The sequence below is a fragment of the Flavobacterium sp. FlaQc-28 genome (assembly GCF_044007415.1).
Taxonomy (GTDB): Bacteria; Bacteroidota; Bacteroidia; order Flavobacteriales; family Flavobacteriaceae; genus Flavobacterium.
The window spans coordinates 980,417-1,211,102 of record NZ_JBIPCM010000001.1 but is presented as its reverse complement, the minus strand read 5'-3'; the positions used below and the strand labels follow the sequence as shown (position 1 = coordinate 1,211,102).

General features: G+C 32.8%; 216 protein-coding genes and 2 tRNA genes (2 of these 218 cut by a window edge). 110 read left to right on the top strand and 108 right to left on the bottom strand.

What is annotated here, in order from left to right:
• Both ACHRVL_RS05380 and ACHRVL_RS05375 read right to left on the bottom strand, forming a co-directional pair.
• Positions 1-168: the 5' portion of a TonB-dependent receptor domain-containing protein gene (locus ACHRVL_RS05380; protein WP_395410908.1), read on the bottom strand. The gene continues 2,226 nt to the left of window position 1, outside the view; the window shows 168 of its 2,394 coding nt (coding positions 1-168); its start codon is at positions 166-168; its stop codon lies beyond the left edge, outside the window.
• Between the two features lie 114 nt (positions 169-282).
• Positions 283-1,344 (bottom strand): helix-turn-helix domain-containing protein, encoded by a 1,062-nt coding sequence (locus ACHRVL_RS05375; protein WP_395410906.1) that lies wholly within the window; start codon positions 1,342-1,344, stop codon positions 283-285.
• Positions 1,345-1,506: 162 nt separating this feature from the next.
• On the opposite strand from ACHRVL_RS05375, the gene ACHRVL_RS05370 reads away from it, so the two are divergent.
• The 4 genes from ACHRVL_RS05370 to ACHRVL_RS05355 all read left to right on the top strand — a co-directional run bounded on the left by ACHRVL_RS05370 (position 1,507) and on the right by ACHRVL_RS05355 (position 7,202).
• Complete coding sequence (locus tag ACHRVL_RS05370; protein WP_395410904.1) at positions 1,507-1,734, top strand: hypothetical protein; 228 nt, start codon at positions 1,507-1,509, stop codon at positions 1,732-1,734.
• A 79-nt stretch (positions 1,735-1,813) separates the two neighbouring features.
• Positions 1,814-5,242 carry a hypothetical protein gene (locus ACHRVL_RS05365; protein ID WP_395410902.1) on the top strand — a complete coding sequence of 1,143 codons (3,429 nt, stop codon included), beginning with the start codon at positions 1,814-1,816 and terminating at the stop codon, positions 5,240-5,242.
• A gap of 63 nt (positions 5,243-5,305) precedes the next feature.
• Positions 5,306-5,908, top strand: a complete 603-nt coding sequence (locus tag ACHRVL_RS05360; RefSeq protein WP_395410900.1) for a hypothetical protein — start codon at positions 5,306-5,308, stop codon at positions 5,906-5,908.
• A 223-nt stretch (positions 5,909-6,131) separates the two neighbouring features.
• Complete coding sequence (locus tag ACHRVL_RS05355; RefSeq protein ID WP_395410898.1) at positions 6,132-7,202, top strand: glycosyltransferase; 1,071 nt, start codon at positions 6,132-6,134, stop codon at positions 7,200-7,202.
• 3 nt (positions 7,203-7,205) lie between these two features.
• Here the strand turns inward: ACHRVL_RS05355 and ACHRVL_RS05350 are convergent, their stop codons facing one another.
• The 3 genes from ACHRVL_RS05350 to ACHRVL_RS05340 all read right to left on the bottom strand — a co-directional run bounded on the left by ACHRVL_RS05350 (position 7,206) and on the right by ACHRVL_RS05340 (position 10,649).
• On the bottom strand, positions 7,206-8,501 hold the full coding sequence (locus ACHRVL_RS05350) for a porin (RefSeq protein ID WP_395410896.1): 1,296 nt from the start codon (positions 8,499-8,501) through the stop codon (positions 7,206-7,208).
• 162 nt (positions 8,502-8,663) lie between these two features.
• The gene (locus ACHRVL_RS05345) at positions 8,664-9,749 is read right to left on the bottom strand and encodes a cell wall metabolism sensor histidine kinase WalK (RefSeq protein WP_089054297.1); all 1,086 of its coding nucleotides are present in this window, start codon (positions 9,747-9,749) and stop codon (positions 8,664-8,666) included.
• Positions 9,750-9,965: 216 nt separating this feature from the next.
• Positions 9,966-10,649 carry a response regulator transcription factor gene (locus ACHRVL_RS05340; protein ID WP_089054298.1) on the bottom strand — a complete coding sequence of 228 codons (684 nt, stop codon included), beginning with the start codon at positions 10,647-10,649 and terminating at the stop codon, positions 9,966-9,968.
• 233 nt (positions 10,650-10,882) lie between these two features.
• Between ACHRVL_RS05340 and ACHRVL_RS05335 the strand changes: the two genes are divergently transcribed.
• From ACHRVL_RS05335 to ACHRVL_RS05320, 4 genes are all read left to right on the top strand, one after another.
• Positions 10,883-13,681 carry a TonB-dependent receptor domain-containing protein gene (locus ACHRVL_RS05335; protein WP_395410895.1) on the top strand — a complete coding sequence of 933 codons (2,799 nt, stop codon included), beginning with the start codon at positions 10,883-10,885 and terminating at the stop codon, positions 13,679-13,681.
• A gap of 191 nt (positions 13,682-13,872) precedes the next feature.
• Complete coding sequence (locus ACHRVL_RS05330) at positions 13,873-15,285, top strand: hypothetical protein (RefSeq protein ID WP_395410893.1); 1,413 nt, start codon at positions 13,873-13,875, stop codon at positions 15,283-15,285.
• 107 nt (positions 15,286-15,392) lie between these two features.
• Positions 15,393-15,731, top strand: a complete 339-nt coding sequence (locus ACHRVL_RS05325) for a T9SS type A sorting domain-containing protein (RefSeq protein WP_395410891.1) — start codon at positions 15,393-15,395, stop codon at positions 15,729-15,731.
• Positions 15,732-15,893: 162 nt separating this feature from the next.
• Entirely contained in the window at positions 15,894-16,874 is a 981-nt protein-coding gene (locus tag ACHRVL_RS05320; RefSeq protein ID WP_395411084.1) for an acyl transferase, read from the top strand.
• A gap of 79 nt (positions 16,875-16,953) precedes the next feature.
• Here the strand turns inward: ACHRVL_RS05320 and tyrS are convergent, their stop codons facing one another.
• The gene (gene tyrS / locus ACHRVL_RS05315; protein WP_395410889.1) at positions 16,954-18,249 is read right to left on the bottom strand and encodes a tyrosine--tRNA ligase; all 1,296 of its coding nucleotides are present in this window, start codon (positions 18,247-18,249) and stop codon (positions 16,954-16,956) included.
• A gap of 245 nt (positions 18,250-18,494) precedes the next feature.
• Here tyrS and ACHRVL_RS05310 point away from each other — a divergent pair, with 245 nt between their 5' ends.
• Positions 18,495-19,496, top strand: coding sequence for an NAD-dependent epimerase/dehydratase family protein (locus tag ACHRVL_RS05310; RefSeq protein ID WP_395410888.1), 1,002 nt, complete (start codon positions 18,495-18,497; stop codon positions 19,494-19,496).
• A 2-nt stretch (positions 19,497-19,498) separates the two neighbouring features.
• Here the strand turns inward: ACHRVL_RS05310 and ACHRVL_RS05305 are convergent, their stop codons facing one another.
• From ACHRVL_RS05305 to ACHRVL_RS05295, 3 genes are read right to left on the bottom strand one after another with little or no spacing between them, the layout of a single operon-like run.
• On the bottom strand, positions 19,499-19,975 hold the full coding sequence (locus ACHRVL_RS05305; RefSeq protein ID WP_395410886.1) for a DUF4296 domain-containing protein: 477 nt from the start codon (positions 19,973-19,975) through the stop codon (positions 19,499-19,501).
• 9 nt (positions 19,976-19,984) lie between these two features.
• Positions 19,985-21,325 carry a dihydroorotase gene (locus ACHRVL_RS05300; protein ID WP_089054306.1) on the bottom strand — a complete coding sequence of 447 codons (1,341 nt, stop codon included), beginning with the start codon at positions 21,323-21,325 and terminating at the stop codon, positions 19,985-19,987.
• A gap of 9 nt (positions 21,326-21,334) precedes the next feature.
• Positions 21,335-22,060, bottom strand: coding sequence for a polyprenol monophosphomannose synthase (locus ACHRVL_RS05295; protein ID WP_089054307.1), 726 nt, complete (start codon positions 22,058-22,060; stop codon positions 21,335-21,337).
• Positions 22,061-22,164: 104 nt separating this feature from the next.
• Between ACHRVL_RS05295 and ACHRVL_RS05290 the strand changes: the two genes are divergently transcribed.
• The 3 genes from ACHRVL_RS05290 to ACHRVL_RS05280 all read left to right on the top strand — a co-directional run bounded on the left by ACHRVL_RS05290 (position 22,165) and on the right by ACHRVL_RS05280 (position 24,286).
• Positions 22,165-22,833 carry a DUF4271 domain-containing protein gene (locus tag ACHRVL_RS05290; protein ID WP_089054308.1) on the top strand — a complete coding sequence of 223 codons (669 nt, stop codon included), beginning with the start codon at positions 22,165-22,167 and terminating at the stop codon, positions 22,831-22,833.
• 14 nt (positions 22,834-22,847) lie between these two features.
• Positions 22,848-23,597: a uroporphyrinogen-III synthase gene (locus ACHRVL_RS05285; protein WP_089054309.1), complete on the top strand. Its 750-nt coding sequence runs from the start codon at positions 22,848-22,850 to the stop codon at positions 23,595-23,597.
• A gap of 218 nt (positions 23,598-23,815) precedes the next feature.
• The gene (locus ACHRVL_RS05280; protein ID WP_089054372.1) at positions 23,816-24,286 is read left to right on the top strand and encodes an Lrp/AsnC family transcriptional regulator; all 471 of its coding nucleotides are present in this window, start codon (positions 23,816-23,818) and stop codon (positions 24,284-24,286) included.
• Positions 24,287-24,418: 132 nt separating this feature from the next.
• Here the strand turns inward: ACHRVL_RS05280 and ACHRVL_RS05275 are convergent, their stop codons facing one another.
• From ACHRVL_RS05275 to leuS, 5 genes are all read right to left on the bottom strand, one after another.
• Positions 24,419-25,105: a zinc metallopeptidase gene (locus tag ACHRVL_RS05275; RefSeq protein ID WP_395410884.1), complete on the bottom strand. Its 687-nt coding sequence runs from the start codon at positions 25,103-25,105 to the stop codon at positions 24,419-24,421.
• A gap of 180 nt (positions 25,106-25,285) precedes the next feature.
• Positions 25,286-25,879, bottom strand: coding sequence for a hypothetical protein (locus ACHRVL_RS05270; protein ID WP_395410882.1), 594 nt, complete (start codon positions 25,877-25,879; stop codon positions 25,286-25,288).
• Positions 25,866-26,339 carry an RNA polymerase sigma factor gene (locus ACHRVL_RS05265; RefSeq protein ID WP_395410880.1) on the bottom strand — a complete coding sequence of 158 codons (474 nt, stop codon included), beginning with the start codon at positions 26,337-26,339 and terminating at the stop codon, positions 25,866-25,868. Before ACHRVL_RS05265 ends, ACHRVL_RS05270 begins: the two co-directional genes overlap by 14 nt.
• 2 nt (positions 26,340-26,341) lie before the next feature.
• Entirely contained in the window at positions 26,342-27,190 is an 849-nt protein-coding gene (locus tag ACHRVL_RS05260; RefSeq protein ID WP_395410878.1) for an alpha/beta fold hydrolase, read from the bottom strand.
• Between the two features lie 477 nt (positions 27,191-27,667).
• On the bottom strand, positions 27,668-30,532 hold the full coding sequence (leuS, locus tag ACHRVL_RS05255; protein ID WP_395410877.1) for a leucine--tRNA ligase: 2,865 nt from the start codon (positions 30,530-30,532) through the stop codon (positions 27,668-27,670).
• A 274-nt stretch (positions 30,533-30,806) separates the two neighbouring features.
• Here leuS and ACHRVL_RS05250 point away from each other — a divergent pair, with 274 nt between their 5' ends.
• The 8 genes from ACHRVL_RS05250 to ACHRVL_RS05215 all read left to right on the top strand — a co-directional run bounded on the left by ACHRVL_RS05250 (position 30,807) and on the right by ACHRVL_RS05215 (position 38,384).
• Positions 30,807-31,154, top strand: coding sequence for a winged helix-turn-helix domain-containing protein (locus ACHRVL_RS05250; RefSeq protein WP_089054315.1), 348 nt, complete (start codon positions 30,807-30,809; stop codon positions 31,152-31,154).
• A 208-nt stretch (positions 31,155-31,362) separates the two neighbouring features.
• Positions 31,363-33,363, top strand: a complete 2,001-nt coding sequence (locus ACHRVL_RS05245; protein ID WP_395410875.1) for a TonB-dependent receptor plug domain-containing protein — start codon at positions 31,363-31,365, stop codon at positions 33,361-33,363.
• A 17-nt stretch (positions 33,364-33,380) separates the two neighbouring features.
• Positions 33,381-33,977, top strand: a complete 597-nt coding sequence (locus ACHRVL_RS05240; protein WP_395410873.1) for a molybdopterin-dependent oxidoreductase — start codon at positions 33,381-33,383, stop codon at positions 33,975-33,977.
• A gap of 270 nt (positions 33,978-34,247) precedes the next feature.
• Positions 34,248-35,123: a cell division protein FtsX gene (locus ACHRVL_RS05235; protein ID WP_395410872.1), complete on the top strand. Its 876-nt coding sequence runs from the start codon at positions 34,248-34,250 to the stop codon at positions 35,121-35,123.
• Positions 35,124-35,210: 87 nt separating this feature from the next.
• Positions 35,211-35,459 carry a DUF3098 domain-containing protein gene (locus ACHRVL_RS05230; RefSeq protein WP_395410870.1) on the top strand — a complete coding sequence of 83 codons (249 nt, stop codon included), beginning with the start codon at positions 35,211-35,213 and terminating at the stop codon, positions 35,457-35,459.
• A gap of 89 nt (positions 35,460-35,548) precedes the next feature.
• A complete protein-coding gene (locus ACHRVL_RS05225) occupies positions 35,549-36,346 on the top strand; it encodes an undecaprenyl-diphosphate phosphatase (protein ID WP_395410869.1) in 798 nt (265 codons plus the stop codon).
• Entirely contained in the window at positions 36,346-37,032 is a 687-nt protein-coding gene (gene truB, locus ACHRVL_RS05220) for a tRNA pseudouridine(55) synthase TruB (protein WP_395410867.1), read from the top strand. Before ACHRVL_RS05225 ends, truB begins: the two co-directional genes overlap by 1 nt.
• Before the next feature lie 53 nt (positions 37,033-37,085).
• A complete protein-coding gene (locus ACHRVL_RS05215; protein ID WP_395410864.1) occupies positions 37,086-38,384 on the top strand; it encodes a DUF2268 domain-containing putative Zn-dependent protease in 1,299 nt (432 codons plus the stop codon).
• A gap of 369 nt (positions 38,385-38,753) precedes the next feature.
• Here the strand turns inward: ACHRVL_RS05215 and ACHRVL_RS05210 are convergent, their stop codons facing one another.
• Positions 38,754-39,371 carry a thioredoxin family protein gene (locus ACHRVL_RS05210; RefSeq protein ID WP_395410862.1) on the bottom strand — a complete coding sequence of 206 codons (618 nt, stop codon included), beginning with the start codon at positions 39,369-39,371 and terminating at the stop codon, positions 38,754-38,756.
• A gap of 185 nt (positions 39,372-39,556) precedes the next feature.
• Here ACHRVL_RS05210 and pyrH point away from each other — a divergent pair, with 185 nt between their 5' ends.
• The 3 genes from pyrH (at position 39,557) to ACHRVL_RS05195 (ending at position 43,585) form a co-directional block, all read left to right on the top strand.
• Positions 39,557-40,264 carry a UMP kinase gene (gene pyrH / locus ACHRVL_RS05205; protein WP_089054323.1) on the top strand — a complete coding sequence of 236 codons (708 nt, stop codon included), beginning with the start codon at positions 39,557-39,559 and terminating at the stop codon, positions 40,262-40,264.
• Positions 40,265-40,407: 143 nt separating this feature from the next.
• Positions 40,408-40,971: a ribosome recycling factor gene (gene frr, locus ACHRVL_RS05200; protein ID WP_089054324.1), complete on the top strand. Its 564-nt coding sequence runs from the start codon at positions 40,408-40,410 to the stop codon at positions 40,969-40,971.
• 118 nt (positions 40,972-41,089) lie between these two features.
• On the top strand, positions 41,090-43,585 hold the full coding sequence (locus ACHRVL_RS05195) for a DUF5686 family protein (RefSeq protein ID WP_395410860.1): 2,496 nt from the start codon (positions 41,090-41,092) through the stop codon (positions 43,583-43,585).
• A gap of 123 nt (positions 43,586-43,708) precedes the next feature.
• On the opposite strand, the gene ACHRVL_RS05190 is transcribed toward ACHRVL_RS05195, so the two are convergent.
• From ACHRVL_RS05190 to ACHRVL_RS05175, 4 genes are all read right to left on the bottom strand, one after another.
• Positions 43,709-45,979, bottom strand: coding sequence for a cation:proton antiporter (locus ACHRVL_RS05190; protein ID WP_395410858.1), 2,271 nt, complete (start codon positions 45,977-45,979; stop codon positions 43,709-43,711).
• A gap of 214 nt (positions 45,980-46,193) precedes the next feature.
• A complete protein-coding gene (locus tag ACHRVL_RS05185) occupies positions 46,194-46,913 on the bottom strand; it encodes a LytR/AlgR family response regulator transcription factor (RefSeq protein ID WP_395410855.1) in 720 nt (239 codons plus the stop codon).
• Positions 46,876-47,637, bottom strand: a complete 762-nt coding sequence (locus ACHRVL_RS05180) for a sensor histidine kinase (protein ID WP_089054328.1) — start codon at positions 47,635-47,637, stop codon at positions 46,876-46,878. The genes ACHRVL_RS05185 and ACHRVL_RS05180 overlap by 38 nt, the downstream gene beginning before the upstream one ends.
• Before the next feature lie 83 nt (positions 47,638-47,720).
• Positions 47,721-48,050, bottom strand: coding sequence for a DMT family transporter (locus ACHRVL_RS05175; protein ID WP_395410852.1), 330 nt, complete (start codon positions 48,048-48,050; stop codon positions 47,721-47,723).
• Positions 48,051-48,229: 179 nt separating this feature from the next.
• On the opposite strand from ACHRVL_RS05175, the gene ACHRVL_RS05170 reads away from it, so the two are divergent.
• The 3 genes from ACHRVL_RS05170 (at position 48,230) to rpoN (ending at position 53,993) form a co-directional block, all read left to right on the top strand.
• Complete coding sequence (locus ACHRVL_RS05170) at positions 48,230-50,596, top strand: RND family transporter (protein ID WP_395410850.1); 2,367 nt, start codon at positions 48,230-48,232, stop codon at positions 50,594-50,596.
• A 397-nt stretch (positions 50,597-50,993) separates the two neighbouring features.
• Complete coding sequence (gene asnS, locus ACHRVL_RS05165) at positions 50,994-52,439, top strand: asparagine--tRNA ligase (RefSeq protein WP_395410847.1); 1,446 nt, start codon at positions 50,994-50,996, stop codon at positions 52,437-52,439.
• A gap of 93 nt (positions 52,440-52,532) precedes the next feature.
• Positions 52,533-53,993 carry an RNA polymerase factor sigma-54 gene (gene rpoN / locus ACHRVL_RS05160; RefSeq protein ID WP_089054333.1) on the top strand — a complete coding sequence of 487 codons (1,461 nt, stop codon included), beginning with the start codon at positions 52,533-52,535 and terminating at the stop codon, positions 53,991-53,993.
• 303 nt (positions 53,994-54,296) lie between these two features.
• On the opposite strand, the gene ACHRVL_RS05155 is transcribed toward rpoN, so the two are convergent.
• Both ACHRVL_RS05155 and ACHRVL_RS05150 read right to left on the bottom strand, forming a co-directional pair.
• Positions 54,297-54,734, bottom strand: coding sequence for a hypothetical protein (locus tag ACHRVL_RS05155; RefSeq protein ID WP_395410845.1), 438 nt, complete (start codon positions 54,732-54,734; stop codon positions 54,297-54,299).
• 37 nt (positions 54,735-54,771) lie between these two features.
• The gene (locus ACHRVL_RS05150) at positions 54,772-55,353 is read right to left on the bottom strand and encodes a thymidine kinase (protein ID WP_395411082.1); all 582 of its coding nucleotides are present in this window, start codon (positions 55,351-55,353) and stop codon (positions 54,772-54,774) included.
• A gap of 236 nt (positions 55,354-55,589) precedes the next feature.
• On the opposite strand from ACHRVL_RS05150, the gene ACHRVL_RS05145 reads away from it, so the two are divergent.
• From ACHRVL_RS05145 to ACHRVL_RS05115, 7 genes are all read left to right on the top strand, one after another.
• On the top strand, positions 55,590-56,624 hold the full coding sequence (locus ACHRVL_RS05145; RefSeq protein ID WP_395410843.1) for a hypothetical protein: 1,035 nt from the start codon (positions 55,590-55,592) through the stop codon (positions 56,622-56,624).
• 103 nt (positions 56,625-56,727) lie between these two features.
• Complete coding sequence (gene rsmI / locus ACHRVL_RS05140) at positions 56,728-57,447, top strand: 16S rRNA (cytidine(1402)-2'-O)-methyltransferase (RefSeq protein WP_395410841.1); 720 nt, start codon at positions 56,728-56,730, stop codon at positions 57,445-57,447.
• A 167-nt stretch (positions 57,448-57,614) separates the two neighbouring features.
• A complete protein-coding gene (locus ACHRVL_RS05135; protein ID WP_395410838.1) occupies positions 57,615-57,959 on the top strand; it encodes a HopJ type III effector protein in 345 nt (114 codons plus the stop codon).
• Positions 57,960-58,140: 181 nt separating this feature from the next.
• A complete protein-coding gene (recJ, locus tag ACHRVL_RS05130) occupies positions 58,141-59,841 on the top strand; it encodes a single-stranded-DNA-specific exonuclease RecJ (protein ID WP_395410836.1) in 1,701 nt (566 codons plus the stop codon).
• Positions 59,831-61,111, top strand: a complete 1,281-nt coding sequence (locus ACHRVL_RS05125; protein WP_089054339.1) for an MFS transporter — start codon at positions 59,831-59,833, stop codon at positions 61,109-61,111. The genes recJ and ACHRVL_RS05125 overlap by 11 nt, the downstream gene beginning before the upstream one ends.
• Before the next feature lie 231 nt (positions 61,112-61,342).
• Positions 61,343-61,699 (top strand): hypothetical protein, encoded by a 357-nt coding sequence (locus tag ACHRVL_RS05120; RefSeq protein WP_089054340.1) that lies wholly within the window; start codon positions 61,343-61,345, stop codon positions 61,697-61,699.
• An 82-nt stretch (positions 61,700-61,781) separates the two neighbouring features.
• Positions 61,782-62,987, top strand: coding sequence for a cytochrome c3 family protein (locus ACHRVL_RS05115; protein WP_395410833.1), 1,206 nt, complete (start codon positions 61,782-61,784; stop codon positions 62,985-62,987).
• 7 nt (positions 62,988-62,994) lie between these two features.
• Here ACHRVL_RS05115 and ACHRVL_RS05110 read toward each other — a convergent pair whose 3' ends face one another.
• The 4 genes from ACHRVL_RS05110 to ACHRVL_RS05095 form a co-directional block, all read right to left on the bottom strand.
• Positions 62,995-63,738, bottom strand: a complete 744-nt coding sequence (locus ACHRVL_RS05110; protein WP_395410831.1) for a UDP-2,3-diacylglucosamine diphosphatase — start codon at positions 63,736-63,738, stop codon at positions 62,995-62,997.
• Between the two features lie 96 nt (positions 63,739-63,834).
• The gene (locus ACHRVL_RS05105; RefSeq protein ID WP_089054343.1) at positions 63,835-64,287 is read right to left on the bottom strand and encodes a 6-carboxytetrahydropterin synthase; all 453 of its coding nucleotides are present in this window, start codon (positions 64,285-64,287) and stop codon (positions 63,835-63,837) included.
• 32 nt (positions 64,288-64,319) lie between these two features.
• Entirely contained in the window at positions 64,320-64,496 is a 177-nt protein-coding gene (locus ACHRVL_RS05100; protein ID WP_395410829.1) for a hypothetical protein, read from the bottom strand.
• Between the two features lie 90 nt (positions 64,497-64,586).
• Entirely contained in the window at positions 64,587-65,351 is a 765-nt protein-coding gene (locus ACHRVL_RS05095; RefSeq protein ID WP_395410827.1) for an enoyl-CoA hydratase/isomerase family protein, read from the bottom strand.
• Positions 65,352-65,457: 106 nt separating this feature from the next.
• On the opposite strand from ACHRVL_RS05095, the gene ACHRVL_RS05090 reads away from it, so the two are divergent.
• From ACHRVL_RS05090 to ACHRVL_RS05080, 3 genes are all read left to right on the top strand, one after another.
• Positions 65,458-65,531, top strand: a tRNA-Ala gene (locus tag ACHRVL_RS05090).
• Between the two features lie 871 nt (positions 65,532-66,402).
• Positions 66,403-66,756, top strand: a complete 354-nt coding sequence (locus ACHRVL_RS05085) for a hypothetical protein (protein ID WP_395410826.1) — start codon at positions 66,403-66,405, stop codon at positions 66,754-66,756.
• Between the two features lie 35 nt (positions 66,757-66,791).
• Entirely contained in the window at positions 66,792-66,980 is a 189-nt protein-coding gene (locus ACHRVL_RS05080; protein WP_395410824.1) for a hypothetical protein, read from the top strand.
• A gap of 295 nt (positions 66,981-67,275) precedes the next feature.
• Here the strand turns inward: ACHRVL_RS05080 and ACHRVL_RS05075 are convergent, their stop codons facing one another.
• The 4 genes from ACHRVL_RS05075 to ACHRVL_RS05060 all read right to left on the bottom strand — a co-directional run bounded on the left by ACHRVL_RS05075 (position 67,276) and on the right by ACHRVL_RS05060 (position 71,541).
• Positions 67,276-67,869, bottom strand: a complete 594-nt coding sequence (locus ACHRVL_RS05075; protein WP_395410822.1) for a hypothetical protein — start codon at positions 67,867-67,869, stop codon at positions 67,276-67,278.
• Between the two features lie 10 nt (positions 67,870-67,879).
• Complete coding sequence (locus tag ACHRVL_RS05070) at positions 67,880-69,025, bottom strand: hypothetical protein (protein WP_395410821.1); 1,146 nt, start codon at positions 69,023-69,025, stop codon at positions 67,880-67,882.
• Positions 69,026-69,963: 938 nt separating this feature from the next.
• The gene (locus ACHRVL_RS05065; RefSeq protein WP_395410819.1) at positions 69,964-70,743 is read right to left on the bottom strand and encodes a hypothetical protein; all 780 of its coding nucleotides are present in this window, start codon (positions 70,741-70,743) and stop codon (positions 69,964-69,966) included.
• Between the two features lie 570 nt (positions 70,744-71,313).
• Positions 71,314-71,541 (bottom strand): helix-turn-helix domain-containing protein, encoded by a 228-nt coding sequence (locus tag ACHRVL_RS05060; RefSeq protein ID WP_395410817.1) that lies wholly within the window; start codon positions 71,539-71,541, stop codon positions 71,314-71,316.
• 165 nt (positions 71,542-71,706) lie between these two features.
• Here ACHRVL_RS05060 and ACHRVL_RS05055 point away from each other — a divergent pair, with 165 nt between their 5' ends.
• Together ACHRVL_RS05055 and ACHRVL_RS05050 are read left to right on the top strand one after the other, a co-directional pair.
• The gene (locus tag ACHRVL_RS05055) at positions 71,707-72,183 is read left to right on the top strand and encodes a hypothetical protein (RefSeq protein ID WP_395410815.1); all 477 of its coding nucleotides are present in this window, start codon (positions 71,707-71,709) and stop codon (positions 72,181-72,183) included.
• A 12-nt stretch (positions 72,184-72,195) separates the two neighbouring features.
• Positions 72,196-72,936: an SH3 domain-containing protein gene (locus ACHRVL_RS05050; protein WP_395410812.1), complete on the top strand. Its 741-nt coding sequence runs from the start codon at positions 72,196-72,198 to the stop codon at positions 72,934-72,936.
• 2 nt (positions 72,937-72,938) lie between these two features.
• On the opposite strand, the gene ACHRVL_RS05045 is transcribed toward ACHRVL_RS05050, so the two are convergent.
• Both ACHRVL_RS05045 and ACHRVL_RS05040 read right to left on the bottom strand, forming a co-directional pair.
• Positions 72,939-73,787, bottom strand: a complete 849-nt coding sequence (locus ACHRVL_RS05045; RefSeq protein WP_395410810.1) for a hypothetical protein — start codon at positions 73,785-73,787, stop codon at positions 72,939-72,941.
• Between the two features lie 3 nt (positions 73,788-73,790).
• Entirely contained in the window at positions 73,791-75,734 is a 1,944-nt protein-coding gene (locus tag ACHRVL_RS05040) for an AAA family ATPase (protein WP_395410808.1), read from the bottom strand.
• Positions 75,735-75,891: 157 nt separating this feature from the next.
• On the opposite strand from ACHRVL_RS05040, the gene ACHRVL_RS05035 reads away from it, so the two are divergent.
• The 3 genes from ACHRVL_RS05035 (at position 75,892) to ACHRVL_RS05025 (ending at position 77,215) form a co-directional block, all read left to right on the top strand.
• The gene (locus ACHRVL_RS05035; protein ID WP_395410806.1) at positions 75,892-76,029 is read left to right on the top strand and encodes a hypothetical protein; all 138 of its coding nucleotides are present in this window, start codon (positions 75,892-75,894) and stop codon (positions 76,027-76,029) included.
• 63 nt (positions 76,030-76,092) lie between these two features.
• Positions 76,093-76,533: a hypothetical protein gene (locus tag ACHRVL_RS05030; RefSeq protein ID WP_395410805.1), complete on the top strand. Its 441-nt coding sequence runs from the start codon at positions 76,093-76,095 to the stop codon at positions 76,531-76,533.
• 154 nt (positions 76,534-76,687) lie between these two features.
• Complete coding sequence (locus ACHRVL_RS05025) at positions 76,688-77,215, top strand: hypothetical protein (RefSeq protein ID WP_395410803.1); 528 nt, start codon at positions 76,688-76,690, stop codon at positions 77,213-77,215.
• A gap of 450 nt (positions 77,216-77,665) precedes the next feature.
• Here ACHRVL_RS05025 and ACHRVL_RS05020 read toward each other — a convergent pair whose 3' ends face one another.
• The 4 genes from ACHRVL_RS05020 to ACHRVL_RS05005 all read right to left on the bottom strand — a co-directional run bounded on the left by ACHRVL_RS05020 (position 77,666) and on the right by ACHRVL_RS05005 (position 81,385).
• Positions 77,666-78,583: a hypothetical protein gene (locus ACHRVL_RS05020; protein ID WP_395410802.1), complete on the bottom strand. Its 918-nt coding sequence runs from the start codon at positions 78,581-78,583 to the stop codon at positions 77,666-77,668.
• Entirely contained in the window at positions 78,583-78,903 is a 321-nt protein-coding gene (locus tag ACHRVL_RS05015; protein WP_395410800.1) for a helix-turn-helix domain-containing protein, read from the bottom strand. The genes ACHRVL_RS05020 and ACHRVL_RS05015 overlap by 1 nt, the downstream gene beginning before the upstream one ends.
• 178 nt (positions 78,904-79,081) lie before the next feature.
• Positions 79,082-80,125 (bottom strand): hypothetical protein, encoded by a 1,044-nt coding sequence (locus tag ACHRVL_RS05010; protein WP_395326338.1) that lies wholly within the window; start codon positions 80,123-80,125, stop codon positions 79,082-79,084.
• Positions 80,126-80,128: 3 nt separating this feature from the next.
• The gene (locus ACHRVL_RS05005) at positions 80,129-81,385 is read right to left on the bottom strand and encodes a tyrosine-type recombinase/integrase (RefSeq protein ID WP_395410798.1); all 1,257 of its coding nucleotides are present in this window, start codon (positions 81,383-81,385) and stop codon (positions 80,129-80,131) included.
• A gap of 298 nt (positions 81,386-81,683) precedes the next feature.
• Here ACHRVL_RS05005 and ACHRVL_RS05000 point away from each other — a divergent pair, with 298 nt between their 5' ends.
• The gene (locus ACHRVL_RS05000; RefSeq protein WP_395410796.1) at positions 81,684-82,478 is read left to right on the top strand and encodes a hypothetical protein; all 795 of its coding nucleotides are present in this window, start codon (positions 81,684-81,686) and stop codon (positions 82,476-82,478) included.
• Between the two features lie 73 nt (positions 82,479-82,551).
• On the opposite strand, the gene ACHRVL_RS04995 is transcribed toward ACHRVL_RS05000, so the two are convergent.
• Positions 82,552-82,728, bottom strand: coding sequence for a hypothetical protein (locus ACHRVL_RS04995; RefSeq protein ID WP_395410795.1), 177 nt, complete (start codon positions 82,726-82,728; stop codon positions 82,552-82,554).
• Between the two features lie 203 nt (positions 82,729-82,931).
• Here ACHRVL_RS04995 and ACHRVL_RS04990 point away from each other — a divergent pair, with 203 nt between their 5' ends.
• Together ACHRVL_RS04990 and ACHRVL_RS04985 are read left to right on the top strand one after the other, a co-directional pair.
• Complete coding sequence (locus ACHRVL_RS04990) at positions 82,932-83,411, top strand: hypothetical protein (RefSeq protein WP_395410794.1); 480 nt, start codon at positions 82,932-82,934, stop codon at positions 83,409-83,411.
• 59 nt (positions 83,412-83,470) lie between these two features.
• The gene (locus ACHRVL_RS04985; RefSeq protein ID WP_395410792.1) at positions 83,471-83,902 is read left to right on the top strand and encodes a YybH family protein; all 432 of its coding nucleotides are present in this window, start codon (positions 83,471-83,473) and stop codon (positions 83,900-83,902) included.
• Between the two features lie 42 nt (positions 83,903-83,944).
• Here the strand turns inward: ACHRVL_RS04985 and ACHRVL_RS04980 are convergent, their stop codons facing one another.
• A complete protein-coding gene (locus ACHRVL_RS04980) occupies positions 83,945-84,220 on the bottom strand; it encodes a SymE family type I addiction module toxin (protein WP_395410791.1) in 276 nt (91 codons plus the stop codon).
• A 334-nt stretch (positions 84,221-84,554) separates the two neighbouring features.
• Between ACHRVL_RS04980 and ACHRVL_RS04975 the strand changes: the two genes are divergently transcribed.
• From ACHRVL_RS04975 to ACHRVL_RS04950, 6 genes are all read left to right on the top strand, one after another.
• Positions 84,555-85,586 carry an oxidoreductase gene (locus ACHRVL_RS04975; RefSeq protein ID WP_395410790.1) on the top strand — a complete coding sequence of 344 codons (1,032 nt, stop codon included), beginning with the start codon at positions 84,555-84,557 and terminating at the stop codon, positions 85,584-85,586.
• A 298-nt stretch (positions 85,587-85,884) separates the two neighbouring features.
• Positions 85,885-86,607, top strand: a complete 723-nt coding sequence (locus ACHRVL_RS04970) for a hypothetical protein (protein ID WP_395410787.1) — start codon at positions 85,885-85,887, stop codon at positions 86,605-86,607.
• A 1,064-nt stretch (positions 86,608-87,671) separates the two neighbouring features.
• On the top strand, positions 87,672-88,952 hold the full coding sequence (locus ACHRVL_RS04965) for a PQQ-binding-like beta-propeller repeat protein (RefSeq protein ID WP_395410786.1): 1,281 nt from the start codon (positions 87,672-87,674) through the stop codon (positions 88,950-88,952).
• A gap of 14 nt (positions 88,953-88,966) precedes the next feature.
• The gene (locus ACHRVL_RS04960; RefSeq protein WP_395410784.1) at positions 88,967-89,272 is read left to right on the top strand and encodes a hypothetical protein; all 306 of its coding nucleotides are present in this window, start codon (positions 88,967-88,969) and stop codon (positions 89,270-89,272) included.
• Positions 89,273-89,456: 184 nt separating this feature from the next.
• Complete coding sequence (locus tag ACHRVL_RS04955; protein ID WP_395410782.1) at positions 89,457-90,458, top strand: hypothetical protein; 1,002 nt, start codon at positions 89,457-89,459, stop codon at positions 90,456-90,458.
• Positions 90,459-90,535: 77 nt separating this feature from the next.
• Positions 90,536-91,147 carry a hypothetical protein gene (locus ACHRVL_RS04950; protein ID WP_395410781.1) on the top strand — a complete coding sequence of 204 codons (612 nt, stop codon included), beginning with the start codon at positions 90,536-90,538 and terminating at the stop codon, positions 91,145-91,147.
• Positions 91,148-91,336: 189 nt separating this feature from the next.
• Here the strand turns inward: ACHRVL_RS04950 and ACHRVL_RS04945 are convergent, their stop codons facing one another.
• The 5 genes from ACHRVL_RS04945 to ACHRVL_RS04925 form a co-directional block, all read right to left on the bottom strand.
• A complete protein-coding gene (locus ACHRVL_RS04945) occupies positions 91,337-91,828 on the bottom strand; it encodes a YybH family protein (RefSeq protein ID WP_395410779.1) in 492 nt (163 codons plus the stop codon).
• Positions 91,829-91,926: 98 nt separating this feature from the next.
• A complete protein-coding gene (locus ACHRVL_RS04940) occupies positions 91,927-92,508 on the bottom strand; it encodes a Crp/Fnr family transcriptional regulator (RefSeq protein ID WP_395410778.1) in 582 nt (193 codons plus the stop codon).
• A gap of 225 nt (positions 92,509-92,733) precedes the next feature.
• A complete protein-coding gene (locus ACHRVL_RS04935; protein WP_395410775.1) occupies positions 92,734-93,690 on the bottom strand; it encodes a lipid A deacylase LpxR family protein in 957 nt (318 codons plus the stop codon).
• Positions 93,680-94,453: a monofunctional biosynthetic peptidoglycan transglycosylase gene (gene mtgA / locus ACHRVL_RS04930; protein WP_395410773.1), complete on the bottom strand. Its 774-nt coding sequence runs from the start codon at positions 94,451-94,453 to the stop codon at positions 93,680-93,682. The genes ACHRVL_RS04935 and mtgA overlap by 11 nt, the downstream gene beginning before the upstream one ends.
• Positions 94,453-95,565, bottom strand: coding sequence for an NAD(P)/FAD-dependent oxidoreductase (locus ACHRVL_RS04925; protein WP_395410770.1), 1,113 nt, complete (start codon positions 95,563-95,565; stop codon positions 94,453-94,455). Before ACHRVL_RS04925 ends, mtgA begins: the two co-directional genes overlap by 1 nt.
• 326 nt (positions 95,566-95,891) lie before the next feature.
• On the opposite strand from ACHRVL_RS04925, the gene ACHRVL_RS04920 reads away from it, so the two are divergent.
• The gene (locus ACHRVL_RS04920; protein ID WP_395410768.1) at positions 95,892-97,793 is read left to right on the top strand and encodes an alpha/beta fold hydrolase; all 1,902 of its coding nucleotides are present in this window, start codon (positions 95,892-95,894) and stop codon (positions 97,791-97,793) included.
• A 182-nt stretch (positions 97,794-97,975) separates the two neighbouring features.
• Entirely contained in the window at positions 97,976-100,420 is a 2,445-nt protein-coding gene (locus ACHRVL_RS04915; RefSeq protein ID WP_395410767.1) for an ATP-binding protein, read from the top strand.
• Here ACHRVL_RS04915 and ACHRVL_RS04910 read toward each other — a convergent pair.
• The 13 genes from ACHRVL_RS04910 to pdxA form a co-directional block, all read right to left on the bottom strand.
• Positions 100,417-101,769, bottom strand: a complete 1,353-nt coding sequence (locus tag ACHRVL_RS04910; RefSeq protein ID WP_395410765.1) for a sigma-54-dependent transcriptional regulator — start codon at positions 101,767-101,769, stop codon at positions 100,417-100,419. The genes ACHRVL_RS04915 and ACHRVL_RS04910 overlap by 4 nt on opposite strands.
• Positions 101,770-101,896: 127 nt before the next feature.
• Positions 101,897-102,193 carry a hypothetical protein gene (locus ACHRVL_RS04905; RefSeq protein ID WP_395410763.1) on the bottom strand — a complete coding sequence of 99 codons (297 nt, stop codon included), beginning with the start codon at positions 102,191-102,193 and terminating at the stop codon, positions 101,897-101,899.
• Between the two features lie 12 nt (positions 102,194-102,205).
• Positions 102,206-102,511, bottom strand: coding sequence for a hypothetical protein (locus ACHRVL_RS04900; RefSeq protein ID WP_395410761.1), 306 nt, complete (start codon positions 102,509-102,511; stop codon positions 102,206-102,208).
• Positions 102,512-102,554: 43 nt separating this feature from the next.
• On the bottom strand, positions 102,555-102,851 hold the full coding sequence (locus tag ACHRVL_RS04895; protein ID WP_089054357.1) for a PepSY-like domain-containing protein: 297 nt from the start codon (positions 102,849-102,851) through the stop codon (positions 102,555-102,557).
• Between the two features lie 18 nt (positions 102,852-102,869).
• Positions 102,870-103,160 carry a hypothetical protein gene (locus ACHRVL_RS04890; RefSeq protein ID WP_129025062.1) on the bottom strand — a complete coding sequence of 97 codons (291 nt, stop codon included), beginning with the start codon at positions 103,158-103,160 and terminating at the stop codon, positions 102,870-102,872.
• 28 nt (positions 103,161-103,188) lie between these two features.
• A complete protein-coding gene (locus ACHRVL_RS04885; protein ID WP_370433177.1) occupies positions 103,189-103,485 on the bottom strand; it encodes a hypothetical protein in 297 nt (98 codons plus the stop codon).
• 76 nt (positions 103,486-103,561) lie between these two features.
• On the bottom strand, positions 103,562-103,858 hold the full coding sequence (locus tag ACHRVL_RS04880) for a hypothetical protein (protein ID WP_089054360.1): 297 nt from the start codon (positions 103,856-103,858) through the stop codon (positions 103,562-103,564).
• Between the two features lie 298 nt (positions 103,859-104,156).
• The gene (gene accC, locus ACHRVL_RS04875) at positions 104,157-105,506 is read right to left on the bottom strand and encodes an acetyl-CoA carboxylase biotin carboxylase subunit (RefSeq protein ID WP_089054361.1); all 1,350 of its coding nucleotides are present in this window, start codon (positions 105,504-105,506) and stop codon (positions 104,157-104,159) included.
• 107 nt (positions 105,507-105,613) lie between these two features.
• Entirely contained in the window at positions 105,614-106,102 is a 489-nt protein-coding gene (accB, locus tag ACHRVL_RS04870) for an acetyl-CoA carboxylase biotin carboxyl carrier protein (protein WP_089054362.1), read from the bottom strand.
• 23 nt (positions 106,103-106,125) lie between these two features.
• Positions 106,126-107,124 (bottom strand): beta-ketoacyl-ACP synthase III, encoded by a 999-nt coding sequence (locus tag ACHRVL_RS04865; protein WP_089054363.1) that lies wholly within the window; start codon positions 107,122-107,124, stop codon positions 106,126-106,128.
• A 172-nt stretch (positions 107,125-107,296) separates the two neighbouring features.
• A complete protein-coding gene (rpmF, locus tag ACHRVL_RS04860) occupies positions 107,297-107,491 on the bottom strand; it encodes a 50S ribosomal protein L32 (protein ID WP_008465217.1) in 195 nt (64 codons plus the stop codon).
• 9 nt (positions 107,492-107,500) lie between these two features.
• Complete coding sequence (locus ACHRVL_RS04855) at positions 107,501-108,043, bottom strand: DUF177 domain-containing protein (RefSeq protein WP_089054364.1); 543 nt, start codon at positions 108,041-108,043, stop codon at positions 107,501-107,503.
• Between the two features lie 105 nt (positions 108,044-108,148).
• Positions 108,149-109,198 (bottom strand): 4-hydroxythreonine-4-phosphate dehydrogenase PdxA, encoded by a 1,050-nt coding sequence (gene pdxA, locus ACHRVL_RS04850; protein WP_395410758.1) that lies wholly within the window; start codon positions 109,196-109,198, stop codon positions 108,149-108,151.
• 57 nt (positions 109,199-109,255) lie between these two features.
• Between pdxA and ACHRVL_RS04845 the strand changes: the two genes are divergently transcribed.
• A complete protein-coding gene (locus ACHRVL_RS04845) occupies positions 109,256-109,846 on the top strand; it encodes a riboflavin synthase (protein ID WP_089054366.1) in 591 nt (196 codons plus the stop codon).
• A 34-nt stretch (positions 109,847-109,880) separates the two neighbouring features.
• On the opposite strand, the gene ACHRVL_RS04840 is transcribed toward ACHRVL_RS04845, so the two are convergent.
• The gene (locus ACHRVL_RS04840) at positions 109,881-110,120 is read right to left on the bottom strand and encodes a hypothetical protein (RefSeq protein ID WP_395410757.1); all 240 of its coding nucleotides are present in this window, start codon (positions 110,118-110,120) and stop codon (positions 109,881-109,883) included.
• Positions 110,121-110,504: 384 nt separating this feature from the next.
• On the opposite strand from ACHRVL_RS04840, the gene dcm reads away from it, so the two are divergent.
• The gene (dcm, locus tag ACHRVL_RS04835) at positions 110,505-111,482 is read left to right on the top strand and encodes a DNA (cytosine-5-)-methyltransferase (protein WP_395410756.1); all 978 of its coding nucleotides are present in this window, start codon (positions 110,505-110,507) and stop codon (positions 111,480-111,482) included.
• A 3-nt stretch (positions 111,483-111,485) separates the two neighbouring features.
• Here dcm and ACHRVL_RS04830 read toward each other — a convergent pair whose 3' ends face one another.
• The 5 genes from ACHRVL_RS04830 to ACHRVL_RS04810 form a co-directional block, all read right to left on the bottom strand.
• A complete protein-coding gene (locus ACHRVL_RS04830; protein WP_395410754.1) occupies positions 111,486-111,974 on the bottom strand; it encodes a very short patch repair endonuclease in 489 nt (162 codons plus the stop codon).
• A gap of 88 nt (positions 111,975-112,062) precedes the next feature.
• Positions 112,063-112,136 (bottom strand) — tRNA-Ile (locus ACHRVL_RS04825).
• Positions 112,137-112,283: 147 nt separating this feature from the next.
• Positions 112,284-112,688 carry a methylmalonyl-CoA epimerase gene (gene mce, locus ACHRVL_RS04820; protein WP_395410752.1) on the bottom strand — a complete coding sequence of 135 codons (405 nt, stop codon included), beginning with the start codon at positions 112,686-112,688 and terminating at the stop codon, positions 112,284-112,286.
• 1 nt (position 112,689) lies between these two features.
• The gene (locus tag ACHRVL_RS04815) at positions 112,690-115,053 is read right to left on the bottom strand and encodes a hypothetical protein (RefSeq protein ID WP_395410751.1); all 2,364 of its coding nucleotides are present in this window, start codon (positions 115,051-115,053) and stop codon (positions 112,690-112,692) included.
• A complete protein-coding gene (locus tag ACHRVL_RS04810) occupies positions 115,013-115,993 on the bottom strand; it encodes a hypothetical protein (RefSeq protein WP_395410748.1) in 981 nt (326 codons plus the stop codon). The genes ACHRVL_RS04815 and ACHRVL_RS04810 overlap by 41 nt, the downstream gene beginning before the upstream one ends.
• Before the next feature lie 196 nt (positions 115,994-116,189).
• Between ACHRVL_RS04810 and ACHRVL_RS04805 the strand changes: the two genes are divergently transcribed.
• Together ACHRVL_RS04805 and ACHRVL_RS04800 are read left to right on the top strand one after the other, a co-directional pair.
• Complete coding sequence (locus tag ACHRVL_RS04805; protein WP_395410747.1) at positions 116,190-117,878, top strand: Ig-like domain-containing protein; 1,689 nt, start codon at positions 116,190-116,192, stop codon at positions 117,876-117,878.
• A gap of 21 nt (positions 117,879-117,899) precedes the next feature.
• Positions 117,900-118,334 (top strand): cytochrome c oxidase assembly factor Coa1 family protein, encoded by a 435-nt coding sequence (locus ACHRVL_RS04800; RefSeq protein ID WP_395410745.1) that lies wholly within the window; start codon positions 117,900-117,902, stop codon positions 118,332-118,334.
• Positions 118,335-118,349: 15 nt separating this feature from the next.
• Here ACHRVL_RS04800 and ACHRVL_RS04795 read toward each other — a convergent pair whose 3' ends face one another.
• Entirely contained in the window at positions 118,350-119,120 is a 771-nt protein-coding gene (locus ACHRVL_RS04795; RefSeq protein WP_395410743.1) for a nitrilase family protein, read from the bottom strand.
• Positions 119,121-119,355: 235 nt separating this feature from the next.
• On the opposite strand from ACHRVL_RS04795, the gene ACHRVL_RS04790 reads away from it, so the two are divergent.
• The 8 genes from ACHRVL_RS04790 to ACHRVL_RS04755 all read left to right on the top strand — a co-directional run bounded on the left by ACHRVL_RS04790 (position 119,356) and on the right by ACHRVL_RS04755 (position 130,105).
• A complete protein-coding gene (locus tag ACHRVL_RS04790; RefSeq protein WP_395410742.1) occupies positions 119,356-122,511 on the top strand; it encodes a SusC/RagA family TonB-linked outer membrane protein in 3,156 nt (1,051 codons plus the stop codon).
• Positions 122,512-122,545: 34 nt separating this feature from the next.
• Positions 122,546-124,075 (top strand): SusD/RagB family nutrient-binding outer membrane lipoprotein, encoded by a 1,530-nt coding sequence (locus ACHRVL_RS04785; protein ID WP_395410740.1) that lies wholly within the window; start codon positions 122,546-122,548, stop codon positions 124,073-124,075.
• Between the two features lie 15 nt (positions 124,076-124,090).
• The gene (locus ACHRVL_RS04780; protein WP_395410738.1) at positions 124,091-125,410 is read left to right on the top strand and encodes a GntP family permease; all 1,320 of its coding nucleotides are present in this window, start codon (positions 124,091-124,093) and stop codon (positions 125,408-125,410) included.
• Between the two features lie 4 nt (positions 125,411-125,414).
• Positions 125,415-125,882: a RidA family protein gene (locus ACHRVL_RS04775; protein ID WP_089054685.1), complete on the top strand. Its 468-nt coding sequence runs from the start codon at positions 125,415-125,417 to the stop codon at positions 125,880-125,882.
• Between the two features lie 329 nt (positions 125,883-126,211).
• Positions 126,212-127,240, top strand: coding sequence for a PfkB family carbohydrate kinase (locus tag ACHRVL_RS04770; RefSeq protein WP_395410737.1), 1,029 nt, complete (start codon positions 126,212-126,214; stop codon positions 127,238-127,240).
• Positions 127,241-127,249: 9 nt separating this feature from the next.
• Complete coding sequence (locus ACHRVL_RS04765) at positions 127,250-127,897, top strand: bifunctional 4-hydroxy-2-oxoglutarate aldolase/2-dehydro-3-deoxy-phosphogluconate aldolase (protein ID WP_089057067.1); 648 nt, start codon at positions 127,250-127,252, stop codon at positions 127,895-127,897.
• A gap of 3 nt (positions 127,898-127,900) precedes the next feature.
• Positions 127,901-129,016: a D-TA family PLP-dependent enzyme gene (locus ACHRVL_RS04760; protein ID WP_395410735.1), complete on the top strand. Its 1,116-nt coding sequence runs from the start codon at positions 127,901-127,903 to the stop codon at positions 129,014-129,016.
• Between the two features lie 18 nt (positions 129,017-129,034).
• Positions 129,035-130,105 (top strand): dipeptidase, encoded by a 1,071-nt coding sequence (locus tag ACHRVL_RS04755; protein ID WP_395410733.1) that lies wholly within the window; start codon positions 129,035-129,037, stop codon positions 130,103-130,105.
• Here the strand turns inward: ACHRVL_RS04755 and ACHRVL_RS04750 are convergent.
• Entirely contained in the window at positions 130,102-130,878 is a 777-nt protein-coding gene (locus tag ACHRVL_RS04750; protein ID WP_395410732.1) for a DeoR/GlpR family DNA-binding transcription regulator, read from the bottom strand. The two genes, ACHRVL_RS04755 and ACHRVL_RS04750, sit on opposite strands and share 4 nt — an antisense overlap.
• Positions 130,879-131,069: 191 nt before the next feature.
• On the opposite strand from ACHRVL_RS04750, the gene ACHRVL_RS04745 reads away from it, so the two are divergent.
• Positions 131,070-133,373 carry a family 20 glycosylhydrolase gene (locus tag ACHRVL_RS04745; RefSeq protein ID WP_395410731.1) on the top strand — a complete coding sequence of 768 codons (2,304 nt, stop codon included), beginning with the start codon at positions 131,070-131,072 and terminating at the stop codon, positions 133,371-133,373.
• A gap of 65 nt (positions 133,374-133,438) precedes the next feature.
• Here ACHRVL_RS04745 and ACHRVL_RS04740 read toward each other — a convergent pair whose 3' ends face one another.
• The 3 genes from ACHRVL_RS04740 to ACHRVL_RS04730 are packed head-to-tail and all read right to left on the bottom strand — an operon-like array spanning position 133,439 to position 136,914.
• A complete protein-coding gene (locus ACHRVL_RS04740; RefSeq protein WP_089054678.1) occupies positions 133,439-134,185 on the bottom strand; it encodes a succinate dehydrogenase/fumarate reductase iron-sulfur subunit in 747 nt (248 codons plus the stop codon).
• Between the two features lie 51 nt (positions 134,186-134,236).
• Positions 134,237-136,237: a fumarate reductase/succinate dehydrogenase flavoprotein subunit gene (locus tag ACHRVL_RS04735; RefSeq protein WP_395410730.1), complete on the bottom strand. Its 2,001-nt coding sequence runs from the start codon at positions 136,235-136,237 to the stop codon at positions 134,237-134,239.
• A gap of 11 nt (positions 136,238-136,248) precedes the next feature.
• A complete protein-coding gene (locus tag ACHRVL_RS04730; RefSeq protein WP_089054676.1) occupies positions 136,249-136,914 on the bottom strand; it encodes a succinate dehydrogenase cytochrome b subunit in 666 nt (221 codons plus the stop codon).
• A 359-nt stretch (positions 136,915-137,273) separates the two neighbouring features.
• Here ACHRVL_RS04730 and ACHRVL_RS04725 point away from each other — a divergent pair, with 359 nt between their 5' ends.
• Positions 137,274-138,635 (top strand): hydroxymethylglutaryl-CoA synthase family protein, encoded by a 1,362-nt coding sequence (locus ACHRVL_RS04725; protein ID WP_395410727.1) that lies wholly within the window; start codon positions 137,274-137,276, stop codon positions 138,633-138,635.
• A gap of 285 nt (positions 138,636-138,920) precedes the next feature.
• Here the strand turns inward: ACHRVL_RS04725 and ACHRVL_RS04720 are convergent, their stop codons facing one another.
• The 9 genes from ACHRVL_RS04720 to ACHRVL_RS04680 form a co-directional block, all read right to left on the bottom strand.
• On the bottom strand, positions 138,921-139,106 hold the full coding sequence (locus tag ACHRVL_RS04720) for a hypothetical protein (protein WP_395410725.1): 186 nt from the start codon (positions 139,104-139,106) through the stop codon (positions 138,921-138,923).
• 79 nt (positions 139,107-139,185) lie between these two features.
• Positions 139,186-139,557 carry a hypothetical protein gene (locus tag ACHRVL_RS04715; protein WP_395410723.1) on the bottom strand — a complete coding sequence of 124 codons (372 nt, stop codon included), beginning with the start codon at positions 139,555-139,557 and terminating at the stop codon, positions 139,186-139,188.
• Positions 139,558-139,572: 15 nt separating this feature from the next.
• Entirely contained in the window at positions 139,573-140,418 is an 846-nt protein-coding gene (locus tag ACHRVL_RS04710) for a tetratricopeptide repeat protein (protein ID WP_395410721.1), read from the bottom strand.
• 36 nt (positions 140,419-140,454) lie between these two features.
• Positions 140,455-141,024 carry a hypothetical protein gene (locus ACHRVL_RS04705; protein WP_395410719.1) on the bottom strand — a complete coding sequence of 190 codons (570 nt, stop codon included), beginning with the start codon at positions 141,022-141,024 and terminating at the stop codon, positions 140,455-140,457.
• A 102-nt stretch (positions 141,025-141,126) separates the two neighbouring features.
• Positions 141,127-141,867: a LytTR family transcriptional regulator DNA-binding domain-containing protein gene (locus tag ACHRVL_RS04700; protein WP_395410717.1), complete on the bottom strand. Its 741-nt coding sequence runs from the start codon at positions 141,865-141,867 to the stop codon at positions 141,127-141,129.
• 20 nt (positions 141,868-141,887) lie between these two features.
• The gene (locus ACHRVL_RS04695) at positions 141,888-142,337 is read right to left on the bottom strand and encodes a GNAT family N-acetyltransferase (RefSeq protein ID WP_395410715.1); all 450 of its coding nucleotides are present in this window, start codon (positions 142,335-142,337) and stop codon (positions 141,888-141,890) included.
• A 156-nt stretch (positions 142,338-142,493) separates the two neighbouring features.
• Entirely contained in the window at positions 142,494-142,928 is a 435-nt protein-coding gene (locus ACHRVL_RS04690) for a GNAT family N-acetyltransferase (RefSeq protein ID WP_395410713.1), read from the bottom strand.
• A 21-nt stretch (positions 142,929-142,949) separates the two neighbouring features.
• Positions 142,950-144,296: a polymer-forming cytoskeletal protein gene (locus ACHRVL_RS04685; RefSeq protein WP_395410712.1), complete on the bottom strand. Its 1,347-nt coding sequence runs from the start codon at positions 144,294-144,296 to the stop codon at positions 142,950-142,952.
• A 36-nt stretch (positions 144,297-144,332) separates the two neighbouring features.
• Complete coding sequence (locus ACHRVL_RS04680; protein WP_395410709.1) at positions 144,333-144,971, bottom strand: DUF2306 domain-containing protein; 639 nt, start codon at positions 144,969-144,971, stop codon at positions 144,333-144,335.
• 548 nt (positions 144,972-145,519) lie between these two features.
• Between ACHRVL_RS04680 and ACHRVL_RS04675 the strand changes: the two genes are divergently transcribed.
• Positions 145,520-145,924: a helix-turn-helix domain-containing protein gene (locus ACHRVL_RS04675; protein ID WP_395410707.1), complete on the top strand. Its 405-nt coding sequence runs from the start codon at positions 145,520-145,522 to the stop codon at positions 145,922-145,924.
• Between the two features lie 103 nt (positions 145,925-146,027).
• Here the strand turns inward: ACHRVL_RS04675 and ACHRVL_RS04670 are convergent, their stop codons facing one another.
• Entirely contained in the window at positions 146,028-146,870 is an 843-nt protein-coding gene (locus tag ACHRVL_RS04670; RefSeq protein ID WP_395410706.1) for a hypothetical protein, read from the bottom strand.
• Positions 146,871-147,340: 470 nt separating this feature from the next.
• On the opposite strand from ACHRVL_RS04670, the gene ACHRVL_RS04665 reads away from it, so the two are divergent.
• Positions 147,341-148,633, top strand: coding sequence for an aminopeptidase P family protein (locus tag ACHRVL_RS04665; RefSeq protein ID WP_395410704.1), 1,293 nt, complete (start codon positions 147,341-147,343; stop codon positions 148,631-148,633).
• Between the two features lie 65 nt (positions 148,634-148,698).
• On the opposite strand, the gene ACHRVL_RS04660 is transcribed toward ACHRVL_RS04665, so the two are convergent.
• Together ACHRVL_RS04660 and ACHRVL_RS04655 are read right to left on the bottom strand one after the other, a co-directional pair.
• Complete coding sequence (locus ACHRVL_RS04660; protein WP_089054664.1) at positions 148,699-149,217, bottom strand: ferritin; 519 nt, start codon at positions 149,215-149,217, stop codon at positions 148,699-148,701.
• Positions 149,218-149,306: 89 nt separating this feature from the next.
• Positions 149,307-149,663 carry a hypothetical protein gene (locus tag ACHRVL_RS04655; RefSeq protein ID WP_115887521.1) on the bottom strand — a complete coding sequence of 119 codons (357 nt, stop codon included), beginning with the start codon at positions 149,661-149,663 and terminating at the stop codon, positions 149,307-149,309.
• 180 nt (positions 149,664-149,843) lie between these two features.
• Between ACHRVL_RS04655 and ACHRVL_RS04650 the strand changes: the two genes are divergently transcribed.
• Positions 149,844-150,647: a TIGR00266 family protein gene (locus ACHRVL_RS04650; RefSeq protein ID WP_370433223.1), complete on the top strand. Its 804-nt coding sequence runs from the start codon at positions 149,844-149,846 to the stop codon at positions 150,645-150,647.
• A gap of 96 nt (positions 150,648-150,743) precedes the next feature.
• Here ACHRVL_RS04650 and ACHRVL_RS04645 read toward each other — a convergent pair whose 3' ends face one another.
• The 3 genes from ACHRVL_RS04645 to ACHRVL_RS04635 all read right to left on the bottom strand — a co-directional run bounded on the left by ACHRVL_RS04645 (position 150,744) and on the right by ACHRVL_RS04635 (position 157,289).
• Complete coding sequence (locus ACHRVL_RS04645; protein WP_395410701.1) at positions 150,744-152,603, bottom strand: RagB/SusD family nutrient uptake outer membrane protein; 1,860 nt, start codon at positions 152,601-152,603, stop codon at positions 150,744-150,746.
• Between the two features lie 4 nt (positions 152,604-152,607).
• The gene (locus ACHRVL_RS04640; RefSeq protein WP_395410700.1) at positions 152,608-155,934 is read right to left on the bottom strand and encodes a TonB-dependent receptor; all 3,327 of its coding nucleotides are present in this window, start codon (positions 155,932-155,934) and stop codon (positions 152,608-152,610) included.
• A gap of 215 nt (positions 155,935-156,149) precedes the next feature.
• The gene (locus ACHRVL_RS04635; protein WP_395410699.1) at positions 156,150-157,289 is read right to left on the bottom strand and encodes a FecR family protein; all 1,140 of its coding nucleotides are present in this window, start codon (positions 157,287-157,289) and stop codon (positions 156,150-156,152) included.
• Between the two features lie 166 nt (positions 157,290-157,455).
• On the opposite strand from ACHRVL_RS04635, the gene ACHRVL_RS04630 reads away from it, so the two are divergent.
• Both ACHRVL_RS04630 and ACHRVL_RS04625 read left to right on the top strand, forming a co-directional pair.
• The gene (locus tag ACHRVL_RS04630; protein ID WP_395410697.1) at positions 157,456-157,998 is read left to right on the top strand and encodes a sigma-70 family RNA polymerase sigma factor; all 543 of its coding nucleotides are present in this window, start codon (positions 157,456-157,458) and stop codon (positions 157,996-157,998) included.
• Positions 157,999-158,026: 28 nt separating this feature from the next.
• Positions 158,027-158,803 (top strand): alpha/beta fold hydrolase, encoded by a 777-nt coding sequence (locus tag ACHRVL_RS04625; RefSeq protein ID WP_395410695.1) that lies wholly within the window; start codon positions 158,027-158,029, stop codon positions 158,801-158,803.
• 57 nt (positions 158,804-158,860) lie between these two features.
• Here the strand turns inward: ACHRVL_RS04625 and ACHRVL_RS04620 are convergent, their stop codons facing one another.
• The 6 genes from ACHRVL_RS04620 to ACHRVL_RS04595 form a co-directional block, all read right to left on the bottom strand.
• Positions 158,861-161,626 carry a PD-(D/E)XK nuclease family protein gene (locus ACHRVL_RS04620; RefSeq protein ID WP_395410693.1) on the bottom strand — a complete coding sequence of 922 codons (2,766 nt, stop codon included), beginning with the start codon at positions 161,624-161,626 and terminating at the stop codon, positions 158,861-158,863.
• Positions 161,627-161,689: 63 nt separating this feature from the next.
• Complete coding sequence (locus ACHRVL_RS04615; RefSeq protein WP_395410691.1) at positions 161,690-163,141, bottom strand: OmpA family protein; 1,452 nt, start codon at positions 163,139-163,141, stop codon at positions 161,690-161,692.
• 113 nt (positions 163,142-163,254) lie between these two features.
• Positions 163,255-164,448 (bottom strand): glycine C-acetyltransferase, encoded by a 1,194-nt coding sequence (gene kbl / locus ACHRVL_RS04610; RefSeq protein WP_395410689.1) that lies wholly within the window; start codon positions 164,446-164,448, stop codon positions 163,255-163,257.
• 80 nt (positions 164,449-164,528) lie between these two features.
• A complete protein-coding gene (locus tag ACHRVL_RS04605) occupies positions 164,529-167,684 on the bottom strand; it encodes a UvrD-helicase domain-containing protein (protein ID WP_395410688.1) in 3,156 nt (1,051 codons plus the stop codon).
• Between the two features lie 133 nt (positions 167,685-167,817).
• Positions 167,818-168,417, bottom strand: coding sequence for a lipoprotein signal peptidase (locus ACHRVL_RS04600; RefSeq protein WP_089057099.1), 600 nt, complete (start codon positions 168,415-168,417; stop codon positions 167,818-167,820).
• 120 nt (positions 168,418-168,537) lie between these two features.
• Positions 168,538-168,738, bottom strand: a complete 201-nt coding sequence (locus ACHRVL_RS04595; protein ID WP_395410687.1) for a hypothetical protein — start codon at positions 168,736-168,738, stop codon at positions 168,538-168,540.
• Between the two features lie 178 nt (positions 168,739-168,916).
• On the opposite strand from ACHRVL_RS04595, the gene ACHRVL_RS04590 reads away from it, so the two are divergent.
• Positions 168,917-169,273, top strand: a complete 357-nt coding sequence (locus tag ACHRVL_RS04590; RefSeq protein WP_089053285.1) for a roadblock/LC7 domain-containing protein — start codon at positions 168,917-168,919, stop codon at positions 169,271-169,273.
• 31 nt (positions 169,274-169,304) lie between these two features.
• A complete protein-coding gene (locus tag ACHRVL_RS04585) occupies positions 169,305-169,685 on the top strand; it encodes a hypothetical protein (RefSeq protein ID WP_395410685.1) in 381 nt (126 codons plus the stop codon).
• A 240-nt stretch (positions 169,686-169,925) separates the two neighbouring features.
• On the opposite strand, the gene ACHRVL_RS04580 is transcribed toward ACHRVL_RS04585, so the two are convergent.
• The 5 genes from ACHRVL_RS04580 to gdhA form a co-directional block, all read right to left on the bottom strand.
• Positions 169,926-170,306, bottom strand: coding sequence for a TraR/DksA C4-type zinc finger protein (locus tag ACHRVL_RS04580; protein WP_089053287.1), 381 nt, complete (start codon positions 170,304-170,306; stop codon positions 169,926-169,928).
• Between the two features lie 10 nt (positions 170,307-170,316).
• The gene (ileS, locus tag ACHRVL_RS04575; protein WP_395410683.1) at positions 170,317-173,718 is read right to left on the bottom strand and encodes an isoleucine--tRNA ligase; all 3,402 of its coding nucleotides are present in this window, start codon (positions 173,716-173,718) and stop codon (positions 170,317-170,319) included.
• 130 nt (positions 173,719-173,848) lie between these two features.
• Entirely contained in the window at positions 173,849-174,562 is a 714-nt protein-coding gene (gene recO / locus ACHRVL_RS04570) for a DNA repair protein RecO (RefSeq protein ID WP_370433233.1), read from the bottom strand.
• A gap of 70 nt (positions 174,563-174,632) precedes the next feature.
• Positions 174,633-176,915, bottom strand: coding sequence for a T9SS type A sorting domain-containing protein (locus ACHRVL_RS04565; protein ID WP_395410680.1), 2,283 nt, complete (start codon positions 176,913-176,915; stop codon positions 174,633-174,635).
• A 126-nt stretch (positions 176,916-177,041) separates the two neighbouring features.
• Positions 177,042-178,385: an NADP-specific glutamate dehydrogenase gene (gene gdhA / locus ACHRVL_RS04560; protein ID WP_129023375.1), complete on the bottom strand. Its 1,344-nt coding sequence runs from the start codon at positions 178,383-178,385 to the stop codon at positions 177,042-177,044.
• Positions 178,386-178,710: 325 nt separating this feature from the next.
• On the opposite strand from gdhA, the gene ACHRVL_RS04555 reads away from it, so the two are divergent.
• Positions 178,711-179,502, top strand: coding sequence for a THC0290_0291 family protein (locus ACHRVL_RS04555; protein WP_395410679.1), 792 nt, complete (start codon positions 178,711-178,713; stop codon positions 179,500-179,502).
• Positions 179,503-179,581: 79 nt separating this feature from the next.
• Here the strand turns inward: ACHRVL_RS04555 and ACHRVL_RS04550 are convergent, their stop codons facing one another.
• Entirely contained in the window at positions 179,582-180,724 is a 1,143-nt protein-coding gene (locus tag ACHRVL_RS04550) for a cystathionine gamma-synthase (RefSeq protein WP_089053293.1), read from the bottom strand.
• 104 nt (positions 180,725-180,828) lie between these two features.
• On the opposite strand from ACHRVL_RS04550, the gene ACHRVL_RS04545 reads away from it, so the two are divergent.
• A complete protein-coding gene (locus ACHRVL_RS04545) occupies positions 180,829-181,572 on the top strand; it encodes a DUF3298 domain-containing protein (RefSeq protein ID WP_395410677.1) in 744 nt (247 codons plus the stop codon).
• A 92-nt stretch (positions 181,573-181,664) separates the two neighbouring features.
• On the opposite strand, the gene ACHRVL_RS04540 is transcribed toward ACHRVL_RS04545, so the two are convergent.
• From ACHRVL_RS04540 to ACHRVL_RS04525, 4 genes are all read right to left on the bottom strand, one after another.
• On the bottom strand, positions 181,665-182,810 hold the full coding sequence (locus ACHRVL_RS04540) for an ATP-binding protein (protein WP_089053295.1): 1,146 nt from the start codon (positions 182,808-182,810) through the stop codon (positions 181,665-181,667).
• A gap of 137 nt (positions 182,811-182,947) precedes the next feature.
• The gene (locus ACHRVL_RS04535; RefSeq protein WP_395410676.1) at positions 182,948-183,703 is read right to left on the bottom strand and encodes an SDR family NAD(P)-dependent oxidoreductase; all 756 of its coding nucleotides are present in this window, start codon (positions 183,701-183,703) and stop codon (positions 182,948-182,950) included.
• Between the two features lie 87 nt (positions 183,704-183,790).
• A complete protein-coding gene (locus ACHRVL_RS04530; RefSeq protein ID WP_395410674.1) occupies positions 183,791-184,297 on the bottom strand; it encodes a GNAT family N-acetyltransferase in 507 nt (168 codons plus the stop codon).
• Between the two features lie 15 nt (positions 184,298-184,312).
• A complete protein-coding gene (locus ACHRVL_RS04525; protein WP_089053297.1) occupies positions 184,313-185,185 on the bottom strand; it encodes an aldo/keto reductase family oxidoreductase in 873 nt (290 codons plus the stop codon).
• A 212-nt stretch (positions 185,186-185,397) separates the two neighbouring features.
• Here ACHRVL_RS04525 and ACHRVL_RS04520 point away from each other — a divergent pair, with 212 nt between their 5' ends.
• The 9 genes from ACHRVL_RS04520 to ACHRVL_RS04480 all read left to right on the top strand — a co-directional run bounded on the left by ACHRVL_RS04520 (position 185,398) and on the right by ACHRVL_RS04480 (position 195,096).
• A complete protein-coding gene (locus ACHRVL_RS04520; protein ID WP_017497457.1) occupies positions 185,398-186,402 on the top strand; it encodes a MoxR family ATPase in 1,005 nt (334 codons plus the stop codon).
• Between the two features lie 80 nt (positions 186,403-186,482).
• A complete protein-coding gene (locus tag ACHRVL_RS04515) occupies positions 186,483-187,346 on the top strand; it encodes a DUF58 domain-containing protein (RefSeq protein WP_089053298.1) in 864 nt (287 codons plus the stop codon).
• 171 nt (positions 187,347-187,517) lie between these two features.
• Positions 187,518-187,775 (top strand): four helix bundle protein, encoded by a 258-nt coding sequence (locus ACHRVL_RS04510; protein WP_395410672.1) that lies wholly within the window; start codon positions 187,518-187,520, stop codon positions 187,773-187,775.
• Positions 187,776-187,869: 94 nt separating this feature from the next.
• Entirely contained in the window at positions 187,870-189,504 is a 1,635-nt protein-coding gene (locus ACHRVL_RS04505) for a hypothetical protein (protein ID WP_395410670.1), read from the top strand.
• Positions 189,504-190,508, top strand: coding sequence for a VWA domain-containing protein (locus ACHRVL_RS04500; RefSeq protein ID WP_395410669.1), 1,005 nt, complete (start codon positions 189,504-189,506; stop codon positions 190,506-190,508). Before ACHRVL_RS04505 ends, ACHRVL_RS04500 begins: the two co-directional genes overlap by 1 nt.
• Before the next feature lie 88 nt (positions 190,509-190,596).
• Positions 190,597-191,631, top strand: a complete 1,035-nt coding sequence (locus tag ACHRVL_RS04495) for a VWA domain-containing protein (protein ID WP_089057117.1) — start codon at positions 190,597-190,599, stop codon at positions 191,629-191,631.
• 42 nt (positions 191,632-191,673) lie between these two features.
• Positions 191,674-192,447 carry a tetratricopeptide repeat protein gene (locus tag ACHRVL_RS04490; protein WP_089053303.1) on the top strand — a complete coding sequence of 258 codons (774 nt, stop codon included), beginning with the start codon at positions 191,674-191,676 and terminating at the stop codon, positions 192,445-192,447.
• Between the two features lie 100 nt (positions 192,448-192,547).
• Positions 192,548-194,293 carry a BatD family protein gene (locus ACHRVL_RS04485; RefSeq protein WP_395410666.1) on the top strand — a complete coding sequence of 582 codons (1,746 nt, stop codon included), beginning with the start codon at positions 192,548-192,550 and terminating at the stop codon, positions 194,291-194,293.
• A 56-nt stretch (positions 194,294-194,349) separates the two neighbouring features.
• Positions 194,350-195,096: a tetratricopeptide repeat protein gene (locus ACHRVL_RS04480; protein ID WP_395410665.1), complete on the top strand. Its 747-nt coding sequence runs from the start codon at positions 194,350-194,352 to the stop codon at positions 195,094-195,096.
• A 152-nt stretch (positions 195,097-195,248) separates the two neighbouring features.
• Here ACHRVL_RS04480 and ACHRVL_RS04475 read toward each other — a convergent pair whose 3' ends face one another.
• Entirely contained in the window at positions 195,249-195,821 is a 573-nt protein-coding gene (locus ACHRVL_RS04475) for a 5-formyltetrahydrofolate cyclo-ligase (protein WP_395410663.1), read from the bottom strand.
• Positions 195,808-196,788: a succinylglutamate desuccinylase/aspartoacylase family protein gene (locus tag ACHRVL_RS04470; RefSeq protein ID WP_395410660.1), complete on the bottom strand. Its 981-nt coding sequence runs from the start codon at positions 196,786-196,788 to the stop codon at positions 195,808-195,810. Before ACHRVL_RS04470 ends, ACHRVL_RS04475 begins: the two co-directional genes overlap by 14 nt.
• A 307-nt stretch (positions 196,789-197,095) precedes the next feature.
• Between ACHRVL_RS04470 and ACHRVL_RS04465 the strand changes: the two genes are divergently transcribed.
• From ACHRVL_RS04465 to ACHRVL_RS04390, 16 genes are all read left to right on the top strand, one after another.
• Positions 197,096-197,623, top strand: a complete 528-nt coding sequence (locus ACHRVL_RS04465) for a hypothetical protein (protein ID WP_395410659.1) — start codon at positions 197,096-197,098, stop codon at positions 197,621-197,623.
• 108 nt (positions 197,624-197,731) lie between these two features.
• Positions 197,732-199,522 (top strand): excinuclease ABC subunit UvrC, encoded by a 1,791-nt coding sequence (gene uvrC, locus ACHRVL_RS04460; RefSeq protein ID WP_395410657.1) that lies wholly within the window; start codon positions 197,732-197,734, stop codon positions 199,520-199,522.
• A gap of 177 nt (positions 199,523-199,699) precedes the next feature.
• Complete coding sequence (locus tag ACHRVL_RS04455) at positions 199,700-201,889, top strand: patatin-like phospholipase family protein (protein ID WP_395410655.1); 2,190 nt, start codon at positions 199,700-199,702, stop codon at positions 201,887-201,889.
• A gap of 260 nt (positions 201,890-202,149) precedes the next feature.
• Positions 202,150-203,307, top strand: a complete 1,158-nt coding sequence (locus tag ACHRVL_RS04450) for a homogentisate 1,2-dioxygenase (protein WP_395410653.1) — start codon at positions 202,150-202,152, stop codon at positions 203,305-203,307.
• A gap of 154 nt (positions 203,308-203,461) precedes the next feature.
• The gene (locus tag ACHRVL_RS04445; RefSeq protein WP_395410651.1) at positions 203,462-203,707 is read left to right on the top strand and encodes a four helix bundle protein; all 246 of its coding nucleotides are present in this window, start codon (positions 203,462-203,464) and stop codon (positions 203,705-203,707) included.
• 193 nt (positions 203,708-203,900) lie between these two features.
• Complete coding sequence (gene hppD / locus ACHRVL_RS04440; RefSeq protein WP_395410649.1) at positions 203,901-205,061, top strand: 4-hydroxyphenylpyruvate dioxygenase; 1,161 nt, start codon at positions 203,901-203,903, stop codon at positions 205,059-205,061.
• 299 nt (positions 205,062-205,360) lie between these two features.
• A complete protein-coding gene (locus tag ACHRVL_RS04435) occupies positions 205,361-206,134 on the top strand; it encodes a DUF3108 domain-containing protein (RefSeq protein WP_395410647.1) in 774 nt (257 codons plus the stop codon).
• A complete protein-coding gene (locus ACHRVL_RS04430) occupies positions 206,131-207,063 on the top strand; it encodes a tryptophan 2,3-dioxygenase family protein (protein ID WP_395410645.1) in 933 nt (310 codons plus the stop codon). Before ACHRVL_RS04435 ends, ACHRVL_RS04430 begins: the two co-directional genes overlap by 4 nt.
• A 31-nt stretch (positions 207,064-207,094) precedes the next feature.
• Positions 207,095-208,315 carry a peptidoglycan DD-metalloendopeptidase family protein gene (locus tag ACHRVL_RS04425; protein ID WP_395410644.1) on the top strand — a complete coding sequence of 407 codons (1,221 nt, stop codon included), beginning with the start codon at positions 207,095-207,097 and terminating at the stop codon, positions 208,313-208,315.
• Positions 208,316-208,333: 18 nt separating this feature from the next.
• Positions 208,334-208,636 (top strand): hypothetical protein, encoded by a 303-nt coding sequence (locus ACHRVL_RS04420; RefSeq protein WP_395410642.1) that lies wholly within the window; start codon positions 208,334-208,336, stop codon positions 208,634-208,636.
• A 190-nt stretch (positions 208,637-208,826) separates the two neighbouring features.
• A complete protein-coding gene (locus ACHRVL_RS04415) occupies positions 208,827-208,955 on the top strand; it encodes a hypothetical protein (RefSeq protein WP_395410641.1) in 129 nt (42 codons plus the stop codon).
• 44 nt (positions 208,956-208,999) lie between these two features.
• A complete protein-coding gene (locus ACHRVL_RS04410) occupies positions 209,000-209,332 on the top strand; it encodes a hypothetical protein (RefSeq protein WP_395410639.1) in 333 nt (110 codons plus the stop codon).
• A 124-nt stretch (positions 209,333-209,456) separates the two neighbouring features.
• On the top strand, positions 209,457-211,100 hold the full coding sequence (pgi, locus tag ACHRVL_RS04405; RefSeq protein ID WP_395410636.1) for a glucose-6-phosphate isomerase: 1,644 nt from the start codon (positions 209,457-209,459) through the stop codon (positions 211,098-211,100).
• Positions 211,101-211,432: 332 nt separating this feature from the next.
• Positions 211,433-214,087 carry a TonB-dependent receptor gene (locus ACHRVL_RS04400; RefSeq protein ID WP_395410635.1) on the top strand — a complete coding sequence of 885 codons (2,655 nt, stop codon included), beginning with the start codon at positions 211,433-211,435 and terminating at the stop codon, positions 214,085-214,087.
• Positions 214,088-214,190: 103 nt separating this feature from the next.
• Complete coding sequence (locus tag ACHRVL_RS04395; RefSeq protein WP_089057133.1) at positions 214,191-214,613, top strand: hypothetical protein; 423 nt, start codon at positions 214,191-214,193, stop codon at positions 214,611-214,613.
• A gap of 91 nt (positions 214,614-214,704) precedes the next feature.
• A complete protein-coding gene (locus ACHRVL_RS04390; RefSeq protein ID WP_395410633.1) occupies positions 214,705-215,193 on the top strand; it encodes a septal ring lytic transglycosylase RlpA family protein in 489 nt (162 codons plus the stop codon).
• Positions 215,194-215,220: 27 nt separating this feature from the next.
• Here ACHRVL_RS04390 and ACHRVL_RS04385 read toward each other — a convergent pair whose 3' ends face one another.
• The gene (locus ACHRVL_RS04385; RefSeq protein WP_395410631.1) at positions 215,221-215,676 is read right to left on the bottom strand and encodes a DinB family protein; all 456 of its coding nucleotides are present in this window, start codon (positions 215,674-215,676) and stop codon (positions 215,221-215,223) included.
• Between the two features lie 79 nt (positions 215,677-215,755).
• Here ACHRVL_RS04385 and ACHRVL_RS04380 point away from each other — a divergent pair, with 79 nt between their 5' ends.
• The 4 genes from ACHRVL_RS04380 (at position 215,756) to nadD (ending at position 218,419) form a co-directional block, all read left to right on the top strand.
• A complete protein-coding gene (locus tag ACHRVL_RS04380; RefSeq protein ID WP_395410630.1) occupies positions 215,756-216,106 on the top strand; it encodes an arsenate reductase family protein in 351 nt (116 codons plus the stop codon).
• 94 nt (positions 216,107-216,200) lie between these two features.
• Positions 216,201-217,061: a YicC/YloC family endoribonuclease gene (locus ACHRVL_RS04375; protein WP_395410629.1), complete on the top strand. Its 861-nt coding sequence runs from the start codon at positions 216,201-216,203 to the stop codon at positions 217,059-217,061.
• A gap of 94 nt (positions 217,062-217,155) precedes the next feature.
• Positions 217,156-217,728, top strand: coding sequence for a guanylate kinase (gene gmk, locus ACHRVL_RS04370; RefSeq protein WP_395410627.1), 573 nt, complete (start codon positions 217,156-217,158; stop codon positions 217,726-217,728).
• Positions 217,729-217,837: 109 nt separating this feature from the next.
• A complete protein-coding gene (nadD, locus tag ACHRVL_RS04365; protein WP_089053327.1) occupies positions 217,838-218,419 on the top strand; it encodes a nicotinate (nicotinamide) nucleotide adenylyltransferase in 582 nt (193 codons plus the stop codon).
• Between the two features lie 177 nt (positions 218,420-218,596).
• Here nadD and ACHRVL_RS04360 read toward each other — a convergent pair whose 3' ends face one another.
• The 5 genes from ACHRVL_RS04360 to ACHRVL_RS04340 all read right to left on the bottom strand — a co-directional run bounded on the left by ACHRVL_RS04360 (position 218,597) and on the right by ACHRVL_RS04340 (position 223,127).
• Positions 218,597-220,066, bottom strand: coding sequence for a nicotinate phosphoribosyltransferase (locus ACHRVL_RS04360; protein ID WP_395410624.1), 1,470 nt, complete (start codon positions 220,064-220,066; stop codon positions 218,597-218,599).
• Between the two features lie 26 nt (positions 220,067-220,092).
• A complete protein-coding gene (gene prs / locus ACHRVL_RS04355) occupies positions 220,093-220,926 on the bottom strand; it encodes a ribose-phosphate diphosphokinase (protein ID WP_395410622.1) in 834 nt (277 codons plus the stop codon).
• Positions 220,927-221,000: 74 nt separating this feature from the next.
• The gene (locus tag ACHRVL_RS04350; RefSeq protein ID WP_395410620.1) at positions 221,001-221,693 is read right to left on the bottom strand and encodes an NUDIX hydrolase; all 693 of its coding nucleotides are present in this window, start codon (positions 221,691-221,693) and stop codon (positions 221,001-221,003) included.
• A 107-nt stretch (positions 221,694-221,800) separates the two neighbouring features.
• Positions 221,801-222,154, bottom strand: coding sequence for a PKD domain-containing protein (locus tag ACHRVL_RS04345; RefSeq protein WP_395410619.1), 354 nt, complete (start codon positions 222,152-222,154; stop codon positions 221,801-221,803).
• A gap of 67 nt (positions 222,155-222,221) precedes the next feature.
• Positions 222,222-223,127: a LysR family transcriptional regulator gene (locus tag ACHRVL_RS04340; protein WP_395410618.1), complete on the bottom strand. Its 906-nt coding sequence runs from the start codon at positions 223,125-223,127 to the stop codon at positions 222,222-222,224.
• Between the two features lie 85 nt (positions 223,128-223,212).
• Here ACHRVL_RS04340 and ACHRVL_RS04335 point away from each other — a divergent pair, with 85 nt between their 5' ends.
• From ACHRVL_RS04335 to ACHRVL_RS04325, 3 genes are all read left to right on the top strand, one after another.
• Complete coding sequence (locus tag ACHRVL_RS04335) at positions 223,213-223,977, top strand: type 1 glutamine amidotransferase domain-containing protein (protein ID WP_395410616.1); 765 nt, start codon at positions 223,213-223,215, stop codon at positions 223,975-223,977.
• Positions 223,978-224,155: 178 nt separating this feature from the next.
• A complete protein-coding gene (locus ACHRVL_RS04330) occupies positions 224,156-225,313 on the top strand; it encodes an iron-containing alcohol dehydrogenase (protein ID WP_395410613.1) in 1,158 nt (385 codons plus the stop codon).
• Between the two features lie 324 nt (positions 225,314-225,637).
• A complete protein-coding gene (locus ACHRVL_RS04325) occupies positions 225,638-226,633 on the top strand; it encodes an NAD(P)H-dependent glycerol-3-phosphate dehydrogenase (protein WP_089053330.1) in 996 nt (331 codons plus the stop codon).
• A gap of 114 nt (positions 226,634-226,747) precedes the next feature.
• Here the strand turns inward: ACHRVL_RS04325 and ACHRVL_RS04320 are convergent, their stop codons facing one another.
• From ACHRVL_RS04320 to ACHRVL_RS04310, 3 genes are all read right to left on the bottom strand, one after another.
• Positions 226,748-227,155 carry a hypothetical protein gene (locus ACHRVL_RS04320; protein WP_395410610.1) on the bottom strand — a complete coding sequence of 136 codons (408 nt, stop codon included), beginning with the start codon at positions 227,153-227,155 and terminating at the stop codon, positions 226,748-226,750.
• Between the two features lie 92 nt (positions 227,156-227,247).
• Positions 227,248-228,267 (bottom strand): phenylalanine--tRNA ligase subunit alpha, encoded by a 1,020-nt coding sequence (locus ACHRVL_RS04315; protein ID WP_089053332.1) that lies wholly within the window; start codon positions 228,265-228,267, stop codon positions 227,248-227,250.
• 134 nt (positions 228,268-228,401) lie between these two features.
• Positions 228,402-228,758, bottom strand: coding sequence for a hypothetical protein (locus ACHRVL_RS04310; protein WP_089057145.1), 357 nt, complete (start codon positions 228,756-228,758; stop codon positions 228,402-228,404).
• Between the two features lie 264 nt (positions 228,759-229,022).
• On the opposite strand from ACHRVL_RS04310, the gene ACHRVL_RS04305 reads away from it, so the two are divergent.
• The 3 genes from ACHRVL_RS04305 to lepA all read left to right on the top strand — a co-directional run.
• Complete coding sequence (locus tag ACHRVL_RS04305) at positions 229,023-229,568, top strand: CvpA family protein (RefSeq protein WP_395410608.1); 546 nt, start codon at positions 229,023-229,025, stop codon at positions 229,566-229,568.
• Positions 229,569-229,708: 140 nt separating this feature from the next.
• A complete protein-coding gene (locus ACHRVL_RS04300; protein WP_395410605.1) occupies positions 229,709-230,425 on the top strand; it encodes an NUDIX hydrolase in 717 nt (238 codons plus the stop codon).
• Between the two features lie 163 nt (positions 230,426-230,588).
• Positions 230,589-230,686: the beginning of a translation elongation factor 4 gene (lepA, locus tag ACHRVL_RS04295; protein ID WP_099717971.1), read on the top strand. 1,699 nt of this gene lie beyond the right edge of the window; only the first 98 of its 1,797 coding nucleotides appear in the window; it begins with the start codon at positions 230,589-230,591; the stop codon falls past the right edge of the window.

Sequence of the window (230,686 nt, the reverse complement as noted above, 5' to 3'; positions counted from 1 at the left end):
TAGAATCAAGGAATCACGAACAGATAAAACAACAGCTGTTCCCATCATTAATTCGTTATTACGACTTACTACTTTTCCAGAAATTTTCTGAATAGATTGTGCCTTTAAAAATGCACTATTAAAAAGAAAACAATATAGGTAAACGAGAACCAGAATTAAAAACCTCATAAAATTTAATGATTAAGATTTGACTTTTTGCAGAAACAAAAGTCAGCTCTAAACCACAAAACGAGGTAAGCGAAAGCGAAATCAGGAGTACGAATTTATAAATTAATACTTCTGTTAAGCCTGTAAAGCCTGAATTTGATAATTTAATGGTGTTGTTCCAGTATGTTTTTTAAAGACGGCGAAGAACGTTGATTTCGAATTAAAACCCACATCATAACCAACAGATTCTAAAGTCAATTTATCATTTGACCTTATTATTATACAAGCTTCATTTATTCTCAATTCATTCACATAACTTGTAAAATTCTTTCCTAGATTATTATTCAAAAACTGAGACAATTGATGCGGCGTCACATTTAATTCTTTTGATAAATCCTGTAAACTCAAATTTGCATTTTTATACAAACTTTTCTCAATCATTTTGTTCTGGAGTTTTTCAAGTAAAAGGGCGGCTTCTGATTCTTCCATTTTCTTTCCCGAAGCTTTTTGTCCGTACAATAAGAACAAATCATCTGTTCTTTTTCGATACAGAAGAATCGAAATTATCAAATACAAAATAAAAGAAAACACAACTGCTCCGCCAATATAAACTGCCGCTCTGGCTCCCATAATTGCTAAAAAATAAAACAGAAACAGCAAAAAATTAGCCAGAAAAAGCATTCCAAACCACATTTCCGCCGGAGTTGTTTTTTCTTTTATACTGATGATTTTTTTTAAAATATTTCTAATTGTAAAAGCAGAAAAAAGGATATAAACAAACCATTGAAAATAAATAGTTCTGATAAAATAAGTACCCCAAAATTCTGGATACGTTTTATATGGATATACTATTCCAACGGCTGCAATTAAAATTCCCCAAAATAAAAGTGTCAATTTCCAAGATTTGGGTAAAATCGTAACTTCATCAACTGCAGATTTTAGAAAATAATACAAACACGGTCCAATAAAAAAACAAGCCGTAAGTCCTAACTGCAAATACAATTTTGGCAGTTCTGGATCAAAATAAACAAATACCGACTTTGCTATTCTTACGCTTAATGCAAACAAAAGCATCCCTAAGAAGTAATTTGTTAAGTATTTTTTCTTCGTGAAAAAGAAAAAATAAATGCTCAAAATAATTCCGTTGAAAGCACCTAATGCACTAAAAAAAAATAAAAGTTCTTTACCAGTATCCATTATTCAAATTTGTTTATCCTGACAAAGCTAAAAAAAAATGATTTCGATTGCCTTCTTTTTTAATTTTAATAGAAAATGCGATTATTCTTATAGCTGAAAATATTTAACTAATTTTATAACTCTAACAGAAAAATATCAAATAAGATCAAATATTCCTAAATTATGGAGAACAACAATGAGCCTTCTGAAGAAACCAAAGAAAGATGGATCAAAGATCCTAATAATTGGATTTGGGGAATGTTTTATTACAATCCCGAAGATAAAAGAATCTTCCCTCCAAAGAAAATTAAAGAGTTTGGCTGGACTACCAATTTTGCAAATCCAAATTCTGTTTTTGTATTATTAGCGATAATGGCTGTTCTTATTACCTTAGGGCGGTACCTTAATTGATTCCCTTCAAACTGTAATATTCAACGTAATAATTCCCGATTATAAATACTACTTTTGATTTTTGAGAGTTAAAGTGTTTATGTTGAAAAAACTACTGTTTTTTATGATACTGTTTTGGTATTCTGGGCTTAAGGCTCAGGAAACTGAATCGCTGTACAAAACAAAAAAAGTCGTTGTTGCAAAAGATACTATTCATCTCGAACCTTTCAGCATAAACTCCAGTTTTTTTGAACTTTTAAATACCAAAAATCAACCTATTGATTCTTCTTTTTATAAAATAGATTTTCAAAAAGGAACACTGCTTTTAAATGAAAAATTCACTTCTGTTTCAGATACTTTAATTGTCAATTATCTCAATTATCCTGATTTCCTCACAAAAGAATATGGCTTCTACAAAGACAGTCAAGTAGTGAGCAACGACATTGATACTGAAAAATTATACAAAATTGACAATTCCAATATTAAAAAAACCACTCCGTTTGACGGTCTAAATACTTCTGGAAGTATTACTCGAGGAGTAACAATTGGGAATAATCAAAATACAGTTTTAAATTCTAATTTAGATTTACAGATTACCGGAAAAATATCTGATAAAGTTAGTTTACGCGCTTCGCTTCAAGACAATAATATTCCGCTTCAAGATGGCAGTTATTCTCAAAAACTAGATCAGTTTGACAATATTTTCATGGAACTTTTTACGGATGACTGGAACATTCGGGCGGGTGATGTTTTTCTAGAAAATCGGAAAACACAATTCTTGAGTTTCAACAAAAAAGTTCAAGGACTTTCTGCCAGTTTTGATTTTGATACTGAAAAAAGCAAAACTAATGTTTTTGCTTCGGTTTCGTTTGTAAAAGGCCAGTATGCAAAAAGTACTTTTACGGGTCAAGAAGGAAATCAAGGACCGTATAAACTTAAGGGTCAGAATGGCGAATTGTATGTTTTGGTAATTTCAGGTTCAGAGCGCGTTTATGTAAATGGTGTTTTGCTCAAAAGAGGTGAAAACAACGATTATGTAATTGACTATAATGCGGGTGAAATTGTTTTTACTTCTCTTTTTACGATAACTTCAGAAATGCGTATCAATGTTGAATATCAATATTCTGAACGCAATTATAATCGATTAGTAACGTATGCCGGTGCAACGCACGAAAACAAAAGCTGGAGTTTTGGCGGTTATTTATACTCCGAAAATGACATGAAAAACCAGCCATTACAGCAAAATCTTTCAACAGAACAAGTACAGGTTTTAGCGCAGGCAGGTGACAATCAAAATTTAATGAAAGCCCCATCAGCATATGAAGATGCTTATGCTGAAAATAAAATACTGTACAAAAAAAACAGCCTCAATGCTGTAGAATATTATGAATATTCAAACAATCCTGCTGATGTTTTATACAATGTAAAATTTAGTCTTGTGGGTAATAATCTCGGAAATTATATCATTCAAAATAATACTTCTGTCGAACGAATTTATGAATATGTTTCGCCCATAAATGGTACTCCGCAAGGAAACTACGAACCAATTGTACAACTGGTCGCTCCGATAAAAATTCAAGTGGCGACTTTTTTAGGAAAATACAATCCTGACGAAAAAACATTGGTTGATTTTGAAATTGCAATGAGTAATAACGACAAAAATTTATTTTCTCCAATTGATGATTCTGACAACGAAGGCATTGCTTTTAAAACGAATATTAAAAAACGTCTTTTTACAAGAAATTGGGCTTTAGATGGTTTTGCAAATTATCAATTTGTTCAAAAAGATTTTAGATCTGTAGAACGCTTGTACAATATCGAATTTAATAGGGATTGGAACTTAAACACAGCTCTCTTAGGGAATCAAAGTTTACTGGTTACGGGCTTAAACTTTGATTTGTTTGCCAAAAAAGAAACTTCTAATATTGGATTATTTACTTATCAATTTGAAAAATTGGATTTTACCGAAAGTTATTCGGGAGCTCGTCATACCACAACTGCTTTATTCAAATTTAAAAATTGGACAATTGAGAATCAGGGCAGTTTTTTAAATAGTGATGCAACGACATCGACTTCAAAGTTTATTAGAAATCAAACCAGAACTAAATATCATTTTGGCAAAAACTGGATTGGAGCGAGCATGCAGCTTGAAGACAATCAGGAAAAAGATAAAGTTACCAATCAGTTTTCGGCGATAAGCCAGCGATTTTCTGAATATGGCACTTTTATTGGACGCGGCGACAGTACAAAGGTTTTTGTTGAACTAGGATATTTACAGCGAAGAAATGATAGTTTGCAAAATGGGCTTTTACAGCATGTAAATAACTCACAGACTTATTATTTAAAATCGAAACTAATTCAAAATAAAACAACTGATTTAGCGGTTTACGCAAGTTATAGAAATCTTGATTTTACAGATTCTAACCGAAAAAACGAACCTTCTTTAAACTCTAGAATTCTTTATAACGATCGATTCTTTAACCAATTTATGCAAATAAGCAGTGCTTATGAAACCAGTTCTGGAACCATCGCTCAACAAGAATTTACTTATATTGAAGTTCCTGCGGGGCAAGGTGTTTATACTTGGAATGATTATAATGGTAATGGGATTCAGGAATTAGAAGAATTTGAAATTGCAGCTTTTCCAGATCAGGCAAAGTTTATTCGAATCTTTTTACCAAATCGAGTTTACATCAAAACCAATCAGAATAAATTTTCGCAATCTGTTGTACTGAATCCGCTGCAATGGCAAAATGAAAAAGGGTTTAAGAAAATCATATCCTATTTCTACAATCAAACTTCTTTTATCATGGATCGAAAAGTAAAAAGTGAAGGTGAGCTGGAGTTGAATCCTTTTTATTCTTCAGATGAAAATATTCTGGGTTTGAATTCGAGTTTTAGAAACAGTTTATTCTACAATCGAGGCAAACAAAAACATTCTGTTACGTATTCGTATCTTATCAATAACGGAAAAAGTTTACTTTCAATTGGCTCGCAGAATGTCAAAAACAATTCGCATCAATTGCAATACACGCATTTATATCAAAAAAGCTGGCTGCTTAATTTCTTTACAAAAACAATAAGCACCAACTTGATTTCTAAAGATTTTGCGGAGAAAAATTACGATTTAAAAGGGTATCAGCTTGCACCAAAAATCAGTTATTTATTTTCCAGAAATACTAGTTTAGATTTTTTCTATGAATTTCAAAACAAGGAAAATCAGATTGGCAATTTTGAAACATTAATGCAAAACCGTCTTGGGACTTCGTTTTCTTTTGCTGGAGAGAAAAAAATAACTTTAAATGGTGAGTTTTCTTTTTATGAAAATAAGTTTACTGGCAATGAATTTTCATCGGTAGGATTTCAAATGCTTGAAGGTTTGCAGGCGGGACAAAATTTAGTTTGGAAACTGCTTCTGCAAAAGAATATTACACAGTTTTTAGATGTAAATTTAAACTATCAAGGACGTAAAAGTGAAGCTGGATCTACTGTGCATACAGGTAATGTACAGCTAAGAGCATATTTTTAGCGGTGAACAAAAAACATAAGAATTAATTGCTTAATTTTATAATACTATTTAAACTAAAATCTTATGAAAAAATTATTATTGCTCTGTTTCATAGTAGTTTTATCTACTAATTTTTACGCTCAGGAAACAGTAACTAAAGCGGCTAAAAGTAAAACCGAAACGGCGGCTAAAAAGACTAAAGCGAAAGCTGATAAAACTACTGCTGATGCTAAGAAAACAGCTGATAAGGCTGCGAAAACTAAAACCACTGCAGAAAAAGAAACCGCTAAAGCTAAAAAAGAAACAACAAGCGCTGCTAAGAAAACTGCAGACAAAGAAACTGCAAAAGCAAAAAAAGACGCAACAAGCGCTGCTAAAAAAACAGCAGACAAAGAAACTGCAAAAGCAAAAAGTGAGGCTAAAAAAACAACAGCAAAAGCTGAAAGCACAAAAGCTGACGTAAAGAAAACAACTGCAAAAGCTGATGCCACAGCTAAAACTGCAGCTAAAGATGCTACTGCAGCTAAAAAGACTGCGACAAAAACGTTAAAAGAAACAAATGAAAAAGCACCAAAAGTAGCTGATAAGGTTACTGGTGAATACAATGGTAAAAAAGTATATACAGGCCCAAGAGGCGGTAAATACTATATCAACAAAAATGGTAATAAAACCTATATTCAGGATTAAGAAAAAGGGACTAAGGTTCTGAGAGACTAAGGTTCTGAGATACGAGACTTTGAAGCCGAACTTATGTTCGGCTTTTTTATTTTCAAAACACAAAAATCTTAGAACCTTAGTATCTCAGCCTCTTAGAACCTTAAATAAAATATTGCGTTAATAATTTAGTAATACGTGCGAAATAACATAAAAAACATATTTCTTTATCTTCGTTTGCAAAAAGCGTTAAACTATGAGCATTGACTATTCTGCTAACAAAACAATTTTAGTTGCTCCATTAAACTGGGGACTTGGCCACGCCACAAGATGCATCCCAATTATTAAGGCGCTTCAGGAAAACAATTTTATTCCTATTATTGCTTCTGATGGTGTTGCGCTGGCTTTGCTGCGAAAAGAATTTCCCTATATACAAACGCTGGAACTGCCTTCTTACCACATTGAATATGCTAAAAATGGTAAAAATTTTAAATGGAAGTTGATTAAAAACCTTCCGAAGATGATTGCTGCTATTTTAGATGAGAAAAAAATGGTGAACGGCTGGATTAAAAAACATGGTATTGACGGAATAATTTCTGATAATAGATTGGGGGTTTTTAGTAAAAAAGTGCCTTCTGTTTTTATGACGCATCAGTTGAATGTGATGACAGGAAACACTACCTGGTTTACGAGTAAATGCCATCAGTATTTTATAAAAAAATACACGCAGTGCTGGGTGCCGGATTCAAATGAAAAAACAAATCTTACCGGCGATTTAGGTCATCTTAAAAGCAATGATTTAAATCTTAAATACATTGGCCCTTTGAGCAGAATGCGTAAAAAGGAAACGCCTAAAATATACGATTTGATGATTATTTTATCAGGACCGGAACCACAGCGTACTTTTCTGGATGAAAAACTGCAAAAAGAAATAGCGGGTTACAAAGGAAAAGTAGTTTTTGTTCAGGGAATTGTAGAAAAAACGCAAACCAAATGGCAGGCTGGAAATGTTACTTATTACAACTTTATGAATTCTAAACAATTAGAACAGACTTTTAATGAAAGTGATTTTGTTTTATGTCGTTCTGGTTATACAACTGTTATGGATTTGGCTAAACTAGGCAAAAAAGCTTTTTTTATTCCAACTCCGGGACAATATGAACAGGAATATCTGGCGGTAAAACTTCAAGAAGAAAATCTTGTACCTTATGCAATGCAAGACGACTTTACGATTGATGATTTATCAAAGGTAAAGTCGTTTAAAGGTTTGTCTCAATTTAATGATGAAATAGACTGGGATACGCTATTTACTGTTTTTGAGGACTAATTTTTAGAAATTAAACTGTGCTTGCAGGCGCAGTAAATTTCCTTGTTGTCTGTTTATTGGAAGAGCACTGTCCTCAAAAGTTCTGTCGGCAATTACATACTCGGCAGTTAATTCTAATGCTTTGATTGGCTGCCATTCGATACCTATTTCGTAATCTCTTACGACATAACTTCTGGCGTCTTTTTCATATTTTTTACCTCCGTCATAATATTGAAATTTTGCAAAAGGATAAAGATGCTGTTTTTTAAAATCGAGTTTATAACTTAATAAAACATAACCTCCATTTAAGTCAGTTTCATCAACAGTATTGGTTAACGTATTGTAACGAGGTCCTGTTCCCACATTGTATTCTGCCTGAATCCCGAAAGGTCTTGGATACAAAACAAAAGTTGCTCCTACTCTTTGGTCTTTTACATATTGCGGATCATTTACTTTTACTCCCTGTGAAATTTCACCTGTAAAAGCCCATTTACCAGTATAAGCCTGAATTCCTGGTTCGATAATCTGGCTTCCAATCACAAAAGGATACGTTACTCTGGCTACTACATTTAAATCTCTGTTGCCGTCTAGTTTGTTTGCAATTTGACCATTGTAAACTCCAAAAGCAAAAACTCCATAGTCGCCTGATCCTTTAAATCCATCTTTTACAAGCATTTCGAAACGTTGTCTAATTTCGGCAGGTGCCCAATAAAAAAACAACCCTAAATCACGCTCGTTCAAAATGGCACTATTCATCGCATCATTACGATCTAAGGCTAAACGCTGCGAACTTGACTGCATATTTTCGAAACCGTATGGAATTTTACTCTGTCCAACACGTACACGATATTCTTTTTTCTTATCAAAAGAAAGATCAAAATACAAATCACGAATTTGCACAAAATTCTGAATTCCAGTACTTGGAGAACTCGCAAAATCGGGTTGAAAATAAAAGAATACGTTAGGATGAACCTGTCCTGAAAACACTAAACGCGCACGACGAATAAAAAGTCCGTTGTTTGCTTTTGCATCTGGAGCTGTAGAAGTTGTTCCCCATGATTTATCACATTGTTCGCAGGAAACTTTGTCGTTTGTCGAGAACAAACCATTGTATCTAATTTGTGCATAACCTCTTAAAGAGATTCTGTCGTACCAATGTTCCTCACCGCTGACACCTGACTTAGTGTCAGGCAGTTTTGCTTTATTTATAGAATCTAAAATACGAATTACTTCGTTTTTTACTTCTTGCTTGTTCAAATCTTGTGCATTAGATGCCCAAGTCAACAGTAATAAAACTGCAATTATTTTTCTTTTTATCATTCTTTCTTAAATCCCTTAATTTCAGAATGCAAAGATGTATCACCTATGTTAAGAAATCATTAACCAGATGTTACTATAATAAAAATTTATTGTTATGGACTAAATCTGTATGTTGATTTATTGTTAAACACCTTTGTTTTAGGGCATTTGACAAAAACTCAATTACAATTTTTTAACGTCAGCTTTTTGATTTTTAAGCGCTTTTTCGAGTGTAAAAGAGAATTCTGAACCAATTCCGAACTCACTTTCTACATAAACTTTCTCTTTATGTGCCTCAATAATATGCTTTACGATCGCCAAACCTAAACCAGAACCTCCTTCAGATCGAGTACCGCTTTTATCAACTCTATAGAAACGTTCAAAAAGTCGTGGAATATTTTGTTTCTCAACTCCTTCTCCGTTATCACTTATACGTATTAAAACCTTTCTCTTGGTTAAATTAACAACACCAACTTCGGTTAAACCTCCTTCTTTTCCGTATTTGATCGAGTTTACAATTAGATTTTCTAAAACTTGTTGAATCCTGTCTTTATCACCTCGAATAATAACAGATTGTACATTTTTACTTTCAAAAGCCAGTTTAATTTTCTTTTTGTCAGCTTTCATTTCTAACAAATCAAACACATTATGAATAAGCTCTACAATATCAAAATCTGTAATCATCAAATTTAAATCACCAGATTCTAATTTGGTAATCATATCTAAATCTTCAACAATGTAAATCAGGCGTTCAACCCCTTTTTCGGCACGTTTTAAATATTTTTTTCGGATATTTTTATCATCCATTGCCCCATCAAGCAAAGTCGAAACGTAACCTTGAACGGTAAATAATGGTGTTTTTAATTCGTGCGAAACATTTCCTAGAAACTCTCTGCGGTATTGCTCACGAATTTCGAGCATTTCGATTTCCAGTTTTTTATCTGTTGCAAACTTTTTTACTTCTCGTGAAAGCGTTTCCATATCAGTTGTTATTGGCTGATTGATAAGTGTTGTTGATTCTAACAGCGAAACCTCATCGTATATTTTTTTTACTCTTCTATATATAAAACGTTCTACACGATATTGCAAAACCAGAAATGAGAAGATGTAAATTGAGATTAAAAAAATTATGCCAAATGCAATTTGGTGTTTCAATTGACCTTTATAAAATAAAGACATCAAAATGAGTACAAATCCTGTTGCAAATAGACTTATATATAATGCCGATTTTACAGCAAACTTGTATGTTTTTTTAAAATTAATTTTCATTGAAAATATTAAACCATTAACAGATTATTTTTTTCACCATGTAAGGATATAAGTTTATTTAAAAGTAAAACTTAATGGTGTGCATTTACATAAGAACCTAAAAAAGCAAATCTTTGTCAAAGTTCTGAACTTTGACAAAGATAATTATTGTGAATGTAGGTAAACCACAAATTAAATGAACTTATTCACTTACAGGGTTTCCTTAATATTGAATCCTTAAACTTCAAATTTGTAGCCTACTCCTTTTATAGTTTTAAAAAGGTCTTCACCTATTTTTTCGCGTAGTTTTCTAATATGAACATCAATTGTTCTTCCTCCTACTACCACTTCGTTCCCCCAGACTTTATCAAGAATTTCATCTCTTTTAAAAACTTTTCCTGGTTTTGAAGCTAATAAATAAAACAATTCGAATTCTTTTCTTGGAAGCGCAATTTCTACATTGCCTTTAATAATTTTATACTCTTCGCGGTTAATCTCGATTCCTCCAACATTTATAGTATCACTAACTACTTCTTGTTCTTTTAACCTTCTTAACAGAGCCTTTACTTTTGAGACCAATAATTTTGGTTTTATTGGCTTAGTAATATAATCATCAGCACCAGCATCAAAACCAGCTACTTGCGAATAGTCTTCACTTCTTGCAGTAAGAAATGTTATGATAACATTATTTAATTCAGGGATTTTTCTGATGTGCTCACAAGCTTCCATTCCATCCATTTCAGCCATCATCACGTCCATAATAATTAATTCCGGCAATTCTTTCTGAGCTTTTGCTATAGCATCTTTTCCGTTAGAAGCTGTAACAATTTGATAGCCTTCTTGAGCAAGGTTATAGCCAACGATTTCTAAGATATCTGGTTCGTCGTCAACTAATAAAATCTTGGTTTGTGTTTTTTTCATAAATAGCAAAAATTGAGATTTTTACATCAAATTCTCTTTAATATATATCCGATGTTTTTTATTTCACAGGGTAAATATAGTAATAAATGAATCGTTAAAAATTGCTGTTAACGGTAATTTAATCTGGTAACAATTTGATAATCTTTAGCACACAAAAACATAACAAGTTCGTAACATCGACTTCACAGCTCAGTTATTTCTTTGCACAAAAATAAATCAAACACAACACTGAAATGAAATTCAATTTAAAATTTCTATTTATTGCATTATTTATCTGTACGATTTCGATCGCACAAAACAAAGGTACGATTTCTGGCGTTTTAACCGACAAAGAAATGAACAACGAAGCCTTACCTTTTGCAAATGTTTTAATTAAAGGTACAAACATTAGCGTAAATACTGACGTTGACGGAAAATATTCGTTAAGCGTAAATCCAGGAAATTATATCGTTATTTATAGTTTTTTAGGATATGAATCTAAAGAAGCTCCAGTTGTAGTAAAAGCAAACGAAACTGTAGTTGTAAATCAAGTACTTTCTTCTGGAAGTTTTACTCTTAAAGATGTAGTGGTAAAATCTACTGGAAACAGAGAAAAAGAAACGGCTTTATTGCTAGACCAAAAAAATGCTGTCGTAATTAAACAAAGTATTGGCGCACAGGAAATGTCTAGAAAAGGTGTAAGCGATGTAGAAGAAGGTTTAACTAAAATTACCGGAATTACTAAAGTTGGATCTAGAGGTCTATTTGTTCGCGGACTTGAAGACAGATACAACAACTTATTAATTAATGATCTTGCTGCACCAACAAACAACCCATTTTTGAAAATTATTCCGCTAGATTTATTCTCTACGGATATCGTTGGTGTTATTGAAGTTTACAAAACATTCAGCCCAAACATTTATGGTGATTTTGCAGGTGGAACATTTAATATCCAAACTTCTAAAAACACAAAAAGTATCACGAAAATTAATATTGGAACAAGCTATCTTGTAAACAGTAATTTAAAAAGATTTTCTATTTCTAAAGATGCTGATTCTGCAGAAGGATTCTTCGGAATGACTGGAGACAATAGAAAACTGCCTTCTTTATTAGGAGATACTCCATCTGGTCATGTTTTTACTCCTCAAGAATCTTTAAACTCTTTCCAAAGCGGCTTTGACGTTTCGACTATAAGAACTCCACTAAATACAAGTATTGGATTTTTGCATGCTGAAAAATTTGATTTAGAAAAAGACAGAAGCCTTTCTTACATCATCTCTGTAAATGCAGAAAACAGCTACGCAATTCAAGAAGGAGTTGACAGAACTTTTGCTTACCAAAGTACTGGTATCAGCTATAAAACTGATTTCATCACTACAGACAATCACTACAGAACTTCTTTGACAGGTTTATTAGGTTTAAACTATAATACAAACAGATTTAAACTTGCTTACAACAGCCTTTTTATCAGAACAACAGATAACTTAATCAAAGATCAATTTGGTGTTGCTAATGCTGAAACTGGAACTGGAACAAACAAAACTCTTATTCGTACTAACCAATTAGATCAATCAGATTATTGGAACAATCAATTATTAGGAGAATATGCAATTACAGAAGATAAAAGCCAAACTGTAAAAGCAGGTGCCTCTTATGCGCTAACAAAATACAATCAGCCTGACAGAAAAGCTTTTTCTGGTATTAAAACGGATAACGACGGAATCATTGCTTCGATTGCAGGAAACAACTTTATCAAACAATATTTAGAAATTACCGGAAACTCTTATTTCTCTGGTTTAGCTGAATATAACTTGAAATTTGGAGCGGATAAAGGTCACAAATTAACTGTTGGTTATAACGGAAACTTGTCAGACATGGAGTCTTCATATCGTTTTATTTCTCCAACACCTGGTCCAAACATCGATGCTCCGCTTAACAGTATCGACGATCAATTGAATGGATACATTGCTGGAGGCGCTTTCAATTTTAGAGAAAGTTCTAACTCTACTTATAAAGCTATTTTAAAAGAAGGCGCTAATGCTGGATATGCGAACTTGCTTTACAAATTCAATGACAAATTTGAACTTAATGGTGGTGTACGATTTGAAAGCACAAATAGAGAAACTAAATACAGAACTCAAGGTTCTTTTGATGAGCCATATGTAACTTTAAACTACGACAAAACTTATTTCTTGCCTTCGTTGAACGCTAAATACAGCGTTACCGAAAAAGCAAATGTTCGTTTAGCAGGTGGTATCACTTACACTAAGCCAGTAATAATGGAGGCTTACCCAATCGAGTACATCAATGCCGATGGAACTTCAATGAAAGGAAATCCATATTTAGTGAACAGTGACAATTACAATGTTGATTTAAAATATGAGTTTTTCCCAACAGCAAAAGAAATGTTCGCAGTAGGACTTTTTGGTAAACAAATGAAAAATCCTATCGAAAGAACTTTGACTGCAAATGCTGCTGGTTCTACGATCATCACTTATCTAAATTCTGACAATGCAGTTATATACGGCGCAGAAATTGAGTTTATCTATGATTTAGAAAGATTAACTAATACGTTCAAAAATTTCTCTTTAGGTTTTAATACTTCTTTAATGAGTACTAAAGCAGAAGTAAAACCTTTTATCATAAATCCTGACGGAAGTGTAACTCAGACAATCGAAACTCATACATCAAGAGACTTACAAGGAGCTTCAAAATGGTTGATCAATTCAGATTTGAAATATCAATTTGACGTAAACAAAAACTGGAGCAATACACTTTCATTAGTTTACTCAGTATTCGGAAAAAGAATTTATGCAGTAGGAACAAATGGTCTAGATCATATTTATGAACTTCCTGTATCACAATTGGATTTTGTATGGAGCAGTAAACTCTCTAAACATTTTGATTTAAAATTCACTGCAGACAACTTACTTGATCCTGCAAGAAAATTCGAAATTGGAGATAACAGTGTAACACCAGTTGTTGGAGATCCATTAACAAGAAGCTACAAAAAAAGCAGAGGTTTTTCATTAAGCCTAGGATATACGTTTTAATCCTCTTTAAAACAAAAACTACAAAGCCCTATTTCGATAGGGCTTTTTTTATGAACATAATGTAAATCTCTTAACATTATCTTGACATTTAGGAGCTTTTATAATAACGGTATTGTAATAATCAGCTAACATGTATAAAAGATTCCCGTCCTACTTTTGTCTGCAAAGAAATCAACTATTAAACAACAATTATGAAAACTAAATTTTTCGCTTTAGCCCTTTCAATTGGCTTATTATTTTCATCTTGCAGCAATGACAACGATCCAGCTCCATTTACTATCGCTCCTTTAACAGGAACCGAGAGTATTGTTGTAGGTGGAACTACAACTTTCAGCAGTACAACTACAGGCGGTACTTATTCTAGTGCTACGCCAGCTGTTGCAACTGTTGTACCCGCTACTGGAGTTATTACAGGGGTTTCTGTAGGTACTTCTGTTATTACTTATACACTACAATCTGTTTCAGTAACGAAAACAGTAACTGTAACAGCTGTTCCTGTTGCAACTGGAGAAATTACTGGACCAATTACAGCTGATAAAACTTATCCATTAGGAAACTATACTATGAAAGGTATGGTAAAAGTAAATGCTGGAGTAACATTAACATTTGATGCTGGTTCAACAATTACAGTTGATAAAACTACTGGAGACAACGCTTTAGTTGTATTAAACGGTGGAAAACTAGTTATCAATGGTACTGCTGACAAACCAGTTGTATTTACTGAAAAATCTAAAGTTGCAGGTTCTTGGGGAGGTATCATCATGTATGGTGACGCTCCAATCAATGCAATCAACGGTGTAAAAACTTCTACTTCTGAAGATGGAAATGCTTTATCTTACGGAGGAACAAATGCTGCTCACAATGGTGGTTCATTGAAATATGTAAGAGTTGAATATGCTGGTTCTAAATTAGCTGACGGAACAAAAGAATTAAACGGATTCTCTTTCTACTCTGTAGGATCAGGAACAACTTTAGATCACTTAGTATCTTACAAAGGTGCTGATGACGGATTCGAATTTTACGGAGGAACTGCAAGTTTAACAAATGCAATTTCTTATGACAATACTGATGACTCTTTTGACTGGCAAGATGGATGGCAAGGTCAAGCCAATTCAAACTGGTACGCTCATCAAAATGCAAAAGGAAACTTTGGAATTGAAATTGAATCTTCTAAAAACAATAACGCTTACTTCCCTAAAGTTACAAATATTACTTTAAGAAGAATTGCTGGTACAACTCCAGAAACTGTTGGAGATGTTCAAGTAGATGCATTCCAATTCAAAAATGAAGGAAATGGTGATTTCAGTAACGTTATCATAGATGGTTACGGTGATTACACAGAAGGTGGTAAATTATACACTGGAGCAGCTGTTAAAATTCAAGATGCCTCTACAAATACAAACCAAGTAAACGGTGGTAAAATTAAAATCACTAAAGTTAAAATTACAAATACTTCTAAAGATATCTTAGGTGTAGTTGTAGCTCCATGGGACGGTGTAGTTGCATTCCCAGCAGGAAACTTCGTAATCGATGCAACAGCAACTGGAGCATCTATCACAGGTGGTGCTTGGGCAACAGTTAACGGTGTTGACTTGACTAAATAATAGTTAGAAAAAAAATAATGTTAAAAACATCCTAATAATTTAGGATGTTTTTTTTTGGCTTAGTTTTTATAATTTTTTTTGTATATTTACTCATCCAAATAAATGCGATGGCAAAAAACTACTTTTATATTATTTTTTTATTGGCTTTTTTCTTTACTGTAAGTGCTTCAGCACAAGACAGTAAGCAATTACCAAAAACTCAAGAGTCCGTAGGAATTGAGGGTCTCAGCTTGTACCCTAACCCAGTGGTCAATGGAAAAGTATATATTACCTCAAAAAATGATTTAGAAAAAGAAATCATCATTTTTGACATCTTAGGAAAAAGAGTATTACAAGCGCATCTAAGCTCAAAAGAACTAAACGTTGCAGATCTAGTTCCCGGCGTTTACATTATAAAAATAAGCGAGCAAAATGCTACGGCAACCCGAAAGCTCATTATTCGATAAAACACAAAAAAAGCTCCTGATGGAGCTTTTTTAAGTTTACACCATTCAGCTTTTAGTATTCAGTACTGCACTAAGTTTCTAAACTTTTACACAAACCGAGCACTGAAAACTAAAAAGGGAACACTGAACGCTAAAAAATAAATATCTTTGCACAAAAAAGTTTTGATTACAGCCAGCGATATATTTACGATTTCCAGCCATAAACAATTTGAAAAAACAGCACTAAAAGTGTTTCGCTTTCAATATGAGAACAATCTAGTATATCGTGATTTTTGCGATTTCCTTAAAACAGATGTACAGCAGGTAAAAACATTGGCACAAATTCCATTTTTACCTATTCAGTTTTTTAAAAGCCATGACGTAGTATCAAACACCAATCCTGCCGAAGTCACTTTTACCAGCAGCGGCACGACCGGAATGATTACCAGCAGGCATTTGGTAACCGATGTTTCTCTTTATGAAGAAAGTTACCGAAAAGGATTTTCTCAATTCTACGGCAATATCGAAGATTATGTTGTTTTAGCCCTTTTACCATCCTATTTAGAACGTGAGGGATCTTCGCTTATTTACATGGTCGAAGACTTAATAAAACTATCTAATCAGCCTGAAAGCGGGTTTTATTTACACAATCACGACGACTTAATTAAAAAGCTGACTGAACTTGACGAATCAGGTCAAAACGTGATTCTAATTGGTGTTACTTATGCTTTGCTAGATTTAATCGAAAAACACCAATTCAACCTTCAAAACACCATTATTATGGAAACTGGAGGCATGAAAGGAAAACGCAAAGAAATGATTCGCGAAGAACTGCACGAACAACTTTGCAAAGGATTTGGCGTAAATGCGATTCATTCAGAATACGGAATGACAGAACTTTTAGCACAAGCTTATTCTTTAGGCAAAGGCGTATTCGAATGTCCTTCTTGGATGCATATTTTAGTTCGCGATCCAGAAGATGCTTTGACTTATATAAAAGATGGAAAAACCGGAGGAATCAACGTTATTGATTTGGCCAATATAAATTCCTGTTCTTTTATTGCCACGCAGGATTTAGGCAAAAAAAATCCCAACAACTCTTTCGAGGTATTGGGACGTTTTGATAATTCTGATATTCGTGGCTGTAACTTAATGGTGCTTTAATGTTTAATCGTTGATTTGTTAAATCGTTTAATCGGCATAAACTCGATTCAACAATTAACCAATTAAACAGTTAAACCATTTAGACCACTCTAATCACAAAATAGTTTTTCTTTCCACTTTGCAATAACACAAATTGATTGTTAATCAAATCATTTGCTGTTAATACAAAATCTTCTTTTATTTTTTCTCTGTTTACAGAAATTGAGTTCGCAGTCAATGCACGTCTAGCTTCTCCGTTTGATTTAAAGAAACCTGTTTTCTCATTTAAAACTGTTACAATATCTAATCCGTTTTCTAAATCAGTCTTTGCAATTTCAGCTTGCGGCACTCCGTCAAAAACTTCTAAGAAAGTCACTTCGTCTAATTTTTTCAAATCATCAGCAGTAGAATTTCCAAACAAAATATTCGAAGCCTGAATCGCTTTTTCTAATTCTTCTTTGCTATGAACAAAAATCGTGATTTCTTCAGCCAATTTCTTTTGCAAAATTCTTAAATGCGGTGCCGTTTGATGCTCAGCAATTAAAGCCTCAATAGTTTCTTTGTCTAAGAATGTAAAGATTTTAATGTATTTTTCTGCATCAACATCTGTTGAATTTACCCAAAATTGGTAAAACTTGTAAACAGAAGTTTTATCAGCATCCAGCCAAACATTTCCGCCTTCAGATTTTCCAAATTTAGATCCGTCTGCTTTTGTAATCAAAGGCGTTGTCAAAGCAAAAGCCTTTGCTCCTTCTCCACCCATTCTACGCACTAATTCTGTACCAGTAGTAATATTCCCCCATTGGTCAGAACCCCCCATTTGTAAAATACAATTGTTGTTTTTGTACAAATGATAAAAGTCGTACCCTTGAATTAATTGATATGTAAATTCAGTAAAAGACATTCCTTCACCTTCTCCGCTAAATCTCTTTTTAACAGAATCCTTCGCCATCATATAATTTACTGTGATACGTTTTCCAACTTCACGAGCAAAATCAATAAACGAGAATTCTTTCATCCAGTCATAGTTATTTACCATGATTGGAGCATTTGCTTCTTTTGAATTAAAGTCTAGGAAACGAGACAGAACACTTTTAATTCCGGCAACGTTTTTAGCCAAAGCTTCTTCGTTCAACAAATTTCTTTCGTCAGATTTCCCAGAAGGATCACCAATCATTCCAGTCGCGCCGCCCACAAGAGCGATTGGCTGATGACCAAAATTCTTTAAATGAACCAATAAAATAATCTGAACCATACTGCCTATATGCAGCGAATCTGCTGTTGGATCAAAACCAATATATGCCGAAGTTACCTCTTTTAGCAATTGTTCTTCCGTTCCTGGCATGCTATCATGGTACAAACCGCGCCACTTTAATTCTTCGACTAGATTCTTCATTTTTAAAATATTTTGCGCAAATATAATCAATGGTAATGGCAATGGCAAAAACTTATGCCACTAAGGCACTAAGGCACAAATATTATTTTAAAAAAATCAAAACTTTGCGCCTTAGCGCCTTAGTGGCAAAAACCAAAAACCTTTGAACCTTTGTTCCCCTACAACTTTGAACCTTTGCAAAAAACCTTCGCAACTTTGTCTCTCTCCAGCTTTGCACCTTTCCAACAAAAACTTATATTTACAAAATGGTATTAGTAACTGGCGGAACAGGTTTAGTAGGCTCACATTTATTGCTTCATTTAATCGAAAATGGAGAAAACGTTCGGGCAATTTACAGAACCAAAAACAACATTCAAAAAGCAAAATCGGTTTTTGAACTTTATAAGAAAGAAGCTTTATTTGAAAAAATAGAATGGCTTGAAGCCGATATTTTGGACGTTCCTTCTTTAGAAACTGCCTTTATTAATGTTGATTACGTTTACCACTGTGCCGCTCTAATTTCATTCGACCCAAAAGAGGAAGAAGCACTTCGAAAAATAAACATCGAAGGAACTGCTAATATGGTTAATTTTTCGATTGCATTAGGTGTAAAGAAATTTTGCTTTGTAAGCTCTATTGCCGCACTTGGCGATTTGGCACCGCACGAAACTTACATTACTGAAGAAACGGACTGGAATCCTGAAAAACCACACAGTGATTATGCTATTTCTAAATACGGCTCTGAAATGGAAGTATGGCGCGCTCATCAAGAAGGTTTAGATATTATAATTGTAAATCCCGGCGTAATTTTAGGCCCAATTCCGAAAACAAAAAACAAACAGCAGGGAAGCGCTGAATTGTACTTAAAAGTTGCCAACGGTCTTTCGTTTTACACTCTTGGAAGTACTGGTTTTATTACCGTTGATGATGTTGTGAAAATTTCTCGTCAATTAATGCATAGTGAAATTAAAAATGAGCGTTTTACTTTAATTGCCGACAATATTATTTTTAAAGATATTCTTGATACAATTGCCGAGGTTTTGAAAGTAAAAAAACCAAGCACTCATGCCAAACCTTTATTTATGAATTTCCTATGGATTGCTGACGCCATATTTTCAACTTTGTTTTTCCAGAAAAGACGCCTTACAAAAGCAACTGCAAAAGCTTCTTATTCTAAAAATCTGTATTCAAATGAAAAAATAAAAACCGCTCTAGGAACGGTTTTTACAGATGTACATCAATATGTAAAGGATATTTCTAAACTTTAAAATTATTTTTTAGGCTGCGGCTTCATTTGTCGTCTTATAGAATCAAGATTTATTTGACTCTTTGTCTTTTTGATAGAATCTTTCGGTTTTTCTTTATCCTTAAGATTCACCGCTTTCATCGCTTTTTTCTCTTCAATTTTAACGATCGAATCTGTGTCTCTTTGATTTTTTGCCAATCGTTTTCCAACCTCATCAAACATCTCTTTGTAGTTCTCATAATCTGCAGCATAATACATATTATTTTGAGCAAATTGAAGACTGTCTACTTTGTATTTTTTTAAAATAAACTTCGTTGGATTTGTTTCTGTAGAATCTAACGAAATTGGATTTTGGTATTTCATTGCTTCCAGAAGAGACAAATCATACATAATATCAATCATTTTATCTTTCTCTATAAGTTTTTCAGGCTGTTTTACAACCTCTCTTTTACAACTTACAGAAAGAAATACAACTAATACTATTACAAAACAATTTTTCATTTCGCTTTTTTATCTATCAAACAATAAACGTTTTCCAGCACGGATATCTTTTACTTTAAAGTTATTGTAAACCATTTCACCGTTTACAAAAGTGTGCGTAATTCTCGATTTAAAAGCTGTGCCTTCAAACGGAGACCAACCGCATTTGTATAAAATATTATCTTGATTTACGCTCCAAGGCAAACTCGGATTTACAATTACCAAGTCAGCATAATAACCTTCTTTGATAAAACCTCTTTTTTCTATTTTAAAGATTTTAGCCGGATTATGACACATTTTCTCTACAATTTTCTCTACACTTATTTTTCCTTGATGATGCGCTTCGAACATTGCAACAACGGCATGCTGTACAAGCGGACCTCCTGAAGGTGCTTTTAAGTAAGATTGTAATTTTTCTTCTTTTGTATGCGGCGCATGATCTGTTGCAATAACATCAATTCTACCGTCATTCAAAGCTTCCCAAAGTGCTTTTCTATCACTCTCTGTTTTTACAGCAGGATTCCATTTAATGAAATTTCCTTTTGTTTTATAATCTTCATCAGTAAACCAAAGATGGTGCACACAAACCTCAGCGGTGATCTTTTTGTCTTCTAATGGAATTTTGTTTGTAAACAATTCCATTTCTTTAGCAGTCGATAAGTGAAAAATATGCAAACGCGCACCTGTTCTTTTTGCCAAAGCCACCGCTTTTGAAGACGAAATATAACAAGCCTCAGCACTTCTAATTAAATTATGCGCTGTTACCGGAACATCTTCACCGTATTTTTCTTTGAACTCTGCTAAATTATTTTGAATAGTAGTCTCATCTTCGCAATGTACAGCGATTAACATTGGTGTGCTTGAGAAAATTTTTTCTAAAGTTTCTTCTTTGTCAACCAGCATATTTCCTGTTGATGAACCTAGAAATATCTTAATTCCAGCAACATTTTTAGGATTCGTTTTTAAAACCTCCTCTAAGTTATCGTTAGTAGCTCCCATCATAAACGAATAGTTCGCAAATGATTTTTGGGCAGCGATTTGATATTTATCTTCTAATATTTCTTGTGTAACAGCATTTGGAACCGTATTTGGCTGTTCGATAAAAGAAGTAATTCCTCCCGCAACCGCAGCTCTTGATTCTGATTCAATATCACCTTTATGCGTTAAACCTGGTTCTCTAAAATGAACTTGATCATCAATTGCGCCCGGTATTAAATAACTTCCTTCGGCATCTACAACAATACAATCAGATGATTTTAAACTGATACTATCAGCGACTTCAACAATCAAGTCGTTTTCTATAAAAACATCTCCATCAAAAATAGACCCTTCGTTTACAATTTTTGCATTTTTAATTAAAATCCTATTCATGTTCTATCTTTATAATGTATTGACTAATTTTTTTAATCTTAACGAAATCACTCCAAGAATTGCTTCTTTGATAATGGCGTTGCTCATTTTCGAAACTCCTTTTGTTCTATCGGTAAAAATAATTGGAACTTCTTTAATTTCAAACTGAGCACAATAAGTTCTGTACTTCATTTCGATTTGAAACGCATATCCCACAAACTTTATTTTGTTAAGATTGATTTTCTCTAAAACTTCTCTTTTATAACAAACGAAACCTGCAGTTGCATCGTGAATTTTCATTCCAGTAATAAACTTCACGTATACCGAAGCGAAGTACGACATCAAAACACGGCTTAACGGCCAGTTTACCACATTTACCCCTTTTACATAACGGGAACCAATAGCCAAATCAGCTCCTCCAAAATGACAAGCATCATATAATTTCTCTAAATCATTTGGGTTATGCGAAAAGTCAGCATCCATTTCAAAAATAAAATCATACTTACGTTCCAAAGCCCATTTGAAACCATGAACATAAGCCGTTCCTAAACCCGCTTTTTTAGCTCTTTTTTCAAGAAACAATCTTCCTGAAAACTCTTCTTGCAAGGCAATCACTTTATCGGCAGTATGATCAGGAGAATTATCATCGATTATTAAAAGATGAAAAGGTTTATGCTGCGAAAGTACCGCTCTCACAATACTTTCAATATTTTCAATTTCGTTATAAGTTGGAATTATGACAATACTATCACTCATTTTTCTTGGTAATTTCACCGCAAAAGTAAACTTTTTATAGCATTTGGTTCATAATAAATACATAATAAAAGTATTGACACAAAAAATTACTAATTTTGTGCGCTATGATTGAACAACTTCATCCTCGAATTATTGAAAACAAAGATTGGGCAACTGTTTTATTCATCCTGACCTTTGCGATTGTTGCTATAACAAAATCAGCATATGAAACTCGGTTTTCTGAGTTCAGCAGACTTATTTTCTCAGATAAATATGCTAAAATTTATCGCGACAATAATCATATAAACAGCAGCTTTACTGTTGGTTTGTTTTTTGTACAAATTATTTCATTTGCTTTTTTTATTCAGCTTACGATGAGCATTTATGGAACGGCGTCAAAAACAGATTATTTATTGTTTATTCGAATTGCAACTTTTCTTCTTTATTTTATTCTTGCAAAATATTTGATCGAAAAAATTGTAGCTGCTTCATTCAATATTGATGATTTTATGGAACTTTTTAACTTACAAAAAGTAACCTACAGGACTTACATTGGCGTTTTGATCCTTCCTATCAATGCAATTTTGTTCTATTACAACAATATTCCAATAATTGTTCCGTTTGCGATCATAGGTATTTCGCTGTGTATCAGCTTATACTCATATTTTATTTCAATTAAAACGTATCAAAACGTAATTATCGACAAGTTGTTTTATTTTATTTTATATCTTTGCGCTCTTGAAATAGCCCCTTATTATTTTCTCTATTATTGGATGACAAAAGGGAGTGCTTAGTAAATGTTTATAATATGAAAGTGAAAACAATTTTGGTGTCACAGCCTGAACCTAAAGTGGAGAATTCTCCTTACTTTGAGCTCCAACAAAAACACAAAATAAAAATTGATTTCAGACCATTTATTCATGTGGAAGGGGTTAGTGCAAAAGAGATTCGATTACAAAAAATCGACCTTAATCACTACACTGCTATCATTTTAACAAGTCGAAATGCTGTAGATCATTTTTTTAGAGTGGCTGATGAAATGCGCTACAAAGTTCCTGAAGGATTGAAATATTTTTGTCAATCTGAAGCAGTTGCATTTTATCTGCAAAAGTATGTAGTGTACAGAAAACGTAAAATTTACGTTGGTGCTAAAGATTTTGCTGATTTATCGCCTCTAATTAAAAAATACAAAGACGAGAAGTTCTTACTTCCAGCATCTGACCAATTAAATGCAGACGCTCCAATAACATTAAATAGTCTAAAAGTAGATTGGGCACAAGCCGTTTTTTACAGAACTGTAATGAGCGACTTATCTGATCTTGCTGATGTTTATTATGATGTTTTAGCATTTTTCAGCCCAACAGGAATTAAATCATTGTTTAAAAACTTCCCAGACTTTAAACAAAACAATACCAGAATAGCTGTATTTGGAAGCACAACTCAAAAAGAAGCTTTAGATCACGGTTTAAGAATCGACATTCTTGCTCCAACACCTGAAACGCCTTCTATGACAATGGCTCTTGAAAAATACATCGCCGAAGCAAACAAAGGAAAATAAAACCTTAAGAATATAAAATATTTAAAATCCAAATTCCAACTTAATCACTTGGGATTTGGATTTTTTTTTACACCCTTTCGTTTCCCGTGATTGAAACTACGGGCTGTATTTTTGGAATTTGGGATTTAAAAAATTGGAATTTTATTTTCCCCTCCTTTTAACTATATTTGATTTCTATTCTAAACCAAATTAAAAGAATTAGTTTCAAATTACAAGTTATGAAAATCAACTCCTTATTAATTGAAATTGACGGTATCGACAAAGAAATTCTTCGATACTTAATGGATGATGCCCGAAAACCCATTCTGCAAATCGCTAATAAAATAGGCATCTCTGGAGCTGCAATTCATCAGCGCTTAAAAAAACTGGAACAATCCGGCGTAATTTCAGGATCTAAGTTTACTGTTAACCCAAAAGTTTTAGGCTACAACACTATGGCATTTGTTGGTGTTTATCTTGACAAAGCGTCTAGAAACTCCGAAGCCGTAAAAGACCTTAGAAAAATTCCAGAAGTACTGGAATGTCATTATACCACAGGAAACTGGTCCGTACTAATTAAAATTATCTGTAGAGACAACGAACACCTAATGCAGCTTTTAAATACCAAAATTCAAGCAATTGAAGGTGTTTCGAGAACTGAAACCTTTATTTCGTTAGATCAGCAGATAGACAGGCAGATTCAATTGTAAATGTGTCAATAAGAAAATTTGATAATTAGATAATTTTCTAAATGTGATAAAATAAAAAAAACGGACAGATTTTAAAAATCTGTCCGTTTTTACTATAAATTATCTAATTGACTAATTATCTCAATTATCAAATTAGTTTCTTCTACTTCCTGAATAAATCGAGATATAGTACAACAGCGTTGCAATTGAACCTATAGCCGCTACAACATAAGTTCTTGCCGCCCATTTTAAGGCATCTTTCGCACCTGCCTGTTCTTGCTGAGTCAGCATATGTTTATTTTCTAACCAAGCCAAGGCTCTATTACTTGCATCATATTCTACCGGCAGCGTAATAATTGTAAACAATGTAGTTGCAGCAAAAATAACAATCCCAATTAGCAGTAATTGAGGAAAAGTTCTAATCATTAAGATTCCCGCAAGCAAAATCCACTGTACATAATTTGAAGCAACGCTTACAATAGGCACTAATTTAGAACGCATTGTTAACCATTCATAACCAATAGCATGCTGAACCGCATGTCCGCACTCGTGTGCCGCAACAGCAGCCGCAGCCGCATTACGATGATTGTAAACTGCTTCACTTAAATTAACTGTTTTATCTGCAGGATTATAATGATCTGTTAGTTGACCTGGAGTCGAAATAACACGAACATCTGTAATACCATTATCAGCAAGCATTTTTTCAGCGATTTCAGCACCGCTCATTCCGTTTCGTAGTTGCAGTTTAGAATATAATTCGAATTTACTTTTTAGTTTTGAACTTACCAGCCAGCTAAACAACATTATAGCTCCGGCAATAATTAAATATCCACTTCCCATATTTTTATCTTTTTTTGATTGATTTCTAAAGTTACAAAACAAATCACAATTTCTGAACCAAACTCAAAAAATGACATTTTGACATTTAAAACAGTAATTACGACAGTAGAAATCTTAAAAATTTAACAAAAAAAAAGACGCACTGCGATGCGTCTGTATAATACGATCAAAAAAGAGTATTTATAACAACTGATTATTCATCTCTTCAAATTTCTCAATCAAAGCATTTACTTTTGATTGTTGTTTTTTAATTTGTTTTGGGCGGATATAAAACCAATTAAACGCCATCCAAAGCAATGTTATTCCATAACACAAACTCGCACCCAAAGCACTCATTCGGCTCGCATACTCATACATATACAAACAAATTCCGGTTGTAAGCAGCAGAAAGTACAAACTCATCATTTTAGTCTGTATAAACTGTTGTTTCTTTTTAATTACGATCAGGTTTTGCAAATATTCCTGATTGGTTTGTGTTGCATCAATATTTCTATACGGAGCAAACAATTTATTAAAAGCGATCACATAAATAACCATCGCCAAAATCGTCAAAACAATACCGATTTTAGTCGAAAGAAATTCTGGCTGATAGTATATCCAAATAAAAACAATAAATACAGTCGTCAAAAAAAGCAAAATATTCACCATCCATAAACTTCTTAAACCTGCTTTCTTAAACCTGCTTACTCGTGACAGCAAATCTTTCATGTCCGGCTGACTTACGGATTGTTTTTTCCATAAATCTTTAAAATCTATATTGTTATCGTTGTCCATTTTCTTTAAATTTTTCGGTCAGTTTTTCTTTTATTCTGTGAATTTTCACTCTAACATTCGCATCAGAAAGTCCAACGATTTTGGCTATTTCTGACTGCTTCACTTCTTCTAATTCCAACGAAATAATGATACGTTCCGTTTCAGGTAATTCGGCTATGCATTTATACAAAAACTGAATCTGCGGCTCTATCAAAGTTTGTTTCTCTTCAGAAAGATGAATTGGCAATTCTGATTTCGGAAAGCGTTTTTGTTTTTCAATCTGCCTCAAACAATTGTTAGATGCAATTCTGAAAATCCAAGTTCCAATAGCCGATTCGTTTCGAAAAGTTTCTAGTTTTTGCCAGACAATTATAAAGGTTTCCTGAGCCAAATCCTGCGCAGCATCATAATCGTTAACAAAACCCATACAAAGCCTGAATATTCTATCCCAATACGTCTTATAGATTTCTTCAAATTCCATTCTTACGATTTTACAAAAGTGTTTAATTGCGCTAAATACCAAGCCGCATCGTCATACATAATAAAATGCAGACCTTTGCTCGCATACTTAAAATCAGCTGTTTTTAAATTTTTATATTGTTCCTCGATTGCTGGTTTTAAATTTATAAAATAAGATTCTAATAAAATTAATGAAGGGCATTTTATCGCAGTAATTTTATTTCTCAAATCGGTATTCGAGAAATCACAAAACATTTGACCAAATGTTTTCCTATCTGATTTTACACTCCAATCTACAACTGTATCCATTTTTGAAACATCAGCCAAAAGTCTCGGCATTGTTTTTTTCTGCATTTCAAGAAACTGAGCATCTGTCATAGCAGTCATTTGATTCACCATTGCCGCACAATCATTATTTTCTTTTGACTTAAAAGACGGATCCATCAATGCCGCCATACATGGAAGCGCATCTACCACCACAATTTTCCCAATTAATTCTGGATAATCTGCCGCGATTGCCAATGCCAATCCGCCGCCCATACTGTGACCAATTAGAATTGGCTTTTCAATTTTATTGTCTTTAATATAATTTGCGATTTCAGTTTTCCAATTTTCGAATGAAGGATTCTCTTGTGGTTTTGCTCCAGCAAATCCTGCCATTGTAAGCGTATAACAAGTATACTCCTTTTCGAAAGCAGTTTTGGTTTCATTCCAAACATCTCCAGAAGAAGCAAATCCGGGAATGAAAATTATAGATTGTTTACCGCTTCCGGTTTTAATAACTTCGAAAGGATATGATTTTGTTTGTGCAAAAACATTTAGACATAATGCTGAGAATAAGAATGCGATAAATAAGATGATATACTTTTTCATTTTTAATAGTTTTAAGTTGTTAATTTAATCGGATCCGCCCTTTGGATACGTGAACTATTAAAATGTTACAAAAGTTTTTAAATTTTTAATCATTAAGTTTAAAATCCCAATGTTGGTGCGGGTTTTTAACCACAAAGTGCGCGAAGGTTTGCGCAAAGGACGCTATGTTTTCCGCCACGAATTACGCGAATTTTCACTAATTTTTATTTCGAAAAACACATAGTTTCTCATTTCGACGAAGGAGAAATCTCCACGAGAAACTCGACAAAGATTGACTTATTGGAACGGAGTTACTTGCGAAGATTTCTCCTTCGTCGAAATGACAAGATTGTGCAGTTCTTTGCTTTGTTCCGTTACAAATTGCACAAATTCAATTCGTGAAAATTCGTGTAATTCGTGGCAAAAAAAGCACAAAAAAAATCCCAAACCCCAATCGTAAAATTGGAATTTGGAATTTTCATATTGGAATTTATTTGGTTATCCTACCAAATTGATGATTTTTCCAGGAACAATAATCACTTTATTTGGTGTTCTGCCGTCTAATTGTTTTTGTGTTCTTTCGTCTTTCATTACGATTTCTTCGATTTGTTCTTTGGTTAAATCCAAAGGCAATTCGATTGTAAAACGCATTTTTCCATTGAAAGAAACTGGATACTCTTTATTTGTTTCAACCAAATGACTTGCTTCAAAAATTGGGAACGCAACTTCAGAAATTGAAGTTGCATGTCCTAACTGCGACCATAATTCTTCAGCAATATGAGGTGCATAAGGCGAAACCAAAATAGCCAACGGTTCTAAAATCGCTCTCGAATGACAGTTTTGAGTAGACAATTCATTTACACAAATCATAAACTGAGAAACCGAAGTATTGAAAGAGAAACTCTCGATATCTTCTGCCACTTTTTTGATGGTTTTATGCAATGATTTCAAGTTGTCTTTTGTTGGTTCCTCGTTATTTACGATTAAACCATTATCATCAAAATACAATCTCCATAATTTTTTCAAGAAACCAAAAACTCCCGAAATACCAGCAGTATTCCAAGGTTTTGCCTGCTCTAACGGACCTAAAAACATTTCGTATAAACGTAATGTATCAGCACCATATTCGTTACAAATATCATCTGGCGTTACAACGTTATAATATGATTTCGACATTTTTTCGACTTCACGGCCAACAATGTATTTTCCGTTTTCATCTAAAATAAATTCTGCCGTATTGAAATCTTCTCTCCAAGCTTTGAATTTTTCGATATTCAATTCATCAGAAGAATTTACAAAATGAACATCAACACGAATTGGCTGTACATTTTGACCTTCAATTTTATTTTTAGAGATAAACGTATTTGTTCCTTCTAATCTGTAAACATAAGCCGTCGTTCCTAAAATCATTCCCTGATTAATCAGTTTTTTGAATGGTTCTTCGGTTGGAGCAAAACCTTTGTCTTTTAAGAATTTGTTCCAGAAACGAGAATACAACAAGTGTCCTGTTGCGTGCTCACTTCCTCCAATGTATAAATCAACGCTTTCCCAATACGCCAAAGCTTCTTTGCTTGCAAATTCATCTTCATTGTGCGCATCCATATAACGCATCCAATACCATGAACTTCCTGCCCAACCTGGCATTGTGTTTAATTCTAGAGGAAAAATCGAAACATTGTCAACTAAATCTGTATTGACAACTTTATTTTGTTTTGTATCCCAAGCCCAAACTGCTGCGTTTCCTAATGGAGGCAAACCATCTTCTGTTGGTAAATACTTCTCAACTTCTGGCAAAATAATTGGCAAATGTTGTGTATCAATCATTTTAGGCAATCCGTTTACGTAATAAACTGGAAACGGTTCTCCCCAATAACGCTGACGAGAGAAAACTGCATCACGCAAACGGTAATTTGTTTTTCCTTTTCCTTGTCCTAATTTTTCTAATTCAGTGATTGCTTTTTGAGTTGCCTCTTTATAATTTAATCCGTTTAAGAAATCAGAATTTGCGATCTCAACGTTATCTTTTGATCCGTAAGCGGCTTCAGAAATATCAACATTTGCAAAAATATTTTTAATTTCCTGCATTCCGTTTTGACCTTTAAAGAAATTAGCAAAAGCATAATCTCTTTCGTCTCCGCAAGGAACCGCCATTACCGCACCCGTTCCGTAACCAGCCAAAACATAATCACCAATCCAAACCGGAATTGGCTCTTTTGTAAACGGATGTTCTGCATAAGCTCCTGTAAATACTCCTGAAATAGTTTTTACATCTGCCATACGCTCACGTTCAGAACGTTTTGATGTTTTTTCGATATAAGCTTCAATTGCTGCTTTTTGTTCTGAAGTTGTAATTTTAGCAACCAAATCATGTTCTGGCGCCAAAGTCATGAATGTAACTCCAAAAATAGTATCAGGACGAGTAGTGAAAACCTCAATTACTTCATCATGATTTTTCACATTAAAAGTTACTAAAGCTCCAACCGATTTTCCAATCCAGTTTCTTTGAGATTCTTTTATAGACTCGCTCCAATCGATATCATTTAAACCTTGAAGTAAGCGTTCGGCATAAGCAGAAATTCGCATACTCCACTGTGTCATTTTTTTTCTTATAACAGGAAAGCCTCCACGTTCCGAAACTCCGTTTACAATTTCGTCATTTGCCAAAACAGTTCCCAAGCCTGGACACCAGTTTACTTCGGTTTCTGCCAAATACGTCATTCTGTATTGCAAAAGAATTTTTTCTTTTTGATCTTCAGAATAAGCATTCCATTCGTCAGCAGTAAAAATCGCTACGTTATCGTCGCAAACGGCTTCAACTAATTTATTTCCTTCTTCTTCAAAAACTTTTACAAGCTCAGAAATATCAAATGCTTTACCTTGTTTTTTGCAATACCAAGAGTTGAACAATTGGATAAAAATCCATTGTGTATGTTTGTAATAATCAGGATTTGAAGTACGCACTTCACGCGCCCAGTCAAATGAGAAACCAATTTTATCCAATTGTTTTCTGTATCCTGCAATTTGCTTTCCTTCTTTGTCTACTCCACCGTCAATATTTACACGTGTTGTATCTTCTGGACGCTGTCCTGTCTGAATCGCGTATTGTTCTGCCGGCAATCCGAAACTATCATAACCCATTGGATGCAAAACATTGAAACCTTGATGTCTTTTGAAACGAGAATACACATCTGAAGCTATATAACCAAGCGGATGCCCAACGTGCAGTCCTGCTCCTGATGGATAAGGAAACATATCGAGAACATAATGTTTAGGTTTTTCAGAGTTGTTTTTTGCTGCAAAAGTTTGTTTTTCTGCCCAATATTTTTGCCATTTGGCGTCAATTTCGTTTGGATTGTACTTCATTTCTAAGTGACTAAGATTCTAAGTTACTAAGGTTCTAAGGCTTTTCACTAAATTAATTATTAGGCGCAAATTTACATTTATTGTTGTTTGTACCAAAGCTATTTCACTGACAAACAAATAAAATAACAAAATACTTATTTTAAATTAAGTAAAAATACTTATGTTTGCAATTCAAGTACTTAGTTAAGGCGTTTTTATTCGTTTATTTTTTAATAATAGAAGAATACTATTACAGTAAAAACAATTATTTTTACAAGGATATATTAAGAATGAGATGAGTAACGATAAAAAATATTCTATTGAAGTACGACTATGGATTGAAGAAGCTGAAGGCCCGTTTTTAGGCATTGGAAAAATCTGGCTTTTAGAAAATATTCGCAAAACAGGCTCTATAACAAATGCGGCTAAGGAGATGAAAATGGCATACAGACAAGCTTGGCAGTTGGTTGAAGAAATGAATCAGCGTGCTCAAAGTCCGTTAGTCGAAAAATTATTGGGCGGAAAAGGCGGCGGCGGCGCAAAATTGACTGATGCTGGAGAAAAAGCGATTGCAGTTTTTTATGAAGTAGAAAAACGCATTAAAGATTTTGCTGAAAAGGAAACTCAAAATTTGAAGTTTTAAACAACATCAATTTCATAGATTGTTTTCATTGAAATTTGCAGATATGATTTTGGTCATAATTTAAATGTGCAGAAATTACTTTTTTTGTCGCACAAATCAGTATTCCTGAAAAAACACACTGAATTTTTATTTTAAAAAACATACAACCCAAAACAAATTTTTTAATCATCAGTATTCATTTCAAAACATACTGAAAAATCGTATCCTTATGAAATTAAAAATTATTGCCTTTTTACTCTTTCCGCTAATAGGATTTTCCCAACAAAACAATCCAACTCCAACAGATTCAATAAAACCATCAAACGTTTTTATGCTGGGAGAAGTAATTGTCACCAATCATCAAAACAAAGACACTTTAAACAGGGTAACTTCAAAAACAATGGTTTCTCAAAACAAAATGGATGTTTCTAGAGCTTTAAATATGCTGCCTGGAATTACATTAACGGCTTCTGGACCGCGAAACGAATCGATGGTTTCTGTACGTGGTTTCGATTTAAGACAGGTTCCGGTTTATATGGATGGTATTCCAGTTTATGTTCCGTATGACGGTTACGTTGACCTTGCAAGATTTACCACTTTTGATTTGGCCGCAATTGATGTTTCAAAAGGATTTTCGTCTGTACTTTACGGGCCAAACTCACTTGGCGGCGCTATAAATTTAGTTTCTAGAAAACCTTCTCAAAAATTAGAATATGACGGCTCGCTTGGAATGATTAACGAAAATGGCTATAAAGGAAACATCAATATTGGCTCTAAAATAGGACAGTTTTATTTTCAGGGCGGATTTTCTTATTTGGATAGAAATTCAACTAGAATGTCATCTAATTTTGTTCCAACAGCAAATGAAAACGGAGGGCAAAGAGACAATTCATATCGTACGGATCAAAAAATCAGCTTTAAAATTGGATGGACTCCAACTGGAAAAAGCGAATATGCGATTGGTTACATCAATCAACAGGGCGAAAAAGGAAATCCAGTTTATACAGGAAGCGATCCTTTAAATTCACTTTTATTAAAACCTCGCTACTGGCAATGGCCAAACTGGGATAAAGAGAGTTTTTACTTCATCTCAAATTCTAATTTTGATAACAAAAACAGCTTAAAAACAAGGCTGTATTTTGACCGTTTCAAAAATACTCTTGACAGTTATGATGATGCAACTTATACGAAACAAACCAAACCATATGCTTTTGAAAGTAACTACACTGATTACACTTACGGCGGAAATCTAGAATACAACACGAAGTTTATTCCAAAAAATGATTTAAAAATTGCTTTTCATTTTAAAGAAGATGTGCACCGCGAAAATAATCTTGGTGAACCAGTTCGTCATTTTATAGACAATACGGTTTTAATAGGAATTGAAGATATTTATAAAGTTACTTCTAAGTTTACTGTAATTCCGGGTGTTAGCTACAACATTAGAAAAAATACCGAAGCAGAAGATTACAACAGTACTACAAAAGTGATTTCAGATTATCCATCTGCTGGTGCGAGCGATGCTTTTAATGCTCAAATTGGATTTTTTTATCAGTTAAATGAAGCGCAGAAATTGGGCGCAACAGTTTCACAAAAAACAAGATTTGCAACTATTAAAGATCGTTATTCATACAGAATGGGAACTGCAATCCCAAATCCAAACTTAAAACCTGAAAAAGCTGTAAATTACGAATTGAATTATACGGCGGGACTTTTTAATAAAGTTACTTTTCAGACGGCGCTTTTCTACAGCAAACTTTCTGATGCGATCTTAAATGTAAGCAACGTTCAACCTGGAAAATCTCAAATGCAGAATTTTGGCGAAGCGGAATACCTTGGCGTTGAAGCTCAAATAAACTATGAAATTTTATCTAATTTGTCGCTTAACTTCAATTACACTTATATCGAACGAAACAACATTACAAATCCAAATATTCATTTTACTGATGTTCCAAACACAAAAGTTATGGGAACTTTAGAATATAAGCCGATTAAAATATTACGATTAATTGCTAATTCTGAATTTAATTCATCTCGTTTCAGTACAAGCTACGGAGCAAGAGTTCCCGATTACACACTTTTAAATTTTTACGCTTCGGGTAAAATAGCTAAAAATTTCAGCATCGATGCGGGAATTAATAACATCTTCGATAAAAACTATTGTCTTGTTGAGGGTTATCCTGAAGAAGGCCGCAACTTTTTTGTAACGCTTCGTTTTTTTAATAACTAAACCTAAAATAATTTTATATGAAAACTCAAAATTACATTCTCGTACTTCTTATTGCATTTTCATGTGCAATGTGCAATTCGTCTAAAAAAGAAAAAGAAGATTCGATTGTAACAGAAAAGGTGTCTAAAACAGACAATGATAAACATCTTGTTCTTACGCCGGCTGACAGCTTAAAAATGGTAAATCACACTATTGAAGTAAAAGGCGATGTCGAATTTCCGCTTCAATTAAGTGTTGATTCTTTAAAAAAGATGAAGGTGGTAACTATTGATGATTTTAAAGTTGTTTGCCAAAGCGGCGAAGTTAAAAAAGACAACAAAGTATGCAAAGGCGTGCTTTTGAAAGATATTTTAGAAAAGGCAAAAATCAAACAAGACGGCCATAAGGACCGCAATTTTTATATTGTGGCTCGAGCTTCTGATGATTATAAAGCCACTTTTTCATGGGCAGAGATTTTCAACAATCCAACTGGAGAAAATGCTTTTGTACTTTTTGAAGAAAATGGAAAACCACTGAAAAGCGGCGAAATGATTGCTATTTGCAAAAATGATATTAAAACTGGGCCTCGTCATGTTTACTGGCTAAAAAGTATTGAGGTTTATAGAGTAAAATAAAGGTTCTAAGATTCTAAATCTGAAGTTTTTTTTTCTAATATTAAACCGCAAAATTCGCAAAGCTGATCTACAAAAAGCTTTGCGAATTTTTTGTTATCATCAAATTAAACCATAATGCACTTTCTACTTAAATCAACAAAAATTTTATGCACTTTGCTGTTAAATAAACTTTTATTCCATATGGAATTGTACATTTATGGTATAAAAGTTCGTTAATAACTTTAAATAAAGAAATTCTTTATTATTTTTACCACATAATTTAAGCAAACTATGAGTTCTAACTTTGATAAATTTCAAAAACGCAGGTTAATTTCCTCTTATTTTTCGGTAGTATTAAGTGTATTTCTAGTATTATTTCTTTTGGGAGTACTAGGATTATTCATTATTAATTCTAAAAAACTGGCAAACGATTTTAAAGAAAAAATCGCTATGACGGTTTTCTTTAAAAATGAAGCAAATGACAGCGTTATCAAAGCATTTAATACAGAATTAAAAAAAGCGCCTTTTGCGAGATCTTATGCTTATGTTTCTAAAGAAAAAGCAGCAAAAGAACATACTGATATTATTGGAGAAGATTTTCTGACCTTTTTAGGAGAAAATCCTTTATTGAATTCATACGACATTCACTTAAAAGCAGATTATGTTGAAAGAGACAGCATTCTGCAAATCGAAAGCAGTTTACGTAAAAACACCATGATCGAAGATATTGTTTATGACAAACAATTGGTAAATCTGGTAAATGACAACATCAAAAAAGTAAGTATGTGGATTTTGATTATCAGCGGTTTCCTAGCGATAATTGCGGTTTTATTAATCAACAGTTCATTGCGTCTTTCTATTCACTCAAACCGTTTTATTATTAAAACCATGCAAATGGTTGGTGCAACCAAATCGTTTATTCGTAAACCTTTTGTAATGCGCAGTGTAAAACTAGGAATGCTGGGTGCTGGATTGGCAATTGTTGCCTTAATTGGACTTTTATTCTACGTTGAAACTAATTTCCCTGGCTTAGGAATTCTAGAAGACAAAGCTTTAATTGGATTGGTTTTATTAGCCGTTTTTGGATTAGGAGTTTTAATCACGTGGGTAAGTACCCATTTTGCAACACAACGTTTCTTGAATTTAAGAACTGATGATCTCTATTAATTTTAGATTTTAGACTGTAGATTTTAGATTAAAATAATTGCCTTATCCTAAAATATTGGGATTTACAGGCTGACAAAATAAATAAAAATGAAAAACAATAATACAGAAGAAGATCAAAAACACGAATTCCTTTTTGACAGCGTTAACTACAAAATCTTATTGATCGGAATTGCTGTTATCGCTTTAGGCTTTATTTTAATGTCAGGCGGAGGAAGTCATGATCCAAATGTTTTTAATGAAGATATTTTTAATTTCAGACGTATTCGTTTAGCTCCAACTACAGTTCTAATTGGTTTTGGAATTACGATTTATTCTATTTTCAAAAAATCTAAATAGCCTTTTCTAGACATCTTAGATTATTAGATTAATCTTAAACACATCTAAGACGTCTAAAAATCTAAGATGTCTAAAATTTAAAAAAACAAATGAATACATTACAAGCTATCGTTCTTGCCATTATTGAAGGAATCACAGAATTTTTACCTGTTTCTTCAACTGGACACATGATTATTGCCTCTTCTTTTTTCGGAATTGCACACGACGATTTCACCAAACTTTTTACTATTGTCATTCAACTTGGAGCAATTCTTTCGGTTGTCATTTTATATTTCAAACGTTTCTTTCAATCACTTGATTTTTACTTTAAACTTTTAGTTGCTTTTGTACCAGCTGTTGTTTTAGGTTTATTACTAAGCGATTTTATTGATGGTTTATTAGAAAATCCAGTTACGGTAGCAATTTCTCTTTTAATTGGAGGTTTAATTTTATTAAAAGTCGACGAATGGTTTAATACACCAAACAGTACAGAAACTTCACAAGAAATCAGCTATATACAAGCTTTTAAAATTGGTTTATTTCAATGTCTTGCCATGATTCCCGGCGTTTCTCGCAGTGGTGCAAGTATCGTTGGTGGGATGTCTCAAAAATTATCAAGAACTACTGCTGCTGAATTTTCATTTTTTCTTGCTGTTCCTACCATGTTGGGCGCAACTGTAAAAAAATGTTACGATTATTATAAAGCAGGATTCGAATTATCTCATGATCAAATCAACTTATTGATAATAGGAAATATTGTCGCTTTTATTGTGGCACTTCTTGCTATTAAAACTTTTATTGGATTTTTAACTAAAAACGGATTCAAGGTTTTTGGTTATTACCGAATTATTGCTGGAATCATTTTATTATTGATTCACTTTTTCATTCACCCGCTTACCATTATATAATGACACCTGAAGAATATTTAAACGGACAAGTTTTACTGATAGACAAACCTTTAAAATGGAGTTCGTTTCAAGCTGTCAATAAATTAAAATATCTTTTAATTAATAAAGTCGGCCTGCCAAAAAAGTTTAAAATTGGTCATGCAGGAACTTTAGATCCTTTGGCTTCTGGACTTTTATTAATTTGTACTGGAAAATTTACTAAGAGAATTTCTGAGCTTCAAGGTCAAGCCAAAGAATATACTGGAACCTTTTATATTGGAGCCACTACTCCATCTTACGATTTAGAGACTGAAATTGATCAGACTTTTCCAACGGAACATATAGATGAAGCGCTTATTCATGAAACGGTTAAACAGTTTCTAGGTGAAATCGATCAAAAACCGCCAATATTTTCTGCTATTAAAAAAGACGGAGTTCGTTTATACGAGCATGCACGTGCTGGTGAAACTGTCGAAATTGCGAGCAGAAAAACCACAATTCACGAATTTGAGATTACTCGAATAGCTTTACCTGAAATTGATTTTAGAGTAGTTTGCAGCAAAGGAACTTATATTCGTTCTCTTGCTTACGATTTTGGAAAAGCGATGAATTCAGGATCGCATTTAACTGTTTTACGCCGAACTAAGATTGGCGATTACGATGTAAAAAATGCAATTGACATTACACTTTTTGAGGAAAATCTATAACATTTTATTTTTTTGATTTTTGTAATTTAGTCGTTTGCTTTAAAATTTACAAAATGAAAAATTTCTTTTTAGCATTATTTTTAATCGCTGCAAAACTCTCGTTTAGTCAAACTGTTGACCAAAAATTTGTATCAACTGATATTGATAATTTTTGGAATGCCTACGATAAAATTATTACCGAAAAAGATACAACAAAACAGTACAGTTTTTTAAAAGAACTCTACATCGACAAAGCTACTCCAGGTTTAAAAAGTTTAATTGAGGTTCGAAACTATACGTCTAAAAATTTTATAGATGCTATAAACAAGTATCCAAAATTCTGGAATTCCATACGACCAAATACTTTAAGCGTTAAGGAAGTTTATCCAGAAATCGAAGCTGATATCAAAAAACTAAAAGAAGCTTATCCTGATTTAAAGCCATCAACTATTTACTTTTCAATTGGTGCTTTCAGAACAAATGGCACCATTCAAAATGATCGAATTTTGATTGGAAGCGAACTAAGTCTGGCTGACGAAAAAACCTTTATTAATGAACTCCCTGAATGGAGACAGCCTTTTTATAAAGAATACGAGCCAAGAAAAAATATTGCTTTATTATGCACACATGAATATGTGCATACGCAGCAAAAAGAGTTAGTAGAAAACTTGTTGTCTATGTGTTTGTATGAAGGTATTGCCGAATTTATTTCCTGTAAAGTAACTGGCAAAAAATCTAGCAGTCCTGCAATAGAATTTGGAAAAAACAACCAAGAAAAAGTAATCAATCAATTTATAGCCGATTTGTACATCATCAGTAATAATTACAACTGGTTATGGGGCGAAAACAAAAACAATTTAAAAATTAGAGATCTTGGCTATTATATTGGTTATGAAATTTCTGAACGTTATTACAATACATCCAAAGACAAAACAAAAGCCATAAAAACACTTGTCGAACTTGATTATCACAACGAAAAAGAAATGGAGCAAATCGTTGATGCTGCAAAATTATTTCCAAAAAGTGTAAAGAAATTAAATCAAGATTACGAAAAACAGCGGCCGACTGTACTTGCAATATCTGGTTTTAAAAACGGAAATAAAAAAGTAAAATCGGGATTAACAGCAATTACAATTACCTTTTCAGAACCTTTAAACGGTCGCAACACTGGTATCGATTTTGGTCCGCTTGGCGAAGAATTCTGCCCAAAGATAAGTCCTGAAAGAAATTGGTCTTCCGATAATAAATCATGGACTTTTAAAGCCGATTTGCTGCCAAACAAAAAATATCAAATCTTAATTACAAATAATTTCAGAAAGCAAAACGGAATAAGATTAAAACCGTACTTGATCGAATTTCAAACGACTGAATAAAAAAAGCACATTACAAATCAAACCGTAATGTGCCACCTCTTAAATTAAAGTAGTGCTATTTCATACGCAATTCTTTTTGGAGTTAGTAATGAGATACATTCTTTCCTCCAAATAAAAAGGTCGAAAAAAAATCGTAAAACCTTTCGAATAACTTTTTCATAATAGTGCATTTTTTAATTGTTAAACATTAAATAGACACCAATAAAAAGAGTAAATCAAAAAGTAAATAATAGAAGTGGGATTGCTTTACTAAGATACAAAAATAACGCTAAAAAAAAGAATACAAATACGTTTTTAAGAGCATTATAATATTTGTTATCAACAAGTTACAAACAACCAGTTTAAGATTTTGTTTTAAAATACTAAAAATTAAAGTCTGTCGTATTTGATATTCTCCATAATCTCCATTAATTCTTCCTGAACAGAAATTCCTTTATCAGCCAAATACCACAACTGAAGATCTGTTTTAATTTTTTCGTCGATTACACCAAACTCTTTTTTATAGTTTTCCATTAATTCAGACGCTCCTTTTGGTCTTGGTCCCCAATCTGCACGAACAATTCCAGCTTCTTTACAAACAATAATTACTTTTGGTATTGCTCTTCCTCCATTTGTTAAATAATGATCCATCAATTCGCTATTCTCATCGCGAAAGACAATTCGAAGATCTATTTTTTTATTCGAATCATGTGCCATTTTATTCAAAATTGGAAGAATCTGCGCCGCATCACCACACCAGCCTTCAGAAATAACCAGCCAAAAATAATGATTGTCTAAATTTTGAAGCTTCGAAATCACTTCTTCAGAAATCTTGACTGTTTTATCCAGCCGATTCATTCTAGCCTCGTTTAACTTTGAATAATTGGTCAAACTTTCAGACTGTTCGCTGCCTGTTGACTTTCCTTCATACAACAAATCAGTGACTATTTTTCGATATTCGGCATAGGAATGGCTATTGAATAATGCTTTTGCTATAAAGTTTTTCATAAATAATTATTTGATTACTATAAAAATACGGATTTTAAGAAGATGCAGAAATGACTTTTATCACATTCTATCGAAAAAAAACAAAACCCGCATAAATTAAAACAAAAGAGCAATTAATTTTTTGTAAACATTATTTTTAAAAATCAGAATATGTCTATATTTGCACAAATTAACGCAACACAAACATGAAATATAAAAGAATTCTTCTAAAACTTAGCGGCGAGGCCTTAATGGGTGATTTACAATATGGAATTGACCCTAAAAGATTAGGCGAATATGCAGACGAAATTAAGCAGATTCACGCAAAAGGAGTAGAAATTGCTATTGTTATTGGAGGAGGAAATATTTTTAGAGGCGTTGCTGGTGCAAGCGCAGGAATGGATAGAGTACAAGGCGATTATATGGGAATGCTTGCTACTGTAATTAACGGAATGGCTTTGCAAGGCGCACTTGAAGACAAGGGAATGAAGACTCGTTTACAAACGGCTTTGAAAATGGAATCTATTGCAGAACCATATATTAAAAGAAGAGCTGACCGTCATCTTGAAAAAGGAAGAATTGTAATTTTTGGTGCCGGAACTGGAAATCCATATTTTACAACTGATACAGCAGCGGTTTTAAGAGGAATCGAAATTAATGCCGATGTTATCTTAAAAGGAACTCGTGTTGATGGTGTTTACGATTCTGATCCAGAAAAAAATGCATCAGCTGTAAAATTTGATATGATTTCGTTTGATGATGTTCTTAAAAAAGGACTAAACGTAATGGATACAACAGCTTTTACATTAAGCCAGGAAAACAAATTACCAATTGTTGTTTTTGATATGAATAAAATAGGAAACCTATTGAAAATCTGTGAAGGCGAAAACATTGGAACTGTAGTAAACGTTTAAGCTGCTTTAGATTATTAGATTTAATTTATTGAAAATCTAATAACCTTCAAAAACAAAAAAATAAAATTATATTAGTTAGTAAATTAAATGATCTGTTTTTAATCTAAACTCCTATCGTTTAAAAATCTAAAAAAATAAAAAAAATGACTGAAGAAATCGATTTTATATTAGAAAGTACTGAAGAATCAATGAACGGTTCTATTGCACACTTAGAAAAAGAATTTCTAAACATTCGTGCAGGAAAAGCTTCTCCAGCAATGTTGGGAAGTGTTTTTGTAGATTATTATGGTTCAGCAACTCCGCTTTCACAAGTTTCAAAAATCAGTGTTCCTGATGCAAGAACAATTACTTTACAGCCGTTTGAAAAAAATATGCTGCAAGTTATTGAAAAAGCGATTATGGTTGCTAATATTGGTTTTAACCCAATGAATAACGGAGATGTAATTATCATAAGCGTACCGCCTTTGACTGAAGAACGTCGTCGCGATTTAGCAAAACAAGCAAAATCAGAAGCTGAAGATGCTAAAATTGGTGTTCGTAACGTACGTAAAGACGCTAATAACGAAATTAAAAAATTAGAAAAAGACGGAACATCAGAAGACATTTGTAAATCTGCTGAAGAAGAAGTTCAAAATCTAACCAATACATACATTAAAAAAATTGATGAATTATTAGCTGAAAAAGAAGCTGAAATCATGAAAGTGTAATTGTATTTCATAACAAAATAAAATCCGTTTGGTTAAATTTTACCAAACGGATTTTTTTATTCTTATTTTTGCATACTTAAATGACATATTTTTCGTTTTTGAATCTATATTATTCTCTATGAGGCTATTTTGCTTATTGACTTTACTTTTTACGCTTAGCATACAGGCGCAAGTTCAAATAAGCGGTATTGTAACTGACTCAAACAACAAAGCTCTTCCGTTTGCTACGATAACTACTTCAAACAGCACTAATACAATTACGGATGTAGATGGAAAATTTATTTTTAACATTGACTCAAAAACAGGAAGTTTTGCTGTTTCATACATTGGTTTTCAAACTAAAATCATAAGTATTACAGAAAATAAAAAATTCTATCCAATTTCGTTATCTCAAAAAACGGATGCTTTACAAGAAGTAATTGTTTCAAATGAAAATCCTGCTTTAACGATTATTAGAAAAGTAATCGCCAATAAAGATAAAAACGATCCACAGAAAAAACTCAGCAGTTTTGAATATAAAACCTATAACAAACTGCTCGTAACTGCAAATCCTGATTCTATCGACGGAAGAATCGATTCTTCTGCCGTTTACAAAGACTTTAATAAAAAGAAAATCAACATCGATTCATCTGATTATAAGTTTAAAGAAATCATAAGCAAACAGCATTTATTTCAAACTGAAAAGGTATCACAATATCAATTTGGAGAAAATAAACTTAAAGAAACTGTTCTGGGAACTAAAATTGCGGGGTTTAAAAACCCAATTTACGAAGTTCTTGCTTTCAATCTGCAGTCTATATCTATTTATGACAATAAATATGAGCTGTTTGAAACCAAATATGAAAATCCAATTTCGAGATCGGCACCTTCCAATTACAATTACAAACTACTTGACACAGTAAACATAAAAGGCCGAGAAACTTTTATGATTTATTTTAAAAACAAGCAAAAAAGAAAAGCTTCTGGACTAGAAGGTGTATTATACATTGACGCAGAAAACTTTGGTATTGCAAAAGCTGTTATGCGTATAAAAGGCGTTCTGGACATTAGCGGAATTCATGAATTTGAATATATTCCAAACGAACAAATATGGTTTCAAAGCAACACCACTTTTAAAATTGTAAAGGGTAAAAATGACGATGATATCAAGATTCTTGGCGGAACTATTCAGTTTGACGGAGATGTTGCAGACAATTACGAACCGAGAAAAAAAACAGCTTCAGATTTTACCTATTTGCTTTCTGAAAGTAATAATTTTGACGTTCATTACAACACAAATTCCTCTATAAAAAATCCTTCGCTTTATATCGAAATTAAAGACGATGCTAATAAAAAGCCCGAAAGCTTTTGGAACGAATACCGAAAAGACAGCTTAGATCTAAAAGGTCAAAAAACATATCAATTATTAGACAGTTTGTCTGTAAGCAAGAGAATTGAAAAACGTTTAGGACTTGGGCGAAAAATCATAAATGGCTACCTGCCAATTGGGCCAATTGATCTTGATTTAAAAAAAATAATCAGTTACAATAACTACGAAGGTTTCCGACTTGGACTTGGCGGTATAACAAACGATCGTTTTTCAAAAAACTTCAGAATTGAAGGATACACCGCTTATGGCACGAAAGACGGCGCTCTTAAATACAATTTAGGAGTTGGCGTTTTATTGGATAAAAGCACCAATACCTGGCTAAACGGATCTTATACAGATGATGTCAGGGAAATTGCGAGTACCTTTTTTGCTGTTGATAAAAGAGTGTTTAAAATCTACGATCCAAGACCAATCAACATTAGTACATTTTATAAATACGACAGCTGGAAAGCAAACGTTCAAACTAAAATTATTCCTAAAACAGAAGCTGTTTTCGAATTATCAAGAAGCTTTGTTGAACCTAAATTTGATTATCTTTTTAATTACAACGGTCAGCTGTATTCTAGTTACGTTATGACAACAGCAATGCTCTCGATTGTTTGGGCTCCATTCAGTAATTTTATGCAGACGCCGACTGGAAGAAATGAATCTGATAAAAAGTTTCCAAGATTTACTTTTCAATTCACGCAATCTTTACCAAATGTTTTAGATAACGATTTTACTTTTGGAAAAATAGATTTTAAAACGGAGTACGAAAAACAATATTTAAACGGTCAAAAAACCAGTGTTTTACTTCAGGGAGGTTATGCAATTGGCGATGTTCCGATTACGCATTTATACAACACTATGCCGAACAACTTAACTAAAGAAACCGTAATTCAGCGTATTACTTTTGCAGGTCGAAACAGTTTTGAAACCATGTTTTTTAATGAGTTTTTCTCTAGTCAATATGTATTCTTTCAAGTTAAGCATGGTTTTGATCGAATCAGGATTATGAAAAAAGTACGTCCTTCTTTGGTTTTAGTGACGAGAATGGCTTGGGGAAACATGGAAAATCCTGAACAGCACGTAGGACCAACTTACAAAACGTTAGACAAAGGTTTTTTTGAATCGGGAATTGAGTTAAATAAAATTTTCAAAGGATTTGGTTTAGGCGGATTCTATCGTTACGGTCCAAATCAACTTATGAAGTTTGAAGATAATATAGCCGTTAAGATTTCTTATGTGATTGATTTGGGATTATAAGATTTCAATTTTTGTAATATTTGTCATTTCGACCGAAGGGAGAAATCACAAAACAGAAAAAAATCCCAAACTCCAATCGTAAAATTGGAGTTTGGGATTTCTAAATTGTAATTTCTAAAAAAATTATGGCTTCAAAATTAAAACCGATGGTGTATTATTCAGCCAAGTACTTTGAGATTCTATTAGTTTTTTCCAGCTGTCTAAACTAATAATCATTAAATTCTGGCTTTCAATAAACTCTTTCTTAATTGTTCTGTCATGCATAATCATAATATGATTTGGGGCAATTTGTTCAATAGATCGAATCGTTTCTTGAATCTCGCGTGTGTTTTTTACGTCTCCGCTGGCATCCAAAACTGTAATCTGCGAACCATTATTATTGATTAATTTCTTAGCATACTCAATTAAAAAAGCATCTTCTTTACTAAAAACAGGCATAAAAATCTGGTTTACCTCTTCTAAATCTTTATCGATAAGTATCCCAACCGGCATTTTAGTTTTGGTAATAATATGACGCGTTCTTTCATCAAAAGGCGAATTTTCAAACAACCCTTCTTTTCCTGTAAATTTATCTATTAAACGATCTGGATTTACTATTCGAGTGGTAAAACCAAGTATTTTCCCCAGCAATGTACCTTCAAAAATAGACTGTCCTAAACCAACTAACAATAAATCATATTCACCTTGATTTGCTGAATCAATAATCTCGGCATCAATATCATTGGTAACTTTAAATACACTTACCATATTCTGATTCAAACGCTGGGATTCTTCAACTACCGGCACTAACATTTTACGTTCATGATCTTTTATATCAAACGAATGTATTTCTGTACTTAACGATAAATGCATTGCTGTTACAATCGAATTGTCGCCTTGCTTTTTAACCAAACTATTCGCGATCTTCAACAGTTTTTTCCCTCTTTCAGGAGTTGCAAACGATAATAAAATCTTGTATTTGCTTTTATTTCCAATTTCCTGCGGCACGATTGTTTCTTTATCTTTAAATATAAATCCGATAAAATCTAAAGCCGGACCAGTCATAAAAGTTGTTACTAAAGCCATAATGACCATCATGGTAAAAATCTCTGTAGACAAAACTCCAAGATCGTAACCAATGTTTAACACTACCAATTCCATTAAACCACGAGTATTCATTAAAGCCCCAATAGCCAAACTATCTTTCCAGTTTTGTCCCACGAACTTTGCAGCCAATGCACTTCCAAAGAATTTTCCAACAACCGCAACTGCAATAATCAATCCTGTAATTTTCCATAAAGCAGGATCGTTCAATAATCCAATTTGAGTACGCAGACCTGTAAAAACGAAAAACAACGGCAACAATACGATTATAGAAACGTCTTCAACTTTTTCAATAAATATATTTCTGAACTTATTATTTTCCGGCATAATAGCTCCTGCTAAAAAAGCACCAAATAAAGCATGAATACCAATTAACTCTGATGCATACGCAGAAATAAGAAGGGTAATAAAGAATATAGCAACAACAGGTTTATTTAAACTTTCTCTGGTTGAATTTAAATCTCCGACACGTTTTAGGAACGGGCGAACAATTTTCAACATTATAATTACATACAAAATAGCCAGTCCAATAACATATAATGCACTAGTAAAAGAACCCGCTTTTACAATCGCAATTACAACAGCCAAAATACACCAAGCCGTAATATCGTCTGCCGCAGCGCAAGTTATGGCAATGGTTCCCAATTTTGTTTTCTGCATACCGCGTTCCTGTACAATTCTAGCTAGAACTGGAAATGCAGTAATACTCATGGCAATTCCCATAAAAAGTCCAAAAGAAGCGAACTCAACACCAACTGGCGCAAACGTATGGTAAATATAATAGGCTAAACTTAATCCTAAAGCAAACGGAATTACAATACTTGCGTGACTGATAACAACAGCGTCATGCGCTTTATTTTTTAGAACCTTCAAATCCAGCTCCATACCGATAACAAACATGAAAAGGATTAAACCAATTTGACTTAAAAATTGTAAATTACCTAAAGATTCTTTTGGAAATAAAGCTGCCGAAAACTCTGGAAAATACATTCCCACCAATGACGGTCCTAAAACAATACCTGCAATCATTTCGCCAATTACAGATGGCTGTCCTATTTTTCTAAAAACCCATCCAAACAAACGCGCTGCTAAAATAATAGTAACAATCTGTGCTAATAATATAGCTAACGGATGCTGCAGGTTTTCGACCATTGAATGCAAGAAATCATTCCAATGATTACTTTCGATCTTTTTCTTAACGATATTACGCCCCACTTCCAGCGCTGCGCCTTTTGAAATTACCCAATATATCAACGCTGTAAAACCGCCGATAATTGTAACGTAAAATAAAGAGTTTTTAATGTTATTCATAACTCGTTCTTTTGATTTATTGCAGCAAATATCAGAACTGAGTTTTAAGCGAAAAAAGAAAATTACAGCTAATTTTCAATGTATGTAACAAGTGGGAAAAACTTTGTAATAAGTTATAAAAATGATTGTCATCCTGAGCGAAGCCGAAGGCTTAACCCCCTTCATCGAGCTTCGATTTCGCTTAGGATGACAGAAAATAATTTATTACAAATGGCTATAGTTTTACTTTTTTCAAAAAATCAGAACGATAGGTTTCACTTAAAATTAGAGTTATATTTTTGTTGTTTTCGTCAGTACGATGCAATACAATTTCATTATGATTAAAGAATTTTATTGCTTTTACAGCCACAATTTCTTTTTTGTTTGCGCGGCAAAAATCGGCATCAGGCAGCTCCTCTAAAAGTGTAGCGAATTTAACATTCTTCAAATTCAAGAAACTTCCATCTGCAAGCAAAACCGTTTTATCGCGACTGTCGCTTGAGGCTGTTTTTATATATTGTATTTGATTAAAATAAAGCAGCGTTTTGCCTTTATCTGTATTTAGCTGAACAAACTTTTTAGCTGCATCAGGCTTTTCGAAACGTTCTACAGCTTTTGTAATCGCTTTTTGCAGACGCTCTAATTTTACGGGTTTTGTAATATAATCTACTGCATCAATATTAAAAGCATCGGCCGCATACTCTTTATAAGCCGTGCAGAAAATAACCATTTTATCACTGAGCATTTCGGCCATATGAAGTCCATCCATTCCAGGCATTTCGATATCTGATATTAATAAATCAAAATCGAGATTCGGAATATCTGACAAAAGTTTCTCTGGATTATTATACGTTTTTACAATTTCGACTTCATGAATTTGTTCACAAAGCATTTTTAAGTACGTTAATCCCGGAAGCTCATCGTCCAGCAGCAAGCATTTCAGTTTTGTATTCAAGGAGATCAATTTTTAGATGAGCAATATAAATATCGTTTTCTACAAACCTGTCCAGTTTGAAATTATTCTTATAAATAATCCTTAAACGATGTTCCAGCGTAGCATGACCAAAACCGCTTCGTTCTTTTTTAAGCACTTTTTTATCTGAGATCTTATTCGAAACCGTCATAAAAAAAGCATTATCGCGAAACTCAAAAACAACAGATATAAAAGCATCTGCACTTTGCAAATCAGCATGTTTAAAAGCATTCTCAATTAAGTCAATCGAAATTAACGGTGCCAGCAAAGGCTGATCGTACAATTTATCTTCTTTATTGATATTGGTTTTTACCTTTAATTCGAAAAGCGGACTAATCTTAATTTTATTGATTTCGATCAAATTCAATGCAAAATCAATTTCTTCTTTTGCAGTAACAAATTTCTTTTTGCTTTCGTATAAAATATAATCCAAAACATTCGCCAGTTTGTCTAAAGCAAAATAGGTTTGATAAGCATGCGACTGAATTGAATTTAGAATATTCTTAAACAAATGCGGATTCAGTTTGGACTCTAATGTTTCTAACTGTAAATCATTCACCTTAACTTCAAGCGCATAAAAACTCCTTTCTGCATCATCTTTTGCCTTCTTCGCCTGCATTAATTGGTAAATCATAAAACAAATTATGATTATGAGAAGTAAAAGAATCGCTAAAAAAATAAATGTTGTGGTATTGTTTTCCTGCATTTTTAGTTTGTTTTTTATGCCACTGATTAAACTGTTTTTTTCTATACTTAAAAAAATCTTTGAGAATCTGCGGCTTATTTTTTTTAGTGACTAGAAACGAATTTCAACCCAATAATTGAGGCGATTAATGTTGAAAGGAAAAATATTCTCCAAAAAGTAGCTGGTTCCTTAAAAATTAAAATCCCAACCAGAACAGTTCCAACAGCTCCAATCCCTGTCCAAACCGCATAAGCCGTTCCAATTGGCAGTACCTGTGTTGCTTTATACAATAAAACCATGCTGATCGAAAGGCATACAAAAAAACCAATCATCCAGTAAGTAGATACCATTCCTGCTGTTTCTTTTGCTTTTCCAAGGCATGATGCAAAGCCAACTTCAAAAAGTCCTGCAATAATTAATAAAATCCAACTCATTTTCTTTTCCTTTTAAATTAATTGCAAATATGAGAAAAGCTGATGATTAAACAGTGTAAAGAAAGAAATTTATCACAAAAAACAATATGAATATTTGTGTTAACATTAAGTAAAATACAATCTATTGTTTATGATTTTGAGCACTTTTCACTACATTTGCATCCATTTTTAAAGAATTTATGAAAAACACTATCCAAGTTGGATTTTGGGAAAAATTGGCCCGAATTATACTTAAAAACAGAATAACAATTCTAATTGTACTTTCTGCTTTAACCATTTTCCTTGCTTTGCAATGGAAGAATCTTTCAATGACTTATACCGAAGCAAATCTGCTTCCTAAAGAACACGTTGCAAATAAAGATTATCAAAAATTCCTGGACAAGTTTGGCGAGGAAGGAAATCTTGTAGTGATTGGTTTTAAAGATCCTAAATTTTTTACTCCAAAAAATTATGCTGCTTGGAATGAGTTAATGACAGGTTTAAAAAAATCGAAGGAGGTTGATTTAGTGGTTTCATTAAATGATTTAAAGAAACTTGAAAAAGATACCATTAACGAAAAATTTGTTTTATCACCGTTTATTGACCAAAGTAAAGTTCTAGACCCGGCTTATTTAAAAACGGTACAGTACGATTTATTTCATAATTTACCTTTTTACGAAGGACTTTTATTCAATAAAGAAAGCGGCAGTGTTCGTTCTGCAATTTACATCAATAAAGCTTTAGTCAACACGGCTGAAAGAAAGACTTTTATCCTAGAAAATTTAGTTCCGAAAATCGATAAATTCGAAAAAACAACCGGAATTGATCTTCGTGTTTCTGGAATGCCATATATCAGAACGATCAATGCTGACAATATGAAAGGTGAAATTGGTCTATTTATCGGCGCGGCTTTATTTACCGTTTCTTTGATATTCTTTTTCTTTTTCAGGTCCTTCAGAGCGACGTTCATTTCAATTTGTATTTTAATTGTTGGCGTAATCTGGTCTTTTGGAACGCTGGGATTATTTGGTTATAAAATCACGATCTTAACAGCCATTATTCCGCCGTTAATTATCGTAATTGGTATTACAAACTGTATTTTCTTAATCAACAAATACCAGCAGGAAATCAAATTACATAACAATCAGGCAAAAGCGCTGCAGCGTGTTATTTCAAAAATTGGAGTTTCGACTTTAATGACGAATTTAACAACAGCAATTGGTTTCGCAACCTTTATGATTACTGGAAATGATTTGCTTTTTGAGTTTGGTCTAGTAACTTCAATCAACGTAATTTCTGTGTATTTATTGACACTTTTTATTGTGCCGATTATATACAGTTTTATGCCGCTGCCAAAAGAGAAACACTTATATCATTTAACTAAAACTTATATTTCGACGCTCTTGAATGTTGTTGAAAATCTAGTTAAATCAAAACGCAAAATAGTATATATTGTTTACGGTTTACTTTTAGTTTTCAGTGTAATTGGAGTTTCTCAAATGAAAGTTTCAGGAAGTTTGATTGGCGAAATGCCGAAAAGTGCTTCTTTCTTTAAAGACATTTTATTCTACGAAAAAGAATTTAACGGAGTAATGCCGCTTGAAATTATGATCGACACCAAAAAGAAAAAAGGTGTTATGAAAGCGTCAACTATTCGCAAAATGGACGAATTGCAAACTACAATTGCAGAAATTCCAGAATTGGCAAAACCAGTTTCAATTGTAAATTTAGTTAAATATTCAAAACAGGCTTTCTACAACGGAAATCCAGAATATTATCAATTACCAACTTCACAAGAACAAGCTTTTATTTTGAGTTACGCCAAAAATGCGACCAAAAACAGTAAAGAAAATCTAATGAAAGCTTATGTTGATTCGACTGGACAATATGCCCGAATCACTACTTTTATGAAAGATATTGGTACAGATGAAATGGCAAAAGTGGAGAAAAAATTAAACTCAAAAATTGCTGAGATTTTCCCAAAAGACCGTTATGAAGTTACCGTTACCGGAAAAGCACTGGTTTTCCAAAAAGGAACATCCTATTTGGTTGACAATTTAATTGAATCGTTAATTTTTGCAATTGCAGTTATTGCAATATTAATGCTGTATTTATTCCGTTCTTTTAAAATGGTAATGGCATCTGTAATTACAAATATTTTACCGCTTTGTATTACGTCTGGATTAATGGGTTATTTCGGAATTCCGTTGAAACCTTCTACGATTTTGGTATTTAGTATTGCGTTCGGAATCTCGGTTGATAATGCGATTCAGTTTATGGCGAAATACAAACATGATTTAATTCAAAGCGGCGGAAAAGTTAAGAAATCAGTTTTCAGTGCTTTAAGAGAGACTGGAATTAGTACTTTCTACACATCAGTAGTTTTGATTCTAGGTTTTGCAACTTTTACATTATCAAGCTTTAGCGGAACTATTGCACTTGGAGGATTAATCTCTTGTACTTTGGCTTTTGCAATGTTTGCTAATTTGGTTGTATTGCCTTCATTAGTTTTGACTTTTGAGAAGAAGAAAACTAAGAAAGAGGAATTGGAGAATTTAGAGAAGTAAAACACTAATTTCACTAATTAGCACGAATTAAAAATATAAATCTTTGTCAAAGTTCTAAACTTTGACAAAGATTGACACATAGTTTGTCATTCCGAGGAACGAGGAATCACACTCGAAGCTCGACAACGATTGGCGGCTTTCTTTGCGGAATTACTAGTGTGATTCCTCGTTCCTCGGAATGACAAAAAAGAAAAACAATTTGGTTATCTTGAAAACGAGTGCCCTAGCTCTGATCGAAGCGGCATCCTTTCTATTTTTTCTTTAAAAATAGAAAGATACAGCGGAGAGCAGGAAACAGCTTCAAAAATTAATTATTATCGTTTATATTTGCAATTCGATATAAAAACACTGATTTTATTTTAATCTAAAATCAGCAATCTATAAATCTAAAATAAAAATGAAACACACAAAGGTTAAAGACTTATTAAACAGTACGACGACGCTACAGGAAGTGAATGCAAAAGGATGGGTGAGAACTTTTAGAAATAATCAGTTCATCGCGCTTAATGACGGTTCTACCATTAATAATATACAATGTGTTGTTGATTTTGAAAATACACCGGAAGAAACTTTAAAAAGAATCACAACTGGAGCTGCGGTTTCTGTAATTGGAACTTTGGTTGAAAGTAAAGGTGCAGGTCAGAAATATGAAATTCAGGTTTCAAAAATTGAAATTCTTGGAGATTCTGATGCGGAGAAATTCCCAATGCAACCTAAAAAACACTCTTTGGAGTTTTTACGTGAAAACGCTCACTTGCGTGTACGTACAAATGCTTTTGGTGCGATTATGCGTGTGCGTTCGGTATTGTCATTTGCAGTTCACAAATATTTTCAGGAAAAAGGTTTTGTTTACGTAAACACGCCTATTATCACTGGAGCTGATGCTGAAGGTGCTGGAGAAATGTTTCAGGTAACTTCATTGCCTTTGGATAATCTTCCAAAAAATGAAGAAGGAAACATTGATTTCAAAAAAGATTTCTTCGGAAAACATACAAATTTAACGGTTTCTGGACAATTAGAAGGGGAAACTTTCGCTATGGCTTTGGGTCAGATTTATACTTTTGGACCAACGTTTAGAGCAGAAAACTCAAACACTTCTCGTCACTTGGCAGAATTCTGGATGATCGAGCCTGAAGTTGCTTTCAACAACCTTGATGACAACATGGATTTGGCTGAAGATTTTATTCAGTATGTAATTAAATATGCTTTAGACAATTGTGGAGATGATTTGAAATTCTTAGAAGGAAGACTTTTAGAAGAAGAAAAATCAAAACCACAGGCGGAAAGAAGCGAAATGGCTTTGTTAGAGAAATTGAACTTTGTTTTAGAAAACAACTTCAAACGTGTTTCTTACACTGAAGCAATTGACATTTTAAGAGATTCAACTCCAAATAAAAAGAAGAAATTTCAATATATCATCAACGAATGGGGAGCTGATTTACAATCAGAACACGAGCGTTATTTAGTGGAAAAACACTTTAAATGTCCGGTAATTTTATTTGATTACCCAGCAAACATCAAAGCGTTTTACATGCGCTTGAACGACAACACAGAACCTGGAAGAGAAACGGTTCGTGCTATGGACATCCTTTTCCCTGGAATTGGAGAAATCGTGGGCGGTTCTGAAAGAGAAGAGCGTTACGACGTTTTAATTGAAAAAATGAAAGCCTTAGAAATCGATGAAGAAGAATTATACTGGTATTTAGACACCAGAAGATTTGGATCGGCAACTCACGCAGGTTTCGGTTTAGGATTTGAGCGTTTAGTATTGTTTGTAACAGGTATGACAAACATTAGAGACGTAATTCCTTTCCCAAGAACTCCGGGTAGTGCAGAATTCTAAAAAAAGTTTAATCGGTTAATCGTTCATTCGGTTAACCGATTTTCACGAAGAAACGAATTGACGATTAAACAAATAAACGATTAAACAGTATAAATGCTAAAGCAATTTTTAAATTTAAAATTATCCCAAAAATTATCTCCACAGCAAATTCAGCTGATGAAGTTAATTCAATTGCCTACGCAAGCTTTTGAACAGCGTTTATTAGAAGAAATGAACGAAAATCCGGCTCTTGAAGCGGGAAAAGAAGACGAATACGAAGCAGATGAATTTGCCAATGAAGACTACGACGATTATGATGATGCAGAATCAGACAGAATCGAAGCGGATGACATTAATATTGACGAATACTTAAGCGACGACGATACGCCTGATTATAAAACTCAGGTAAACAATTACAGCGACGATGAAGAACGCGAAACACCATTTGCTTCGCCAATTAGTTTTCATCAGGATTTAATCAATCAGCTGAATACTTTTATTTTGAATGATGAAGAACGTGAAATCGCCGAATTCCTTGTTGGAAGTATTGACGATATGGGTTACATCCGCAGAAGCGTTCCGGATATTGTAGACGATATGGCTTTTACTCAGGGAATTTATACTGATGAAGCGATGGTCGAAAAAATGCTGACTGTAATTCACGAACTTGAACCTTCGGGAGTTGGAGCACGCGATTTGCAGGAATGTTTGTTATTGCAATTAAAGCACAAAACACCAACCGAATATGTTGATTTAGCAATTGACATTATCGAAAATCAGTTTGATGCTTTTACGAAGAAACATTACGATAAGTTATTACAAAAATACAGCGTTTCGAACGAACAGCTAAAAAAAGCAATTCACGAAATTGAAAGACTAAACCCAAAACCGGGCGGGTCTTTTACAGGAAATAATAAAGTAACCGAAAATGTAGTTCCTGATTTCGCGATCAGAATTGTGGACGGCGAATTAGAACTAACATTAAACGGAAGAAATGCTCCTTCCCTGCACGTTTCTAAAGATTATCAGGAAATGATGCAGACCTATAAAGATTCTCGTGATAAATCGTCGGCACAAAAAGATGCAGTTCAGTTTATCAAACAAAAGCTGGATTCAGCTAAATGGTTTATCGATGCAATCAGACAACGTCAGGAAACACTTTTTGTAACGATGAATGCGATTATGCATTATCAGGAAGAATATTTCTTAGACGGCGACGAAACCAAACTAAAACCAATGATCTTAAAAGATATTGCAGATATGGTTGGTTTGGATATTTCGACGATTTCAAGAGTTGCCAACAGTAAATATGTTGAAACTCCTTATGGTACTAAACTGATTAAAGAATTTTTCTCGGAGGCTATGAAAAATGATCAGGGAGAAGATGTTTCTACTTTAGAAATCAAAAAAATTCTTAAGAATACTATTGAAGAAGAAGACAAAAAGAAACCGCTTCCAGACGATCAATTGGCAGAAATTCTAAAAGAAAAAGGGTATCCAATTGCGAGAAGAACTATTGCAAAATACCGCGAACAATTAGATATTCCAGTTGCAAGAATGAGAAAGAAGATTTAATTCTTTTTAACCATATAAGAAATATAAGTTCATTTTAAAAAAATAGCCCCGACAAACTTTCGTTTGTTGGGGCTATTTTTTTTGCTTTTCAAATACATAAAATATTCATTATTAAACTGGACTGAAGTCCAGCCCTACAATATGGATCGAGCTGAAGGCTCTTTTAGTTCCCGAGGAACGAATTATTTTGTAGAGCTGGACTTCAGTCTAGTTTTACGTTGGCATTTCGATTTAATACAAAAAAAAACAAACCCAACAGATTTTAAAAACCTGTCGGGTTTACCAACGTTTAACTTTTTATAATTATTTATATTGATCTGGTAATATTTTCACGTTAAACAAGAACGTCTTCTTTTTATCGCAATAACTGTAAATCAAAGTATAATCATTGTCTCTAAAAACTTGCAGTCCCGTATTTGCTTTTGCGGTACTTAAGAGGCTTTTTTCCATTTCTACTTGTATTACATCAACTTCAGCAGTTACTTTTTCTACATTCAACAGTGTCAAATTATACTGAACAACTCTTTCTTCAGGTAAACTTACGCTGTCGAGACGAATCCCTTCTTGAATTTTCAGCGGGCAGTTTTTATTGTATTTTTGAACTAATGTTGTTATTTCTGTATTTACTTCATCTGCCTTTTCAGAAAGAAAAAATTGAAAATAAACAGCCAGGGCTATCGCAATTCCAATTATAACTAATAGTATGATATTCTGTTTTCTTTTACTTTCTTTTTCCTTCATGTTTATAAAGCTTAAATGAATTTAAAATTTATTTTTCTTAACTCTTTTTCATAGCATTAAAATAAGCTGCACGACTTAACGGCTCATATTCTTCTGTTTCCCCAAGCATTACAAGTTTGTCATTATCTGTTTTACGAAAACTATAATTAGCAAGATTTCCTGTTCTCGTACAAACTGCATGAACTTTAGTAACATATTCTGCAGTTGCCATAAGTCCCGGCATAGGTCCAAAAGGATTTCCTTTAAAATCCATATCAAGTCCGGCAACAATTACACGAATTCCCTGATTGGCAAGATCATTACAAACGGTAATAATTTCATCATCAAAAAACTGAGCTTCGTCAATACCAATAACATCGCAGCCTTGTGCTAAAATTAAGATATTGGCCGCAGCAGGAACCGGCGTTGAACGAATTTCGTTGGCGTCATGAGACACCACCATTTCGTCATGATAGCGGGTATCGATTGCGGGTTTAAAAATTTCGACTCTTTGTTTGGCAAATTGGGCGCGTTTTAATCTGCGGATTAACTCCTCGGTCTTACCCGAAAACATTGATCCACAAATAACTTCAATCCAACCAAATTGTTCTTTGTGATTTACTGTATTTTCGAGAAACATTTTGTATTTTTCTACCTTTAAAAATGAATAGTTTTTATTACTTTGTACTGGTAATAAATTGACGCAAAAAACTGCTGTTTTTCGGTTTTTCAAAAGTAGAAAATTTTTATCAAAACGGAGATTCGCAATCGTTTATTAACAGAAATAAAAAATTATCTCGTTGATTTTCTCCCAGAATAAAGACATTCAGATACAAAACATAATAAAATACCCTATTCACTATAATTTCAACAGTTATGAAAAAAAAATTGGAAGCCGACTTAATCAGCATTGCACATCGAATTTTAAAACTTAAAAACAAATCCGATATCAATCAATTGTATCTTGAAACACAGAAATTATATGAGAAACTAGCCGTATTAAAATTTGTTGATGAAAATTTCGACAGTCTAAAACCTACTATAAGCCACAGCGAAATTACTTCTGAAATCGAAACTATTTTTGAAAAAGAAGAAATTATTCCTGCAGAAGTTAAAATCGAAGAATCAATTGCAGCTGAAGAAACGGTAACTCAAATTATAATTGCGGAAGAAACAAAAACCGAAGAAGTTTTAGAAGAAACTGTACCTGAAATTATTGCAGAAATCTCTGAAGAGGTCATTTTAGAAACTGAAATTGAGACTATTCCTGAAACTGTTGCTGAAATCAATGAAGAACCTGAGGTCGAAGAAATTGAAGAGCCGATTTTTGAAGCCAAAAAAGATATCGCAGCTGCTGACGAACTTTCGTTTACTACTATCAGCGATTTAAAACCAATTCCTGATTTCATTCCGGCTTTCGAATTAGAAACAGAAGAAATAGTGGAAGAAATCAAAGAAGAGCCAAAAGTTGAAACTGAGACAAAACCTCAAGCAGTTCATATGACTTTAGAAGAGCTTTTAGGCGTAAATTATGCTGATGCTCAATTCGTAAAAGTTGATAGTTTTGAAAATGTTTCAGCAAATACAACAACTACAGAATCTAAAGAGAAAAAAGCTGTCGAAACAGCCGTTTTAGAAACTCCAGCAGAGCCTAAAACTGTTACATTAAACGAAAAACTTGCAAAAGGTTTTCATGTTGATTTGAATGACCGAATTGCATTCACGAAAAACCTTTTCGGAAACAGTTCTGAAGATTACAGCCGTGTTTTAAATCAGCTTTTAACGTTTGATTCTTATGCAGAAGCTAAAGAATTTATTGACGATATGGTAAAACCAGATTATAACAATTGGGACGGAAAAGACGATTACGCAGAACGTTTCCTTGGAATTATCGAGAAGAAATTCGCATAAACACGAATTCCACAGATTTACACTAATTTATATTCGTGAAATTTCAACACTTTAATTATTCGTGTTAATTCGTGTAATCTGTGTTTAAATATTAAAAATAACTATGTCAAAATTATATATCGTTCCAACGCCAATTGGCAATCTTGAAGACATGACTTTTAGAGCTATTAGAGTTTTGAAAGAAGTCGATTTGATTTTAGCCGAAGATACTAGAACGAGCGGGAAATTGTTGAAGCATTTTGAAATTGGCACGCACATGCACAGCCATCATATGCACAACGAACACAAAACGACCGAAAATTTAATTGCACGTTTGAAAGCCGGCGAAACCATCGCTTTAATTTCTGATGCAGGAACTCCTGCAATTTCAGATCCAGGATTCTTACTGACACGCGCTTGCGTTGAAAATAAAATTGAAGTAGAATGTCTTCCAGGCGCAACTGCATTTGTTCCTGCTTTAGTTAACAGCGGTTTACCAAATGACAAATTTGTTTTTGAAGGCTTCCTGCCTGATAAAAAAGGACGTCAAACTCGTTTTTTGGCTTTAGCCGAAGAAACCAGAACGATGATTTTATACGTTTCTCCACATAAACTCGTTAAAACATTAGCTGAATTTATTCAGTATTTTGGAGAAGACCGACAAGTTTGTGTTTCAAGAGAATTATCCAAATTACATGAAGAAAATGTACGCGGAACCGCAAAAGAGGTCCTAGCACATTTTGAAAAAACCGCACCGCGCGGCGAAATCGTAGTTGTGGTTGCGGGAAAAACTATAACAAAAGAGCCTAAGAAAAGTAAGTTTTCTAAGGATGATGAAGATTAAATAATTTATTTATGCCACAGATTAAAAAGATTAACACAGATTAAAAATTAAGTCGCCACGAATTGCACGAATTAGCACGAATTAAATTAGTGTAAATTCGTGAAATTCGTGGCGAAAAAAATCCTTTTTAATCCTTTTAATCTGTGCCAAAAAAACGAACCATAATCATGAGCATACAAGCCTTTTTAGAAAAAGTAAAACAAACTCCAACACAAATCACATTTCCTGAAACAATTACAATAATCGAAGAAAATTACAATTTCACACCAACTGCTTTTCAAAACGGAACACAGCATAACGCAGCCGGAGAAAACTCAGGCTCTTGTAAATTGTTTTCTTTTGCAAAATTGCAAAACTTAAGCAAAGAAGAAACTTTGGCTTGTTTTGGCGCTTTCTATTTCGAAGAAGTTTTAGGAGATTCAAACGGAACGAATCACCAAAACATTAGAAATTTTATCAACTTAGGCTGGGACGGAATTCAGTTTGAAGGAAATGCTTTAGAAGCGAAGTAATATTTTAGATTTCAGATTGTAGATTTTAGATTTCTAAAAACTACTGAAATCTGAATTCTTAAGAACTTTGTCAAAGTTCGAAACTTTGACAAAGTTAAAAAACAGAATATTTCTACCACAGATTAAACGATTTCGAAAATCAGAAGTCTAAAATCAACACTATAAAATCTAAAATCAACCCATGCGTTGGACCATAAAACCAAAACCTTCACAAGATAAAATCAAACATTTAGCGCAAGCCTTAAATGTAGAAGATTTTGTTGCAACGCTTTTGATTCAGCGCGGCATTGAAACTTTTGAAGATGCTAAAAATTTCTTTCGCCCCTCTTTAGAACATCTTCATGATCCTTATCTGATGAAAGATATGGACAAAGCAGTTGCAAGAATAGAATTGGCAATTGAAAATCAGGAAAACATTCTGGTTTTTGGCGATTATGATGTTGACGGAACAACAGCGGTTTCTTTAGTTTCATCGTATTTAAAATCACATTATCCAAATATTGCAACTTATATTCCGGATCGTTATGATGAAGGTTACGGAATTTCTTTTAAAGGAATTGACTTTGCTGACGATAACGGATTTTCCTTAATTATTGCGCTCGATTGCGGCATAAAATCCATCGATCATATCGCTTACGCGAAAGCAAAAAACATCGATTTTATTGTCTGCGATCACCACAGACCCGGTGAGTTTCTTCCAGATGCGGTTGCAATTCTTGATCCAAAAAGAGAAGACTGCACTTATCCGTATGATGAATTATGCGGCTGTGGAGTTGGTTTTAAGTTGATTCAAGCTTTAGGTCAAAACCGAAATGAAACTATAGAAGATTTAGTTCCATATCTAGATTTGGTTGCAACCGCAATTGCGGCAGATATTGTTCCTATTACAGGAGAAAATCGTGTTTTAGCTTATTTCGGATTACAAGTTATCAATAGCGACCCACGCCCAGGAATTAAAGCTTTGGTGCATCAGGTTAAAAAGAAAGTTTTAGATATTACTGATGTCGTTTTTATTATTTCACCAAGAATAAACGCAGCGGGAAGAATCAAACACGGAAATCATGCGGTAGAACTTTTAACTGAATTTAATTTTGAACAAGCGCAGCAATTCGCTTCTGAAATTGAACAATATAATTCTGATCGAAAAGATTTAGACAAACAAATTACTAAAGAAGCTTTTCAGCAAATTATACAAAATGAAGAACAAGATCGATTTTCGACTGTTGTTTTTCAGGAAGACTGGCACAAAGGCGTTATTGGAATTGTCGCTTCTAGATTGATCGAAACCTATTATAGGCCAACTTTAGTTTTTACTAAAAGTGGAGACAAATATGCCGCTTCTGCTCGATCTGTAAAAGGATTTGATGTTTATAATGCATTAGATGCCTGTGCAGAACATTTAGAGCAATTTGGAGGACATATGTACGCAGCGGGAATGACTTTAAAAGCTGAAAATTATCAGATTTTTAAAGACGCTTTTGAAAAACAGGTTTCATCAACTATTTTACCTGAAATGCGAACTCCAGAAATTGAAATTGATGCCGAAATTAATTTCTCTGATATTACTCCAAAACTCATCCGTATTTTAAAACAATTTGAACCTTTTGGCCCGCAGAACATGACGCCGGTTTTCATGACTAAAGACATAAAAGATACTGGTTATGCCAAAACTTTAGGCTCTGAAGAAGAACATTTAAGGCTTTTTGTAAAACAATCTAATTCTGATGGAATTGCTGCAATTGGCTTTGGACTAGGAAAAAAACTAAGTATAGCACAAAATCAGAATCTGTTTCAGCTGGCTTATTCTTTAGCTGAAAATGAATGGAATGGAACTATTTCAACACAGCTTATGCTGAAAGACATTAGAACAAATGACAACTAAATCAACAAAACCAGATCCGTATCAAGCGCTTCGCTATAGAGAGTTTAATATATTTTTACTATTGCGCTTTGCGATGGTTTTTGCTTGGTCGATGCAGTTTATTGTGATTGAATGGGAGGTTTACAGTTTAACTAAAAACCCGCTTTCGCTAGGAATCATAGGTTTAATGGAAGTAATTCCAGCGGTTTCAATGGCATTGTTTGCAGGACATATTGTAGATCAAAGAGAAAAGAAAGGATTATTGGTAAAATGCATTCTAGGATTTTCAGTAATTAGTTTTGGATTATTTTTATTGACTTGGCCAAAAATTGTCAGCGGCTGGTCGACTGAGTCTATCTTATACGCCATTTATTTTTTAGTTTTTCTCGGCGGATTAGTTCGTGCTTTTCTCGGCCCTACTATCTTCTCACTACTATCACTTATTATTCCTAAAAAAGCATATCCAAATGCTGCTACATGGAGCAGCTCAGTTTGGCAGATTGGTGCGGTTATGGGACCTGCACTTGCAGGATTTTCAATTAACTGGATTGGGGTTCACTGGTCAATGTGTCTCGTTTTCGGATTCTCAATTCTTTCCTTAATTGCCTTATCACAAATCAGTAAAAAACCAATCATAAATCCAAAAATTGGAGAATCAATAAAAGACAGTCTTACAGAAGGTTTGACTTTTGTATTTAAAAACCAAATTGTTTTAGGTGCTTTGTCTCTTGATATGATTGCGGTACTTTTTGGAGGAGCAGTTGCATTATTACCAGTTTTTGCACAAGATATTTTAAAAGTAGGTTCTGAAGGTTTTGGTATATTAAGAGCTGCTCCTGCTGTGGGTGCTTTTATTACGATGATTGTTTCGGCGTATATCCCTTTATATAAAAATGCCGGAAAAAAACTTCTAGGTGCCATATTTGTTTTTGGATTGTCGATCATCTTATTTGGACTTTCGACGTCATTCTGGCTTTCTGTTTTTGCTTTATTCTTGAGCGGACTTGCTGACGGAATTTCGGTAGTAATTCGCCAGACCATTTTGCAGCTTAAAACTCCTGATCATATGCGCGGGCGAGTTGGTGCTGTAAATTCGATTTTTGTTGGCTCTTCAAATGAATTAGGTGCGTTTGAAAGTGGGGCAACTGCCAAATTAATGGGAGCTGTAACATCGGTTGTCTTTGGCGGAAGCATTACACTTTTAACCGTTTTAGGTTTTGGTTTCATATCTCCAACTTTTAGAGATTTAGATCTTCATAAAGATATGGAAGAGCATCATAATCAAGAGTAATTAATTTTTAACCCATATAAGTAATATAAGTTCATTTAAAGAATGGATCTTAAATATAGAGACCTCCAATAAAATGGAGGTCTTTTTATTTTTGCATCAAGCAGAAACAAAAAAGCCCTTACTATGAACTTATAGTACTTATATGGTAAAACATTTTTCAAATTTTTATGATTTTTTTATTTAGAATTAATATAAATAATATTTATATTTGCTGGAATAAAAGGATTTACAATGAGAGAAATACAACAAATATATCACAACAGCTTCGGCATAGCCTTTTACTGGAAACAAAACAGCCAGACAATTCTCGACAAAGTACAGTTGGTTTTTAAAGAAACGGGCTTCTATTTTACGGTTTCAGAATTGAATATGTTTTGCGATTTAATTGAAGACAGCATTATCGAAAATGCTTGTTGCGAAGCTTGTGAGTTAAAATATTCTTGTCATAAATTTTTACTAAAAACTCCTTGTTCATCAATAGATTTAGCAGTTTCAATGACAGAACTAAAATCTATTAAAGATTTAGTTGAAGGTTCTTTGTTTAAAATCGAATTAGACGAATATGTTTATGGTCCTGGATTAAATTAAAAACATTCTAAATATTTTAACAACATTTTTTCATTATTGAAATATATTTTGATTTTATTCAAAAAAAAGTATATTTACGGCAATGAAAAAAATAAGCATTTTTATTGCCTTTACTATTCTAGCGCTCTTTTTTACAAACTGCAAAGACGCTTCTGAAGAGTATATTGATCCGCGAGGCACTGATTATGCAGGCTCTGAAAGCTGTATTCAATGTCATCAAACTCAATATGACATGGCCGCAAAAAGTGCTCACTTTAAAGCAACTGCTCCAGCAATTCCGGCAAATATTTTAGGTGATTTTGACAAAGCAAATCACACTTTTATCTATGACAAAAACACCAAAATTGTCATGGAAAAACGCAACGACAGCTTGTATCAGGTTTTATATAAAAACGGAAAAGAAGTTGAGGCACATCGTTTCGAGATTGTTTTTGGAATTAAGCACGCACAAACTTCGGTATACTGGCGAGATCGCAATACATACGAATTACCTGTTTCTTACTATAATTCTATAAACAATTGGGCAACAAGTCCAGGGTTTCCTGCAGACAAACCGTATTTTGACCGTATGGTTGTAAAAGACTGCTATTCTTGCCATAGTTCAAACATCAGCAGCCGAAATGTTAATCAGAATTCTACAGATAAGAACTTTTTATCGATGGAGGTTGAAGATGTTATTGATAAAAAAACAATTGTTTACGGAATTGATTGTGAACGCTGCCACGGACCTGCGAAAAAGCATGTTGATTTTCATCTCAAAAACCCTAATATCAAAGTCGCCAATAGTATTACAAGTTTTAAAACGCTTAACAGACAACAAAAGTTAGATGCCTGTGCGCTTTGCCACGCCGGAAATGACGGAATGAAAATGAAATCTCGTTTTGACTTTAAACCCGGCGATAATCTTTCTGATTTTTATAGAGAAACAAGAAGTGTAACTGATACAGCGAAATTTGATGTTCATGGAAACCAATTTCGTTTAATGGCGCAAAGCAAGTGTTTTATAAAAAGTGACAAAATGGATTGTATAACTTGCCATAATCCGCATGAGAATGCTTCTAAAAACATGGCATCGTATTCTAAAATCTGTATGAGTTGTCATCAAGGTTTAAAACACAATGAAACTACTTTAAAAACTATGCCTGAAAAATTATTGGCTGCTAATTGTGTGGAATGCCATATGCCGAAAAAAGCATCAGGAGCAATTAAATTTCAACTTTCTAACAGTAAGCAGCTTTCAGAATATATTTTGAGAACGCACAAAATAGGAATCTATCCTGCTAAGTAAACGGTAATTATTTTTCGAATTTTTTAAGTTCAAAAGTCTCACCGTCAAAAACGCCATAAGTAAAATAACCAATCCAATCACCTAAATTTACATAATTAGAATCTTCGCCAACAGGAATAATCATTGGTAAATGGCGATGTCCAAAAATAAAATAATTATAATGCTTGGTTTCGAGTTTGCGTTTGGCGTACAACACGAGCCATTCGTTTTCTTCACCAAGAAACTTTACATCTTCGTCACCAGAAATCAGTTTATTTTTAACGGATAAATACTGCGCTAAACTTACACCTACATCTGGATGAAGCCATCGAAAAAGCCGTTTTGAAAACGGATTTGTAAATACCTTTTTCATTCTTTTATAACCTTTGTCTCCGGGGCCTTTTCCGTCTCCATGACCAATTAAAAAGGTTTTTCCGTTAAAAGTAAATTCTTTGTTATCATGATAAACCGGAATATTCAATTCGGTTTCAAAATAATCATTCATCCAAAGATCATGATTTCCAACAAAAAAGTAGATTGGAATACCGCTGTCGCGAATTTCGGCCAATTTGCCTAAAATTCGAACAAAACCTTTTGGTACAACGGTTTTATATTCAAACCAAAAATCAAACAAATCACCCAGTAAAAAAATTGCTTCAGCATCTTCTTTAACCTCATCTAACCAAGCCACAAATTTCTTTTCACGCGGCAGACTCAATTCAGGAGTCGGCGCGCCAAAATGCTGATCTGAAGCAAAATATACTTTTTTCATTTAGATTTTTAGATTACTGGACTTCTTAGAATTTTAGACTTTTGTCTCTCTGATCGAAGTCGAAGAGTTTAGAATTTGGAATTTCTTTTTTGAAAATTAAATATTATCACTTGCATACCACTCTGCAAACGACGATTCTGTTTCTTGAAGTTTAAGAGAGAAAAGCGAAATTCCTTTTGGCAGTCTTGCTATGATTCTATCCGCAAAATCAACTACCATATTCTCACTTGTTGGCTGATAATCGACCAATATTACGTGATGTCCGCGATTTTTTAATTCATTTGCTAATTCGATATGCGGTGTTGTTTGATTGAATACAGTCGCATGGTCAAATTGATCGACGATTTCTTCTTTTACAATTTTCTTTAAATCAGAAAAGTCAATTACCATTCCGAATTTCACATTCGATCGATCTGTAATTGGCGAACCAATAACAGTTACCGACAATTTATAACTGTGTCCGTGAACGTTCTTGCATTTCCCGTCGTAACCGTACAATGCATGCCCAGTTTCGAAACTAAATTGTTTTGTAATTCTAATATTACTCATCGATTTTTAATTTAAGCTTGCAAATTTACAAATTAATAACCGTTTTCGTCTCTTTTTTTAGCACGGTTATACATCCAATAGGCAATTCCTACTAAAACGACAAACGGAATAAACGATCCTATAACAACACCTATTTGATATCCGCTGTCTGGAGCGTTTTTAATTTTCTCTGCAACATCAACGTTTTGGAATAAAGAAATAATAGTCATATTCAATAATTTATAAAGTGAAAAATTGGTTTTAAATCCTTTTTCAAAACTATGTTACTGTTTGTATAAAATCAATGACTTATGTCATGCCTATTTTTTAAACTGCATCAAAGCATTTCTGCTAAAATCAGACAAAACCAATTTACCTGTAATAGCGGCACGTTCAAAAAGCAGCGATTCCCAGTTTTCTGTATTTTCCCAAATGATCTTTTTCATTTCGTGCAATGCTTCTGGATTGTATGAACTTAATTTTTGAGCAAAATTTTCGACTTCTTTATCTAGATTTTCTGAATCAACTAAAACAGAATAAAGTCCTTTTTGAAAAGCCCAATCTGCCGATTTCCATTCGTGCGCTGCCAATGTCATTGCTGTCATTGCTGTTTTTCCAATTTTACGAGATACAGCCGGCTCAATTACAAACGGACCAATACCAATTGCAAGTTCAGATAATTTAATATCGCTTTGAGGAGTTGCAAAAACATAATCGCAAGCCGCAATTATTCCTACTCCGCCGCCAACTGCTTTTCCTTGAACTCGTCCAATTATAAGCTTACTGCAGCTGCGCATAGCATTTAGCAAATGTGCAAAACCAGAAAAAAACTCTGTTCCTTGTTCTTCATTTTCTACTTGTAGAAGTTCATCAAACGAAGCGCCGGAACAAAAAGCTTTTTCGCCTTCGCTCTTCAAAATAATCAGTGAAACAGCATCATTTCGGCTCAATGAGTTAATTTCTAATGTAAGTTTATTTAATAATTCTCGCGGAAAAGAATTACTTGCAGGATGCCCAAACTGCACGGTTGCAATTGTATCTTGAAAAGAAGTCGACAACGATCCTTTTGTTGTTTCTAAACTCATAAAAATAATTTTAAATGTAAAGTTACGGTTTTGACAACTATTTTTACTTAGATCAGTTTCTAAATTTGTTTATTGAAAATTAATTGACTTTATTTGCTATGACTTTGGGGGATTAGCTCATTTGGCTAGAGCGCTACGCTGGCAGCGTAGAGGCGATCGGTTCGAATCCGATATTCTCCACATAAAAAAACCGTAAATCATTAAAAAACAATGGATTACGGTTTTTTATTTTTATTAATTGTACGATTTCTGTACGATTTCATTTTTTTTCCCAGCAAATACCTAAATAACAATTTTAAAAAATCGTCCGTAAAAAGAAATTACAGACTTTAAAAACACCCTTTTAATAAGAATTGACGGGGGAGACTCAAAAAATACCTGCAAAATGTTATCACAAAGTACGGAGGATACTTCCATAAATACATAAAATTAATTATAAATTTTACAATATTATATAAGCGGGCTTAAAGCCTCTTTTCTAAAGAACAGGTGTTTTAAACTATATAAACTATTATTAGGTTGGCAAGCAAAAAGAAACATCTATCTTATGTGTTATCATCTATTAACAACTTTAAAGTTTAAATTCATTTAAGAGTTTTTTGAAAGAAAAATAAATCGTGTCCTTTAATAGATTTTTTGCAATCAATCTGATTTTGATCGATTCTTTTGAAGCAAGGAATTTTAAACTTAATTGATTTAATAAACTATAAACTAATAATTGATTAACAGGCTGTTTGTCCAAATAAAGATAATTTTTATTTATTCTCTCTTTTACAAAAAAAATGCTGACCTCTTTAATTAATGGGTTTATCGGAATTAATAAATGGCTTGCAAAAATATTTGCCTGAATTTCTAATCTATTATTATTCATTTCTGAAACTCTATAATTCAATGATAGAGTATAATCATCGTCCTCTCTTTTTATAGATTAGGACAAAACGGGACAAATAAAATGGGACAAAAACAAGCAATCGTAACAGGGAACGGCTCAGATTTGAATAATAGTGATGGATTAAAAGATAGGGCAAAACGTAAAATAATTACGTAAGCTATGATTTTAAGTTTGATGGATGTTGCCAAGCAAAAAGGAGACACCGAAAAACAAAATTCATATTGGAATACATACTACTGTCAAAGCAATATTATAAGTGCAGAGGGTAAACTTTACGGCAAGTATTGTAAAAATAGATTTTGTACTCTTTGTTGTAGTATTCGTAAAGCTGAAATAATAAACAAGTATTTATCAATTATAAAAGAATGGCAAGAACCTTACTTTGTGACCTTAACAGTTAAATCTTGTAAAGCCAATAGGTTAAAAGTAATGATCGTGAAATTATTGCAGGGATTCTCAATAATAAAAGAAAAACAGAAAAAAGATGTAAAAGAGATAAAGGAATTAAGCTGATAGGTGTAAAATCTTTGGAGTGTAATTTCAATCCTGTGACTAAGACATATAATCCTCATTTACACTTAATTGTTGCGAATAAAGATATTACGGAATTACTTATTAAAGAATGGGAATTTAATCCTAAGATCGCTGATTGGAAAAATATTGTTACCGATGAAACATTGACCAATTATAAGCCAAAACCTCAGCTTTTTACGATATTAAAAATTGTATTGATTTGACTTCTCAATAAAGGGTACTTCATTATTTAAAGAAGTTGGTTAACTTAAGCTAATACAAATCGTAAAAAAGGGACTCTCATTTGTAAGAGCCCCTTTTAATTTCAATTAACAATTATTCTTTACAAAATTTCGTCTTTTAATCAAATAAATTATACTTCCTAATATCAGTAAAAATAAAATTGGGTAAAAATAATTTACGACAAGATATGTATCGCCAATATTTAAATTAAAATAGTAATCGGAAAAGTAAAAAAAAACCATTAATAAAGTACATATTGTCAAAAACACTAAAAATTTATTCTTCATTTTCGATCATTATTAAGTTATTAAAAAAAGCATTAAACAATTTGAAATAGCCAAAGTCTGCTTCTTGAAAGCTAATATCTTCCACAATAAAGTTAAGCATTTCATTAGGGAACTTATTATAAAACAATTTTTCTTCAACAATACTTTCAATTTTTAAGATTATATCGTTTAATTTCCTTTTCTCTAAACTAGCTTCTTGTAATTCAGCGATTCTAGATTCGGAGAAAACTAATTCAATAATATTCTTTTGACATTTAATAGTATAATAAGGAACTAAAACACTAATTAATAATGAAACTGTGTATAATTCACCATCTTCTATAAAACCAAAATTAAAGGTTAAACATTTATCACCATACTCAAATAATGTAAAATCTTTAAAGTTTTTTAATGTATAGTCGTTTTCAAATTCCTTAAGAATATTTTTTGAACAAAGCTCTTTTGAGTCCGATTGAAAGGTTGTTAATGTCTGATTTAATCTGATATATTCTTCACTTGCGAAATACTTCACTTGTTCTCTTTCAAATGAGATGTTTTTGGGGTAAAAAATGTAAATCAGATTTTTTAAAACTTTATCAATCATAATATATTTTTTATTCACAATCATCTGGGAGCATAAAAGTTGTTTGATAATCTGTTACAGGTAAATTTTCTGTTGTAGTCCAGTTTACTCGCCCACCCGAGGTAAATAAAGGATAATTATACAACAATCTTTCTTTAAAATATTGTTCTACAATCATTTCAGAAACTTTAACTCTTCCATACTTTGCAACTACTTCTCTAATTGTGGTCTGAAGTGCTTGCGCTGATAACTCTGCCGCTGCTCCAGAACTTATAGGAGCACCTCCCACAGCGTGATTTGTTGGCATTCCAAAAGATATCGGTTGCACAAACTTCGCTGAATGCATAAAGGTAACACCTGTTTCGTCTAGTAATATTATATTAAAACTAATATTTTTCACCAAAGCCGTCTGCCACAAAGAAGCTGTTTTTGAAAAATTAAAACTTTGACAACTAGGAGGGAGATCTTCTGTAGTTTCTAAATCACTCCCGCCACTATTTCCTGCCCCTGGATCTTGCTCCCAAGAAACATCTCCCCCGCCGTTACCGCCACCAAGATTATCCCCCCAGCCGAAATCAGCAATTTCAGGGATAAACCTATTATTCTTGTACCTATTAATTACTGTTACTCCTTCTAATTCTCCTCCATACTCATCACTACTAGACTTACTTGTAATGCTCTTCGAACTTTTCTTTATGTACTGTAGGGTTGCCCTACCATTTTCTAAGTGAAAACCATTGATGAAATTTCCATCTAAATCGTATATCAAAATTTTACCCGAAAATGGAGATGTAATTTGTGGACCATCGGAATACATTTTATAAACAACGCTCTTAATTACATTATCAATTTTTAGAAGAAGCACTCTGTCAAATTGCGCAGCATTGATTCGTTTAACAGGAATAACGGTAAGCAACTGATCTGTATTGATCATTTTTTCTTGCACAATTTTGTCTAGTTCAAAATTTTCTAATTGGCTTCTATACAATTTACCTGAAGGACTGTTCTGTGATCGTGTTAAAAAGGATTTGGCTTCAGTGATGCTTACTGTCTGAATCGAACTTTTTGACTGTTCTGTCATATTTTCCTCATGCTGACAATTGGTTAGTGCTAGCGTTAAAATAAAAAGAACTATTCTTTTTATGCCATTACCTTTTTTTAGTTTGTTAGTTATCATAATCTTTTTTTCAATTCATTTCGCATTTTGCTGGGTAGAATTGTCTTTTGTTAGTCCCGTTTTTTAATTATATAGAATCAATTAAATTGTTGTTGGAGAAAAAAAAACTCTTCAACAAAATTTTTAAATCTTAAATAAGTAGATTTTGCAACTTATTAATTAAAAATACTGTAGTATTAGATATTACTTTTTGTAATGAATGAGAAAATTCTACAGTATTTTCTTAAAAACAAATGTATGTACTTAATCCTACAAAAACAAATAAAAGAAGTTTTTAAAAAAAAAATACATTAGGGCAAAACGTGACAAATGAAAAGGAAGAAAAACAAGTAATTGTATCAGGAAACGGTTCAGATTTGGGTAACAGCGAAGATCTGAAAGGTAGAGCAAAACGTAAAACCATTACCTAAGCAATGATATTAAGTTTGATGAATGTTGCTAAACAAAAGGGTGATATAGAAAAGTAAAATAGTTATTGGAATACTTATTACTGTCAAAATAAAATGACTATCTCAGAGGGTAAATTATATGGCAAATATTGAAAAAATAGATTTTGCACACTATGTTGTAATATTCGTAAAGCAGAAATATAAATGCTTATTTGTCAACGATCGAAAAATGGGTAGAACCTTATTTTTGTGACATTAATATTTAAATCTTGTAAAACCAATAAGTTAAAACTTATGATTGAAAAAGTTTAGTAAGGATTTTTAATGATAAGAGAAAGGCAGAAAAAAAAGAAATCAAAGAGGTAACGGGATAAAGCTTATTGGGATAAAATCTTTAGAGTGTAATTTTAATCCAACAAAACAAATCTATAACCCACATTTGGTATATATTATATAAGTGATTCAAATGAAATAGAATTAAGGGGCTGTTTTTTCAAAATTTGTACTATTTTCGATGTGGGTAGGTGCTGAAAATAATTCACTACCATATTACTTTTTGATAATGTCATAGGAAAAATCATTTCCACACCCACATTCTGAAAGTAAATCTGGTTCGTAAAAATTCACAAAAGTCGAAACGACTATTATTGTTTTGTGATAGTCAAAATTTAACAATTGTCGATAAACATTTTTATAAACTGTGTTTGTTGTTTGTTCTACGGGTTTAAGATGGATAATGTTATTTCTTAATTGAATAAGAGCATCAATATGTTTACAGTATCTTTTAAATTTAGTCTTAAAATTTATACTCCTAATTTCTGGGATTGAGGTGTTTAGTTTATGAGAGATAGTTGGTATAATTGGGTTTCCTAATGAGTCAGTAAATAAATAATCATGTGGAATTACCACGTTTGCAAAACTTTCTAGTGTGGCTTGAAGATTTACAATGCAATTAATTGCTAATTGGAAGAATGCACCAGAATGATTTAAGTCAATCATTTGACCATTTTTCCCACATACAGATGCTTCCGAAAGTAACGTCTCTTTATAATTTTGCAATAAACCAGAAGACATGATTGCGTTTGAATAAAAAATAGTAACTGGATTTACTTCTGGCAAAATAAGTTTTTTGTTTTGATATAAATAATCATAACCGTAGATAACTTTATTATCCATCATAATCATGATATCATTTTCCGATAGCTTTTTAGATTTTACGTAGTCTCTAGCTATTTCTTTGCTTTCTTCTGGAATTATAATATCATCCAATTCTGAAGGATGAAAGTTAATCTCGAATTGTATTGTAGGTTTAAGTTTAATATGCCCCATAAAAGATTAATTTCTGGTTGATTATAAATATAATAATTAATAATCATTTACTGTCATGTATGTAAATAGTTAACAAAGTAGAATTCTTGCATATGTTAAAAAAAAAAAATACTTAATTGTGTTGCTGAAAAAAATTATATGATAAAACGATTTATTCTAAAATTAACACCCCAATTTCATCAGCACTAGATATACTTGAAATTACAAAAAAATTAGATCTCGTTTTAAGAACTATTGATATAAAAAAACTAGAGAAAACTTTTGAAAAATAAATCCTATTAAATCATCCAGAAACAAGAGATTTTTATCATAAGTAGTTACGACTTTTAAAAGGTTTAATAATCTGGAAGAAAAAATCGAGTTGCTTAATGTAGAAGATAGAAATACAAAGTTCTAAACTTGCTCTCTAGGAAAATCTGTTCGAGCAGACGATGTGAAATATAAAAAAACAGGGATTTATCTCAGGAGTGTATTCATAAAGTTTTGCCATCAACTTAGAGCTTATTAAAGGCCAACTATATGATGTTGTGTGGTGCAATTTCTATTTAAATAAATTAGAAATGTATAAACTTACTGGAATTTAAATAAATCACCCGCATCAACCTGTAAAGCGACAGCAATATTTTTAATATTAATTATTGAAGTATTTAATATTCCTCTTTCCAGCCTCGAAATTTGTGATATTTCAACATTAAGACTGTCTGCCAAGTATTGTTGTGTAAATCCTTTAGAAATTCTTATCGTTTTTACATTTTCTCCAAACTTTTTTAAATATTTGACATCTTCCTCGTTTCGCATAATCAAAATTCATGATTACGCATAAATTTATTATGGGCATATTTGCCTATATTTGAAAATTTTCATATCATTGACGACTATATATAAGTCATATTGGATTATGGATTTCCATAAAAAGAAAGCTGGCTATCTATCTAGATTTGTATGTAATTCAAAATCATAATCATGAAAAAATCACTAATTACATTATTCCTTTTTCTTCCTTTTATAATACTTGGACAAACAGAAAAACCGAAAATCATTTCAAAGTTAGTTATATCAGATGCCAGAGAGAATGATATAGATATTACAGAACACATTTTAAATCAACAAGCTTATTTGGCTTTTTATACAGAAGATGGAAAAAATCTTAGCATGGCAAATGTCTGGGTAAAAAATGCCACAAACAGTTTTGGGCGCATATTTGATAAAAAATATCACAAATCTGAAGAATCATCTACCGAATTCGAAACTCATATTATGAGCTTCAAATGGACTTACGAAAACAGCTACAATACTAAGAAAGGGACTGCTAATGTCGAATTAGTGATAATTCACAAACCAATTGGTAAAGCATTCATAATAACTATCATTCCAGAAGATTTAGATGTTCTCCAATATAAGGGGTATATAGAGAGAAGTTTAGATTTAAATAAATATTAAAACAAGAAACTAATGAAAAAGATATTTCCAGTATTTTTAATTTTGGCTTTTAATTTTTCTCATGCGCAATCTTATACAGAAAAATACAATGATTTATATAGTAGGTATGAATATTTTAATAATCAAGGGAAAATGATTGGTTATAAGTACTATGACAATCTATACAAAGTATGGAAATATCAAGAACTTTCACAAAGTACCCAAGATTCATATATTTCACCAATTAACTCCTCCCTAATCAATAAAGTATTAGCTTCAAAACAAAACAGATTAGATGAAAATATCGAAAAAGTACAGAGTTCAATTGATGAAATTATTAAAACTATAAGTCAGATGGATGTATCACAAGCCACACAAGATGCAATTCTTTTCAAATTCAGAAAGGCAATAAAATCAATTGAATATAAAAATTACGACTATTCAGACAACAACCTTACAAGACAAGTTATAAATTACTTATATGCGGAAGCAAATACAATAATAAAAATAGAAACTTCCAAAGTACCCGCTGAAACTAAAAATGAAACCAAGAATCAATCCTCAAAAAAAATTACTTCTGTAAATTATACAGGATACAAAAAAGCATCTTACTATTCACCGATAACAAGCGAGCCAACTATGGATGACACAAAAGTAATTGGCAGAGTAGAATATGGTGATATTTATATACTAGAAAAATATGATGACAAATATTACAAAATAAAGTATAATAATATTATCGGATATATTTTTGTTGGATGGATAACAAAATAGCATTAATGACTAAGCGATTGGATAAAGTTTTCATTATTAATTAAGGCTAACTCAAGAATTGATTCCCAATAATTCATGCCAAATACGTTTCGATTTAGATTTGCTGTTTGGATTGCCATTTCTATTATTTTTTCCATTGGAAGAAGATGAATATATGGTCTAATTTTGTTCTGAAGAGGCGTAATTACTTTGTCACTATTTCTAGAAAATCTTTCTAATAGATGCAGTTTGCTATAATGACTTTCAATAAGAGTAAATAAATTTTCATTAATCTCAGATCTATTTTCTAAATAAAATCTTAGCCCAAATGTGTCATTATTATAATCAATATCTACAAACAAATACTGTGAATCTGGCAGCTTGTCTAAATAAAGATTTAAGTATAATCTTCTTCCATTTTCTTGCCAAAATCGCCCCTTGTAACTATTGCATATTGTACAACTAGGAAATAAATTAAGTGGATTTACGACAAATTCACTAAACTCTTCTTTAGGTAAAATATGATCGAATGAATTGATTTCACTTAAAGTACAATTTTGACATGTATTAATAATACGTTGCGTGTTTGTAGTCGTAATTTCACTTTTAAGGGTTTGGATTAATTTACTCTTATAATTATACAATTTTAATAAATCATCTTTACTATTATCAGGATAAACATTTGCAACAGTAGTTTCAAGGATATTTCGATCAAAATTAATTTGATAAACATTGTATAATGTCTCCATTTCATCTTCTATGGCAAGCAGACGGGTTTTATAATCAGGATCAATTCTCGTTGTTTTTTTGCTATCTACAATAAGTTTATGGAAATCAAATGAGTTTCTCCTTGTACTATCTAAATTTCTCATTTATTACTGTGTTTTGCTTTTAATATACAATCTTGTATTCAAACTCAAAGGCATTTCGTCAAATTGAAGTAAAGAAATAATCTCTTCAAAAGACATTCCTAGTGAAGCTTTTTTGTCAATTATTTTTTTATATTGTTTTGGAATTTCTCGATTACCAAACACATCATCCGTTAAAGTTGTTAAATTTTCTCCAAAAGATTCTATTCCAATTCTTCTAATATCTGGAATATTTCCATTTCGCTCAATTACATAAACATTTTTAGATAATAATTCTTGAATTATTAAAGGTGAATGAGTTCCGATTATACAATACGATTGGAATTCATTTACCAACTCATAAATAGTATTGATTAATTGAGAAATAGCATTTGGATGTAAATGAGTTTCAGGTTCATCATAAAGGATTAAAGAATCCAATCTAATATGTGCTGTTATTTCTGTTATGATGTACAACAAAATATTTTGACCAGAGCTCAACCTATCTTTAACTCGGTTAAACCCTTCTTTATCAACCTGAAACGAATTGTGTAATGATATGATAAATTCACGTTTGACTAAAAATTCATCCAAAATTTCTGGTTCAATGAAATTAGATAAAATTGTTCTCCACTTATCAATTCTTTCGCTTTCCTCAATCTTCTTCCAAGTATTATGAAATCGTAAAACTAATCCTCTTTCAGTAATAAACTCACCTTTTTCATTTTTCAAGCCGCAATACAAATAATTAAATTTAGATGTTTTTGCAGGAATTTTAAATCTATCGAAAATACTATAGGAAACAGAAATCATTTTGCTAAATATAGGAACTCTCGGAGAAAAATATTCTTCTTCATTTTTTGAAATATTGAGAGGTAAAGAAGTTAAAAGTTGTGTCTTTCCTGTACCGTTTTTACCTATTACAGCATAAATTCTATTAGAAAGTATATTACTATCGCTAAAATCAAATTTAATCCTAATTGACTCTTTTGAATATTTAGGTGTAAACTTGTAATCAAATGAAAATAGGTTTTTTAAATCATAATTATTAATAACAAATTTCGCTAATCTTGAGGTTCTTTCTGCTTCATCTACTCTAATTAAAGATTTTTTAAAACCATGAAAATTGTCAAATTTTTCGAGCTTTTCAGAAAAAAAAGCACAATCCCCAATTGCATAAAGTATATTTTCAAAATCATTGGGAAAAATAGATTTTAAATTGGTATAAAAATCGATGGTTTGTCCAAGGGAACAAAAACTTGATGACAACATGACAAATTTTTGAGGAATAACGTTTATTGTCTCTTGTTCTTCACTAGACATTATTTTAACATTTCCTATTTTAGTTTCAGAGCCATCTTTTCTATAATACAAGCTAAAGGATGTTTTATTATAGAAATCATCCCAACTAGAATATTTTAATATAAAACAATTCTCTTCACTATCAATTAATCTTTTTCCTCTTGGTCTGCCATTATCAACAAGAAATAAAATATTATTTCTTTTTACATCAATTGGGATGTCTTCAACTTCTTCTTTAGAGTAAACATGGTAAACTGATTTTCCTGTTTCATCATAATCAAATAATACCAGCTGTAATTTATCTTTGCTAAGAATATTATTTATCTTAATAACATACAATAAAATATCATCCTGATCCTTTCTGTAAATTGGAGAGACAACAGCCTCAATAAATTTTATAAATGCTTCATTATCTTCATATATTTTCAGCCTAACTGTAAATAAATATTCCAAATCCCAATCATCATTATAAATCATATGTTGATAGATATCTCCAGCGGCATTTGGGTATCTAGAGTCTTCTGATGGCATTGTAGAAATGTCCCAAATACTTTTTAAAAATTCAAAATTATTATTCATCCAATTATTATGGTGGCTACCTAAAAAATCAGTTTCACTTTTTATAAGAATATTAAATATTTCTTTTTTATTTTCTTGAGAAATTTCCATATCACATTTTAGTGGTCATTATAGTTTTGCTAATATAATTATTTAATAAAAAAAACATGTTTTTATTAAGAGCTATTTGAATGTAAGAAAAAAAAGTATATTTGAAAATATCAAAGCTTAAATATTTAGATGTAAATAATCTAGCTAATTATAAATTATGGATAACAAAACAAAGCGTCTTATTAGATTAATTAAAAAAGCACAAACTGAATATGCTGAAGATTATTTAGTTGTTGCAATTCCTGGATTTTTATCAAAAAAATTTATTGCATATTGCGCAATGCTTGAAGATTAAAAAAAAACACTGGAATATATTAAGCTCTTAGGAACAGATGTAAATCCAATTATTAAATCAGCTTTGACATACTCTCTCATTGCATTGTATGGGAAATGTTATACAGATGCGTCTAAGAATAATTTCCCAAAACTTGAACCTAAAAACTTATTTAAAGATGATAATCAATTAAAAGAGGTTCATAATTTTTTAATGGATTTGAGACATCAATTCATTGCTCATAGAGGTGATACAGAAAGTGAAATAGGGGTGTCATTTATGGTAATTCCGAAAAAAGAAGGAGTCGAACAATCACAAGTTAGTTTCAGTCAAGTAAAATTGAATGCTTTTTCACCAGAAGAGCTTGCTAAAATTATGACGTTAATTAATTATACAATAGAGTATTTAGAACAAGTAATTCAAAAAAATGGACAAAAAGTATATGAAGTCTTTTTTGATATGTTCACTCCTGAGCAAATTGCATTAATGTTAATGAATAATGCTAAAGAGCATATAGATAGATAGATAGATAGATAGATAGATAGATAGATAGATAGATAGATAGATAGATAGATAGATAAATTTATTTATTTAACTACATTTTGATTCGTTGATCTTGTTTTTTTATTCAAAAACAATGTTTTAAGCCTTTAAACAAAATCTCTTAAATTTTATAAAAATGAATAATGATTGGAATTGGTTTTTTAGCTCATTTTGTCAAAGTGCAGCGGCATTAATTGGTATTATTGGTGCATTTTTAATTTCAAGACTTCTAGGTATTAGTGAGAAAATAAATTCTACAATTTCAGAATTTGATAACTTGAAAATAGAACATAATAAAATCATACTTAGTATTAAAAATTGTCATTTTAATTGGTTTACAAAAATGCATGTAAGATATAATAGTGACATTCAAGAACAAATTAAAAATGGGGATTTTAATAATTTAAATCGTGAAGAAATTTTAAATAAGATTTACAGCTTAGATAGTCGCTTGTTTAAAATTGATAACGCAGTTATGGAAAGTTTTGAAAAAATTTATGAAGAATACAAACCTAAATATACTCCTTTAGGAAACGGATTGTCGGTAAAAAACACTTCTTTTGCGGGACTTTATGACATAGCTCCCAAAGGATTATGGGATAATCTGGAAGAAGAAGAGAATTTAATTAATAAACTAGAAATAGAGTCAAAAACATTAATTTAATATTTCGATGGAAATCTGCAAAGTTTACAGGCATTCAACGATTCGATCGCACCATTAAAAATCATAATAATTCTTTTATTATTTGCATTTCCACTGACGGTGATATACCCTTTGCATTTTATGCCTATGATAGCAAATGCAAATCCAGTGTTAACTTATAATCTGTCTGATATATTTTATTTAATGTTTACTTTTAAGTTTATTATGCTTTTTATTTTTTTTGTTTTAATGGAAAGCATTTTTGGATATTTTCTATATATAACAAACCAATTAAGTTCAAGATTAGAAGTGGCAATTCAAAATAATGCAGTGAGTCTACGAAATCTTGAAAATTATTCTGAACATTTCAAATAATAACTATTGATCATTGAATATTAAATGGGTAACCTTTAATAGTTTTTTAAACCCGCTTAAGGCGGGTTTGTCTCTTATCTTATAGCTGACATTTAACTAAGCAACCTTCTTTTGTGAACAATCATAATCATTTATTAATTCATTGAATTTGGAGTATAATTTTCTTCTTATTTCATCTTTAGTTTTATTAAGCTTATATTTGATTTGTAACATTCTGAAATCCTTTTTAAAGGTGTAAATTTGCTTAGAGGTTTTTCTTTGTTTTATCCTAATCCAATAGTTGTCATTCATGTAGTTTTTGAGTCTTTCGAGCTCATCTGGAGGAATATCAATCTCATTAAATTCATCTATAATTGTTAGTCCTTCAAATTTTTGCATAAGCAATTCAAAAATATTGTTTAACACTTTCTTCTCTAGAATGTTTTCCAAAGAATAAACACCCAATAACTCTAATAACCTTTTTCTAATTATCTTAATTTCTACTCTTAAGATATTTTTATCTAGTTTGTAAGGTTTTGATTTATTATAAATTTTGAAGTAGTAATCTGTCTTACGAAATTCTTTATAGTCTCCTTTTCCAAGGAATTTCTCATTCCTATTAGGTGCTTTCAGGTCATACATCAATAGATAATCGTCAATGTATTTTTGAGGGTCTCCATTTATAATAATATTGAAGCCTAATTCTAAATTCGTGATTGAAGTACTTTTAGCAATTTTAAAAGTTTCAATTATTTGTTCAGTAGTCAATTTAATCTTTGAATAATTAAAGTCATTGTAATTTTGTGAACCTAAATCATTATCTAAATTGTATTGTTTGTGAAAACTACCCGTGATAAAAGCTGTTTTTTCATTAATTGCAATGTCTAAGTTAAGCTTTTTTCCTTTCAGAGGATATGGCTTTATTTCCCCCGTAAAAGGCTCATAAAACTGCTTTAAATCAACAATTTGATTCAGTTTTATGTGGTTTTCAAATTCGTTCTTTTTAGTACTGTAAATCTTCAAATTATCTATCACTACGCTACAATATTAAAATAATTAGACTTTGCCACTAGATTTTCATTTAATGGAATCATAGCTGATAATAATTCACTCTTCTTATAATATTTACGACCGCCAATCCCATATGATTTAACCTTGCCTTTTTGCGTCCATCTCCAAAGGGTCGAATTGTCGATTTGTAATAATTCACAAACTTCACTAGGTGTTAATAATTCTTTTTGATTAGCATTTGGCAATAATTTCACAAAGTCATTTATTAAGCTTTGTACACTTTCATAAATCAACCCGACTAATTCTTCTGGGTTAATTTGAATCAACTGAATAGTTTTACTCATTTTTTTTGTTTTAAATTTTTAATTTCAATTTCTTGAACAATATTAGATATATTTGCAACTAAAAAAATAAAAAGGGACAATCGTAAAATAACAAAAGCCTCTATATACATACATATAAAGACTTAAACGACAAAATTGTTTTTATAAAAAAAATAGAAAAGGGACTAAAAAGAGACTTCTATAAGTGCATTAAAAAATAATAATCAACTTTCCATAAATTATATTTATTTCTTTTAATAGGTTTGTCAATACTTTTACCATCACTAAAATTATATAATTCTCTTAATAGCGTAACTCCTTTTGATTTTTTTTCATAATGCAATTTGAATACATTTTTATCTTCACAGAATTTATAAAATTTAATAAACTCAACTGGAGATTTAATCCATTTACTATAATCCGTAGATATATATCCTCTCTTCTCCAATACAGCCTCACACTTCAAAAAAAAATCAAGTTTTTTGTTGTTTTCCATTAATGCTCCCAAAATAAATTCTCGTGAATTTTTATCATCCAAAATATTTTGATAATCATTCTTCAAAATTTTAATATACTCATTCAATTCTATATTTATTTTTTCAGACGCTTTTTTTAAAATATTGTTGATTTTCAAAGCACATTCCTTTTTATACGAATAACCTTTTCTCTTCACTATTTCATCATTTTCTAAAATCGATTTGTTTAGTTTTTTTAAAAATTTGGATAAAATTATCAATCGATTTTCTTTTTCAATTAATGGATTTTTCACAAAATCAACAATTACCAACAACTTAAATAATATTTCTTCATCATAAACTACATTAACAATTTCTTCAAAATCTATATCTAGCTCAAACTGATCTAATACTCTTAACATTTGATCTTTGTCATACTTGTCAAAATTTGAAAACTCCAACATCTTCCTTACAGCAATGTTATTATCTTCATGAAAATGAGAAACCCCAAATGGGAGACTTGACGAAATAAATCTCTCCTTGACTTCCTCTTCTTTAGAAAAAGAAAACAACTGCATTGCAATTGAAATCATAATTTCCTCACATTGTTCTAAGCTAAAGCAATTAAGATTTTTTATTTTAAAACAGCTCTTTTTTGAAAACTGTTTTCTTAAAGTAAGCTTTCCTGTATCATTTAATCCACAATAATTAGAAATTATGTCTACTATTCCACTAATCCCACCAACTAAAAACTTTTCGCTTTCTTTAATTTTAATTTCCGAAACCATCCTTTATAAATATTCAGTTAATTCAATTGCTTTATCCTTACTGCTTTTTCCAATGTAATTTAAGAACATCGATTCTGAACTGTGCCCAGTTACATTAATTAGTAAAGCTGTCGGAATATTTCCACCATAATAATTAGTAGCAAAAGAACGCCTCCCAATATGAGAAGTAACAAGCTCCCATTTTTCATACTCTCTTTCTACTTTTCTATAGCATCCTCTATTCTCCTCTATTTCGGCTCTCTTGCTTCCTTTTACTTTATCTTTAATTCCTGCTATTTTACAAACTTCTTTTACATATTCATTGTACTTCTGATCAGATATTTGTTTGGGAAATTCCCCATTTCTTTTTTGTAAAATTTCAATAACTTTAGGAAATAAAGGAATCACCATCATCTTATTAGTTTTAACCTGTTTAAATTCAATACAAGGTTTTTCTTCATTTTTTTTATTCCTATATATAGTAATCATATCTTTCTTGAATCTCATAAAATCAGAAATTCTTTGTCCACAATGGCAACTAATTAAAAGCCAATCCCTAGCATTAGCATAACTTTCATTATATTCCGTATTTTCAATTTTATTCAATTCATCAAAAGTTAAATAAATACTCCCAACCTTTGTATAATTTGCTTTAATGCTATCAAGTTGAAAACTTGTTTCAATCCCATTTCCCTTTGCATGATAACAAACTGTTTTTACAAACCGTAAAACTCTGGCAATAGTGTTTGAGGCATAATAGTTCTCATAACAATATTCTTCAAAGTTTATTTTAAAATCAGAGTTAATATCTTTAATTTTCAGAATTATGTTTTTTTCAGATTCATATCTTAAAAGTAATTGCTTAATCGAATTGCATTTCTTAAATGTAGCTTCTCTCACTTCATTTTTCCTAACAACAATATAATAATCGAAATATTTAACTAATGTCGTTGGTAATTCGTTTTTTACTTGAGGATTGTAGTATTTATCAATAGTGTCCTGTAGCCATCTTTTATCTATAAAAGTTGGGTTGGATACATTATATAAATTTATAACATAATGTTCTATTTCATTTAAGATCCTTTCGAATTCATTCTGGCTTTTCTTTAAAGCACTGTCTTTCGTCGATTGCTTTCTTCCTTTATAAAAAAAATCTTTAGAGACATCAATTTTAGTTTTAGCATCAATTGTAAAATCAAACTTATTATGCCTAAATAATAATCTCAAAGTCAAGTTACACCTATCTCTAGTAGAACGATAAAGAAAATTCACTGTAGCCATTTAATCATTTTTAATAGAATAAACATAATACAAATATAAAAAAAATGTACGATATTTGTATTGCAAAACAAACCCTATGCAAATTCTTGCAAGTTCTTGCAAGAAAAAAAAACTTGTAACATATTGATTTTATTGCCATAGTTATAAAAAAACAACAAAACAAAGTTCTTCTTAAAAATACTATATTGCAGTAATTGTAGTTCGATATTCTCCACAAAAACTGTATTACTTAATTGAAATACGGTTTTTTTTATGATTTATTTTAAACCCAATCAACTTTAAACCAACACAAAACCCCATGAAAAAAAGCATTCTGATCGCATTACTTACTCTAGCTGGCGCAAGCTCTTTTGCACAAGAGTTCAAAGTTAAAAAAGGTGAAGTTTTACTAGATGGTAAACCCATTGCTAAAATGTCAGCTAAAGTACTTCGCCAATATGAAATTTCAAATCTGGACGGAACAAATACAATTACAGCATACATGAGAGTCTGTGAAAATCCTGCACCTGGAAAAGCTTATATTGAAATTGCTAATGAAGAGAAGAAAGCAAACGATCTTGATTTTGCAAAATATTCACCTTTCAACGTTGACCGAAGCATTATTCAAACCTTGTTTGCAAAAGGTATGATTACAGAAAACGGAATTCAATTAGAACAAGTAAACACATTTGTAAATGGTGAACCAACTGGTTTAGGCGAAAAATACGGGTGTAAACAACAAAGTGCGGAAAAAGCAATAACAGATGCTTTGGCCTTAACAATTGATGATAACGGAAATGTTTTTAGTAAAAAAGAAAAAATAGGTTACATCAGAATGATTACAAACAATGGAACTACCAGCGGTGCAGTTGAAAAATACGAAGTAACGAATTTAGATAACAAAGTAATTGGAACTTGGTATGGTAAATTTGGAATGGTTCAAGGCTATGGTAAAGCTTTAAATCAAGAAATTTATACTTACGATGGTAAAGTTTTTAAAGTAGAATTTAATAACGGAGGAAATTTTATTGGTTATAAAATGAGCCAAGATGTTACTGCTATGAACATTATAAAAAAATTAACTGGTAATGGATATTCTTTAGGTCACAAATAAACCTAACAGTACAATACTAAAAAAGAGTTCTTGATTATTTAATTCAAGAACTCTTTTTATTTTTACCCGCTTCTTATTTCTCATTTGCCGAATCATCCGCATCTATTCTATCTTTTACAGCTTTTTTGAAATCATTATTCAACAAATCTGTTAATTTCTTTTTCTCTTTTTGATTTTTTCTGATTGTCAGTACAACTAGAATAATTACCAGCACCGCAACAATCGCTATTACAACCCAATTAATTTCCATAGCTTTAATTTTTAATTAAAAGTAAGAAACTATAACTAAATACTGTATTATCAAAAAGTTAAGTATTACATTCTCAACAAAAACATATTTTGACAGAATTATACCTTTTGTAAGACATCTCACTAAATGATATGATTACTTTTGTATATCAAGAATCTTAAAAAGTGAATGTTTGTAAAATTTTAAAAAACAAATCTTTTAAAATGAATCCAAATTTAAAACCTAAAATACTTTCATTCTTAAAAAAACTCATTACAATTGCGTTCTTACTTTTCGTTTTCACTTTTGTAGAAATATATTGGTCAATGCAAAGTCTTTCTGAACGAATATCCAGCGGAAATCCAGACAGTCATTTTTTTGATGATGCTTATTTAATATCTGTATTTACAACCGTTTTTCTGACAATTATTTTTATGTTCCTTGCATTCATAAAAAAAATACACCTAAAAATAACAGCCCAATTACTGATTATAATTTCAACATGGTTTTTCTGGAATTACAGCATTTTTGTTGATCGTGAATCTTCTTGGAGTACTTATCTTTTTAAAGAAGAAATAATGCATACTCTTACCTTGTCCTTTTTTCCTATTTTGGTTTTATCAATTGTTATGGTATTTGTTTTAAATTATATCTCAAAAAACAGGAGCCTAAAGCATGAAAAAATAAATACTCCAAACATTTAAAACTTCTACCAACATTTTTTTTAGCTCGTTTTTACAATTTTACTTAAAAAACTATCAATATGCGTAACTTAAAATTTTTACTCCTCGGATTTTTGTTAATGTTTTCTTTTAAAGGCATTTGCCAAGATAAAATTTCACAACAGGTACTAGAATGTTTAAAAGCACAGCAAACCTGCTGGAATAATGGCGATCTCGAAGCTTATCTTGACTTTTATGCTCCCGTAGATTCAGTTCGCATGATTTACAGCGGCGGCGTGGTATATGGGAAAAATAATATTACAGATTTTTTCAAAAAATATTGGCCAAAAGAAAGAATGGGAAAATTAACTATGAGCGATTTTGTTATTGAACCTCTTTCAAAGAAAGATGCTTTTGTGAGTGCAAAATTTAGTGTCGAAGCTCCAAATGGTAAAAACAGTTCTGGACAGTTTTCAGGAATAATGCGAAAAATAAATGGTGTTTGGTATTTGTATGTTGATCATTCGGGATAAAATAATAAAGGCGCTCAATTGAGCGCCTTTATTATTTTTAAATCATTCTTTTTGAATAGGTTGTATGATTAGTTTTCCTTTCATTACTGTTACGGCAACAGGTTTATCAATTAAAAATCCAGCCTCTTTGAGCCAATTACCGCATAAACGTATCTGCGGTACAATTACTGGCTGTGTTTTATACATGCCTATAGAACGCGAAAGCCTGTAAAATGCATAAGCTTTCATTCGCCTAATTGATAATACATTTAAAGTTTTTTCGATTTCAGAGGTTGTAGTTTCTACCTCTTTACTGCTTGTTTTTTCTGTGTAAGTCATTTCAGAATTTTTTTAGCCAGCCAAAAAAATACGGTTTCAGCCTTTCCCGTTGACTTACACCTTTATAGGGCAGTGGGCGCATTAACGCACCACACGGGGGTACCGAAACCGCGTATCTATTAGGGCAGATAAAAAATCCGCCTTATTTTGACGAAGTAATCGCCCTATAAAAGATGTAAGTCGCAACAAATGTAGCGAAAAAGCTTTTCTATTTTGTAAGAAAAAAGACAAAATTAACTTTTAAAACTTATGCAGTCTCTAAACTTTTGATTTTCAAATTCAAACAAATTAAAGTACTTTCGTACATAGCGAAACCCAAAATCATATTTAAACAATGACAACAAGATTGTTCTTTTTATCAAGCGCTTTTTTAATTTTATTATCTGCCTGTAATAAAAAAGAAAACGCCACAACAACTACACTTCCCAAAGTAACAGAACACACAGAAACTGAAACCGATACTCCTCAAACTGAAGAAACTTCAAGAAAGGAAAGCATTTATCTATTTAACCTTATGCCAAAAGACAGCAGCGATGTTGCCTTTGCTTCTCTCTCGGATATTTATCCTATTGACAACGAAAAAGACACTCTGACTTTACCCAACCTTGAAAAAATGGCAGATGCCGATGCCCAATATTTCACCTTTGCCAAAAACTACAGAAAAAGATTTTTGTCTAAAACCAACATTTCTGAAACCGATTCCTTGTTTGTTTACGATTATGCTAAAAACAAACTTGTCTCTTTTTTAGTAAAAAATCTAAAAACTGCTGCGATGCTAAATGTATATTCTATTGGAGATGCCGGACCGTATCGTAATTATGATTTTATGATTGGTTTCGAAATCAACAAAAAACATTTAAACGGATTCAGCGAGTATTACAGAGATGCTTTGGTATATGTAGGCAAAGAAAATCCGTTTTCAAAAGAACGCTTGAAGCCAATTTCATGGAAAAAAATGGCAAAAAAAGACTATCCGTCAAAAGCAATGAAAAATAACGACCGTGCTTTGCTAAAGAGTACAACAGCGGGCAATACGTATTTTTACAAAACAGAAAGCTATGAGTATTTTTTACAAGACTACCTAGACAGTAATAAAACAATTTATGGCAGACGCTTGTTAGTAGTTGATTCAAAAACCAAAGAGGTTGTAATCGAAAAACTTTTCAGTCAAAGCGAAGGTACATCACCTGCTCCATTAAATTATGAAAATGGAGAAGATTCTATTGAGCAATGGACTGGAAAACTTTTTAAAAATAAACCCGAAGTTGTTTTTGGTTTTGAATATCTTTCCTTTGGCTGTCCAAGTATTTCTGTAATCGACAAATCAAATGAAGAAATTAATATTCAATGCGATAATCGTCATTAAGATTTTTTCAAAAAATGTTAATCAAAAGAAAGGAATGGAAAAATTAACGGCATTTGTATGTTGATTATTCAAGATAAAAAATTGATAAAACCGCTCGACTGAGCGGTTTTTATTTATTAGAGCTTTTTGTATTGATAAATCAATTAAAAATTTAATAAATACCTAAAAACCAAATTCATACAAAAAAAAATAATAAAATTTTGATTTAAACTTATATTGATACAATTATATCTTTTATTAAGCATTTGAAAACCAGTTTTTAAAGAATTTTGATTCTCCAATATGAATCTGAATTCTTATGCCTCAAAAACCCATTTTTCGCCAAGTAGAATCTAAAGAAGTATCGTATTTACAGCTTTGGTTAACTTATAGTATTTTCAGTATTATGCTTATTATGCTAATTTTAATGGCATTAACTATGGCTGATTCCTCTTTATTATTTTCAATATCATTCAAAAATCTTCTACTACTCATAACTTTAGCCACAATTATATTTAACACCATATTTTGCGAAATACAAAAATATTATCTTAGAAACAGCAAAAAACAGTATACCAAAGTACTCATTAACCATACAGGAATTTTATTTATTAATCATTATAATCAGACGATTATAGCAAAAATTTTATGGCAGGATATTCAACACCGAACCTATGAAAAATTTGATATAGACTTAACATTTACAAGAGGAGCAAGAAGTTATACTGTATACTTTTTATGGAATCTCAGCGAAAATAACGATTCTAAAATTCCACAATGGTCTCCTAATAAATTTGCATTCATGTTTGCTAAATTTAGAAACAAGGCAGATCTTCTAAAAACACTTTTTACAGGTATCATTATATTTAGACCAGATATTACGATTAACCCATTTATTTACAGTTTCTACAGGCTTAATCCAATTTCTTTAGAAATAGATAAAGTTGGCATTAAAAAAGAAAATAAAATGACATTTCTTATTGTTGTCTTTTCTATCATACTAAGTTTAACAATTACTTTATTAATTTACTTTTTGTCGTAAAAAAATACTACCAATTGTTTAAACTTATTTTATTACAAATATGTCTTTTCCTAAACGATTTTAGATTTAGATTCTTGAGAAATTTGTAAAAATTTTTACCTCTAACATTCTTGACAAAAAATAAATTATCAAATCTAATTCTTTGGCTTAAAAACCAGTTTTTCATGCCATAGAATCTAAAGAAATATCGTATTTACGACTTTGGATGTCTTCAACAGCTATTAGTCTTTTGATTTTTTATTGTCAATCTCAACATGCAGGATTATTATAATTATGCTCATGCTTTTAATTTTACTTAATATTTAGTCTGTGAATCCAGCAGATATTATCTAAAACAAAGTAAAAAAACACAATAAAGTCACAATTAACAATAAAGGAATCACATTTTGGAATACTTACAATCGAACAATTGTTGCTAAAATATTATGGCAAAACATTCAATCACGAACGAAAAATTTTGATATAGATTTTTTGTTTAAAGCAAGTCCCCTAAATTTTTCCATATATTTATTTTGGAATTTAAGAGAAAGTAACGATTCTAAAATTCCATTTTGGTCAGCTAATAAATTTGTTTTAATGTTTGCTAAGTTTAAAAATAGAGATAATCTTATGAAGACATTTTTCTAGGCATTATTGCATTCAGATTAGACATAACCATTAATTCATTTATTTACAACTACTACAAACTTAATCCTGTAACTTTAGAAACGAACAAGTCAATTATAAAAATAACTGAAGGAGAAATAAATCTTTCAATTCATCATAGTAAAAAAGTCATTTCTAAAATGAAAATACCCCACATAATGCCTAACTTTTTAAGGCATATTCAAAAACAGGAATGGCTTTTTTTATTACAATGACTTAATTGCAACAAGTAACGGGGTATTAAAATCTCATTTTTTTAATCTCTACACAAAAACACGTCTTATTTTGCTACAAAAAAAGCTTTTACAGGCTGTCTTTTTTCTTTTGCTTTATAATCTTTGGGTTCTATATTTCATAATAGCCATCCTAAAAAGCTTGCATCTCAAATAGTATCAACACATTACAAAAATTCTGTTAGAATGAATAAAACATTAAAACTTATATTTTTTTTGACAGGAACAATTATTCCATTAGCCTGTCAGAATAACCCATCTTTAATAACTGCAGAAAATGAAACTCTTTTAATTGCAGCAAAGGGAGAAATAGTAAACCTGAACCTTGAAACTAATACAATAAAATGGCAGTATAAATCTAAGAATGACACCATTATTAACTATTCTGTATTTACTGTTGATGATAAAACAATATATGCTCCTTTCAGCAGTGGAAAAATAACTGCTTTAGACCTTAATTCAGGTAAACAAATGTGGGAGAATACAATAAACATCGCTGACACCAAAATACCTGAGGATTCACAAAACAATCCTTATATTACAGCAGCTCCCTTAATTTCCGAAAATAATCTTTATCTAAGCACCTCATCTCTAGATCGTTTAAAAAGTGCTATTTATAGCTTTGATAAACTTTCGGGGAAGAAAAAATGGGAGACAAAAGCAGATGTTTCAGGACGTCAGTGTATTAACCTAATTAATGATTATCTGTTCTTAGGATTCTCAAAGTATACTTTAAAAGGTAAAGCAGAAAGCATTTTTAAAGATTCGAAAGAACAGGAAGAGCTCAATCCGCAACTTTGGACACAAAAAATTTACGGACAGATACAAGTCGACAAAAACAATCTATATGCAGCTGGAGAATTTGGAAGGATATTTTGTCTAACATTTGATAACGATACCTATCTGGAAAAACACACATTAAAGGATAGTCCTTTTATAAACAATCCGGTAGTATTTAAATGGATATTTAATGATTATGAATTTAACAGCGTAATAGATCTCTTGTCTTCAGAAGATATGCTTTTTGTTGCCCTTGAAGATCGGTATTATCGAACCTGTATTTTTGCTATTGATAAAAAATCAGGAAGAACAGTTTGGAAAAGACTATTAGGCACCAATAATACTCCTAAACAAGATAATCCTAATACTTCCAATTTTTTTATGAATAAGCTAAAAACATGGTCACTTATCAACAACCAATTGATTGTATGTGATCAAGACTATATATACCGGATCGATCTTGATGGAAAGCTAATAAATCAGGTATCGATCCAAGGAGAAAAATTTAATTCACTTTCGAATGTTGAGATGGATGGCAACAATAATTTTTATTTTATTACCATTGACGGGGTAACAAAATACAATGCAAAATCAGAAAACTTTGAAATCATCCTGAAGAGAAATTTTTACAGAATGCCATTTACCCGCATAAATCATTTTCAGATAAAATATTTACCAAAAAAATAATAAATGCAAAGCCTATGAACAAGCATTTACTTATAAAACACATCATTTTAAGAGTTGTTGTTATTCTTATCGCTTATGCCTTTTTGCTGTATAAAATGATGAGTAACAACAGAGATGGCGGAAGCAATTTTGTTCCAGACAATTTTATACCAATGATGCTTGGGCTTTTGGGATTATTTGGCTGGACTATTTGGCTTGTAGCAGAAACAATTGCATATACTATACAAAAATCAAAAATGGCACTAGTTGATTTTATACTCTTGATTGTTTTGGTGGGAATACCTTTGGCTGTTTCCTATTTGATGCATGAGTATTATTGACAAATCAATCCAGAATTTTAAATAATAATATGACAAATCAACTCTCAACTATTATAAAACAATGCAGAATGTCTGTAGAATTTTTTTTCTGGTCATTTAACAACTTGTTTTATGAACACAACTTGCAAATGCTATTGGCAATGCCATTATAAGCGCAGCCATAAACTGTAAATAAGAGACAATTATGAAAAATTTTACAACCATACTACTCGCTTCAATACTTTGCCTGCAATCCTGTGCGCAAAACGATAAAGAGATGAACGCAAAAGCAACACAAATATTAAGCAATTTATATAAAGAGGTGCAACATTCCGATCAGCGTATCAACTATCACGCAGATATATTTATAGGCAGTTGTAATTTTGAACTATTGATAAATGATTTTCCCGTTGAAACCTATTTCGATGCAGGCAATGGCGCTATTTCTGCGAGCATTCCTATCAATACAGCTATTCTTAAACCCGGTACGCAAACTTGGAAAATCAGGGTATATCCAATTCATGATGTTAAGGAAATAAAAGGTATAATTGCTAAAGTCCCCAGAACTGCAATAGAGGATGGCGCTCGTGTAGAAATTAAAATTGAAGGAATACGCTATAAAGAAAACGGAGACATCGAAAAACATTTCGGAAAAGTATTAGAATTTAAAGCACCTATAATTAAAGACGAAATAACAGGAAAAAACAAACTGGCAGATGCTGGAAAAACATACACAGAATACAGCGGAACATTTGAAGCTAGCATACCCTACAGCTTATCAGGCTGGCAAGACAGTGAAGACCTTACAAAATCAGATCCCGAAATCCTTAAACAAGAACTCTTCAAAGAATATCAAAAAATGAGCAAATGGCTTGCCAGCAGAAATTTGGACAGTATTGCTCAGGCCAAGCTAAAAGGAAAAAAAGAAGAGGCACAGACGCTTTTTTATAATAACTCAGACAACGATGAATACATTACCGATTTTATTGAAACCTGGGGACATGACAACATCAAAATACAGCCACTAGAAAACTATTCACTGCAATTTTATGGAGATGGAAAACTAGCCACATTAGTTAGCAATGTTTATAAAAAATCTCCTTTATGGGCCACTTTTAAAGATGATAAAAATGAAGACAATTATCTTATCTATTCCCTTTATTTACATCGCCCGAAAGGAAAAAAGGAATTAGAAATTATCAGATAAAATTTGTTCTAAAAAAACGTATGATTAAGACTTAATCTCTATAAATCCGTTATTATACTAAAAGACAATCTATAAAAATGAAAAATACTTTACTCTTTCCAATATTTCTATCACTTTTATTCATAAACTGTAGTGGTCAAAATTCTGAATTAACTCATTTTACATTCAATAAAAAAGAGCTAAAATTATCTGATTTCAAAGAAACAAGTAAAATATCCTATATGCCTTACGGAGATGATGAAGAAACTCTAAAACAAAAACGGCTTAAAGTTTTCAAGATAGAAGAAGCAGATAAAATATCTCTTCTAGGTGTTAAAGGAACTTTATTGTATATCATCTCCAAAAAAAATGAAATTCAGGACTACTGGCTAAGAGTTGAAGGAATTGAAAATGTAAAAAAACTATATAACCAGATCTATAAAATATATCCTAAAATGACGTCTTACCAAGATGGGACGCTTCGATTTAAGCAATTTTGCGATAACAACAATGTATTAGAGGTATCTATAAATGATGTAAACCCAAAGGATGTTTTTATGGACATTAATTTTACAAATAACTATGAAAACACCAGCCTAAACATGTATAAAAATTATGATGCTGCTATAGATAAAACATTAAAAAAAATTGATTTTAAGTATGATTCTATAAATAAAAAATATAAAATTGAAAAGATTGATAATGAGTAAAAAAGAAAATTGGGCCCATTAATCACCCCCAATACCACCCGAATCCTTTCGTGTGGCGGTATGTTGGTCAGACTCTGGTTTACTTTATGAAAATTAATGTGTTGTAAATGAGTAGAAGTTATAAATAAATTGTGTACCACACGAAAAGATTCGTGCGGTACGCAATTTATTCTAAGACAATTCAATTCATTATTTTGATTTATTAAACATATAACGGGCAATCTTCCATTTTTCATTTTCTTTTACCAACACAAATACCTCTCTGTTTTCCTCTGGAACATTTTGTCCGTTGGCATGAATTAATGTTGTACCTTTTGAATTGGTTATTGCATAAGCATTTTTTCCGCTTATCACTATTTCTTCAATAAAAAACTCAATATTCAATTGTATAGCTTTAAACACAAACTCATACGAATTTTTCAGTTGTTGCTGGCCTTTTGCTGTTGGGGCATTTGCAGGCATAAATACACCGTCTTGTGTATATAATGACATAACGGTTGATACATTTGATGAGTTTAAGGCATCTCGATAAGAAAAAAGCAATTTTTCTATAGCTGTTTTGTCTGTTGTTGTATTCATTTCTACTTGTTTTAAATTGTTTGTTACGGATTTGTTTTGTGCTTGATTTTTCCAACTTGCCATTATTAACAGCAAAAAAATTGGCAGCGCTATTTTTTTCATTTTATAATGTTTTAATTACATTACAAAGTTGAAACAAACAAAAGTGTAGTACTTATAAACAAGTTTAAGAAATACCCTTAAACTATATTAAGAGTAAATTATTTTTTAGCAGCATTTTTACGGATTTTACTCAAAAATTCGGGTGTTATACCAAGATACGAAGCTATTTGAGTATTAGGAAGTCTATTGGAAAGTTTAGGATACTGGGTCAAAAATGTTTGATATCGCTCTTCGGCTGTAGAACTAATATTTTGCAGCACTCTATTTTCAAGTTCAATGAATTTGTTTTCAATAATAACTCTGAAATTTCGATCAAATTTTGGAAAATGAGTATAGAGATATAAAAGGTTTGTTTTTTCTATCTGCAGCACAACTGATGGCTCCATAGCTTCAATGTAAAGACGACTCGGCTGATCAGAATGAAAACTACTGATATTAGTAATCCACTCATTTTCTGAAGCAAACTGGATATTATGTTCTGTACCGTTTTGATCAACAGCATACATTTTAAAGAGCCCTGAAATGACAAAAGTGTAGTGTTTACAAACATCATTTTCCTGAAGGATAAATTGTCTTCGTTTGATGTTTTTTTCGACAATACGATTACTCAGCTCTTGCGTTTCCGTACTGTCAAGAGGAAGATAATGATTAAAATGTGATATGAGTTTATTTATATTCACTGCGTCTTTAAAAATTAAAAATCGTTGCAACTGAAGCTATCCCCGCTTTACATCCGTACTTTGTGTTTTATTAAACTTTCACAAAAGCTAATATAGAAATAATTTACAGCAGCTAATAAATTATTTCATAATGATCTATTAAATAAGATTAATTTTTCTAACAAAACCCTGTACAATATAACAATAACCTTAAAAACTTTGTATCTCGGCATCTTCGAACAGAAACTATCGTAACAAAAAACCCATTCTAATCGAACCATAAAAATATCCTCTATTCGTATCATTCACATCGCCTTCTAATTCACGACCTCGATAAATAAATGAATACGACATATTAAAATTATTGTGGCGGTATTTCAAACCAAATTCAACATTGAACCGAAGCGGCACCAAATCGAAAGTTATAGGACTTGTATCGTTAAACATACTGCCTTCGATTGTAGCATCATAAAACTGATAATTAACGCTTGGCATAGCGTAAAAATAGAATTCTCTAATATTGGGCTGTACATTTGCACTTACGGAAGCATCATGCATATTTGAATCGTAAAACGGAAGCAGTTTTTTAAACCCAATTCTAGTCATAAAACCTGTTGAAACACCTGTAAAAATAGTTCCTAAATTGGCTTCTGACTGCCAATGAAGATCTGCAAAATCATTATGTTTTGATGGAAATAGTTTCTTTGAATACATTACATGAGCCTGTACTGCAAAAGCATTGTGAAGCTGATTTTCCCAGCCATACACCTTTTTATATCCAATAATTTTATGGAATCCTTCCTGAGTTTCTCTGCCTAAAGCATTTGGTCCCATAAAACCCAGCTGAAAATCGGTTTTTAAAACAGATTCACTTTGGTAAAAAAAACTTCTTCCTGCTTCGGCAAAAAGGTATGCCGTAAACGGACGGTCATTTACATTAACTGCCTCTTTGTTTATGAATCTCGGATTATAAATATATTGTCCGATTCTAAATTCAGTAATTTTTTTGCTGATTTTTTCATTGTCGTTTTTAGACAGAAATCGATAAAAAAATTCTAAACCATTGGTGTAATACATATCATTTTTTGATGATGTGTATAAATCATTATCAGATATGAAACCAATTTCTGTTTTTTTACCTTGACCAAAAGTCAAAGCCGTCGTTAAAATGAGAAAGGCAAAAATTATGTTTTTACTTCCCATTATAATTAATTTTTCCAACGGCGCGCATTTCGCGTACGATTCTTTCTTTTCTGCGATTTATATAACTTGAAGAACCTGTAGCTTTAAATTTTCTTGGGTTTGGCAAAATTGCGGCAATTCCGGCTGCCTGCATAGGCGTTAAACTTGAAGCATCACGACGGTACCAATGTTCGGTTGCGGCATAAGCACCATAAACTCCATCTCCCATTTCGATACTATTTAAGTACACTTCCATGATACGCTCTTTACCCCAAATCAATTCGATTAAAACAGTAAAATAAGCTTCAAGTCCTTTACGGAAGTAGCTTTTTCCCTGCCATAAAAAAACGTTTTTTGCAGTTTGCTGTGAGATTGTACTTCCACCTCGAATTCGGCGTCCGCGTTCATTGCTTTTATAAGCCTTTTGAAGCGCCTTAAAGTCAAAACCATTGTGGCTTAAAAAAGTTCCATCTTCACTGGCGATAACTGCTTTTTGTAAATTCATTGAAATTTTTTCAATTGGCTCCCAATCGTGATCAAAGTAAACTTCTTTTCCAGCCATTTTATTTTCGATTGCTCGAATGACCATTAAAGGCGTAAAAGGTACCGGCACATATTTAAAAAACACAACCGATGCGATCGAGATTCCAAAAAACCACAGACATAGTTTAATAAAAAACCATTTTACTTTTTCTCCAAAAGAACGATTTGTCTTCTTAGAAGCTGTTTTAGGTTTAGGTTTGCTTGCGGTTATTTTTTTCGGTTCTGCTTTTTTGATTGCCATTATATTAAATCTGCTAATTCTGTTCCTATTAAACTGCCTATCGCCACTCCCATTCCGCCTAAACGCACTCCACAAAACACGTTTTCAGACAGTTGAGCAACAACAGAACTTTTACTATTTCCGACTCCCATAATCCCACTCCAACGGTGTGCAATCTTGAAATCCTGATTCGGTAAAATTACATTTTTCAACAACTCCTCCAATTTATTTTGAATAATTTTCGTCTGCCCAAATTCCGTTGTCGTTTCACCTTCAAAATCTAGATTTCGACCTCCGCCTAACAAAATACGATCGTCTATATTTCTGAAATAATAATAACCGCGATCTAAATGAAACGTTCCTTTTATGTCCAGATTTTTTATGGGTTCGGTAATTAAAACCTGTGCTCTCGCTGGTTTTACTTCTCCTTTTGTCAAAGAACCTGCAAAACCATTTGTAGCAAAAAACACTTTACTCGATCTAAAACTAAAATCATTTAAAACCAGCTCTACATAATTTCCTGTATCAAAATACGAGGTTACTGTTTGCTGATTTAAAATTAAAATACCAGCAGAAACAGCTTGTTTCAACAATTCCTGCATCATATTTCCAGTATCTATCTGTGCTTCAAATGGATTAAAAACTAAATAATCCTGAGTATTTTTAAATCCAAATCGATCCGTTTCTTTAGAAAAAACATCTGCTTTAAAAAGGGGTTTCAAAATTTCATTAATAAAAGGCATTTTCGAAATGCATTCATTAAAACCAGTTTCATCTTCCTTCAAAAACAATTCATATCCGCCGTGAGGTTTAAAATCAATTGCAGAATCTCCCAATCTTTTTCGGAGTAATTGCAGTCCTTTCCAACGTTTTTCGATTAAACGCACAACATCATCTTCTGAATTTGTTTTTAAGTCATCCATAATTTCCGAAAGGCTTCCAAAACAAGCAAAACCTGCATTTTTTGTACTCGCACCTTGTGGCAGCATTCCTCTTTCTATAACTAGAACTTTTGAAGCAGGAAATCTTTCGCGTAAGCGCAAAGCAGCATGCAGACCAACGATTCCGCTGCCCACAATTGTGTAATCAATATTTGTAAACCAGTTTTTTAGCTCCCAATAACTTAATTCCATCTTCCTCTTAAAATAATTTTCAAATTCCAAACTCCAATTTAGGAAATAAATTTAAGACTTTGCTTTCGATTTTTACTCGCCGCGAATTCATGAATTTTTATTCTCAAAGATTATCAAAAAAAATAATTCGTGAATTCGCGGCGAATAAAACTTTAAAGATTCCATTTTTAGATCTCTATCCAAATGTCAGGCTGAGCGAAGTCGAAGCCTCTTTTGGGAACGAAAGCCCTTCGACTTCGCTCAGGGTGACAATGGATGATAAACTTTAACAAATTTTGGAATTTTAAATTCGTATTTTTAGCCCCACAAAAAATAGAATTTTTATTATGAAAAAAGTATTATTTACAACCTTAATAATGATGAGTTTAAACGCTATCGGGCAAAATGTAATGTCGCCAGAATTGTTATGGAAATTAGGAAGAGTGAGTGCACTTGGTCTTTCGAAAGACGAAAAAAATGTTGTTTTTAAGGTTTCTACTCCTTCTGTAGAAGAAAACAAATCGCATTCTAAATTTTACACTATCCCTGTAAACGGTGGTAATGCAACTGAAGTTACGGACACAAAAGCTATTTTGGCTGATAAAAATATTTCGCCAGACGGAAAGTTTTTAGTGTACAATGAAGAAGTAAAAATTGACAAGGTTTTAGGTAAAGATTTTTATCCAAAACTTGATAAATCTGACGCACAAATTTATGATGGTTTAGATTATCGCCATTGGGATACTTGGAACGTTGGTAAATTTAACCACGTTTTTTACAAGGAAAACAAAGACGGTGCAAAGGGAATTGACATTTTGAAAGGAGAAACTTTTGATTCTCCGCAAAAACCTTTTGGCGGTGACGAAGATTATATCTGGTCTCCTGATGGAAAAAGCATTTTGTATGTGTGCAAGAAGAAAGCGGGAACTGATTATGCTGTTTCTACTAATACCGATATTTATGAGTACAATTTAGAAACTCAAAAAACAACTAATAGAACTGAAGGTAACTTAGGTTACGATACTGCTCCGCAATTTTCTCCAACAGGAAATTTAACTTGGCTGCAAATGAAACGCGACGGTTATGAAGCTGACAAAAACGATATTATTGTTGAGTTTAAAGGAATCAAAACTAATTTAACGGCAAACTGGGATGGAACTGTAGATAATTTTATCTGGAGTAAAGACGGAAAAAATGTATTTTTTGTTGCACCGGTTGATGGTACAAAACAACTTTTCACTGTTAATTTTCCTGGGTTAACAAGAATTGCAATTACTGTTCGCCAAATAACAAAAGGTGATTTTGATGTAAATGATTTAGTAGGATTTGCTGGTGATGATATTATTGTAACTAGAAATGATATGAATCACGCACCAGAGATTTTTTCTTTTAACTTGAAGAAAAACACTTGGAAACAACTTTCAAATGTAAATACTGACACTTACAAAACGTTGACTTTAAGCAAAACTGAAAAACGTTATGTTACTACAACTGACGGTAAAAAAATGTTGGTTTGGGTTATTCTTCCTCCAAATTTTGATGCTTCAAAAAAATATCCAACTTTGTTATTCTGTCAAGGCGGACCACAAAGTGCATTGACACAATCGTATTCTTTCCGTTGGAACTTCTCATTAATGGCAGCAAAAGGTTATGTGGTTGTGGCACCAAATCGTCGCGGAATGCCTGGTCATGGTGTTGAATGGAATGAGCAAATTAGTAAAGACTGGGGCGGACAGGTTATGGACGACTATCTTTCGGCAATTGATGATGTTGCTAAAGAAAGCTATGTTGACAAAAGCCGTTTAGGATGTGTTGGTGCCAGCTATGGTGGATATTCAGTATTTTATTTAGCAGGAATTCACAAAAACCGTTTTAAAACTTTCATCGCTCATGATGGTGTTTTCAATACGGTAAGTATGTTGGGAACTACTGAAGAAGTTTTCTTTAACAACTGGGATTTTGGCGGTGCTTATTGGGAAAAAGACAATGCTGTTGCACAAAAAGCATATACGACTTTTAACCCTGCTACTATGGTTGAAAAATGGAATAAGCCAATCTTGATTTTCCAAGGCGGGAAAGATTTCCGTGTGCCAATCGGGCAAGGACAAGAAGCTTTTCAAGCAGCACAATTGCGAGGAATTAAAAGCCGATTTGTTTATTTCCCTGAAGAAAATCACTGGGTTTTACAACCTCAAAACGCTCAAGTTTGGCAAGGTGAATTCTTTAAATGGTTAAACGAAACTCTTTAATCTCAAAATAAAAACAAAAAATCAGCCTCAGATATTTATATAATCTGAGGCTGATTTCTTTTTAAGACTGTTTAATTATATAAACATTTGGACTGTTTTTGCTTTTTTGAGATCGAAATTTTGAATAAATTGCAGATAATTCCAATATCTCAAACACTTCCTCAATCTACACCTAAATATTTATGGAGAGTAAAAAAAGTTATACAGCACTCAAAGTCTTATTCAGTTATGTTGCATTACTGGCTTTGGTCGTTACTGTTGGATGGTTTTTATACTCTGAAAATGTAGTCTACAATAAATTGGAAGATAAAATTGCTTTTGAAAAAACTAAAATTTTAAGAGTCAGCAAACTATTTTCAAACGTTTATAAAACGGAAAGTTTAGCACGAAAAACAATTCAAACAAACTCTGAAAGTGATTTTGAAAATTATCTTATCGAAACGGACTCTTTAAGGGCAAGAATTGACACTTTAAAACAAATTGTTACGACTGAATATCAAAAAGTTCTGTTAGACAGCGTTACTTATTTATTGTCTGAAAAAACAGAAAACATCCGCAAGTTAAAAACTATAAAAAACAAAGCTGACGATGAAGTTTCTGTAAATACTGCAATTGATGAAATCACTAAAATGGAGTTTAAGCTTAGAAAACTGGAGCTTCAGGATTTTAGCAAAAATCCAAATCAATTAGGAAGTTATCAGCGAAATGTACTTCAAAAGTATGTAGATTATCTGAACCAAAATATTCCAGACGACAGTACTAATACTTTGAGCAAGCAAGCTTCTGATTCTATCTTGGCCAATTCAAAAAAATTACTGAGTAATGTAAAACTAAAGGCTGAAAAGAAAAAGGAATCGTTGAATTTTGAGGAAAATAAGTTACTAAAAAACGAAATTGCCATTTCTGAACAGCTTAGAAAGGTTCTTCGAATTATCGAAAGAGAAATCATTATTAATTCGATAAAAAACAATTCGCTAAAAGAAAAATCATTACGAAAAGTCAATGAAATTGTAACTGCTTCTGCCATTATTGGATTAATATTGACTATTTTCTTTTCGATTTTAATTGTAAGCGATTACTCGAAATCGCAATTGTATAAGAAACAGCTTGAAATTGCGAATTTTAAAACTAAAAATTTATTAAAAAGCCGAGAGCAGTTAATTTCGACAGTAAGTCATGATTTAAAAACTCCTTTGAGCACCATTGTAGGCTATTCTGAACTTTTGGGTAATTCTGATGTCAGCACAAAACAATCTTATTTTATTAAGAACATCAAAAATTCTTCTGAATATATTACACAACTGGTTCAGGACTTATTAGATTTCTCTAAAATTGAAGCTGGAAAAATTACTATCGAAAAGGTTCCTTTTTCTTTAACTGAAATTATCGAAGATACCGCCAAAAGCGTTCAATCTGTTTACGAGCAAAAAAACATTGATTTAATTATAAATGTTGACGAAAAATTAAAAACAAGAATCGTTGGCGATCCGTTTCGATTAAAACAGATTTTAACTAATATTATTGGTAATGCCTTTAAATTTACTGAAGAAGGTTTTATTAAGATCAGCGCATATTGTACTGATGATGAAAAATCTTTTGCAATTACAATTGAAGACACTGGCATTGGAATCGAAAAAGGCAATCAAAAATTAGTTTTTGAAGAGTTTGCACAGGCTAATGAAAACATTGAAAAAAAATACGGCGGCACTGGATTAGGTCTGTCAATCTGCCAAAAAATAATTACAATTCTTGGAGGAAGTTTAAAACTCGAAAGTACGTTTGGAAAAGGAAGCACATTTAAAATCAAACTTCCGCTGCAGTTTGACAACAGTAATAGTACTGTTGAACAAAACGAAAAACCAAAACTTAGTTTTACTCAAAAACTGACTTTTATTGTAATTGATGATGACACCAATCTTTTGAATTTAACAAGCGGTGTGATTCGACAAGAAAAGCATGAAGTTTTATCCTTTAACAGCGCCGTAAAAGCATTGGAAACTATTCAAAATACAGCTTTTGATTTTATTATTACCGATATTCAGATGCCGGAAATGGATGGTTTTATGTTTCTAAAAAAACTGCAGACTTCTAAGAAAGGATTGTACAAAAACCAACCTGTAATCGCTTTAACTGGAAGAACTGATTTAGAACCATCTGTTTACACCGAAGCTGGTTTTACAACGGTAATCAAGAAACCATATTCGCCAAAAGTACTAATAGAAACAATTCAGTCTATCTTGACCGATGACAGACTTCCAAATACAGTTATAAATGAGCAAGAAGCTGAAGAAACAGCTGCACAATTGTATTCCTTAAAAACATTGAAAGAGTTTTTGGGTCAAGATAATGATGCTTTAAAAGACATTTTAAAAGCTTTCATGGCAAGCAGTAACGAGAATTTTACGGCTCTTGAAAATGCTATTGCAGAAGAAAACATTGCCGATATTCGAGCAATCGCTCATCGAATTGCGCCTATGTTCAAACAGATTGAAGCACGAGAAATTGGAGCTATTCTAAAAATACTGGAACAAAATGATCTTGAAATTGAACAAGTAAAAGACATTTATCAGGATCTAAAAATGAAAAGAGATTTGCTGTTTAACGCTTTACAACAAGAAATAATCTAATCTATATTGTATTGTTTTAATTTATTGTAAAGTGTTTTTCTGGTAATTTTAAGCAGTTTTGCGGCTTCTGATTTATTGTTTTGAGTTCTATTCAGCGCCTGAATAATGGCTTCTTTTTCGTTATCAGATAATGAAAAAGAACCTCCAGTGTTTTGCTGCTTTTGAGTCTGAAAGAATTCAGCCGGCAAAACATCGCTTTTTATAAAATCGCCCTGAGACAAAAGTGTAGCCCGTTTAACGCAATTTTGCAATTCGCGTAAATTACCCGGCCAATTGTAATTTTGAAATATAGTAACAACTTCTGGAGAAAATCCTATAATATCTTTGTTTAACTGCTGATTGGCTTTTTCAAGAAAATAATCAGCAAAAACCATTAAATCTTCATCACGATCTTTTAAAGAGGGAGACTGAATAGAGAATTCATTGATTCTATGGTATAAATCTTCTCTAAAATCGCCATTTTTTACTGCCTCACGTAAATCTTCATTTGTAGCAGTAATAATTCGAATATCGACGTTTATTTCTTTGTTGCTTCCAACGGGTTTTATTTTTCGCTCTTGAAGTGCGCGTAATAATTGAATTTGATTTTCATAAGAAAGATTTCCTATTTCATCCAAGAAAAGTGTACCTCCGTTTGCGGCTTCAAAATACCCCATTTTATCACTAATCGCTCCCGTAAAAGATCCTTTTAGATGTCCAAAAAATTCACTCGCTGCTAACTCTTTCGGAATAGCTCCGCAATCTACTGCAATAAAATTATTGTTCTTTCGATGGCTTTGCTGGTGAATACTTTTGGCAATAATTTCTTTTCCGGTACCGCTTTCGCCGATAATTAAAACAGACATATCTGTAGGACTTACTAATTGAATGTGATCCAATAGTTTTTTTGAAGCAACCGAAATTCCTTTTACAAACTCGTTTTCAGTTGATACTGCTTTTTTTACTCGTTTTTTTTCTTTAACAGGTGCTTCATCTTCAAATTCAGATTCAGGAACCTGCATTGCATTTGTAATTACAAGGAGAACCTCATCTGGATTAAATGGTTTTGAGATATAATCGGCAGCGCCATTCTTTATCGCTTTTACAGCTGTATTTACATCAGAATATCCAGTCATTAATACAACTGGAATTTGAGGATGAGAATTTTTAAATTCAGACATAAGCCCTATGCCGTCAGAATCAGGCAGGCGAAGATCTGTCAAAATTAAATCAAATGATTCATTTTTGATTGCTGATCTTGCTTCTGCAGCAGAGAATGCTATACTTACTTCGTATTGTTTTTTTACTAGAAATTTCTCCAGCAGTTTACAAAACGAAATATCATCTTCTATCAATAAAATCTTTGGCATTTGTTTTTAGGGACTTTTTTGCTAAAATAAGACTATTAAAATTGTATTTTCACAAAGTTATGCAAAAAAAAAGAGATTGCACGCTGCAATCTCTTTTCACCAAAAACATAAATCTAATTTCACCTAATTATATTTTCAACCAGTTGCCATTGACATCTGAAAAAACAGTAGCCTTCTGGTCACCAACCGATATTTCTAGTTTGTATTCTTTTTTATCATTAACAAAAGCTTTCTCCAGTTTTGCATTTGGATAAGCGGTTTGCAGAGCGGTTTTTACAGCTGCCGGAACAGCATCTGAAGTAATCTCGGTATATTCTGTTTGTACCGAAATTGACATTTGTATTTTATTTGAAGTTGTCTCTGCTAAAGCAGGAAGTGACAAACTCGCTAAAATAATAGTTACTGCTAGGGCTGACTTTTTCATAATACTTATTTTTTAATATTTGGGAGCAATAACCCCTTTGTCATCTGTAAAAACAAAATGTTTACTCATTTCTTCGCCAGAATTAAGTTCTAACTTATATTGCTTCTTTTGATTCACATAAGCCTTTACCAGTTTAGAACTCGGAAACGATTTCTCAATAGTCGACTTTACAGCTGCCGGAAGGGCTTCGATTTTAATCTCCTTATAACCGTCTTGAAATTTTACAACATTCAAAACTTCTCTATCCAATATTGCTGCTTCTGCATTCGTAAAGAAACTTCCTAAAATAATTACAGCTGATAAAATTAATTTTTTCATAATGATCGATTTTTTAATTAGTATTAGCTGATAAAATTAGGCATTATTTCTTAATGATATTTCCTGAAGCATCAGTGAAAAAAGTATATTTCTTACCTTCTTTTGAAATTTCAAGCTTGTACTCATTTTTATCGTTCTTGTACGCTTTTTCAAGTTTAGTACCTGGAAAAGATTTCTCGATTGTTGACTTCACTGCTGCCGGAACAGCATCTGCTGTAACTTCAGTGTATCCATCTTGAATGTTTACTGTTGCAATAACAGAAACTGACTGATTCGAAATTGCCGCCTGAGATGTCAAACCTCCTAAAATAAGTGCTGCAGATAAGATTAACTTTTTCATAATGCTTAGTTTTTATGGTTACTTTTTAATAATTTTTCCTGTCGCATCTGTGTACACAGTTGATTTTTCACCTCTAACGGTGATTTCAATTTTGTACTCTTTTTTGTCGTTTACAAATGCTTTCTCCAATTTTACACCTGGATAAGCTTCGTCTAAAGATGTTTTGATTGCTGCCGGAACGGCATCAATTTCTTTATACTCGTCTTGATAATTTACTGATTGTACAGCTGATTTCGCTGCAACAGTATTTTCTGCCTGAATTGACAAACTTCCCAAAAGGATAGCTGCCGATAAGATTAACTTTTTCATAATAATATTTTTTTAAAGTTGACTTGACTTATTTTTTGATCCAAGATCCATCAGCGTTAGCATAAAGAGAACCTACTTTGTCTCCTACAGTAACATCTAATTTATACTCTGATTTTGCGTTTTTAAAAGCTTTCGAAAGTACTGCATCTGGATACGCTTTTTTAAGAGCATCTGTTACTGCAGATGGAACTTCCTCAAGTTTAATTTCAGTGTATTCGTCTTGAATTGAAATTGTTTTTACGATTGTATTTGAAATTGGCGAAGTTGAAGCAAATGATGTTAAACCTCCCAAAACGATTGCGGCTGATAAAAATAAATTTTTCATGGTAGTGATATTTTAATATTGTTAATTTAATCTTAGTATTACTAATTCGAATTTTCAAGAGAATACTCTTTAGGGATTATTTTTTAATCCAAGTTCCGTCAGCGTTAGCGAAAAGATTCCCTACTTTTTCTCCAACTGTAACGTCTAATTTGTATTCAGATTTCTCGTTTTTGTATGCTTTTGTAATTACTGCATCTGGATATGCTTTTTTCAAAGCTTCAGTAATAGGAGCTGGAAGCTCTTCTAGTTTAATCTCTGTATATTCGTCTTCAATCGAGATAACTTTTACAATAGTGTTTGTAACTGGACTAGTTGAAGCAAATGAAGTTAAACTTCCTAAAACAATTGCGGCTGATAAAAATAAATTTTTCATAATGTATATATTTAGTAATTAATAGTTGTTTTACACTTTAGATAAAGAAACTATCGTGCCGTAAACCAAATACCAAACTCCAAAGCAGCAAAACTACTTATTATCAACAGGTTAACACTGAATACACAAAAATACAAAAAATACAAATAGTGTGTAAATCAATTATATAGTGTGTAAAAAGTAAACACTTTTTGTGTTTACTTAACCCTATAACACAACAAAACCCGACAAGTAAACTTATCGGGTTTATGATATAGATTTAAAAAAAAAAGCTGTCGAAATCGACAGCTTTACTTATTTATTCTTGAATTGGATTCATTTTGAAAGTATCCATAAAAGCAGTTGTGTAATCTCCTGCAATATATTTAGGATCATCCATCAATTGTCTGTGGAAAGGTATTGTAGTTTTTACACCTTCAATAACAAATTCATCCAAAGCTCTTCTCATTTTACTGATCGCTTCTTCACGAGATTGTGCAGTTGTAATTAACTTAGCAATCATTGAATCGTAATTTGGCGGAATGCTGTAACCTGAATAAACATGAGTATCTAAACGAACTCCATGTCCTCCTGGCATATGAAGCGTAGTAATTTTTCCTGGTGAAGGACGAAAATCATTATAAGGATCTTCGGCATTAATACGACATTCAATAGCGTGTAATTGTGGTAAATAGTTTTTTCCTGAAATTGGAATTCCGGCAGCAACCATAATTTGCTCACGAATCAAATCGTAATCAATTACTTGTTCCGTAATTGGATGTTCTACCTGAATACGCGTATTCATTTCCATGAAATAGAAATTTCTGTGTTTGTCAACCAAAAATTCTACAGTTCCAGCTCCTTCATATTTAATAAACTCAGCAGCTTTTACAGCAGCTTCTCCCATTGCAGCACGTAATTCGTCTGTCATGAATGGTGAAGGTGTTTCTTCAGTAAGTTTTTGGTGACGACGTTGTACAGAACAATCTCTTTCAGAAAGGTGACATGCTTTTCCGTAAGAATCTCCAACAACTTGAATTTCGATATGACGTGGCTCTTCAATAAGTTTTTCCATGTACATTCCGTCATTTCCAAAAGCTGCAGCAGCTTCTTGACGTGCACTTTCCCAAGCCTTTAAAAGCTCATCTTCTTTCCAGATCGCACGCATTCCTTTTCCACCACCACCAGCAGTAGCTTTCATCATAACTGGATACCCAATTTCTTTAGCTATTTTTAGTGCATGTTCGTAAGATTCTAATAATCCGTCTGAACCTGGCACACATGGTACTCCTGCCGCTTTCATTGTAGCTTTTGCAGAAGCTTTATCTCCCATTCTATCAATCATTTCAGGAGCCGCACCAATAAATTTAATTCCGTGCTCTTGACAAATTTTTGAGAATTTAGCATTCTCAGAAAGAAAACCGTATCCTGGGTGTATTGCATCTGCATTTGTAATTTCTGCAGCAGCAATAATATTTGACATTTTTAAATACGATAAGTTACTTGGAGGAGGTCCAATACAAACCGCTTCATCAGCAAATTTAACGTGCAAGCTTTCTGCATCTGCTGTAGAGTAAACTGCAACAGTTTTGATTCCCATTTCCTTGCAAGTACGAATTACACGAAGTGCAATTTCTCCTCTATTCGCAATTAATATTTTTTTAAACATCTTATTTTAATTAGATAATTAGACAATTTGATAATTAGATAATTTTAGATGTCTGTATTAATTCTGTCAGATCAATCTAAAATCTAAAATCTAAAATCTAAATTTATTTATGATGGATCTACTAAGAATAAAGGTTGATCAAATTCAACTGGAGACATATCGTCAACAAGAATCTTAACAATTTTTCCTGAAACTTCTGATTCGATTTCGTTGAATAATTTCATTGCTTCAATTACACAAAGAACATCTCCTTTTGCGATAGTGCTTCCTACTTCAGTAAAAACTGGTTTGTCTGGAGATGGTTTTCTATAAAATGTTCCAATAATTGGAGATTTTATCGTTATGAATTTAGAATTTTCAGCTGGAGCTTGTGGCTCAGCCGCTACATTTACAACTACCGGCGCCGTTACTTGCGGTGCTGCTGCTTGTGGTAATGCTGCCTGAGCTGGCAATTGCTGTACATAAGTAGTTTCTGTTACATTTCCTTCTAAAGTTGTTCTGATCGTGATTTTTACATCATCCATTTCTAACTTCACTTCTGCAACTCCCGAATTTGCTACAAATTTGATTAGGTTTTGAATTTCTTTTAAATCCATAATGACTCGTTTTTAGTTTTGATTTATTTTTTATCGTAAGCCCATTTTAGGTAAATAGATCCCCAAGTGAATCCACCGCCAAATGCAGCTAAAATAATATTGTCTCCTTTTTTGAGTTGTTTCTCAAAATCATAAAGCACCAAAGGTAATGTTCCTGAAGTTGTATTACCATATTTTTCAATATTTACTAATACTTTAGACTCTTCTAGTTCAAGTCTTCCTGCAGTTGCATCAATGATGCGTTTGTTTGCCTGATGCGGCACTAACCAATCAACATCTTGATTTGTTAGATTGTTTCTTTTCAAGATCAGCTCGCTTGCGTCTGCCATATTGGTTACAGCATATTTAAATACTGTTTTACCATCTTGCATAATATTGTGTTGTCTGTTTTTTACAGTATCTTCTGAAGCTGGGATTAAAGATCCTCCAGCTGGTATTTTAAGAAAATCACGACCTACTCCATCGCTTCTTAAATACTCATCTTGTAAACCTAAACCTTCATAATTTGGCTCAAATAAAACAGCACCGCCTCCATCACCAAAAATAATGCAAGTTGCTCTATCTGTATAATCTACAATTGATGACATTTTATCTGCACCAATTAATAGTACTTTTTTATATCTTCCAGATTGTACATAAGCCGCAGCAGTTGACATTCCGTATAAGAAACTTGAACAAGCTGCCTGCAGGTCATATGCAAATGCATTAGTTGCTCCAATTTCTGTTGCAACATAAACTCCTGTAGAAGCCACCATCATATCTGGTGTTGCTGTTGCCATAATAACCATATCAATTTCTAAAGGATCGATATTTGCTTTTGCTATTAAATCCTTTGCTGCTTGTATAGCAAGATAAGATGTCCCTTTGTCAGCATCTTTAAGAATTCTTCTTTCTTTAATTCCGGTACGAGTGGTGATCCATTCGTCATTGGTTTCTACCATGGTTTCCAACACTTTGTTAGAAAGTACAAAGTCTGGAACGTATCCTCCAACAGCGGTAATTGCGGCTGTGATTGTATTCATTATATTCTATTATTTCCTTTCAAATATTAGTATTTGAAAAATTTTTAAAAGACTTGAAAATTACAAAAAAAATCAAAACGAATTTGCCTGTATTTTCTTAAAAAACGAAAATTATAACCAACAAAAAAAACTCTCACTATGTGAGAGTTCTAGTATAATTTACAAAAACGTATTAAGCAACCGCTTCAGATTTATCGATAACAACTTGCCCTCTGTAGTACATTTTACCTTCATGCCAGTAAGCTCTGTGGTATAAATGTGCTTCTCCAGTAATAGGACATGTAGCGATTTGAGCTACAGTAGCTTTATAATGTGTTCTTCTCTTATCTCTTCTTGTTTTCGAGGTCTTTCTCTTAGGATGTGCCATTTTACTATATTATTTATCCGTTAATAGTTTCTTTAATTTTTCCCAACGCGGGTCAATATCTTCTTCTTGTTTACTCTCTTCCTTTTGTTCTTTTACACTTAATTCATTCAACTTTGTTAAAGCTTCGGTCTGTAAAGTCCCGTCTTTAACACCTGGATGAATTCGTTTTTGAGGCACTGAAAGCGCTATCATTTCATAAATGTATTGTGCTACATTCACTTCATGCTCTCCATGCGGTAAAATTAACAACTCTTCATTATCATCATTGAATTCATCTCCAAAGCGAACAATCAATTTCATTTTCCCTTTTAAAGGAAGATCAAAATCTTCACTTGTTAGATCACAAGGCACATTTACAGTCCCTTTATGTTTGAATTCTAACTCTAACATGTTGCTTTTCTTTTCGAAAACCAAACTCACTTTAATTTCAGAACTTTGAAACTCTTCATAGTCAAAGTCTTTAAAGAACGTGTTATTTATTTGATACTCAAAATGGTGTTTTCCCAGCTTTAACCCTATAAAAGGAATTAAAAATTCTTTTGTTTTGCTCATTTCAACATCAATTTGTACAATCCGAATATAAAACTACATATCTGAATTGGGGTGCAAAGATATAAAATTATTATAAATCTAATAATCTTATTCACCTTTTTTTGTTTATAACTGTTTTTCTTTTATTTTAAGAGGTTTTTGGCTAATCTCCTCATACTGATTACGCGAGCGAAAAATATCAAGTGCAAGATAAACGGCCTCTTTAAACGAGTTGAAATCTGCCATGTCTTTTCCAGCAATATCATAACCAGTTCCATGATCCGGCGATGTTCTAATTTTATTTAAACCTGCTGTATAGTTAACTCCTTTACCAAAAGACAATGTTTTGAACGGAATTAATCCTTGATCGTGATAAGTGGCTACAACGGCATCATATTTCTCATATTGACCGCTTCCAAAAAATCCATCGGCAGAAAATGGTCCGAAAACCATAGTTCCAGAATCGAATATTTTTTTCAAAACCGGTTTCAAAACTAAATCATCTTCTTTTCCTATTACACCGCCGTCGCCGCAATGCGGATTTAATCCTAAAACTGCAATTTTTGGTTTTACTATGCTAAAGTCTTGAATTAAAGATTTTCTGATTGTTTCAATCTTTCTTGTAATTAATTCTTCTGTTAAATGCGAAGAAACCTCACTTATAGGCACATGATCTGTTAACAAACCTACTCTTAAATTATCCTGAACCATCATCATTAAAGCATTACCTTCTAACTCTTGGTCTAGATAATCGGTATGACCTGGGAATTTAAATTCTTCAGATTGAATATTGTATTTATTTATAGGAGCCGTAACGAGTACATCAACCAAATCTTCTTTCAACGCTTTTGTTGCTGCTACAAATGATTTTATAGCATACTCTCCTATTTTTTCATCATTAGTTCCTAAGTTAATATCAACTCCTTCTCTCCAAAGATTAAACACGTTCACTTTTCCTGGAACAATCTGATCTAATTTATCTATTCCGTGAAACTGAACGGTCGAAGTAAAACTTTTTTTAACAAAGGATAGAATTTTAGCATTTGCAAAAATAACCGGTGTACACAATTCAAGCATTCGAGAATCCTCAAATGTTTTTAGTATAACTTCGCTTCCAATACCGTTTAAATCTCCAACTGAAATTCCAACAATTATATTTTCTGCTTTTTTATTCATGAGCTCAGCTTATTTATTACTAATTTTGATGTGCAAATTTAGTAAAATAAAACCACAATGTTCACAGGAATTATAGAAACCCTAGGAAGGATTCACGAAATACAAAAAGACAAAAACAACTTACATGTAACTGTCGACTCCTCTATTACAAACGAATTAAAGATTGATCAAAGTGTTTCGCACAACGGAATCTGCCTTACGGTAGTTGCTATAAACGATTCATTTTATACGGTTACTGCAATTGAAGAAACTATTTTAAAGACCAATATTGGCGATTGGAAGGTTAATGATATTGTAAATCTGGAAAGAGGTATGAAACTTGGCGACCGTCTTGACGGACATATCGTACAAGGTCACGTTGACCAAACTGGTACATGCACAAAAATCGAAGAGGCTAACGGAAGTTGGAATTACACTTTCGATTACGACGCAAACCTCAGCAATATTACAATTGAAAAAGGCTCTATAACGGTAAACGGAGTAAGTCTGACGGTTGTAAATTCTAAAACCAACGAATTCAGCGTTTCTATTATTCCTTATACTTTTGAAAATACTAATTTCAAAAATTTCAAGGTTGGCTCTAAAATAAACTTAGAGTTTGATGTTGTTGGAAAATACATTTCAAGACTTTATTCAATAAACAAATAGTTTTAGAAAAAATTCAAAACGAAAAAGCTTCAAATTAAATTGAAGCTTTTTTTGTTTTGTTTCGATATATAATTGTTATTCCTAGAATTAGTCCGCTTGCAATTAAAAAAGAAAAATCCTCATTAATTGGCACTTTTGTTGGCGGCGGAGGCTTAGTATCTCCAGCGCGCGGAGGCGGCGGCATCTCCTCAGCCAAAACATAAAATGGATTAGATACAATCAAAAAAAAGGCCAGACAAACAGTTCTTACAATTCTCATAAATTCAAATTTCATTACCAAAAAGCTATTTTTTACAAAAAAGCGTCTTTGATAAGCCAAAACAGTCCCATCTTTCCAATAAATTAAAATATAGTGTAATTCTTACAACAAATATATACGTATTTTATAAAAAACACAAAATTTCCCAACTCTTTTCCTTCTAGATCTTTTAAAACACTTTTTAGCATCATGAAACTTAAAAACTTCCCACAGAATAAAGTTTCAAAAAACGCATCTTCTTTAAATAAGTCAGAAAGAACTGTAAAGTACGAGATTTAAAAATAAAATACGATTTCTTTTTAAGTCCTGAGCATCATCAACTATACTCTAATTAATATATTTGCAGGAAATAATACAGAACAAAAAGCGCAAGACATCATTCCTTTAGCCAAACAAATAATGGAGAATAAATTTACAGTTGGAAGTTTGTACGCAGGTGTAGGCGGCATATGTCTAGGTTTTAAGAAAGCCGGTTTTAATCTAAAATGGGCCAATGAATTTGACAAACATGCATGCAAAACTTACAAGTCAAATTTCGAACACGATTTAATTGAAGGTGATGTAATGAACTTAAATTTAAGTTCTCTTGAAAAAATAGACATTTTAACGGCTGGATTTCCGTGTCAGCCTTTTTCGCTTGCGGGACACAGAAAAGGTTTTGAAGACAGAAGGGGAAATCATTTTTTTAAAATTCTTGATTTTATTGACGAAATGAGACCTAAGGTTGTTTTTCTTGAAAACGTTAAAAACTTAAGAGGACACGACAAAGGCAACACTCTTAAGGTTATTCAAAGTGAAATTAAAAAACGAAACTACACTTTTGACAGTGCTGTTCTAAACACTAAAGATTTTGGAAACACCCCTCATAATAGGGAAAGACTTTTTATGGTTGCTTTTGACAAAAACTTTGTCAATAACAAAAAGTTTAGATTTGAGTTTCCTAAAAAAGAAAATCTAACTACCACAGTAAAAGATTTAATTCTTACCGAAAAGGTACCGGACAAGTTTTATTACGGCGAAGATAAATACATGTACAATACGCTAAAAGAATCTATTGTCGATAAAGGCAAAATTTATCAATTCAGGAGACATTATGTTAGAGAAAACAAGGCAGGTTTATGCCCAACTTTGACTGCAAACATGGGAACTGGCGGACATAACGTTCCAATTATCATAACAGATCACGGGTTTCGAAAACTAACGCCTCGCGAATGTTTTAGATTTCAAGGTTTTCCAGACAGCTTTAAACTTCCTTCTATTTCAAATTCTAACTTATACAAACAAGCAGGAAATTCGGTAAGCATGCCTGTTATTGAAAGATTGGCTAATGAGATTTCTAAAGTTATCGAAAAAGTCGAAAAGAAGAAAAACGCCTAAACTCTATTTCTCTTGGCTTTTGATCTTTGAAAGTTCTATTTCGCTTTGAATTTTCAGTAAGCAAGTATCTAGTTCTTTCTGAATTTCTTTACTCCAAAAACGTATTACTTTCCATTCTTCCGAAATTAAATAAGCATTAACCTCAGCATCGCGTTTCCTATTTCGTTCAATTTTAGGAATCCAATATTCACGATTCGACTTAATGCGTTCTTGATTTAAGTCCCAATCTTTACCGTGAAAAAATTCGCTGTCTATAAAAATGGCAATTTTATACTTGGCAAAAGTCAAATCAGGCTTACCAAATACCTTTTTATTATTCTTTCGATATCTATAACCAAGCCGCCACAAAGCCTTCGCAATCCTAACTTCGTCTTTGGTTGCGGTGCTTTTTATAGCCTTCATGTTTTTTCTTCGCTGCTCAGGCGTTAAATTATCCATTGTGCTGCCGTGATTAAATTTGTCTTTGCAGTATAAATTTAATTCATTTTTCAATAACCAATGAAATTTCAATAACTTCTCTAAAAGCCAAAAAACAAAAAAGCCTCTACATCACTGTAAAGGCTTTCTGTTTCTAAATAAGTGGTCCCACCTGGGCTCGAACCAGGGACCACCTGATTATGAGTCAGGTGCTCTAACCAGCTGAGCTATAGGACCGGTTTAGAGGATGCAATATTACTACTATTTTTCATTCACTCCAAATATTTTAAGACATGATTTGCATTTAATTTTAATTCAAAGCCTATGTTTTAAAAACAAGATTGATTTTCAAGACATTATTGAGAATAAAAAAAGCATCTTTTTTTATCTAATTTCCTGACAAAGCTCGACCAAAACACCATTTGTGTTCTTTGGATGCAGAAAAACCACCAATTTATTATCAGCGCCTTTCTTCGGAACTTCATTTATCAATACAAAACCTTCGTTTTTTAAGCGTGAAATCTCGGCATGAATATCTTCAACATCAAAAGCGATGTGATGAATTCCTTCACCTTTCTTTTCTAAAAACTTCGCAATTGGGCTTTCTGGATTCGTCGCCATCAAAAGTTCAATTTTGTTTGTTCCAGTTTGAAAGAAAGAAGTTAAAACACCTTCACTTTCTACCGTTTCTTCTTTGTACGACGGAACGCCCAATAATTTCTCGAACAATACATTTGCATCGTCCATATTTTTTACGGCAATTCCAATATGTTCTATTTTATTTACCATCTTATTTTAATTGAGTTACATAAGTATTAAAATAACCACATTCTGCAATTACATCCTGATAATATTTAGTATCCGAGTAGTCTTTTTGCAGCGTTTTAAATCCATTCCAAGCAATAAAATTCACTTTATCATCATTGGCATCCCACCAATATCTAACACTATTGTATTTAGTATTATAATATTCGTTTCGTTCACATTTCGAAATCAAATACACACATTTTGCTTTCTGCTCCTTTGTAGACGCAGCCTGTAATGCTTTTTGATAGTACATTTTAGAAACACTGCAATCCGTAATCATCTTTTTCATCGAATCTCTAAACGAATATGGACTTGAACCGTAACCTACAATACTAATTTCGTAAAAAGTTCTTCCGTTTCCAAAATGCGAAATATTATAAAATGCATTTCCTAACAATAAACTATTCGTATAAACATCTTCGTTTTTAGCCAGTTTATCCTGCATTTCTTTTATTGTATTCAAGAAATCCAATTGTGTATACTTTCTTTTTTGATAAGCGGCATGATCGCAATCATGGCAGTCTTTTATACTTCCGTTAAACGGATTTCCTAAAAATTTAGAGTTTTGAACTGAATCTGTCTGCTTTAAAAATTCAATCGCTTCTGGAATTTTATTTTTGAAAGTTGCCTGAACTGCCTGAAAATTATTAATATCTTTTAATTTCAAACTATAAATTCCGGCACCAATATTCTCGATTTCAGTTTTATTAGACTTAGACAAAAACGTTTTTATTCCCTGTAAATTCTTCTCATCATCGTAAAAAGCATTTCCATCATTCCAATAGCTGTAACGAGATTCGCCAAAAATCTCAGCCAAAACTAGATTTCCTTTTTCTCTATAAAGCGTAGACAAATAACTTCTGCTCCATGAAGAAGCATTTTGATAACGAAACTCCTGCCCTTTATAGTTTTTTGGAAGCTCATAATACAACCAATTCAAATCGGCTAGAATTGTTTTTTCGTTTTTATCCGTCAGTTTATCAATTTTGCTTAAGTTATTTACAAAACGCAATAAACGAAGCTGCATTCCCGCCAATTCCGTTTTTGGAAGCGTTTTTACCGCTTTATCAAAATTCTTATCCGCATTTGCATAATCCCCTTTTAAAGTCTGTAAATACCCAAGAGACAAATCCCATAAATAAGGTCTGTCTGTATTTCCTGCCGCCGAAATTTTAGCAATTAAATCCAGCGCTTTTTTATCCACCTTAATTTGATTTTCTATTTTATTTTCTGCAACAGTCAGTTTTTTTACAGGCTGATTTTCTCCGCCATCCTTCTGAAACGAATTATTTACAGACTGTTCAAGTCCGTTTACCAATCTAGTCGCCAGGTAATTTAAATGTTCACTTTTTGGATCTAATTCGTAAATTTTTTCGATTGCCTGTTTTTCATCTTTATAATAACCGTGAATAGCCCAAAGTGCCGCTTTCTCTTTATTAGTCTTCGCCATTGTCAGCGCTTTATTCCAGTCTGTTTCATTTTTTGGAGCAAAACTATAGGCTGTTACGACTCTTAATTCTGGACATTTATCAAAAACCTGCGCATACAAATAGTTCGAAACCGCATATTTTCCTTGTTTATGATTGATTCCGGCAACGTATGAAAGTGCGCGGTAATACAACGTGTTTTTAGGAACTGAGCTTTCTGTTTTATTAAAAAACTCAATTGCTTTTTGTTTATTATTGCTGTAAAAACGAGCTTTCATGGTAAGAAACCAATATCTGTTTTTTAAGAACGGATCAGACAAAGTATTGTAAACATTCTCGATTGACTGAATCATTTTAGCATCATTGAACGTTTTTGCCACAACGGGATCGTAACTCCAATGATCTTCACTAATTGAAACGGTTTCTATTTTTTGTGCCAAATACAAAAACTCAACAAAGTTTTTTACCTTCTCCTCTTTCAATGGCATCTTTTTTCCCCATTTTAAAGACGAAGCATTTTCTTTTTTAGTTTTATAATACACATGAAGATCTGTGATTTCTTCCTTATTCTTAATCTTATTTTTATTATCTGAATAATAATTTGGCTTCTCATCACCAATTAAAAAATAATTTACTGTCGTAGTATCTATTTTTCCTTTAAGATAAGCTGCCCAATCTGATTTTATGTCTTTATTGAAACGTGAATTATGCTGCGTATCGTAACCAATTCCGTAGAAAATACCGCCTGACAAAAAAAGCGGCGAATAGGATTTATCTGCAAAAGTTTCTGGAGTAAAATTGGAGTTATAACCAAAAAAATCCCAATCGTCTCCACCTGCACAAGCATAAATTATTCCATATGCAAAAAGGAAAGCCGCACTAAAACCAAGAAATAACTTGCTTAAAAATATTCTTCTCATAATTATTTAAATTGAATTCGTCTAAATCGTAAAATATAATTTCTTTTGGAGACTGCGCTTTATTATCGTCTAAATCTTCAGCCATTTCTTTTAAATCTTCGGGCGAAATTGTCTCTGTTTTCAGCAGATCATTCTCTTCGTAGTAAACACCGTTTTTATAATTAGATTGTTTTACTTTAAAAAATATTGAACTAATCTGCTCGAAGTTTTTATCTTTTTTGAGTTCGCTGATATTTAATTTCGAACGCAAACCTAAAACTTTCTGATTCCTGATATGAATTGCCCACGAATAAATAGGAAGTGCATAATCAAGATGCAGCGGATATTTCTTTAAACTTTTAAGATATTTCTCTGAGATTTTTCGGCTGTAAATAGAGTTTAATGAATCTGACGCTATACTTCCCATATTATAAAACATCAAAACGCCGTTATCAACATTTGGAATTTTAGTTTTCTTAAAGTATTTCACTTGATGAAGTCTGATTGTCGCCGAGAGTTTTTTCTTTGAAAGCTTTTTTACCTGCTCAATAAACTTAAGATAATTGTCTTTGCTGTTTAAGGTCCAATCGCAGTCAATTTGAACTTCGGTACAATTTATTTTATTCTTGCTGTTGATTTCGGTAATTAAATGAATGGTCTTTTTGGCAAGATCTTCAACATCTAAATACTTCTCAAGCATTACTTTATTTTGGATAAAAACAACTGGAACAATTTCAAATTCCTGCACATTTTCATAAAAATGAACCGGACTTACGGGAAATGGCTTTTGGGTTTGAGGATCAAGTCCGATGTCAAAATATCGAACATAAAGTTTACGAACCTCATTGTCTTTGAGAGCGGTTCTTTCTGTTTCAGAAAATTTTAGATTGGTTTTCCAATAATAAAAAGAAATTATCGGCTGGTCTTTTTTGCTGCACGCAGTCAGAAAAAGAAGTAACAAAACCCAAAAAAATCTTTTAACCAAAACGAAGTGATATTATATTTAAGATCAAAAGTAAGAAATTATCTAGTATCAGAGGTTTTAAATTCTAAAAAATGCGAAAATATCTACAGTGCTAAATCCTAATAAATGGCCAAAAAATTTCAATTAAAGCAAATATAATTGTTATTTTGTGCAATCAAATTTAAAAACCGCTATGTTTAAAAGCAAACTCAAATATATTTCATTTTTACTGGTATTATTAATGGTGAGCTGCGCCAAAAGAGGCAATATTACTGGCGGATTAAAGGATACGCTGGCTCCTATTTTAATATCCAGCACTCCTAAAAACTTAACTACAGATTTTCAGGGAAACGAGATTACATTGGTATTTGATGAATATGTCAAATTAAAAAACCTCAACAAACAGCTTATTATTTCTCCTCCAATGAAATATGAACCGCAGATTACGCCTGTTGGTGTGAGTAAATTTTTAAAGATAAAACTTAGAGATACTTTACAGCCCAATACTACTTACAGCTTAAACTTTGGACAAAGTATTACTGATAATAACGAAGGAAATCCGCTGAACCAGTTTAAATATATTTTCTCAACGGGCTCTTATATCGATTCGCTTACTCTTGGTGGAAAAATTAAAGATGCTTACACAAAAAATGTAGATAATTTTGTTTCTGTGATGCTTTATGAAGCAAACGACAAATACAAAGATTCTGTTATTTACAAAGAATTTCCGCGATACATTACCAATACTTTGGATAGTATGAGAACTTTTAAATTTGAAAATTTAAAAGCTGGAAAATACTTGTTAGTTGCGCTAAAAGATAAAGGAAGTAATAATAAATTTAATCCAAAAGACGATAAAATTGGATTTATAAAACATTTTATTACAGTACCAAATGATACTATTTTTGAGTTAGAATTATTTAAGGAAACATTGCCATTAAAGGCTTTCAAACCAATTCAAGCTTCTGGAAACAGACTGCTTCTTCCGTATGAAGGAACACAGAATTTTAAAAATTCAAAACCAAAAATTGTACTTAGAAATAATGGACAGATACTGGAAACCATCGTAACGCAATTCCCTAAAAAAGATTCGCTGCAAGTTTGGTACAAACCTTTAAAAGCTGATTCATTGTCGTTGGAAGTGAGTAATGACAAGTACAATAAAAAATTCACTTTTAAGGTTAAGGATCAGAAAAAAGACACTTTAAATATTAAAGCGGTTCAAAACGGCGTGCTTAATTTTAGAGAAAAATTTACGTTAGAAACTGAAACTCCGCTGGTAAAATTTGACAAAACAAAAATTAGACTGATCAATAAAGATTCTACTGCGATTGATTTTACTACAGAATACGATGAGTTTGAACAGAAACTGTACGTTGATTTCAAGAAAGAGCCTTTGCAAAAATATAATTTTACATTTTTCCCGGGCGCATTAACTGATTTCTACGACAAAACGAACGATACATTATCGTATAAGTTAACCACAAAGGAATTTGAAGATTACGGAAATCTTGTTTTGAATTTACAAAACGTAAAACGCTTTCCTATAATTGTTGAAATTACCAATAAAAAAGGCGATAATGTATATGCTTCTGAATATTCTGAAGGCAATACAAAAATCGAATTCAACTTACTGCTTCCAGAAGAATTTACGGTTCGAATTATCTACGATGACAATAAAAACAAGATGTACGACACGGGTAGTTTCTTAAACAAAACGTATGCTGAAGAGGTATTTTATTATCAAAAAGGTGTAGATGTTCGATCGAATTGGGATGTCGATCAATCTATCGATTTAAATATTCCTTATAATCCTGAAGTCGAGAAAAAAGACGATGATTTAAAGAGAAAGAAGGAAGAGAAAAAACGGAAAGCTTTTTAAATCTTAATTCAATCGCGTAAAATGGATAATGAATTAATTGAGCATAAAAACTGGTTTCAATCAAACTGGAAATGGATCATTCCTTTAGTTCTTTCATTGGCTCTAATCTCTGGTTATTTATTCTCCAGCTCAGACGAAAACATAATGGATTTTGCTCAGGCATATAATGATACTGCATTGTATGAAAAGGCAATAGAAAAAGCCAATTCAAACCAAAGAGTTTTAGAAACTGTTGGAGAAATTCAGCCTATCGACAAATTAGCAATTCTAGAAGGCAACACGATTTATACGGACAACAATACTTCGGTTGTATTATCCATCAGAATTAAAGGCACAAAGAGCAAGGGAAAATTAGATATTACAGCTAAAAAAATGGGTGTCGAATGGAATTATAAAAAAATTCTTGTTCGTTGTAAAAACCCAAAAGAAGAAATTACGGTTGTAGATTCCAATTAAAAAACATCTTATTTCTTAATCAAGATTGATTTTAAAACTGTCTTTATCGTTTAAAAAAGCGAACTTTTTTCGAGCTTCCAGCATAGCATTTTTATCTAGTTCAAGCACAAAAACATCTTCTGATTCCTGCGGTTCTAAAATATAATTCCCTAAAAAATCAATTACTTGCGAATGTCCAATATGCTCAAAATTATTGGCATCAAGCCCAATTCTGTTCACTCCAACCACATAACTTAAATTTTCTATCGCACGTGCTTTTAGCAAAGTGTCCCAAGCATTCGTGCGTACTTTTGGCCAATTGGCAACATACAAAAGCAAATCATAATTCTCGACATTTCGAACAAACACTGGAAATCTCAAATCATAACAAACCTGCAGACAAATTTTCCATCCAAGGTAATCCACAATTACTTTTTGAGTTCCTGCTGTATAAAATTCATCTTCACCTGCTAACGTAAACAAATGTCGTTTGTCGTAAAACTGAATTTCACCTGACGGAAAAACAAACAGCATTCGGTTATAATACTTTTCATTTTCAACAATAACCAAACTTCCCGTAACTGCACTGCTTTTAGCTTTCGCCACAGCTTTCATCCACAATACAGTTTCTCCCTGCATCGTTTCGGCAACTGCAGAAGGATTCATTGTAAAACCAGTCGAAAACATTTCTGGAAGAACAATAAGATTTACTTCAGAATCGAGCGAATTTATTTTCGCTTCAAAGCGTTTTCTGTTTTCAGAAGCATTTTCCCAATAAAGATCGGATTGAATTAGTGCTGTTTTCATACTTCAAAAATACGAATTTTCAGCTAAAAAAAATTTGCTTATAAAAAAGCTCAGGTTGCAAAATTTTCTCAAACAGCCTTTTAAAACTGCACTTTTTTTGGAAAACAAAAATACATCAGGAAAAAAATATGCAAAAAAAATGCATTTCTTGCAAAAAAAATGCAAATGTGAAAAATAAATATATATATTTGATCGCCAATAAAAACCAAAAAAAAAACGTGAAAACCAAAAAATTATGAAAACAAAGTTAATTTCATTAGTGTTTATTGGGGGGATAATCTTCTCAGCAAACGCGAAAGAGACTGCAATTAAAAAACATCTTTTTGAGCAACAAAGCAGTCAGGTTGAAATTTCAGGCCAAGTAATTGGTCAGGATGATGGAATGCCAATTGCAGGTGCAACAATTTATGCTAAAGGCAATAAAAAAAATGCATCTATTACTGATGAAACAGGAAAATTCAAATTAAATGTTCCAGAAAACGAAACTCATATTATCGTTTCTTACATGGGTTATGCAACTTTAGAATATGAATTAAATGCAGCTAAAGATTTAGTTATACGTTTAAAACCTGCAGAAAATGTTTTAGATCAGGTTTTAGTAACCGCATTAGGAGTTAAAAAAAGCAGTAAAGCCGTTGCTTATGCGGTAACTGAATTAAAAGGAACTGAATTTACAAAGGCTAAAGAAACCAATATTTCGAATGCTTTAGTTGGAAAAATTGCCGGTGTAAACGTAAGCAGCACTGCAACAGGACCAAACGGATCAACAAGGGTTGTTATTAGAGGAAATGGTTCCTTAAACGGAAACAACCAGCCGATGTATGTGGTAAACGACTTGCCTATTGACAATACACAGCTTAATTTACCTGGAATTGGAAATGGTGCGGGACAAACCAGAATTAATGTTGACCGAGGTGACGGAACTGCTGTTATAAACCCAGACGATATTAAAACTATTACGGTTCTTAAAGGTGGAACGGCAGCGGCATTGTACGGTGCAAATGCTGCAAATGGTGTTATCTTGATTCAGACAAAAAGAGGTTCGATTCAAAAAGGAATTGGAGTTGAATACAATACTTCTTTTACTTTCGAAACGCCTTCGATCATACCAGATTGGCAGTACGAATATGGGTCTGGAGACGCTAATAAAAAACCAACTACTAAGGCAGAGGCAATAAACTACGGCCGCTGGTCTTGGGGTGCAAAAATGGACGGAACTGACGTTATTCAATTTGACGGAGTAAAAAGACCATACAGCCCTCAAAAAAATAACATCAAGAATTTCTACGAAACGGGAACAACTTTTATCAATTCGATTGCTTTATCCGGCGGAACTGAAAAAGCAACAGGACGTCTTTCATTTTCCAATATGGACAATCAATCTGTTGTGCCAAACTCTGGTTTTAACCGTAAAAGCGTAAATATTGCGAGCAATGTAAACTTAACTGATTGGTTAAAATTTGATGTGGTAGCGCAATACAATTTAGAAAAAAACAACAATAGAGTTACAGTTTCAGATGCTGAGGCAAACCCAAACTGGGGAACTTATATGATTGCCAACACAGTTGACATTAGAAATCTTGCCCCAGGTTATGATGAAAATGGTGTTGAAGAAGCTTGGAACCCAGTTGCAATTGCAACAAACCCTTATTTTGTTGTCAATAAAATAAAAAACAGCGATACTAAAAACCGCTTTATCGGTATGTTGAATGTAAAACTGAACTTTACTCCTGAATTATTTCTTCAAGGTAGAATTGGTCAAGATTTTACAAACTATGATTTCTTTGGATACATTCCAAAAACAACTTTAAACAATCCTGTTGGATATGCGCAAGGTTCAAAAATGAAATTGTCTAATTTAAATTCGGAAGCCATTCTTAACTATACTAAGAAAAATATTTACCAAAATTTCTCTTTAAATGCATTAGTGGGTGTAAACTCTCGTACTACTTTGAGAGATGAAACAAGAATTGAAGGTTCTGGTTTTGTATTGGATGATTTTTATGCACTAAGCAACTTAGGTACGATTACATACAGCTATCCTTACGGAAAAACAAAAACAAACTCCGTTTATGGCGCTGTAGATTTAGATTATAAAAATGTTGTGTTTTTAAACTTTACAGGTCGTCAAGATTGGTTCTCGACACTTTCACCAGACAATAACTCTGTATTTTATCCATCAGTTGGAACAAGTATTATAGTTTCTGATATTTTAAAAATGCCTGAATTTGTTTCATTTGCAAAACTTAGAAGTTCATGGGCTCAAGTAGGAGGTGCAACACCAGATCCTTATGCATTAAACCAATCTTACTCAATGGTTCAAGGCGGACATAATGGCGAACAGCTGCAAACACCTACAAGCAACAGAGTTCCAAATTCAACTTTAAGCCCTTTAACTTCAACAACAATTGAGGTTGGAACTGATTTAGGTTTTTTCAACAATCGCTTAAATCTAGATTTTGCATGGTACAATCGTTCAACTACAAATGACATTGTCGAAACTACAATTTCAACGGGTTCAGGAGCAAACAGTGCTTTATTAAACCTTGGAAAAATGAGAAATAAAGGAATTGAATTTTTACTAAGCGGTAAAATCATTAACTCTCGTAATTTTTCATGGGATGCAAGTTTCAACGGTTCTTACAATGAGAACAAAGTTGAAGCACTTACAGATGGACTAAACTCTATAACGATGGCAACTTCTGTAAACGGTTATGCTACTATTACAAGCGATGTTGGACATCCTTACAGCACGATAAAAGGATACAGACCTCTTAAAGATGCAAACGGAAATACGGTATACACTTTAAGCGGAGGTTCAGCTGCAATTGCAAGAGGACCGCTTGAAATATTAGGAGAAGGTGTACACCCTTGGACAGCTGGTATTACGAACGAATTCAAATACAAAAACATATCATTCAGCTTTTTAATCGATGGTAAATTCGGCGGAAGCTTATACTCTGGAACTGATTTGTACGGAACACGTATGGGATTAACTAAATTGACTCTTGAAGGTCGTGAAAACGGACTTCCGATTAAAGGTGTTGACACAAACGGAAATCCTGTTGATATGGTAATCGCTCCAGAAAACTTGAGATATTACTATGATGGTTTAAAAAGCATTTCATCAACATTTATCTATGATGCAAGCTTCATAAAACTACGTCAAATAATATTAGGCTACACATTACCAGTTGATAAAATAAGAGGTTTATCAAAACTTCAAGGAGCTTCGATCTCATTTATTGCAAGAAACTTGTTTATTCTTTACAAGAAAACGCCAAACGTAGATCCTGAATCTGTTTTCAGCGCAGGAAATGCACAAGGTGTAGAACAATTTGGAGTGCCAAAAACCAGAAGTTTCGGTTTAAGTTTAAATATCAAATTTTAAACTCATTTTATCTCTAATTTTTAAATTAAAAGACATGAAAAAGATAACCCTTTTATATATAGCAGGTATCCTTTTAGGAAGCATGACAGCCTGTACGGAAGATTTTGAAGAAATCAATTCCAATCCAAATGCCGTTGAAAAACCAAATCCGAATTTTATTTTCAGCAGAGCACAGCTGGACGGCTTGGCAAACAACTATTTTTTTACCAACATACTGCAATGCGGCGGAATGCTGCAGCATTATGCTACTTACAAGGAAGCTTCGGGTGTTGGAGACAAATATTTGAATAATGAAGTGTATTACTCTGCTTATTTCAATCAAGCCTACCCTACGGCATTAAACGAAACAGAAATTGTAATTAACACCGTAAAAAGCAATCCGAACGAAAGCAACAAACTTAATATTGCTAGAATCTGGAAAGCCTTCTTGTATCATAAAATTACTGATTTGTATGGAGACGTTCCGTATACAGAAGCCGCAAAAGCGAATAGCGCAAATGTTTTTCTTCCTAAATACGACTCACAAGAATTTATATACAAAGATTTGTTGAAAGAACTTGACGAAGCTGCTATAGCATTAGATCCTGCAAAACCAAGTTTTGGTAAAGCCGATTTTATTTACGCTGGAGATGTTGTAAAATGGAAAAAATTCTCTTATTCATTAATGCTTCGTTTAGGATTAAGATTATCTAAAGTTGATCCTGCTTTATCAAAAACATGGGTAACTAAAGCAATTGCTGGAGGAGTAATTTTAAATAGCGGCGACAATGCAATTATGACATATAAAGATGGGCCAAACAACTTTAACCGAAATCCAGTTGGTTTTGATTCTAGAAGTGAAGATTATTCAGCTGGATCGTATGGAAAAACAAACCGTGAAGGCGGTAAACTGGCTAAAACATTTATTGATTTACTAAAAAACACTGCCGATCCTAGAATTAGTGTTTACTCTGGAGTATGGCAGGGAACTGTACAAAATACAAGTGCTGCGGTACAAAAAGGTTTTCCTAACGGAATAAAAACGGCTCCATCACCAGAAGAACAGCAAACTTATTCTGAACCAAATCAAAATACCATTTTAAAATACGATGCGCCGCTTGTACTTATAAGCAATGCCGAAACAAACTTGTATTTAGCAGAAGCTGCTGCAAGAGGCTGGTACACGAGTGAAACTGATAAGGATTTATATGAAAAAGGCGTAAAAGCATCTTTCGCAAACATGGGAATTTATGGCAGCTCGTATGCAATTGCAGACGCAACACCTTACTTAACTGCAAATCCGTATAATGCTTCAGGATCATTTGACGTAAAGATGAATCAGATTCACACTCAAATTTATGTTGCTTTGTTTGTTGACGAACAGGAAATTTATGCCAATTGGAGAAGAACAGGATATCCTGTTTTGGTTCCTGTAAACTATCCAGGAAACGTTACAAATGGTACAATTCCAAGACGTATAAAATACCCAACAGGCGAATATTCAGTGAATTCGACTAACTTAGCAGAAGCGGTTAAACGACAAGGAGCAGATACTTTCACAACAAAAATCTGGTGGGATAAATAAAAACACAATTCATAAATGAGCATTTTAATTCTTACGGCATGCATTGCATTTTTAATCATTCAAATTGCTTGGTTTAAAATCAATCCGTTTATTGCTTTTATAATAACAGCTTTATTAGCAGGTCTATTTTTAGGCCTGCCAATAAACACATTGTCACAAACAGTACAAAAAGGTTTAGGCGAAATGCTGGGTTCAATCACATTGATTATTGTGTTTGGAACCTGTATTGGAAAATTAACCGTTTCATCAGGAGCGGCCAATGTCATTGCCAAAACAGTTATGGGATGGACAGGCAAAAAATACGTACGTTTAGGCTTAATGATTACAGGTTTTATTGTTGGGATACCTCTATTTTATAGTGTTGGATTTGTTTTGTTAGTACCTCTAATCTTTTCAGTAGCCCATCAATTTAAATTATCAAAAGTATATCTGGGAATCCCTATGCTTGCGTCGCTTTCAGTAGCACACGGTTTTTTGCCCCCACATCCTTCTCCAATGGCGTTAAGCAGTATTTTAAATGCCGACATTGGACTGGTTTTGATTTACGGAATAATAATAGCAATTCCGACTATTTTTATTGCGGGTTTATTGTTTTCTAATTTGCTTAAAAACATCAAAACCGAATCGGATCACGAAATTATAAATGTTGAAGAAGTTGTAAATCAAGGCAGAATGCCAAGCTTTTCTCTTAGTTTATTTTCTGCTTTATTTCCTGTTTTCGGATTAACCGTTACTTCTTTACTGCCATTAATTTCATCAAATGAAAATTTAATAAACATTTGCAAAACAATAGGAGAGCCAAGCATGATTATGCTGATTTCTTTACTTCTTTGCACCTATACGCTGGGAATTAGAATAAACCGAAGTCTTGTTTCTGTGATGGATGATTATGCCATTGCCATAAAAGATGTTGCGTTAATTGTTCTAATCGTAGGCGGTGCCGGAAGTTTAAAAGAAGTTATGATTGTAAGCGGCGTAAACGATACTATTGTTGCTGCTTTAACACAAATAAACATTCATCCGTATTTATTGGCTTGGATAATGGCTGCGATCATTCGCGTTTGTGTGGGCTCTGCAACCGCTGCCGGATTAATGACTGCCAGCGTTTTATTGCCTTTATTACAACTTAATGGACTGGACCCAAATTTACTGGTTTTATCAGTAGGCGCAGGAAGCTTGATGTGCTCACATGTAAACGATCCAAGTTTTTGGATGTTCAAGGAATATTTTAATATCAGCCTAAAGGATACTTTTAAATCATGGACAGTCATGGAATCATTAGTATCAGTTTTAGGAATCATTTTCGTTTTTATTTTAAACTCTATAATACATTAATATCATGAATTTATTACCTCAAGAAAAATTTGACACTCTTGGTTTGTCTTTACCGCCAGCACCTCAGCCTTTGGGTATTTACAAACCCTATTTAGTTGATGGTAAATATTTATACCTTTCAGGTCATGGCCCTGTTAGAGACGACAAATCCTTAATTATTGGCCGAATTGGCGATGATATGGATATCGAAGAAGGAAAATTAGCAGCAAGACAAGTCGGACTAACCATGCTTTCTACAATTGTAACTAATTTTGGAAGTCTAAACAAAGTAAAAAGAGTCATAAAAGTACTTGGAATGGTGAATTGCAATGGCGATTTTTTAAGACATCCTTATGTAATAAACGGCTGCAGTGAATTGTTTGCGGAAGTTTGGGGACAAGAAAACGGAATTGGTGTAAGAAGTGCCGTAGGAATGGGTTCGTTACCAGACAACATTCCTGTGGAAGTTGAAGCTGTTTTCGAATTATATTAAAAAAGATATGCCACAGATTTCACAGATTAAAAAGGATTATTTTTTTTGTTAGCCCCGAATTATTTTTCACGCATTCAATTAGTGAAAGTTTGTGAAATTCGTGGCGACAATAAACTATGACAAAATTTTCAAACACATAGAAACATAGATTTTACTTGAATACTAGAAGGAAGTAAAAAAGCTAGCTTTTACACATAGCTATGTTTGTTAATGCAAGTGAAACGCCTTTTATACGGTTTTAAAAACTATGTCTCTATGCGTTCAAAAAAATAAGCGCTACGTTTAAAAATCATTTTAATCCATATAATCTGTGGCAAAAAACAAAAAATATGAATACAACACCACAAACTAGAATTGCAACTTTTGGAGAGTTATTACTCCGTATGAATGTTGCTGATGGAAACCGATTTACGCAGGCCAATGAAATAAAAATTCACGTAGGCGGCGCCGAAGCAAATGTTTGTGTTTTACTTTCTCAACTAGGAATTCAAACTGACTATATTACCCGACTTCCGCAGAATGATCTGGCACAATTAGCCGTAAACGAACTTCAAAAATACAATGTTAACACTTCAAAATGTGTTTACGGTGGAGAACGTTTAGGTTTATATTTTGTTGAATCTGGAAATCAAATCAGACAATCTCAAGTAATTTACGATCGAAGCAATTCCTCTTTTGCAACCATTCAGAAAGATCAAATTGATTGGAATAAGGTATTAAAAGATATTACTCATTTTCACTGGTCAGGAATAAGTCCGGGAGTTTCTAACGAGGCAGGTTTAGCCTGCAAAGAAGCAGTTCTAACCGCACATAAAAAAGGACTTCCTATTTCTTCTGATTTTAATTATCGCTCTAAATTATGGCAATACGGAAAACATCCTTCTGAAGTTATGCCCGATTTACTTCAGTACAGTACAATTACAGTAGCCGACTTAGATGCAATTGAAATTTATTTCGGAATCAAAACGGATCAAAATGAATCCGATGAAAATCGATTTCAAAAAACATTTGAACTGCTAAAAGAAAAAATGCCTTACTTAAAAACATTAGCAATGAGTTTTAGAAAATCTGAAGGTCAGGCGCATCTGTACAAAGGGTTATTGAATCATGAAGGCAGTTTTTACCAAACTCAAGAACACAAAATACATGTTGTAACGGACCAGATTGGTTCAGGAGATGCTTTCAATGCGGGATTATTATACGGATTATCCCATAAATTATCTGGACAAGAATGCATTGAATGGGCAACAGCTTGCGGCGTAATAAAACAAAGTATACACGGCGATTTCGCAATAAGCAACATTACCGAAATAAGTCATTTTATTAAAAATGGCTCAAGTAATAGAATTAACAGATAAAATAAGAATATGTACAGCATTTTAAAAACGCAAGGTGTACTTCCGTTAGTAACCCAAATCGATATCGAAACTGCCCAAATAATATTGCGATCAGCCGCTGATGCTGGCATTAAAATTATTGAGTTTGCTGCGCGTTCAAATGACTCTAAAGAAGTTTTCAGCCAAATGGTAAACTTTAAAAAAGCAAACAATCTTAACATTAAAATAGCGGTTGGATCTATTTTGACTATTGAAGATGCAGAAACTTATCATAAACTAGGAGCCGATTGTATTGTATGTCCACACACTGATTTAGAAATTGGCAATTACTGTATTAAAAACAATATTTACTGGATTCCGGGAGCGGCCACATTAAACGAAATTCTTTATGCCAACAAACAAGGAGCCGAAATTGTAAAACTTTTTCCTGCTGATAAAATTGGAGGCTCGGGATATGTAAAAGCAATAAAAGCACCATTTCCAAACTTAAAAATAATGCCTACTGGAGGTGTAACTTTAGAAGAGAGTAATTTAAAATCTTGGTTCAAATCTGGTGTAGTGTGCGTTGGAATTGGTTCAAATTTATTCTCAAAAGAAATGCTGCAGCATTTAACTTATGATCAATCACTCGAAGCATTTCAAAATTTAATTGAAATAATCGAAAAAATAAGAAACTAGATTATGCAAAAAAAATGGTGGAAAATTAATTCCGAAACTCAACTTGATACCCCATATCTCGCAGTGTACGAAGATCGTCTCCGCTGTAATATTGAATATCTGATCAGTTTGGTAAAAGGAGACACTCAAAAACTGCGTCCTCATATCAAAACACATAAAATAGGCGAAATTCTAGAGTTATTTAAAATCTACAATATCAAGAAAGTGAAATGTGCTACAATAGCAGAGGCAGAACTTGCCGCAATACATCAAATTCCAGATGTACTTCTTGCCTATCAGCCAGTTGGACTTAAAATTGACCGATGGATTTCACTTATTCAAAAATATCCAGAAGTTCATTTTTCTACCATTGTCGACAATTTAGAATCTGCAAAAACATTAAATGAAACCGCTTTAGAACACAATTTAAATCTAACCATTTATCTGGATTTAAATACTGGAATGAACAGAACAGGAATTGCTGTTTCTGAAAACTGGGACGCTTTAGCAAAAAAAATTATTCCGCTAAAAAACATCAATTTGGCTGGTATTCATATTTATGATGGTCATTTGAAAGGCAGCGTCGAGCATCGAAAAGAAGAAGCTCAAGAAGCCTTTACGAAAATCACTAATGAAATCGAAAAACTACAGCAAAATCTAGATTACGAATTAAAAATTGTTGCCGGCGGATCGAATACATTTCCATTTTATGCCCTTCAGGAAAATGTAGAATGCAGTCCCGGTACTTTTGTTTTTTGGGATGCTAATTATCAAACCAATTTGCCCGAGCAATTATTTAAACCTGCTCTGGTTATAGTTGGAACAATTATTTCAAAACCCACTGCATCAACTTTTTGCATTGATATTGGATATAAAGCAGTTTCTTCAGAAAACCCAATTGATAAAAGAATTGTGATCTTAAATGATGAAGACTTAATCCCTGTTTCACATTCAGAAGAACACTTGATCATAGAAAATAGAGGACAAAACGATTATAAAATTGGTGATACGATTTACGCGCTGCCGTATCATGTTTGCCCAACCTGTGCTTTGTATAATACTGTTCAGGTAATAAATAAAGAAAATCGTATTTGCGACCAATGGCAGGTTGCCGCAAGAAGCAGAACAATTAATATATAAAACTAAGTCCATACAAATATGTTTATAATAGACGCCCATTTAGACCTGAGCATGAATGCAATGGAATGGAATAGAGATTTACGAAATGATGTTGCCACTTTACGTCATTTAGAAAAAGGAATGACCGATAAACCAGATCGTGAACGCGCAACGGTTTCACTTCCCGATTTACGAAAAGGAAACATCGGAATTGTGGTTGCTACTCAAATTGCAAGATTTGTAAAGCCTGACAGTATTATTCCTGGCTGGAATTCTCCTGAACAAGCTTGGGCACAAACGCAAGGACAGCTTACTTGGTACAAAACCATGGAAGAAGCGGGAGAAATGACACAAATCACAGATAAAAAATCGCTTCAAAAACAAATTGATTTATGGAATGACGGCGCTCCAAACGACAAAAAACCTATTGGATATATTTTGAGTTTAGAAGGTGCTGATTCTATTATTGACATTTCTTATTTAGAAAAAGCATACAATTACGGATTACGCGCTATTGGCCCAGCACATTACGGTCCGGGCAGATATGCAAACGGGACGGATGCAACGGGAAAAATGAATCAAAATGGTCTTGATTTATTGAAAGAAATGGAACGTTTAAACATTATTTTAGACGCAACTCATTTGTGCGACGATGCTTTCTGGCAAGCTTTAGATCATTACAATGGTCCCGTTTGGGCAAGTCATAACAACTGCCGAAGTTTGGTTGATCACAATCGTCAATACAGCGATGAAATGATTAAAGCTTTAATTTCTAGAGGAGCCGTTGTTGGAGGTGCTTTAGATGCATGGATGCTGGTTCCTAATTGGCAGAGAGGTATTTCAATGCCTTTAGAAATGAATTGCAATTTAGAAACCGTTTTTAAACACATGGATCACATTTGTCAATTGGCTGGAAATGCAAATCACATTGGCGTAGGTTCAGATTTAGACGGTGCTTTTGGAACAGAACAATCTCCGTATGATTTAAATACGATAGCCGATTTACAAAAATTGGTCTTGATCTTTAAAAACAACGGATATTCTGATGAAGATTTAGACAAAATCTTTCACCAGAACTGGATTAATTTTTTAATGAAGAATTGGGATTAAACAAAAACTAAACTTGGAACTGCCTTCTTATACGCTTGTAATTTTTCGTCGTTAGGATCAACTTCTGTAACAACGTAATCTACCTCAGATAAGTTGGCAATTTTCATTTTTAGCACCGTATCTAATTTTTCAGAAATAGTAAGAATAGCTGTTTTTTCAGAGGCTTGAATCATTGCTTTTTTTACCTGAACTGTTTCCCAGTCAGAATCCGAGAAACCACCTTCGACGTCTAAAGCATTTGTTCCTAATATTAACAAATCAACTTTAATATTAGCCAATTGATTATAGACATCGCCGCTCACACACATTTGGCTGTAAGACGAAATACTGCCGCCAATCATTATAATTTTAACATTAGGTTTGTCTAGAAGTTCAACTGCAGACAAAACAGTAACAGTAAAAATGGTCAAGTTTAAGTAGTCAGGAATCAATCGGATAAACGCTCTAATTGTTGTACCGCCTCCTAACAACAAAACCATTCCATCACGAAGCAGCCCTATTGTTTTTTGTGCAATGATTTGTTTAGACTCGCCTGCATAAACCTGATTTGATGAAGAATGGTGATACGCTTTTGTCATTGCACCACCTTTCACTTTTATCAATAACGATTCAGATTCAAGTTCATTAACATCGCGTCTAACAGTATCTTCCGAAACAAACAATTTAACCGATAGTGTTTCAAAACTTACACGGGTATGCAGATTTATCTCTTTTAAAATAAGATTTTTACGTTCTTCTTTCGTGTAATTTACCAACTCATTATCATTATTCATGCAAATTCATTTTTATAAAAACAAAGGTAAACAATAAATGCAATATTATTGCGAAACAAATTATAACAGAAAGTAACCAAAAAGTTAATTAGCCTATTACAAAGACATTTAAACAAATTTTAGTTTTGCATTTTTTTTGCAAAAAGCATTTCATAAACTCTAAATTTGTTTTACAAATCAAGAAAACAACCATGCAAAAAAGTATCTTTTTATTTTTAATGTTTTGCTTTTTCTTCGGAAATGCTCAAAACCCATCCAACAACAATACAATAATCCCAGAACCAAACTTTTATAAAGCTACAGGAGACAGTATTCGAATTAACGGATTGATAAAAGTCGTTTTTAAAGACAACAAATTCAGCACCAAAGAAAAAAGAACAGCTTCTATTTTTGAATCGGTCGTAAACTCTAATATGCCCAATAAAAAAAGCAATATTGAAGTTCTGTTTATTGCTCAAACTCCAAGTACGTCTGAAAAAAAAGAAGCTTACAAAATCAATATAACTTCAAAAAAAATAACAGTTACAGGAAGCGAAGAAGGATTGTTCTATGCTGTTCAGAGTTTATTGCAGCTGCTTCCAAACCAACCCAAAAATCAGGAAATAAAACTTCCTTGTGTTACTATCGAGGATGAACCAAGATATACTTATCGCGGATTACATTTAGATGTCTGCCGCCACTTTTTCACTGTTGATGTTATAAAAGATTTTATAGCACAGATGTCTTATTATAAATTAAATAATTTCCATTGGCACTTAACTGATGATCAAGGCTGGAGAATCGAGATAAAAAAATATCCAAAACTAACCGAAGTAGGATCAAAAAGAGCACAGACTTTAGTGGGAAATAAGTTTGAAAGATTCCCTTATTTTTTTGATGGAAATCCATACGGAGGTTTTTACACACAAGAAGAAATCAAAGACGTTGTAAAATTTGCCGAAGAACATTATGTTAACATCATTCCTGAAATCGAAATGCCGGGACACGCAACAGCTGCCGTAACTGCGTATCCTAATTTATCCTGCTTTCCTGATCGTCAATATAAAGTTGTCGAATATTGGGGGGTTTTTGAAGATATATTTTGTGCCGGAAAAGAAGAAACTTTTACATTTTTAGAAGATGTTTTAACTGAGGTTATGGCTTTGTTTCCAAGTAAATATATTCATATTGGCGGAGATGAATGTCCAAAAGCAAGATGGAAAGAATGCCCGAACTGCCAGAAAAAAATCAAAGAATTAGGCATAAAAGACGAGCACGAATTACAAACTTATTTAACAACCAGAATCGAAAAATTTCTAAATGCAAATGGCAGACAAATTCTAGGCTGGGATGAAATGCTCGAAGGCGGACTTGCTCCAAATGCAGCTGTAATGTCTTGGCGTGGAGAATCTGGCGGTATCAGCGCTGCCAAGCAAAAACATTTTGTTATCATGAATCCCGAGCAATTTTTGTATCTGGATTACAATCAAGGCTACTCTCCACAAGAACCGCTTACCGTTGGAAGATTAGTAACTGTCGAAAAAATCTACAACTACAATCCAACGCCGGTAGACAGTTTAACCATTGATGAACAAAAATATATTTTGGGGGTTCAATCTAATCTTTGGTCTGAATATTTGACGAGTCCTGCCAAATTAAACTACCAGATTTATCCGCGAGTATTTGCTTTGGCTGAAATTGCTTGGACAAAATCTCAAAATAAAAACTACAATAGTTTTGTTTTAAACCGAATGCCGCATCATTTAGAAAAACTAGAATCTCAAAAACGATTGTATAAAGTTCCTGTACCTTTTGGAGCAGAAGAAACGGCGTTAATTACATCAAAATATATTTTAGACTTAAAACCTACTATTAAAAACGGGCAAATTTTTTATACAATTGATGGTTATAATCCAGACGAAACCGCAGCACTTTACGAAAAGCCTGTAACGATAAACATTCCAAAAGGAGAATATAGAACCATAAAAACCGTTCAAATAAGTCCAAGCGGAAGAAAAAGTTCTATTAATAAAATAATAGTCAAAAACCCTGATTTAAAAGCAGCTTTAGCCATAAAGCCAACAAAACAAGGTTTAAAGTTTGATTATTATACCGGAAAATTGTTCCAGCAGGTACAAGATTTAGAAATAGCAAAACCTATTAATTCTGGAATTTTTGAAGGTAAAATCAGCAGCGAAAAATGGAAAACAAAATTAGAACGCTATATCGGCTTAAAATTTAACGGATATATCTACATTCCAGAAACAGCAAATTATACTTTATCAACGCTTTCAGACGACGGATCGAAGCTTTTTATAGATGATGAACTAATTGTCGATAATGACGGCATCCATTGGCTCAATGAATCTTATGGAGCTGTAAAACTCGAAAAAGGATTTCATAAAATAAACATCAGTTATTTTGACCAAATTGGAGGAACAACTTTAAACTGTTTCATTAAGCAGGAAGGAAAAGAAAAACAAGAAATAAGTGCTTCACAATTGTTTTACGAATAGACCACAAAAAAACGCATCCGCCTAAGCGGATGCGTTTTCAATATAAACTAAAATTGCGTTCTAAATTATCCTTTCAAACTTGCTGCTAAATACTCACGGTTCATACGTGCAATATTTTCAAGTGAAATTCCTTTTGGACATTCGATTTCACAAGCTCCTGTATTTGTACAGTTACCAAAACCTTCTAAATCCATTTGGTGAACCATGTTTAATACACGGTCAACCGCCTCAACTTTACCTTGTGGCAATAAAGCATATTGAGATACTTTTGCAGAAACAAACAACATTGCTGAAGAGTTTTTACAAGTTGCAACACAAGCTCCACAACCAATACAAGCCGCCGCATCAAATGATTTATCTGCATCGTGTTTGTTAATTGGAATTGTATTTGCGTCAATTGTATTTCCTGAAGTATTTACAGAGATAAATCCTCCTGCGTGTTGAATTCTGTCAAAAGAACTTCTGTCAACAACTAAATCTTTAATTACTGGGAAAGCTTTTGCTCTAAATGGCTCGATAAAAATCGTATCACCATCTTTAAACATACGCATGTGCAACTGACAAGTTGTAACACCTCTGTCTGGTCCGTGCGCTTCTCCGTTGATAAATAAAGAACACATTCCGCAGATTCCCTCACGACAATCGTGGTCAAATGCAACTGGCTCTTCTCCTTTATTGATTAATTGTTCGTTAAGAACATCAAGCATTTCAAGGAAAGACATATCTGGTTCGATTCCATCAATAGGATATTCTACAATCCCTCCTTTATCTTGGGCGTTTTTTTGACGCCATATTTTTAATGTAAGTTTCATTTTGTATAAGTTTTAAGTAATATGAAATAAGTACCAAGACTTTTTCAAATACTATTTATAGCTTCTTTGAACTAATTTAATATTTTCGTAATTAAGAGCTTCTTTGTGTAATACTGCATCACTTGGTTTTCCTTTGTATTCCCAAGCTGCCACATATGCAAAATTCTCATCGTCACGAAGTGCTTCTCCTTCTTCTGTTTGGTATTCCTCACGGAAGTGACCACCACAAGATTCGTTACGGTGTAAAGCATCTTTCGCGAACAATTCTCCTAATTCTAAGAAATCGGCAACACGAGTTGCTTTTTCTAATTCTTGATTAAATTCGTTAGCGCTTCCTGGAACTTTTACATCTTTATAAAACTCTTCACGTAAAGCAGCAATTTCTTCGATAGCTTCAGTTAAACCTTTAGCATTACGAGCCATACCTACTTTATCCCACATGATTTTTCCTAATTTCTTGTGGAAATAATCTACAGAATGTTTACCGTTGTTATTGATAAATTTATTAATTTGATCAACAACCGCTTTTTCAGCTTCAACGAATTCTGGTAAGTCTGTAGAAATTTCTCCCATTTTAATATCCGGAGCTAAATAATCTCCAATAGTATATGGCAATACGAAATATCCATCAGCTAAACCTTGCATTAAAGCAGAAGCTCCAAGTCTGTTTGCTCCGTGATCAGAGAAATTAGATTCTCCAATTGAGAAACATCCAGGAATTGTAGTCATTAAGTTATAATCAACCCAAGTTCCACCCATTGTGTAGTGAACCGCTGGATAAATCATCATTGGCGTTGTATAAGGATCTTCGTCAACGATTTTGTAATACATCTGGAATAAGTTTCCGTATTTACTTTTCACGATTGCAGCCCCTAATTTAGTTACCAAAGCAGCATCTTTATCATCTAAACCTTTTACGTAAGCATCTTCAGTTCCGTAACGTTTAATTGCTGCCGCGAAATCTAAGTAAACAGCTTCTCCCGTTTTGTTAACTCCAAAACCAGCATCACATCTTTCTTTAGCTGCACGAGACGCAACGTCACGAGGAACTAAGTTACCAAAAGCTGGATATCTTCTTTCTAAGAAATAGTCTCTATCTGCTTCAGATAAATCAGTTGCTTTTTTCTTTCCTTCACGAATTGCCTGAGCATCTTCTAATTTTGCAGGAACCCAAATACGACCGTCATTACGTAAAGATTCAGACATCAAAGTCAGTTTTGACTGGTGATCTCCTGAAACTGGAATACATGTTGGGTGAATCTGTGTATAGCAAGGATTTGCGAAAAACGCTCCTTTTTTATGTATTTTCCAAGCTGCTGTTGCGTTACTTCCCATAGCATTTGTTGAAAGGAAAAATACGTTTCCGTATCCTCCAGAACCAATTACTACCGCGTGAGCAGAATGTCTTTCTATTTCTCCAGTAATTAAGTTACGAGCGATAATACCTCTCGCTTTTCCGTTCACGATTACAATGTCTAACATTTCGTGACGGTTGTACATTTTTACTTTACCACGACCAATTTGACGGTTCATTGCAGAATAAGCTCCTAACAATAATTGCTGTCCAGTTTGTCCTTGTGCATAAAATGTACGAGAAACCAAAGTTCCTCCAAAAGAACGGTTATCTAAAAGTCCGCCATATTCACGAGCCAACGGCACCCCTTGAGCCACACACTGGTCAATAATATTTGCCGAAACTTCAGCCAAACGATAAACGTTTGCCTCACGTGCACGGTAGTCACCACCTTTTACAGTATCATAAAACAATCTGTAAGTTGAGTCACCGTCACCTTTATAGTTTTTTGCTGCGTTGATACCCCCTTGTGCTGCAATAGAGTGCGCACGACGTGGAGAATCTTGAAAACAAAATGCTTTTACGTTATATCCTAACTCAGCCAAAGTAGCTGCTGCAGAACCTCCAGCCAAACCTGTACCAACAACGATAATATCTAAATTACGTTTGTTAGCAGGGTTTACTAAATTAATATGATCTTTATAATTTGTCCATTTGTCCGCTATAGGACCATTTGGAATTTTTGAATCTAATGCCATTATAATTGATATTAATTATTGAAATGATGAAATAATGCGATAATTACGAAAAGTGCCGGTACTATTACAGCAAACCAATAACCTACTTTACTTAAAAATCTTGAATACTTATTGTGCATCCCAACTGATTGAAGAGACGAACTGAATCCGTGCCAAAGGTGAAACCCTAGCAGCACAAACGCGATACAGTACAATCCTGTACGGATTGGGTCATGAAATTTATGAACCAATTCTCCATAATATCTTGTAGCATCTGGAGCCGTTCCTGCAATATACTTGTAGGTTACTTCTGGAAACCAAAAATCATAAAAATGCAATACTAAGAAAGCTAAAATAACTGCTCCAGAAATAATCATATTTCTTGAAGTCCAAGAAGCATTAGCCGCTCCGTTGTATTTTGCATACGCAATTGGTCTTGCTGCCTTATTTTGTGCGGTTAAAATAAATCCCATTACAAAATGGAAAATTACCCCGATCGCCAAAACTGGCTGCATTACATATTGAATCAGCGGATTGTATCCCATAAAGTGAGAAGCCTCGTTGAAAACGTCTTCACTAATAATAGAAATAAAATTTAAGGAAACATGCAGCGCTAAAAACGTGATTAAGAATATTCCCGAAAGAGCCATAGCTACTTTCTTTAAGATGGAAGCATTCAATAGTGCAGATTGTGCCATAAGTGTTTAAGTAGTTTGTTTTAAAAAATTATACAAAAATAACTCAAATACAAAAGAACTACAACCATTTCGTTCTTATTTATAATGATTTTAAAATAGCTTCCGAGTACGTATTTTTACGTACAAAAAAGAAGCTGCTAAAAAATAATTCCCTATAGAAGATTCCAAAAACCTACTCACAAAGGCTTAAACCCAAAAATCACTCCTACGTATATTGTCAAAAATTTATGATATTGCTATTTTATTTAAAGTTTTAATCTGTTTTCTTCAAAAGTGTAGCTGGAGCTAAATTTAATCAATCTAAAAAATTGCCATTCCACAACATAATTTTACCTTTATCGGCTTCAAAAAAAATGAGAATGAAAACAGGAATTGACGCTATTTCTTTTGATGTAGCAAACATACACTTACCCATAAAAACTTTGGCAATCGCCAGAAATATTGAACCAGAAAAATTAGAAAAAGGTCTTGGATTACTTAAAATGACTTTCCCAGACGTTCATCAAGATGCGGTTGTGTTTGGCGCAAATGCTTTAACTAAACTTATTACTGATAATAAAATAAACCTAAACGAAATAGGCCGAATTTATGTTGGTACCGAAAGCGGAATCGACAGTTCAAAACCAATTGCTTCTTATTTAATTAACTTAATGGAGCAAAAATTTGGAGAAGATACCTTAGCCGAATGTGATGTAGTCGATTTTACTTTTGCTTGTATCGGCGCTGTTGATGCCTTGCAAAACTGTCTTGACTTTGTAAAATTAAACCCAGCAAAAAAAGCAATTGTAGTAGCTGCTGATTTTGCAAAATACGATTTAAATTCAGGCGGAGAATATACACAAGGCGCTGGAGCTGTTGCAATGTTAATTAGTACAGACCCAAAAATTATTGCTTTTGATGACAATTGGGCAACAAGCACAAAAGGTGTTTTTGATTTCTTCAAACCGTACAGAACTATCTCTAAAAACGAAATCACAAAAAACACAAACAACGATTCTTGGTTTGATAATTTAGAAGCAGAAATCGAAATCCATAAAGATCAACCGGTTTTTGACGGACAATATTCAAATCAATGTTATATGGATCGTACGCGAAATGCTTACTTTTCATTCAAAAAATTAAAAAACACTACCGAAACACTATACAACACTTGGCATAGCATCATAATGCACTTGCCATATTCTTTCCAGGGAAGAAGAATGTTATCTGAAATTTATGCTTTAGACAGTGCCGAAAAAATTATTGCCGATGATATTGCACCTGCAGATTATCAGACAAAAATTAAAGAAGTGGCAAAATCTGAGGATTACAGAAGTTTTGTAACAGAGAAATTACAACCTGCAGAATTGGCTTCTTCATTAATTGGAAATCTTTACACTGGTTCTATTTTCATGGGATTATTATCGACTTTGGCTCATTTTTATGATACTAATGTAGCAATTTCAGGAACTAAATTTGGCTTCCTAGCGTACGGAAGTGGATCGAAATCTAAAGTTTTTGAAGGAACGATTCAGCCAGAATGGAAATCTTCTCTAGAAAATGTGAAACTTTTTGAAAATTTAGCCGAAAGTGTAGAAATTGATTTCAATACTTATGAAAGCCTTCACAAAAAAGAACAAAAACAAAGTGTAAGAACTCCGAAAAACGAATGGGTTTTAGACCGAATTGAAAAAGAGATTCCTGTTTTAGTTGGGGCGAGATATTATAAATGGATTGATTAAATTTCAAAAAAGAAATACCAAATTCCAGTAAAAAAACCGAAGCAAACGCTTCGGTTTTTTGCTTTATCCACATAGTTTGTCATTTCGACTGAAAGGAGAAATCACACGCGAAACTCTACAAAGATTGGTGATTTTGCATGTCGAATTACTAGTGTGATTTCTCCTTTCAGTCGAAATGACAAGATTGTGCAAAACCTTTGTCAAAGTTTAAAACTTTGACAAAGGTCTCAGGACAAAAAAAGAATTTTCTAATTATCAAATTGACACATTTTCTAACTAAAAAAATTAATCCTTTTTATCCTGTTGTTCTGTCTGAACAAAACTTCCGTTAATGGAACGATCTTCGGTATTCATTCCGTTTGACATTCCAAGCATAAAAGCGGTTATTATTAAAAGTAATTTTCTTTTCATCCAATGAAGAAGCGGTCGCTTAGATTGCTCCAAACGAGAATTTTTATTTTGTTTATACATTTTAAAAATGATAAATGATTAGACATTATTATATCATCTTATGCTTTGAGATTGCATAAAGCCTCAGAAATAAATTTTCTTAAGCGTTGTATAAACTTTTACCGAAATGATTTGAAATGATTATTTCATTTATAAAAACAGACTGATTTATAAATGACGTTAGTTTTTGATGAAGCAGATTTTGCAATTTCAGCAGTTTCTTAATTTGAAAAGTAAAAACACTTTCGGTTTCAAGAAAATTCAAAACAATTAAAAATCTTGTTTTACCAGAGGAAGCAACTTGTCCAAATTTATATAAACGAGAATCTTTAAGATTTAATTCCCTCTTTAAAACTACAAATGAAGACTGATAATACTCTGCCGATTTTGATTGAGAATACAAAGTACCATCGCTCGCAATCACGACAAAAGCCAGAAAGAGTGCGATTAGATATTTTAAATGTTTTTTCAATTTTCGATTTTAATATTATTGCTGTAGTTCCTTTTTCATTTGTTCTGCTAAAGACTTCAATTTTTGATCGCTCATTAAATACGAATTCGCTTCTGCAAACCAACTGTTGAAGTTTTTAATGTCTTTTTTAATGTAATAAGCTTGCAAGATATTATAAGCATTCTCAGAATTATAAGTCTTATCTGGACATTCTTTAAAAACTTTACGACAAACGTTTTCAGCATCTTGCAGATTGCCATTTTTTGTCTCTGCGTAAATCAACTCCTTATTTGTATAAGCGTCAAGAGGTTCTTTTTTTATAGCAATTTTCAAAATATCAACAGCTTTTTGATACTGTTTAAGACAATTATAAGAAAACGCTAACTCTACTCGAAGACCTTTGTATTCAGGGTCAACTTTTTGAGCCTTTTCTAGGTATCCCAAAGCCTTTTCGCATTCATTCCAACCATTATACATGAAACCCCATTGATAAAGCCTTTCTATAGAGCCTTCGCCTGTTTTGTAACTTTTAAGCCAATCCGGCTCTTTTGAGATTTGCAATTCTGTATATTTAGATTCAGGAATAAATGCTACTAATGTATTATTTGGCCGTAATCTATATTTCATAGAACTTGTCTTTTCTCTTTTATTTGGCAGAAACATTCCTTTTTCATCAACCTTAAAACTTCCTTCGTAGTCAAAAGTTAATCCAGCTTGAGCGTCAATATAAATAAATCCAAAATTATAAGAACCAGTACTATCCGCAGGAAACACTACCCATCTATCTTCACTTTGAACAAACTTTTTATCAAATTGAAGTGTGCTCTGTGCAGAAATATTGAATACAAAAAGTAAAACTAGTAAGGTAAAAATCTTATTCATATTTAAATTTGATTGGCTCAAAATTATAAAATCCGTTCAAATATATAGATTTCCTTTCACTTTTTTAATATCATTCTTACAAAGCAGCAAACCCAATCCTAAAACAAAAACCAAACAGCTCAAGAACATACAAACACCGTTTTTCAAAACAAAAAATGAAAATCCAACTAATACAGAACTCAGAATAATCACTAAAACAATAATAAAATTCGTTTTAATAAAACGCAAAGCATGAAACGTTAAACCAATAAAAAGCAAAGATGGTCCAACGACAACAAAAGGATACAAAATACTTGGAGAATTACTAATTTGATTACTTAATGCGGATTTTGCAATTTCATTATTTCCGTAACTCGACATAATAAAATCGATGGTGCAAAGTCCGATATGCGCAATAACACCCAAACTTGTCAGCACAGAAGCCGCTGAATTTAATCTATTTTTAGGAAACACATCATTAAACGACAACAATAAACAAGCTCCAATTAAATTAAACCAATGAGCAAAATCAATTGGTTTTTGAAAATTGGGTAAAATTTTAGAAAAGAATAAATAACTGATCAGGAAAAATAATAATCCTAGAAGGCAAAGATGTTTTGTTTTCATAATTTATTCTTAAAATTGATGAAGCAAAACTAAAATGAAAAAACTGGCTTAAAGCCCTATTTTAAAGACTTAGGTACAAAACATATTGTTTTAGGTACGAAATTATAATGCTAATAAAGTTTCTTTATAATTTTTAGAAACCGGGAGTTCGATTTGGGTCAGAATAATGGTATTTTGATTTCTCCAAGATTTAAAATGAGATGGATTTATTAAATGCGAACGATGAATCTGCATTAAAAAGCTAAAATCTTTTTGAATATTTTTGAGTGAACTTCGCAGTAATTTTGAAGTTAGTTTTCCATTTTCTGTATAAAAAATCTCGACATAATTTTGAGCATTCGAAATGCAAACCAAATCGGATTTTTTAATCTTTAGAACATCTAGTTTATTTTCGCCTTTAATTACCAGAAAATCTTCTTTAACAGGAATTAATTTGATTAAATATCTTCTTGCCAGAATAATTACCGGAGTCAAAATCAAAGCGACTTTTATAAATATTACCGAAAAGAACTCAGAAAAATTATATCCCCCATTTAAAATTGGGCTTTTATAAAAGGCAAAAACTCCAATCAGATACATTGTATGAAATAAAAAAAGAGCTGTTATTTCTAGAACAATATTCCACTTTATTATTCTTTCGTAAAAGCTTTTTTGAACAATCATTAAAAGGCTGTAACACAAAAACGCCATCATACTAAAACCAAAACTAATTAAAAACCAAGCTTTAAAATTTATAGTACCATCATCAAAAGGTTTTATGATGAAAGCAAAAACAAAAAGCCATAACGCAATAAGCAAACCCACTATTAAATTATGTTTTATAGACGTGTTTAGCTGTTTCACTTTGTGTATGAAGTTAGATATTAAAGTTTCATTTCCATGATTGGCATGAAACGGTTTTTTATGGAAGTTTCGAATTCTCCAATTTTTACAAATCCCATTTTAGAATAAAAACTTTCAGCGTTTGGTTCTGAATCGAGTATTATTCTTTCTGCTTTTTGATCTTTAATTAGGTTTAAAAAATCAAGTACTAAATATTTACCCAATCCTTTGCCAATATATTCTGGCAAGATAAATAAATTATCAAGCTCAATTTCTTTTTCATCTTTAAAAAAATACGAATAATAGCCAATAATTAAATTATTAACTGTCAATTTATAAACATTATGTTCTTTAATATAATCCTGAGAAATGGTTAAGTTTTTATCCCATTCCTGAATTTGCTCTGGCGAATAACCCCAAAATGCTTTTGATTTTTTGGTTATTAAAGTTAGGATTTCATCGTCGATTATATTGGCTTTTTCTATTGTCATTGGTTCAAAATAGGATTTTCAAAGTAATCTTGTCATTTCGACCGAAGGGAGAAATCACACTAGTGACTCGACAAAGATTGACAATTTTGCTTGTGGAGTTTCATGTGTGATTTCTCCCTTCGGTCGAAATGACAAACTAAACTGACAACTCATTGCTTATTTGTAAATCGTAAACTTATTATGACTCAAATTAAATCCGAGATTCTCATAAATTGCAACATTCTCTACTCGTCTTTTATTGGTTGTCACTTCGATACTTTTTAAATTATGCTGTTCTGCAAAATTCTTGATTTCATTTATCAATAAGCGCCCAACTCCTTTACCTCTATATTTTTGATGAATAAAAAATTCCTGAATCTCACCAACCAATCCGCAATGATGTAAAAGATTTTGGGTATGAAAACTAATAAATCCTAAACCTTCACTTTCGTTTTCGGCAATGAGATAAAGATTTTTTGGATTAGAAATATTTTCATTAAATATTCTCTCGAAAACTTCGAAATCTAAAACTTCATTTTCTAGTTCGCAGATTGCTTTGTAAACAAAACCTAGATCTTGTTTTTCTACTTTTCTGATATTAATTTGTAACACTATAATCTCTATTTTACCGTTTTACAAGTATTCATTTAAACCAATACGCTCAAACTTCAGTTTGTATTTTTGAACACATTTGTTCCAATCTTCTTGATTTTTATAAACCGAAAAAGCATAATCAACCGTTTCTTTACTGAAATGATTTCCAAAAATGCTGTCCAAATATTCAATTCCAGAATCGATTACTTGTTTTAAAATATGCAATTTATCAATTCCGTTTTGTTTACAGGCTTTATCCAGCCACAATCCTTTTCCAATTTTTACATATTCTGCAAGAAGATTCTCTGTAATAAATAGAGAAGGAACATCGTTGATATCAGGTTCATGTTTTCCGTTTTTGAAAACCAATAATATCAAGTCTTCAGAAAAGTATTTTTCTGGAATCAACCTTAACAATGTACCATTTTCAGCTGCCTTAAAAGACAGTTCATTTGTTATAAAATGATCCGGAATTACCTGAATTGCGAAACCATCTTTACTCACTAATTTCTCGCAAAGTTCGTACGTTATTAAATCCTGATTGATAAATGGCAGAGCGTGAAATGTAATATTCAATGCCAGATTACAAAGTTCTTCGGTTTTAAATTGTTTCGGAACCAGTTTAAGATCTCTATAATTTGCCAAAACACGATCGCACCAATATTCATAAGTTTTCGCAGGTGGATTATTTTGTTTTAAAACCAATTCGCCTCTTGCCAAATCTCGTTCCAACTCTTCAAAAGTTTCAATTAAAGGATTATCCAATAACTTTCGAAGTTCATTTGAGATAATTTCATCGCCGGTTTCATCATCATATTCACATTCATTTTTCGAATCGACATCATCGGCTCTGTCATTATAATAAAAGAGATTATTTTTTCTTTCTGCAAATGTTGTATTATGATCATTAACAATAAAAACTGGAGAATCAATTAATCCTGTACAGTTAAAACTACCATGATTATAATACGTCATAACCACTTCTTTTGCTTCAATATTTCCTTTTATTTCAACATTGGCACCGCCTAACAACAGACTTTGACAAATAATATTTCCGTTTATAAAAACATAAGGCCCGTAATCGCCTTCGGCATTAATAATTGAACCGTTTACAGAGAAATTTCCATTTATCAAAACACCTTCAATTCTTATTTCTTCAACCTTTTTAATTGGAAGTTTTAACACGTTAGCAAGCCATTTTTTCTCTTTATCTTCATAAAGATCCAAATAAAAATTCCCTTCAAAATTTACATCTTCTTCTGCGATAAGAAAAAAATCCTCGTTTTCCCAACCATCAAAATAATCAAACTTTTCATCTTCAATTAAAAAAGGATACTTGGTTTTGATTTCGGCTATTGTAATTAATTTAAAATTAGAAGTCTGCATTTTATTTTATTAATAGAAGTTTTCTTTCTTCGGTTTTTATTCCTTTTCTACAGCAATACTAACTTTCTGTTTTTTATTCAATTTACGAATCCAATACGCGATATAAAATCCTCCAATAATTCCAGGAATAAACCAGCCATAAAAACTTGAAAAGAATTCGTTTACCACTACAAAAGCTGTTACAGCGCAAATATATCCGCCAATCATTTTACCTAAATGCAGTTTTAACCAATCCTTTTTTAATTTATCAGTTTTATTAAAAAGCACTAAATCTCTCATTGAAAAACTCAAACCTACAATTCCAAAAACAGTTAGAACTATATTGATTTTTTGATTTACTAAAGGGTTATACAAAATCATCAAAACAGCTGTAAAAACCATAATCCATGAAATTATTTTATCTGTTTTTAGATTATAGTTTCTAGTTTTAAACCGCAAAGCTCTGTAACCCGTTAGAATAAAATAAGAGCTGAAAACTCCAACTGAAAATAAAAAAGGATTTTCATGTCTTGGCAAAACAGAAATTATTAATGCGGTAAACGCTGACAAAAGCATGGAAAAATAAAATAGTTTCCCCATTTTTTTATGGATTATTTTTCCTTTTTCTACAATTAAAGAAACGAAACCTGAAAGCAATGCAATGCCGCCAAATAGTGCGTGACAAAAAATCAGCATTTGAATTATTTTCTCCTCTTCCACTTTATTAATACTTATTTCCCTAAATGATCAACACCTTAAAACTATCTTGTACTTAAGCTAAAGTAACTTTTTTTTCATTATTAGAAACAATTAAAACCAAGAATGTATTATAAAACTGACGGGAGCATCAGAGATAGATACAATGTCTTTTCACGAGAGTTCCAATAGTCATTAAAGCGGAATAAAAAATATAGCCGAAAGTTTAACCAAGAGGGACACGTCATTATCTTAAATATACTAAGACTCTAAGTTGCTGCTATTTTTTCAATCTTGTCATTTCGACGGAAGGAGAAATCACACTAGAAATTCCGCAATAAAAATCGCCAATCTTTGTCGAGTTACGCGTTTGATTTCTCCTTCCGTCGAAATGACAAAAAAAACTAAACATCAGGATTCAAAAATCAATAATAATCAGAAAAGTTGTATTTTTATCATCGAAAAGATTTACAATTTGTATCGCACAAATACAATCTTGTTTTCTACCGAAACCAAAAAGGTAAAAGAATTTTAAATATCTTTGAATCATGAGCACAGTAAAACCAAAACATATCGGCAGAAACATTAGCCGAATTAGAGAATTGAGAGATATGAAGCAGGAAGCGCTTGCTATTGCAATTGGTACAAACCAACAATCGATCTCGATTATTGAAGGAAGCGAAAGTGTTGATGAAGAAAAACTAAAGAAAATTGCACAAGCTTTAGGAGTTCCTGTTGAAGTAATTAGAAACTTTTCTGAAGAAGCTGTTTTTAATATTATTGGAAATTCATATGATAATGGTTCTTCTTCTATAAATCATAACAATTGCACATTTAATCCGCTGGATAAACTTATTGAATCATATGAAGAGAATAAAAAACTTTACCAACAGTTAATTCAATCTGAAAAAGATAAAGTTGCTTATTTGGAGAAGTTACTTGATAAGAAATAAAATTTTGTTTTTATAAAGGAAAAAACCGAAACTTGAATTGAGCTTCGGTTTTTTTTATGATACTGCAAACTCAATTTCAAAATCAGCACTAATAGATTCCAAATTAAAAATTTTCACTTGTCATCATATAATTATGCATAATAAAATATTTTTCAAAAAGAGCATCCATGCTATTATTTTGAGGTTTTTGTTCTATAAGATGCCATTCCATAGTTGAACGATCAATTTCAAATAATTTATAATAATAATGTTCAGCCAAGCCATTACTTTTATTAAATTTCGATATAAAAAATTCTCGAAACTCTCCATGGTCAGTATAAATCCTTACCTCAAATGCCTTAAATTGATTAATATCAAAAAAATGAGACCCTTGTAAAGTTTGATTTGGCGGAAGATTAACAACTGATTCTTTTCCTAAAAGATGCTTTTGCATTAAATCATTTGATAACTTATTATCTTTCAAATGCGATTTCAAATCATCTGAAAAATCAAATATATCTATATTTAAATTCTTAAAATTATAATTTCCATTATTCACGACATAAAACGAACCATTATTACCACTTTGACGTCCAACTACAGCAATTGGCGTACCAAATCCAGTGACACTTCTAATCGTTTCTGTCTGAGCTTTTATTACTTCTTCATTTTTTCTGATAATCTCATCTGCTTTATGGAGCGATTCGTAATTAAGTTTTTGTATTTTCTCATTAGCTTCTTTTAAAGAGTTTAAATACTTTTCCGCTTTATCTTGTGAAATTTTAGTTTCCTTTCGAGCTTCGTCTGCCCTTTTTCGTTCTTGATCTGCAGTCTTTTTTTCTTGAATTGCATCATTATCAGATTGAACTTTATCATAAGCCTGATAAATAGTCAATCCTGCCAAAACAAAAGCGGCCAAAACAGTTAACCAAAATAAATACCCCATTTTTTTTAATCTCTGTAACATTATAAATAATTAAAACTATAGTCTTCAAATCAAAGTTTCTTTCAAAGCTAAAATAGTTTATTTTATTAAATACTTACTTAATATTTTTTGAATCTAAAAACACATTTCGCATGAGGGCTAGAGGCGGAATCTTTTTATGAAGCGGATCGGAATAAAAATATAGCAGAAAGCCCGACCCGGAGGGGCACGCCCAAATTAAGATTCTGAGATGCTAAGGTTCTAAGTTGCTAAGATTTTTCCAATCTTTGTCGAGTTACTTGCGGAGATTTCTCCTTTCGTCGAAATGACAATATTGAGGAAATCTTTGCGAACTTTGCGTAATTCTTAGCGCCCTTTGCGGTTAGAAAACTTTGCGTCTTAGCGCCTTTACGGCAAACTCAAAACAAATAAGAAAACTTTAATAAATCTATCATACGCTACTTTGTAAAAAAATGTAATTTTGAAATTCGAAGTTCAAAAACTAAGTTATTATGAAATATCATCAAATAAACAGCGCTCTTTTTGTAAAAAACCGCAAAAAATTCACGGCAGAAATGAAACCAAACTCTGTTGCCGTTTTCAATTCAAATGACATTTACCCAGTTAGTGCCGACAGTACTCTTCCGTTTGCACAGCACAGAGATATTTTTTATCTAAGCGGCGTAGATCAGGAAGAAAGTATTTTACTTTTATTTCCAGATGCACCTTATGAAAATCAAAAAGAGATTCTTTTCCTGAAAGAAACTAACGATCACATCGCTGTTTGGGAAGGTGAAAAACTAACTAAGGAACGTGCTTTTCAAGTTTCGGGAATTAGAACTGTTTATTGGCTACAGGATTTTCATAAAGTCTTAAACGAAATGATGACGTATGCGGATACGATGTACATCAACACAAACGAGCATTACCGCGCGTCTGTTGAAACTGAAACTCGCGAAGCACGTTTTGTAAAATGGTGGAAAGAACGTTACCCAGCGCATAATGTTGCAAAAAGCAACCCAATTTTACAGCGAATTCGTTCTGTAAAAGAAAGTGAAGAAATCGATTTGATTCAGCAGGCTTGTGATATTACAGAGAAAGGTTTCCGCAGATTATTGTCGTTTGTAAAACCAAATGTTACTGAATATGAAATCGAAGCTGAATTGGCTCACGAATTTATCCGTAACCGTTCTAAAGGTTTTGCTTATACGCCAATTATCGCATCTGGAAACAATGCAAATGTTTTGCATTATATCGAAAACAATCAACAATGTAAAGCTGGTGATTTAATTTTGTTGGATGTTGCGGCTGAATATGCAAATTATTCAAGTGATATGTCGAGAACAATTCCAGTTTCAGGACGTTTTTCTGATCGCCAAAAAGCCGTTTACAATGCTGTTTTGAGAGTTAAAAATGAAGCAACAAAAATGCTTACACTAGGAACACTTTGGAAACAATATCATATCGAAGTTGGTAAAATCATGACTTCTGAATTACTTGGTTTAGGCTTAATTGATAAAGCAGATGTTCAGAACGAAAATCCAGAATGGCCTGCTTACAAAAAATATTTCATGCACGGAACGTCTCACCACATGGGACTTGACACACACGATTACGGTTTGCTTCACGAGCCTATGAAAGCGAATATGGTTTTTACGGTTGAACCAGGTATTTATATTCCTGCTGAAGGTTTCGGAATTCGTTTAGAAGACAATGTTGTTGTTCAAGAAAAAGGAGAACCTTTTAACTTAATGCGCAACATTCCAATTGAAGCTGATGAAATTGAAAGCTTGATGAATGACTAAATAAACAAAGCCCTTAATAATTTTAAATCATTAAGGGCTTTTTTAATTTTATAAATTGGATTTACTTATCCAATTTTAGCGATTTGCACGTCTAATTGAAATTTGCCGTCAGCTGCGTTTTCGTTGATCAGTTCAAAAAGCTCTAAAGCTCTTCTTGCATTTTTCTCTTCTTCTCTTTGCTCAGCCACATACCACATCATAAAATCTTCGGTAGCATAATCATTTTCAGCTCTACATTTTGCGATTACTTTATTGACTGCCTGAGTTACTGCAATTTCGTTTTGCAAAGCAATTTCAAATACTTCTTTAAAAGAAGCAAATTCTTGCTGCACTTCTGGAACAGATGGCGTAACTGCAATCCCACCCATGTCTGTAATATATTTGAAAACTTTTAGAAAGTGCTCTCTTTCTTCTTCGGCTTGCTTATACATATAAGATGCTGTATTTGCATAACCATTTCTATCCAGCCATGCAGCCATAGCTAAATATTTATTAGAAGCATCACTTTCTAATTTTGCTTGTAAGTTCAATATATTTTCGATTCCTTCAACTAATGAAGTACTTGTTCTTAGTAAATCTTTCATAACCTTTAATTTTTATACGTGTAAAATTACAAAAATTAAAGACGGCAGCTCTAAACACCTGAAAATTTGGATTTAATCTAAGTAAGAATCTAAATAAGCTCGACGTTGACAATATTACAAAGCATAGAATGCAATGTAAGCGTAAATTTAGTTCCGTTTAATAAATCTCTCAACTGCACTATTTCGCAAATGGTAAGATTTCTGGAAAAGTTTCTTTTGGTAGTTTCAATCAACTGAGCGTCTGAATGATCAGACAAATCATAAAGCATGTTAAGAATATCAACGCTATTAACCTTTCTCTGAAAAATCAAAAAATCCTGAATTTTATAACTTGACACTGTATCAACAAAATTGATAATTATGCTATTGGTCAAATCACATTGATAACTGTATCCTTTTTCGGTTTCAAATAATACTTTGGTGGTCAAATCACTAACTAATGCCATTCTGATAAAATATAATAACGGTGCAAAAATATATAATTTAAAGTAATAAAAAACATAATTAAGACTAATTTAAAATAACAAAATCATATAATGTTCTTAAAAACAGCTGAAGTATACAAAATGCTGTAACATTCTACAGGATTTTTTGTCTAATTTTAAAAAACAAAAAATTTAGAAATTATGCAGGCACACGAAATAGATTATCAGATTTTTGGAGAAGAAATGCAGTATGTTGAAATAGAACTAGACCCGCAGGAAATTGTAATTGCCGAAGCTGGCAGTTTTATGATGATGGAAAACAACATCCAAATGGAAACGATATTTGGAGACGGTTCTCAGCAACAAGGTTCAGGTTTGTTTGGCAAACTTTTAAATGCAGGTAAAAGGGTTCTTACCGGCGAAAGCTTGTTTATGACAGCATTTTTAAACCAAGGAAATACCAAAAGCAAAGTATCATTTGCGTCACCATATCCGGGAAAAATCCTTCCGATTGATTTAACCGAATTTCAAGGTAAATTTATCTGTCAAAAAAGTTCCTTTTTATGCGCCGCCAAAGGCGTTTCTGTTGGGATAGAATTTTCTCAGAAATTAGGACGCGGTTTATTTGGAGGCGAAGGTTTTATCATGCAGAAAATTGAAGGAGACGGAATGGCTTTTGTACATTCTGGCGGAACAATGGCTAAAAAAGTATTAGGTCACGGTGAAGTCCTAAAAGTAGATACAGGATGTATTATTGGTTTTACCAAAGATGTAGATTATGACATTGAATTTATTGGCGGAATCAAAAATTCTATTTTTGGCGGCGAAGGATTATTTTATGCCACTTTAAAAGGTCCGGGAACGGTTTACGTGCAGTCACTGCCATTCTCAAGATTAGCTGACCGCATTATTGCATCGGCACCAAAATCCGGAGGAAACAGTCGTGACGAAGGAAGTTTACTTGGCGGATTAGGAAATCTTTTGGATGGTGATAATCGATTTTAATTTTATAGAATGACTTTCAGAAATGGGAGTCATTTTAATTTATAAAAAGAAGGGCAGCTCTTTCGAACTGCCCAAAGCACCTAACCAAAAGTGCACTTAATACCCATTAGTACCAAATTCTTTGGCATTTGAAATTGCATCCAAAAATGATCTCGGAATTGGTCTAACAGTATGTTTACCTTCAACAAAATTTGTTCCTGCGATTGGGTTTGTCTGATCCAAATAGGTTTTAGTTAACTTTCCAGTACGTTTTAGATCAATCCATCTTGTATGTTCGCCAGATAACTCTCTTGCTCTTTCTTTTAAAATAAAATCGATATTCATTTGAGCTCCTGAAACCAACATTTCACTTTCTCTTGATGTTAACGCGGCTCTTTTTCTAAGAGTATTTACATAAATCAATGCCTTAGCCTGATTATCTGTTAAAATAGCTGCTTCTGCCGCTATCAAATACACTTCTCCCAAACGAATAATAGGAATATCTCCTAACCAATACTGATTGCTTTGACAATATAATGCTGCAGAAAATTTTCGCATGGCTGGAAAAATATTAATAAGATTTGGATCGTTTGGATACATTGCAGGATCCTTATACTTATTGGTTCCTGGTTCGAAAATATCGCTTGGATCAGCTACAAGCATTGGCATTTTGCTTTTCACAACTGGATCGATATTCCAATTTGGAGTGAACACAGCTAAACCTTCATCATTATTCATATTAATTTGTTCCTCTATTCTTTGCGAATAAAAATTAACCGCCGGAAGTGCCTGAGCTAATGTATTTTTAATAGTATAACCAACTACTGAAGGATCTTTTTTATAAGCTGTCGCCATAGTTTGTGTAATCGTTTTATTTGCTGCAGCATAAAACTTGTACGTAAATGTTTCCGCAAAACGTGTATCTGCTGGTGATGGTACGGGCATAAACACTTCTGTCAGCAAATATTTACTTGGTTTTAGCAAACGGCTATTGGCTCGTCCGTATAAGATACTAGTTGCTCCTGCTCCCCATTCAGCTCCTCTGGTTGCTAAATCTGGCAAATAATACTGTCTTGTTCTTCCTCTGTTGAAACCTTCTGGATTAAGACCTCCAGGATCGATTCCTTGAGTAAACAAAAATTCTGTATTTTTCTTATTATTGCTGCCTTCCCATAGCTTCTTAAATCCCGATTTAGTATTGTCGCTTAAATATAAAGCAGTCTGGTATTTTGTTGCATTATTAATTAATTCTTCAGCGGTTTCTAAGGCCAATTTTGCATACTCCGAAGCGTCTCCTAATCTTGTTCTCTGCAGATATACTTTTGACAATAAACCATAAGCCGCTTTCTTAGCCACTCGTCCTTGTAAAGTCTGCTGCACTGGGAGATTTGCACAGGCAAATTTTAAATCTTCAATAATTAAATCGTAAAACTCTTTCTCGGAACTACGCACTGGAGCGTTATCTGCTCCTTCAATAATAGACGATTTTGTTCTTAAAACCACACCTCCAAATTGTTCTACCAATGTAAAATTACTAAAGGCTCTTAGGAAATAAGCTTCTGCCAGTTTTGCATTCAATTCTTCTGTAGAAGCATAACCTTTAACATCTTTTGAATAATAAATTGCCGTGTTGCATAGATTAATAGTCGTGTAAGCTGTACCCCAAATTACTTTAATATTTCCGTCATCTGGATTTAACTGACTGGCATATTGTGTAAAACCAATTCCGCTATTACTCACGTTTTCCCAAGAATCGGTTCCTGCTTCTGTAGGTGCTATATAATCGACCTTTCCGTGCAGGAAATATAAATTCTCGTAGCAACTGTTGATTAATCCTTCGAATCCCGGCCTTTCGCTATAGGATTTATCCAAAGAAACAGTAGTAAGATTTTTTTCGTCTAAACTGCATGACTGAGTTAATCCAGCCATAAAAAACATTAAGACAATTACTGATTTTAATTTTATATATTTTTTCATGATACTACAATGATAAATTAATACCGAAAACAACTTGTTTAAATAATGGGAATGAATCTGACCCTCCACTTTCTGGATCTACATTTTTCAACAAATGACTACGGCTAAAAACAAAAGGATTATAAGATGTTAAATAAAGTCTCAAATTACTTAAACCCGTTTTTTTAAGAAAATCTTCGGGCATAGAATAACCAAGAGTAATATTCTTGATTTTTATATATGATGCATCTACAAGCTCTAATGACGATTGAAATTGTGTATTAAAACTACCTCCTGGTCTCGGAAAATCATTTGTTGGATTATCTTGTGTCCAGTAACTATACGTTTCCGGCTGTGCTTCTTTGTTCCAATAACCCAAAACCTGAGCACGCATCATACCGCCTTGTCTTCCGTTTACAAATATTGTAAGGTCAAAATTCTTGTACTTGAATGTATTTTGGAAACCAAAGAAATAATCTGGAACATTATTCCCTACAATCATTCTGTCTTTTGTAGAATAAACGTGTACTCCATTATCAGAAACTCCATTGGCATCAACTTGCGGCACTGTCTGCAATTTTATGTCTCCAGGTTTTGCACCATATAAAGCGGCTTCGGTTTCTTGACCCAATTGCCAGATTCCTATTTTTTTATAATCATAAAACACACCGCCTGACGCTGGAGTCTGCCCAATGAACAGACCTTCAGAAATTAATTCATTAACGGTTAAGTTCCCTAAATCAATATTGGTCAGCTTTTCTGTGGCATGTGTAAAGGTGAATGAAGTATTCCATTTAAAATTTTCAGTATCAATATTTTTAGTATTTATAGAAAGTTCAAAACCTCTGTTTTCAGAAGTTGCAATATTAGAAGTCTTTTTATAAGGTGTTTTAGCATCGTAACCTCCTGAACTTGTAGGCAGACGACGATCCCATAAAATACCATCTGTATTTGTCCAATAATATTCGGCTACCAGATCGATTCTATTTTTCAAAACAGAGACATCTAAACCTAAATTAGTATTTGTAGAACGTTCCCAAGTTAAATCTGAATTTGAAATATGCTCAGTAGGAACATACATTGGTAAAGCTGTACCGCCGCCAAGAGAAAGACTGCTTGTTTTTGTAGAGGTACGAGTCAAACTAGAATAAGGATCAATATTTGCCGATCCCGAAACACCATAACCTAGTCTCAGTTTTAAATTATTCAGCCATGAACTCATTCCTTCCATAAAACTTTCATCGCTGATACGCCAAGCCAATGATGCAGATGGGAAAGATGCCCATTTATTGCCTTCCGCCAACGGAGAAACTCCATCCCAACGATTGGTTAATTGAAATAAGTATCTTCCTTTATAACTGTAATTAAAACGACCAGCAAATGACATTCTGTTAAACTGGCTGTAAGCATTCATTCTGGTAGTTAGATTTTTTACCGCTCCCATGTTATAAAACTTAAAGTCGTCGTAATCTATACCATTACCGCCTAAATAAGCTCCTTCTGATCTGCTGTCTGCCCAAGAAGTAATTCCTGTTAAACCAAAATCATGATCTTTACCCAATTTAAAATTATAGCTCAAAATATTTTCCCAGATGTAGCTATAAGCCAACTCGTTATTATAAGTGGCTTCGCTTGCAGTTCTACCTTCCGTTAACAGATTGTATGAATTTTTATTTTGAAAAGTCCCCGCTCTGCTTCCTGAAAATCGAGTTCCTAAATTAGATCTTAACTTAAAATTTTTAGCAAATTCAAATTCCAGATAAGGATTGAATTGTACATTATAACTTAATGATTCATTAGCAAAAGCCCCTGGATAATTATTCGCCAAAATACTAATGTTGTTTTGATCTCCTTCGATTGGATAAAGATTCACAACACCATTTTCATCAAACGGAACTCCTAAAGGATAAACGCTGTATGCTTTATTAATTCTACTATTGGTTGTGCTGTTTTTACGATAGTTTAAAATCAATTGGAAACCTGTTTTAAATTTATTGCTAAATTTAATATCAACTCCTCCTCTGGAATTAAAGCTGTTTACTTTATCATTTTGATAAATTCCTTCTTCACCTATATATCCTAAAGAAAAATACCCTTGTACTTTTTCAGATCCGCCTCTCATAAAAAGATTATGATTTTGCTGCGTTCCTACTTGTAAAGTTTTATCGATCCAGTTTACATATTCTCCTTTTTCAATCGCGGCAACTGCAGATGCGTTTAAACCTAAATCTGTTAAGTTCGTTGCTTGGTAGCCATTGTCTAAATAAAATCGGTCTTTTTTATAATTTAACCATTTCTCGCCTGTGAGAGGAGCAGGAAAAGAAGAGAAACCATTTAGTCCAAAATAACTATTAAAGTCAATTTGCGTTTTTCCTGCTTTTGCTTTTTTAGTGGTAACAATAATAACTCCATTGGCACCCGAAGAACCATAAATGGCAGTCGAAGAAGCATCTTTTAAAACATCAATACTTTCAATGTCATTCGGATTCAAATTATCGATGCTTGAAGGAAGTCCATCAACAATATACAACGGATCCTGACTTGCTGTCAAAGATCTATTTCCTCTTAATAAGACTTTTGGAGATGTTCCTGCTTTTCCAGATCCACGTTGAATATCCAGACCCGAAACTCTCCCTTGAAGTGCTTCCATCGGACTTAAAACTGGACTTAAAGCAATATCCGTTGATTTCACGGTTGCTACAGCTCCTGTTAAATCTTTTTTCTTTACCGCGCCGTAACCAACAATTACAACTTCATTTAAAGCTGCATTTTGCTCGTTTAAAATTACACTCAAAGACTTACTTTGACCAACTGCTACTTCTTTATTCTCAAATCCTATAAAAGAAAAAACTAAAACACTATTGGTTCCATTTATACGAATTATAAACTTTCCGTCTAAGTCGGTTTGTACCCCATTTTTAGTTCCTTTTTCAATAACATTCGCTCCTGGTATCGGCATATTCTTCGAGTCGGTTACAACTCCTGTAACTTCAATACCTTGTTCGATTACAACTTTCTGAACTGTATTTTTTTCCTGAAGATGTACTTGCTGTTTTTTCTTTACCAAAATAATCTGGCGATCATTTATCGTATAAGAAATATCGGTTCCTTTAAAAACCTCTTCTAATATTTCGGTTATCCCCTTTTTCTTTACATTAACTGTCACCTTTCTGTTCAGATCAATTATACTGCTTTCAAAAAGAAATCTGTATTCTGAAACAGATTCTACTTTATTAAACAGCTTTTCGACTGGCACATTCTTTATGTTAAATGTAAGCTTTGTATTTTGCGAATAGACACTTGCTTGAATTTTCATCAAAGAAAGTATCAGTAATAATGTGGTTAGTTTCATTCTTAGACTAATTTTAGGCAAATAAGGACTAAGCCAATTCCTCTTAATTATTTTTTTCATAATTTTGGATTGATTTTAAATGATTTAATTTCGATACGTCGTTTGAAACACTTAAATCGGGAAATACTGGTACTATTTTCCGATTTTACTTCTTATGTTTCTCAAAAAATTACATCCTCTTCATAATTTCTTTTTTTTGGTTGGTTAGTAAATAGTTAGTTTATTTTTATAAGCTTTCCTTCTATTTTATAAGTAAAGCCTTGAATTTTGCTCATTGTTTCTAATACCTTTTCTATACTTTCAATATTCTTGTTGAAACTAGCATTGAATTTTTTATCTAAAATATCTTTCCTGTTATTTTCAATAGTTACGTTGTAAGTCCTTTCTAGTTTTATTATAATATCTTTAAAAGCCGTTTTTCTGAAAACAATTTCACCATTTATCCATTCGGTATAAAAACGGGTATCTACTTTCTCTTTAGCTATCTCCGTATTTCGACTATTCCAAGATCCTTTTTCACCCGGAACCAACGTTGTTTTTGTATTTGCATTAGCTGCATCAGTCAAACTCACCGAACCTTCGACTAAAACTGTATTGATATCGATATCTTCTTTATAAGAACTCACATTAAACTTTGTTCCTAAAACTTTCACATTTACTCCTCTTGTTTTGACAATAAATGGATGCGCTTTATCTTTTACAACATCAAAAAAAGCTTCTCCATCTAAAACAACTTCCCTATTATGTCCCTTAATAAATTGAACTGGATATTTCAAAGAAGAACCAGCGTTCATATTGACCAATGTTCCATCCGATAATGTTATTTTAAAAGTCTTGCCGTACGGAATTTTAATTTCGTTGTAAACCAATTTGCTCATTGATTTAGCTGATTTATAATTAATCTCATTTTCTTTTTGAGAAGCCACTACTTCTCCATTTTTCTTGATAATCTGTTGTTCTCCATTCGGATTTAAAACCTGAATATCCCCATTTTCCAAAACCAATTGAATGGCATTAGGAGAAACTGCTGCTTTATTTTGTTTACCCGCTTTGTATTGAAAAACATAAACCAAACCTAATAAGCAAAAAAACATTGCTGCATACTGAAAAATATTCCTCCAATTGATTACAACTGATTTTTTCTCCAGATTTAGTTTCTCTTGTAATTCTTCCCAATTTTTATCAGTGTCGATAGATTCCAAGTACAACAGCGCTTCTTCAAGCAAACCGTTACTCTGAAGATTTTTTATCAATTCCTGATCTTCAAAGGGCAGTAATTCAATTTTAGACGTATCAAAGCTCTTCTTCGACACTATTTCCCTAAGGATATCAAGCAATTGTGAGTTTCGGTTCATTGTTTTATATAAGTGGTTATTTATATAGGTTATAAAAAAAGCTTTTTAGGGTGACAACTAATCAAAAAATTTTGATTTTTTTTACACTTTGTTGAAAATAAATAACTTTTTATTTTACATTTGACACCGTGTAATCCATTACAGAACGAATAAATGCAATTCTCAGATGTTTAATTTTAAGGATTTAAAAGTATTTGAAGCCTTGTACAAAGAGCATTTTGCTTTTTTTTCCTTAGTCTCTTTTAACATAGTTAAGGATAAAGATGTAGCAAAAGATCTGGTACAAGATTTTTTCATGTACTTATGGGAAAAAGACGAAACATTAAACTTTACCATTTCATTTAAGGCATATGGTACAAAAGCAATCAAAAACTTAAGTCTGCAGCATTTAGAAAAAACCAAAACTGTCAGTCTAAAAGATGCAAAAATTGCCCTTCCAAAATCTGAAGAAGAACATGTATTTGAAAATACAGAAGAAAACAAAAAGCCTAAAATTCAAACATTAATTGACAAGATTCCACAGTCGAGAAGAGAAATTTTTATATCACATGTAGTCGAAGGACTGAGTTACGCAGAAATTGCTGAAGACCAGAACATCTCAATAAATACGGTAAAAACACAAATGAAAAGAGCCTATGCTTCTTTAAGAGACTCTCAAAAAACTTTACACTTAAAATTCATTCTATATTTCATATGGCTTATAAAATAACTTATTTTTGCTATATAAAATTTACATTTTGAATTACACTTTATACAAAAACACAAAAATATCTTACTCTGATACTGGAAAAGGAAATACAATTGTTTTACTTCACGGTTTTCTAGAAAACAAAAAAATGTGGAAAGATTATATTGCTCTTTTCTCAGAAAAATACCGTGTAATAACAATCGATTTGTTAGGCCACGGCGAATCTGAATCCTTAGGCTACGTTCATGAAATGGAAGATAATGCGAACGCAGTTCATGAAGTTTTACAGCATTTAAAAATTGAAAAAGCAACTATTCTAGGACATTCTATGGGCGGTTACGTTGGTTTAGCTTTCGCCGAATTGTTTCCAAATAACATTAAAAAACTAGTTTTACTAAATTCTACTTCTAAAGAAGACAGCGCTGAAAAAAAAATAAACAGAACTCGCGCCATAAAAGCCGTAAAACAAAACTATGTCAACTTTGTAAGTTTGGCTATAGCTAATTTATTCAGCGAAAACAATCGTGCTCGATTAGTGAATGAAATCGAAAACGCAAAAGAACAAGCTCTAAAAACACCATTACAAGGAATTATAGCCTCTCTAGAAGGAATGAAAATACGAAAAGACAGAGAAGCACTTTTACATGAAAATCGTTTTCCTGTTTTATTAGTTTTGGGTAAAAAAGATCCTGTTTTAAACTACGAAGAAAGTCTTTCTCAAATTAATGACACGACCGTTGAATTAGTTTCGTTTGAAGACGGACACATGAGTCACATCGAAAACAAAGAAGAATTAAAAACAATCTTACTTGATTTTTTCAATTAAAAAACACGACTTCACCTATTATTACCAAATAAAATTTTCAAACAGTTTTCTGATTGCTTAACTTATCTTTTCTTCAAAAGGAATAGTTACGTCTAAGATTTCCTTTAAAAGCAAAACGATTTCCTCTAGGTAATTTTTTAAAATTTCATTAGTCACTGTCAAATTCAATTCTTTATCTTCTTTGAAACTAAATGGCAAAAAGCCTGATTTTAAATTTTTGAACGAAATAATTCCAACTTCCATAGGAATATCTCCTGCTTCATTCTCAAACATGAAGGCATAAGCTAAAACCTGAATAATTTTATCGTTTTTAAGCTCTTGTGCCAAGCCATTCCATGATTTAAGCACAACATTAGCCTTTTCAACTTTTCCCGTCTTATAATCAATAATTCGCACTTTTCCGTTTCGAAGTTCAATACGATCCACATTTCCTTTAATTAAAACTGGGAATGGAAGATTTGGGTGATTTAATTCACGTTCGAATGTTTTCTCTAAAGCTATAATCTTAACTGCATCTCCATTTTTTATAGAATCCAATTCCATTTTCAAAAAATTAGAAACATTTCGTTTAGCCACTTCAAAAGCCAAAAGATTACGGCCTTTTTTAATTTCACCCTCTTTATAAACTAATTTAAACTGTTTCAAAACTTCATCATCCAGCAAATTGAAGCAATTTTTAATATCTGTTTCCGAAATAAACTTATCAATAAAAGGGTCATACAACGCTTTTAAAGTTTCGTGAATAATAGTTCCAAGCGTATTTAAAGCAATATTCTCCTCCACCTCTTCAACTTCTCTAATGCGAAGTATCTTTTGAAAATAAAAATCAATTGGATTTCTAATATAACTTGTCAAAGCCGAAGGCGAAAAACCAGCAGCAGCGATTTCTTTCAAACGTTCTAATACTGCTTCTGATTTTGGAACCACCATTGGTTGATATGCCGTATCAGGCAAAACAGGATTATATATATCAAAAGTCAAATTGTGCTTAGATTGTTTTTCTACTTCTAATTGTGTAATAAAACGACTTCGCTCCCCAGCATCTAAACCATCATTTTCGGTATTATAAATCAGATAAATATTTTTTGCTCTTTGCAATAAATGATAAAAGTGATAGGTATAAATTGCGTCTTTCTCTTTAAAAGTTGGCAATCCAAGTTCTTTTTTAACATCATAAGGAATAAAGGAATTTTGAGATTTTCCAGCAGGAAATTTCCCTTCATTCATCGAGGTTACAATAACAGTCTCAAAATCTAAAACACGACTTTCAAGAACCCCCATAAGCTGCAAACCACGCAAAGGTTCACCTTCAAAAGAAACCTCCGCTACATCAATAATCTGCTTATAAATTGCATGAAGCGTATCAATATTGTCAATATGTTTATGCTGCGAATAATAATTGATCAGTTTATTAATCACTTTAAAAACAGCATACACAAAAGTCTTAGCAATCTTCTCTTCTTCATTATCACTGCTGAAATTTTCCTTAATCAGCAATAAAATTGCCGAGATATTTTCCAAAACCGCAATAGACCCATTCTCCCATTTCTGAAACAGTAAAGAAAACAACTTACTCGGATTTGGGTTGAGTTCTAAAATCTTATTTAAAGTAATAAAAGTATAATTATTCTCTTTAATAATTTTTACTAAATGATTACTATCGGCGTATGGCTCGACTAATGGATGGGTTAAAATATCTAGAACATCTTTATAATAAAAAACATAACTGCCGCCTGCACGAGAAAGTGCGTTAGCGTGCATTTTAAAAAATTTTGCTACCAATATCTGCGACGGATTATTCTTTCCAGAATATCCCATAGTGATATTTAATGCCCCAACCGACGAAGGAAGTGCATACAAAATTGGAATTAAAAGATTTTCCTCACCCAGCACAACTGCAACTTTATCAAGGCTTGCTGTTGGATTAGCAGTAATTAAATCCTCAATTATACTACCAGCCAATTTAGCCTGTCCAATTGTTTTTGGAGTACCAATAACTTGAATATTTTTAGTTTGAGAAAAATCATCTACTATCCATTCAAAAGGATTTGACTTATAATGCTTCCAATTCTGTTTAAAACGACGAACAAAAAGTCCTGCATCATGAAATGGATCATTTAAAAATGTCTGGTCAACATCCCAGTAAATTCTCGCTTGATCTAAAGCCAAAAGATGTTGTACAATTTTTTCTTCTGCTGCATTCAAAGCATTGAATCCCGCAAAAATAAAATTATGATTCGAAATTGTATTAGAAAAATGATTCAGATTATTTACCGCTTCTCGATAAATTAAGCCTTGATAACCAATCGCTTTATTCAACAAATGACTATAAAGCGATTCATAATACAATGGAAGAAGTTTCCAGAAATCAATATAATTCTCTAACAGTTTTGTTTTATTTTCAACTTCAATTCCCCATCTCTTAATATCCTCGATGTCTTTTAAATAAGACAAAACATATGAAGGATCTAACAAATAGCGATCAATTTCATTAAAATCCTGTAGAAGCGTTTTAGCCCAATTTGCAAAAAGCTCAAAAGATTGCTGATTTTGCTTTTCTGTAATAGACAAATAGACTTCATAAAACTCAAACAAAAGCTCTATTGCATCTATAGAACGGATTGATGCAACGTCTTGAACAAAATCTTCAATACTAATAATATTGGGCGAAAGAATTGTTTTTTGAGTTTCTTTTTTAAGTGCTTCGATTAAAAAAACCTTAGCCCTCTTATTGGGTAAAATAATAGTAGTTTCCGCAAGTTTATCAGAATAATCTTGAATTACTACTGTCGCTATTTTTTCTAGAAAAGAAGTATTTATCATTTGATAAAAATAAAAAAAGCCACTCAATTAAGAGCGGCTTTTCATATTTATTTAGAAAGTAAATTAGATTTTACCTTGGTATTTAGAACCAATGTGTCTAATTTCTGTTCTTCTGTTTTGTGCTTTACCTGCAGCAGTTTTGTTACTTGCAACTGGTTGAGAAGCTCCAAATCCTTTAGACTCTAAGTTTTCTGGATTAACACCTCTTTGAACTAAAGCATCTAATACAGCTTTTGCTCTTTCTTCAGAAAGTTTTTGATTCAATTTAGCAGAACCTGTACTATCTGTGTGTCCTTCAATAGCGAATTTCGCGTTTGGATAGTTTTTAAGGATTTCTTTAATTGCATCTAATTTAGCTGGAGTTTCTTTGTCTCCTGTTTTGAAAGTAGCTTTACCTGAGTTGAAGTAAACCGCTCTTGCTTGAACTTTAAGATCTTCTAAAGCTTCAGTTGTAACTTCAGGACATCCTCTGTTTGAAGCAGGACCGTATACTGTAGGACAATCGTCATCTTTATCAGCAACACCATCTTTGTCAGCATCTAAGAAAGGACAACCACCGTTTTCTTTTGGACCAGCAACTGTAGGACATTTGTCATCTTTATCAGCAATACCGTCTCCGTCTGTATCAGGACAACCTTTTAAAGCAGCTAAACCAGCAACATCTGGACAAGCATCATCTTTATCAGCAATTCCGTCTCCGTCAGTATCAGGACATCCGTTTAATGCAGCTAAACCAAATACATCTGGACAAGCGTCAGAAGCATCAACGATTCCATCTCCGTCAGTATCAGGACATCCGTTGAATTGTTTTAAACCTGCAACATCTGGACAAGCATCATCTTTATCGTAGATTCCGTCTCCGTCAGTATCTTTACCTCCGAATTTGAAAACTAGACCTGCAGTGTGTTGAAAAACAGATCTGTCATAAGCTTTATCGTCATTAGCAGCTACAGCCCATTTGTATTTTGTAGCTAACTCAAGACCAATAGCATCTGTAAACCAGAAAGTAACACCAGCACCTGGGTTAACAGTTCCAAAACTGTTATCTCCAAAGAAAGTGTAACCACCTCCTACAGATAACGAAGGATCAATCACTTTAGATTTGATTAATTCTTGGAAGCTGTATTTAATAGTAGCATCAATTCCGTAGTACATCAAGTCACCAGGATTAGTTACAACATTTCCTCTTCCATCATGCCCAACAGCAGCTGGGTTAAATGTAACCAATTTATCAATTTTGTTTACAGATCCTTGTAAACCAACAGAGAAACCTTTACCTACATATCTATTTACACCAATGTAAGATAATGAAGGAAGAATGTTCCAGTTGTCTTTTACAGCGAATGGCTGAGAAAAGTGTTGATCAAAGAAACCACTCCCTGAACCAGAACTAGTTCTTGTATCAACTGCATTAACTCCAAATGAGATCGCCCATGGATTGTTACTGTCTTGTGCGTGAGAACTTAAACCCATCGCCATCATCACAGCAACTAAAAGTTTGTTAAGATGTTTCATACTTAATTTTTTTAATTACAATTTAGTTAATTACAAGCAAAAGTAACACCAAATTTTTTAAATACAAAATCAAATGTTAAAAAAAACCTACAAAAATTTCCCGAATGTGGTAATTATATAACTTTTAACATTTTTCCAACTGATACAAAGGCACTTACAGCCTTGTCTAAATGTTCTTTTGTGTGGGCTGCAGAAAGCTGCACTCTGATTCTTGCTTTTTCTTTTGGCACTACAGGAAAAAAGAACCCTATTACATATATACCTTCTTTTAAAAGCTCATCGGCCATAGTCTGCGATAATTTCGCATCATATAACATTACAGGTACGATTGCTGAATCACCATCAATTATATCAAACCCGGCATTTTTCATACCTTCTTTAAAGTAATTTGTATTCCATTCTAATTTATCTCTTAAAGAAGTGTCTTTTTCTAACAGTTCGAAAACTTTAATAGAAGCCCCTACAATTGCAGGCGCAAGCGAATTTGAAAACAAATAAGGTCTTGAACGCTGACGCAGCAATTCAATAATTTCTTTTTTAGCTGTAGTATATCCTCCCATAGCACCGCCAAGAGCTTTACCAAGAGTTCCTGTAATAATATCTACACGTCCCATTACTCCTTTTGCTTCAAGAGTTCCTTTTCCTGTTGCTCCGATAAAACCAGCAGCATGGCATTCATCTACCATAACCATTGCATCATATTTATCTGCCAGGTCACAAATTTTATCTAGAGGCGCTACTAAACCATCCATAGAAAAGACTCCATCTGTAACAATTAATTTAAAACGAGCACCTGCCTCGTTTGCCTTAATTAACTGCTGCTCCAAGTCAGACATATTATTGTTTTCATAGCGGTAGCGCGCTGCTTTACATAGACGAACTCCATCAATAATAGAAGCGTGATTTAAACTATCAGAAATAATCGCATCATTTTCTCCTAATAAAGGTTCGAAAACACCTCCATTTGCATCAAAAGCAGCTGCATATAATATAGTATCTTCTGTACCATAAAAATCGGCAATCTTTTTTTCTAAAGTTTTATGAATATCCTGCGTTCCACAAATAAAACGAACTGATGACATTCCGAAACCATGAGTATCCATAGCATCTTTCGCTGCTTGAATCACCTCTGGATGCGAAGAAAGTCCTAAATAATTATTTGCACAGAAGTTCAAAACTTTCTCTCCTGTAGAAATAGTTATTTCTGCATCTTGTGCAGAAGTTATAATACGTTCTTTCTTAAAAATTCCGTTTTCTTCAATAACCTGCAATTCTTTTTGCAGGTGTTCTTTAATTTTACCGTACATTTCTATTTATTTAAAACGTTAAAAATTAACACTATAAGCCATTTTTGACCGTATAATTCTTTAACATCTGATTAATATTTTCACAAATTTACTACATCGATTTCGGTTCCTATATATACCAAAGCCTTTTTTAACACTTTATACCCCAAATCTTCTACTGCATCCTGATACTCCTGAATTTGAAGCTTATACTTTGAATTAACAGCTCCCGTTTTATAATCCAGCAAAAAAGCTTTTTTATCTTTTGTCAAAACGATTCGATCTGGTTTCAATATTTTTCCTTCTTTCTGAACAATCGTCTGCTCATTTAAAATATGGTTTTCACCATCAAAGCAAACACTTAATTCTGGATGATTAACAATTTCTAAAAGCGTTTTCAAAACGGCTTCTTGCTGTTCAATTGTTATTAATCCATTTTCAATTGCTTTAGTGACCGCCAAATCAATATCTGATTTATCTTTTACAAAAGCCAAAATTTCGTGCACAATATTTCCATATGATATCGCTTCCTGCTGATGAGTTCCCCACATTAGCGCTTCTCTCTGAGCAATCTTAATATTTTTAGGATTCAAAACCTCTTTTACAATCGGAATTGTTTTTACCAAATCAACTGCTTTTGACGATATCGAAAGTTTTGCCTTGTTTCCAAATTCATATTCTAATTTCTCAGATTCATAAACACCTTCATGAATTAGATATTTTATAAAATAGGAAGCCATATTATTAGGCCACTCTCCATCTTTTCTTTCTTTTAAAGATTGTGAAATAACATACAATTGTTCTTCTGCACGCGTTAACGCAACATACAAGACATTTATATTATCTAATAATTCTTCTTGTTTCTTTTCATTAAAAACCGCCGAAGCACTTTCTCCAAAACCTTCAACCGCACTGCTATTATCAACCAAAGCTCTTGGAACTCCCAAATCTTCTGCTTCAGTATCAAGCCATAATTTATCCTTTGGCTTACGATTATAATCTTCTTCTGCAAAAGGCATAATTACAACTGGAAACTCCAAACCTTTAGATTTATGAATCGTCATAATACGAACTGCATTATTTCCTTCTGGAGAAGGAATACTGAATTTCTCAGAATTTTTCTCCCAGTAATTTAAAAAATCAGCAATTCCTGCTTGATTTCTAATATCTCTTTCTAGAACAATATCAAGAAAAAACTGCACATAAGCATTTCCTTCAGACGGAAGAATAAATTTCGAGATAATGATCTCGACAGCTTCATAAAGTGATTTTTTACGAATATTTTCAAAAGAAAGAGAAATATCAAAAGCCAAAAGCCATTTCTCAAAATTAAATTCGTCTTTATAAGCCATCCCTTGAGCAATAAAATCATGTATTGGCATTTCAATACTTAAAGTATTCCCCAAAAAATGAAGAAAATGCGCTTTTGATTCTAAATCTCTGCTATTATTCAAATACTTCAACAAATGAACAATCAATCTAACTTCTGTTGCATTTTGAATCATCAAGGTTTCTGATGACAAAAGCGGAATTCGCTGCTCTGTTAGATAATTTGCAATTGCTACTCCCTGCCCTCTTTTCCGAGTTAAAATAACAATATCTTTATACTCAAATCCTTCTTGAACAACTTTTTGAATTGTATTTAATGTTGCTAAAACATACAAATCAGATTTTTCAACAACATCTTCTTCCTCTATTTCACTCTTTTCAATTATTGGCAAAAAAGAAATATTTACGTATCCGCCTTTTTTTGAATTTGTATTCTGAAAACTATGATTCTCATACAAATCTTTATAATCTAAGTTTGAAAACTCTGTTGAGATTAATTTAAAAAAAGCATTATTAAACTCAATAACCTCGCTATAACTTCTATAGTTTGTATTTAAGTGTTTAATTTCTTTATCTGGATTATTAAAAGGATTTGATTCTTTACTTAATTCAATAAACTGTTCTGCTTTCCCGCCTCTCCATCGATAAATAGACTGTTTTGGATCACCAACAATCATCAAAGTTCCTTTATTCCCTAAATCATCTTGACCAGAAAGCGCATTGTCAATTAACGGAATTAAATTTTGCCACTGCATCTCAGAAGTATCCTGGAATTCATCAATAAAAAAATGACGATAACGCTCTCCCAAACGTTCATATATAAAAGGCGCCGGCTGATTCTGAATCTCTCTATGAATAATAGCATTAAATTCAGAAATGGACAAAATATTTTGTTCTGCCTGAATTTTCGCCAATTCATTACTAACTGTATTAAGCAATGATAAAGGTGTAATATTTTTCAAGAACGCTTTATAGAAATCTCTTTTTTCAAAATTCTTATAAATCTTCTTTAAAATATTCAGCAATTCCGGAATCAAGCCTTCTATTACTGCTTTATCTTTTGCCGTTTTATTGATTGCAATATCATCAAATTCGTGAAAAGTCTTATTTCTTGGATTAAACTTCCCATCACGAATACTTTCAAGATGATTTGGAAATGTTCCTCTTGAAAAAGATTTCAAATCAATCCCATTTCCATCCAGTAACAAAAGTACCTCTATCGCAAATTGTTCATTTTCTGACTCCAAATCCTTGCACAATGCAAGCATTTTCTTTTTTATCTCAACAAACTCTTCTATCGTTTTGTCATTAAAGTGCAAAATCTCATTTCGATTATTCTCATTCAAAACTAAACGTCCTGTTTCTAGAATTTCACGAGAAACATCCCAGCTCTTATCATCATCTGTCTTCTCCATCGTGAAGTCGATCAGCAATTTAGTCAGCGTTTCATCCTGACCCGCTTGAGCAATAATTGCATCAACCGCTTCAACCAATAAGTTCTCTGTATCGAGCGTAACTTCAAAAGTCATTGGCAGATTCAAATCATGAGCAAAAGCTCTAATCACCTTATGAGTAAACTTATCTATGGTAGAAATATCAAAAGCTGCATAATTATGTATTAAGTGCTTTATAATATTTTGAGATTTTACTTTAATTTGAATAATTGAAAGCCCTGTTTCTCGAGACAAATCTTCCATTAAATCAGCCGCTTTCACAGAAGGTTCTTCCTTTGCAAATTCAGACAAACTCCCAACAATACGGCTTTTCATTTCATGAACCGCTTTATTGGTAAATGTTATTGCAAGAATATTTCGATAAGCGTCATTTTTTGGGGATGAAAGAATAATTTTAAGATATTCTTTAACCAAAGTATAAGTCTTCCCTGATCCTGCAGAGGCATCATAAATAGAGAAAGACGGACTTTGCATAAGTTTAAGCTTTTGTATGGTAAAAATAGCACATTAATATTAAATCCCAATAATGAAAAATTCCAAATTCCAATATTTACCTGCAATGAATGCCACAAATATTAGAATTTGGAATTTTACTATTTTGAAATAATTATGCGTGTTTCGGGAACGCTCTTTTATTAAAGACTAACAATATTCCAACTCCTGTAGAGATAGCCATATCGGCAACATTAAAAATGGCATTAAAAAACATAAAATGTTTTCCACCAAAAACAGGTATCCAAGAAGGCAGATTACCTTCCCAAATTGGAAAATAAAACATATCAACTACTAAACCATGAAACCATGTTCCGTATGGTTCAGGCGAAAAAATTGTTGCCAAACTATGCGTGCTGTCGTCAAAAATTACTCCATAAAAAACAGAATCGATAATGTTACCCGCTGCTCCTGCAAATATTAATGCGATAGAAACAATCAAATAAGTAGAATGACGTTTTTTTATAGCATCCGAAAGCCACCATCCAATTCCGAATACAGCAAAAATTCTAAAAATTGTTAAGATTAATTTTCCGTATTCTCCTGGTATTTTTGTCCCCCATGCCATTCCTTCATTTTCTATAAAATGAATTCTAAACCAATCAAAAATTACAACTTCTTCACCTAAAACAAAGTTTGTTTTTACATAGATTTTTGAAAGCTGATCGACAATTAAAACTAAAAATATAAGGAAATACGCTTTTCGTAATGACATTTTAAGAAATTTTGATGGGCAAAAATAGTAATTAAATCAAAAAAAACGTCCCTAAAGGAACGTTAATTCTTTACTGTAAATCTAAACCTCATCAGTTTTCATTAAACACAACCCGAAAATCTACTTTTTTGCTGTTGCAGGACTATCAGCAAAAAAATTAGAAATAGATTTAAGCAGCCCTTTTCCTTCTGCCCCTGCGGTACCTTTTTTTGCCGCAGCTTTGCTCAAATCAGATTTAAATTTTGTTCTTAACTTCTCAAATTCCTTCATTCTGCTCTCGACGTCAGAATTCACATCCTTGAATTTCAATACCTTAGCCATACTGTAAGTTTTATAAGTAAAAAAAATAAAATAATAACGATTTGATATTACAATGATACATATTTTAATTTATATTTGTTAATAAAATTAACAATTGTTTAGTTATTACAATAAAAAAATCGCCCAACCAATGTGAAATACCACCTATTTTTAACAACATTCCTAATCCTACAAAAATATGAACGAAATCACTTCTGCATTAAATGACTTTTTAACTACTACCAAAGCAACTGCGGCTTTAATTTTAAACGGAAAAGGAAAACTCATCACCTCCCTGAATTTAGATTACGGAGACAGTGTTGCTGCTATGAGTGCAGCAATTTTATCAATGAGCGAAAAATTTCTCCTTGATCTAGAAAAAGGACTACTTAAACAACTTTATCTAAAAACCTCTGAAGGCGTAGTTATTGGAAACAAAATAAGCGGTACGAATTTCGTCATTGTGTTTTCAAAAGAAGGGAGCAACCTTGCCTTATTAATGCGTTCAACTGACGAACTATCATCAGAACTTAGTAAAAATTCCCTATTGAAATAACATAAATCTATTAACCACAAACCCAAAAACTATGAGCAACGATTTTTTAAACGTGTTTTTAAATGAAATGAAAACTAATGTAAATGGCTTTATTGCTGTATCTGTAACTGAAATTGAATCAGGATTAAGCTTTGGTAATTTAACAATTGATCCAGCTTTTGATCCAGAATTAGCAGCAGCTTACAACCTTGAGGTTGTAAAAGCTAAATTAAATGCAGTAAAAGCTTTAAACTTAAATCAAGACATTGAGGACATCTTAATTACACTTTCAAATCAAATTCACGTTATCGACATTTCTCCTAACAAAAAATTCATGATTTATTTGGCTGCTGATGCAAAAAAAGCATATCTTGGAATGACAAGAGCGGTTTTAAGAAAACACAAAGCAGACTTAGAAAAAAATCTTGCTTAATTTTCATTATTCTTAAAATTAGAACTGTCTGAAATCGGGCAGTTCTAATTTAAACATATCTCGTTTACCTCTGCAATTACGATTCCTACAAAAAGAAAAACTCAAAAACAGCAGTTATCTTTTACTTTGAAAATAAATTCTTTCAAATAGATCTAAACAGCCGCACTACTATTACCCAAAAACATTAAACAAAAAAAAACGCCCCTAAAAGGAGCGTTATTTTTTGGATAGATACATTTATTATCTCTGCAAATTTTTAGCTTCGATACTCATTGTTGCATGAGGAACGATTTTAAGCCTTTCTTTGCTGATTAATTTACCTGTTACTTTGCAAATACCATATGTTTTGTTTTCAACACGGAATAGCGCATTTTTTAAATCACGAATAAACTTTTCTTGTCTGATAGCCAACTGAGAGTTTGCTTCTTTAGACATTGTTTCGCTTCCTTCTTCAAAAGCTTTAAAAGTTGGAGAAGTATCGTCAGTTCCGTTATTCAAATCATTCATATAGGCACTTTTGATCAAATCAAGATCTTCTTGTGCTTTTTTTATTTTGCTTTGTATTATTTCTTTGAACTCCGCCAAATCAGCGTCAGAGTATCTTGTAATTTCATCTATCATAGTATTTATCTTATTTTGAAATTAATATCACTGTTTTAATATCATCAAACTCAATTTCTGTGCCGTTTTCTAAAGCGTCTACAAAAACCAAATCATCTGTTAATGTCTCAGACTTAATATAGTCTTCATTTTTTAGAATCGCATCTTCTAAAAGACCGCTTCTTTTTACTTGAACCTTAATCTTATCAGTAACTTCAAATCCTGAATCTTTACGGATATTTTGAATTCTGTTTACTAATTCTCTTGCGATCCCTTCATTTTTCAATTCTTCAGATATTGTGATGTCAAGCGCAACCGTAATTCCGTTTGAATTTGCAACCAGCCATCCTTCGATATCTTGCGATGTTATTTCGACGTCTTCTAGTGATAAAGTTACATTATTTCCAGAAATAACAATATCCAGCGTTCCCTGCTTATCTAACTGATTAATCTGTTCTGCTGAAAAAGCCTGTATCTCTTTAGAAATCAGACCCATATCTTTTCCGAAACGTGGTCCTAATGCCTTAAAATTAGGTTTAATTTGTTTTACTAAAATACCTGAATCATCATTTAAAAGCACGATTTCTTTCACGTTTACTTCGGCTTTTACAAGCTCAGAAATAGCTTCAATCTCTGTTCTTTGATTCTCGTCAAGTACTGGTATCATTACCTTTTGCAGCGGTTGACGTACTTTAATCATTTCCTTTTTACGAAGAGATAAAACTAAAGAAGAGATTATCTGCGCCTTCTGCATTTTGCTTTCTAACGTTTTATTAACAAAGTTTTCGACAAATTTCGGGAATTCAGCCAAGTGAACACTGGCAAATTGCTCAGTTTGCGTTGAACTTGTCAAATCTCGGTACAATTTATCCATGAAAAAAGGAGCGACTGGAGCACTTAATTTACTTATCGTTAATAAACAAGTATAAAGCGTCTGGTAAGCTGCAATTTTATCATGAGCATATTCTCCTTTCCAGAAACGACGACGACATAAACGAACGTACCAGTTACTCAAATTCTCCTGAACGAATTCAGAAATAGCTCTTGTAGCTTTTGTCGGCTCATAATCCTCATAACACTCATCAACAAACTTCACTAAAGTATTCAGCTCAGATATGATCCACTGATCAATTTCTGGTCTTTCGTTTAACGGAATTTCCGCTTCAGCATATTTAAATCCATCGATATTAGCATATAATGAGAAGAATGAATACGTGTTGTATAAAGTTCCGAAGAATTTTCGACGAACCTCAGCAATTCCTTCAATATCAAATTTCAGGTTATCCCAAGGATTTGCATTTGAAATCATATACCAACGTGTAGCATCAGGACCGTATTCTGCAATTGTCTCAAAAGGATCTGTTGCGTTCCCTAAACGTTTCGACATTTTTTGTCCGTTTTTATCCAAAACAAGACCATTCGAAACTACATTTTTATAGGCAACTTTATCAAAAACCAAAGTTCCGATAGCGTGCAAAGTATAAAACCATCCGCGCGTTTGATCGACACCTTCGGCGATGAAATTTGCTGGAAAATCTTTATTATCGTCAATTTTATCTTTGTTTTCAAAAGGATAATGCCATTGTGCATAAGGCATTGCTCCAGAATCGAACCAAACATCAATTAAATCGCTTTCGCGTTTCATTGGTTGGCCTGAAGCTGAAACTAAAATAATTTGATCAACCACATTTTTATGCAAATCAATTAAATCATAATTAGATTCAGACATGTTTCCGATTTCAAAACCTTTGAACGGGTTTTCTTTTTGAAAACCTGCTTCAATAGATTTCTCGATCGCATTGTACAATTCTTCTACAGAACCAATAAGAACTTCTTCTTTTTTGTCTTCAGTTCTCCAAATTGGTAACGGAATTCCCCAATATCTAGAACGAGATAAGTTCCAGTCGTTAGCATTTTTAAGCCAATTTCCAAAACGTCCTTCACCAGTAGACTTAGGTTTCCAATTGATAGTTTCGTTCAGGTCGAACATTCTATCTTTTACATCGGTTACTTTAATGAACCAAGAGTCTAGAGGATAATATAATAACGGCTCATCAGTTCTCCAACTGTGTGGATAACTGTGCACGTATTTCTCAACCTTAAAGGCTTTATTTTCTTCTTTTAATCGAATAGCAATTTCAACATCAACAGAACGCTCTGGCGCTTGTCCCGCATCATAATATTCGTTTTTAACGTATTTACCTGCAAGTTCACCTACATGCGAAGTGAATTTTCCTTGTAAATCTACTAAAGGAACAGCAGTTCCATTTTCATCCAATACTAACATTGGCGGAACTTCTGGTTTTGCTTCTTTTGCTACTTTAGCATCATCTGCTCCAAAAGTCGGTGCCGTATGTACAACTCCCGTTCCGTCTTCTGTAGTAACGAAATCTCCAGAAATCACTCTAAATGCATTTTCAGGATTCTGATATGGCAATACGTAAGGTAATAATTGTTCGTAACGAATTTCTACTAAATCAGCACCTTTTGCTTCTGCTAAAATTTTATACGGAAGTTGTTTGTCGCCATTTTTAACTTTGTCAAAATCAGCGTCGTCTTCACTTGCAAAAAAACCTTTTCCGAATTGTTTTCCAACTAAATTTTTAGCCAAAACAACATTGATTGGCTCAAAAGTATATTGATTGAATGTTTTAACTAAAACATAATCAATTTTTGGCCCAACTGTTAAAGCCGTATTCGATGGCAATGTCCAAGGAGTTGTTGTCCAAGCTAAAATATGAATATCTCCAAAACCTTGCAAAAAGCTTGGCAATGTTTCTGGTAAAGTTTTGAATTGCGCTACGATTGTAGTATCTGTAACATCTCTATAAGCTCCAGGCTGATTTACTTCGTGAGAAGACAATCCAGTTCCTGCTTTTGGAGAATAAGGCTGAATCGTATAACCTTTGTACAACAAACCTTTATCGTAGATTTGTTTTAAAAGCCACCAAACCGATTCCATGTATTTTGGTTTATACGTTACATATGGATCTTCCATATCAACCCAATAACCCATTTTTTCAGTCAAATCATTCCATACGTCGGTATAACGCATAACGGTTTTTTTACACGCTTCGTTATATTCTTCGATCGAAATCGTTTTGCCAATATCTTCTTTTGTAATTCCTAATTCTTTCTCAGTACCCAATTCTACAGGCAAACCGTGAGTATCCCATCCGGCTTTTCTTTTTACCTGAAAACCTTTTTGAGTTTTATATCTGCAAAAAATATCTTTAATCGCACGCGCCATTACGTGGTGAATTCCTGGCAATCCATTTGCTGAAGGCGGACCTTCAAAAAACACGTAAGGTTCTGCACCTTCGCGAGTAGTTACACTCTTTTCAAATATATTTTCTTTCTTCCAAAAATCAAGAACTTCAGACGCTACAGTTGGCAAGTCAAGTCCTTTGTATTCAGTAAATTTTGTGCTCATTTTATCCTTTTCTTAAACGAGGTGCGAAAGTAAGGAATTTTGAGGGAAATAGAGAAAAGATGACGGAAAAAAGACTAATAACAGGTAATTTCACGTGGATTCCGCAAAAAAAAACAGCCTTTTGGCTGATTTAAGAGAAAACTTCCTTTAAAATCTCTAAAGATTTCGGCTTTTTGAATCCATCTAAATGAAAACTATAGTAATCAATAATAATTTTTAGCAGCATTTGCCTTTCTAAAACATGAAAAACTTTTTGATCGTTGTCAAACTTTAAATCGAGTAATTTTTTCAGCAAATTGGTTTCGTGTTCAGAAAGTGTATTTCCGCCTGAAAAAAGTGTAAAAACCCCATCATTCATCTCAAAATGTGGCAGATCTATTTCTGAAACATCTGGATAAAAACCTAGATATTTAGTAATTTCTAAAAGCAAGATTAAATGAAAATTTGAAATTTCATCATGATGATCCAACCAAGTTAATGCGGTTTCTAAAAACACAAAAAGGGATTCATTTTTTTCTTCTTCTTGAATAGAATAATGAAGCATTTCTGAAAGAAACATTACCATTGTGCTTTTTACAAGATCTGTATGAATACTTTGAAAAGGAACTGCGGTTTTTATCTCTTTAAAATTTTCTAAAGTGCCTTTGTTTTTATGTACAGCTTCAATTTCTAAAATAGACAATGGCTGAAAATAAGCAATTTTCTGACTCGCTTTTCGACTGGAAAACGCATCACGCACAAAGTAAGACTTCAAGCCGCTTGAAAGTGTAAAACATTTTACAATTAAACTTTTTTCTTGAAATTTTAAAGAGGAAATTACTATGGCTTTTGTTTTAACGAGCACTTTTAGATTTTTAGATTTCTTAAATATTAGACTGCTAGATCTTTTCAATTTCGGACTTTCGACTTTCAGACTAACGTATAATCATAACTTTTTTAACTTTTGTTTCCCCTCCGTCTTGCGCCGAAATAAAAACCATATACACACCAGAAGCTACTTTATATTTACCAAAAGCAGTTGTATCCCATTCTATTGTACCACCTTCTGAAGTGGTTTCGAAAACAAGATTTCCTTCAATATCGGTAATTTTAACATTAGCTTTATCTAGCAATCCAGCCACTTTTACGGTTCCTGAATAGGTTGGGCGAACTGGATTTGGATACACATAAACATTACTCAAATCATCATTGGCTCCGGTTGCAACTCCTTTAAATGAAATCATTCCTTTGTTTGTTGCTATAAAAACTTCGCCTGTTACGCTGTTAATCTTAATATCATTCACCATATTACTTGGCATTGGTGAGTTATTTATAGTAAAATGATATTTTGTTTCCTGCCCGTTAGGTGAAACCATAAAAACTCCAGAATCAGCCGTTCCAATCCATTTATTATTTGATCCGTCTACTGCGATAGAAGTAATAAACTGTTCGTACATTAATTCTTGAGCCAAATTATCTTCCATGATAATGATTGGGTTTGCTTTTAATTGGCTGTCAGATTGAAAACTTCCCACGTTTGACAAAACTCTCAATCCTTTTGTAGTTCCTATCCAAAGTTGATTTTTAGTATCTATTACTACAGATCTAACATCAGCAGATGGCAGATTTCCTGCATCAACACCAAATGTCATTTTCTTGAATGTATTTGTACTCTCGTTAAAAGCAATCACACCTTCGTTACTCGTCGAAATCCATTTAGTATTATTTCTATCAATAACAATATTAGCATAACTGGTTGTTTCGGCATTGTTCAAGATTGAACTGGTTGCATAACTCTGCCATTGTCCGTTGGCTTTTAAAACTTTCAGTCCATTTTTAATCCTGCTGTTAGTTATCCAGAGATTTCCCGTTTTATCAAATGTGGTTCCGTTTATACGAACATCTTTATAATTTGGTCCTTCGTAAGTTATACTTTCTAAACCACTGTTTTTTTCGTTATACAAAAAGTTAGGAACATCATTCTCTACTCGCAGTAAACCTGAGAAAAAAGAACTTGCATAAACTTGTTTTTCATTTTTAGGATTTACAATAATTCTTGTTATAGATGTTGCATCATGTACGTCAGAATACGGAATATTCAACCAGTTAGAAGAGGCATATTTACTAATTCCATAACTATCTAAATCGTACGGATTGTAATAGGTATCATAATCTCCGTAAACCGCCCAAAGCACATTTGGCGTAACATCTAATGAAAAAATATTATTTCTAAAAGGTCCTGCCGGCGTACTATTTACAAAGATCCCCGCACTACTAAGCGAAGAAGTAACCATTCCTTTATCTTTTGTCCCTATGTATACTAAATCTCCAACTGCTGTGGCGCAGGTAAAAACTAAATTATGATCTAAAACCTGAGTATTTGAAATCTGACGACTTAAAATCATCTGATTATTATAAACATATACTGCATTGGGAATTGTAACAAACAAATTATGGTTTACTGTCCGCATATCAGAAGAACGTTGTGGCAGTTGCAAAAAACCAATAAAACTAATCGAATTATAGCGGTGAATATAACCCGAAGCGTTGATTGCTATCAGCTCTGAATCTAAAACCTCAACACTTGACCAATCCCCAGCATTTAAAACAATCCATTGATTAAAATCATTTAAATTAGCACTTGCTGTGTCTGCTTTTCTAATTCCTGACGAAGTGGCCGCAAAAATAAAACCGTTAAAAAAAGCGGTTTGTTTTACACTTATTTCAGCACCATTGTCCCCTATAAAATAAGTATCTCCAAACTGTAATGTTACTAAATTGAACTGAACAATTCCAAAATCGCACGAAACATAGAGCAATCCATTATGCTCCATTATATGATTGATCTTTTTTAGATTTGAAGGAAGCTGCTTATTTATTATATCTACTTTCTTGGTTATGCTTTCATCAGCTTCATTAATAATAACCATCAAACCATTTTCGTAACCAATAATTGTTTTTTTGAAAGCTTCACTATGATAAACAGCTGATATTGTCTGCCCAGAAAGACCATCGACAGTTGTTTTCGTCTTCAATACATTTGATGCGGCATTTTTAAAAAACAGTGCATTTTCTGATGCTGCAAAAACTGTATTTGGAGACTCTGAAATGTCTTTAATTTCATTGAAGGAAAAATAACCCTGCCATGACAAGTGACTTTGAGCAAAACCAAGTTGACACAAAGTCAAAAACAAAATATAAAGAATTCTTCTTGTCATTATTACTATATTCGGATAGACAAATATACTATAATCAAGCACATTTAATTTTTGTTACGGTACAAAAAAAATGCTCTCGATTCATCCTGAAAGACAAATGAGAGCATTTTTCAATTGTAATTATTCTTACACTACACCTTGAGCAAGCATAGCATCGGCAACTTTAACAAATCCAGCAATGTTAGCTCCTTTTACGTAGTTTACATAACCATCTTCTTCTGCACCGTATTTTTTACATTGGTTGTGAATTCCAACCATGATATCTTTCAATCTCAAATCTACTTCTTCACTTGTCCAGTTAAGACGGATTGAGTTTTGTGTCATTTCTAATCCAGAAGCTGCAACTCCACCAGCATTAGCTGCTTTTCCTGGAGCAAAAAGTACTTTATTGTCTAAGAACAATTTAATAGCATCTAAAGTCGAAGGCATGTTTGCCGCTTCAGTTACACATAAAACACCATTATCAATAAGTTTCTGAGCGTCTTCTCCATTCAATTCATTTTGAGTAGCACAAGGAATAGCGATATCCACTTTTACTTCCCAAGGACTTTTTCCTTTATGGAAAACAGCATTTGGATATTTCTCCAAATATCTTTCGGCTCTATTATCTCCACTTGCTCTCATTTCGACCATATGATCGATTTTTTCGCCAGAAATTCCTTCTTCATCATAAATATAACCATCAGGACCAGAAATAGTAACTAGTTTACCTCCTAATTCGTTTATTTTTAAGGCAACTCCCCAAGCTACATTTCCAAATCCAGAAATAGCAACCCTTTTACCTTTAATATCGTGCCCAATAGTACGAAGCATTTGATCTGTAAAGTAAACAACTCCGTAACCTGTAGCTTCTGGTCTAATCAAAGAACCACCGTAAGCAATTCCTTTTCCAGTTAAAACTCCAGTAAACTCATTTCTAATTCTTTTGTATTGACCAAAAAGGTAACCAATTTCTCTTGCTCCAACACCAATATCACCAGCAGGAACATCTAAATCTGGACCAATATGACGGCATAATTCCGTCATAAATGATTGACAGAAACGCATGATTTCTCCATCAGATTTTCCTTCAGGATCAAAATCAGAACCTCCTTTTCCACCACCCATTGGCAGTGTTGTCAAACTATTTTTAAAAACCTGTTCGAAAGCCAAGAATTTCAAAACAGACAAGTTTACTGTGTGATGAAATCTAATTCCTCCTTTATAAGGTCCAATTGCAGAATTCATTTGAATTCTAAAACCTCTATTTACAATTATTTCTCCTTTGTCGTCAACCCACGGAACTCTAAAAATTATAGATCTTTCCGGCTCAGCAATTCTAAGAAGTAAATTTTTTCCATCATACTTCTTACGTTCTGCGATAAATGGGATTACGGTTTCTGCAAATTCTCTAACCGCTTGAAGAAATTCTGGCTCATTTGGATTTTTTGACTCAACTTGAGCCATAAATTCATTTATTTTTTGTTCCATTTTTTTAAATAAATTATTCAAATAATAGTTTAACTTTTAACCCTTTAAAATAAGAAAATACGTTTTAAGAAAACGTTTTCGTTACAACTGACAAAGATACATCAAAATGATCATGCATTGTTATTTTTTTTCGTTTTTGAAGCAGAATTGTGTTATTTCTAAACAAACAATCAAATACAATTTTTCCCTTTCGAATTTACATCCAATTGCCGTACTTAAAGTTAGAAAATTAAGTGTTTTGTTACCAATTTTCTAATAGAAGATCATAATATTTTGAATAGATCACGTTTTTTATATATTTACCCAATATTTCAAAGCCTTAAAAATGTGTAAACGCCTATATTTCATTATTTTCGCCTTGTTTGGAATTTCAACAATAAATGCGCAGTCATCTCTTGCACATGAAATAGGAATTATGTTTGGCCCCGTAACTTTTCAATCTGATTATGGGGAAAGAAATAACTTTGACACAAATGTTGCCAATACAGGTTTTGGCATAGGATTTATTCACTTTACCAACTTTTCATCAAATAATAACAAAGAGCATTTTTTTTCAGAACACTTCAAAGTGCGCACTGAGTTTTCATTCACCAAAACCAATCTTAATCATTTTGGCAAATGGGTTAGTAAAAATCCTCCAACATTAGGAACACAAAGACTTAAAGCCATGAGCGGAAGTACAAGCACGATAAATCTTGGACCGCAATTAGAGTTTTCTCCTTTTATGAAAATTCACGATTACGAAAATAGTCCTGGAAGTTTAAGCCCGTATATAAGTTTAGGTTTTCTTGTTAGTTATTACTCAACTAAAACAAAATCTAGTTTAGGCGAATTGGGAACTATTGAAACTACACCCTTAAAATACTTAACTCCTTCAGATGGTCGTGAACATGGCTATTCAAACGAAAGTAACTTAACCTTGTCAGCTACTGCAGGCGCAGGTATTCACTATAAATTAACCGGTATGAGTGACTTAATGCTTGAAGCGCGTTTTCAAGTCTTTAATTCTGACTGGGTCGATGGTTTAAACCCAAACAAGGACATTTACAAAGAAAACAAATCAAACGATTCGCAAGTCTGGTTTAATCTGGGATACATTTATTATTTAGATTTCTAAAAAAATAGGATAAAAAAAATCCCAAATTCCAAAATAGTTAAGATTGGAATTTGGGATTTTTTATTTGAAAGTTTAACCTTTATGCTAAAGCTTGTTCTAGATCTGCAATTAAATCTTCGGCATCTTCAATACCAACACTTAATCGAACTAAATCATCTGTAATACCAACTTCAGCTCTTTTATCAGCAGGAATAGAAGCGTGTGTCATTAAAGCTGGATGATTTGCTAAAGATTCTACTCCGCCTAAAGATTCTGCTAAAGTAAAAACTTTCAACTTCTCTAAAAATGCGATAGAATCTTCTTTTTTACCTGATTTAAAAGTAAAAGAAACCATTCCGCCAAAAGCCTTCATTTGTTTCTTAGCAATTTCGTGAAACGGATGGCTTTTTAATCCTGGATAATAAACAGTATCAATTTTTGGATGATTACTTAAAAACTCCACCACTTTTTCGCCGTTTTCACAATGTCTCTGCACTCTTAACGAAAGTGTTTTAATTCCTCTTAAAACCAAAAAACTATCCATTGGTCCAAGTGTAGCACCAGTTGCAAATTGTTGAAAATGCAATTGATCTCCCAAAGCCTCATCTTTTACAATTAAAGCACCGGCTATAACATCAGAATGTCCGCCTAAATATTTTGTAGCGGAGTGCATAACAATATCCGCTCCTAAATCAAGAGGTTTTTGCAAATAAGGCGTTGCAAAAGTATTATCTACAGCAAACAAAATTTTATTCTCTTTTGTGATTTTGGCTACTTCCTCAATATCTGCCAATTTCATCAACGGATTTGTAGGTGTTTCTACCCAAACCAGTTTCGTATTTTCATTAATTAATGACTTCAATTTTTCAATATCTGTCATATCTACAAAATGAAACTTAATTCCAGAATCTTTATAAATACGAGAAAACATTCTGTATGTTCCTCCATATAAATCATCCATTGCAATAATTTCATCACCAGCTTTAAATGATCTTAAAATACAATCTGTCGCTGCTAAACCCGATGAAAAAGCTAAACCGCGAGTACCGTTTTCAATACTTGCTAATGCATTTTCTAAAGCGCTTCGAGTTGGGTTTGACGCTCGGCTATATTCGTAATCAGCCAAAGGTTTCCCTGGGCTTGTTTGAATAAAAGTTGAAGTTTGATACACCGGAGGCATAACAGCTCCCGTACTTGGATCATGATGCTGACCACCGTGTATTACCTTAGTATTGAATTTCATATCGTTATAAATTTTAGATCTTTATTTACAGCACAAATTTACCGTTTAATTTATTTTATCGTGACACAACTTCTTACCTTTGTATTTAATTAACACTTATTGATATGAAACATTGTTCTTTTTTAATCTTTTTGTGTTTGATTTTTATAAGCTGCAATAAAGGACTTTCATTTGAAAATGAAACGTTTGAAGAAAAATCAACTATTCCGTGCAAAAATGACTGCCCAAAAATCAGCATCGATATTCCGATCGCAAAAAATAGTTCGCTTGCGGCTGATAGTATCAACAAGAAAGTTTTTGCAGTAGTAAAAGAAATCATTTATTTTGGAGATGACTCTACAAAAGTCAATGACTACAAATCATTGTCAAAATCTTTTATTACATCGTATGAAGAAATGCATCAAAAATTTCCAAATGACACTTTTGGCTGGGAAGGAAAAATAACTGGAAATATAGAATTTGAATCAGCTCAAATTTTAAATATTAAAATAGATCATTATACTTTTACTGGAGGTGCACATGGTTATCAAGGTTTTAGATCTTTACTTTTTAATTTAAAGACGGGCAAATCCATTTTTAACAACCAGCTTTTTAAAAATGAAGCAGCATTTCTGGCTTTCGCCGAAAAGGAATTCAGAACTCAATATAAAATTCCGCAAAAATCAAATATAAACGCAACAGGATTAATGTTTGAAAATGATAAATTTCATTTACCTCAGAACATTTTCTATACAGACAAAGGCTTGCTTCTTTACTATAATTCATACGAAGCAGCATCTTACGCCGATGGTCCAAAAAAGATTTTGTTTCCCTATGACAAAGTCAGTAAATATTTAAATTTTCAATAATTTACACCGTTACATCTTATTAAGTTAGACGCTGCAGTGCGTCTCTACAAAAAATCTTTGAACCTTCGCACCTTAGAACCTCAGCACCTTCACTACTGAACATCATATTTCATTTTGCGTAAAACACGTAAAGCTTCTTTAAAAGACAGATACACTTGTCCAAAAGGTTTCAATAGCAATTTAGCATCTATTAATTTTTGCTTTGCCTCTTCGAAACCATTTAAATAACAAATCATAAAAGTCGAAGGAAGATTCTCCAGATCTTTTAATTCCCGTTCTGATAAAGCAATTCCTTTTTGCAATTTTTGAAGTAATGCCATATTCGAATTATAAATATGGTAAAGCATTTTTCGATTGAATTCTGGCGGCTGAAAAAGTATTTCGCGATCAATTTTATAGTAGCCATTATCAAAAAAATGTATCGTTTGTTTTTCTAAAGGATAATAACTTGTTTTATCGTTTAACCCAAGCGGCACATATTCTGTTATCGTAAAACTATCGTCGTCGTAAACAATCGTAACAACATCTTGTGCCGAATAAAACAGTTTAATTTGCTCGTTGATTAATTCAATATCAACTCGAGACAAGAATGTTTTATCGCGAGATTTTTTAGGAACACCAGCCCAGCAAATCACGAATAATTCTTTAAAAACGTAATATTTGGGCGACATATCTTTGTGCCTGAAATTCATAAAATCAATTACACCATCAAGCGTATACTGAATACTGTTTCGGGAACTATTTTCGATACCAATTACCGTTTCTGTATTTTGATAATTTTTTTCAACTTCTTCACTAATTTCTAAAGGAATAGAATTACTACCTCGTCTCACAAAAATACTGTTAGCAAGAATAGTGTGAATTCCTTTTTTAAAATACGAAATTTTGCTTTTAGGTTTAATCGTAACCAATCCAACTACTTTATCTTTTGGAAGATTTGGAAACGGTACATTTTCATATTGAATTTTAGGAGGGTTTTCAAGAAAAGCATTGACAAGATTTTGGATACGGCTGTCATCAAAAAAATCGTCTCCTACAATCTCATTATCATGATCTTCGACACCAACCACAATATAAGAATTATTGGTTGGATTTGAATTTGACAAAGCACAAATATGTTTCAAAAACTTGCCCTTTCCCTCTCTCGAATGTAAATTCAACTGCCTTTTTTTATCATAAAAACTGCTCTCGTCATTATGAGCAAGTAGATTTTTTATTAAAAGGCGTTTATTGATCATATCGTTATATTATTTTTTCACAATTCAAGCGATTGCAAAATTGCGAAGCAATTTTACTAATTCGCACTAATTTAATCTATTAAAACTTAAAATTAAAAAAAAGACGCACTACTGTGCGCCTCTACATTCAATTTTGTTTAAATATTTTTCTTGACAATTGTCGAAGACGCTTGTGCTGTACTCATCACAACTAAATCGGCAATATTTACATGATATGGTCTTGAAACTACAAAATGAATAATATCTGCGATATCTTCTGCCTGCAGCGGATCAAAACCTTTGTAAACGTTTGAAGCTCTTTCGGCATCTCCTTTAAAACGCACTTCACTAAATTCTGTTTCTACCATTCCCGGATGAATGGCTCCCACTCTAATTCCAAACGGATTTAAATCAATTCGCATTCCTGCTGTAATAGCATCTACTGCGTGTTTGGTTCCGCAATATACATTCCCATTCGGATAAACTTCTTTTGCAGCAGTTGAACCAATATTAATGATATGTCCAGATTGTTTTGCTGTCATTTTAGGAATTACAGCTTTTGAAACATACAAAAGTCCTTTTACATTGATATCAATCATGGCATCCCAATCGTCTAAATCTCCTGTTTGAATTGGATCTAAACCGTGCGCATTTCCTGCATTATTAATCAAAACATCAATGTCTGAAAAACCTGCAGGAAGGGATTCTATTTTTTCAAGAACATCATTTTTATCACGAACATCAAACGAAAGCGAATGCACTTCGGAAAAAGCAGAAAGTTCTTTTTCTAATTCTTCTAAACGTTCTTTACGCCTTCCGCAAAGAATAACTTTATAGTTGTTTTTTGCTAAAATTTGAGCGGTTGCTTTTCCTATTCCACTTGTCGCTCCAGTAATTAGGGCTGTTTTTTTCATTTTATGTTTTTTCATTTTACTACAGATTAAAAGGATTTAAATGATTTTTTAATCTGTGAGAATCCTTTTAATCTGTCGCAAAATATTTTAATTCCTATTTTTCCAAATTTCCAAATTCAACACCATATTAATCGCCGTCCAAGTTTCACCTTCTACTTCTCTTATTAGTTTTTTATCTGGATTTATACTGAATCCTACTTTTTCGTAACATTTTATAGCGCCAATATTGAAATCAAAAACATTCAATTCGATATGTCGCTCTTTTCGGTTTTCAAAAATGAACTTCAACAATAAAATCAACATTTGCTCACCAACACCCTTCCCTCTTTGATTTTCATCAATAATAAGAATTCGTCCCAGTTTTGCAGAATCATCTTTAAAATAAATTTCAGAATGTCCTATTGTAGCATCATCAGAAACATTTACAACTCTAAAAGCAATTCTGCTTTCATCAGAAAGTGTTTTATCTATTTGCTCTTCCGTTAAAGGAAAAGTAAATTCGGGCCCGCCAAACTGCATTAATTCTTTTCCATTTTTGATGGAATTAATCAATTCCGGATAAAACTCTTTAGTAAACTTTTCTAGTCGAATCATTTCAGAATATATCAATTAAGGCACATCGTCTCCCATACTTTCAGTCCAAATTGCAAACCAGTCTTCTTTATCCATTTCCAATTCAACCGCTTTCATTAACGCTTGAATTCTAGCAATGTTTACCGTTCCAGCAATTGGAATAACTCCTGATGGATGTTTTAAAATCCAAGCAAGCAAAAGTGTATCAGAACCAAAACCGTATTTTTGAACTAAATCTGCCAATAATTTTTTCAAACGACGTGTTTTCTTAGTGTCTTCTCTAAAAACAGTTCCAAGCGGATTCCATGATAACGGACGGATTCCGTGCGTTTGCATATAATCTAAACTTCCATCAACCATTGCTTCATAATGAGTAGCCGAAAATTGTACCTGATTGTAACTTACTTCTGTTTTCTGACGGATCAATTCTGTTTGAGAGCTGGTGAAGTTTGAAAGTCCAAAATCAACAATTTTTCCTTCTGCTTTTAATTTTTCAACGGCTTCCGCAATTTCGTCAGCTTGCATTAATGGGCTAGGCCTGTGCAATAAAAACACATCAACAAAATCTGTTTTTAATTTTTTAAGAGATTCTTCAACAGACCAAATAATATATTCTTTAGAATAATCGTAATGCTTGATTTTGTTAGTACGGCTTTCGGCAATCATCTGAATACCGCATTTAGTAATTAACTGTAGTTTTTCGCGCGAAATTTTGCTTGCTTTAAAAGCTTTTCCAAAATCGGCTTCTGTGGTGTAGCCTCCATAAATATCGGCATGATCAAAAGTGGTGATTTTATTTTCGACACAAATTTGTATCATATTCTCCATCTCTTTAGTTGTTAGGTTTTTATCCCAAACTCCCCAATTCATAGTGCCCGAAATAATAGGCGATAATGCTGTTTTACTCATGGTTTTATTATATTATTTTTGCTAATACGTATGCTTTTTAAAAGCATAATCATCAAAGTTCTTAAAAATATAAAAATAGATTCACAATTCGTCCTTAAAATTAGAACTTTGGTCGAAGTTTTAACCATTCTTTAACATCTTACTTCTCAAAAAATAGTCAATTTGCACTCTCAAAATTCAGGCATAAAAATCAAGGTTTTAAAAATATTTATATGGAAGAAAATACAACGACTTTAGACATTAGAGCGATAAATGAAAAAATTGAGAGAGAAAGCGCTTTTATAGACCTTCTTACAATGGAAATGAACAAAGTTATTGTGGGACAGAAACATATGGTCGAGCGTTTGCTGATTGGACTTTTAGGCCAAGGACACATTTTGCTTGAAGGAGTACCTGGATTGGCAAAGACATTAGCAATTAACACTTTGTCTCAAGCCGTTCAAGGATCTTTCAGCCGTATCCAGTTTACCCCTGACTTATTGCCTGCTGATGTTATCGGAACAATGATTTACAACATCAAAGCAAACGAATTCTCTATTAAAAAAGGACCAATCTTTGCTAATTTCGTACTTGCCGATGAGATTAACCGTGCTCCTGCAAAAGTACAATCTGCTCTTTTAGAAGCGATGCAGGAAAAACAAGTTACTATTGGTGACACCACTTTCAAACTAGACCGTCCGTTTTTAGTACTAGCAACTCAAAACCCTGTTGAACAAGAAGGAACTTATCAGCTTCCTGAAGCACAGGTTGACCGTTTTATGCTTAAAACTGTAATTGATTATCCAAAAATAGACGAAGAGCGTTTTGTAATTCGTCAAAACTTAAAAGGATCTTACGAAAAAGTAAATCCTGTAGTTTCTGTAGAACAAATTTTACGTGCGCAAGAAGCAGTTCGTGAAGTTTATATGGATGAAAAAATCGAAAAATACATCTTAGATATCATCTTTGCTACTCGTTATCCAGAAAAGTACAAATTAGCCGACTTAAAACCTCTTATCAGTTTTGGAGCATCTCCGCGTGGAAGTATCAATTTAGCAAATGCTGCCAAATGTTACGCTTTCATCAAACGCCGTGGATATGTAATTCCAGAAGATGTTCGTGCAGTTGTACATGATGTTTTACGTCATAGAGTTGGAATAACGTATGAAGCTGAAGCTGAAAACATTACTTCTGTAGACATTATCAACAAAATCGTAAACGAGATTGAAGTACCTTAAAAATTTGTTTCAAGTTTCAGGTTTCAAGTTGTTGCAAAACAAACTTGAAACTTTCAAACTTTAAACTTTAAACAAATAAAATGGATACAAAAGAGCTTTTAAAAAAAGTACGGAAAATAGAAATCAAAACCAAAAGACTGAGTAATCATATCTTTTCGGGAGAGTACCATTCTTCATTTAAAGGGCGCGGAATGACTTTTAGCGAGGTGCGCCAATACCAGTATGGCGATGATATTCGTAATATAGATTGGAATGTTACCGCTCGCTACAATGAAGCCCACGTAAAAGTTTTTGAAGAAGAACGTGAATTAACCATGGTTTTAATGGTTGATATTTCGGGTTCTGAAGGTTTTGGATCTAAAAGTCAGTTTAAAAAAGACATCGTCACCGAAATTGCGGCAACGATGGCTTTTTCGGCTACACAAAATAATGATAAAATTGGTTTAATCCTTTTTTCTGATAATGTAGAATTGTATATTCCGCCAAAAAAAGGACGCTCACACGTATTGAGAATCATTCGTGAATTGATCGAGTTTGAACCAAAAAGTCAAAAAACTGATATTGCTCAAGCCTTAAAATTCTTATCGGGAACTCAGAAAAAGAAAGCAATTGTTTTTATGATTTCTGATTTCATGTCTGAAAATTATGAGCAGACTTTAAAAATTGCTTCTAAAAAACATGACATTACAGGAGTTAGAGTATACGACCTGCGTGAAGAAAAAATTCCAAATTTAGGAATGGTCACAATGCTTGATGCTGAAACTGGTAAAATTCAGCTGGTTGATACAGGATCAAAAACCGTGCGAATGAATTACGAAAAACATTATCTGGAAAGAGTTAATTATTTCAAAGAAATTTTTAGTAAATCTGGAGCTGGCGTTGTAAACACAAGGGTTGACGAAAATTATGTAACCAAATTATTAGGCTATTTTAAATCGAGGTAAAGATTTAAGATTTTTGATTAACGATTTTTGATTTATGATGTGTTGATTTATGTTTAAAAGGAAGAATTAAAGAATGACTAAACAAGAATTAGAAGATAGATTGATTGATTTTGCTGCCAGCATAATAACCCTGACTATTAAATTTGAAAAAATTACGCTGGAAATCATTTATTGGGGCAAATAATAAGATCCGGCACATCACCCGCTCTAAATTATGGAGAAGCACAAAGCGCAGAGAGCAAAAAAGATTTTGTTCATAAAATGGGGATTTGTTTAAAAGAATTACGAGAAACCTTTGTCTGCTTAAAAATAATTGAAAAGGCAAATCTTTCATCAGATTTAGAAAATTTGACAAAGGCAAAAAAAGAAGTTAATGAATTAATATCAATATTTGTTTCAAGTATTAAAACATCAAAAAATAATTCATAAAAAAATAAGATTCGAATTTTGAGGAAATAATAAATCATTCCATTTCAGGCAAAAATCTGAAATCAAAAATCGTTAATCTTCAATCGTTAATCAAATGAAATTAAAGTTTTACATATTTTTATTTTTACTTACTTCGACTGTTTTCGCTCAGCAAAAACAAGTTGAAACAAGCATTGATACTACAAAAAATAAAATTGGAGCCGAATTTAAGCTGACTCTTAAAACAACTGTAAATTCGAATTCGAAAGTAGTTTTTCCTAAACTGAAAAGAATTGGCGCATTAGAAGTAATTCAATCGTACCCAATTGATACTGTTAAGAAAAACGACACTTACGAGTTAATCAAAAAATATGGCTTAACACAATTTGATTCAGGAAAATATGTAATTCCGAGTGTTCAGATTCTAATCGACAAAAAGCCTTATTTATCAGATTCTATTAAAGTAGAAGTTGCCAATGTAAAAGTCGATACGCTGCAGCAAAAAATGTATGATATCAAAGACATTTCGACTGTTGACAATGGTATTGGCGATTGGTGGAAGTATATTTTAGCATTGATTATCATTTTAGGAATTGGTGCTTTTGTATATTGGTATGTTAAAAAACACCAGAAAAAGAAAATCGAAGAAGAAGTTTATAAAACTCCAATCGAAAAAGCGACTAGTTTATTAAACAATCTAGAGCAAAAGGAATTAGTTCAAAAAGGAGAGATTAAAGAATATTATAGTGAACTGACTGATATTGCCCGTAATTATATTGAAGAAGCCATTCATATTCCTGCAATGGAAAGTACAACTTCTGAATTAATTCAGGCAATTAGAACCGCTTCTACTAAAAAGAAAATGGCTTTAACGCCAGAAACGGTTGAAAATCTAGAACGTGTATTGCGTCAGGCCGATTTAGTAAAATTTGCAAAATCTAAACCACTGGATTTTGAAATTACAGATGACCGAAATAAAATTCAAAAAGTAATCCTAACACTGGATAATGCTATTCCGACAGAAGTTCCAGCTGAAGAAGAAGATCAATTATTAAACGAAGCTCAAAAACAAAAACAAATTAAGCTTCAATTAAAAAAACAAAGAAACAAACGTATTGCAATTGCTGCTGGTTCAGTTGTTTTTTTACTATTCGCAACAACCACTTTCTTTATTGCAACAAAAGGATTCGCATACGTAAAAGACAACATTATTGGACATCCGTCTAAAGAATTGTTAGAAGGCGAATGGGTAAAAAGTGAGTACGGAAATCCGGGTGTGATTATTGAAACTCCAAAGGTTTTAAAACGTATGGATGCTTTAAAAGCACTTCCGAAAGAAACTATGGCTTTGATAAAAGAAATGCAGCTTTTTGCGTATGGCAGTATGATTGATAATTTTTATGTTGCTGTTTCTACAACTCAATTTAAAACACCAACTGAAATCGATTTATCAAAAGCTTTAGAAGGAAGTTTAAAAGTTATTGAACTTCAAGGAGGTCAAAACATCATCGTTAAGCAAGAAGATTTCCAAACCAATCAAGGAATTCAAGGCGTAAAAGGTTACGGAACAATGAGTATTTTAAATCCGTCGACTAAAACAAGTACAAAAGCATATTACGAAATCCTGTTGTTTAAACAAGATCAAGGATTACAACAGATAGTTATTTTACACGAGGAGGGCGATACGTATGCTAACGATATCACAACCCGAATTTTAAATTCTGTTGAACTTAAAAAGGCAAGTAACTAATGAATAATAAGATCACTTTTTTAAATCCAGAATTTTTTTGGTTGTTTCTATTAATTCCAATCGCAATTGCTTGGTTTTTTTGGAAAAGAAATCAGCAGTCGGCTACATTAAAAATGAGTTCGACAGCAGGTTTTAAAAACAGCGAATCGTTATTAACAAAATTAAAACCTTTTCTATACGTTTTTAGAATCATTGCTTTATGTTCTTTAATTATTGCTCTTGCAAGACCAAGAACAGTAGATATTAGCAATCAAACAAAAACGACAAAAGGAATTGATATTGTAATGGCAATTGACGTATCTGGAAGTATGCTTGCAAAAGATTTAAAGCCAAACCGTATGGAAGCTTTAAAAAGAGTTGCCGCAGATTTTGTTCAAGAAAGACCAAACGACAGAATTGGTTTAGTTTTATATGCTTCTGAAGCGTATACTAAAACACCTGTTACAAGCGACAAACCAATTATTCTTGAAGCAATAAAAGGAATTCGATATGACACCGTTCTTCAAGACGGAACTGGAATTGGAATGGGTTTAGCAACGGCTGTAAATCGTCTTAAAGACAGTAAAGCAAAAAGCAGAGTTGTTATTTTAATGACTGATGGTGTTAATAATGCAGGTTTTATTGAACCTGAAACTGCTGCAGATATTGCCAAACAATATGGCATAAAAGTATATACGATTGGTATTGGAACAAACGGAATGGCGGAATCTCCTTATGCTTACGCACCAAACGGAGGTTTTTTATTCAAAATGCAAAAGGTTGAAATCGACGAAAGATTAATGAAAAATATCGCTCGAAAAACCGATGGAACTTATTTTAGAGCAACAAGCAACGACAAGTTAGCCGAAATATACAATGCAATTAATAAATTAGAAACAACAGAAATCCAAGAATTAAAATTCTATGATTACGACGAAAAATACAGAGGTTTTGTTTTACTAGCGGCCTTTTTACTATTGTTAGAAGTTGGCTTAAGAAACACGGTTTATAGAAGCTTTATTTAATTTGAAAAAATTAAAAAATTTCAAATAATAAAATTTCAAATAACAAATTGAAATTTGGAATTTTTAGAATTGGATTTTAAAGACATTTATGGAATTAGACGAAAAAAAATATTTATATCTCTTATTACTGCTCCCAATTGTGGCGTGTATATTTCTTTTCAATATGTATTGGAAAAGAAAAAAACAACTTGAGTTTGGTGATTTAGAAATGGTAAAAAAATTAAGCCCGGAGCGATCTGTTTTTAAACCTGTATTAAAAATATCGATCTTGCTTTTGGCATTAGCGTTTTTAATTATTGGTTTGGTAAATCCAAAAATAGGAACCAAAATGGAAACCGTAAAACGCGAAGGTATTGATATTGTTTTTGCGGTTGACGTTTCTAAAAGTATGCTTGCAGAAGACGTTGCTCCAAATCGTTTAGACAAAAGTAAACAACTCGTTTCGCAGATTATTAATTCTCTAGGAAACGACAGAATAGGTATTGTTGCTTACGCAGGAAGCGCCTTCCCAGTTTTGCCAATCACATCTGATTACAGCGTTGCAAAAATGTTCTTGCAAAGTATGAGCCCGGATATGGTTTCATCACAAGGAACATCTCTTGACGAAGCAATTCGTTTATCAGCTAAATATTTTGATGAAAAGAGCAAAACCAGCAAGCTTTTGATTTTAATTTCTGATGGTGAAGATCATTCAGAAGGAGCGTCGCTTGCTGCTGAAGAAGCCAACAAAATAGGAATGAAAATTATTACTGTTGGTGTTGGAACAGAAAAAGGAGGAACAATTCCGTTAAAAGAAAACGGCGTAGTTCGCAGTTATCAAAAAGATCAAAACGGAGAAACTGTTATTACTAAACTTAACCAAGAAGGCTTAAAAACTATTGCAAAAGCAACAAAAGGAGGTTATGTTTACGGCGGTAATACTAAAGAGGTTTTAGAATATATCAAGAATGCTTTAAATAACATTCAAAAAACAGAGTTTGAATCTACCCAAATGGCCGATTTTCAATCACAATTTCAATGGTTCATCGGATTTGCTTTCTTATTATTGTTTATCGATATTTTCCTTTTAGAAAGAAAAACCAATTGGATTAAAGAGTTGAATTTATTTAACGAAAAAAAATAAAGATTCCGCTTAAAACTCGGAACAAAAAATAAAAACATTAGAATGAAAAATTTACTTCTTTATATTTTACTAACGTTTTCTTTGGCAGTTTCTGCTCAGGAAAAAGATAAAACATTGCCTAGTGCCAATGAGGAATATAAGCAGAATAAATTTGTTGATGCCGAAGCTAATTATAGAATCTCTGCCTCAAAATTTCCTAAACGCGCAGCAGCTCCTTATAATCTTGGAAACTCGATTTACAAACAAAATCAAGTTTCTGAAGCTAAATACGCTTTTGCGAATGCTATAAAAAATGCTAAAACGAGACCAGAAAAACATAAAGCTTTTCATAATCTTGGAAACGTTTTTATGAAAGAGAAAAATTATACGCAGGCGGTCGAAGCTTACAAAGAAGCTTTACGCAACGATCCTACAGATGATGAAACGCGTTATAATTATGCATTAGCAAAACAAAAATTAAAAGAAAATCCTCCTAAAAACGATAAGAACAAAGACAAGGATAAGGATAAAAAGAACGACAAAAAAGACGATCAAAAGAAAGACGGCGATAATAAAGACAAAAAAGACGGCAAAGACGATCAGAAAAAAGACGATAAAGGAGATAAAGACAAGGATAAAAAAGACGGCAAAAACGATCCGAAGAAAGATGACAAATCTGACAATAACGGGGAGCCAAAACCAATGCCTGGGGGAATCTCAAAAGAACGTGTTCAAAATTTATTAGATGCTGTAAACAATGAAGAAAAGAAAATTCAAGATAAAGTTAACGCACAAAAAGTAAAATCAAATCCTAAAAAACCAGAGAAAGACTGGTAAAATTTTTAGTTCAATCGTTTAATCGTCGAATCGTTTTATAATAAAACGGGCAAACGAATAAACAATTTAACAGTTAAACCAACAACGATTAAAAAATTAAATGAAAAGATATTTAATTCTATTACTATTCACTTTTCAAGGGCTTTTGGCTCAAGTTCAATTTGAAGCCAGAGTAAGCAAAAATACACTTGGACTAAACGAAAGACTTCGCGTTGATTTCATCATGAATGTTGACGGAGATAATTTCGACCAGCCTTCTTTTGACGGTTTTAAACTTGTTGCAGGACCCAGCCAGCAAATAAGCCAATCGTGGGTAAATGGCCGAAGCTCTTTTCAAAAAATATACTCTTACATTTTACAGCCGGCTCAAAAAGGATCAGTTATAATCAAGCAGGCTGCGATCGAATACAATGGGCAGATCTATAAAACTAACCCCATAAAAGTTACTGTAACCAATGCAGTTGCACAAGAAAGAGATCCTAACGACAGACCTCAAGGTTCTGGAAACGAATTGTTGCAATTAGTTGCGGAGACTTCTAAAACAAATCCGTACTTAAACGAACCAATAACTGTAGTTTATAAACTATATTTTAACGGAATTGGGGTTACTGGTTTTAAAGAAGTTGCAAAACCTAAATACAATGATTTCTGGAATCAGAATATCGAAGTTAAACAATTGGCAATTGAAGAAGGCAATTTTCAAGGACAAAGATGCTATTATGTTGTTTTAAAGAAAACCATTTTATATCCTCAAAAATCTGGAAAATTAACGATCGAACCTTTTTCATTAGATATTGGTGTTCAATTACCAACAAATCGTCGTGACATGTTTGGTCAGATGATTATAACTGAAGATAATAAAATTGTATCTGCGGGAGCAAGAACTATTAATGTAAAACCACTTCCTGAAACTGGAAAACCCGAAAGCTTTACTGGTGCAGTTGGTAAATTTAATTTTACAGTTACCCCAACAAAAACCACTTTAAAAAGTGGCGAAAGTCTTGATTTAATTGTAAGCGCGACCGGAAACGGAAACATGAAATTGTTTACACTGCCAAAACCAGTTGTGCCAAACGCATTAGAGATGTACGACCCGGTTCATGATGAAAATGTTTCAACAGCATTATCTGGCATGTCTGGAAGAATAACAGACAAATACACCATAGTTCCTCAATACAAAGGAAAATATGCTATTAAACCAATGTCATTCTCTTATTTCGATCTTAGTTCTGGTTCGTATCGAACAATAACGACAAAAGAGATTATGATTGATGTTTTAGACGGCCCAACATTAGCCGAAGCAAATCCATCGACAGCTTCTAAAAATGTTATTGCAGAAAAAGAGCAATTTAAATACAACAAAACAAAAACCATACTAGTACCAATTGCTAAGAATGATTTTTACGGTTCAAACTTGTATTATACTTTGTTGTTCCTCCCTTTTGCTATTATACCAATTATTATTCTTGCTAAGAAAAGAAAAGAAGCAATCGATGGCGACGTAACAGGAAACAGAATTAGAATGAACAATAAGCTTGCTAAAAAGTACTTATCGCAAGCCAAGAAACAGCTTAACAATAAAGAAGCTTTCTATATCGCATTAGAAAAAGCAATGCATAATTTCTTAAAGGCTAAACTGCATATTGAAACCTCAGAAATGAGCAAAGCCAATATTCAAGAATTGCTTTTATCTAGAAATGCAAACCCAGAAGCCGTTCAAGATTTTATTAACTTGACCGAAAACTGTGAATTTGCACGTTATGCGCCAGCATCAAGCGCTTCTATCCAGCAGGATTATGATAAAGCTGTTTTAATTATTTCGGCACTAGAAAAGCAGATTGTTTAAATATAACATCAAACTCGAGAGGTTTTAAAACCAACTCATGTTCAAAGAAAATAAAAATGAAAAATATAGTATATCTCTTTTTATTAATCACGCAGGTCTTTTTTGCTCAAAGCGCCTTTGACAAAGGAAATGCTTTGTACCAAAAGGGAGAATATCAGCAGGCTGCAGATGTTTTCGAAAATATAGTTAAAGAAGACAAACAAGAATCGGCAGAGGTTTATTATAATCTTGCAAATTGTTATTATAAACTAAATAAAGTTGCACCTTCTATTTATAATTATGAGAAAGCACTATCATTAAATCCTAATCATCCTGAAGCTTTAAACAACTTAAAATTTGCTAAAAAAAGAACAATTGATGAGATTAAAGAAGTTCCAAAAGTAGGTTTCGCAAAACTGATTCAAAACTTTACCGGAATTTTTGACTATGATACTTGGGCAAAAATTTCTGTTGTCATTTCATTTGTATTCCTGCTATGTTTCATTGGATATTACTTTTCGCAGCTTACCATTAGTAAAAGAATCTATTTTATCGGAATGTTTATTCTTTTAGTTACATTGCTTCTAAGCGTTTCAGCAGGAATGTCTGAGAAGAATCACTTTGACAACGATCGTCCGGCAATTGTTTTTGCAGAATTAAGCGAAGTTCGAAGCGAGCCACAAAAAGCAGGTTCTCCAGTAATTTTACTGCATGAAGGAGCAAAAGTTTATGTGATCGAAACTGTTGGAAAATGGAAAAAAATAGAATTAACAGACGGTCAAGAAGGCTGGATTGATGCTTCGACTATCAAGGAAGTGAAGTAACAGTTTTAAAATTTAAATATAAAATCCCAAACTCCAATTGTTATTAACTTGGAATTTGGGATTTTCATTTTATACTAAAATGATTAACAAAAACATAATTCAATCTCTGGATCAAACGCTATCGTATTGCAAAGACACATTGTGGTACGTCGCTACAAAAAATTATAAACCTTATCAGGTGTCACACAATAATCCAATCTCACATCAGATTCAAAAACATCATCAATCTGATCTGCTGCTTCAAAGAACGAAAGTCCTATTTTAATCGTATCAGGTTTACAATCTGCAAGGAATTTATCATAAAAACCTTTTCCATAGCCAATTCGATTTCCAAAATTATCAAAAGCTAAAAGCGGTACAAAAACCACATCAATAGTTTGAGTAGGAACCTCAAGTCCGTTTACAGGTTCGGGAATATTATATTCGTTTTTTTTAATTTTGGTATTATCCGTCAATAAAAAATGAGTCATTCCTCGGGTTTCAAAATCACTTTTAGAAATCACAATTTCCTTGTCTTTTCCCGAAAGTAAATGCAGAATAAATTCAGTATCAACTTCTTTATGTTCTACTATTGGAAGAAAAACATGATAATATGTTTTATCCCAAATAGGCAATTGGATTAAATTATTGGCAATAGCCAGACTTTTTTCTTCAATATTATCTGCCGAAAGTTCTTTTCGAAGATTTTTATAATGTATGCGTAATTCCTTTTTATTCGTCGGCATTTTCAGGTAAAGTTTTAGACATATGATAAATAGCATCACCTTCGTATACAATTGGCGAATGATTAGCGTTTATAACAAACCCCTCGTGAGGTGCTTTTACCTTTTGCTCAAATTTACCAAACGGATCTGTAATTATCGCCAAAATTGTTCCCTTAGTCACAAACTTTCCAATCAAATTATAATCATGAAGCAAACCTGAGCATTTGGCTCTAAGCCAAACTGAATTTTTAATATAGATTGATGGTTCTTCGGCTTTTTCAACAATATGTTTAGAATCAAGCATTTTTAGATAATGCAAAAGACGCTTCACTCCCATTACTCCTTCATTTGCAATTGCATCGTTTATATCCAGCGATTTTCCGCCTTCAAAAAGCAGCATTTTAATATTGGCTTTTTCACACGTATTTCTAAAAGAACCATTGATATTTTTAGAATATAACGTAAAAGGCGCATTAAAAACATCTGCCAAAATTTTCAGCTCAGGATTATTCTGGGTAATTCTAATTTGAGGCGCATTAAAACGACTGGCACCGCCTGCATGAAAATCGACCGCATAATCAATAATAGGCAAAATTTCAGCTACAATATGATAGGCAAATCGGCTTGCGAGCGATCCTTTTTTACTTCCGGGGAAAACCCTGTTTAAATCCCTCCCATCAGGAAACTCACGAGATTTATTTACAAAACCATACATATTGATAATCGGAATACAAATAATGGTGCCTCTTGCTGGACGATTAATTTTTTTGCTGATAATCTGGCGGACAACTTCAACTCCATTTATTTCGTCGCCATGAATTCCTGCCGAAAATAAAACAACAGGCCCTTCTTGTTTTGAGCGACGAACAATAACAGGAATATTAAGTTTTGTGGTAGTGTGTAATCGAGCAATCTCAACATTTATGGTTCTGCTTTCTCCAGGTAGAATTGCTTCGCCAAAAATCACCAAAGGCTTACTATTTTTCATGTTTAATAATAAAAGCTAAATATAGAAATTATATTTTAAACTCGTTGAGTGTAATTATTTTCAACACATAGAAACATAGCTTTTACAATCGAAAATTAGGCGTTTCACTTTTTCTAAACACACATAATTGCGCTATGCGAAAGAAACATGTTTCTTTTTATCTCCTTTTCTAGGCATAAAATCTATGTTTCTATGTGTTAGATTATTTTTTGAACAATTACACTCAATGAGTTATTTTAAATTTATATCTTTGATTTTTAACACTTAAATTCTTAACATACAACCTATTCAAAACCTAAAAGAAGAAATGAAAAAAGTATTAGTTTTATTTAGTGCATTAGCCATATTGGTTTCCTGCCAGAGTAAAGAAGAGAAAATGAAAGAAGCAGAAGCTGATGGAAACGAAGCTGTTGCTGTTAAATCAAAATTAATTGACGGTGCTGGTAAGGCGCTTCAAGAAGAAGGAAAAGCTGCCGCTAAAAGCGCATCAAAAGGAATTGGCGATGTGATAAAAGGCATAAATTCAGGAATGAGCGAAAGTATCAACACTTCAAAAGTAATTTCTGATCCTGCCTTTAAAACCAGTTTTGAAGAATGTAAAGCGGAGAAAATTTACGCCTCTGAGAGTGATAAACAAAAGAAAGTAACGATTTATCTGATTGCTAAAAAAGACTTCAAAGGCGATATTTTACTAAAAGCCTTTGATGCCGATAAAAAAGAAATTGGCAGAAGTAAATTAGAAGTTTCCATCAAAAAAGATGACGCAAAATACGTAGACTTTTCATTTGATGAAAGAACGCATTTACTGCAAACAGAATATTTTACAATTAAGTAAAAATAACACCATAAAAAAAGCGTCCGTTTCTTAGAAAAAACGGGCGTTTTTTCTTTAAGAAAACTAAAAGAATTATTTAATTTGAACGCAAAAGTTTAAATTTGTTCTATGCAGACTCCTCTCGAACTTCAAATTCTAACTTTACCAGATAATCCGGGCGTTTATCAATATTATGATAAAGACGGAAAGATTTTATATGTTGGCAAAGCCAAAAACTTAAAAAAAAGAGTTTCATCCTATTTCAACAAAGTTCACGATACAGCCAAAACAAATGTTTTAGTAAAAAAAATCGTCACCATAAAGCATATTGTGGTTCCTACTGAAACCGATGCTCTTTTATTAGAAAATAATCTAATAAAAACATTACAGCCACGATATAACGTTTTGCTTCGTGATGACAAAAGTTATCCTTGGATTTGTATAAAAAGAGAACCTTTTTCGAGAATATTTTCGACTAGAAGAATGGTCAAAGACGGCTCAGAATATTTTGGCCCTTATACCAGTTTCAAAACAGTACACACTATTCTTGATCTAATCAAAGAATTGTATCCGCTTCGAACCTGCAATTACGACTTAAGCAAATCTAATATTGATTCTGGTAAATTTAAAGTCTGCCTTGAATATCATATTGGCAATTGCAAAGGGCCGTGCGAAGGTTTAGAATCATTAGAAGAATATCAAAAACAAGTCGATGCAATCCGCGAAATTCTAAAAGGAAATTTCAAAGAAAGCATCAAAGGTTTTAAACGATTAATGATTGAATATGCGCAAGAATTGCGTTTTGAAGAGGCACAAAAAATAAAAGAGAAAATAGAAGTTCTCGAAAATTATCAATCAAAATCGACAATTGTAAATCCAAAGATTACCAATATCGATGTATTTTCGATTGTGTCTGATGAAAGTGCCGCTTTTGTCAACTTTCTGCAAATTTCTCATGGATCGATTATTCGTTCGCACACTTTAGAAATGAAGAAGAAACTAGACGAAAGTGACGAAGAACTTCTAGAACTTGCCATTATTGAACTTCGGGAACGTTTTCAGCTTTTATCTAAAGAAGTAATTGTTCCTTTTGAAATAGATTTAGGCGAAAACATCAAAACAACAGTTCCACAGCTTGGCGATAAAAAGCAAATTTTAGATCTATCTATTCGTAATGCAAAATTTTACCGAATTGAACAATTAAAACAGCTTCAGATTGTAGACCCTGACAGACATACAAATCGAATCATGGCACAAATGCAGAAAGATTTGCGCCTTCCGTCAGAGCCGCGTCATATTGAATGTTTTGATAACTCGAATATTCAGGGAACAAATCCTGTTGCCGCCTGCGTCGTATTTAAAGACGGAAAACCAAGCAAGAAAGATTATCGCCATTTTAATGTAAAAACAGTCGAAGGTCCAGATGATTTTGCCTCAATGACTGAAATTGTATATCGCCGTTATAAAAGAGTATTAGAGGAAAATGAACCGCTGCCGCAATTAATTATTATTGACGGAGGAAAAGGTCAATTATCAGCAGCGTTAAAAAGCATTGATGAATTGGGTTTACGCGGAAAAGTTGCCATTATTGGTATTGCAAAACGCTTAGAAGAACTATTTTATCCCGGAGATTCAATTCCGTTGTATCTCGATAAAAAATCAGAAACACTTAAAGTAATTCAGCAATTACGAAACGAAGCGCATCGATTTGGAATTACTTTTCACAGAGACAAACGCAGCAAAGCAGCTCTTAATTCCTCAGTCGAAAGTATTCCGGGAATTGGCGAAAAAACTATGCTTACGTTAATACAACATTTTAAAAGTGTTAAAAGATTGAAATTAGCATCAGAAAAAGAAATATCTGCAGTTGTAGGGGTTTCTAAAGCCAAAAAAATTGTCGACTTTTACAAAACGAACTAGTAAATTCTTATGCGCCCAAACCAACTGTCAATTTTAAATACTCGGTCAAAAGTTTTTTTTTCCGATCCCAGAAAGGGAGCTTCTTGGGCCGCTCTTTTTTGGCAGGAAAAAACAATCTTTTCGTTTTCGCAGTTTTCTATTTTCAGCTTGCACATAACAGCATTACTTTTTACACTCTTGTTACTGACTCCGCAAAAATCTTTTTCACAGGAAAATAAAAGAGACAGTATTAAAAGACCAAAAATTGGATTGGTATTAAGCGGCGGCGGTGCCAAAGGTTTTGCACATATTGGAGTTTTAAAAGTGCTTGAAGAAGCTGGAATTAAAATTGATTATATTGGCGGAACCAGTATGGGATCTGTAATTGGCGGACTTTATGCTTCTGGCTACAATGCTTCGCAAATTGACTCGATTTTTAAACGAACTAATTTCGACGAACTAATAAATGATTATATTCCGCGTTCTTCAAAAAACTTCTACGGAAAGAAAAATGACGAATTGTACGCTATTGTTTTACCATTCAGTAATTTTAAAATAGGTATTCCTGAGGCACTTTCAAAAGGAATGTATAATTACAATTTACTAAGCAGTCTAACTCGAAATGTTCGTCACGTTCGCGACTTCAACAAACTTCCTACTCCGTTTTTATGTATTGGAACCAATATTGAAACCGGCGAAGAAGTATTACTTAACAAAGGAAATCTAGTGCAAGCCATGATGGCAAGTGCCGCTTTTCCATCGTTATTTACACCTGTTGAAATCGACGGAAATTTATTAGTAGACGGAGGTGTTGTAAACAATTATCCTATAAAAGAAGTTCGTAATCTTGGTGCAGACATTATTATTGGTGTCGATGTTCAGGATGATTTATTGAATAGAAAAAACCTAAAAAACGCAACTCGAATCTTGGTTCAGATCACCAATCTGCAATCTATTGAGAAAATGAAAAGTAAAGTAAAAGATACTGACATTTACATCAAACCAGACATTCGTGATTATGGCGTAATCTCTTTTGACAAAGGAGAAGAAATTATTCGAAAAGGAGAAGAAGCTTCTTTTGCTGTTTATGAAAAATTAAAATCGCTTGTAAACGAAGATAATTTTTATAAAAAACCGAAACTAAAAATTGCTTCGGATACACTTAAAATCGCAAAAATAAACAGTGACAATCTCGAAAATTATACCAAAGAATATATTCGAGGAAAACTTCGCTTCAAACCAGAAAGCACGATTACATATGCTGATCTTAAAACTGGAATCAACAACTTAAATGCAACTCAAAACTTTAGTACAATATCATACTGTTTAGAACCGAATGGAGAAAGCGACGACTTAGATCTTGTGCTTAAAGAAAACCCAACACAGACCTATTTAAAACTTGGTCTTCATTATGACGGCTTGTATAAAAGCGGCATATTATTGAATCTTACGCATAAAAAAACATTCTTAAAAAATGATGTTACTTCAATGGATATTATTTTAGGAGATAATTTTAGATATGATTTTAACTATTATGTCGAAAACGGTTTTAATATTAGTTTTGGATTTCGCTCTCGATTAAATCAATTTAATCGAAATGTAACGACCAATATAAGTACTTTAACAGCTCAAAATCCGAATGTAAACCTTATCAATGTCGACTTCATGGATCTAAGCAATCAAGCTTATTTTCAAACCATTTTTGTACAGAAATTTTTAATGGGCGGTGGACTTGAATATAAATATCTTAAAATAAGCTCCCCAACACTTGCAAATATTGACAATGTAATTGACAAAAGCAGTTATCTAAGTGCATTTGCCTACCTAAAATACGATTCATTTGATGACAAATATTACCCAAATTCAGGATTGTATTTCTCGACAGATCTCCAAACTTATTTAGCATCTTCAAATTATACTAATCTGTTTAAACCATTTTCGATGGCAAAAGCAGAGGTTTCATATGTAAACACTATATTCAAAAAGCTTACTTTTAAAATAGACGCCGATGCTGGTTTAACTTTTGGAAATGACAGCGTGCCTTTTTTCGATTATATTCTAGGAGGATATGGATATAACAAAATAAATAATTTCAATTATTTTTACGGTTATGACTTTCTGAGTATTGCAGGAAACAGCTTCATAAAAACGGGAATCACGCTTGATTATGAGATTTTCAAGAAAAATCACGTAAATCTTTCGGCCAATTATGCCAACTTAGGCGATGACATTTTTAGTACGGTCGATTGGATTTCAATGCCAAAATATTCTGGTTATGCTGTAGGTTATGGACTCGAAACGATTATTGGCCCAATCGAAATTAAACAATCCTGGTCGCCAGAAATGTCAAAGAGCTTCACTTGGTTTAGTATAGGTTTTTTATTTTAATTTCGATTTTTTCGAAATATTTTATGTTATAAATAATATAATATGTAATTTTGATCAATAAAAATTACGACATTTGTTATAATGAAAACTAAATGGACAGGTTTATTAGAGTATCTTCAATTCCTCATCAAGAGAAATCCTGAATGAAGCTATCGAATTGAGATAATTAGTCAAAACTAAAGTTGACTTGATTATCTGTTCACACAATTCAAAATTTTCGAATTATCTAATTAATTTAAAAATTATCTAATTGAAAAGCCATGCCATTATATCATAAACTTGGAGATTTTCCTCAAAAAAGACACACCCAATTCGAAAAGCCAAACGGAGGGTTTTACTATGAACAATTGTTTGGAACCGAAGGTTTTCACGGACATTCGTCTTTGTCCTATCATGTTCACAGACCAACTCAGGTTAAAGAAATTTTAAACTCTTATTCGGTTGAACCAAAAATTGCAATCGGAAAAAATATAAAATCATTACTTTTTAAAGGTTTTGAACTAAAACCAGAAAACGACTTTTTAGACAGCCGAAAAGCAATGTTAGTCAATAAAGACTGTATTATTGGTTTGGCTGCGCCAAAAAAATCGCTTCGAAATTATTTCTATAAAAATGCCGATGCCGATGAAATGCTTTTCATCCATAAAGGAAAAGGAAAACTAAGAACCATGTTAGGAAATATTCCTTTTGAATATGGTGACTATTTAATTATTCCAAGAGGTATTATTTATCAAATTGATTTTGAAACAGAAGACAACCGACTATTTTATGTAGAATCTTATTCTCCATTTTATACTCCAAAACGATACAAAAATCAATCAGGTCAGCATTTAGAACATTCTCCATTTTGTGAACGTGATTTTATTTTGCCAAACGAATTGGAAACCTACGACGAAAAAGGAGATTTTTTAATTAAGATTAAAAAAGAAGGCATGATTCACGAAGTGGTTTATGCTACACATCCGTTTGATGTTGTAGGCTGGGACGGATATAACTTCCCATACGGATTTTCAATTCACAATTTCGAACCTATAACTGGGCGTGTTCACCAACCGCCTCCAGTACATCAAACTTTTGAAACAGCAACTTTTGTTGTTTGTTCATTCTGCCCAAGACTTTACGATTATCACCCAAAAGCAATTCCAGCGCCATACAATCACAGCAATATAGATTCAGACGAAGTACTGTATTATGTTGATGGCGATTTTATGAGCCGTAATAATATTGAGCAGGGACATATTACTTTACATCCAAAAGGAATTCCACACGGACCAGCGCCTGGCGCAATGGAACGCAGTATTGGTCATAAAGAAACTCAGGAATTAGCCGTTATGGTTGATACTTTCAGACCTTTAATGGTTACCGAAGAAGCTATGGGCCTTGATGATGGACAGTACTATAAATCGTGGACGGAGTAATTTTTTAATGTGGCAATATGTCAATTAGATAATTAGAAAATTTCTTTAATTAGAAAATGTGTCAATTTGGAAATTAGACAATTAAATATTGTAATTTTAAACCTACAAAATAAATTATCTCATTATCAAATTTTCTAATTATCATATTAAACAAATGACTTTTAACGAAAAATATAAAGACAACGCTCTTTTAATAAAAACTTTCAATTTTGCATTAAATATAATTGACTACACGACTGAACTTCAAGATCAAAAGAAATTCGTAATCGCAAATCAATTATTAAAAAGTGGAACATCAATTGGAGCAAACTCAAAAGAATCACAAAACGCAGAAAGTAAAGCAGATTTTATTCATAAATTAAAAATTGCGATTAAAGAAGCTGACGAAACAGAATATTAGTTGTTTTTATGCGATGCACATAGCGAATATCCAAAGTGTAGTCGTTTATTAAATGATCTCTCAGAAATTTTAAAAATTTTAAATAAAATAATATCAACATCTAAGAGGAATTAGAAAATTAGAAAATGTGTCAATTAGAAAATTAATGCATTTCAAGAATTATCTCATTTTCTCATTATCAAATTATCTAATTATGAGTAAAGAAGTAAAATCAGTAGAATACGGATTAGAGAAAATATTTGAAGGAGCACAAGATTTCCTTCCATTATTAGGAACAGATTATGTAGAATTCTATGTTGGAAATGCAAAACAATCTGCACATTATTATAAAACCGCTTTCGGATATCAGTCATTGGCTTACGCTGGATTAGAAACTGGAGTTAAAGACAGAGCATCATATGTTTTGAAACAAGACAAAATCAGAATTGTTTTGACAACTCCGTTAACAGCAGATTCTCCAATTAACGAGCATTTGAAAAAACATGGTGACGGTGTAAAAGTAGCGGCTCTTTGGGTTGAAGATGCTACAAAATCTTACGAAGAAACGATGAAACGCGGCGCACGTTCTTTTATGGAACCAACTGTTGAGGAAGATGAATTTGGTCAAGTAGTTCGTTCAGGAATTTACACTTACGGCGAAACGGTTCACATTTTTGTAGAAAGAAAAAACTACAACGGTGTTTTCTTACCGGGCTATAAAGAATGGAAATCAGATTACAACCCAGAGCCAACGGGATTAAAATATATTGATCACATGGTTGGAAATGTGGGATGGAATGAAATGAATACTTGGGTAAAATTCTATGAAGACGTAATGGGATTCGTAAATTTCTTATCTTTTGATGACAAACAAATTACTACAGAATACTCTGCGTTGATGAGTAAAGTAATGTCAAACGGAAACGGAAGAATCAAATTTCCAATTAACGAACCTGCCGAAGGAAAGAAAAAATCGCAAATTGAAGAATATTTAGATTTTTATGGCGGACCTGGAATTCAGCATATCGCCATTGCTACAGATGACATCATCAAAACAGTATCACAGCTAAGAGCACGCGGTGTTGAATTCTTATCAGCTCCTCCTCATACCTATTATCAAGCAATTCCAAAAAGATTAGGAGTACATATGGATATGATGAAAGAAGACATTAACGAAATTGAAAAGTTAGCGATCATGGTCGATGCCGACGAAGATGGTTACCTTTTACAGATATTTACTAAGCCAGTTCAAGACAGACCGACACTTTTCTTTGAAATTATTCAAAGAATGGGTGCAAAAGGGTTTGGTGCAGGTAACTTTAAGGCTCTGTTTGAGTCAATTGAGAGAGAGCAGGAATTGAGAGGAACTTTGTAAAATTGCATTATTTTTACATTATGCAAAAAAAATCTCTGTAAAATGATGATTTTTATGCAAATGTTATGTTAAACTTACTATTTGCTATTTTTTTTATGCACTTTGTATCTATCTTTGCACTCGCAAATCAAGAAGGGGTGGTTTCCTTCTAATTTGATATAAATTTCATAATTTATAGTTTTTTGGTTAGTTAATAGCATAAAAACTCAGTCATTCCTTGACTGAGTTTTTTTGTTTTGGTACATTTGGAATAGAATTTGCATTTATTTACCTTTATTATGAAATGTAAAAATTGTACTATGAAAAAGTTCGTCCTCATTATATTAATTCTAACAACATTTAGTTTTGACACTCAAAAAGAAGACGCTTTTGATACTGGAGAATACTTCAAATTCAGAATTCATTACGGAATTGTAAATGCCGGATATGCGACTCTTGAGATTAAAGATGCTACAATAAATAACAAAAAAGTTCATCACGCCATAGGAAAAGGCTATACAACTGGAATGTCAAAATTCTTTTTTAAAGTCGAAGATTTATACGAAAGTTATTTTGATAAAGAAACTGGAAGCCCTTATCGTTATGTTCGCAAAATTGACGAAGGCGGCTACACTAAAAATCAAGAAGGTTTCTTTAATCAAGCCGAGAACAGAGTTTTAGTAAAAGATTACAAACGAAAAACTGAAAAAACAATTGTAATTAATAACAATGTACAAGACATTGTTTCGTCTTTTTATTATTTAAGAAACCATCCCAATATCGACAAACTAAAATCAGGCGAATCCATTACAATTGATATGTTTTTTGATGATGAAATCACAAAATTTAAGTTAAAATATGTAGGCCGTCAAGATATTACGACTAAATTTGGAACCGTTTCAACAATGGTTTTCAAACCTCTTGTGCAAACAGGAAGAGTCTTTAAAGAAAAGGAAAGCTTAACGCTCTGGATTACAGACGACGACAACAAAGTACCAATCAGAATCAAAGCAGATCTTGCCGTTGGATCTCTAAAAGCAGATCTTGATGAATATAAAGGATTAAAAAATCCGCTTAAAGTTAAAAAGAAATGAACCTAACTGATCATTCAGAATCAATTTTAAAAGAAATTGACCTTAAATTTCAAGCAATAAATCAAAAAACTGAGGTTCAGTTAGAAGGTTTGCTTTGGTCAAAACCAATTACATATTGGGATTACATACAAACTGATGCTCTTTTAAATCTACAAATACAACGCACCACACTTCCTGACGAAATGGTTTTCATCATGTATCATCAGGTAAACGAATTAATCTTTAAAATGATTTTGTGGGAAATCGATCAAATTGCTGATACAGAAAACATTCAGGCCGATTTTTTCAGCGAAAGACTTTCAAGAATCACACGTTATTTTGATATGCTTACAAATTCGTTCAGTATTATGGAGAACGGCATGGAAGTAGATCAATACATGAAATTCAGAAATACACTTACTCCTGCCAGCGGTTTTCAAAGTGCGCAATACAGATTGATCGAATTTGCATCTACAGATGTTATTAATTTAACAGACCGCAGATACAAAGCAAATTTTGACGAAAACACAGCTCTTGAAATAAGCTTTGAGCATTTATATTGGCAGGCCGCAGGAAAAGATTATCAAACTGGCGAAAAATCTTATTTGCTAAATGAGTTTGAAAAAAAATACAAGGATCCGTTTTTAAGACAAATGACTTCGTTTAAAACGAAAAACATTTGGCAGAAATTCTCTCAATTACCAATCGAAGATCAACAAAATAGTGATTTAATCGCAGCCATGCGTCACTATGATAAAACCGTAAATATTACTTGGGTAATGCAGCATTTAAACACTGCAAGAAAATACATCTTAGAAAGCGGAAAAGGAACGGGAGAAGCAACAGGCGGAAGCGACTGGCAAAAATATATGCACCCAAAATACCAACGACGCATCTTTTTTCCTAAATTGTGGACCGAAGATGAATTGTCTAACTGGGGGAACGAATAAACTACTTTAGTTTCCCAAAAAATTTAAAAGTTTGAAAAAAGCATTCGTAATTATAATAGTATTATTTTCAATATTTTCATGCAATAAAACCGCCGAAAAGGTTGAAACAAAAACTATTAAACCAAAAACCAAAAAAGTAGAATTTGGTTTTAATTATGCTGACTTCAATGTGGTTAACGATACTATCGAAAAAGGAGATTCTTTCGGCTCAATAATTCAAGGCCAAAATATTGGCGACAAACAAGTTCATAATATTGTAGAACAAGTAAAAGATTCTTTTAATGTAAGATCGATTCGCTACAATAAACCGTTTACTTTACTTAGAGCTAAAAATAAAACTAACAAATTACAAGTATTTATTTATCAGCCAGACGCATTATCTTATTATGTAATTGACTTAAGAGACAGCATCGCAAAAGCATATAAAAAAGTAAAACCTGTTACTTTAAAGCGTAAAATTATTGGCGGCGTTTTAAAAAGCTCACTATCTGAAACTCTTGGAAATGAGAGTGTAGAAACAGCACTTGCCAGCAGAATTACAAAAGTATTCTCATGGTCGATTGACTTTTTTAAACTAAAAAAAGGAGATCGTTACGGACTAATTTTCACAGAACGATTTATAAATGGCAAAACTTATGATGGTGTTGAAGAACTAGAGGCCGCTTTTTTTGAATATAAAGGTAAAATCGTTTATGCATTTCCATTTGAAAGAGATACCACATCAGGAAAAATTGAGTATTATGATGACGAAGGAAAAACATTAAAAAACTTTTTCTTAAAAACACCAATCAAATTCAGCCGAATCACTTCTCGCTTTACTGCGAATAGATTCCATCCTGTACAACATACTTGGAAAGCACACAAAGGAACAGATTATGCAGCACCAACAGGAACTCCAATTTCAACAACTGCATCAGGAGTTGTTGAAGCTACAGGATACACAGCAGGAAACGGAAACTTTGTAAAAGTAAAACACAACGGAACTTACTCTACTCAATACTTACACATGTCACGAATTTTAGTGCGACGCGGGCAGCGTGTTACACAAGGACAAACTATTGGATTAGTAGGAAGCACAGGACTTGCAACCGGGCCTCACGTTTGTTACCGATTCTGGAAAAACGGTGTTCAGGTAGATGCACTTCGACTTAATTTACCAACTGGTGAATCTTTGACTGGAAGTGACAGAACTCGTTTCATGAAACAAATCGAACCTTTGAAAAGAGAATTGGACAGTATTGGGAATTTGTAAACTTATCAATTAGAGAACATGAAAAACGCTCGGCTTAAAGCAATTTACAATGAAACTTTTTCAGGTTTAAAACTATTTTACAGAGACACAAATTTACCAGAGAACTTAATTTCGAATTACAAAATCGGGCAGATTATTCAAGAAAAAGGTTTTACTGATATGACTTCAATTGGCGGTGGTCTTTGTGGAAATTTTAGATATTTGATTGCCAGCGCTCATCCTAAAGATTTATCAAAATTCAATCCCGATTCAGCAAAAATCGGACATTTTCTCTTAGATTCCATTGCTTATTTTAAAGTTCTAGATATTCAAAAAAATTGAAGATAAAACACAGGTTTTTCTTTTAAATATTCCCGATACCTCAATTTCGCTTTTTAAAAATTCTTCCTCAAATCTTGAAGAAGAAATTATCGAAAAGGCAAGAAAAAAATTCAGCACCAAAATCAATTCACCTTTAATCCCAGAGTTACAAACCGAGAACTGGAAAGAAAGAACGAAGTCTCCAATTGGAATGAGTGATAATGGCGAATTATTCTTTGATGATTCTAAGATTAAAGCAGAACCTTTAAAAAGAATAGAAATCAATACAGCCGAAAAAACTATAACAGTTAACAAAAAACCTTGGTGGAAGATTTGGTAAAACTTTAATTCAAAAACATCTTTTATCAAATCACAAATTAATTAATGAAAAGAATACTATTTGCATTCTCATCGACAATAATACTCGGATGTTCTAATCCAAAGATTTTCATTTTAAAGGATTCAAATGAAAACAAATACTACGCATCAGAATTAATCAATAATGCTTTTGAAAAAGATCAAATTGATGAATCTCCCCTAATCGTAATAAACGGAATTCCATTTAAATACAACAAACTGCAAGACACTATTTTATTACCCTTGAAAAAATCAGAGATCATAAATCTGGATTTTTTAAACAAGAACAGCAGTCGTATAATATATAACGAAAAAGAAAATGATGGTGCTGTCATAATAACAGCAAAAATCAAAAATTGAAAGCATCAATCTCATAAATCGTTTTCGTAACTATTTGTTATATAATCCAGAACCACTGCCCTTTTAAAAGTTATTTCAGTATTTTTGTGTTTCTAAAAAAAACTAAACTTCAATAAAAATACAAATGGCTTTAAACACAACAAACCCAACCGGGACTGAAGCGTGGAAAAATCTGCAAAACCACTATAACGCAATTCACGAAACTACAATACAAGAACTTTTTCAGCAAGATAATGCTCGTGCTGCAAAATTCAACTTACAATGGAATGACTTTTTAGTTGATTATTCTAAAAACAATATCAGCCAAGAAACCATTTCGTTATTATTAGAATTAGCAAATTCTATTGGATTAAAAGATGCAATCGCACAATATTTTGGCGGAGCAATCATTAATCAAACTGAGAACAGAGCTGTTTTACATACTGCTTTACGTGCTCCAGAATCGGCAGTTATAAAAGTTGATGGAGAAAATGTAATTCCTGAAGTTTACGAGGTAAAAAACAAAATCAAAAACTTTACAGAAGAAGTAATTTCTGGAGAAAGAAAAGGTTTTACCGGAAAAGCTTTTACAGATATTGTAAATATCGGAATTGGAGGTTCTGATCTTGGACCTGTTATGGCTGTTGAAGCTTTACAGTTTTACAAAAACCACTTAAAAACGCATTTCGTTTCAAATGTTGACGGCGATCACGTAAACGAAATAATCAAAAAGTTAAATCCAGAAACTACACTTTTCTTAATCGTTTCTAAAACTTTTACCACTCAGGAAACTTTATCAAATTCTGAAACTATCAAAGAATGGTTTTTAAAATCGGCTTCACAAGAAGATATTGCAAAACACTTCGTAGCAGTTTCAACAAATATCCAAAAGGTAACCGAATTTGGAATTAATCCTGATAATATTTTCCCAATGTGGGATTGGGTTGGCGGAAGATTTTCTCTTTGGAGTGCAGTTGGTTTAAGTATCGCGCTTGCAATTGGCTTTGACAATTACAACCAATTATTAGTTGGAGCAAATGAAATGGATGAACATTTCAAATCAACAGAATTTGATGAAAACATTCCTGTAATTTTAGCTTTATTAAGTGTTTGGTACAATAATTTTTATGGAGCCGAAAGCGAAGCTTTGATCCCATACACACAATATTTATCAAAATTGGCTCCTTACTTGCAGCAGGCAACTATGGAAAGTAACGGAAAAAGTGTCGGTCGTGACGGAAAACCTGTAAACTACCAAACAGGAACTATTATTTGGGGGGAACCAGGAACAAACTCACAGCATGCTTTCTTTCAGCTAATTCACCAAGGAACAAAAAGAATCCCAACAGATTTTGTTGGATTCATAAAACCGCTTTACGGAAATGAAGATCATCATGATAAATTGATGTCAAACTTTTTCGCACAAACAGAAGCTTTAATGAACGGAAAAACTCCGGCACAAGTTCAAGCAGAATTTGACAAACAAGGACTTTCTGAAGAAAAAGCTTCTTATTTATTACCATTCAAGGTATTTACTGGTAACAAACCGACGAATACTATTTTGATTGAAAAATTAACACCAAAAAGTTTAGGTTCATTAATTGCATTATATGAACACAAAATTTTTGTTCAAGGTGTTATCTGGAACATTTTCAGTTTTGACCAATGGGGAGTTGAATTAGGAAAACAACTGGCAAATTCAATTTTAGATGAAATTAACTCTAAAACGGTAAAAAATCACGACAGTTCTACTACATTTTTATTGAACCACTTTTTGAAGAATAAATAAAACCTTAAAAAATAGAGTTTTATAACCTCCTGAAACGCCTTAAATTAACAAAATTTAAGGCGTTTTTTCGCATAAACACCCAGCAAAACGGCAGTTTATCGTAAAAATTTGCAGGTTTAACACTACACAATTGAACACATTCTTACGATTTTAACAAAAAACAGGCATGTAAAATCAAAAAAACGTTGTTTTATGCAAACAAAAAAGAAAAAATCATTTTAATGCGCAACAAATTTTATAAAACTTATTTTTCTTAACATTTTGATAACACTATCTGATTTAATTGTTATAATTTTGCCAAAAACAAATAACAAAAACAACAAATGAAGAAAATGAAAAATTGGTTACTTACAGGACTATTTTTTATGGTAGTTTCAACTGTATTTTCTCAGGGAAAAATTACTGGTACTATTACTGATGGTATAGTTTCATTACCAGGAGCTAATGTAGTTATCAAAGGTTCTACAACATCAACATCTACTGATTTTGATGGGAAATTTACTATTGATTCACCTACAAACACTGGAGAATTATACATCACTTACTTAGGTTACAACAACTTAACGGTAAAATTCACAGTTTCTAAAGGAGCTACAACTAACTTAGGAAAAATTGTTTTAGAATCTGATTCTAACCAATTAGAAGAAATTGTTGTAATGGGTAAAGGAATTATCGATTTAGCTAAAGATAGAAAAACTCCTATTGCGGTTTCTACTATTAAAGCGGCAGAAATTCAAGCAAAAATTGGTACTGCAGACATTACACAAACTATGGTAAATACTCCATCTGTTTATGTTGCTGGTCAATCTGGAGGTTACGGAGATTCAAGAATCAGTGTTCGTGGATTTGCTCAAGATAACACCGCTTTCTTATTAAACGGTCAACCAATCAACGGAATGGAAGATGGTAAAGTATACTGGTCTAACTGGTCTGGTTTATCTGATATTGCAAATGCAGTTCAAATTCAAAGAGGTTTAGGTTCTTCAAAATTAGCTATCTCTTCTGTAGGAGGTACCGTAAACTTCATTACAAAAGCTACTGAAAAGAATGAAGGTGGTTTTGTTTCTTTAGGAGTTGCAAATGACAACTACTTCAAAACTACTGCTGCTTACAACACAGGTATGAGCAAAAGCGGATGGGGAACCAGCGTAATGCTTACTCACTGGCAAGGTGACGGATACAATGACGGAACAAAAGGTGAAGGTCAAACTTACTTTATTTCTGTTGGATACAAAGCTAATGACAAACACAGTTTCAACTTCTTGTTAACTGGTGCTCCACAATGGCACGATCAAAACTTTACAAAATCTATTGACAGCTATTTAAAATACGGAAGAAAGTACAACAATAACTGGGGTACTCAAAACGGAGAGTACAAATCTGAAAGAACAAACTACTACCACAAACCAGTTGCTAACATAAACTGGGATTATGATATCAGTGATAAAACACAACTTTCTACCGTATTATACGGATCTTGGGGAAGAGGTGGAGGAACTGGAAGCTATGGTACTAAACCAGCTACTCCTGCAGGAGGTCAAATAAACTTTGACGGTATCCTTGCAAGCAATCAAGCTATTGTAGACGGTAAAGGAAATGCTGACGCTAGAAGTACAAATGGTGCTTACGTAATTAGAGCTAGTGTTAATAACCATGCTTGGTACGGTTTAGTATCTAACTTAAAAAACCAACTTACTGACAATTTAGCTTTAAACGTTGGTCTTGACTTAAGAACTTACAAAGGAACACACTTCAGACAAGTTTCTGACTTCATGGGATTGTCAAGCTGGACTGACACAAGAAACCTTAAAGATGGTAATAGCAACCCAAGTGGTACTATGAAAAGTAACTATGTTACAGAATCTGGAAGAGCATTACCTTGGCCAGGAACTTTCAACACAATTGCAGAAGACCAAAGAATTGACTACGACTACGGAGAAACTATTTCTTACGGTGGTGTATTTAGCCAGTTAGAGTATTCTAATGACAATTTCTCAGCATTCTTCCAAGGATCGCTTTCAAATCAATCTCATAGCAGAGTTGACAGATTCGATTACTTGCCACAGAATCAAGATTCTAAAAAAGTTAACAACGTAGGATATAACGTAAAAGGAGGAACTAGCTACAAAATTGCTGAACAACATACAATTTATGCAAATGCTGGTTACTATTCTCGTCAACCATACCACGATAACATCTATTTGAACTTTACAAATGCGGTAAACCCATTAACTGAAAACGAAAAAATATTTGGTCTTGAAGCTGGATATACTTTCGCTTCAAAAATAGTAACTGCAAGTGTTAATGCTTACAGAACTTCTTGGAAAGACAGAGTTACAACTACATCTACTACTGCTACTGCTGCTGATGTTGTTAAATATCCATCTTTACAGTTAGGAGATTTAATTTACAAAACTAACGAAGGTGTTGAGCAGGTTCATACTGGTGTAGAGTTAGATTTCGTTGCAAAACCAACTCATAATCTTAACTTAACAGGATTCTTATCAGTTGGTGACTGGCAATATAAAGGTAATACAGTAACTACAACTAGAGACGAAAGCTTATCTACTTTAGACAAAGTTCAACAAGATGTTGACGGTGGAAAAGTTGGAGATGGTGCTCAAGTAACTTACGGTTTAGGTTTCAGATATGAATTTGTTAAAAACCTTTCTATCGATGCTGACTGGAGATATTATGACAAATTATACTCAAATGTTGGTGCTGTAAAAAACAACTTAGAATTACCAAGCTACGATTTAGTTGACTCAGGTATCTCATACAAATTGTTTATTGGAAAAGGAAAACACGATTCTATCGGATTTAGAGTAAATGTTAACAACGTATTTGATGAAGTTTATTTATCTGAATTAACTACTGCTACAGCTGTAACACCTACTTCAAACAACTACAAAGGAATTAACGTTGCAAACACAGGATACTTTGGTTTAGGAAGAACTTGGAACTTTAGCTTACGCTACAATTTCTAATAAAGAACCAAACTAAATAAGAAAAAACGGCATTGACTTTTAAGTTTAATGCCGTTTTTTATTGCCCATTTTTGTTATATTTGTTTCAATAAAAATTTAATTTATGTACCATTTTTTACAAAAATTTCACTCAGGTTGGGCCTATTTAGCACTATTGCTTTTAGCAATTGCAGTAATAAATGCTATTATCGGCTTCTCTTCTAAAAAAGAATTTACAGCAAAGGATCGAAAGATTTCTTTATTTGCTTTAATCGGAACTCATACACAATTGTTGATTGGTTTAATCCTTTATTTTGTGTCTCCGTTAGGAAAAGCAGCTTTTGGACAAATGTCTAATGCTGAACTTAGATTAACTTCTTTAGAACACCCGCTGATCAATATTATCGCCATCGTTTTAATTACTATTGGATGGTCAAAACATAAAAAGCTAATCAACAGCGAAGCAAAATTTAAAACATTTGCTATATTTTACGGATTAGGATTATTACTTATTTTAAGTAGAATTCCATGGAACCTTTGGTTCTAAAAACACCAATTAAAGCCCTAGAAAAATAGGGCTTTTTTTATCTCGGCATATTATTTGTACAAACTCCCCCAAGTCTGAAAAAAAATAAATCATGAGTAAAAAGAATATCATACTTACCACATTTGCAATAACTTTTTTAAGTTGCTTTACCTACATTATAAGCCAAACAAAACCAGTAATTGAACAAAAATCAACTCAAGACACTGTAAAAAACAATAGACCAAGCATAATGGCTATGCCAACCGACTCTGTTTTTACAGACAAAGGCTTAAAACTAAAATTATACAAAAAAACAGCTCACGCATCCTACTATGCAGATCGTTTTAACGGTAGAAAAACTGCTGACGGAAGCAGATTCAGCAACAGTAAATATACTGCTGCACATAAAAAACTTCCTTTTGGCACAAGAGTTAAAGTAACTAATGAAGCCAACGGAAAATTTGTAATTGTAAAAATTACAGATCGCGGTCCATTTGTAAAAACTCGCGAAATCGACCTTTCAAAACGAGCCTTTATGGAAATTACCAAAAACAAAGGTGCCGGTGCAATGAAAGTAACAATCGAAACAATAATAGAATAAAAAAATCCCGCTGTGAGCGGGATTTTTTTATACAAACTTTTTAATACTCATCATAACTCCCGTGTGAAGTCCTTCATGATAATTATTAAAATCTAAAGCTCCTTCAATATTCTTTAAAGTATAACCTATACTTGTACTGTATTCCATATAGTTAACAAAAATACCTTTCTCAAAATCGCTTTCAACTTGTTTTAACGTTGACAAAAGAAGCCTTTTAATCTCATCAACCTCATCTTGAGAAACATCGCCTTCTGGCTTGGTTCCTTTTTTATACTTTGCCATAAACTCTTCAGAAATATTTCCCGGCAAACCTGATAATTTATAAACTAAAGCTTGCTGAACAGATAAACAATGTCCTGCATTCCAAATTAAATTATTACTAAATCCTTCTGGAATTTTATTTAATTGTTCTAATGTATAATTATCTAAAATCTTCAAAATAACTTCTCTAATGGTTTTCTGTACGTCAAAAACTGATTTCATAAATATATTTTTTTTATAAAATTAGTCATTTTTAAGTTTTAAATGATTTTTCTTTGCAGTCTAACAAATTTGTAGAAAAATGAACAAAATATATTATTTAGCTTCTTGCGACACTTGCCGAAAAATCATTAAAAGTTTACCAGAAAATCATAATTTAGTTTTTCAAGACATCAGACAAAACCCAATTACCGAAACGGAACTTGAGGAAATGCATAAACTTTCTGGAAGCTATGAAGCACTATTTAGCAAAAAAGCACAATTGTACAAGTCAATGGATTTAAAAAACAAATCACTGACTGAAGCCGATTTTAAAAAGTACATTTTAGAACATTACACTTTCTTAAGTCGTCCGGTTTTTATTATTGACGGAAAAATTTACATCGGCAACAGCCAAAAAAATATTACAGAAGTTATAAAAGTTTTGAGTTAGGGCTTTTTCCTCGATTATACAATTACACAGATTATTGAATTACAGCGCAAGACTTCAAACTTTTAGTTATCTTTGCGCCTTTATACTCAATTATATGATACAATCTATGACAGGGTTTGGCAAAGCTTCTTTGCAATTGCCTACAAAAAAAATTACCATTGAAGTAAAGTCCTTAAATAGCAAAGGTTTAGATTTAAACGTAAGAATGCCGTCGCTTTATCGCGAAATGGAATTAGGTTTAAGAACTCAAATCGCAGCAAAACTGGAAAGAGGTAAAATTGATTTCGGAATTTATATCGAAAGCACTTCTGAACAAACTTCAACAAAAGTAAATGTACCTGTCGTAAAAAACTACATTGCTCAATTAAAAGAGGTTTATCCGGACGCAGATGAAACTGAATTAATGAAAATGGCCGTTCGTATGCCAGACACATTAAAAACTGAACGCGAAGAAATCGACGAAAATGATTGGGAGCAAATTCAAGTTATTATTGACGAAGCACTTCAAAACATTCTAGGTTTCAGAAAAGATGAAGGAGAATCTCTAGAAAAAGAATTCAACTTAAGAATTGGTAATATTCGTCAATATATGAATGATGCTTTGGCATTAGATCCAGAACGTGTTCAAGCCATTAAAGATCGTTTACAAACGGCAATTTCAGAATTACAAGTTAATGTTGACGAAAATCGTTTTGAGCAGGAATTAATCTACTACTTAGAAAAGTTGGATATAACCGAAGAAAAAGTGCGTTTAACGAACCATTTAGACTATTTCTTAGAAACATTAAATGGAAATGAAGCAAACGGTCGAAAACTAGGCTTTATTACTCAAGAAATGGGTCGTGAAATCAACACTATGGGATCTAAATCAAATCATGCTCAAATGCAGAAATTGGTTGTGATGATGAAAGATGAATTAGAAAAGATTAAAGAACAGGTTTTGAATGTTTTGTAAAAACGCTGCAAGCTTTAAACTATAGGCAATAAGCTAAAAACGAAATCAAATTAAAGCCTAAGGCCTAAAGCCTAAAGCTTAAAGCATAACAATAATGAACAAAGGAAAATTAATTGTTTTTTCAGCACCTTCAGGATCAGGAAAAACAACTATAGTAAAACATTTACTAGGGAAAGAAGATTTAAACTTAGAATTTTCGATCTCAGCAGCTTCTCGCGACCCACGCGGAGAAGAAGAACACGGAAAAGATTATTATTTTATTTCGTTAGAACAATTCAAAAAACACATTAAGGCCGAAGAATTCCTAGAATGGGAAGAGGTTTATCGCGATAATTTTTATGGCACACTAAAGTCGGAAATTGAGCGTATTTGGGCTTTAGGAAAAAATGTAATATTTGACATTGATGTTGCCGGCGGATTACGTATTAAACATAAATTTCCTGAACAAACTTTAGCCGTTTTTGTAAAACCTCCAAGTGTAGATGAATTAAAACGCAGATTAAAACAACGTTCTACAGAAAGTGACGATAAAATTAATATGCGAATTGCAAAAGCTTCTGTAGAATTAGCTACAGCACCTCAATTTGACACTATTATAAAAAATTACGATTTAGATACTGCAAAAGAAGAAGCTTATCAATTAGTAAAAGAGTTCATAAATAAGTAATTTTATTCCGCAAAGATTCACAAAGAAAAAACAAAGATTCGCAAAAGTATTTTTTTAAACTTTGCGAATCTTTGTGCTATCTTAGCGACTCTCTGTGACACTATAAAAAATGAAAATAGGTCTTTACTTCGGAACATATAATCCAATCCATGTTGGTCATTTGATCATTGCCAATCATATGGCAGAGTTTGCAGATTTAGATCAGATTTGGATGGTCGTTACGCCTCATAATCCGTTAAAAAAGAAAGCAACCTTACTCGATGATCATCACCGTTTGCAAATGGTCTTTCTTGCAACAGAAGATTATCCAAAGATCAAACCCTCGGATATTGAATTTAAACTGCCTCAGCCGAATTATACGGTAGTTACATTAGCGCATTTACAAGAAAAATATCCTAGTCATGAATTCTCTTTGATTATGGGAGAAGACAATTTAAAAACACTTCATAAATGGAGAAACTACGAGGTGATTCTCGAAAACCATGATATTTATGTGTACCCGCGTATTTCTGATGAACCAGAAAATACAGAACTGAAATCACATCCAAAAATTCATGTAATTGATGCACCTATTGTAGAAATTTCATCAACTTTTATTCGAAACAATATTAAAGAAGGCAAGAATATCCAGCCTTTACTCCCGCCAAAAGTTTGGGAATATATAGATCATAATAATTTATATAAGAAGTAATTCTCCAGACAGTTTAGGCAATCTTGTCATTTCGACCGAAGGGAGAAATCACACAAGAAACTCCGCAAAGGGTATCCTATATTTGTCGATTTACGAGTGTGATTTCTCCCTTCGGTCGAAATGACAATAGAGCGCAATATAAAAGCCTGAACTTATGTTCAGGCTTTCGTTTTATAATTAAGCTTCTATACTCACTTCACTTTTTACTCGAGTTCTAATTTCACTCAGTGATTGGTCGATTAAAAGTTTTCCATCTCTAAAAACTTCCTTCAATTCGCCTTGCTTTTCTTCTTCCCAAGAAACATTATCAGTTAAATGATACTTTCCGTCAATTAAATCAATTTTCATTAGTCCTTTGGCCGATTTTTTAGTTCCGTCGTCTGTAATTGGATCTTTAAAAATGGCTCTTCCCTCTCCGTTTACTTCTCCATAAGTTGCTTTCATTGCAAATCCGAAAGTATCTCTAGTATTATATTGATAGGTAAAAGAACCAATTCCAAGAACAACATTTGTAGAAGCAAATCCTTTTTCTTTTAATCTTTCACAAATTTGAGTTGCTCTTGCCACGGTAATACTATCTCCGTAAATAGCACCAATTTGCGGTACTAATTCTTTAAATCCTTTATTATTTACTGTTCCTCCGAAAACGTCCCAAAGCAATTCAATAACACCTTTCTTTTCCTGCTCCGTTTTTCCGTTTGGATTTCCACAGATAATATCAACTGGATCACCGCTGTCAGGACGAATAACAACTTTACCTTCTCTAGCAACGATTTCTTCCTTTAATCTTGGCAGATAATCCGTTAGAACTTTCCATAAATCCCAGGTATCCGAAACAATAGAAACAATTCCCTTTGGATAAACTTCTGTAATTAATCTTTTAAAAGTTTCATACTCCCCTTCTGTAGTTCCCATACACATTACAGAATGTTCTGTTGCTGCTACTGAACCAGCCACAAGCTCTAGATCTGAATTTGCATTGTAATAATCTTCTAAAAAATCAATTACAGGAATTGTGTCTGAACCTGTAAAATTCAACAAATGCCCAGCCGCAGAAGTTATCGCTGCTTCGATCCCGCCCATTCCTCTCATTGAGAAATCATGCGCCTGCCAATCAACAAACTCTGGCACAGAAGAAGTTTCATCTGCGTATTTATCTAATACTTTTCTATATTCTTTTGCAATTGTTGCTGAATTACAAGGAAGCCAAACTACTGCTGAAAGTAAGGTTTCAAAATAATTGGTAAGCCAGAAAAATTCTGGAATTGTATTATACATGGTAAACATTGGCACTCGCAACGGTACACTTGCTCCTTCTGGCAATGCTTTAAAAACCATTGGAATATATCCTAAATCGTGTAAATCTTCGATATGTTTTATTCCAACTTGGTTTTCGCCTAAATAATTATTGATTCTGCGAGCGTATTTTTTAACCACTTCTTCTTTTGGCTGTTTGAAAAAGTAGTGCTCAAAATCATGAATAATATATTTTTTGATGAAATACTGCAATCCAAAAAACACGACCTCATCAACTTCTTCTAATCTTGATTTTCTTGGAGTCCAGTTTGAGTACACCAATGTTGTACCGTCTGGATATTGTCTTCTGTGGTCAACTTTGTAACCGTCTGTTAATAATAGTGGATTCATATTTTATTTTTTATAGCAATTTGATTTTATAACAATTCATTTAATCTAATTTGAACAACACGTTCATCTTCAAAATCTTTAAAAGAATTTGTGGTAAAGATTTTATCAAAACAATCTAATACCTCAAAACCTTTGTTGAAAATTCCGTGACTTACTGCTAAATATAATTTCCCAGCATTTTTGTTTTTCAGTTCCTCTGCCAATCCAACAAAAGTCCCGCCTCCGTCACAGATGTCATCAACAATTAAACAATCCATTCCTTTTAAATCCTCTTCGTAAACTTTAAATCCAGACAATTTTCCAGTTTTCACATCTCGGCTTTTACTGCATTCTACAACCTCAACGCCTCCTAAAAATTCAGAAACCTTGTAGATTTTCTTTAAAGCTCCACCATCTGGAGAAATCAATTTTACGTTTTCACCAATAATTTTTAAAATCTCTTTAATAAAAGTATGATTTGGAATTACGGTGCAATTATTAACTAAAGCAGGCGTAACCTCAGAATGTGCATCGAAAACGAAAACTTTATTTAATTGTAAACCATTTATAATATCAGCATATACTTTTACAGATAAAGGCTCGCCCGGAATCATAACACGATCTTGCCTTGCCGCTGGAAAATAGGGAATAAACAAATCTATAATTTTAACATCCATTCGGCGCAAAGCATCAACCGTAATACATAACAATCCTAAATCATTGAATGAATTTAATCTATGTGTGATTGTTATTTTTTGATCAACATTAAAATTTGGATCGATTTTAATGTGAGGTTCTCCTCCAGAGAATGTAAAATTTTTAAATTTAATTTCTTCTTGATCTTGAAAAGGAGTGAATTTTGGATCTAGATTAAGTATCATATATTTTTAGTTTGCGTTAATTATACGCAAATGTAGGATTAAATTTTAAATAAACAATTTATTTTGTGTAAAATTTACGCAAACCTTATTTCAAAGTGAAAACCCTTCTCAACAAACTCGCTGTATTTAAGCTTATTAAACTTAAAAAGCTTTGCCGGTCTTCCGCTTTTTATAGGAGAAAAATTATCAGTCTGTTCTAAAATTCCGTAACTGAGAATTTTTTTTCTGAAGTTTCTACGATCAATTTCTTTTTCTAAGATAGTACAATAGAGATTTTCTAAATCAGAAAACAAGAATTCTTCAGGAAGTAAATCGAACCCAATTGGTTCATAAGTCAACTTTGATTTTAACCTTTCTATGCCTTTTTCCAGAATTAAGTTATGATCGAACGCTAAAGATGGAATCTCATCAATCTTGAACCATTGTACTCTCTCAGCATCTGTGTTGGCTTTAATTTCTAAACTTGAAGCATCTACCAAAGCATAATAAGCAACGGAAACAACACGATTCCTAGAATCTCGATTAATATCATCGCCAAATGTGTACAATTGTTCCATAAAAGTCAATTCAACATTGGTTTCTTCACGCAACTCACGAATAACCGCATCACTTAACGATTCTTCATCTCGAACCAAACCACCTGGCAAAGCCCAGTATTTTTCTGAGGAACCAAATTGCTGCTCAATTAACAACACATATAAACCGCCATTTTTATATCCAAAAACAATAGCATCAACAGCAATTCTAATATTTTGCAATTTTCCCATACTTAAAAATCATATCGAACAAATATAACGAATGAGAGTCAACTTTGTAATTTATTACGCAAGCATAAATTACAAAGTTGACTCTCATCAATATTTATGAACTTTTTCTAGTTAACCGTCACAGATCTCTCCTTAGTTGAGCCGCATTGCGAACCTTTAACTTTAACTGTCACCTCTGCTTTAGCTACGTAAGTACCGGCCGTGGCATAAGCATGAGTAACAACGGCACCACTTCCAGTAGTTCCATCTCCAAATGTCCATACCACACTAAGTAAAGTCCCAGACCCAGTATACTCAATTGAATAATTCATTAATTTCGGATTAGTGGCATCTGTAGAATTATGTATCTTTACATAAGCAGATTCGAAAGCACAATCTACTATAGATTCTTCTGCTTTACTACAAGAATTACTCATAAATACAGCTGCAACAAGAATTAAAACTGATACAAACTTTTTCATTTTTGAAAATTTTAGTGGTTTATACATCAAAATTATACTTTTAAGCAACACGAACAAATGATTTAAATCATAATCTGTTACCAAAAAATAATTTTAGCTCTTTAGAAATAATCTCAAAAAGCGCATTTAAATTATTATTTTTTGGCGCTAGTAAAAACACAAATTCTTCTGGAACATGAAAACTATTCCAGACTAACTGCAGTTTATTCTCTTTAATAAAACTTCTCGCATTACAATTCCAGGTTACTGCAACTCCATCATTTTTAGACAAAAGGCGAAGCATTTCAGATTCTGAAGGAATAATATAATTAGGCACCATCGAGGGTCTTTTTTTATTAAAAGCATGGAGCCAAAATAATTTTATGTGTGGAATTCGGGCATCGTGGCTGTACCATTTCTGTCCATTCAGCCATTGTTCAATCTCTACAAAATTGTCTGCTTTTAATCTTTGACGAAATTCTGTTATATCTAAAGTTGTTGGAGCAACCACTATTAATTTAATTTTTCCAACAATTTCATAAGTGGTATCAAAAGTATCAAACCTTTTTGTAGTAATCGCAAAATCAAGTTTTTTAGAATCGACTAATGCAAAAAGTTCGTCGTTCTCTGCAAAAGTGAAGTCGATTAACTCAAACTTTGAAATTAAAAGATTCCCTATACATTCAAAAAGATGTTTTGAGATTCCAACAGAAATCAATCGGTTTGCATCTTCGGCTTTAGCTCTAAAACCAGCCTCAACGCTTTCAAGCCTGTCCAGCGCATCTATAATCAAATTATTCAGTAACTTAGCATATTCCGTTGGCTCTACTCCTTTTGATTTTCGATTAAATAATTTATTCCCAACATGAGCTTCGAGCATAGAAATTTGCTGACTAACGGCTGGCTGACTCATAAATAATTCCTTTGCAGCCACCGAAAAATTGCCGTTTTTATAAACTGCCTTAAAAGTTCTGTACCATTCTAGATTTACCATGACATAAATTTATTTATAACAAACATAGTTTATTTTATTTTTACTAATATCACTTAAGCTGTAAATTTGTTCAAAATTTAATATTATGAAGAAAATAGCATTACTTTCAATAATTGCATTCGCTGTCACAAACATTTCGGCTGTTGCACAAAAATCAAATAAAAAAGGGATGAAAAAAGTATTATTTGTTGTTACCAGTAATGATAAGCTGGGCAATACAGGAGAAAAAACTGGGTTTTGGTCAGAAGAATTTGCTGCACCATATTATGAGTTATTAGATCAGGGAGTTGAAATTACAATTGCTTCTCCTCTTGGCGGACAACCTCCAATTGATCCAAAAAGTGCTGATCCGTCATCAGCGACAGAAGACACAAGACGTTTTGATGCTGACAAAGTTTTACAAGAAAAACTAAAAAACACTTTAAAACTTTCGACTGTTAATCAAAAAGATTATGATGCTGTTTTTTATCCTGGAGGTCATGGACCGCTTTGGGATTTAGTTCAAGATAAAAATTCTATTTCCTTAATCGAATCATTTTATACGCATAACAAACCTATTGCTTTTGTATGTCACGCCCCAGCTGTTTTGAAAAATGTAAAAATCAACGGTGAATATCTCGTAAAAGGCAAAAAGGTAACTGGATTTACCAATGACGAAGAAGAAGCGGTTGGTTTAACTAAAGTTGTTCCGTTTTTATTGGAAGACGCTTTATCATCAAATGGCGGGATTTTTTCAAAAGGACCAAACTGGCAGCCATATGCTGTTGAGGATGGACTTTTAATTACGGGGCAAAATCCAGCATCATCTAAATTGGTAGCCGGCAAATTATTACAAAAATTAAATAAATAAGGCGCTAAGGGACTGAGAAGCTAAGATTCTTCTCTTAGGACCTAAAAAAAGCTAATGTCCCAGAAGCAAATTGATAAATAAAAAAATTAAACAAACAACCATGCTAAGCCTATTAGATAAGTTCAAAGAAAAAAACCTTAGAACCTTAGTAGCTTAACATCTTAGAACCTTAAAAAAAATGCTAAACTTTGAATTATATAATCCGACGAATTTAATTTTCGGAAAAGGACAAATTGAAAAACTTTCAACTCTAGTTCCAAAAGAGGCTAAAATTCTTTTAGCTTACGGAGGCGGAAGTATTTTTAAAAATGGTGTTTACGATCAAGTAATCACAAACTTAAAAGGTTTTGAAATTGTAGAATTTGGCGGAATCGAACCAAATCCTAGATTCGAAACTTTAATGAAGGCAGTTGACGTTATTAAAGCCGAAAAAATCAATTTCATACTTGCCGTTGGCGGAGGATCAGTAATTGATGGCGTAAAATTTATTTCGGCAGCTGTAAATTTTGAGGGAAATCCGATTGATATTTTACAAAAAAGAATCTTAATTACAGAAAATGCAGTGCCATTTGGAACTGTTTTGACGCTGCCAGCAACGGGAAGCGAAATGAATTCAGGCTCTGTTGTAACTATTGAATCTACTCAAGAAAAACTTGCTTTTGGCGGGAGCGCAATGTTTCCTAAATTCTCTATTTGCGACCCAACGGTTATTGCTTCTTTACCAAAAAGACAAATCCAAAATGGTGTTGTTGATGCTTACACGCACGTAATGGAACAATACCTGACCTATCCGCATGAAGGTTTTTTACAAGATCGAATTGCTGAGGGAATTTTACAGACTTTAATTGAAATAGGTCCAAAAGTCGTTGAGAATCCAACTGATTATGCATTAGCTTCAAACTTTATGTGGAGTTGTACTATGGCGCTGAACGGATTAATTCAAAAAGGTGTTCCTCAAGATTGGGCAACTCATATGATAGGTCATGAATTAACAGCTCTTTACGGAATTGATCATGCAAGAACTTTAGCTATTATTGGCCCAAGTTTATACAAGGTAATGTTTGAGACCAAAAAAGGCAAACTGGCACAATATGGCCGACGTATTTTTAATCTTTCAGGATCTGATGATGAAGTGGCAAAAGAAGCAATTAATAAAACGGTAGAATTTTTCCATACAATGGGAATGGATACAAAACTATCGCAATACACAGAAAATTACAGCAATACTGCCGATTTCATTGTAAATCGTTTTGATGAAAGAGGCTGGAAAGGTCTGGGGGAAAATCAATTAATAACTTTAGACAAAGTAAAATCTATTGTTGAACTTAGTTATTAAGTTATCAGTAAATAACAGTCAACACTAAAAAGTGAGTATTGGCAACTAATGAAAAAAGGCGTTCTTAACTAGTTTAAGAGCGCCTTTTTAAAATACTAAAACAAAACTAACTAACTCAATTCTTGCTAAACTCATTAAATTCTAATTTATAAAGAGTTACAACGTAAGGATTTTATTTTTATTGTGTTTCTCAAAAAATATTTTTTACTTTAATTGAAAACTGCTGAAAACCATTGCTATTATATAGACACAAATAAATTTCTTAAATCAGATTTTGTATTATTACTACTTTATTAAGTACTTTTGTTTTAAATTATTAAAATAATGAGTGAAAAGTTAAAATTTGCAGTAATTGGAGGAGGAAGCTGGGCAACGGCAATTGCAAAAATGTTGTGCGTTAATCTTTCAGAAATTGCGTGGTATATGCGTAATGAATCTGCGATCGAACATATTCAGAAATACAAACACAACCCAAATTATCTAAGCTCTGTCGAGTTTGACACTAACAAGCTTAAACTAACCAGCAATATAAATGAAGCGATCGAATACGCAGATTACATCATTTTTGCTATCCCATCTGCTTTTTTAGATGCCGAATTAAAAAACATGACGGTTTCTTTATCTGATAAAATTATTTTTTCAGCAATTAAAGGTATCGTTCCAGAAACTAGTTTAATTGTTGGCGAGCATTTTCATATTCAATACGATATTCCATATTATAACATAGGAGTTATTACAGGTCCTTGTCATGCCGAAGAAGTTGCATTAGAAAGACTTTCTTACCTGACAATTGCTTGCGGTGATCCCGAAAAAGCTTCTACTGTAGCAAAATCTCTTTCAGGAAATTATATTAAAGCTAAAATTTCAGACGACATTATCGGAACTGAATACGCTGCAATGCTTAAAAACATTTACGCAATTGCTGCCGGAATTGCACATGGTTTAGGCTATGGAGATAATTTTCAATCGGTTATGATGAGTAACGGGATTCGCGAAATGAAAAAATTCATTCGTAAAGTGCATAAAATGAAACGTAACATTAATGATTCTGCCTATTTGGGCGATTTATTAGTTACAGGATATTCTATTTTTTCAAGAAATAGAATGTTCGGAAATATGATTGGAAAAGGATACACAGTAAAAAGCGCCATGATGGAAATGAGCATGGTTGCCGAAGGTTATTACGCCACAAAAAGTGCTTACAAACTAAATCAAGGTTACGGAGCAAAAACACCAATTATAGACGCTGTTTATGCTGTTTTATACGAAGGGAAAGATGCGAAGTCTGTATTTAAGAAATTAACAGAATCTTTGGATTAGATTTTAGAAAACAGAAGCAAGAGTAAAGAAATAGACTTCATTACAGATATAAAAAAAGAGTCAAGACAAATTAAATAAGTCTTGACTCTTTTTTTTATTCTATTTTCTAAATTCTTACTTCACCATAATCCCCTCAACAAACAAAATTGGCACCTCTTCCGTGTCATTTTCATTGATTATATTAGATTTAAAGATGAATTTTTTATCGTACAAAGTATTCCCGATGAAGAAAGTAACCATAAATTCGTTGTTCATAACCAGAAGACTTTTCTCTATCATCTCAATTTTTACTACAGAAACGGCAGGAACTTCAACAAAAGCATGACGCAAAATTGAAGTTTTTTTCATTTCCCCATCAATTGTTCCAAATGCTTTTGAAACCACCATTACACTGTCTAGATTAAAATCGCTGTCATTTACAAGATAAGCATACCATACTTTTTCCATAAAATCATCGCTCCATTCCTGAACGGCAGCAAGAAACACGTTTTCAACTATTGGAATTATTATATCTTTTTTCATTTTAGTCAAAAGTTTAAAAGTCGAAAGTCATAAAGTCGAAAACCTCAAAGTAATGACTTTATGACTTTCGACTTTATGACTTTTAGACAGAATTATATATTTGCTTTGAATTGCTCTAAGAAACGAACATCGTTTTCATAAAACATACGGATATCACCAATTTGGTATAAAAGCATCGCAATACGCTCTACTCCCATTCCGAAGGCAAAACCGTTGTATTCATCTGGATTTATATCACAGTTTTTCAAAACGTTAGGATCAACCATACCACATCCTCCAATTTCTAACCATCCTGTACCTTTTGTAATACGGTAATCCGTTTCGGTTTTTAAACCCCAATAGATATCAATCTCAGCACTTGGTTCTGTAAATGGAAAGTATGACGGACGAAGACGAATTTTAGATTTTCCGAACATTTCTTTTGTAAAATAAAGTAACGTTTGTTTCAAATCAGCAAAAGAAACATCTTTGTCAATATACAATCCTTCTACTTGATGAAAGATACAGTGCGAACGAGACGAAATTGCTTCGTTACGAAAAACACGTCCTGGAGAAATCGTACGAATTGGCGGTTTATGATTTTCCATATAACGCACCTGAACAGATGATGTATGCGTACGCAACAGCACATCAGGATTTGTTTGGATAAAAAACGTATCCTGCATATCGCGCGCCGGGTGATATTCCGGCAAGTTCAATGCTGTAAAATTATGCCAATCGTCTTCTATTTCCGGACCTTCAGAAACGTTGAAACCAATATTGGCAAAAATATCAATAATCTGATTTTTAACAATTGAAATTGGGTGGCGGGAACCAATAATTACCGGCTCTGCTGCACGTGTTAAATCTCCAAAAACTCCTTTTGTTTCTTGTTTGCTTTCCAGTTCTTCCTGAATAACGCGAACTTTTTCTTCAGCAACAGCTTTTAGAGTATTAATTACCTGCCCAAAATCTTTTTTCTGGTCGTTCGGAATGTTCTTAAACTCTGTAAAAAGTTCTTTCAATAATCCTTTACTACCTAAATATTTAATACGGAATTGCTCTAAGGATTCTTTATTTTTATCATTAAAGGCTTTAGCTTCCTCTATATGTTCTTTTATCTTGTCTATCATTTTCCTTCAATAATTGAGAATACAAATTTAGTAAAAAAGTGAGATGTTAAGAGTGAGATGTTTGAAGTATTTTCCAAACTTCTGTCATAATTTCAATCTAAAATCTAAAATCTACATTCTATAATTTAAAATTTCTATTCTATTACTTCTCTTTCTAAAAAATAATTAACGATTGCCTCTTTCATTAAAACTGATTGTTCGCCAGCTTTTAAAGCTGGTAATTGTTCTTTTACTTTGTAATGCGGCCAGCCCTCGCCATCAAAAAAATCAAATTCATAAAACCCATAAGGTTCCAATAATCTGCAGATTGCAATGTGCATCAAATTTAATTTTTCATCTTTCTTGAACTCGCGGTGAACTTTTCCGAGTTCCTGAACTCCAATTAAATAAATAATTGCATCTAAATCTAGGTCTTCGCCTTGCGAAAATTGATTTGAAAGTATATCGACGAGCTTTTCCCAACGCTCTTTTAATTGTGTATCTCTTGACATTTTATTTATGATTTTAGATCTTAGATCTTAGATTGCTGATTTAAAAATCTAAAATCTGCAATCTGAATTCTAAAATTAGAGTTGCAAAGATAAGAACTTCAAATCCAAAGACCTCAAAAAACAAAAACTTCCGTTTTTACGGTATCAAAATATCAAGTATACTTATTGATTTTGAAAATTAAAAACTTTGCCCCTTTGAAGCTTTGCTCCTTTGAACCTAAAAAAAAGATCTATATTTGCGCCTTTATTAAATCCACAGAAAACATGAGTTTTTTTGATATTATTGTTGGTGCACTTTTAGGTTTTAGCTTATACAAAGGCATTAAAAATGGGCTTTTTGTAGAAGTTGCCTCTTTTATTTCGTTGTTGTTAGGAATTTATTTAGCGATTAAATTTTCTTCTTTAATGAAAGATATAATCAGCAAACATGTGTCGTGGAATCCAAGCACAATTCAAATTACAGCTTTTATTCTAACTTTTGTTTTAGTTGTAATCGGTGTTTATTTTTTAGCCAAAATTCTTACTGGAATTGCTGATTTTGCCTTTTTAGGATGGGCAAATAAATTAGGCGGAGGTTTTTTCAGGGTTTTAAAATCAATTCTTATTTTAAGCATTTTTATTGCCTTGTTTGAAAAAATCAATTTCAATAATACTTTCGCTAAAAAGGAAACTCTGGACAAGTCTATTTTTTATAATCCTGTAAAAAAAGTGGCCGCTTTTGTGTATCCGTCAATTGAGAAATGGTACGGGAATTTTAAAGACAATCAACCCGAGAATTCCTCAAAAAACAGCAATACATCACCTCAATAATCTAATTACTGCTTTAATTTTCTTTTCTTTCTCTTTTTAAATCATTGGTTGCCAAATTTTTAAATTATTAAAAATATTAAATGATCAACAAGAAGAGTTGTGCTTTTTATTTATTTAATTTGTAAAAATTTCCTTCGCAAATGAATAAAAAAGTAGAAACCTGCTCTGTTCCAAAAAGTGAACAAAATGCAATGAAAGCGATTACAATTGACTGTGTTGTGTTTGGTTTTGAAGAAGGAAGTCTAGAAGTGCTTTTAGTACAGCATGCCGAAGGAATCAGCAAAGGAAAATGGGGACTTCCCGGCGGATGGATTTATAAAAACGAAAGCACTGATAATGCTGCTCAACGTTTATTGAGTGAACTTACAGGTCTTGATAACATTTATTTGGAACAGTTAAAAGTGTTTAGCGATCCAGATCGTTTTCCGCTTCGGCGGGTTATTACCATAGGATATTATGCTCTTGTAAAAAGAGAAGATTATAATATTAAAGTTGGTTTCACCGCATCTGATGCAAAATGGTACAAAATAAACAGCATTCCTGATTTAATCTACGATCATAACGAAATCCTGTCTTACAGTTTACAGCACCTTCGCAGCAGAGTTCGCCATGCTCCTATTGGTTTCAATCTTCTTCCTGAAAAATTTACTTTATTGCAGTTAATGCATCTTTACGAAGAAATTCTAGGTACTGCATTAGAAAAATCAAATTTTAGAAGAAAAATTCTTCATATGAAACTACTGCTTGAACTTGATGAAAAAGAGCAAGATGTTTCGCATAGAGCCGCAAAACTTTATAAGTTTGACGACGAAATCTACAAGAAATTAACTCAAAAAGGGTTTAATTTTGAATTTTAAAGCACTTTTTAAATCTTAGCTTTTAACTATCGGGCTTCTGAATTCCAGAATCCAAAACTTTGCGCTATCTTTGCGGCTTAGTAACATACGCTAAAGCAATTGTTAGAGCGCAATTTACATTAAAAGAAATACTTAAACTCGATTAGAGAACTTATATATTACAATGAAGAAGATTCGTAATTTTTGCATTATTGCACACATTGACCACGGTAAAAGCACACTGGCAGATAGATTATTAGGTGCTACTCAAACCGTTACAGC

Bases quoted from the DNA above. Each gene is read 5' to 3' on its own strand.
- ACHRVL_RS04865 (WP_089054363.1), bottom strand. From the start codon at position 107,124: ATGAATACAATCACAGCCGCAATTACCGCTGTTGGAGGATACGTTCCA.
- ACHRVL_RS04790 (WP_395410742.1), top strand. From the start codon at position 119,356: ATGAAAACAAAGTTAATTTCATTAGTGTTTATTGGGGGGATAATCTTC.
- ACHRVL_RS04395 (WP_089057133.1), top strand. From the start codon at position 214,191: ATGTACCATTTTTTACAAAAATTTCACTCAGGTTGGGCCTATTTAGCA.
- asnS (WP_395410847.1), top strand. From the start codon at position 50,994: ATGAAACACACAAAGGTTAAAGACTTATTAAACAGTACGACGACGCTA.
- pgi (WP_395410636.1), top strand. From the start codon at position 209,457: ATGGCTTTAAACACAACAAACCCAACCGGGACTGAAGCGTGGAAAAAT.
- ACHRVL_RS05180 (WP_089054328.1), bottom strand. From the start codon at position 47,637: ATGCAGGAAAACAATACCACAACATTTATTTTTTTAGCGATTCTTTTA.
- ACHRVL_RS05375 (WP_395410906.1), bottom strand. From the start codon at position 1,344: ATGGATACTGGTAAAGAACTTTTATTTTTTTTTAGTGCATTAGGTGCT.
- mtgA (WP_395410773.1), bottom strand. From the start codon at position 94,453: ATGGCAATCAAAAAAGCAGAACCGAAAAAAATAACCGCAAGCAAACCT.
- ACHRVL_RS04515 (WP_089053298.1), top strand. From the start codon at position 186,483: ATGGATACAAAAGAGCTTTTAAAAAAAGTACGGAAAATAGAAATCAAA.
- ACHRVL_RS04680 (WP_395410709.1), bottom strand. From the start codon at position 144,971: ATGCTGATTTTTTGTCACGCACTATTTGGCGGCATTGCATTGCTTTCA.
- ACHRVL_RS04905 (WP_395410763.1), bottom strand. From the start codon at position 102,193: ATGAAAAAGTCAGCCCTAGCAGTAACTATTATTTTAGCGAGTTTGTCA.
- ACHRVL_RS04710 (WP_395410721.1), bottom strand. From the start codon at position 140,418: ATGAATAAGATTTTTACCTTACTAGTTTTACTTTTTGTATTCAATATT.
- ACHRVL_RS04615 (WP_395410691.1), bottom strand. From the start codon at position 163,141: ATGAAACATCTTAACAAACTTTTAGTTGCTGTGATGATGGCGATGGGT.
- frr (WP_089054324.1), top strand. From the start codon at position 40,408: ATGACTGAAGAAATCGATTTTATATTAGAAAGTACTGAAGAATCAATG.
- ACHRVL_RS05300 (WP_089054306.1), bottom strand. From the start codon at position 21,325: ATGAATAGGATTTTAATTAAAAATGCAAAAATTGTAAACGAAGGGTCT.
- ACHRVL_RS04765 (WP_089057067.1), top strand. From the start codon at position 127,250: ATGTACAGCATTTTAAAAACGCAAGGTGTACTTCCGTTAGTAACCCAA.
- ACHRVL_RS04605 (WP_395410688.1), bottom strand. From the start codon at position 167,684: ATGCAAAGTCCGTCTTTCTCTATTTATGATGCCTCTGCAGGATCAGGG.
- ACHRVL_RS05350 (WP_395410896.1), bottom strand. From the start codon at position 8,501: ATGATAAAAAGAAAAATAATTGCAGTTTTATTACTGTTGACTTGGGCA.
- ACHRVL_RS04320 (WP_395410610.1), bottom strand. From the start codon at position 227,155: ATGAAAAAAGATATAATAATTCCAATAGTTGAAAACGTGTTTCTTGCT.
- ACHRVL_RS05210 (WP_395410862.1), bottom strand. From the start codon at position 39,371: ATGAAAAACTTTATAGCAAAAGCATTATTCAATAGCCATTCCTATGCC.
- ACHRVL_RS04410 (WP_395410639.1), top strand. From the start codon at position 209,000: ATGAAAAGAATACTATTTGCATTCTCATCGACAATAATACTCGGATGT.
- ACHRVL_RS05025 (WP_395410803.1), top strand. From the start codon at position 76,688: ATGAATAATGATTGGAATTGGTTTTTTAGCTCATTTTGTCAAAGTGCA.
- ACHRVL_RS05370 (WP_395410904.1), top strand. From the start codon at position 1,507: ATGGAGAACAACAATGAGCCTTCTGAAGAAACCAAAGAAAGATGGATC.
- ACHRVL_RS04600 (WP_089057099.1), bottom strand. From the start codon at position 168,417: ATGTCATTACGAAAAGCGTATTTCCTTATATTTTTAGTTTTAATTGTC.
- ACHRVL_RS05060 (WP_395410817.1), bottom strand. From the start codon at position 71,541: ATGCGAAACGAGGAAGATGTCAAATATTTAAAAAAGTTTGGAGAAAAT.
- ACHRVL_RS04880 (WP_089054360.1), bottom strand. From the start codon at position 103,858: ATGAAAAATTTATTTTTATCAGCCGCAATTGTTTTAGGAAGTTTAACT.
- ACHRVL_RS05085 (WP_395410826.1), top strand. From the start codon at position 66,403: ATGATTTTAAGTTTGATGGATGTTGCCAAGCAAAAAGGAGACACCGAA.
- ACHRVL_RS04945 (WP_395410779.1), bottom strand. From the start codon at position 91,828: ATGAAAAAAATAGCGCTGCCAATTTTTTTGCTGTTAATAATGGCAAGT.
- ACHRVL_RS04585 (WP_395410685.1), top strand. From the start codon at position 169,305: ATGAGCAACGATTTTTTAAACGTGTTTTTAAATGAAATGAAAACTAAT.
- ACHRVL_RS05360 (WP_395410900.1), top strand. From the start codon at position 5,306: ATGAAAAAATTATTATTGCTCTGTTTCATAGTAGTTTTATCTACTAAT.
- ACHRVL_RS05305 (WP_395410886.1), bottom strand. From the start codon at position 19,975: ATGAAAAATTGTTTTGTAATAGTATTAGTTGTATTTCTTTCTGTAAGT.
- ACHRVL_RS04310 (WP_089057145.1), bottom strand. From the start codon at position 228,758: ATGTCAAGAGATACACAATTAAAAGAGCGTTGGGAAAAGCTCGTCGAT.
- ACHRVL_RS04815 (WP_395410751.1), bottom strand. From the start codon at position 115,053: ATGAGAAGAATATTTTTAAGCAAGTTATTTCTTGGTTTTAGTGCGGCT.
- ACHRVL_RS04675 (WP_395410707.1), top strand. From the start codon at position 145,520: ATGAGCACAGTAAAACCAAAACATATCGGCAGAAACATTAGCCGAATT.
- ACHRVL_RS05215 (WP_395410864.1), top strand. From the start codon at position 37,086: ATGAAAAATTTCTTTTTAGCATTATTTTTAATCGCTGCAAAACTCTCG.
- ACHRVL_RS04360 (WP_395410624.1), bottom strand. From the start codon at position 220,066: ATGAATCCACTATTATTAACAGACGGTTACAAAGTTGACCACAGAAGA.
- ACHRVL_RS05055 (WP_395410815.1), top strand. From the start codon at position 71,707: ATGAAAAAATCACTAATTACATTATTCCTTTTTCTTCCTTTTATAATA.
- ACHRVL_RS04950 (WP_395410781.1), top strand. From the start codon at position 90,536: ATGAAAAATACTTTACTCTTTCCAATATTTCTATCACTTTTATTCATA.
- ACHRVL_RS04760 (WP_395410735.1), top strand. From the start codon at position 127,901: ATGCAAAAAAAATGGTGGAAAATTAATTCCGAAACTCAACTTGATACC.
- ACHRVL_RS04910 (WP_395410765.1), bottom strand. From the start codon at position 101,769: ATGCCAAAGATTTTATTGATAGAAGATGATATTTCGTTTTGTAAACTG.
- ACHRVL_RS05225 (WP_395410869.1), top strand. From the start codon at position 35,549: ATGAATACATTACAAGCTATCGTTCTTGCCATTATTGAAGGAATCACA.
- ACHRVL_RS05000 (WP_395410796.1), top strand. From the start codon at position 81,684: ATGAAAAAAAGCATTCTGATCGCATTACTTACTCTAGCTGGCGCAAGC.
- ACHRVL_RS04805 (WP_395410747.1), top strand. From the start codon at position 116,190: ATGTTTAAAAGCAAACTCAAATATATTTCATTTTTACTGGTATTATTA.
- ACHRVL_RS05270 (WP_395410882.1), bottom strand. From the start codon at position 25,879: ATGGACAACGATAACAATATAGATTTTAAAGATTTATGGAAAAAACAA.
- ACHRVL_RS04900 (WP_395410761.1), bottom strand. From the start codon at position 102,511: ATGAAAAAATTAATTTTATCAGCTGTAATTATTTTAGGAAGTTTCTTT.
- prs (WP_395410622.1), bottom strand. From the start codon at position 220,926: ATGATACTTAATCTAGATCCAAAATTCACTCCTTTTCAAGATCAAGAA.
- ACHRVL_RS04480 (WP_395410665.1), top strand. From the start codon at position 194,350: ATGAAAAATATAGTATATCTCTTTTTATTAATCACGCAGGTCTTTTTT.
- ACHRVL_RS04565 (WP_395410680.1), bottom strand. From the start codon at position 176,915: ATGACAAGAAGAATTCTTTATATTTTGTTTTTGACTTTGTGTCAACTT.
- ACHRVL_RS04490 (WP_089053303.1), top strand. From the start codon at position 191,674: ATGAAAAATTTACTTCTTTATATTTTACTAACGTTTTCTTTGGCAGTT.
- ACHRVL_RS04530 (WP_395410674.1), bottom strand. From the start codon at position 184,297: ATGATTCGACTAGAAAAGTTTACTAAAGAGTTTTATCCGGAATTGATT.
- ACHRVL_RS04895 (WP_089054357.1), bottom strand. From the start codon at position 102,851: ATGAAAAAGTTAATCTTATCTGCAGCACTTATTTTAGGAGGTTTGACA.
- ACHRVL_RS04385 (WP_395410631.1), bottom strand. From the start codon at position 215,676: ATGAAATCAGTTTTTGACGTACAGAAAACCATTAGAGAAGTTATTTTG.
- ACHRVL_RS05115 (WP_395410833.1), top strand. From the start codon at position 61,782: ATGAAAAAAATAAGCATTTTTATTGCCTTTACTATTCTAGCGCTCTTT.
- pdxA (WP_395410758.1), bottom strand. From the start codon at position 109,198: ATGAATAAAAAAGCAGAAAATATAATTGTTGGAATTTCAGTTGGAGAT.
- ACHRVL_RS04380 (WP_395410630.1), top strand. From the start codon at position 215,756: ATGAACAAAATATATTATTTAGCTTCTTGCGACACTTGCCGAAAAATC.
- ACHRVL_RS04390 (WP_395410633.1), top strand. From the start codon at position 214,705: ATGAGTAAAAAGAATATCATACTTACCACATTTGCAATAACTTTTTTA.
- ACHRVL_RS05015 (WP_395410800.1), bottom strand. From the start codon at position 78,903: ATGAGTAAAACTATTCAGTTGATTCAAATTAACCCAGAAGAATTAGTC.
- ACHRVL_RS04735 (WP_395410730.1), bottom strand. From the start codon at position 136,237: ATGGCATTAGATTCAAAAATTCCAAATGGTCCTATAGCGGACAAATGG.
- ACHRVL_RS04685 (WP_395410712.1), bottom strand. From the start codon at position 144,296: ATGCAGACTTCTAATTTTAAATTAATTACAATAGCCGAAATCAAAACC.
- ileS (WP_395410683.1), bottom strand. From the start codon at position 173,718: ATGAGCACAAAATTTACTGAATACAAAGGACTTGACTTGCCAACTGTA.
- ACHRVL_RS05280 (WP_089054372.1), top strand. From the start codon at position 23,816: ATGAAAATCAACTCCTTATTAATTGAAATTGACGGTATCGACAAAGAA.
- ACHRVL_RS05095 (WP_395410827.1), bottom strand. From the start codon at position 65,351: ATGAGTTTAGAAACAACAAAAGGATCGTTGTCGACTTCTTTTCAAGAT.
- ACHRVL_RS05035 (WP_395410806.1), top strand. From the start codon at position 75,892: ATGGATAACAAAACAAAGCGTCTTATTAGATTAATTAAAAAAGCACAA.
- ACHRVL_RS04720 (WP_395410725.1), bottom strand. From the start codon at position 139,106: ATGTATAAACAAAATAAAAATTCTCGTTTGGAGCAATCTAAGCGACCG.
- gmk (WP_395410627.1), top strand. From the start codon at position 217,156: ATGAACAAAGGAAAATTAATTGTTTTTTCAGCACCTTCAGGATCAGGA.
- rpoN (WP_089054333.1), top strand. From the start codon at position 52,533: ATGCTAAAGCAATTTTTAAATTTAAAATTATCCCAAAAATTATCTCCA.
- ACHRVL_RS04550 (WP_089053293.1), bottom strand. From the start codon at position 180,724: ATGAAATTCAATACTAAGGTAATACACGGTGGTCAGCATCATGATCCA.
- ACHRVL_RS04995 (WP_395410795.1), bottom strand. From the start codon at position 82,728: ATGGAAATTAATTGGGTTGTAATAGCGATTGTTGCGGTGCTGGTAATT.
- uvrC (WP_395410657.1), top strand. From the start codon at position 197,732: ATGCAGACTCCTCTCGAACTTCAAATTCTAACTTTACCAGATAATCCG.
- ACHRVL_RS04580 (WP_089053287.1), bottom strand. From the start codon at position 170,306: ATGATAGATGAAATTACAAGATACTCTGACGCTGATTTGGCGGAGTTC.
- ACHRVL_RS04980 (WP_395410791.1), bottom strand. From the start codon at position 84,220: ATGACTTACACAGAAAAAACAAGCAGTAAAGAGGTAGAAACTACAACC.
- ACHRVL_RS05325 (WP_395410891.1), top strand. From the start codon at position 15,393: ATGGCAAAAAACTACTTTTATATTATTTTTTTATTGGCTTTTTTCTTT.
- ACHRVL_RS04545 (WP_395410677.1), top strand. From the start codon at position 180,829: ATGAAACATTGTTCTTTTTTAATCTTTTTGTGTTTGATTTTTATAAGC.
- ACHRVL_RS05310 (WP_395410888.1), top strand. From the start codon at position 18,495: ATGGTATTAGTAACTGGCGGAACAGGTTTAGTAGGCTCACATTTATTG.
- ACHRVL_RS04920 (WP_395410768.1), top strand. From the start codon at position 95,892: ATGAAAAAAGTATTATTTACAACCTTAATAATGATGAGTTTAAACGCT.
- ACHRVL_RS04630 (WP_395410697.1), top strand. From the start codon at position 157,456: ATGTTTAATTTTAAGGATTTAAAAGTATTTGAAGCCTTGTACAAAGAG.
- ACHRVL_RS05110 (WP_395410831.1), bottom strand. From the start codon at position 63,738: ATGAAAAAAGTATATTTTGCTTCAGATCAGCATTTTGGCGCGCCGACT.
- ACHRVL_RS05100 (WP_395410829.1), bottom strand. From the start codon at position 64,496: ATGACTATTATTTCTTTATTCCAAAACGTTGATGTTGCAGAGAAAATT.
- ACHRVL_RS05050 (WP_395410812.1), top strand. From the start codon at position 72,196: ATGAAAAAGATATTTCCAGTATTTTTAATTTTGGCTTTTAATTTTTCT.
- ACHRVL_RS04330 (WP_395410613.1), top strand. From the start codon at position 224,156: ATGCTAAACTTTGAATTATATAATCCGACGAATTTAATTTTCGGAAAA.
- ACHRVL_RS04955 (WP_395410782.1), top strand. From the start codon at position 89,457: ATGAAAAATTTTACAACCATACTACTCGCTTCAATACTTTGCCTGCAA.
- ACHRVL_RS04420 (WP_395410642.1), top strand. From the start codon at position 208,334: ATGAAAAACGCTCGGCTTAAAGCAATTTACAATGAAACTTTTTCAGGT.
- tyrS (WP_395410889.1), bottom strand. From the start codon at position 18,249: ATGAAGAATCTAGTCGAAGAATTAAAGTGGCGCGGTTTGTACCATGAT.
- truB (WP_395410867.1), top strand. From the start codon at position 36,346: ATGACACCTGAAGAATATTTAAACGGACAAGTTTTACTGATAGACAAA.
- ACHRVL_RS04770 (WP_395410737.1), top strand. From the start codon at position 126,212: ATGAATACAACACCACAAACTAGAATTGCAACTTTTGGAGAGTTATTA.
- ACHRVL_RS04800 (WP_395410745.1), top strand. From the start codon at position 117,900: ATGGATAATGAATTAATTGAGCATAAAAACTGGTTTCAATCAAACTGG.
- ACHRVL_RS04705 (WP_395410719.1), bottom strand. From the start codon at position 141,024: ATGAAAACAAAACATCTTTGCCTTCTAGGATTATTATTTTTCCTGATC.
- ACHRVL_RS05335 (WP_395410895.1), top strand. From the start codon at position 10,883: ATGAAATTCAATTTAAAATTTCTATTTATTGCATTATTTATCTGTACG.
- ACHRVL_RS05245 (WP_395410875.1), top strand. From the start codon at position 31,363: ATGAAATTAAAAATTATTGCCTTTTTACTCTTTCCGCTAATAGGATTT.
- ACHRVL_RS04635 (WP_395410699.1), bottom strand. From the start codon at position 157,289: ATGAACCGAAACTCACAATTGCTTGATATCCTTAGGGAAATAGTGTCG.
- ACHRVL_RS05240 (WP_395410873.1), top strand. From the start codon at position 33,381: ATGAAAACTCAAAATTACATTCTCGTACTTCTTATTGCATTTTCATGT.
- pyrH (WP_089054323.1), top strand. From the start codon at position 39,557: ATGAAATATAAAAGAATTCTTCTAAAACTTAGCGGCGAGGCCTTAATG.
- dcm (WP_395410756.1), top strand. From the start codon at position 110,505: ATGGAGAATAAATTTACAGTTGGAAGTTTGTACGCAGGTGTAGGCGGC.
- ACHRVL_RS05250 (WP_089054315.1), top strand. From the start codon at position 30,807: ATGAGTAACGATAAAAAATATTCTATTGAAGTACGACTATGGATTGAA.
- ACHRVL_RS05275 (WP_395410884.1), bottom strand. From the start codon at position 25,105: ATGGGAAGTGGATATTTAATTATTGCCGGAGCTATAATGTTGTTTAGC.
- ACHRVL_RS04620 (WP_395410693.1), bottom strand. From the start codon at position 161,626: ATGATAAATACTTCTTTTCTAGAAAAAATAGCGACAGTAGTAATTCAA.
- ACHRVL_RS05230 (WP_395410870.1), top strand. From the start codon at position 35,211: ATGAAAAACAATAATACAGAAGAAGATCAAAAACACGAATTCCTTTTT.
- ACHRVL_RS04975 (WP_395410790.1), top strand. From the start codon at position 84,555: ATGACAACAAGATTGTTCTTTTTATCAAGCGCTTTTTTAATTTTATTA.
- ACHRVL_RS04520 (WP_017497457.1), top strand. From the start codon at position 185,398: ATGGAAGAAAATACAACGACTTTAGACATTAGAGCGATAAATGAAAAA.
- ACHRVL_RS04430 (WP_395410645.1), top strand. From the start codon at position 206,131: ATGAACCTAACTGATCATTCAGAATCAATTTTAAAAGAAATTGACCTT.
- ACHRVL_RS04725 (WP_395410727.1), top strand. From the start codon at position 137,274: ATGAAAACAGGAATTGACGCTATTTCTTTTGATGTAGCAAACATACAC.
- ACHRVL_RS04590 (WP_089053285.1), top strand. From the start codon at position 168,917: ATGAACGAAATCACTTCTGCATTAAATGACTTTTTAACTACTACCAAA.
- ACHRVL_RS04960 (WP_395410784.1), top strand. From the start codon at position 88,967: ATGAACAAGCATTTACTTATAAAACACATCATTTTAAGAGTTGTTGTT.
- ACHRVL_RS04665 (WP_395410704.1), top strand. From the start codon at position 147,341: ATGAAATATCATCAAATAAACAGCGCTCTTTTTGTAAAAAACCGCAAA.
- ACHRVL_RS04925 (WP_395410770.1), bottom strand. From the start codon at position 95,565: ATGGAATTAAGTTATTGGGAGCTAAAAAACTGGTTTACAAATATTGAT.
- ACHRVL_RS04965 (WP_395410786.1), top strand. From the start codon at position 87,672: ATGAATAAAACATTAAAACTTATATTTTTTTTGACAGGAACAATTATT.
- ACHRVL_RS04465 (WP_395410659.1), top strand. From the start codon at position 197,096: ATGAAAAAAGTATTAGTTTTATTTAGTGCATTAGCCATATTGGTTTCC.
- gdhA (WP_129023375.1), bottom strand. From the start codon at position 178,385: ATGGAACAAAAAATAAATGAATTTATGGCTCAAGTTGAGTCAAAAAAT.
- ACHRVL_RS04655 (WP_115887521.1), bottom strand. From the start codon at position 149,663: ATGGCATTAGTTAGTGATTTGACCACCAAAGTATTATTTGAAACCGAA.
- ACHRVL_RS05010 (WP_395326338.1), bottom strand. From the start codon at position 80,125: ATGGTTTCGGAAATTAAAATTAAAGAAAGCGAAAAGTTTTTAGTTGGT.
- ACHRVL_RS05295 (WP_089054307.1), bottom strand. From the start codon at position 22,060: ATGAGTGATAGTATTGTCATAATTCCAACTTATAACGAAATTGAAAAT.
- ACHRVL_RS05175 (WP_395410852.1), bottom strand. From the start codon at position 48,050: ATGAGTTGGATTTTATTAATTATTGCAGGACTTTTTGAAGTTGGCTTT.
- ACHRVL_RS05265 (WP_395410880.1), bottom strand. From the start codon at position 26,339: ATGGAATTTGAAGAAATCTATAAGACGTATTGGGATAGAATATTCAGG.
- ACHRVL_RS04745 (WP_395410731.1), top strand. From the start codon at position 131,070: ATGCAAAAAAGTATCTTTTTATTTTTAATGTTTTGCTTTTTCTTCGGA.
- ACHRVL_RS04325 (WP_089053330.1), top strand. From the start codon at position 225,638: ATGAGTGAAAAGTTAAAATTTGCAGTAATTGGAGGAGGAAGCTGGGCA.
- ACHRVL_RS05260 (WP_395410878.1), bottom strand. From the start codon at position 27,190: ATGAAAAAGTATATCATCTTATTTATCGCATTCTTATTCTCAGCATTA.
- ACHRVL_RS04470 (WP_395410660.1), bottom strand. From the start codon at position 196,788: ATGAAAAATAGTAAGCCTTTGGTGATTTTTGGCGAAGCAATTCTACCT.
- ACHRVL_RS05045 (WP_395410810.1), bottom strand. From the start codon at position 73,787: ATGAGAAATTTAGATAGTACAAGGAGAAACTCATTTGATTTCCATAAA.
- ACHRVL_RS04525 (WP_089053297.1), bottom strand. From the start codon at position 185,185: ATGAGTAAAACAGCATTATCGCCTATTATTTCGGGCACTATGAATTGG.
- ACHRVL_RS04450 (WP_395410653.1), top strand. From the start codon at position 202,150: ATGCCATTATATCATAAACTTGGAGATTTTCCTCAAAAAAGACACACC.
- ACHRVL_RS04640 (WP_395410700.1), bottom strand. From the start codon at position 155,934: ATGAAACTAACCACATTATTACTGATACTTTCTTTGATGAAAATTCAA.
- ACHRVL_RS05190 (WP_395410858.1), bottom strand. From the start codon at position 45,979: ATGAATAACATTAAAAACTCTTTATTTTACGTTACAATTATCGGCGGT.
- ACHRVL_RS04730 (WP_089054676.1), bottom strand. From the start codon at position 136,914: ATGGCACAATCTGCACTATTGAATGCTTCCATCTTAAAGAAAGTAGCT.
- rsmI (WP_395410841.1), top strand. From the start codon at position 56,728: ATGTCAAAATTATATATCGTTCCAACGCCAATTGGCAATCTTGAAGAC.
- ACHRVL_RS04660 (WP_089054664.1), bottom strand. From the start codon at position 149,217: ATGAAAGATTTACTAAGAACAAGTACTTCATTAGTTGAAGGAATCGAA.
- leuS (WP_395410877.1), bottom strand. From the start codon at position 30,532: ATGAAGTACAATCCAAACGAAATTGACGCCAAATGGCAAAAATATTGG.
- ACHRVL_RS04485 (WP_395410666.1), top strand. From the start codon at position 192,548: ATGAAAAGATATTTAATTCTATTACTATTCACTTTTCAAGGGCTTTTG.
- ACHRVL_RS05040 (WP_395410808.1), bottom strand. From the start codon at position 75,734: ATGGAAATTTCTCAAGAAAATAAAAAAGAAATATTTAATATTCTTATA.
- ACHRVL_RS05235 (WP_395410872.1), top strand. From the start codon at position 34,248: ATGAGTTCTAACTTTGATAAATTTCAAAAACGCAGGTTAATTTCCTCT.
- ACHRVL_RS04400 (WP_395410635.1), top strand. From the start codon at position 211,433: ATGAAAAATTGGTTACTTACAGGACTATTTTTTATGGTAGTTTCAACT.
- ACHRVL_RS04345 (WP_395410619.1), bottom strand. From the start codon at position 222,154: ATGAAAAAGTTTGTATCAGTTTTAATTCTTGTTGCAGCTGTATTTATG.
- ACHRVL_RS05065 (WP_395410819.1), bottom strand. From the start codon at position 70,743: ATGGGGCATATTAAACTTAAACCTACAATACAATTCGAGATTAACTTT.
- mce (WP_395410752.1), bottom strand. From the start codon at position 112,688: ATGGTAAATAAAATAGAACATATTGGAATTGCCGTAAAAAATATGGAC.
- recJ (WP_395410836.1), top strand. From the start codon at position 58,141: ATGCGTTGGACCATAAAACCAAAACCTTCACAAGATAAAATCAAACAT.
- ACHRVL_RS04740 (WP_089054678.1), bottom strand. From the start codon at position 134,185: ATGAAACTTACATTAAAAATATGGCGTCAAAAAAACGCCCAAGATAAA.
- ACHRVL_RS05345 (WP_089054297.1), bottom strand. From the start codon at position 9,749: ATGAAAATTAATTTTAAAAAAACATACAAGTTTGCTGTAAAATCGGCA.
- ACHRVL_RS04500 (WP_395410669.1), top strand. From the start codon at position 189,504: ATGAATAATAAGATCACTTTTTTAAATCCAGAATTTTTTTGGTTGTTT.
- ACHRVL_RS05290 (WP_089054308.1), top strand. From the start codon at position 22,165: ATGATTGAACAACTTCATCCTCGAATTATTGAAAACAAAGATTGGGCA.
- ACHRVL_RS05135 (WP_395410838.1), top strand. From the start codon at position 57,615: ATGAGCATACAAGCCTTTTTAGAAAAAGTAAAACAAACTCCAACACAA.
- ACHRVL_RS04755 (WP_395410733.1), top strand. From the start codon at position 129,035: ATGTTTATAATAGACGCCCATTTAGACCTGAGCATGAATGCAATGGAA.
- ACHRVL_RS05330 (WP_395410893.1), top strand. From the start codon at position 13,873: ATGAAAACTAAATTTTTCGCTTTAGCCCTTTCAATTGGCTTATTATTT.
- nadD (WP_089053327.1), top strand. From the start codon at position 217,838: ATGAAAATAGGTCTTTACTTCGGAACATATAATCCAATCCATGTTGGT.
- ACHRVL_RS04350 (WP_395410620.1), bottom strand. From the start codon at position 221,693: ATGGGAAAATTGCAAAATATTAGAATTGCTGTTGATGCTATTGTTTTT.
- kbl (WP_395410689.1), bottom strand. From the start codon at position 164,448: ATGTACGGTAAAATTAAAGAACACCTGCAAAAAGAATTGCAGGTTATT.
- ACHRVL_RS05070 (WP_395410821.1), bottom strand. From the start codon at position 69,025: ATGATAACTAACAAACTAAAAAAAGGTAATGGCATAAAAAGAATAGTT.
- ACHRVL_RS04645 (WP_395410701.1), bottom strand. From the start codon at position 152,603: ATGAAAAAATATATAAAATTAAAATCAGTAATTGTCTTAATGTTTTTT.
- ACHRVL_RS05365 (WP_395410902.1), top strand. From the start codon at position 1,814: ATGTTGAAAAAACTACTGTTTTTTATGATACTGTTTTGGTATTCTGGG.
- ACHRVL_RS05195 (WP_395410860.1), top strand. From the start codon at position 41,090: ATGAGGCTATTTTGCTTATTGACTTTACTTTTTACGCTTAGCATACAG.
- ACHRVL_RS04935 (WP_395410775.1), bottom strand. From the start codon at position 93,690: ATGGGAAGTAAAAACATAATTTTTGCCTTTCTCATTTTAACGACGGCT.
- ACHRVL_RS04375 (WP_395410629.1), top strand. From the start codon at position 216,201: ATGATACAATCTATGACAGGGTTTGGCAAAGCTTCTTTGCAATTGCCT.
- ACHRVL_RS04505 (WP_395410670.1), top strand. From the start codon at position 187,870: ATGAAATTAAAGTTTTACATATTTTTATTTTTACTTACTTCGACTGTT.
- hppD (WP_395410649.1), top strand. From the start codon at position 203,901: ATGAGTAAAGAAGTAAAATCAGTAGAATACGGATTAGAGAAAATATTT.
- ACHRVL_RS05105 (WP_089054343.1), bottom strand. From the start codon at position 64,287: ATGAGTAATATTAGAATTACAAAACAATTTAGTTTCGAAACTGGGCAT.
- ACHRVL_RS04885 (WP_370433177.1), bottom strand. From the start codon at position 103,485: ATGAAAAATTTATTTTTATCAGCCGCAATCGTTTTGGGAGGTTTAACA.
- ACHRVL_RS04670 (WP_395410706.1), bottom strand. From the start codon at position 146,870: ATGTTACAGAGATTAAAAAAAATGGGGTATTTATTTTGGTTAACTGTT.
- ACHRVL_RS04650 (WP_370433223.1), top strand. From the start codon at position 149,844: ATGCAGGCACACGAAATAGATTATCAGATTTTTGGAGAAGAAATGCAG.
- ACHRVL_RS04475 (WP_395410663.1), bottom strand. From the start codon at position 195,821: ATGCCGACGAATAAAAAGGAATTACGCATACATTATAAAAATCTTCGA.
- ACHRVL_RS05155 (WP_395410845.1), bottom strand. From the start codon at position 54,734: ATGAAGGAAAAAGAAAGTAAAAGAAAACAGAATATCATACTATTAGTT.
- ACHRVL_RS04315 (WP_089053332.1), bottom strand. From the start codon at position 228,267: ATGATAGACAAGATAAAAGAACATATAGAGGAAGCTAAAGCCTTTAAT.
- ACHRVL_RS04750 (WP_395410732.1), bottom strand. From the start codon at position 130,878: ATGAATAATGATAATGAGTTGGTAAATTACACGAAAGAAGAACGTAAA.
- ACHRVL_RS04540 (WP_089053295.1), bottom strand. From the start codon at position 182,810: ATGATCAATAAACGCCTTTTAATAAAAAATCTACTTGCTCATAATGAC.
- ACHRVL_RS04300 (WP_395410605.1), top strand. From the start codon at position 229,709: ATGAATAAAAAAGTAGAAACCTGCTCTGTTCCAAAAAGTGAACAAAAT.
- ACHRVL_RS05170 (WP_395410850.1), top strand. From the start codon at position 48,230: ATGAAAAACACTATCCAAGTTGGATTTTGGGAAAAATTGGCCCGAATT.
- ACHRVL_RS04305 (WP_395410608.1), top strand. From the start codon at position 229,023: ATGAGTTTTTTTGATATTATTGTTGGTGCACTTTTAGGTTTTAGCTTA.
- ACHRVL_RS04555 (WP_395410679.1), top strand. From the start codon at position 178,711: ATGTGTAAACGCCTATATTTCATTATTTTCGCCTTGTTTGGAATTTCA.
- ACHRVL_RS04795 (WP_395410743.1), bottom strand. From the start codon at position 119,120: ATGAAAACAGCACTAATTCAATCCGATCTTTATTGGGAAAATGCTTCT.
- ACHRVL_RS04535 (WP_395410676.1), bottom strand. From the start codon at position 183,703: ATGAAAAAAACAGCCCTAATTACTGGAGCGACAAGTGGAATAGGAAAA.
- ACHRVL_RS04435 (WP_395410647.1), top strand. From the start codon at position 205,361: ATGAAAAAGTTCGTCCTCATTATATTAATTCTAACAACATTTAGTTTT.
- ACHRVL_RS04415 (WP_395410641.1), top strand. From the start codon at position 208,827: ATGAGTGATAATGGCGAATTATTCTTTGATGATTCTAAGATTAAAGCA.
- ACHRVL_RS04855 (WP_089054364.1), bottom strand. From the start codon at position 108,043: ATGAGCAAAACAAAAGAATTTTTAATTCCTTTTATAGGGTTAAAGCTG.
- ACHRVL_RS04445 (WP_395410651.1), top strand. From the start codon at position 203,462: ATGACTTTTAACGAAAAATATAAAGACAACGCTCTTTTAATAAAAACT.
- ACHRVL_RS04335 (WP_395410616.1), top strand. From the start codon at position 223,213: ATGAAGAAAATAGCATTACTTTCAATAATTGCATTCGCTGTCACAAAC.
- accC (WP_089054361.1), bottom strand. From the start codon at position 105,506: ATGTTTAAAAAAATATTAATTGCGAATAGAGGAGAAATTGCACTTCGT.
- ACHRVL_RS05005 (WP_395410798.1), bottom strand. From the start codon at position 81,385: ATGGCTACAGTGAATTTTCTTTATCGTTCTACTAGAGATAGGTGTAAC.
- rpmF (WP_008465217.1), bottom strand. From the start codon at position 107,491: ATGGCACATCCTAAGAGAAAGACCTCGAAAACAAGAAGAGATAAGAGA.
- ACHRVL_RS04990 (WP_395410794.1), top strand. From the start codon at position 82,932: ATGAATCCAAATTTAAAACCTAAAATACTTTCATTCTTAAAAAAACTC.
- ACHRVL_RS04785 (WP_395410740.1), top strand. From the start codon at position 122,546: ATGAAAAAGATAACCCTTTTATATATAGCAGGTATCCTTTTAGGAAGC.
- ACHRVL_RS04970 (WP_395410787.1), top strand. From the start codon at position 85,885: ATGCCTCAAAAACCCATTTTTCGCCAAGTAGAATCTAAAGAAGTATCG.
- ACHRVL_RS04780 (WP_395410738.1), top strand. From the start codon at position 124,091: ATGAGCATTTTAATTCTTACGGCATGCATTGCATTTTTAATCATTCAA.
- ACHRVL_RS04915 (WP_395410767.1), top strand. From the start codon at position 97,976: ATGGAGAGTAAAAAAAGTTATACAGCACTCAAAGTCTTATTCAGTTAT.
- ACHRVL_RS05075 (WP_395410822.1), bottom strand. From the start codon at position 67,869: ATGATTGATAAAGTTTTAAAAAATCTGATTTACATTTTTTACCCCAAA.
- ACHRVL_RS04890 (WP_129025062.1), bottom strand. From the start codon at position 103,160: ATGAAAAAGTTAATCTTATCGGCAGCTATCCTTTTGGGAAGTTTGTCA.
- ACHRVL_RS05285 (WP_089054309.1), top strand. From the start codon at position 22,848: ATGAAAGTGAAAACAATTTTGGTGTCACAGCCTGAACCTAAAGTGGAG.
- ACHRVL_RS04695 (WP_395410715.1), bottom strand. From the start codon at position 142,337: ATGACAATAGAAAAAGCCAATATAATCGACGATGAAATCCTAACTTTA.
- ACHRVL_RS05145 (WP_395410843.1), top strand. From the start codon at position 55,590: ATGAAAAAAAAATTGGAAGCCGACTTAATCAGCATTGCACATCGAATT.
- ACHRVL_RS04340 (WP_395410618.1), bottom strand. From the start codon at position 223,127: ATGGTAAATCTAGAATGGTACAGAACTTTTAAGGCAGTTTATAAAAAC.
- ACHRVL_RS05120 (WP_089054340.1), top strand. From the start codon at position 61,343: ATGAGAGAAATACAACAAATATATCACAACAGCTTCGGCATAGCCTTT.
- ACHRVL_RS05340 (WP_089054298.1), bottom strand. From the start codon at position 10,649: ATGAAAAAAACACAAACCAAGATTTTATTAGTTGACGACGAACCAGAT.
- ACHRVL_RS04985 (WP_395410792.1), top strand. From the start codon at position 83,471: ATGCGTAACTTAAAATTTTTACTCCTCGGATTTTTGTTAATGTTTTCT.
- ACHRVL_RS05150 (WP_395411082.1), bottom strand. From the start codon at position 55,353: ATGTTTCTCGAAAATACAGTAAATCACAAAGAACAATTTGGTTGGATT.
- ACHRVL_RS04595 (WP_395410687.1), bottom strand. From the start codon at position 168,738: ATGGCTAAGGTATTGAAATTCAAGGATGTGAATTCTGACGTCGAGAGC.
- ACHRVL_RS04775 (WP_089054685.1), top strand. From the start codon at position 125,415: ATGAATTTATTACCTCAAGAAAAATTTGACACTCTTGGTTTGTCTTTA.
- ACHRVL_RS04495 (WP_089057117.1), top strand. From the start codon at position 190,597: ATGGAATTAGACGAAAAAAAATATTTATATCTCTTATTACTGCTCCCA.
- ACHRVL_RS04840 (WP_395410757.1), bottom strand. From the start codon at position 110,120: ATGAAATTTGAATTTATGAGAATTGTAAGAACTGTTTGTCTGGCCTTT.
- ACHRVL_RS05125 (WP_089054339.1), top strand. From the start codon at position 59,831: ATGACAACTAAATCAACAAAACCAGATCCGTATCAAGCGCTTCGCTAT.
- ACHRVL_RS05355 (WP_395410898.1), top strand. From the start codon at position 6,132: ATGAGCATTGACTATTCTGCTAACAAAACAATTTTAGTTGCTCCATTA.
- ACHRVL_RS04845 (WP_089054366.1), top strand. From the start codon at position 109,256: ATGTTCACAGGAATTATAGAAACCCTAGGAAGGATTCACGAAATACAA.
- accB (WP_089054362.1), bottom strand. From the start codon at position 106,102: ATGGATTTAAAAGAAATTCAAAACCTAATCAAATTTGTAGCAAATTCG.